Source organism: Sphingopyxis sp. CR5, from assembly GCF_059693785.1.
The window spans coordinates 1-221,223 of the sequence record NZ_JCATIE010000007.1 but is presented as its reverse complement, the minus strand read 5'-3'; the positions used below and the strand labels follow the sequence as shown (position 1 = coordinate 221,223).

Sequence of the window (221,223 nt, the reverse complement as noted above, 5' to 3'; positions counted from 1 at the left end):
ATAATATTCCTTCGCCGCGTTGTCGTCTGTGACGCGCGCGAGCAATGCGAACAGGTCGCGCGCCTTCGCCGCCATCAGCCCCGAATTGCACAGCCGTACCGCGCGCTCGGCGTCGGTCGCGTCCTTGTGCTCGACCATCTTTACCACGCGGTCGCCTTCGGTGATGACACGGCCATATTGCAGCGGGTCGGCGGGCTCGAACGCGAGAACGACGACCGCCGGCGCGTCGGGTGCGTTGAGCCGTTCGATCATCGCACGCATCGTCGCCGACGGCACGAACGGCACGTCGCCATAGAGAATCAGAACGTCGCCGTCGAAACCCGACAACGCCGTTTCGGCCTGTTGCACGGCATGGCCGGTGCCGAGCTGCGGCTCCTGCACCGCAAGCGCGGCGGTCCCGTTCAACGCGGCTTCGAGCTGGTCGGCCCGGTCGCCGACGACGACCACCTTTTTCGTCGGCGACAGTTCGTCGACGCTCGCCATCAGGTGCATCAGCATCGGACGCCCGGCGATCGGGTGCAGCACCTTGTGCAGGTCGGACTTCATGCGGGTGCCCTTGCCCGCGGCGAGGATGACGGCGGCGATCGCGTTGCTCATGCGCGCTGCCATGCCAGCAAATCCTTGCGGATTCCATAGCGACGCGGCATGTCGCCCGCGATGCACGATTTTCCCTTCGCCATCGTCGGCTTCGACCTCGACGGCACGCTCTCCGACACCGCGGGCGACATTACGGCCGCGCTGAACCATGCGCTCGGGCTGGCAGGGCGCCCGCCGCTCGGCGTCGAGGAGGTGCGGCCGATGACCGGGCTGGGCAGCGCGCACCTGCTCGACCAGGCGCTGGCCGCCACGGGCGGCGCGCCTGCCGATCAGGCGCATCTCTATGACGAACTGCTCCGCTATTACGAGGCGCATATCGCGGTGCACAGCCGCCCCTTCCCCGGCGTGATCGAAGCGCTCGACCGGCTCGCGGCGCTCGGCGTGAAGACCGCGGTGATGACCAACAAGCTCGAGCGCCTGGCGCGGATCCTGCTGGCCGAAATCGGACTGGCCGACCGCATGGCGGCGATCATCGGCGGCGACACGCTTGGCCCCGGCAAGGCCAAGCCCTCCCCCGCGCCGATCCTTGCGATGATCGAGGCGTGCGGCGGCGGGCGCGCCGCCTTTGTCGGCGACAGCATCTATGACGTCATGGCGGCGCGCGGCGCCGGTACGGTCAGCGTCGAGGTGCGCTTTGCCGCGGTTCACGCCCCCGCTCAGCCGCTGGGCGCCGACCATGTTATCGGCGACTATGCCGAGCTGGTGCCGCTGCTCGCCGGATTGTGACCCTTGCGCCATTTGGTCCACAAATGGCGCGCGAGCATCGCCGGCGGCATGCGCAGCCAGTGCGAGCGGATGTAGAACGCCTGCTGGAGCAGGAAATCGCTCGGCCGCCCCCAATCGTCGCGCGCGAGCAGCCGGCGGCGGAACCAGCCGTCGGTCCTGTCGTGGCTATCCCATCCCGAGGGCAGCGCCGTGCCATAGAGGTCGCGGGCGAGCCGCGCCGCGCGGCGTACTTCGCTGCGCAGCCCGTGCTGGTCGGCGCGTCCGTCGAGCTTTCCCCAGAACCCCGGATCGGCGGCGGCGAAATCGCTGACGAGGCGATGATAGTCCCACAGGTTGCGCAGCCCCCCCTGTAGATCGCCATCGGCGAGCAGGTGCGCGGCGCAGTGGCAGACCATGTCGGTCGGGCACAGTACCGCAAATCCGTCCGCAGTCGGTACCGCATCGGCGAGCATCGCGAGCGGATCGGGCGTCTTGCGGTGCGTGCGCGGCAGGATCGTGTGGTGAACGTCGATCATGCGGTCGCGGCCCCCGTGAATGAGCGGCGGCAGCTCGTGCATATGTTCGCGATAATAGGCGTCGTCATAGGGGTCGGACTTCACCCACTCCCACCCCGCCTTGAGCAGCGCATTTTCGGCGCGCGCCAGATCCTGCCAGCCGACGAGAATGTCGAGATCGCCGATCTGCCGTCCCACCGCGCAAGAGAGGCCTGCGGCGGCATAGGCGGTGCCTTTCAGCAGCACGAATTCGATCCGTTCGGGCGCGAGCGCGCGGCGCGCCATCTCGGCCTCCCACAGCGCCTGCTTCGTCGCCACCGCAGCGGCGCGGCGCTGGTCGGCGAGCAAGGAGGCGACCGGCCCGGGAAGCACCGCATCGGCCAGCCGGTGCGCAAGCGTCGCCAGCATTGCCTCCGCGCGTGCCACACCGATCACCCCGTCCCAGTCGCGCGGGATCAGCCCGGCCGGATCGCGGCGTCCGGCAAACAGCTCGGCCAAGACCTGCATCGCGCTCACCGCACCGCCTCCGCCCACAAGTCTTCGACCAGGGTCATGCCGCTCGCGCTGTCGGGATAGGCAATGGCGAACGCCGGCACCTCGCGCACCAGCCGCGTCAGCGCGTCGAAGCCAGCCTCGCCGAGCGCGATATAGTTCGTCGACGCCTCGGTCAGCCGCACGAACGCCTCGCCCGCGCCCATCGGTTCGATCGCCACGTCGCCGCCGAAGCGCGGGAAAAGGAGCAAGGCGGGCCGTGCGGGCTCGTGCATCGCCTCGATCGCGTTCGCGCGCGGGACCAGGTGACGGATGTCGCCCTTGGGCGTGCCCGCGAGCAACGGCCCGAGCCGCTCCGGGTCGACCCGCCCGGCCAGTTCGGCAATCGCCTGGTTTTTCAGGCTCACCGCGCGCGGAAAGGCGAAAGCGTCGCCGCTGTCGGGCGCGATCAGCGTGAATTCATCGCCCATAAGGCGCCAGTCGCCTTCGCCGAGCAGCGCCGCGAGGGTCGATTTTCCCGATCCCGAGGCCCCCGACATGATCACCGCGCGTCCATCCCGCGCGACCGCGCTCGCATGCAGCAGCAGGTGGCGGCGCCAGCCGAGCGCGACCTGCAAATTCATCCCCATTTCGGCCGCAAGCAGACCCATCGAAAGCGGCAGCGGCAATGCGTCGGGAACGACATAGTCGCCGCCGATATGCACCGACGGGCGGAGCCAGCGTCGCCACGGCCGTGCCGCGAACAACCGCACCGTCGCATCGGCGGGGCGAGCGGAGTCGTTCGGATATGCAGCATAAAGCCGGTCGAGCGCCGCGACCGGCGCTGCCCAATCGCTGCCGACACGAAATTGCACCGGACCGACCGCGATGCGCGTGCTGTGCCTCACGCCGGGGCGACCAGTCCGAGCGCGGCGAGTTCGTGCAAACGTTCGGCGACGATGGCGCCGACATCGCCCTCGGCTTCGACCTCGAATTCGGCGGCAAGCCGCGCGGCGAGGGTCGCCGCGTCGCAGGGTTCGTCGCCCATCGCCGCCAATATTTCGTGCATCGGCGAAACGACGAGGTGCGTCTGGACCGACCGGCGGTCGAAGATCGCGGTCAGATCGCCCAACGGCTCGACGCGCAGCGCCTCCGGCGGCGCGGCGCGGTAGCGCGGCTCAATCATAGTCTTCGGCGGCTTTGATCAGCTTTGCGAGGATCGCCATCAGCGTCCGGCGTTCGGCGGCGCTGATATGCGATTCGAGCCGTTCCTCGGTCGCGAGCGCGGCGGGACCGATCGCATCGTAGAGCGAGCGCCCGGTCGCGGTGAGCGCCAGATGGTGCGAGCGCCCATCGGCCTCGTGCGCCTGCCGCGCGATAAGCTGGCGGTCGGCGAGCGCCTTTGCCGCGCGGTTCACCGTCACCTTGTCCATCCGCGTCGCGGCGACGAGTTCGCGCTGCGTCTTGGGCCGGCCTTCGCCGAGCACCGCCATCAGCCGCCATTCGGGGATCTTGAGCCCGAACCGGCTTTGATATTCTTCGGCAATCCGCTCCGACAGCGCGTTCGACGCGATCGACAGGCGATAGGGCAGGAACTGGTCGAGGTTCAGCGTCTTGGCAGCCATATCGCACATCCTATCGCGGCAAGGGTTCCCCGCAAGCCCCGAATCCGCGCGATATCGGTCCCGCCCCGTCATTCGCCGCGGCGCGCGTCAGCCCAGCGCCTTCCTGAGCAGCTCGTTCACGACCTGAGGATTGGCCTTGCCCTGCATCGCCTTCATCGTCTGGCCGACGAAGAAGCCGAACAAGGCTTCCTTGCCGCCGCGATACTGTTCGAGCTGGTTCGGGTTGTTCGCCAGCACATCGGCGATCACCGCCTCGATCGCGCCGGTGTCGCTCGTCTGCTTCAGCCCCTTGTCCTCGACGATCTTCGCGGGGGCATCGCCGGTTTCGAGCATGATCTCGAACACCTGCTTCGCGATGCTTCCCGAAATCGTGCCGTCGGCGACGAGGCCGAGCAGTTCGCCCGCCTGCGCCGGGGTCACCGGGCAGTCGCCGATGTCCTTGCCGAGCCGGTTCAGCGCGCCGAACAGCTCGCTCGTCACCCAGTTCGCCGCCGCCTTGGGCTCGGCGCCGGTTTCGAGCAGCGCGTCGAACCAGCGCGCATTTTCGACCTCGGCGGTCAGCACGTCGGCGTTATAGGCCGAAATGCCCAGCCCCAGGTAACGCGCACGCTTGGCATCGGGCAGTTCGGGCAAGGACTCGCGGCACTCGGCCAAAAACGCATCGTCGAGCTCGAGCGGCAACAGGTCGGGATCGGGGAAATAGCGATAGTCGTGCGCGTCTTCCTTCGACCGCATCGTGCGCGTGGTGCCGGTGTCGGGGTTGAAGAGGCGGGTTTCCTGATCGACCGTCCCGCCGGCCTCCAGCACCTCGACCTGGCGCTTCGCTTCATATTCGATCGTCTGCATGACGAAGCGCACCGAGTTGACGTTCTTCGTCTCGGTGCGCGTGCCAAAGGGGTCGCCGGGCTTGCGCACGCTGACGTTGACGTCGGCGCGCATCGAGCCTTCTTCCATATTGCCGTCGCACGAGCCGACATAGCGCAGGATCGCACGCAGCTTGCGGACATAGGCCCCGGCTTCGGCGGGCGAGCGCATGTCGGGCTTCGACACGATCTCCATCAGCGCGACACCCGAGCGATTGAGGTCGACGAAGGACATCGTCGGATGCTGATCGTGCATCAGCTTGCCCGCGTCCTGTTCGACGTGGATGCGCTCGATTCCGATCACCTTGTCGGCAGCGATTCCGGCCTTTTCATCGGCCTCGATATGCAGCGAGCCTTCGCCGACAAGCGGATGATAGAGCTGCGAAATCTGGTAACCCTGCGGCAGATCGGCGTAGAAATAATTCTTGCGGTCGAAGCGCGACCATTTGTTGATCTCGGCCTTGATCGCCATGCCGGTGCGCACCGCCTGACGGATGCACTCGCGGTTCGGCACGGGGAGCATGCCGGGCATCGCGGCATCGACGAGGCTGACCTGCGTGTTGGGCTCAGCCCCGAAGGCCGTCGCGGCGCCCGAGAACAGCTTGGCGTTGGAGGTGACCTGCGCATGGACCTCGAGGCCGATCACGACCTCCCACTCGCCGGTTTCACCCTTGATGCGATAGTCAGACATCATTCAAATCCTCAGTGTGTCCCTGCGAAGGCAGGGACCCATCACCTGCCGCTTCAACCTTGCACCATCCGGAGATGGGCCCCTGCCTTCGCAGGGGCACGCGGCTGAATTACCACCATTTCTCCGCCCGCGCCGTAAAGCCCGCCCGCTCTTCAATAGCCAGCCCGGCGTTGAGCACGCCCTGCTCGTCGAACGCCTTACCGATGATCTGCAAGCCCAGCGGCAGCCCTTCGCGGTTCAGCGCGGCGGGGACCGACATCGCGGGCAGCCCGGCGAGGCTCGCGGGCACCGCGAACACGTCGTTGAGATACATCGCGAGCGGGTCGGACGTCTTTTCGCCGAGCCCGAACGCCGCCGACGGCGCGGTTGGCGCGAGGATCACGTCGCATGTCTCGAACGCCGCGGTGAAGTCGCGCGAGATCAGCGTCCGCACCTTTTGCGCCTGCGTGTAATAGGCGTCGTAGAAGCCCGCCGAGAGCACATAGGTGCCGATCATGATGCGGCGCTTCACCTCCGGCCCGAAGCCGTCGGCGCGCGTCGCGGCGTACATGTCCTGCAGCCCCGCACCCTGCGGCAGGTCGCGCAAACCGTAGCGCACGCCGTCATAGCGCGCGAGATTCGACGATGCCTCCGCCGGTGCGATGATATAATAAGCGGGCAGCGCATATTTGGTGTGCGGCAGGCTGATCTCCACCACTTCGGCCCCCGCATCCTTCAGCATCGCGATGCCGGCGTCCCACATCGCGTCGATGTCGGGGTCGATGCCTTCGAGGCGATATTCCCTGGGAATGCCGACGGTCTTGCCGGCGAGGTCGCTCGACAAGGCCGCTTCCCAGTTCGGCACCGCCATGTCGAGGCTCGTCGCGTCCTTGGGATCGAAGCCCGCCATATTCTCGAGCATGATCGCGCAGTCGCGGACGTCGCGCGCCATCGGCCCCGCCTGATCGAGCGAGCTCGCGAAGGCGACGATGCCCCAGCGCGAGCAGCGGCCATAGGTCGGCTTGATCCCCGAGATACCGGTGAAGGCCGCGGGCTGGCGGATCGAGCCGCCGGTGTCTGTGCCGGTGGCCGCGGGGCACAGCCGCGCCGCGATTGCCGACGAGGAACCGCCCGACGAGCCGCCCGGCGCGAGCGCCGCATTCCCGCCGTCGTTGCGCTTCCACGGCGAGATGACGTTGCCGAAATAGCTCGTCTCGTTCGACGAGCCCATCGCGAACTGGTCGAGGTTGAGCTTGCCGAGCATCCCGCAGCCCGCGTCCCACAATTTCTGCGACACGGTCGATTCGTAGCGCGGCACGAAACCTTCGAGCATATGGCTCGCGGCGGTCGTCTGGACGCCGTTCGTCGCGAACAGGTCCTTCATCCCGATCGGCACGCCCGACAGCGGCTTCAGCGTTCCCGCGGCGCGATCGGCATCGGCGACCTTCGCGGCCTCGATCGCCAGCTCGGGCGTCTCGACGATGAAGGCGTTGAGCGCCTTGGCCGCGGCGACATTCGCGTTGAATACCTCGGCGACCTCGACGGCCGAAAAATCGCCCGCGCGGTGGCCGTCGCGGATCTGGGCTACTGTTAGATTCGTAAGATCGGTCATTTCCCAAACCCGCTCGTGCTGAGCTTGTCGAAGCACCGTTCTTTCTTGGTCGAACGGTGAAGAGAAAAACGGCCCTTCGACAAGCTCAGGGCGAACGGAGAAAGGGCAAGGCGCATCATTCGATCACCTTCGGCACGCCGAAAAAGCCATGCTGCGGCTCGGGCGCGTTGGCGAGGACGTCGTCACGGCGCCCCCCGCCGGTCAGCGGGTCGGCATCGACGACATCGTCGCGCAGCCGCAGCGTGTTCGGGATCACCGCGGTCATCGGCTCGACCCCGGTCACATCGACCTCGCCGAGCTGCTCGACCCAGCCGAGGATGTTGTTGAGTTCGCCTTCGAGTCCGGCCGCTTCCGCATCGCTGATCGCGATGCGCGCCAGCGACGCGATTTTCCTTACCGTTGCCTGATCGATTGCCATTCTTATCCTGCCTTTACGGGAGACGCCGCGCCGCTAGCACCCCGCCCCGTCTGCATCAAGCGCGCGCTATTCGAAAGGCACCGATTCGGGCACCCCGTCGACCGCGATCCGGCGGCGCTGCACCGTCTCGACCGCGATATTCGCCTTGGACAGATCGACGCCAGGCCGCGCTTCCGGTTTCTGATAGAAACCGTCATCCTGCCGCCACAGCCCCTTTTCGTCACGGGTCAGGATATAGGAATCGACCGCCGCGCCCGGTTCGCCCTGTCCCAGAACGCCGATCCGATCGTCGCCGAGCCGGACCGCGACGCAGGCGGCGGCGCGGCTGCACATATAACCGCCCTCGATCGCTTTCTGTGCGGCGGGTGGCAGGGCCTGCCCGGCCGGAATCACACGCAACCGCTCGGCAAAAGGCTTCAACAGAACCGGCCCGCGCGGTCCGGTGATATCCCAGCGATTTTGCGCCCGCAACGCGGCCTTCGCCTTGTCGGCCCGTGACGCAGGTCCCGACGCCCCCAATCGCTCGAGCGCCCGCCGCCCGGCCGGACCGAAATCGAACGCCATCGCCGCCCAGTCGAATTTATCGGCCGAAACCGCCCCCGCCTGAAGCCGCGCCAACTGGTCGCGCGCAGAAATCGCGCCGAAATCGAGAATCGGCAGCGCCAGGAACGCGGCGAGCAGCATCAGGCCGATCGCGAGCTTCTGTTGCAGCGGGCGCAGCGCCTCGTCGAACAGGCGCCGGCCGCGCACCACCGCGATCAGTCCCGCGATCCCATAAGCGAGCGCCACCCCGACCGCAATGACGCCCCACAGGCGCTCGGGCGTCCAGCCATATTGCAGGATGCGCAGCCGCATCGACACCGCGGCGATGACCGCGAGCGGCAATACCGCAGCGGCAAGCACCGCCGCCGCACCGTGCAGCAGCCGGTTTTCGGAGCGATCCTCCGCTCCGTTGCCGATCACCGCATTGGCGAGCAGCACGGCAAAGGCCGCAATGCCGAGCATCAACGCCGCGGTCGAAAAGCCCGCATCCCACAGCTTTCGCAATCCGGTGCCGAGCAGCGACAGCAGGAACAGGACCAATGCCACGGCGAGCACCGGCGCGAGCACCGCAAGCACGATCATCACCAGCCGCTGGAGCGTCGCGACGAGCCTGTCACGCTCGCGCAACAGCCCGACCGCACCGCCGAACGCCGCGCCCGCGAGCATCCAGCCGAACCATTCGTCGTTGAGCAGGTCGCGGATGAGGTCGATACCGATCAGGTGGAACATCTCGCCGATCAGCACCGTCAGCAGAAAGCTCACCCCGACGAAAGCGAGCGCCGCCGCGCCGATCACCGCGTCGGTCCACGCATGGTCGTGCATCCGCGCGTAGGGCATCCGCCACAGCGCCCAGAAACGCCAGTCGGGCGCGACGTCGCGCCGCGTCTGGAAGAGCGGCGTCGCGACGAGCACCGCGACTATCCCCGACCAGAAGGGCCATTCGACCGGCGAATGGCTGGCGTTATATCCCGCCGAATGCCAGGTGACGAGACCGATCACCGCGCCCCAAAGCAGGGCGAAGCCCGCAGCCCAATGCCAGCGGCGCCGTTCGACCCCCAGCACGAACACGATCGTCGCGACCGCGACGAAGGCCGCAAGCGCATTGCGCCCCGACGCGGCGGGCGCGTCCCATATGCGATCGATCAGATGATGAAAGGCCAGTCCCGCGACGGCGCAGATCGCCGCCATGATCCACGGGCGCAGCGGCCATGGCGCATCGCCGGCATCGAGCCGCGCCGAGACGGGGCGGGGCGACTCGCGGGTGGACGGAGTTGCAGGTGCATCGGTCATGCCCCACATCTATCGCCTAAACTCGTCATGCTGAACTTGTTTCAGCATCCATAGTCTGCCCTCGCGCCCCGCGCTGCGTCGGAGCTCGAAGACAGGCCCTGGACCCTGAATCAAGTTCAGGGTGACGCCCGTTGGAACGGCGGCTAGAGATTTGCCAAGCTTTCCAAACTCTCCCCCACCTCCCGTGGAGCATCCCTTGGCCCGCAAGTTTCTCTACCTCGTCGCTGCAATCATCCTGATCGTCCTTGGCTTCGGCGTCGCGTATCAGCTCAACCCGGGCTGGTTCGGGCGCGTTGCGTTCGTCCCGAGTGCCGATTTCAAGCCGCAGGAAGCGATCGCGCCGAACGCTTATGAAAAGGCCGAAATGTGGCTCGCGCGACCGGGCATGGAGAACGACCCATCCACCTGGCGTCCGGAACCCGCGTCCCCGCCGCCGGCCGACGATACGGACGAACCATCGCCCGACCGCCTGCTGCCGCCGGCGAATGCCGCCGAGCGCCCGTCGTCCGCTCTGCCCGCCGAGCCGGGCGATGCGGCAATCTTTTTCGTCCACCCGACCAGCTATTACAGCAAATCGAGCTGGAACGCGCCGCTCGACGATGCCGATGCCAATTACCGCGCCGACCTGTTCATGCGGGGCATGGCGAGTGCCTTTGGCGATGCGGGCGAGGTGTGGGCGCCGCGCTATCGCCAGGCGACGCTCGGCGCCTTCCTTGCCACCGATCGCGTGACCGCGGGCAAGGCGATCGACGCCGCCTATCGCGACGTCGAACAGGCGTTCGACGCTTTCCTCGCCGCGCAGCCGAGGGACAAGCCGATCATCCTTGCCGGCCATAGCCAGGGCGCGCTGCATATCGAGACGCTGATCAAGAACCGCATCGCGGGCACCCCGCTCGCAAAGCGCATCGTCGCGGCCTATGTCGTCGGCTGGCCGATCAGCCGCGACACCGACCTCGAAGCATTGGGCCTGCCCGCTTGCGCGACACCCGAACAGGCAAATTGCATCCTCGGCTGGGCAAGCTTCGCCGAGCCCGCGGACACCTCGATGGTGACGCAGGCCTATGATGGAACGATCGGCTATGACGGCCGCCCACGGCGGGGTACGCGGATGCTGTGCACCAATCCGATCACGGGCATTCCCGACACGGAAGCGCCCGCCAACGCCAATGCTGGCACGCTGAAACCCGAAGGCGGGTTCAAGGCCGGCGAACTCGTCGCGGGTGCGGTCGGCGCGAAATGCGACGAAGAGCGCGGCTTTCTGATGATCGGCGAGGCGGAGCGCGTGAAACAATATGCACCCAATTATGTGCTGCCGGGCAATAATTATCACGTCTTCGACATCACCCTGTTCTGGGCCGACGTCCGCGCCGACGCGCTGCGCCGGCTGGCAAGCTTCGAGGGGAAACCCTCGCCCGTTCCGGCGGCGGCACCGCCGCTTGTCGAGGCGCCGACACCCTGACGACCGTTCGGGTCGGGCGATGGCGCCCGCTCGATTGGCATCTCGACTTCGCTCGATGCGAACGGGTAGAGGGATCAAGCCATGATCACCTCCGCCGCTCCCGACTTCGCCGCTGCGCTCCCGAACGGCGGACGCCTCGCCGGAATCGACGTGGGCACCAAGACGATCGGGGTCGCGCTGTGCGATGGCGGGTGGAGCTTCGCGACCCCCGACAAGACGATCATCCGCAAGAAATTCGCCGCCGACCTCGCCGCGCTGAAGGCACTCGTGGCCGCGCAATCGGTCGTCGGCTTGGTCGTCGGACTGCCGCTCAACATGGATGGCAGCGACAGCCCCCGTACGCAAAGCACCCGCGCCTTTGCCCGAAACCTGGCGCCGCTGGCGCTGCCCATCCTTCTCTGGGACGAGCGCTGGTCGACCGCCGCGGTCGAGCGCGCCATGATCGCCGCCGATGTGAGCCGGGCCAAGCGCGCCGAACGGATCGACAGCGCCGCTGCCGCCTTCATCCTGCAAGGCGCGATCGACGCGCTGATGCGCTGATCGAACCCCAACCGGCGCGCCCTGCCGCAAAGCCGACGTTTACGAATTCGCTCGATACTGTCGGCGATGGCTGAATATATCCTCTACTGGCTGATCGCCGCGAACGTCTTGGCGTTCGTCGAGATGGTCCTCGACAAGCGCCGTGCCGAGGCAGGCCTGCGCCGCACTCCCGAATCCACCCTCCTCCTCTGGGCCTTCCTCGGCGGGGCCTTTGGAACGGTCCTTGCCGCACGCATGGTTCGCCACAAAACGCGCAAGTAGCCTTTTGCAACCTGGATGCTGATCTGGCTCTGGGTCGACATCATCCTGCTCGTCCTTTGGGCGAGCGGAATATTGGAACCTATGATCGTCTCTGCGCTTGCGAAAATCGCCGCCGGCGCCTAGAGGCGTGGCTTTAATGACAAGCGCAACGATCCGACCCGCCAGCGACTATCCGCCCGGCGGCGATGCCTTTCGCCATCGCCACCTGACCGGTATCGCACAGCTTACTCCGTGGGAGATAAGCTATATCCTCGACGCCGCCGAACAATGGGTCGACCTGAACCGGTCGGGCGCGGCCAAGCATGACGATGCGCTGCGCGGCCTGACGATCATCAACGCTTTTTTCGAAAATTCGACCCGGACTTTATTGTCGTTCGAGATCGCGGGGAAAAGGCTGGGTGCCGACGTCGTCAACATGCACGCCGCCCAATCGAGCGTGAAGAAGGGCGAAACGCTGATCGATACGGCGATGACCTTGAACGCGATGCGGGCCGACGCGATCGTCATTCGCCATCAGAGTTCGGGCGCGGTGCAACTGATCGCCGACAAGGTCGACTGCCCGGTGCTCAACGCCGGAGACGGACGCCATGAACATCCGACGCAGGCGTTGCTCGACGCCCTCACCATTCGGCGCCGCAAAGGCAAGGTCGAAGGCCTTACCATCGCCATCTGTGGCGACGTGCTCCACAGCCGCGTTGCGCGCTCGAACATCCTGGCGCTGACGCTGCTCGGCAACGAGGTGCGCGTGGTCGCCCCGCCGACGCTGATCCCGCCCGCGATGGACCGGATGCACGTGCGGGTTTTCACCGACATGGACAAGGGGCTGGAGGACGCCGACGTCGTGATGATGCTGCGGCTGCAGAACGAACGGATGGACGGCGCCTACCTTCCCTCCCCGCGCGAATATCATGCGCTGTACGGCCTGACGCCGAAGCGACTGGAGCGTGCCAAACCCGATGCAATCGTGATGCACCCCGGGCCGATGAACCGGGGCGTCGAGATCGACAGCAGCGTCGCCGACGACGCCGCGCGATCGACGATCACCGAACAGGTCGAAATGGGGGTCGCGGTGCGGATGGCGTGCCTCGACATACTGACCCGCCGGACGCGGAAGGTGCCGGGATGGAACTGACACCGCTGCTGATAGAGAATGCCCGCCTCCTCGGCGGCGCCATGTCCAATATCCTCGCGGTGGACGGGCGTATCGCCGCGATCGACCCGGCGGACATCCCCGCCGATGCTGCGCGCATCGACGCACGGGGCCAGTGGCTTGCCCCCGGCATCGTCGACCTGGGGGTGTTTGCGACCGACAAGCCCGCCTTTCACTTCGGCGGGATCACACGCGCGGCGCTGATGCCCGACGGCAGCCACCCCCTCGACCATCCCGGCATGGTCGAGCGCGCGGCAAAGGGCGGCAAGCCCGACCTGTGGGTCCATCCGCTCGCCGCCGCGACCAAGAGCCTTGCGGGCAAGGAACTGGCCGAGATCGGGTTGATGAAAGCCTCCGGCGCGCGCGCGGTCGCGACGGGTCGTGCGCGCATCGCCGACGCCGGCGTCATGCGCCGCGTGCTTGTCTATGCCGCGTCGCTCGGCCTCACCGTCGTGGCGCATGCCGAGGACGAGGGCCTGACCGCGGGCGCGGTCGCGACCGACGGGGAGATGGCGACGCGCCTCGGCCTTTCGTCGGCCCCCGCGATCGCCGAGGCGATGGCGGTCGCCCGCGACCTGATGCTGGTCAGGGAAACCGGCGCCGCGCTGCACTTTCGCCAGGTCACGACGGGAGCGGCCCTCGACCTGATCCGTGAAGCGAAGGCGGCGGGCGTGCCCGTCACCTGCGGCATCACGCCGGCGCATCTCTTTCTCTCCGACACCGCGATCGGCGATTTCCGTACGTTTGCCCGCCTGTCGCCACCGCTACGCAGCGAGGACGACCGCCACGCCTGCCTCGCGGCGATCGCCGATGGCACGATCGACGTCCTTGCCTCGGGCCATGACCCGCGCGGCCCCGAAGACAAACGGCTGCCCTTTGCCGAAGCGATGCCAGGTATGGCGGGCGCCGAAACGCTGCTCGCGATGGGGCTTCAACTCGTGCGCGACGGCCATATTGCGCCGGCGCGGCTGTTCGAACTGCTCGGGGCGAACCCGGCGCGCCTGCTCGGCCTCGACTGCGGGCGGATCGACGCAGGATGCGATGCCGACCTCATCCTGATCGACCCAGACACGCCGTGGCAGGTCGATGCGAAAAAGATGGCCGCGTGGGCCGGCAATACGCCGTTCGACGGCATGCCGATGCAGGGCCGCGCAACCGCCGTCTGGAAGGGCGGGCAGCGCATCCGCTGACCCGCGGACCGGCCAAACAGAAAGGGCGCGACCCGCCGGTCACGCCCTTTCGTTTCCCGCATCAGGAAATCGTCAGCGCGACGCGAGCCGCACCGGGCTTGCCTTGGCGGCCCACTGGATCGTTTCGCTGCCGCCCATTTCGCGGATGAAACAGGCCTGCCCGGCTGCCTTCAGCTCGCTGCACAGGCTGAGTGCATCGGCGCGGCTCTTCAGCCCGTTGACGGTCAGTCGATAGAAGGTGCGACCCTTGACGTCGGCGGCATAGCTCGCTCCCGGAAAGACCGAGAGCGCATGGTTGCGCTTCTGGATCGCGCCCCATTTTTCCTTCGCCACCGCCAGGCTGTCATAGGCGCCAAGCTGGACCGCCCAGCCCGACGGCTTTTTCGAATCGAACACCTGCGGCGTGATGCGCGCGGCGAGTTCGGCCGCCTTTTGCGCGACGGCCTGCGCCTCTTCGCTGCTGCCGTCCGTAACGCGCGGCGCATGACGATAGCTTCCCGCATCGGCCTGGATCACCGGCGCCGGGCTCGGCAACTCGGTGACCGGAACCACGCCTTCGGCGTCGCGTCGCGGCATCGGCAGTTCAACCGACCGGATCGCGCCATTGTCGGCGCTTGCGACCGTCACCGGCGGCGGCGGTGCAAAGCTTTCGACCGGAGCCGGGTCGGCGCTTGCCATTTCGACCGGCGCCGCAACGGCCGTCGTCTGCACGTCGGCGGGGAAATTGCTCAGCGCGAGGCGCACCGGCATGCCGATGTCGTCCTGCGCCTGCGTGCCGAGCAGGCTCGCGATACGAACGGCGGGCGCCGGTTGTTCGGCGAGCTTCGACCATTCGGCCATGCGGCCATCGAGCTTGTCGAGCGGCAGGTCCTGCGACGCGAGGATGCGGGCCTGCGCCCAGCGTCCCGACAGGGCAAAGGCAAGCGCGAGATTCTGACGGGTACGCGCGTCGGCGCCGGGCTGGCGCGCAGCGGCGGTCAGCACGTAGATCGCCGATTCGCTGTCGCCGGCGAGCGCCAGGGCGAGGCCGGTGTCCGACGCCGGCACGACATCGGCGTGATTCTTGAGCAGGTCGATTGCCGCCGCGGCCTTGCCCTGCGCGATATTCGCCAGCGCCAGCGCGATGATCGTGTTGCTGTCGCCGGCCCCGAGGTCCACGGCCTCGTTCAGCGCCGCCGTGGCCGATGCAAAGCGCCCATCGTTCAGATAGGCCTGCCCGAGCAGCGCACGATAGTGGCCGTCGCGTGGGCTTGCCGAAACCGCGGCTTCGGCGTGCGCGACCGCCTTGCTTACCTTGCCCGCTTCGAGCGCTTCGCGCGCCTTGTCCGCGGACTTCGCAGCGGTCTGCGGCGCGCCGAGCGTGTCGGAGGGCGCCATGGCGATCTTGTTCATGCTACAGCCCGTGGCGGTAATCCCGATCACGAAGCCCGAAACGGCAATTTTGGTCAGCAGGTTGCGTTTCATTTCAAAGGTCCCCCCAGGGTGCGTCACGCCTTCGTGGCCCGGCGCGCAGGGCGCGTCGCCGGAAGGCGGCTCGCCATCGCGTCGATTTCGGGCAGCGAAGCCAGATAGTCGTCGAGAAGGTCGGTCAGGATATGCTGGGCCGAACGGCGGGTTACCGCGCTCGCAAGACGCAGGCGCAAATGACGATCGGCGTCGAGCCGCAACGTGAAGGCGGCCTTTTCGCGGGCGCGAACGGGCCGCGGCGCCTTCGCCTGCGTCGCGGGGCGCTGTTCGACCTTGCGGGCGACGGCGGCGACGCGATCGATCAGCGATTCCTGCTGGCGCACGATTTCGGGCACCTCGGGAACGAGGGGCTCGGCGGGGACGGCAACATCCTCGGCTGGCTCCGGCTCGATCGCGTCGGCGGCGCTGTTCTCGACCGCCTGTTCGGCGGCGGCATTATGCGCCAGGACCGACCCCGGCATCAGCGGCTTCAGGTCGACCAGATGCGCCGGCTCGGACTGATCCGGGTCGACGTCATAGCCCATGTCGTTCCATCCGAGATCGTCATAGCCGGTGCCGGCGAGCGGTCCGGGGCCGCTGCCCAGCGGCTGACGGCGCATCGCGGGCCGCGCACCGCCCTTGCGGGCGAGCAGGCCGGCGCTCAGCGACGCGAGAGGTTTGGGTTCGCCCATCACCGCCCTCCCCGCTTACTGGCCAGCGATGCGGCGGCCGAAGCCACCGCCCATCGGACGAACCGCGCCATAGCCCGGCGCCGCCGGCATCGGGGCGCTGAATACGGTGCGGCGGAAATTCTTTTCGAGCCGGTCGTTGATATACGTCCAGAGCTGGCGGATCTCGTCGGCGGACCGCCCGTTCGGATCGACTTCCATCACCGTGCGGCCGTCGATCATCGACGCGGCATAGTCGGTGCGGTGATGCAGCGTCACGGGCGCGACGGTGCCGTGCTGCGACAGCGCAACCGCCGCCTCGCTGGTAATCTTGGCTTTCGGCGTCGCCGCATTGACGACGAAGACGAGCGGCTTTCCCGCTCGCTCGCAAAGGTCGACCGTCGCGCCGACCGCGCGCAGGTCGTGCGGGCTCGGACGCGTCGGGACGACGATCAGTTCGGCCACGCCGATGACACTCTGAATCGCCATGGTGATCGCCGGGGGCGTGTCGATGACCGCAAGTTTGAAGCCCTGCTGCCGCAGGATTTCGAGGTCGGATGCAAGCCGCGCAACGGTGGTTTGCGCAAAGGCCGGGAGATCGGTTTCGCGCTCGTTCCACCAGTCGGCCAGCGAGCCTTGCGGGTCGATGTCGATCAGCACGACGGGACCCGCACCCGCGAGCTGGGCCTGCAGCGCAAGGTGGCCCGAAAGAGTCGTCTTGCCCGACCCGCCCTTTTGTGAAGCCAATGCCAAAACGCGCACGACTGTCCCCCTGAAAATCCAAATTCGGCCGGAGGAATGGCACGCAGGCCGCTAAAATTGAGTTAACGATGATAAAAAGAGGGTGAACGCTTTCCTCGCGGTCATGGTTAACGCGCCTTTAGGATGGACCTGTGCCATAATGGACCGAAATCGCGATCATCGTCCCTGTCGATAACGGCCTATTAGCCATTATGACGGTAGGAGTGCTGCGGGGACTGTCGATCGCCGCGCCTTTCGGGCCGGCGGCGCCCGTCATTGGAGATATTCATGCGCCTGTTTCGCACCGCCCTTTCGATCACCCTTCCGGCCGTCGCGGCGCTTGCGCTCGCTGCTCCCGCCCAGGCCGACGTCAAATCGGGCGTCGACGCCTGGCAGCGCGGCGACTATGCCGCCGCCGTCGCCGAATGGCGCCCGCTCGCGCTGGCCGGCGATCCCGACGCGCAGTTCAATCTGGGCCAGGCCTATAAGCTGGGGCGCGGCGTATCCGCCGATCTCGGTCAAGCCGAAGCCTGGTATCGCCGCGCCGCGAAGCAGGGACATTTGCAGGCCGAAGACAATCTGGGGCTCGTCCTGTTCACCGCCGGTCGGCGACAGGATGCGATGCCGTTCATCGAGGCATCGGCAGCTCGCGGCGAACCGCGCGCGCAATATGTCCTTGGCACCGCGCATTTCAACGGGGATCTTGCCGCGGAAAACTGGCCGCTCGCCTATGCCCTGACCAAAAGGGCGAGCGACGCGGGGCTAGACATCGCTTCGGCGCGCCTTGCGCAGCTCGACCGGCTGATCCCGCTGGAACAGCGACAGCGCGGGCTGGCAATGCTGCCCGACATGGAGAAGGACGAACAGCGCGCCCGCCTCGCGGCGGTCAATGCCGCAGCGCCGCCGCCGCCGAAGTCCTCGCCCTCACGCATGCAGACCGCGCAGTTGCCCGCGTCGAAGCCCGCGACGACCTATACGCCGCCGCCTGTTATCAAGCCGGTGTCGGCCCCGGCACCGGTACCCGCCGCACCGCCGCTATCGCCCGCGGCCCAAACCGCAGCGGCCGCCGCAGCCGAGGCGACTGCCGCCGCCGATGTCGCCGCCGCCGAAGCCGGACCGTCGGGGCAGAAGCCCGCGCCCCCGGCGCCGCAGCCGATCCACACCGCCGCTTTGCCGCCGTCCTCACCCGCCGAGCCCGGCATCCCCTATGCGGCGCCGCCCGAATCCGGCCCGCTGCCGCCTAAGCAGGATGTCGCGCCCGCCCCGATCGCGCCGCCCGCACCGGTCGCGTCGCCCGCGCCGCCGCCCACGAAAGTCGCCGAAACTCCGGCGCCCGCGGCGCAAGGACGCGCTCCGGCCGCACAGAGCCCGTGGCGCGCCCAACTCGGCGCTTTCGGCGTCGAGGCGAACGCCCGCAACCTGTGGAACCGGCTGGAGAGCAAATATCCGGACCTCGCCGACCGCCAGCCTTATCTCGTCAAGGGAGGGAAGCTGACCCGCCTGCAAGCCGGCGGCTTCGCCAGCAAGGCCGACGCGACAAGCTTTTGCGCGACGATGAAGCGAGGCGGCCAGCCTTGCCTGGTCGTGGACAAATAACCGCTTTCGATTCGACCCGGGTTCAGTCGCCCTGGAGACCATCGCCCAGACGCTTTGCGTTGAAGCGCCGCATCCAGCCGGCAAGATCCGCGTCGGGCATTGCGTCCAGGATATGGTGCAGCGTGGCCGCGGCTTCGTCCTGCCCGAGCTTGAAGCGTGCACGGACCTTTGTGACGCGGGCGCGAAATCCGATGATGTGCCGGACCAGCGAGTCATAGCGGTCGCCCAATTCGTCCGCAGACCACGGCCGGTCGCGCGTCCGTTCGACATGCGCGATCAGCCTGTCGAGCGCCTCCGCGGTCAAGCTCGCATCGACCGTGATATCCGCTTCGATCTGCGCCTGGACATAGTTCCAGGTCGGCCCCCAATCGCGCTTTCCGGCCATCGAGGGGTCGATATAGGCGTCGGGGCCCTTGAACAGGATCGTTGCCCGGCGGTCGGCCAGCAAGGCCGCGTGGAGCGGGTTCGCTCGCCCGAAGTGGCCGATCAGTTCGACGAGCCCATCCTCCTCGTCGAACACACCGACGAGCGGCAGCAGGCTCGCCTCGCGCCCGCTTGCCGAGCAGACCCAGGCAAGCGGACAGGTTTCGACAAGCGCCCGCACATCGGCCGGCGTGTATGTTTCGAAAGGCGAAGTTGCGGCCGCCGGAGCGTATCTCGGTTGGTCATCAGGTCTGGTCATCGGCGCGGGTGATCGCTCGCAACGGACCGCAAGGCAAGACCGAATGCGGTACCGACCGACGCTTACTCGATATCTCTGATCCCGATCTCGGACGTTCCGACGGGACGATCGATGCTCGTGCCGTCCTTGCCCAGGCGCCAGGCCGAGGGAGCGCGCGCGCGGCCTCGATAGATGGTGCCCCTGGCCGGACTCGAACCAGCACTCCTTGCGGAACTCGATTTTGAGTCGAGCGCGTCTACCAATTTCACCACAGGGGCCCCCGGGCGACGGCGTTCCCCCTAAGGGGTCAGGGGCGCGCTTGCCAAGCTATTTCTTGAGTTCCCTGACCAGCGTCTTTGCGGTCGCCTTGCCATAGGGCGGTTTGAAGCCCGCCATGCCGGCAACGTCGAGCTTTGGCTGGCGATAGACGGCACGCGCGTGGCTGAAGGTGCGGAAGCCGTCGAGGCCGTGATAATTGCCCATGCCGGACGGACCGATGCCGCCAAAGGGCAGGTCTTCCATTGCGTTGTGAAACAGCACGTCGTTGACCGTGACCCCGCCCGAGATGGTGCGCGTCAGGACCCGGTCCTCCTCGCTCTTGTCCTGGCCGAAATAATATAGCCCGAGCGGACGGTCGTGCGCGTTCACATAATCGATGGCCTCGTCGATCGTCCGATAGGTTTTGACGGGCAGGATCGGCCCGAAAATCTCGTCCTGCATCACCTTCATCTCGTCGGTCGGATTGCGGACGATATGGAGCGGCATCTTGTGCCCGTTCGAGCTTGCGAAATCTTCGCCGGCGGGATTGACCTCGATCACCTCGGCTCCCTTTTCGCGCGCGTCGGCAAGATACCCCTGCAACCGGTCGTAATTGCGGGTGTTCACGACCGACGTGTAATCGTCATTGGCCAGCAGCGTCGGATAGAGCGATGCCGCACCCTTTGTCACGCTGTCTATCACGTCGTTCTCCTGGTCTTCGGCGACAAGAAGATAGTCGGGCGCGAGGCAGATCTGCCCCGCGTTCATCAGCTTGCCCATCGCGACGCGCTGCCCCGCCAGAGCCTTGTCGGCGCTCCGTCCCACGAAGGTCGGCGACTTGCCGCCGAGCTCGAGCGTCACGGGAACCAGATTGTCCGCGGCGGCGCGCATGATGTGCTTTCCGACGCTGGTCGCGCCGGTAAAGATCAGATGGTCGAAGGCGAGTTTGGAAAAGGCGACGCCGACATCGGGGCCGCCCGTGAACACGGCCATTTCGCTTTCGTCGAAATAGTCGGGGACGAGCCGGGCCATCAAGGCCGACACATTTTCGGTGAACTCCGAAGGTTTGATCATCGCGCGGTTTCCTGCCGCGAGGACGCCGGCCATCGGCACGAAGACCATGCCGACCGGGAAATTCCACGGCGCCACGACCCCGACGACACCCTTGGGCTGATAGACGACCTCGGCCTTGGCGCCGAGCAGGCCGAGCGGAAACGTCGGCTTGCGCTTTTCGCCCTTCGCCCAGTTCGCCATATGCTTCTTTGCGTGCTTGAGCGCGCTGACCGACGGCATGATGTCGGTCATGAGGGTCTGTTCCCGGCTGCGATGGCCGAAATCCTCGCTCACCGCCTTCGCAAAATCCTCTGCATTGTCCACCAGCAGAGCGATTGCGCGATCGATACGGTCACGCCGCACCTCCATGCTTTCGGGCATCGCCGCGGTAAAGCTGGCGCGCTGGGCGCGCAGCACCTGCTCCATCCGCTGCGCCTCGTCGGCGATATCGACTGCAACCGTTGCCATGATCCTGACCCCTCTCCTGCCTTGCCCCGTTTGACCATGCGCGCGGGCGCGTTGCAAGATGAAACCGGCCGCCCCATATCGCCCCTGCCCCTTTCGCAGATGCAGCAATTGAGCTAACCGGGCCGCCAACGTTTCTTTCCCCTACGGAGTCTTTCGCCATGACCACCGCCGATCCCGTCGTCTTCCTCTCCTATGCCCGCACGCCGATGGGCGGCATGCAGGGCGCGCTGTCGGACGCGAGCGCGACCGATCTCGGCGCGACCGCGGTCAAGGCGGCGGTCGAGCGTGCCGGCGTGAAAGGCGAAGATGTCGAGCGCATCTACATGGGCTGCGTTCTGCCCGCCGGGCTCGGCCAGGCGCCGGCGCGCCAGGCGGCGATCAAGGCCGGCCTGCCCAAGTCGGTGCAGGCGACCACGGTCAACAAGGTGTGCGGCTCCGGCATGCAGACGGTCATCATGGGCGCCGAAGCGCTCGCCGCGGGCAGCATCGACCTCGTTGTCGCAGGGGGCATGGAATCGATGACCAACGCCCCCTATCTGCTCAAGAAGCACCGCTCGGGCGCGCGCATCGGCCACGACACCGCCTATGACCACATGTTCCTCGACGGGCTGGAAGACGCGTATGACGCCGGCCGCGCGATGGGCACTTTTGCTCAGGATACCGCGGACGCCTATCAGCTCAGCCGCCAGGCGCAGGACGATTATTCGATCGAATCGCTGCGCCGAGCGCAGGCCGCGATCGCCGACGGCGCCTTTGCTGCCGAAATCACCCCGGTGACGATCGCGACGCGCAAGGGCGAGGTCGTCGTCGACACCGACGAGCAGCCGGGCAAGGGCAATCCCGACAAGATCCCGACGCTGCGCCCCGCCTTTGCCAAGGACGGAACGATCACCGCCGCCACCAGCTCCTCGATCTCCGACGGTGCCGCCGCAGTCGTGCTCGCGCGTCAATCGGTGGCCGAAGCGAAGGGCGCCAAGCCGGTCGCCAGGCTTGTCGCCCACGCCGCGCACGCGCAGGAGCCAAAGGATTTCACGGTGGCTCCCGTCGGAGCGATCACCAAAGTGCTGGACAAGGCCGGCTGGTCCATCGCCGATGTCGACCTGTTCGAAGTCAACGAAGCCTTTGCCTGTGTCGCGATGTTCGCGATGCACGACCTTGGCATCCCGCACGACAGGATCAACGTCAACGGCGGCGCGACGGCTCTCGGTCACCCGATCGGTGCCAGCGGCACCCGCATCATCACGACGCTGATCGCGGCGCTGCAGAATCGCGGCAAGACGCGCGGCATCGCCAGCCTGTGCATCGGCGGCGGCGAAGCCACCGCGGTCGCGGTCGAACTGGTTTGACACGATCGGCGACGGGCGGCGGCGTAGCCGCCCGTTGATACAGTTTGCGACACTAATGTCCCGAACCTAAACGCCGCATTCCGGATCGGTTCAAATCGACTCGCCTATTCCGTCCTTGTCATCGGGCAGATCCCCTCCCCCTGACGGCAAGACAAGGAATGGCATTATGATGAAAAGCAAATTTCTCACCGCCGGCCTGATCGCCGCGATGATGGTTCCCGTCGCCGCGTCGGCCGCCACCTCGCCCGGCGAACTGCGCCGCGACCGGCAGGATGTCCGGCAGGAAAAGCGCGATGTGCGCCAGGCGGTTCGCTATGGCGACCGCAAGGATGTGCGCGACGAACATCGCGACCTGCGCAATGCGCGTCAGGAATATCGCGAGGACAAGCGCGACTGGAAGCGCGACCGCCGCTATGCGAACTGGCATGCGCCCTTCCAGTATCATCGCTTCGCGGTCGGCAACCGGCTGACCTCGCGCTACTACGCGCCGACCTATCGCCTCAGCTACGACGCGCGCTGGCGCGTTCCGCGCGCGGGCGCGGGGCTGACCTACGTCCGCCATTATAACGACCTGCTGCTCGTCAACGTCCGAAACGGCGCGGTCGTCCGGGTCTATCGCGGTTTCTTCTAAGCCGCGCGGTCATCGGGAAACCCGAAACTCTGGAAGGCCGGGCGAGCGATCGTCCGGCCTTTCACCGATATTTCGGGCGCGGGTCTCAGTCGCCCCAGATATGCCCGGCCTCGATCCAGCCTTCGCGCCCCTTCACGTCGAACCGGCACCAACCGTCCTTGCAGTCGCTGATCCGTCCGACGACGCCCGGTTCGGCACGATAGGCAATCGCGGCATCCCCCCTGGGCGCCTCGCGCAGCGGCCGGATGTCGCCGGTGACGATCGCGGTGCGCGTCCGGCTGAGCAGTCGCGCCGCCATCCAGCCCTGCGTGCCGTCCGGGTCCTCGATCTTGCGCCACAAATCATGCCGCGCGATGACCTTCACCGGTAAATCCTTGCGGCGATATTCCCACAATACCGGAACATCCATCGATGGCCCCTTGCGCATCCGCGCCTTGTCGACGCTGATCGACGCCCAATAGGGCACCGCCACGTCGTCGGTCGCCTGGGCAGCAGCCGGGGCGAGATGCGCGGCCGCCATGAAAAGGCCGGGGCCAATGACGGCGACGGAAACTGCGGCGGCAAGCAAATGGCGGATTTTCATGGACCAGCCTTGTCAAAATCCGCCGGGCTTTTCAACTGGCCGCGTGGAGCCGGCGGCCGGTCCCGCGCCGGCGCCCCGCCATCGAGCCCCTTGACCCTCCGCGCGCCGCGCGCTCTATCGACGCCATGCCCGATTCACCTCGCCCGAAGCGCCCGCGCGTCATCGTCACCCGCCAGTTGATGCCCCATGTCGAGGGTCGCATGGCCGAATTGTTCGAGGTTGCGCTCTCGGCGCACGACCATGCGTTCTCCACCGACGAATTGAAGGCGGCGGTGCGGGATTGCGACGTGCTGGTGCCGACCGTCACCGATCATATCGACGCCGATATCATCGCGGCAGCCGGCGACCGGCTGAAACTGATCGCCAATTTCGGCGCCGGCGTCGATCATATCGACCTCGCGGCGGCGCGCGCGAAAGGCATCATGGTCGCGAACACCCCCGGCGTCTTCACCGAAGATACCGCCGACATGACGATGGCGCTGATCCTCAGCGTCCCGCGCCGACTGGCCGAAGGCGAGACGCTGATGCGATCGGGCAAATGGCAGGGTTGGGCGCCCAGCGCGATGCTCGGCCACCGCGTTGGCGGCAAGCTGCTCGGCATCATCGGCATGGGCCGGATCGGCCTTGCGGTCGCGCGGCGCGCGCGCGCATTCGGCCTGTCGATTCACTATCACAACCGCAAGCGGCTGCCCGAAGCGATCGAGGAGGAATTGGGCGCCAGCTATCATGCCAGCCTCGACACGCTGCTCCGCATCAGCGACGTGGTGACGATCCATTGCCCGCACACCAGTGAAACGCACGAGATGGTTAACGCCGCGCGCATCGCGGCGATGAAACCCAGTGCCTACCTCATCAACACCGCGCGCGGCGATATCGTCGACGAAAAGGCGCTGATCGCGGCGCTGAAGGCCAGGCGTATCGCGGGTGCCGGGCTCGACGTCTATGCACACGAGCCCGATGTCGATCCCGAATTGCTGACCCTCACCAATGCGGTCCTGCTCCCCCATCTCGCCTCGGCGACGATCGAGGGGCGCGAGGCGTCGGGCGAAAAGGTCATCGCCAACATCCGAGCCTGGGCCGACGGCCACCGTCCGCCCGACCAGGTGCTGGAGGGGTGGGTCTGATAAACCGTCAGTGAGAGTCAATCCCCCGTCAGAATCCGGTCGACCAGTTCCTTCACCGTCGGGGTGAAGTTGTTCGAGTAGAAGGGGTCGGTCTTGAAATTGAACGCGGCGTGGCCGGCGAACATCAAATTCTGTTCGACGTCGCCGCCATGCGCGATGTCCTGAAGCGTCTTTTGAATACAGAAGCTGCGCGGATCGGCCAGATAACCGGTCGAATAATCGTCATGGTCCTTCCACGCCGAAAAACCGCAGTGCGACAGGCAGCCCATGCAGTCGGCCTGATCCTTGCGGATCACCCCCTTATCGGCCTCGGTCACGAAAACCACCGTATTGTCCGGCGTCTTCAGCGCTTCGGTATAACCTTCGGCCGACCAGTCGCGTGCGCGGTCGCGGTCGTGCGGGGTGACCCAGAAGTTCTTGCCCTTCACCCCGACATCGAGCTGGACGACATGATCGCCCGCCTGCTGCTTCGAATAAGGAATCTGGCGTTCCGAGCGCGCTTCGAGGTCGCGCAGGAAGGGATTGCGCACCGCGCTCGAATAAAAGCCCGTCGGTGAGAAACGGTGGAGCAGGACGTCGCCCTCGTCGAGCGTCCGTAGCCGGTCCTTCCAGTCCTGAGGGATAGGACTTTCCTGCGTCAACAGCGGACGCGTGCCATATTGGAAGGCGATATGCCCGAGTTCGGGGTTGTCGATCCAGTCCTCCCAGTCGCGCAGATACCAGACGCCGCCGGCCATTACGATCGGCACCTCGTCGGAAATCCCTTCGGCACGCATCGTGTCGCGCAGCGCCTTGACGCGCGGAAAGGGATCCTCGGGCTTCAACGGATCCTCGGCATTCGACAGGCCGTTGTGCCCGCCCGCCAGCCACGGATCTTCGTATACAACCGCCGCCATCAGGTGCGCGACCTTGTGATAGGCGCGCTTCCACAGCGCACGGAAGGCGCGGGCCGACGAAATGATCGGCAGATAATGAACATTGTGCCGCGCCGCGATCTCGCTGAGCTTGTAGGGCATCCCCGCGCCGCAGGTGACGCCGGTGATGAGGCCCTTGGCGCGTTCGAGCACGCCTTCGAGCACCTGCTGGGCGCCGCCCATTTCCCACAGGACGTTGATATTGATCGCGCCCTTGCCTCCGGCGATGTCGTGCGCGCGCTTGACCTGCTCGACCGCGCCATCGATCGCATAGCCGACCAGTTCCTCGTGCCGTTCCTTGCGCGTCAGCGCGCGATAGATTTGGGGGATGATCTTGCCTTCGGCATCATAGCTGTCCGCATTGACCGCCGAAACCGTGCCGATTCCGCCCGCGGCCGCCCAGGCGCCGCTCGACGCATGGTTGGTCGCCGACACGCCCTTTCCGCCCTCGACAAGCGGCCATACTTCGCGACCACCATAAACGATGGGCTTCAAACCTTTGAACACTATAAACCTCTTTCTCTCCACCGGCGCCTCGTCCAGCGCCGATCCCCAATTACCGCTTCCGTAAGCGGAAGACGGTGCCCCTTGTCAATCGATCCCGACCCAGCGTCCGCTGAACGGGCTGTACCCCTCTAACGCGCGAGCATAGAGTTTTTCATAGGCCGCGACCATCGTAGATTCGTCGAAGCGTTCGCCGGCGACGCGCCGGTTTTCGGCGCCGACCCGCCCCCGCAGCGCGCCATCGTCCGCAAGCGTTGCAAGCGCGCCCCGGAACGCCGCCTCGTCCGACGCGACGAACGGGCGGTTCGCCTCCGACACCATCGCCGCGACATCGCCGACGGCGGGGCTGACGACGGGCAGGCCCGCCGCCATCGCCTCGATCACCGCGATCGGCGCCTGTTCGCTGAGCGAGGACAGCGCCAGCAGGTCGAAATGACCGATCCAGCGCGCCGGTTCGGCCATGAAGCCCGGCATCACCAGCCGCCCGGACAGCCCGCAAGCCGCGGCTTCGGCGGCGATCGCGGCCCGCTCCGGCCCCTCCCCCACGATAACGAGCCGGACATGGGGCGGCAGCGAGGCGACCGCGCGAACGAGCCGCGGCAGGTCCTTGACCTTGCGCAGCCCCGCTACCGTTCCGATCACAACCTCGCCCTCGCGGCGTTCCAGGCCCGGAATCGGGACGTCGGGACCGCCGGAATAGGCCGCGACGTCGATCCCGTTGCGGATCAGGCAGGTGCGATCGCCCGCGCGCCATTCGCTGTCCGCGATGCGCTGGAGCAGGGTCGACGGGACAACCACCGCCGCCGCGGTGCGCAACGCGACCCGCCGGAACAGATTGCGCTTCCAGTTGCGACGGACGCTTTCATCCTCGTTGAACCCGTCCTCGTGATGGATCAGCTCGGGCATGCTGTGCCAGAGGCGCGGGACGTTGACGCGGCGCGCCATCACCCCGTCCATCGCCCCCCAATTATAGCTGAGCACCAGGTCGAAACCGCAGAAATAGCGGGCGAGTTCGCGGTAGTGCCCGAGCGACGGCTTGCCGTGGAGCGTCGGGGCATTGTCCGGGAAATCGACCGATATCCCCGGAGCGATCGCCTCGCGCGCGCCGAGCGCCTCGGGCATCGCCGACAGGATCGTGTGCCGCGCGCACGCGCCCATCAGGTTCATCAGCCGGACCGCCCGCGCCTCCTTGCCGCCCAGCGAAAAGCTGGAATGGAGGTGCAATATGCGGAACGGCGGTCGCGGTTCGATGTCGTCGGCGGCGCTCACGCGGCGGGAAGCTCCGAAACCCAGGTGTCGATCGCGGCGCGCGCGTCGGCCTCGTCCATCGTCGGCGCATGGCCGACACCGGGTACCTCGACGAGCCGCGCATTCGGCAGGTCCTTGGCCATTTTCGTCGCCGCAGACTTTGCCAATATGTCCGAAAGTGCGCCGCGCAGGATCAGCACCGGTCCATCGCTCAGCGCGCGATAGGCGGGCCACAGGTCGATCCCCTGTTCATCGGTCGCAAGGCGCAGCGGCGCCGCAATCTGCTTGTCGTAATCGGTCACGATCCGGCCCTCCGGGGTCAGGCGATGCGTGCGTTTCGTCAGGCGCAGCCAGTCGTGAATGCCATAGTCGGGATAGATCGCAGCGTTGAGTTCGGCAAAGGCCCGCGCGGCGTGCATCCATGTCGGCTGGCTGCCCCCGGCGCCGATATAGTCGCGGATACGCTCGAGCCCCGCATGTTCGAGTTCGGGCCCGACGTCGTTGAGCACGACGCCGACGAGCCGGCCGGGCAAGCTGGCCGCCATCAGCATCGCGACCAGGCCGCCGAGCGAGGTTCCAATCGCCGCGAAACGGTCGATGCCGAGTTCGTCGAGAAGAAGCACGACATCCTGGACATAGGTCAGCGGCACATAGGTCATCGGGTCCTTGGCAAAGGCGCTGTCGCCCCGCCCGCGAAATTCGATGACGATCGTCTTGCGCGACGCCGCGAGATGCGGCGCCAGCGCCTCGAAATCCCGCGCGTTGCGTGCGAGCCCCGGCATGCACAGGATCGGCGGCATCGCCTCGCTGCCGTCCGGCCCGTCATAAATGCGCGCGTGCAGGCGCACCCCGTCGCCCGACCACCAATAATGCTCGCTCCATGCGCCGCGTGTCTCTTCCCTAACCGAAATCGCCGGTCCCCTTTTACAAGCTTGTGGTCGCATCTATCGCCAACCCGCACCCGCGGTGCAAGCGATCCGTCGAGGCTCCGCGATAGTTGCCGCGCCCGGGTTTCGCCGATAAGAGCGAAGCCATGGTCCAGTTCGCGTCAGACGCCCGCACCCTGCCCACCGGCAGCTTCTTTTTCAAACGGGCCACGCGACGGTGAGCGAGGAGCTGGTTTCCCACGAACCGGCGACCGGCGCCGAATTGTGGCGTCATGCCGTCAGCGACGTCGACGCCGAAATAGAGATCGCGCGCCGGTCGTGGCCGGCGTGGGCGGCAAAGCCGGTCACCTTCCGCACCGAAACGCTGCGCCGCTTCGTCGATCGGGTAAAGGCCGACGCCGAAAATTTCGCCGACCTGATCGCGCGCGAGACGGGAAAGCCGCTTTGGGAAGCGCGCACCGAAGTCGAATCGGTTTGCAACAAGGTCGATATTTCGGTGAAAGCCTATGCCGAGCGCACACCCAACCGGCGCATCGAGGGCGCGATGGGCCTGCGCAACGCGGTGCGTCACAAACCCCACGGTGCCCTCGCGGTCCTCGGCCCCTATAATTTCCCCGCCCACCTGCCCAACGGGCATATCGTCCCCGCGCTGATCGCGGGCAATTCGGTGCTGTTCAAACCGTCCGAAAAGACCCCGGCGGTCGGCGCAAGGCTGGTCGAACTGTTCCACAGCGCCGGCGTGCCCGAAGAGGTGTTGCGGCTGGTCGTGGGTGGCCCGGACATCGGCAAGGCGCTCGCCGGGCATGAGGGGATCGACGGACTGCTGTTTACCGGGTCGGCGCGGACGGGCGTCGCACTCAACCGCCAGTTCGCCGCGCGGCCCGACAAGATCCTGGCGCTCGAAATGGGCGGCAACAACCCCGTCGTCGTGTGGGACACCGCCGACATCCGGGCCGCGGCGACCCTGGTCGTGCAGTCGGCTTTCCTGAGCGCGGGGCAGCGTTGCACCAACGCCCGGCGGCTGATCGTCAAGCAATCGATGGCCGAAAATCTGATCGAAGAGGTCCGCAAACTCGCCAACCGGCTGATCGTCGACCATCCGCACGCCGACCCCGCGCCCTATATGGGGCCGGTGATCGACAACGAGACCGCGGACGGCCTGACCGAAAGCTTCCTGATCCTGATGTCGAACGGGGGGCAGGTGATCCGGCACATGACCCGTCCGGTGGCCGACCGTCCGTTCCTGACCCCCGGAATCATCGACGTGACCGCCATGCCCGAACGCCCCGATGTCGAGCTGTTCGGCCCGTTGCTTCAAGTCGTGCGCGTCGACAGTTTCGAGGCGGCGATTGCCGAAGCGAACAACACCGCCTTCGGTTTATCGGCGGCGCTGATCGGCGGAAGCCCCCAGCTCTATGACCAGTTCTGGGCCAACGCGCGTGCCGGGGTGATCAACTGGAATCGCCCGACCAACGGGGCCTCCTCGGCCGCGCCTTTCGGCGGTATCGGCCTGTCGGGCAATCATCGGCCGAGCGCCTTCTATGCCGCGGACTATTGCGCCTATCCGGTCGCCAGTTCCGAAAGCGACTCGCTGCGCGCCTCGATCGGCGTCGGACTGCGCGATGACGGCAGCGAAGCGCCCAAGCTGGTACGCAAGGGGTTTCTCTAGCGAAGTCGCCCTGAATCGCTCTGCTCCGCTCGCAATGGCGAGAGGATATGGATCGTTCGCCTGTCCCCCCAAATTTAGCTTCACCGGGGGCAAAAAAGGCTGCTTTGCGATTCGGCGGCCGTCGAACCATCTTCGCCGGCATGACAAAGGCCCCCGCCCCCCTCCCGCCCGCGGGCAAGCTGTGGCTGGTCGGCGCCGGCCCCGGCGATCCCGACCTGTTGACCCTGCGCGCCGCGCGCCTGCTCGAAAGCGCCGACATCGTCGTCCATGACGGGCTCGTCGGCGAAGGCGTTCTTGCGCTGATACCGGCGCACGTCGAACGGATCAGCGTCGCCAAGCAGCGCAGCCGCCACACGATGAAGCAGGAATTGATTAACGAGTTGCTGGTGCGCGAAGTGCGTGCCGGCAAGCAGGTGGTGCGGCTCAAGGGCGGCGATCCGTTCATCTTCGGACGCGGCGGTGAAGAACTCGATGCGGCGCGCGAGGCCGGTGTGGCGTGCGACGTCGTGCCCGGCATCACCGCCGCCGCCGGCTGCGCGGCGCAGGCCGGCCTGCCGCTGACGCACCGCGAAGATGCGAGCGCGGTCAGTTTCGTCGCGGGCCAATGCAAGGATTTGAGCGACCAGGACTGGTCGGGGCTTGCCGGCCGCGGTCGGACGCTGGTGATCTACATGGGACTCGCGACCGCGCCCGCGATTGCCGACAAGCTGATCGCCGATGGCGTTTCGCCCGACCTGCCGGTCGCGGTAGTCGAGCGTGGGACGAGCGCCGATGCGCGCGTCCTGCGGACGCTGCTGACCGATCTCGGCGACCTCGTTGCGCGGGAAAGGGTTGCAAGCCCCGCGCTTATCATCGTCGGCCGGGTCGCGGCGCGCGCCGACGCGCTCGATTGCCTGGGCGCGCCCGGCCTCGCCTCTTCGATAAGGGATTTTTCATGCGACTTCTGACCGGCAACGACCTGAAGAGCGGCGCCGTGATCTGGTGGACGGGGCGCGACTGGTCGCTCCACGTCGAGGATGCCGCCGACGTCGGCGAACAGGGCGAAGCGATCCTGCAGACCGAAGAAGGCGCGCGCCGGGTCAACTCGCCCTACATCATCGGCGGCGAGGCAACCCCCGAAGGACCGCGGCCCGCCCATATCAAGGACCGCATCCGGGCCCTCGGCCCGACCGTGCGCCCCGACCTGACACTGAAACCCGCCGATCCCGCGGCCGGCGACTGGGTGATCTGACATGTACGAATATGACCGCTACGACCAGGCGATGGTCGACGCCCGGGTCGAGGATTTCCGCGACCAGACCCGCCGCCGCATCGCCGGCGAGCTGACCGAGGATCAGTTCAAGCCGCTGCGGCTGAAAAACGGCCTCTATCTTCAGCTGCACGCCTATATGCTGCGCGTTGCCATCCCCTATGGCACTTTCAATTCGCGACAGATGCGCAAGCTCGCCGATATCGCGCGCAGATACGACCGCGGCTACGGCCATTTCACGACGCGCCAGAATATCCAGTACAACTGGATCAAGCTCGAACAGGCGCCCGACCTGCTCGCCGAACTGGCGACGGTCGAGATGCACGCGATCCAGACGAGCGGCGAGAGCATTCGCAACATCTCCGCCGACCAATATGCCGGCGCCGCTGCCGACGAAATCTGCGACCCGCGCCCGTGGGCGGAGCTTTTACGTCAGGCGACGACTTTCCACCCCGAATTCAGCTATCTGCCGCGCAAATTCAAGATCGCGGTGATTTCCTCAAAGGAAGATCGCACGGCGCTGCGCTGGCACGACTGTGCGCTGCGGATCGTCCGCAACGAGGCGGGAGAAGAAGGCTTCGAAGTCTATGCCGGCGGCGGCATGGGACGCACCCCTTTCATCGCATACCGTATCCGCGATTTCCTGCCCTCGATCCAGATTTTCTCCTATTTGCAGGCGATCCTGCGCGTGTGGAACATGCACGCGCGCCGCGACAACATCCACAAGCAGCGGATGAAGATCCTCGTCCACGACCTTGGCGAAGAGGAATTCCGCCGCCAGGTCGAGGAGCAGTTCGCGCATTTTCTGACGCTCGAAACCGACTTCCCGCAGGTCGAATATGACCGCATCGCCGCCTATTTCGCCCCGCCGCCGTTCGAAAGCGGCCTGTCCGACGACGTCGACCTTTCCGACCCCGACTTCGCGCTGTGGGTCGATCGCCAAGTGATCGCGCACAAGGCGCCGGGCTATGCGATCGCGAACATCAGCCTGAAACCCGTGGGCGGTATTCCCGGCGACATTTCGGCCGAGCAGATGGACATCGTCGCCGACCTTGCCGAACGCTACAGCTTCGACGAAATTCGCGCGACGCACGCGCAGAATCTCGTGCTGCCGCACGTCCGCAAGGCCGATCTCTATGCTCTTTGGCAGGCACTCGATGCCGCGGGCCTCGCCGATGCGAACCTCGACCTCGTCACCGACATCATCGCCTGCCCCGGCCTCGACTATTGCAGCCTCGCCAACGCACGCTCGATCCCGATCGCCCAGAAGATCGCCGAGCGCTTTGCCGATGCGACGCGCCAGCGCGATATCGGCGAGTTGAAGATCAAGATTTCGGGCTGCATCAATGCCTGCGGCCACCACCACGCGGGCCAGATCGGCATCCTCGGCGTCGACCGCAAGGGAACCGAAAACTACCAGTTGCTGCTCGGCGGCTCGGGCGCCGAAGACACGTCGCAGGCGAAGATCACAGGTCCCGGATTCGACGAGGAAGGCATCGTCGACGCCGTCGAGCGGACGATCGAACGCTATCGCGAACTGCGCACCGACGGCGAACGCTTCCTCGATACCTATCGCCGCGTCGGCATGGACCCCTTCAAGGAGGCTATTTATGGCTGAGGCAGCCCTGCGTTTCCGTAACGACGACCCGGTCGAGGAGCCTGCGGTGACGCTCGATGCTTTCGTCGAACAGGCGAGCGCGAGCGCCGTGCGCATCGAAGCAGGCGACGATCCGCGCCGTCTGCTCCCGCACCTGGACCGCGTCAAGTTGGTCGAGGTCGGCTTTCCGCGCTTTCGCGACGGCCGCGGCTTTTCGACCGCGCGCGTACTGCGCGAGGCGGGCTATGACGGCGAAATCCGCGCCGAGGGGGACGTGCTCGTCGACCTCATCTTCTTCATGCGCCGCTGCGGCTTCGACAGCTTCGCCCCGCAAGCGCCGCTGAACCGCGCCGATGTCGACGCGGCGCTCAGCCGCTATAGCCATGTCTATCAGGACGCCGCCGATGGTGCGGTGCCGATCTGGAAGCTGAGGCATGGCTGACTTCGGGAAATCCGTTCGTGCCGAGGAGGGACTGAGCCCGTCGAAGGCCCGTCTCGAAGCACCGGGCGAGGCCCTTCGAGACGCCGTTTCAACAAGCTCAACGGCTCCTCAGGGCGAACGGCAAGAAAAGGGCGCAGAAGACCGGACCCGCGACCGGATCGACGTCGCGCCGCGCTTCACGCAGGCCGATGTCATCCGCCTGAACAATTTGTTCCGCGGCCAGGACGCCGCCGAAGCGGTCGCGAGTGTGCTCGGCGCGGGGTTGATCGGCGAGAGCGCGATCGTGTCGAGCTTCGGAACCGAAAGCGCGGTCCTGCTCCACCTCGTGACGCAGGCGGCCCCCGGCATCCCGGTGCTGTTCCTCGACACGGGCAAGCATTTTCCCGAAACGATCGCCTATCGCGACGAACTCGCCGCGCGGCTCGGCCTCAACCTCGTCAATCTGACCCCCGATGCGGACGAACTCGCCAGGAAGGACGAGACCGGGTTGCGCTGGTCCTACGACCCCGACGGCTGCTGTGAAATCCGCAAGGTCAAACCGCTCGAAAAGGCGCTTGCCGACTTCGACACGTCGATCACCGGCCGCAAGGGCTTCCAGTCGTCGACCCGGCAGGGCCTGCCGCGCTTCGAGCTCGACGGCAACACCGGTCGCCTGAAATTCAACCCGCTCGCCAACTGGACGCGCGAGATGCTCGACGCCTATTTCGAAGAGCATGATCTGCCGCGTCACCCGCTCGAGGCCGAAGGCTATCCGTCAATCGGCTGTTCGCCGTGCACGTCGAAGGTCAAGCCCGGCGAGGACCCGCGCGCGGGCCGCTGGCGCGGCTGGGACAAGACCGAATGCGGCATCCACGAAGCGGTGACGCCATTGAGCGACGATCCGGCGAACGATCCGGCGTTCTAGGATGCTGTCATCCTGAACTTCGGCTACTCATAATCCGCATAGGCCTGGCTCTCATCGGCCAGATCGCTGAACTTTGTCGTCTTGGCCTCGAAGTGCAGGCGGATTTTTCCGGTCGAACCGTGGCGCGATTTCGCGACGATGACTTCGGCCAGGCCGAAGACGCGCTCCATTTCAGCCGCCCATTCCTCGTGCGCGGCGTGGATCTTGACGTCGTCGCCCTCGATCGGCCGCTTGGGCTCGCGCGCCGCGACGTAATAATCCTCGCGGAACACGAACAGCACCATGTCGGCGTCCTGCTCGATCGAGCCCGATTCGCGCAGGTCGGAGAGCTGCGGGCGCTTGTCCTCGCGGCTTTCGACCTGGCGGCTGAGCTGCGACAGCGCCATCACCGGCACATTAAGTTCCTTCGCCAAGGTCTTCAGACCGCGTGAGATTTCGGAGATTTCCTGCACGCGGTTATCGCCGCTCCGCGACGAACCCTGAAGCAGCTGGAGATAGTCGACGATGATGAAACCGATGCCGTGTCGGCGCTGGAGCCGGCGCGCGCGGGTGCGCAGGCTGGCGATCGTCAGGCCCGGCGTGTCGTCGATGAACAGCGGCAACGTCTGGAGCTGTTGCGCCGCCCGGGACAGCTGCTGGAACTGTTCCTTGCTGATCTTGCCCATGCGCAGCGCCTCGCCCGACACGCCCGACTGCTCGGCGAGCACGCGCGTCGCGAGCTGATCGGCGGACATTTCAAGGCTGAAGAAGGCGACTTTCGCGCCCATATTCTTTTCGGGCGGAATCCCGTCTTCCTCATCGCGGCGAAAGCGTTCGGCGGCATTATAGGCGATGTTGGTTGCCAGCGAGGTCTTGCCCATGCCCGGACGGCCCGCGAGGATCATCAGGTCGGAATTGTGCATGCCGCCGATCTTCGCGTTCATGCTGCCGATGCCCGTGGTGATCCCCGACAGGTGGCCGCCCGAATTGAGCGCGCGTTCGGCGGCTTGCAGCGCGGTCAGGCTCGCGGTGTTGAAGCTCTTGACCGACCCCATCTCGGCCTCGCCCCCCGCCACGCGATAGAGCGCGGTTTCGGCTTCCTCGATCTGCGCCTGGGGGTCGACGCTTTCGCTGGTGTCGAGCGCACCATCGACCATCGTACGGCCGACGTCGACCAGTTCCCTCAGCAACGCGAGATCGTAAATCTGCCGGGCGAAATCGCGCGCACCGATCAAGCCCGCGCCGCTGCCCGTGAGCTGGGCGAGATAGCCGACGCCGCCCACGGCCTTCATCGCCTCGTCGGCCTCGAAATAGGGTTTGAGCGTCACCGGCGTCGCGATGCTGTTGCGTTCAATCAGCGCCATCGTCTGCGCAAAAATGCGCCCATGCAGCGGTTCAAAGAAATGCGCCGCGTGCAGCTGTACGGGAAGGTCCTCGACGACTCGGTTATCGATAAGAATCGCGCCCAGAAAGGCGGCCTCGGCCTCGATATTGCGTGGCAATTGGCGTTCGTCCCCGGCGTTGGCCGGGGTGGGCAGGCGAGCGATTTCAGACATGGCTGCGCATCATGCGCCGAGCGCGGCGGCGGCGCAACCGCGTTCGCGCGACCCGGGGCACGACTGTGGATAGGTCCGGGGATAACGCGCCCCCTTGCCCTTCGCGGCGTGCCCGGTAGAAGCCGGGACCATGGTCGAAGCCGATCCCTCGAAACAGCGCATCATTTCGATCGACCTCGACGAAAGCTCGATCGTCTGGCGCAACCCTGATGTCGAGCAGGAGCGGCGTGTCGCCATCTTCGACATATTGGAGGACAACAAGTTCGTGCCGCAGCGCGGCCATGCCGACGGCTACGCCGGTCCATACCGGCTGAAACTGCGCGTCGAGGACGGACGGCTGATCTTCGAGATTGCACGCGAGGACGGTTCGCCCCTGGAAGGCGTCATCCTGGGCCTCGGTCGCTTCCGGCGGCCCATCCGCGACTATTTCGCCATCTGCGACAGCTATTACCAGGCGATCCGCACGTCCACGGCGCAGCAGATCGAAACCGTCGACATGGCCCGGCGCGCGCTGCACAACGAGGCGGCTGAGATGCTCATGGATCGTCTCGACGGCAAGATCGCGGTCGATTTCGACACCGCGCGGCGCCTGTTCACGCTGATCTGCGTCCTCCATATCAAGAGCTGACCATGGCGATGGGGGTGACATTTTCGAAGCGCGGCACGAGCGAATGGGGGGCGGCTCTCGGGCGCTGGATGCGCCGGATCGCCGCGCTCGCCGCGCTCCTTTTGCTTGCCGCCGGCGTCGCGCTGTGGTGGGCCGCACGGTGGACACCGCCGCGCGACAGATATCCGTTGCAAGGGGTGACGATCGACGCGGGCAATGGCGTCGTCCATTGGGGGTCGATCAAAGCCGCCGGCGCCGATTTCGGATATATTTTCGCGACCGACGGCGATTCGGGCGTCGATGCCAATTATGCCCGCAACATGGCGGCCGCGCGCGAGGCGGGCATCCGCACCGGACCGATCCATCGCTATAGCCTGTGCCGGCTCGCGACCGACCAGGCCGCCAACTTCATCCGTCACGTGCCGCGCCGTGCCGACGCGCTGCCGGCGGTCGTCTGGCTCGACTATGACGACAGCTGCGCCGACCGCCCGACGCGCGCGTTGCTGCTTAGCGAACTCGCGACGTTCCTGGCGCAGATCGAGGCCCACATGGGCAAGCGCAGCCTGATCGCCCCGGGGCCGAATTTCGAGGCCGACTACCGGGTGACGAGCGGGATCGCACGCACCACCTGGCTGCGCCGCGACTTCTTCCCTCCCGATTATGGCGCGCATCCCTGGGCGATGTGGCAGGCGAATAATTATGTGCGGCTGGCCGGCGCCGACGGTACGGTCGGCTGGAACGTGGTCCGCCCCGAAGGAATGAGCGATGAACAGCAATGAGGAACGCGATGCGCTAATCGATGCGGCGCGCGACGCCGCCAGCCGCGCCTATGCCCCCTATTCGGGCTTTCATGTCGGCGCGGCGCTGCTGCTCAAGAATGGCGATATCGTGACCGGCGCCAATGTCGAGAATGCAAGCTATGGCCTGACACTATGCGCCGAGACCGTGGCGGTGGCGAAGATCGCGAACGAGGGCTGGATCGGCGAACTTGCCGCGGTCGCGATCGTCGGGGGGCGACCCGACGGAGAGGCGTTGACTGGCAGCGAGCCGGTCAATCCGTGCGGGCGGTGCCGCCAGATATTGAACGAGGCCGCCGAACGGTCGCGGGCCGACCTGTGGGTCCATTGCGCCTCTGGGGACGGAAAGGCGGTGAAAAGTTACCGGCTCAGCGAACTGTTGCCGGCCGCTTTCGGGCCAAAGGATCTGGGGATGATCCCCGACTGATCGCTTGCGCAAAGGGCATCGGGCCGACAAGAGAAGCCATGGCCATTCTTTCCGACCGCTGGATTCGCGAAGCCGCCCGGACGCAGGGCATGATCGAACCGTTCGTGGAGGCGCAGCGCCGCGACGGGTGCATCAGCTACGGCCTGTCCTCGTATGGCTATGACGCCCGCGTAGCGCCCGAATTCAAGATATTCACCAATGTCGACAGTGCGGTCGTCGATCCCAAGGATTTCGCATCCAACAGCTTCGTCGACCGCGAAACCGACGTGTGCATCATTCCGCCCAACAGCTTTGCGCTCGCCCGCACGGTCGAATATTTCCGCATTCCCCGCGACGTGCTCGTCATCTGCCTGGGCAAATCGACCTATGCCCGCTGCGGCATCATTGTGAACGTGACCCCGCTCGAACCCGGCTGGGAGGGCCATGTGACGCTCGAATTTTCGAACACGACGCCGCTGCCCGCCAAAATCTATGCCAATGAAGGCGCGTGCCAGTTTCTTTTCCTTCAGGGCAATGAGCCCTGCGAAACGAGCTACGCTGACCGTTCCGGCAAATATATGGGTCAAAAGGGCGTAACCCTGCCCCGCCTCTGATCCGCGGAACCTCTGCGCGCGTCCGGCGTCCTGACTGCAAGGGCGGACGGGGCGCACCAAAGTGGAGGACCATCCCATGTCCATGATTGCCGTCTTCATCGGACGCGTGTTCATCGCCGTCATCTTTCTGGTGTCGGGTATCAACAAGCTGATCCACGTCAACGACACCGGCGCGATGATCGCCGGCGCAGGGTTGCCCCCCGGGCTGGCGATCCCCACCGGCCTGTTCGAGCTGATTGCCGGTATCTGCCTGGTCTTCGGCGTCGCAACGCGGCTGTGGTCGATCCTGCTCGCCGGCTTCGTCCTCCTGACGATCCTGTTCTTCCACCGCGACTTCACCGACCCCCTGCAGGCGATGATGGCGATGAAGAATCTGGCGATCGCCGGCGGTCTCCTCTGCCTCTTCGGCTACGGCAATACGCGCTGGAGCTATGACGCGCTGCGCCAGCGTCGCCGCGACGAACTCGCGACCCACGACGCCGAACTGCGCGCGCGCGATGCCGAAGTCCGCGCGGCGCGCGCCGAGGGCCGGACGGTCGAAACCGTCGAGGTCGCGCCGGCGCGCAAGCCGTTCTGGAAGTTCTAGGCCGCAACCCGCTTGGCAAGCCATGCCGCCTGCGCTAGCCTCCAGTTGACGTTTACGTAAATGGGAGGGACGCGATGGCCAAGGCCCGCGAGTTCGATATCATCGTCTATGGCGCGACCGGCTTTACCGGTCGTCTCGTCGCCGAATATCTCGCGCATCACTACGCCGGCCGCAAGGACGCACCGACATGGGCGATGGCGGGCCGCAGCCTCGACAAGCTGGCCGAAGTGCGCGACCTGATCGGAGCGCCGGCCGACACGCCGCTGGTTGTCGCCGACGCGAGCGAGCCCGAAAGCCTCGACATGATGGCGCACCGCACACGGGTGGTGCTGACCACGGTCGGCCCCTATCAGCTTTACGGGAGCGATCTCGTCGATGCCTGTGCCAAGGCGGGAACCGCCTATGCCGACCTGTGCGGCGAGCCCGGATGGATGCGCGAGATGATCGACGCGCACGAGGACCAGGCAAAGGCATCGGGTGCGCGCATCACATTTTCCTGCGGCTTCGATTCGATCCCCTTCGACCTGGGTGTATTGTTCCTGCAGGCCGAAGCGGTCAAACGGCACGGCAAGCCCGCCCCTCGCGTCAAGGGCCGCGTGCGCAAGATGCAGGGCGGTGCTTCGGGCGGCACGGTCGCCAGCCTGACCGAAACGCTAAAAGCGGTCGCCCGGAAGCCGTCGCTCGCGCTCCTGCTCAAATCGTCCTTCGCGCTGACCCCCGGCTTCGAAGGGCCGCACCAGCCGACGGGGCTGGTGCCGGAATATGATCCCGCGACCGAGACTTGGACCGCGCCTTTCGTCATGGCCCCGATCAATACGAAGAATGTCCACCGTAGCAACTTCCTGCTCGGACATGCTTGGGGCGCCGACCTCGTCTATGACGAAATGGTGATGACCACGATCGGCAACGCCGGAAAGGCAATGGCCGAAGCGATGGCCAAGGCCAATCCGTTCGGCGAATCGAAACTGAAACCCGGTGAAGGACCAAGCAAGGAAGAGCGAGAGAGCGGCTTCTACGACATCCTCTTCATCGGCGAATATCCCAACGGGACGATGATCCGCGCATCGGTGAAGGGCGACCGCGACCCCGGCTATGGCTCGACGTCCCGGATGCTGGCTGAAACCGGCATGACTCTGCTGGAAACCGAAGGGGAAAGCCGGGGCGGCGTGTGGACTCCGGGCGCATTGCTCGGGCAGGCGCTGATCGACCGGCTGACGGCGAACGCTGGCATCGCTTTCCAGGTCGAAGACTGACCGCCCAGCCTTCTCCGCTCGTGCCGAGCAAGTCGAAGCCCCGCCCTCCGCTTCGACACGCTCGCGCCGAACGGCGTTGAGAAAACAGCCGTCAAGGAAGACCTGTCCATGACCGAAGCCCCCTCCGCCCTCGACACTCTCCTCGCCACGCTGCGCGTCGATGGCGATGCCGCCACCGCGCATGTCGACGACGGCTGGATGCAGGGCCGCACCGCTTATGGCGGCATCAGTTCGGCGGTCGCCCTGGCCGCGACGATGGCATTGCACCCGACCGAAACGCCGCTGCGTTACGCCCAGATCAGTTTCGTCGGCCCCGTCGGCGGCGACTGCCGCGTCGCGACGCGCGTGCTCCGCCAGTCGAAATCCAGCCTGTTCGTCGATGCGGGCGTGTCGAGCGACATGGGCTTCGGCACCGCAGCGACCTTCGCCTTTTCAGGCGATCGGGCCAGCCATCTCGATCACAATCGGCTGGCGATGCCCGAGGTCCCCGCGCCCGATACGTTAAGGCCGGTCCCCGAACACAAGGTACGCCCCAGCTTCACGCGGCATTTCGACATGCGCCCGACGAGTGGACCACGCTTCGACTGGAAGGGGGAAACCGGCGAATATCTGACCTGGGTACGGTTCGTGGAGGAGCCCGCCTGTCACCCCATGGTCGCGCTGCTCGCCATGGGCGACGCGTTGCCGCCGGCCGCGATGGCGCTGTTCACCGAATTCGGGCCGATCAGTTCGATGAACTGGACGGTGAACATGCTGACCGGCGTGCCGCGGACCGACGACGGCTGGTGGCTTCTGTCGGCGAAGACCGGCTATGCCCGCGGCGGCTTTTCGGTGCAGGACATGATGATCTGGAACCGCGCCGGCGAGCCGGTAATGAGCGGCAGTCAGGGCATCGCGATCTACGCCTGAAGCGGCAACGCAACGACCGCGTCGAGCCCGCCGCCGGGTCGGTTAGCCAATGTCAGCGTGCCACCTTCGCTTTCGGCGATCTCGCGCGCGATAGACAGGCCGAGCCCGGCGCCGCCGGTTGCGCGATTGCGCGACTCCTCGCCGCGCGCAAAGGGCTCCATCAGTGCCGCGATCTGCGCTTCGCCAAGGCCGGGCCCATCGTCGGAGACGACGATCCGCACGCTTTCCGCATCGCGCGCCACCGACAGGCGCGCACGCACTCCATAGGCGATCGCATTGTCGATCAGATTGCGCAGGGCGCGCCGCAACAGCATCGGCCGGGCCATAACGACCGCATCGTCCACGTTACCGACCGAAACGTCCTTGGCCTGCTCGCGATAATCGGCCACCAGATCGCCCAGAAGCGCCCGCAGCGCGACGGGCTCCGACACCTCGGTCCCCGCCCCAGCGCGCGCCAGCGCCAGGATGTCGGTCAGCATCGCCGTCATTTCCTCGATCGAGGCAATCATCTTGTCGCGCAACCGGTCGTCTTCGATCTGCTCGACGCGGACGCGCAGGCTCGCGAGCGGGGTCCTCAGGTCATGGCCGACCGCGCCAAGCATCCGGTCCTTGTCGGTCAGCATCGCGGCTATGCGCGAACGATAGGCGTTGAAGGCGGCGATCAGGTCGCGGACGTCCGACGGCCCGCGCTCGGCCAGCGGCGTCGCGTCGCGCACAGCCGGGTTTGCGCGTGTCGCACGCGTCAGATCGCGCAGCGGCCGGGCCGCGCGCCACGCGATGAACAGGATCGGGACGAGCAGCAGCAAGTACAGCGTCAGCGTCTGCCAGATCAGGAATCGCGGCAGGCGGTTGCCGCCCGAGGGCAAGCGGCTGCGCACCGCATAATAGCGCCCGTCGACCTTGGCGACGACGACGACGGTTTCACCGGGGAAGCTCGATCGCTGAAGACGCGCGCGCGAGGGGAGCGCCCATGCCTCGATCGAATCGGCATGCACCTCGGCCTCCGACATCAGCCCGGCGACATAGTCGGCCAGATCTTCGCGCGGCACCGCGCGGCGCGGCAACGTCGGCGGCGTATCCGAAATGCGCAGCTTTTGCACCCGGTCGCGCAACCCGTGACGGTCATGGTCGTCGTCGGCACGTCCAGCCCGTCTGTCGTCGCCGCGCTCGACCGCATCGACGATCCGCGCGACCGCCATGCCGCCTCCATGCGCCAGTATCTGCTGATTCTGTCCGCGCACGAGCAGCGAAAAATTGATCGCCTGCGCGACGAACAGCGTCGCCGCCAGCGCAAAGACCAACTGCCCGACCAGGCTGCGCGGCCACAGGCGCAGCGTCATGACGCCGGCCCCAGCCTTTTGACCTCGCACGCGAGCGTGTAGCCGCCGCCCCACACGGTTTTCACATAATGCGGACGCGCGGGATCTTCCTCGATCTTCTTGCGAAGGCGGCTGACCAGATTGTCGATCGCACGGTCGAAGATGTCGGCCTCGCGCCCGCGCACCATGTCGAGCAGGCGGTCGCGGCTCATCACCTGGCGCGGATGACGCACCAGTGCGTGAAGCAGGTGATATTCGCCGGACGACAGGGCGACCTCTTCGCCGTCTTCGCCGACAAGAACGCGCTCGACTTCGCGCAGCACCCACGGGCCGAAGGCATAGCTCGTCCCGCCCGGATCGACAGCGCGACCGTTCGCCTGCGTCCGTCGCAATACGGTGCGGATACGCGCGACGAGTTCGCGGGGGTTGAACGGTTTGACGACATAATCGTCGGCGCCGATCTCCAACCCGATGATCCGCTCCGTATCCTCGGCGCGGGCGGTGAGCAGAATCACGGGGATATTGCTCGTCTCGCGCAGGTGACGCGTCAGCGATAGCCCGTCTTCGCCCGGCATCATGATGTCGCTGACCACCAGGTCGATACTCTTTGCGCGGAGCAGCGAGCGCGCTTCGGCGGCGCTCGCCGCGTCGCTTACCGCGAACCCCTGGCTCTCGAGATATTCGGACAGAGGCTCGCGGATCGACGGTTCATCGTCGATCAGGAGGATGCGGGGGACGTCGCTTTCGGTCATCGTCGATCACATGGCCTGGATAGAGGTTCGCCCACCGGCCAGGGACCGATGGGCGATACCGTGCTGACAGGGCACGGCGGCAAAGGCAATGCCAGGGAGGAGGGGGAGTGCCCGCCCTCGCCGCCGCGCCCTGCCGATCAGTTGCCGCTCGGCGTGGTCGCGGCGGGGCGCTTCGCCTTCCACTCGGCGCGCATCGCTTCGCGCGCGGCCTTGCGTTCCGCGGCCGTCACCTGACCGTCCTTGTTCGCGTCCGCACGATCGAAGCGCGCCAGCGCAGCGGTCTGGAATTCGGCCTGGCTGATCGCCTTGTCGCCGTTGGTGTCGGCCTTCATCATCATGCCATGACCGCCGCGCATCCCGTGATGCCCGCCGCGCTTGCCATGATGGCCGCGCATTCCGCGCTTGCCGTCGCGAGCCTCGCCGTCGGCCATGCGCTTGCCCTTCCACTCGCCGCGCCTGGCCTCGCGATCGGCCGCATGCTGATCCCATTCAGCCTTGCTGATGCTGCCGTCCTTGTTCGCATCGAGCGAGGCGAACATCTTGCCGCGCATCTCGCTGCGCTTTGCCTCGCGGTCGGCCGCATCGATCTTGCCGTCGCCGTTGGCATCCATCTTGGCGAACATCTCGGTCGCATGCGCCTGGACCTCGGCGCGGGTCAGCACGCCATTGCCGTCGGCGTCGCCCATCTTGCCGCCCGGGGCGGCGAACACCGGCGCGGCGATCAACGCAGCGCCCAGGGTCATAAGTGCAAACTTCTTTTTCACGTCACGAACTCCTTGTCTGGGGATGCCCTGCAAAGGGAGAGCCAGATCCCGATGAGAAGGGTCTAGACGCCGTTTGTCCCAGCGGCGTGCCGTCCGGGCGAAAAATTGTCGCAAAATGTCGCAAAATCGCCGCGCGGTTCATCTGTCCGCAAGCCGGCGCGCCCCGCGGGCGTCAGAAGAATCCGCCACCGAGCATCAGGCGAATGACGCCGACGGCGATCACGACGATGTTGAGGTTTCGCCCGGCGTTGCTGCTCGACATCGCACCCAGCGCGAGCCCGACAACCGCGATCGGGATGACGAGCCAGTTCGCCCACCCCAGCAACGGGATGAATGCCGGAATGGCCAGGATCAGGGCGATAAGCCCGATGAAAATCGACACGATGTTCAGCATCGGAGCACTTTCGCACGCTGCCGCAAGGCCCGCAAGGCCATTTCGGTCCGTCGATGATATCGCTCGCTTCATCTTGTTGCCCGGCGTTCATGCAACGCAATCCGCGCGCGGCTCGTTCCCACCATCGAAGCGCCCATTGCCGCAAAAATGGCGACGGGGCGCCCGAACCAGGAAAGGATTTGTCATGCGTAAGATCACCAAAGGCCTGATGGGTGCCATCACCGCCGTCGGCATCGCGGCCACGGCCCCTGCCCAGGCGGGCCTGCCCACCGCGGCCCCTGCGGCGAGCCACGATACGCTGTACAAAGCGGAACAGGCGAACGGCTATTATCGCAAGAAGCACGACCGTCGGCATTACAGCTCGCGCGATCAGCGCATCAACCGCGATACGCGCATCTGGCGCGGCGACGACGGACGCTATCGCTGCAAGAAGGACAATGGCACGACCGGCCTTCTGATCGGCGGTGCGGTTGGCGGCCTCGCCGGGCATGAAATCGCGGGCAATGGCGACAAGCTGCTCGGCACTGTGATCGGCGCCGGCGCTGGCGCCCTGCTCGGCCGCGAGATCGATCGCGACAAATATCGCTGCCGCTAACCGAGTACCGTTACGGGTGCGGGCCCGAGACCCCTCCGCCCGTACCCCGTGATGGAGAGGGCGTCGGCCATGCGGTCGGCGCCCTCGACTTTTTGCGCGGACTTGCCCTCGGCTTCCGCTTGCCCCAGAAGCATCGCCCGTGGTCGATACCGGCCAAGTCCGCGCGTGAAGGACCAGCGATGCTCAACGGCCCCCTGCTCGTCACCGAGCGCCTCATCCTGCGTCCCCCTGCCGCGGAAGATTTCGACGCGTTCGCCGAAATGTGCGCCGAAGCCGAAACGATGAAATATCTTGGCGGTCCGTGCGAACGGTCGCAGGCCTGGCGCCAGTGGTGTACGCTGGCGGGCGCGTGGCATATCCGCGGCTTTTCGATGTTCTCGGTGGTCGAGCGCGCGACCGGTGAATGGGTCGGACGCCTGGGCCCGTGGGAACCCGCCGACTGGCCCGGGCCAGAGGTAGGCTATGGCGTCCGCGCGAAATTCGCCGGCAAGGGCTATGCGTTCGAGGGCGCGGTCGCAGCGTGCGATTTCGCCGTCGAATTCCTGAAATGGCCGCGGTTGATGCACTGCATCGATCCGGCCAATATACGTTCGCAGGCGCTCGCGAAACGCCTGGGGGCCGCGAACGCCGGCCCGACCCGCCTCCCCGCTCCCTTTCAGGATGCTCCGATCGACGCCTGGGTTCAGAGCGCCGACGCATGGCGTCAAAATCGCAAGGAGTTCCAGCCATGACCGACCATCATGTCGATCCCGACCGCGCGCAGTTCGACGCCTTCAAGGCCCTTCCGCGCGACACGGTAATTCACATGCTCAACCTCGTGCGGTTCCGCGAGAAGGCCGATTATCCGGCCGGCCATGCGCTCGCGGCAGCGGGTTTGAGCGGCGCCGAGGCCTATGCGAACTATGGCAGGGACAGCGGCGCGGTATTTCGCCGGGTTGGCGGCCGAATTGTCTGGCGCGGAACGATGGAGGCGATGGTCATCGGCCCGGCGAACGAACGCTGGGATGCGGTGTTCATCGCCGAATATCCTGGCAGCGGCGCGTTCATGGAGATGGTCACCGATCCCGTCTATCGTCAGGCGGTCGTGCACCGCCAGGCGGCGGTCGAAACCTCGCGACTGATACGCTGCGCGCCCGGCGAAGGGTCGGAAACGGCGTTCGGCTAGGTCGCTCGGTCCGCGCGATATCGCGGCAAAGGGCAATTCCGTCCCCTTGCGAGACAGGTTTGGCCTAATAAAGTCTTACCGGTTAAGGATTTTTGCTCACATCTTCTTAACCAACATCCGGCAAGTCCGGGCGAAGAGATTAAGGGAGTGTTAGCAATGATGGTGCGCGGAAAATGGCTGGTTGCCGGTTTGCTTATGGCGACGGCGGGGCTGTCCGGCTGCCGGGATAATCCCGACAAGGCCGAACTGTCGCCGCTCGACGACGGGCTGGTCGATGCCGATCCCGCGATCAAGGGCGCGCTCGAAGACAAGATCATGGTCGACCCGAAACTTGCGGGCCAGGCGAACCGCAACGCCGCGGGTCCGGGCAACCGTCCGGTCGATGGAGGCGTTCCGGCAGTCCCGGCCGGTCGTGCCGCCGCCGCTGCTGAAGCCGCCGCAGCCATGAAGGCCGGCAAGCTGGTGAAGGCGCCGAAGGCCCAGCCGTTCGAGGAGGCAGCCTGCAATGGCGACTGCTCCGCGAACCAGCCCAAGACGATCGGAGCGCTCGCGGAGGAGCAGTCCAAGGGTACGTGCGACGCCAAGCTGACCTATGACCGCGCCTGGGCCGACCGCCTTCCCGCCGCCTTTCGCGTCTATCCGCGCGCGACGGTGCGCGAAGCCGCGGGCGTCAAGGGCGGCAAGTGCAATCTGCGTGTCGTCAATTTCCAGACCGCGGCGTCGCTGCAAGGCGTGCTTGACTATTACAACACCCTCGCGATCCGCGCCGGATATACCACCGATCATCGCGTCCGCGGCGACGAGCATGTCCTCGGCGGCACCAACGGCGATTTCGCCTATGTCGTCTTTGCCCGTCGCGATGGCGGCATGACCGACGTCGATCTGGTGGCTTCGGGCGGCCGCTGACCGGCCGCTTGCGGGCCGGCTCAGTCGCGCGGCGCCGCGATCCGGTCGAGTGCCGAATGGTCGCGGATCGTCAACCGGTTGTAATCGGTCGCGACCAGTCCAGCATCCTCGAACCCGCGCAGCAGCTTGTTGACGCTCTGGCGCGTGATGCCGAGCATCGCGCCCAGTTGCTCCTGCGGCAGGCGCAACCCCACTTCGATGCCTCCGGCACCCTCGATGCCGTGAATGCGCGCGAGGTCCAGGATGACGGCCGCCATCCGCTGTTCGAGCGACCCGAGTTGCTGGTCGTTGAGCAGGCGCAGGCTGTCGCCCTGGCGCGCGCACATCAGCAGCGCGATGCTGCGCCACAATGAAGGATCGGCGTCGAGAATCGCGATCAAGCGCGCGACCGGCAGATGGAGCCACGTGGCATCGCCGTGGGCGCGATAGGTGAAGTGGATGGGCGGCCGGTCCAACAACCGCACTAGCGCCAGCGCATGGCGGGGGCCACTGATGCTCAGCACATATTTCCGCCCCGTCGCAGAGGCGCGGCTGATCTCTATTTCCCCCGCTGCGATCACAAAGACTTCGCGGCACTCGGGATCGCGCGCGTAGATTTCGCTGCCCCGGCGATAATGTTCGGCTCGCGCGATTGCGGCCAGGTCGGCGAGGCGGGTTTCGGACCAATCCGAAAAGGGCGGACACAGCCGCAACGCCGCCATCCTGTCCTCGGCGCTCCAGCGGTGCTCGCCCGGCATCCTGTTCTCCCGCGTCGTCCCTGGCAACCCTTTCAGGGGAATGTCTCCAGGGTTCTGACCCTAGCGGTTACCGTCCGAAAGCCCAAGAGATTGTCGGATCGGTGACAGACCGGCGCCGCCGAACCCGCTATGGCGGCCCGCAACGACATGGGGAGATAGAGGATGACGAAGTTTCTGGCCCTTCTGGCCATCGCCGCGGGCCTGGTGTCGGCACCGGCACAGGCAGCCCCGGAGCGGGCGAGGCAGGTGAGCGAGGACGAGGCTTATGCCATCGGCGTCGACGCCTACACCTATGCCTATCCGATGGTCTTGATGGAGGTTTCGCGCCGCGTCCTGACCAATGCCGGAACGCCGGGGCGTCCGCGGGCGCCGATGAATCGTTTCGCGCACATGCGGACCTATCCCGATGCCGATTTCAGGAAGGTCGTCCGGCCGAATGCCGACACGCTCTATTCGACGCTCTGGTTCGACGTCGGTAAAGAACCGCTTGTCGTCACCATGCCGAATACCGCCGGACGATATCATGTCGTGCCGATCATGGACATGTGGACCGAGGTGTTCGCGACGCTGGGCACCCGCACCACGGGCAACGAGGGCGGCACCTTCGCGCTGGTCGGCCCGCATTGGCGGGGTTCGCTTCCGGCCGGGATGCGGATGGTTCGCAGCCCGACCGAGAACGGCTGGATCATCGGTCGCATCCAGACCAACGGGGCGCCCGACTATGGTCATGTTCACGGGCTCCAGGCACGCTATGCCGCAACCCCGTTGTCGCTGTGGGGGAAGGACGTCCAGGCCGCTGCAAGGCCGCAGCCCGACCCGGCGGTCGACATGCAGACCCCGCCCGTGGCACAGGTCGCCAAAATGTCGCCCGCAGCCTTCTATGCGCTGTTCGCCGAAACGCTGAAGCGCAACCCGCCCCACGCCACGGACTATGCCATCCTGCTCCGCATGGAACAGGTCGGCCTGTCACCGGGAAAGAGCTTCGATCTCGATCAGGCCGACCCTGCCGTGCAACGCGGGCTGTCGCGCGCCGCGGCCGATGCTTACCGGCGCATCGTCGACAACCGGACGCGTGTGCGGCTCACTCCCAACGGCTGGGTCGCGCTCGGCAACGCGCTCGGCGTCTATGGCAATGATTATCTCCAGCGGGCGTTCATCGCCTATGCGGGGCTCGGCGCGCTGCCTCCCGAAGAGGCGATCTATCCGATGGCGCCCATCGATTCGGATCGCCAGCCGCTGTCAGGCGCCGCGCGCTACACGCTGCATTTCGAGAAGGATCAACTGCCCCCCGCGGATGCTTTCTGGTCGCTCTCGATGTACGGTGCGGATCAGTTTTTCGTCGCCAATCCCATCGATCGGTTCGCGATCGGCGACCGGGACAAGCTGCGCTTCAATCCCGACGGGTCGCTCGATCTCTATATCCAGCACGACTCGCCCGGCGATGCACGCCAATCGAACTGGCTGCCGGCACCGGCCGGTCCCTTCTCGATGAACCTGCGCCTGTACCTGCCGCGGCGCGAAGCACTCGACGGGCGCTGGACGCCGCCTGCGGTCCGCAAAACGCCCTGACAAAAAAAAACGGCCTCCCGATCGGGAGGCCGTTTTTTCGATATGGGCGGGGCGGGTCAGACCTTGTCGCCGAGCGCGCCTTTGACCTTGCCGCTCAGATTCTGCGCTTCGCCCTTGCGTTCCTGCAACTCGCCTTCGGCACGAAGCCGCTCGTTGTCGGTGGCCTTGCCGGCGGCCTGTTTCACATTGCCGACGGCTTCGTTGGCGAGACCTTTCGCCTTGTCCTTCAGTTCACCCATGGGGAGTCTCCTTTTCGTCACGAGGCGTCATCGCCTCATGCCCCATCAACGCCCGCCCTGATCGAAAAGTTGCGCCGGAGTGCGACTAACCGCCTGCCGCAAAATGAAAAAATAGACGGAACAAGTGTGCGGGCCACAACGTTTGGAATCAAATAAGCCCCGCGAGCGGGCTCGACGGATCGGCATAGCGCCGCTGCCCCATGCGCCCGGCCAGATAGGCATCGCGCCCCGCCTCGACCGCCGCCTTCATCGCCCGCGCCATGCGGATCGGATCCTTGGCTTCGGCGATCGCCGTGTTCATCAGCACCCCGTCGCAGCCCAGCTCCATCGCCACCGCGGCATCGCTTGCGGTACCGACGCCCGCGTCGACGAGCACGGGGACCGACGCCCCTTCGACGATCAGGCGAATCGTGACGCGGTTCTGAATGCCCAGCCCCGACCCTATCGGCGCGCCGAGCGGCATGATCGCGACCGCGCCGGCATCTTCCAGCTGCTTCGCGGCGATCGGGTCGTCGACGCAATAGACCATCGGCAGGAATCCCTCGTTCGCCAGCGTCTCGGTCGCCGTCAGTGTCTCGCGCATGTCGGGATAGAGCGTCTTCGCCTCGCCAAGTACCTCCAGCTTCACCAAATCCCAGCCTCCCGCTTCGCGCGCCAGTCGCAGGGTGCGGATCGCATCGTCGGCGGTAAAGCAGCCTGCGGTATTGGGCAGGTAGGTAATCGTCTTGGGGTCGATGAAATCGGTCAGCATCGGCGCGTTGGGGTCCGACACGTTGACGCGGCGCACCGCGACGGTAACGATTTCGGCGCCCGACGCCTCCACCGCGGCGGCGTTCTGTTCGAAATCCCTGTACTTTCCGGTCCCCACGATCAGGCGCGAGGTAAAACTGCGTCCGGCGACGCTCCACTGGTCGGTCTTGTCCACGATCAATCCTTGTTCTGAACCACATTCGCGATCTCGCCGAGCGGATCGCGGACGAAAAAGCGGCGGACGCCCCACGGCTCGTCGCGCAGCGCATAGACGATCTCGTGCCCCGCCTCGACCGCGCGCGCGTGGACCGCGTCGACATCGTCGACTCCCACCGAATAGGCGGGCCGCAGGCCGGACGGATCGTCGCGCAGGATGCTGATCTGCGCCATCGGCTGGGCGGCCGAACGATAGATGGTGATGAAGTCCATCGCCATCGCGGTCTCCAGCCCGAGCACGTCGTTGAAGAACCCGGCGCCGGTTCCGGCATCGTCGGCGTAGCGGTTCGGTACGATGCGCGTAACCGTCATCAGCCGCCCCCGACGAAATGTACGATTTCCAGCGCGTCGCCCTCGGCGAGCGCAACGTCGGCGAGCGTCGACCGCGGTACGATCTCGCGATTGCGTTCGACCGCGACCTTCTTCACGTCGAGGCCCAGCGCCGCGACGAGGTCGGCGATGCTGCCCGCGCGCACCTGGCGTTGTTCGCCGTTGAGAATGATCGCGATCACCGTCGCTGCCCTTCTTTGCCTTTTGCCGAGCAGCCCATATAGGGGGAGCCGTCGCGCCCGCAACCGAAAGCCCGCATCTTGTCCGACCAGCCGCTCGTCTTCGTCCTCTCGGGTCCCAACCTGAACCTGCTCGGTACGCGCGAGCCCGAGATTTACGGGCACGACACGCTGGACGACATCCACGGCCGGCTCGCCGTGCAGGCCGACGCGCTCGGGCTCCGGGTCGACTGCCGCCAGTCCAATCACGAAGGCGTGCTGATCGACTGGCTGCACGAGGCCCATTTCGCCGGCGCGAAGGCGGTGCTGCTCAACGCCGGCGGCTATACGCACAGCTCGATCGCGCTCCACGACGCGATCAAGTCGATCGCGGTGCCGGTGATCGAGGTCCATCTGTCCGATCCGAAAACCCGCGAATCCTTTCGTCACATCAGCTATATCGGCATGGCGGCGGCGGCGCATTTCGCCGGTCACGGCGCGAACAGCTATACGCTGGCGCTGGACGCCGCGGCGCGTCTCTGACAAGAGGGCGCGATCAATAACCGGGGTCCGAGCGTCGTCCACGACGCCGCAACAGCAGGAAATATCACATGGGTGACCATAAAGAGCAGGGCATCAACATCGATCCGGCCTTCGTCCGCGCGCTCGCGGAACTGCTTGACGACACACAGCTCTCCGAAATCGAGGTCGAGGACGGCGAGCGCAAGGTCCGCGTCGCGCGCACGCTGACCACGGCCGCGCCGGTCGCGATGGCGCCGGCCGTCCCGGTCGCGCCGCCCGCGGCCGCAGCAGCAGCACCGGCGGCGACGGCGGCGCCCGCCGCCCCCGCCGACGACTTCGCCGGCGCGGTCAAGTCGCCGATGGTCGGCACCGTCTATCTTTCGCCCGAACCCAGCGCGCCGGTGTTCGCCTCGGCAGGCTCCGCGGTGAAGGAAGGCGACACCATCCTGATCATCGAGGCGATGAAGGTGATGAACCCGATCACCGCGCCCAAATCGGGCACGCTGAAGGCCATCCATGTCGAAAACAGCCAGCCGGTCGAGTTCGACCAGCCGCTGTTCACCATCGACTGAAGGCGCGCCCGATGACCATCGAAAAGCTCCTGATCGCCAATCGCGGCGAGATTGCGCTGCGCATCCATCGCGCGTGCCATGAAATGGGAATCAAGACGGTCGCGGTGCATTCGACCGCCGACGCCGACGCGATGCACGTTCGTCTGGCCGACGAAGCGGTGTGCATCGGGCCGCCGGCGGCAAAGGACAGCTATCTCAACATCCCCGCGATCATCTCCGCCGCCGAAGTCACCGGTGCCGACGCGATCCATCCGGGCTATGGCTTCCTGTCCGAAAACGCCCGCTTCGCCGAAATCATCGAAGCGCACGACATCGTCTTCGTCGGCCCGAAGCCGGAGCATATCCGCACGATGGGCGACAAGGTCGAGGCAAAGCGCACCGCGGTCGAGCTCGGCCTGCCGGTCGTCCCGGGCTCGCCGGGCGCGGTCACCTTCGGCGAAGAGACCCAGCGCCTGGCCGAAGAGATCGGCTACCCCGTGCTCGTCAAGGCCGCGTCCGGCGGCGGCGGCCGGGGCATGAAGGTCGTTCCCGACGCCTCCGGCCTCGAAAGCCTGATGGGCCAGGCGTCGAGCGAGGCGGCCGCGGCTTTCGGCGACCCGACCGTCTATATGGAGAAATATCTCGGCAATCCGCGCCACATCGAATTTCAGGTGTTCGGCGACGGCAACGGCAACGCCATTCACCTCGGCGAACGCGACTGCTCGCTCCAGCGCCGCCACCAAAAGGTGCTCGAAGAAGCCCCCTCGCCCGTCATCTCGGCCGAGGAGCGCGCGCGCATGGGCGGCATCTGCGCCGATGCGATGGCCAGGATGCACTACCGCGGCGCCGGAACGATCGAGTTCCTCTGGGAAAATGGCGAATTTTTCTTCATCGAGATGAACACGCGCATCCAGGTCGAGCATCCGGTGACCGAGATGATCACCGGCTTCGACCTCGTGCGCGAACAGATCCGTATCGCCGGCGGGCGCGGCCTGTCCGTCACGCAGGACGAGCTGGAATTTCGCGGCCATGCGATCGAATGCCGGATCAACGCCGAGGACCCGCGCAGCTTCCTGCCCTCGCCCGGCAAGGTCACCGCCTACCATCCCGCCGGCGGCATGCACGTCCGCGTCGATAGCGGCCTTTACGCCGGCTATTCGATCCCGCCCTATTACGACAGCATGATCGGCAAGCTGATCGTCTATGGCCGGACGCGCGAAAGCTGCATGATGCGGATGCGCCGCGCGCTCGAGGAAATGGTCGTCGGCGGCGTGAAGACCAACATCCCGCTGCACCAGGCATTGCTCGCCGACCCCGACGTGATCGACGGCAATTATACGATCAAGTGGCTCGAAGAATGGCTCGCGCGGCAGGACGCCGGGGACGCCGCGTAACGATCGAACACCCCTCCCCGGCATGGGAGGGGGCGCTTCCACCTTCGCGAAAACTCGGTTATGGCAAAGCCATGTCCATAATCTCCCCCCGTTTTGCGTCGGCGACGGCGCTGCTTCTTCCGCTCGCGCTTGCGGGCGCGCCCGTGTTCGCCCAGACCGCGCCGACCGACGTCAAGGAGGATTCGGTCGTCCTGCAACCCGACAAGGTTGCCGACGACGCGCCAACCATAGAAACGCTCGCCGAAGCGAATCTGCCGAGCTGGAGCGAGGACAATGCCCGCGCGTTGCTGACTTTCATCCGGAATGTCGGCGAGGAAGGGCTGTTCCCCAAGGATTATAATCCCGACGGGTTGCAGGCCGCGATCGCGAGCGGCAACCAGATTCAGCTCGACAAGGTCGCGACCGATTCCTTCCTGCTCCTCGCAACGCATCTGCGCGACGGACGCACGCCGAACGCGGCGCGCAAACAATGGTTCATGGAGGACAGCGACAGCGACAGCACGCCGCTGATCCCGCTGCTCGATTATGCGCTGACCGCGAACGACGTGCCGATGACGCTCACCGGGCTCGACCCCGTGCATCCGACCTTCGCGCTGCTCAAGGCCGCGCTCGCGACCGCGAAGACCCCGGCGGAGGCCGATGCGATCCGCGTCAACATGGAACGCTGGCGCTGGATGCCCCGCGACCTGGGCGACGGCTATGTGGTCAGCAACGTGCCCGAATATCTGACCCGGGTGGTGCGGAACGGCGTCGTCATCGCGACGCACAAGGCGGTCGTGGGCAAGCCCTCGACCCCGACGCCGCAACTCAACCCGATGGCGACCGGCGTGATCGTCAACCCGACCTGGACGCTGCCGCGCAGCATCATCGCCGAAGGGATCGGAGCGACGATCGCGCACAATCCCGCCTCGGCACGCCGTCAGGGCTATACCTGGACGGGCAGCGGCAAGACGCTATCGGTCGTGCAGCAACCCGGCCCGGGCAACGCGCTGGGAGTGATGAAGCTCGAAATGCTGAATCCACACGCCATCTATCTTCACGACACCCCGTCGAAGGGCGCCTTCAACGCCGACAAGCGCGCATTCAGCCACGGCTGCATCCGCACCGAAAAGGCGCTGCATTTTTCCGGCCTGATGGCGGTGATGTTCGCGGGCGCCTCGCCCGAGGAATTCGGCGAGGTCGTGGCAAGCGGCAAGACGACGCGGTTCGAATTCGACCGGCCTTTTCCGGTCTATGTCGCCTATTGGACCGTCGTCCCCGACGGCAAGGGCGGTGTGAAGAAGCTTGCCGACCTCTACGGCCGCGACGCGCCGGTCGCCGCGAGCTTCGCCAACCCCGGTCGCCCGACCGCAGTTCTGGTTTCCCCGACGCCGCCGCAGGTCGTCCCGACGACAACGACGGCCCGTCCGCCCGCCCCTGCGCCAACCGCGGAAGCCCCGGGTCTGGCAGGGGTCTATTAGGGCCGGGACCCTCAGCCCGGCTGGCGTGCTGCTGCGTCAGGGCCGATCACCATTCAGAAGATGGCGAGTCGAAAATGGTCAGGCCCTAGTCCGCTTGCCCCGGCATCTGCCCGCTGGTGGCGCTGGTGCGGACGATCGCTTCGGTACCCGGGAGCGGCGGCAGCACCGGGCTGGGCGGCGGAGCACTGAGCTTGTCGGCATAGACGAGCCGGCCGGGGCCGAGCTTGTAGAGGATCTGCGGCAACAATTCCTCGCCGAACGCGAAACAGCCTTCGCTGCGACCCAGCTTGCCCTGCGTCGCGATCAGCGACGGTTCGGCATACCAGGCGCCGTGGATCACGATCGCGCGCATATCGGCATTGCTGTTGTCGGGGTCCAGCCCCGCCAGTCGCATCGACGACCCGTTCGATCCCATATAATAATCGCTGGTGCGATAGGCCCCGCGCGAGGTGGCGAGCGACCCCGGAACGTTCGAAAAGGTCTTCAGCCAGCCATCGTGCTGTGGGTCCGACCCGCGACCGTGGGTCACGGGAAACAGGTCGATCGTCCCGCCGACCAGGTCGACGAGCGCGAAGCGCGGGCGCGACGAGGGCAGTCCGAAATCGACGATGCCGACGCGGTCGGCCTGCGCGATGCGATTGCCCTCCCGCGCCAATTGCCGCTTCGCGACGGCAAGATAGTCGACGGGTGGCACGGACGGCACCCTGGAGGTAATCCAGTCGGGCAGCTGCGCGCGGGCGGGGATCGCGGCGAGCGCACCCGCTCCCGCCATTCCTGCCAGCATCGCCCTGCGATCGATCGATATGTTCACGTTATGCAACCCAACCCCGCGTGCCGCCTGTGGCGGTCCCTCGTGGGGCCATTAGCCGCAGCTTGCCCGCGAAAGGCAAGCGATCCGGTCGTCATCATGCGGGCAATTGTGCCATATATGCCATGAACGGCTGGTTTACGCGGTCCGGCTTGCCTCTCCGCCTGCGCAGCGATAGGGCAAGCGCCATGAAAGCGACCATCTGGCACAACCCGGCCTGCGGCACTTCGCGCAAGACGCTGGCGATCCTCGAAGAGACGCCGGGCGTCGAGGTCACCGTCATCGAGTATCTCAAAACGCCCTATACGGAGGCCAAGCTGCGGCAGCTTTTTGCCGACGCGGGGATGCGTGCCAGGGACGCGCTGCGGCTGCGCGGCACCGATGCCGCCGAACGCGGCCTGGCCGATGCGGACGACGACGCGATCCTTGCGGCGATGGCCCGGAACCCGGCCTATGTGAACCGGCCGTTCGTCGAAACCGGCAAGGGTGTGCGCTTCTGTCGCCCGCAGGATGTGGTGCGCGAAATCCTTTAAGGGCGTCGGCCCGCGCGTCAGGGACGGGGCGCCGCGTCGCCCCCTTCGGTCGCCCGGCCTCTAAAGCCGCGCTTCCAGTTGTGCGAGCAGGGCCTGCACCGGGCGCGGGGTCTCGCGTGCCGTCCAGCCCGCTTCCATCCGGGCGATACGATCGAACAGGCGCTCGCTCGCCGCGACGATCCGCCGAAGCGGTGCGTCGAACCGTTCGCACACCGACCAGTCGGCATCGATCGGTTCGCCGATATGCGCGGCGCTGTCCTTCGGCCCGGCTCCGGGATCGCCCGCGATCATCGCGCGGCGATGGAGCAGCCACGCGATGATGTGCATCAGCCGCGTGGTCGTCTTCAGCGATTCGCATGCCAGGCTGACCTGCAAGAGGGCGTCGCGCGGCGCCCTGCCCAGATCGCGCGCCGCGGCAAAGGCGGCATGCGCCTCGTCGGCGAGCAGCATCGCCTCGACATAGAGATTTTCCACCTGCGCACGATGCACTGGCGACGCCATATCCTGCAATGCGGCCGTTCCCCGGGTCATGGCGCCCCGGATGCCACGAGGCCGGGCGGGGGAGCAACGCCGCTAACCATCTTTTCGCGGCGCCGTCCCATTTTGAATCAAGCGATAATGTCGGGCAGCAGCTGGTCCTCGCACCACGCGATCTCGTCGCGCAGCTTCAGCTTCTTCTTCTTCAGCCGCGCAAGCTGGAGCTGGTCGGGAACCGTCGCGTCGCCAAGCGCGGTAATCGCGGCATCGAGATCGCGATGTTCGATGCGGAGCAGTTCGAGGCGCTGGGTGATTTCTTCGGGGTTCACGCCCGTCTTCCTGCCACGATCACGCCCCGTCCGCAACGGGAACCGGCTGGCCGAATCGCCACGACATCACACCCGATTCGTGATTTAATCGCCCCTGCCAATCGAGTCGAAAAGGAGAATGGCCCATGAGCATATCGCACCTTTCCGCCCTGAAGTCCCGCCACGCGGACCTCGATGCGAAAATTGCGAATGAAGAGCGCCGACCTGCCCCCGACGCGGCGATGCTGGCGCAGTTGAAAAAGCAGAAGCTCAAGCTCAAGGAAGAAATGCTGGCAACCGGTTGACCGCCGCGCCAATCCCTGCCGCCGGACTGCATTCCCCGCGAGGGCGTGTCAGCCCCGGCGGTAAAAGGGGCCGCGCTCGCGCCCCGTCCGCCGCAGATGGTACGGCAGATCCGATTCGGTCTTCACCTGGCGGCGAACCTCTTGCGGGTTGATCTGGCGTTCGAACGCGATGCCGAACTTCCCTTCGCCAATCCACACGATGCGGCCGGGTACCGGCCCGACATTGCGCAAATCGACCTCCACCGCAGCGCCTTGCGCCATCCGCGCCGGGCTTTCAGCCAGCATCCCGCCGGGCGAAAGATTGCGCACGCGCACCAGGATCGGGTCGGCGCGATCGGCCATGTAAAGATTGGCCTGCATGAACAGGCTGTCGCGATCGGCGCTCCGCGACAGCGCAGCGACCTCTTCGTCCAGCGTATGCGGCCCGTGCGATTCCATGCGACCCATCCCTCGCCTTTTGCCCGATTGTTTCGAAGCGGCGAATCTAGGGGGCAGCCCTTGCCATATTGTAAATGGTGCGCGCAGATTGCCGCACCGAAAATCAATCCTCGCGCGACACGCGTTCGTTGCGCTCGTGACGCTCTTGCGCCTCCAGCGTCATCGTCGCGATCGGCCGCGCCTGCAACCGTGCCAGCGAGATCGGCTCGCCGGTTACCGCGCAATAGCCATATTCGCCCTCTTCGATCCGGCGAATCGCCGCATCGATCTTGGCGATCAGCTTGCGCTGCCGGTCGCGCGTTCTCAGTTCGATCGCCCAGTCGGTTTCGCTCGACGCGCGGTCGGCAAGGTCGGGTTCGCGCAGCGGCCCGTCCTGCAATTGCGCGAGCGTCGATTCGGCTTCGGTCAGGATCGACTTCTTCCAGGCGAGCAACAGGCCCCGGAAATAGGCCTGTTGCCGTTCGTTCATGAACGGCTCGTCGTCGCTGGGACTATAGTCCAAATCGAGATTGGATTTGGCTTCGCGGAGCGCGTCGGCACCAACGTCGGCAATCTGGGTTGGCATAAGGGGCTTTTCGCGTCCTTTCCTGTCACTTGACCGCCAAGGGTGGCGGCCAAGGATTGCGCCGCGCCTATACCGGGCGACCGGTTGCGATACAAGCGCCGAAGCGATCTGTGGAACCGCCGGGCTGAAGCAAGGCTGAACCGGTGCGGCGCGAGGGTGATTCTGCATATCCGGACGCCCCCGATGACGGCGCCCCTCGCCGCGCGCTTCTTAACGATTGCGGCCAAATCGCGCCAATATCGTATTGTTTTGGCACAGAATCGCTCAAAAGGCTTGATTTCGCCTCTCATTTCCCGTTCCCGGACAATCTATCGCGGTTAACGCAATGGACGCATTCACAAAGCTTTGTCCTTTTGGCTCTAGCCGAAGGGCGAGCGGGGTGCCGGGGGTCGGTGCCTTTTCGCCAAGCAACGGGAAAAGAGAGAAGATTCTATGTCTGTCCGAATGGCCCTCGCCAAGCTCTGCGCCTGCACCTGCGGTGGCGCGATCATCGGCACCGGTGCGATGCAGATCGCGGAAGCCCCGGCCAAGGCGCAGGTCCAGTCCTGCTGCAAGAAAAAGGTCGTGCGCAAACGCCACGCCGCGCGCAAGCCGGTGAAGCGCGTTCGCCGCGTCGTCACGACGAAGCGGACCATCCGGACCGCGACCCCGCAGACCCAGGTCGTCACCCAGACGATCCCCCTGCCCCCGATCCCCTATGCTCCCTTCCCGCAGCAGGGCGGCTTCGAAGGGTCGGGCGGCGGCAGCGGCGTAACCGTGATCGGCGGCGGCTTCGGCGGCGGTTTCGGGGGCGGTTTCTTCGGCGGCTTCTTTGGCGGTTCGAGCGGCGGCGGCAGCAGCGGCAGCATCGTCGTGACCTCGACCACCACCGGCGGATTGAGCTCGACCACCAGCAGCACCTCGGGCGGCGTTTCGACCTCGACCGGCGGCGTTTCGACGTCCACGTCGACCGGCGGCGTATCGACCTCGACCGGCGGCATCAGTTCGACGACCTCCACCGGCGGCGTTTCGACCTCGACTGGCGGTGTCAGCACCTCGACCGGCGGCGTAAGCACCTCGACGGGCGGCGTGAGCACCTCCACGGGTGGCGTCTCGACCTCGTCGGGTAACGTCAGTTCCTCTTCGTCGTCGTCGTCCTCCTCGTCGAGTTCGTCATCGTCGTCGTCCTCCTCTTCGTCGAGCTCGTCTTCGTCGGGCGGCGGCAGTTCGTCGAAGGGCGGCTCGTCACACGGCCACGGCGGCAGCTCGCACGGTCACGGCAGTTCGGGCTGGGGCGGTTCGAGCGGCAGCTCGGGCGGTTCGGGTAGCAGTTCTTCGTCGGGCGGCAGTTCGGCGTCCTCGTCGTCGAGCAGCAGCTCGTCTTCGTCCTCGTCGAGCAGCAGCTCGTCGGGCGGCGCCACGTCCTCCGGCGCGACCGGCGGCAGCAGCAGCTTCGGCGGATCGAACACCGGCTCGTCGTCCTCCTCGTCATCGAGCAGCAGCTCGTCGTCGAGCAGCAGTTCGTCTTCGTCGTCTTCGTCGAGTTCGGGCGGCAGCAGCGGAACGCCGGGCGACCCGACGCCGGTTCCGGCTCCGCCGATGATGTTGCTGTTCGGGGCCGCAGCCGCGGCGCTCGTCGCGCGACGCCGCGCGGCGAACCAGACCGCGGACAGCGACGCCGACGCAGCCTGACCGTTTTCGATTATCCACTGGCGGCCGGCACGACCCGGCCACCGATCGGGGGCCGCCTTTCGGGCGGCCCTTTTTTCATCTTCGGCCGGCATTGCATCTGCCGCACCGCCAGGTTAGCCCTTCACCCCGAAAGGGAGGCCCATGCGTCGGCGATCGGTACTATTCACTGTTCCGGCCCTGCTCGCCGGTTGCGCGGCGGAGGGTCACCACTGGACCGGACCGGGCACCGAATCTTTCAGCGAGGCGATTGCCGACTGCCGTGGACGGACGGTCGCGCTCGGCGGAAAACCCGAACGGAAATTCGCGATCGAGACGTGCATGGTCGGCAAGGGCTGGACACCCCCCGGGCGATGATCCGCGCACGCACGGGGTTGCGCCGCGCGAGCCGCGCCGCCATAGCGCGGCCATGCACGACATTCGCCTGATCCGGGACGATCCCGCCGCCTTCGACGCCGGCCTCGCGCGCCGCGGCGTCGCGCCGCAATCCGCCGCCATCCTGACCGCCGATGCGTCGCTTCGCGCCCTCCAGACCGAGATGCAGGCCGCACAGGCGCGGCGCAACGAAGCGTCGAAAGCGATCGGTCAGGCAATGGCAAAGGGCGACAAGGACACCGCCGATGCGCTGAAGACCGAGGTCGCGGCACTCAAGGACAAGCTGCCCGAACAGGAAGCAGCCGAGCGTGCCCAGCTTGCCGCGTTGCAGGACCTCCTCGCCGCGCTCCCCAACCTCCCCGCCGCCGATGTTCCCGAGGGCGAAGATGAAGAGGGCAATGTCGAAATCTCGCGCTGGGGCACCCCGCGCACCTTCGATTTCCAGCCGCAGGAACATGCCGACTTCGCCCCCGCGCTCGGCCTCGATTTCGAAACCGCGGCCAAGATGTCGGGTGCGCGTTTCGCCTTCCTCAAAGGCCCGATGGCGCGGCTCGAACGCGCGCTCGGCCAGTATATGCTCGACAGGCAGACGACCGGGGCGGGCTATCGCGAATGCGCGACCCCGCTGCTCGTGCGCGACGAGGCGGCGTTCGGCACGACCCAGCTTCCCAAATTTCGCGAGGACCTGTTCCAGACCACCGACGGCATGTGGCTTATCTCCACCTCCGAAATGAGCCTGACCAACGCGGTGCGCGAAGAGATTCTGGCCGAGGCCGAGTTGCCGCTGCGCATGACCGCGCTCACCCCCTGCTTCCGCTCCGAAGCTGGCTCGGCGGGGCGCGACACGCGCGGTTATATCCGCCAGCACCAGTTCTGGAAGGTCGAGCTCGTCTCGATCGTCCGGCCCGAGGATTCCGACGCCGAGCTCGAACGCAAGACGCGCGCCGCCGAGAGTATCCTCGAAGCGCTCGGCCTGCCCTATCGCAAGATGCTGCTATGCGCGGGCGACATGGGCTTTGCCGCGCGCAAGACCTATGACCTCGAAGTGTGGCTCCCCGGTCAGGGCGCCTATCGAGAGATTTCCAGCTGCTCGAACTGCGGCGATTTCCAGGCACGGCGCATGAACACGCGCTTCCGCCGCGAGGGCGTGAAGGGCAATGAGTTCGTCCACACGCTGAACGGATCGGGCCTCGCGGTGGGGCGCACGCTCGTCGCGATCCTCGAAAACTACCAACAGGCCAACGGCAGCGTCAACATTCCCGAGGTGCTTCACCCCTATATGGGCGGGATCACGCGGCTGGAGCCCGGCAATTAAAACCATCGTCACCCCGGACTTGATCCGGGGTCTACGACGCATTCGCCGAATGGATGCCGGATCAAGTCCGGCATGACGAAGAAAGAGAGAATAATGCGCATCCTCCTCACCAACGACGACGGCTACCACGCCCCCGGCTTCGCGGTTCTCGAAGCCATCGCGCGCCAGCTTTCGGATGACATATGGGTGTGCGCGCCGTCGGAGGAACAGTCGGGCGCGGGCCATTCGCTGACCCTTTCGCGTCCGGTGCGCGTGCGCCAGCACGGCGAGCGGCGCTGGTCGTGCACCGGCACCCCGACCGATTCGGTGATGATGGCGATCGGCAAGCTGATGCCCGAAAAGCCCGACCTGATCCTTTCGGGCGTCAACCGCGGGGCCAATCTGGGCGACGACATCACCTATTCGGGCACCGTCTCGGCGGCGATCGAGGGCGCGCTCGCCGGCATTCCCGCGATCGCGCTGAGCCAGGTCTATGCGCGCGAGGGCATGGGCGACACCGTTCCGTTCGAGGCCGCCGAGGCATGGGGCGCAAAGGTGCTCGCGCCGATCCTGAAAATGGCAATGCCGCCCCGCACGCTGGTCAATATCAACTTCCCCGCGCTGCCGGCCGCCGAGGTGAAGGGGATCCGCGTCGCGCGCCAGGGCTTCCACGACTATAGTCGCGGTTCGATCGTCGAGGGGACCGACCCGCGCGGCTATGCCTATTACTGGTTCGGGCTCCACGGAATCGAACATTCGCTCGCCCACGACAGCGACCTCGAAGCGATCGACGATGGCCATATTTCGGTCACCCCGCTCCAGCTCGACCTGACCCACGACCCGTCGCTCGCCGCGCTGCGAAGCGCCTACGAGAGCTGATAGCCGAAAATCTGTTCCAGATTGGTACGGAAGGCTGGTTTTTCCAGCCGATCTTTGGCACAAGACGCGTGTGGGGGTTTTCAATCATCGTCTCGCGCCTTTGCTGTGCGCGTTGGGGCTTGCTGGCTGCATCCCGGCCGCAACCGCGCCCGCCCCGCGCACGCAACCGGCGGTGGCTCCTCCCCCGGTCGTCCGCACGGTCGATACCGGCGATTTCGAACGCCGCACGCTTGGCGAGGTGATCGGCGGCGACGCGCGCCCGACCTGGTCTCTCAAGGCCGTGACACCCGATGCACGCGACGTCGCCGCCAGCATATACACGGTTCGCCGCGGCGATACGCTGCGCGCGATCGGCGCGATGACCGGCGCGGGGTCCGAAATGATCGCGATCGAGAATGACCTTGCGCCGCCCTATACATTGTATCCGGGGCAACAGCTTCGCATTCCAGGCGGCCTGTATCACCGCGTTGCGACGGGCGAGACCGGAATCGGCATCGCGCAGGCCTATGGCGTCGACTGGGGCGAGATCGTGACCATGAACGCGCTCAGCGAACCCTATATCCTGCGCGTGGGACAAAGACTGCGCCTGCCCCGCGATGCAAAGCCGCTCGCACCGGCCGAAGTCGATGTCGCCGCGCGTGCCGCGGCTTTCAAACTCGACATCGACGATATCGTCACCGGCAGCCAGCCCGCGCTCGCCGCCCGCGACCGCCCGGCAACGGCCAGCGCGGCCCCGCGCAAGCCCATCACCACCGCCGTCGCCCCGCCGGCGACCTTCTCGGGCCGCTTTCGCTGGCCGATCAGCGGCCCGATCCTCGCCAAATTCGGACCCATCGCACCGGGGAAGATCAGCGACGGCATCAATATCGGCGCGGCAAAGGGCACGCCGATTCATGCCGCGGCCGACGGAGTCGTCGCCTATGCCGGCGACCAGATCGCCGTCTATGGCGGGCTGATCCTGATCGATCATGGCGGCGGCTGGATGAGCGCCTATGGCCATGCGGGCCGGATCGACGTGCAGCGTGGTCAGGCGGTAAAGGCCGGCGATGTCATCGCGCTCGCCGGGGCCAGCGGTCAGGTGCAGGCGCCGCAACTCCATTTCCAGCTTCGCAAGAATCGCATTCCCGTTGACCCGCTGAAGCAATTGCCGCCACAGTAGCGGGGCATGTCGAAAAAGCGTCCCGTTCAGATTCCTCGCCGCTTCCAGCCGCTTCGCCGCGCGAGCAAATGGCCGGTCTGGGCCGATGTCGCCGCGCGGCTCAGTCTCGCTTTCCTGCTGATATTCTTCGTGATCATGGTGCACTGGATCGACCGCGAAGGACTGGTCGACCATCACGATGGCCAGGTCAGCTTCCTCGACGTCGTCTATTTCACGATGATTTCGGTCACGACGACCGGCTTTGGGGATATTGCCCCCGTATCCGACCGGTCGCGGCTGATCGAATCGGTGATCGTGACGCCGATCCGTATCGCGGTGCTCTTCATCTTTGTCGGCACCGCCTATAGTTTCGTCATCAAACGCTCATGGGAAAAATGGCGCATGGCCCGCATTCAGGCAAAGCTCACCGACCATATCGTCGTCCTTGGCTTCGGCATCAGCGGCTCCGAAGCGGTGAAGGAGTTGATTGCGCGCGGAACCGATCCCGCCTGCATCGTCGTTATCGATCCGTCGCAAAGCCGGATCGAGGCCGCCGAAGACATGGGCTGCAACGTGCTGCAGGGCGACGCGTCGAGCGACGAAACCCTGCTCGACGTGCGGATCGCGGCGGCGCAGACCGTCCTCGTTTCGGCGGGCCGCGACGACACGTCGATCCTGCTCGTCCTGACGGTCCGCCACCTCGCGCCCCAGGTTCCGATCAGCGTCGTCATCCGCGCGCAGGACAACGAACTGCTCGCGCGGCAGGCGGGCGCAAACAACGTCATCAACCCGGTCAATTTCACCGGCCTGTTGCTGGCGGGATCGGCGCAGGGCGCGCATGTTGCCGACTATATGGCCGACCTGGCTTCGGTTACGGGCAAGGTGCAATTGAACGAACGGGCGGTGCACCCCGAAGAGGTCGGCAAAGGGCTCGACCAGCTCGCAAGCGGTGGCCGGGGGCTGCGCATCTATCGCCGCGGCCAGCCCTATGGCTTCTGGGAAGCCGAGGCGCAGGCGCTGGAGCCCGGCGACCTCGTCGTCGAAGTCATCCCTTGCGAGGCGGGTGCCGCAGCACAGGCCTGACGCGGCGTGTCTGGAATCGGTCCGCACGAACGGACCAGACGAAACGCCGGCGGCCTATCCGCGCCAATAGAGCCACGCGGCCCACAGCCAGCCGACGATCATCAAACCGCCGCCGATCGGCGTCACCGCGCCCAGCCAGCGCGGTGCGCCGAGCGCCATCGCATAGAGCGTCGCGGCAAAGATTGCCGCCCCGACGAGCAGCAGGATCGCCGGACCGCGTGCAAAACCCATGATTGCAAGGGCCGCAACCGCATGAACCAGCTGGTACATCCCGCCCGTGCGCAGCCAGTCGGCCTCCTGCGGCCCGGCCGCGCCATGCGCGCCGAACGCTCCCGCCGCCACGGCCATCGCTGCCGACAGCGCCGCCCATAGTCCGATCATCGCACATCCTTTCGTTCTACCGCCCGTCTATGCCGCCCCGCGCCGCGCGTGACAAACCCGCAAAAATCGCTTATGGGCCGCGCCGATCATGACAACCAAGACCCTCCCTGCCCAGCCGAAAGTCGGCATGGTGTCGCTCGGCTGCCCAAAGGCACTCGTCGACAGCGAACGGATTCTGACCAAGCTGCGTGCCGACGGCTACGGCCTGTCGCCCGACTATGCGGGGGCCGACGTCGTGCTGGTCAACACCTGCGGCTTCCTCGATTCGGCGAAGGAGGAGAGCCTCGACGCGATCGGCGAGGCGATGGCCGAAAACGGCCGTGTCATCGTCACCGGCTGCATGGGCAACGAGGCCGACGCCATCCGCGCGCGCTTCCCGAATATCCTCGCGGTCACCGGCGCGCATCAATATGAACAGGTGGTCGAGGCGGTCCACGACGCCGCTCCGCCGACGCAGGGGCCGTTCGTGGACCTGGTGCCCGAAGGCGGGCTCAAGCTGACTCCGCGGCACTATAGCTATCTGAAGATATCCGAGGGCTGCAACCACAGCTGTTCCTTCTGCATAATCCCCGATCTGCGCGGAAAACTGGTCAGCCGCCGCGTCGACGCAGTGCTGCGCGAGGCCGAAAAGCTTGTCGCGGCGGGGACGAAGGAACTGCTCGTCATAAGTCAGGATACATCGGCTTATGGCGTCGATATCCGGCACCAGCCGCGCGAGTGGAAGGGCCATGAGGTGCGCGCGCACATGACCGACCTCGCGCGCGAACTCGGCCAGCTCCGGACCAGCGAGGGCCGCGCGCCGTGGGTGCGCCTCCACTATGTCTATCCCTATCCGCACGTCGACGCTGTCATCCCGCTGATGGCCGAAGGGCTGCTGACCCCCTATCTCGACATCCCCTTCCAGCATGCGAGCCCCAGCGTCCTCAAGCGCATGAAGCGCCCCGCGAACGAGGCGAAGGTGCTCGAGCGGTTGAAGGCATGGCGCGCCGTCGCCCCCGATATCGCGATCCGGTCGAGCTTCGTCGTCGGCTTCCCCGGCGAGACCGAGGAGGATTTCCGTTACCTGCTCGACTGGCTGGACGAAGCGCAGCTCGACCGCGTCGGCGCCTTCCGTTTCGAGCCCGTTGCGGGCGCGCAGGCGAACGCCCTGCCCGACCCGGTGCCCGAAGAGGTCAAGGAAGAACGATACCAGCGGATCATGGAAAAGACCGCCGCGATCAGCGCCGCGAAGCTCGCGGGCAAGGTTGGCCGCACGCTGTCCGTCATCATCGACGAAGTCGGCGAGGCGGACGAGGATGGCAGCCTTGGCGCGACCGGCCGCAGCCAGGCCGACGCGCCGGAAATCGACGGCCATGTCTATCTTCGCGATGTCGCGGCGACATTGCAGGCGGGCGATATCGTTGATGTCGTCGTCGAGGATGCCGACGAGCACGACCTGTTCGGAGCCGTTGCGTCTTAAAGCGATGTTTTCGTGAAACGCTTCGACCCGGTTGGTGGTAAGGGATCATCAACCGGGGGCCGACTCATGCGCGTATTCCAGGGGCTGGGTGCAGGATTGCTGATCGCCGCGGCGCTGGCCGGGTGCAAGCAACAGACCGTGGCGGACATCGCACCGCCGCAGGCGACCGACACCGCGCCGACACCGAAACAGACATCGCTGATCGCCGTGCCCATCGACGCCGATGCCGCCGCCCTCAAGACCGCGCTCGAACGCGCGGTGCCGCGCACGCTCTGGACGATCAACCGGCGCGAAAGGCAATGCGTCGAGCCGCAGCGGGTCAAGCTATTCGGCAAGAAGGTAAAGGTGACGCCGGCCATCGCCTGCACCATCGTCGGACGCGTCACGCGCGGGCCGCTGCGCATGCGCGGCGAAGGCGACGAGATCGTCGTCGACGTGCCGCTGAACGCGCGGATAAGCGCCCGCGATGTCGGCGGCGTCCTGAAAGGCGAAACGGCGACCGGTTCGGCGATGGCCCACGCCCGCATTCGCGTCGAACCGACCCCCGACTGGGGGCTGCGCGGCCGGGCACGGATCAGCTATGGCTGGACCAGGCCGCCGGGCATCGACTTTCTCGGTCAGCGCATCACCTTCACCGACGAAGCCGACGAGAAGCTGGGCCCGGTCGTTCGCGACGTCGAGCGCGAGGTCAATCGCGAGATCGCGACGATCCACATCAGGGACCAGGCGGCCGAGATCTGGCGCCGGAGCTTCACGACACTCAGCCTCAATCGCGAAAATCCGCCCGTCTGGATGCGCATAACGCCGCAACACCTCTTTTACGGAGGCTATCGACTCGACGGGAAACGCATCCGGCTGGCGCTCGCGATCGAAGGCGTCACCGAAAGCTTCGTCGGCGACCGTCCGGCCGATCCTGCTCCGACGCCGCTTCCCCCGCTCGAACGCGGCGCCCCTGAACCGCACCTCGACGTCTTCGTGCCCGTCGTCGCGGACTATGCTCCGCTCGAACCCGTCATCCTGCGCGCGCTCGTCAAGCGGTCGGCCCGGCCGTTCGACCTGCCGCGTATCGGCCCCGTCGCCGCGCGCTTTTCAAAGGTCACGGCCTATGGGGCGCCCGGCGGGCGGATCGCCGTAGGAATATCGGTCGAAGCCCGACCGCAGCGCATCCGGCAGGCCCCGACACACGGCCGCATCTGGGCGACCGCGATCCCGATCAACGAGGCCGGATCGGCCAGGGTGCGCTTCACCGACGTGAAGATTACCGGAGATACAGACGGCATCGGCGGAGACCTGCTTCTCAAATTGGGCCAGAGCCCCGGCTTCTCGCTCCTGATTGCCGACGCGCTGACGCAGAACTTCACCCGCGACCTCGCCGAGCTCGAGGGCAAGATTCGTCGCGCGATCGATGAAAGACAGGAAGGCGACTTCGTGATCCGCACCGACATCGAAGGCTTCGAGACCGGCGAGATCAAGGCCTATGGCAACGGCCTCTATCTGCCGGTGCGGATGACCGGGACGGCGCGCATCGCCTATCGCCCGGCCCGCTAGCTTTAGAACAATCGCGTCAGCGAATAGAAGATCGCCGCGACGATCGCGCTCGCCGGGATGGTGATGAACCAGGCGACGACGACGTTGCTCGCCACGCCCCATCGCACCGCACTCGCGCGCCGCGCGACCCCGGCGCCGATGATGCTGCCGGTGATGGTGTGAGTCGTCGAGACCGGGATGCCAAGCAGGCTCGCGGTAAACACCATGATCGACCCGCCGGTCGACGCGGCGAAGCCCTGATGGTGAGACAGCTTGGTGATGCGCCCGCCCATGGTCTCGATAATCTTCCAGCCGCCCGACAAAGTGCCGAGTGCGATCGCGATATAGCAGCAGAAGGCGACCCAGTGCGGAACATGGAAATCGCCGGTCATATATCCGGTCGAATAGAGCAGCACCGCGATGATCCCCATCGTTTTCTGCGCGTCGTTCAGGCCATGACTCAGCGAATAGGCCGCAGACGAGAAAAGGTGCAGCGTGCGGAACGTTCGCTCGGCAAATTTCGCGGTCGCCCGGCGCAACGCCCAACTGCTCAGCAGCATCACGAGCATGGCGAGCAGCATGCCGAGCAGCGGCGAGAGGAAGATGGCGACGACCGTCTTGTTCAGCCCCGACCACTGGATGCCTTCGAACCCGGCATGCGCGACCCCCGCTCCGACGATGCCGCCGACGAGCGCGTGGCTCGACGACGACGGAATGCCCTTCAGCCAGGTCACGACGTTCCAGAACATCGCGCCGACAAGGGCGCCGAACACCACCGCCGGCGTCACCAGATCCTTGTCGATCAGCCCTGCGCCGATGGTTTCCGCCACCTTGTGCAGCGCAGGAAAGGCCAGGCTCAGGAAATAGGCGGCAAAGTTGAAGAAGGCGGCGAACATCACCGCCTGCACCGGGCGCAGAAGGCGCGTCGCAACGACGGTCGCGATACTGTTCGCCGCATCGTGCAGGCCGTTCAGAAAATCGAACGCAAGCGCGAGGATGATCAGTCCGACGAGGAGAGGGAAAGCGAGTTCGTGCATGGCGGCGCCCCCGCTTACGCGTGGTCGATGACCAGGCCGTCGATTTCGTTCGCGACATCTTCGAAGCTGTCGACGACGCGTTCGAGGTGACGATAGAGTTCGCGCGCGATCAGGAAATGCACGGTATTGGTTTCGCCATGTTCCTTGAACAGCCGCTTGAGCCCCGCCGCATGGATTTCATCGGCGTGCCCCTCCATGCGGACGAGCCGCTCGGTCAGCTCATGCAGGCGTGGGCCGTTGGCCGAAATATTGCGCAGTAGCGGCAACGCCTCGACCGTCAAACGCGCTGCATCGACGATGATCCCCGCGATGTCGCGCATTTCGGGATCGAAATCGCGCACGTCGTACAGGTCGATCGCCCCTGCGGTCTTTTGCATTTCGTCGATCGCATCGTCCATCGACGCGATCAAGTCGGTGATCGCGCTGCGGTCGAACGGGGTCAGGAAGGTCCGGCGAACGGTTTGCAGTACCTCGCGCGTGATGGCATCGGCGTCGTGCTCGCGCTCGACGATTTCCTGGATATGGTCCTCCATCCCTTCGCCGCCCTGAAGCAGCCGGGCAAGCGCTTCCGCGCCGGCCCCCAGCGTGGCGGCATGCCGTTCGAACAGGTCGAAGAAATTACCCTGCCTGGGAAGCAGGCGCTGGAACCAGGCAAACATGCTGCTAACCCCCGTCTTGTCTGCAATATTGTCGACGACCCCGGTCGCCCGTGCCGCCGCGCGAAAGCCGCTGTCTCCGAACGAGCGGATCAGCGCCTGCAAATCGGGCTCGTCGACCGCTCCGGCCGCCTCGTCGAAGGCGAACCAGCGCCGTTCGCGCTCGTCCTGCTCCTTCCACGCTTCCAGTTCCTTGGTGACCGCTAGCGGGAACACCTCGACATCGAGCATCACCGAAGCGCCGTTCGCGCGGCGCTTGCGATACTGATAGCTGCCCACCGCCGTCGGGCACACCGCTCCCAGCACGCCCGCTTCTTCTTCCGCTTCGATGGCCGCCGACGCGTGGCGTGTCATCCCGGTCAGCGGATTGCCCTTTGGAACGACCCAGCGACCCGTGCCGCGCGAGGTGATGAGAAGGATTTCAGTCGGTCCGTCGCGGTCGGGGCCGCTGAACCGATAAGGGAGAACCGCGATCTGTCGGATATGCCCCCTCCTCTTTGCACGGCCGGTGGCTGGGCCTGAAATGACAACTGGGTGACGCCCCTATGACAATATCGTGACAGCGGCAATGCCGCACTGCGCCAGCCCCGCAGTTTCCGTAAACGTCAATTCGATTGCAAAATGCAACGCTATGCGTAAGCTGCATGATCGAAGCGCGACACGGACGCAGCCGATGTCCTGCTCGATAGACGAAACGGGAGACGATATGATGGCAGGCACGGCGACGATGGAGCGCTCCGCACAGCCAAAGGCTGCCCCCGTCGATCAGGACGTGCTGATCGTCGGTGCGGGCATTTCGGGCATCGGCATGGCGGTGCATCTTCAGATGCATTCGCCGGATCGCAGCTTTGCCCTCGTCGAACGCCGTTCCAACCTTGGTGGCACATGGGATCTGTTTCGCTATCCCGGCATCCGGTCGGACAGCGACATGCACACGCTGGGCTTCGTTTTCGAACCGTGGAAGCATGAAAAATCGATCGCCGACGGACCGGCGATCCTCGATTATCTGCATCGCATCGTCGACGAACGCGGTATCCGCGAGCGCATTCGCTTCAACCGCAAGGTCGTTGCCGCCGACTGGAGCAGCGCCGACGCGCGCTGGACGGTGACGCTGGAGGACGAGAGCGGCGCGACGACCACGACCACGGCGCGCTGGCTCTATCTCGGTTCGGGCTATTACGATTATGACGAGCCCTATGACGCCAGCTTCGCCGGGCGCGAGGATTTCGGCGGCCAGATCGTCCATCCGCAATTCTGGCCCAAGGATTTCGATTATGCCGGCAAGAAGGTCGTCGTGATCGGCTCGGGCGCCACTGCGGTCACGATCGTTCCGTCGATGACCGAACGGGGTGACGGCAAGGGGGCCGCTCATGTCACCATGCTCCAGCGCACCCCGACCTGGTATGCGATCCGGCCGGCAAAGGATGGTTTTGCCAATTTCCTGCGCAAGATCCTGCCCGAAGAACTCGCCTATCGGATCACCCGGTTCAAGAATATCCGCCTTCAGGACATCGTTTTCCGCCGGGCGCGGGAGAAGCCCGAGAAAGTGGCCGACTTCCTGACGAAAAAGCTCAAGAAAGCTCTAGGCGAGCGGTACGACGAACAGGCGTTCACCCCGCCCTACAACCCTTGGGAACAACGGCTCTGCCTGGTTCCCGATGCCGATTTCTTCGAAGCGATGAAGGCCGGACAGGCATCGGTGGTCACCGACCATATCGACCGGTTCGACCGGACGGGCATCCAGCTTAAATCGGGCCGGCACCTCGACGCCGACATCGTCGTCACCGCGACCGGGCTGAAACTGGCGGTTGCCGGCAAGATTCCGGTGCGCGTCGACGGCGATCCTATCGATTGGAGCGAGCATTTCTACTACAAGGCGTGCATGTTCTCCAACGTGCCGAATTTCGCGGTCGTATTCGGCTACCTCAATGCAAGCTGGACGCTGCGCGCCGACATCGTTGCCGAATATGTCTGCCGCGTGCTCAACCATATGCGGGATACCGGAACCGAGGTCGCGACCCCGCTGCTCGAGGATCCGGCGAGCCTGACCGAAGAGAATATCTTCGATTTCTCCTCCGGGTACATCCAGCGCGCGCTGCACATCATGCCAAAGAACGCCGACCGGCTGCCGTGGCGGCTCAGTCAGAATTATGTGCAGGACCGGATCGACATGAAGACCGGGCCGGTCGACGACGGCGTGCTGCGCTTCGGCCATGCACAGGCGCTTGCAACGGCGCACCTCGAAGCGGCCGAATAATTCGGGATCAGGCGCGCTTTTTCCTGCGCCACCGCACAAAGAGCCAGCCGGCAAGCGCGGCGATCGCCAACAGGATCGCCGGCACGGCGACGCTCATAATGCGCGCCATCCTGTCGAAATTTTCGACGAAGGTCAGAGCTTCGGGTTTGGTCGCGCTCCCGAGCACGTTCCACGCAACGATCTTCATGGGCGCGCCATTTTCGGCATAGTAGCGCAGCGTCACCGTGGTCCATTTTTCGGAACCCTTGCCGATGACAACCGCTTCTTCCTGCCTCTGCGACTGGCCGTTCTGGACGTTCGCGCTCACCTGATAGGACGCGAGCCGCCAAGACGCGCCTTGCCCGGGACACTCGGCCGGAATCTTCGCCGCCGCCTCGCGCACCGAATTGGCAATCTCCGCGTGGAGCTCCGGCGTGACGGCTACGGGATCGGAGCATAACGTCCGGCTGACAGAAACCAGCTCGCCCTGCCGCTCGCGCGGCACGAGCTTGTCGAGCGTCGTCTGAAAGCTGCACCCCGAGAGGAGAGCGGCGCCCAACACCACCCTGGCTACGATCGTCGCCCCTGCCCGCATTCCTGTGCCTCCCTGCCGGGGAGGGACTATGGCGCAACGGCGAGTGTAAGGCCAGCGTCCGTCAGTCGACGTGCTCGGGCTTGCCCTTGCGCGATCCTTCGGCAAACTCCTCGAGCTGCTTCTCGCTCATGCTGTCGTACATTTCGCGCGAGGCGCCCTGAAGGTCGGATTTCGGCGTATCGCCGCGCTTGGCACTCAGTGCCGCGCCGGCGGCCTTTTGCTGCGCTTTCGATTTGGCTGGCATGACTATTCTCCTGTCTGCCCCCGCTATCCATTAACGATCGTGCCGCCGTTGGGATGCAACACCTGACCCGACATATAGCTGCTGTCGTCGCATGCGAGGAACAGGAAGGCCGGCGCCACCTCGTTGGGCTCGCCGGGCCGTTTCATCGGCGTGCCCTCTCCAAAGGTTTCGACCTTTGCCGCCGGGGCCCCGCCGCGCGGGTTGAGAGGGGTCCAGATCGGACCCGGCGCAACGCCGTTGACGCGAATGCCCTTGCTCACGAGATTTTCGCTCAACGAGCGGGTGAAGGCGGTAATCGCGCCCTTGGTCGCGCTATAGTCGAGCAGCCCTTTCGAGCCCTGGTACATCGTCACGCTCGTGCAGTTGACAATCGCCGCTCCTTTCTTGAGGTGCGGCAGTGCCGCCTGCACCAGATAGAACATCGCATAGATGTTCGTTGCGAAAGTACGTTCGAGCTGGGCGGGACTGATGTCGCGGATGTCATCCGCCGGATGCTGTTCGCCCGCATCGTTTATCAGGATGTCGAGACGGCCGAAGCGGTCCATCACCCGCGCGACGATCTTTTCGGCCGCCGCGGGTTTGCCGACGTCGGCCTTGATCGCGATCGCGCGTCGTCCCTCGTCCTCGACGATCTTCACCGTCGCGTAGGCGTCGACCTTGTTCTCTTTGTACACCAGCGCGATGTCGGCGCCTTCGCGGGCATAGAGCGCGCATACCGCCCGCCCGATTCCACTGTCGCCGCCGGTCACGATCGCCACCTTGCCGGCAAGCCTCCCCGATCCCGGATAGCGCGGCTCCCATCGGGGTGCGCGCGCAAGGTCTGCCTCGCGGTCGCTGAGCGGGCTTGCGATGGACTTTGTCGTGCCCACATCGGCTTTCAGCTTCGCGGCAGCTCGTTTCTTGCCTTTCTTCTCGGCCGGGGTTTCGCCGACCTTGCCGGCCTTTGGACGCTTCGCCATGGCGTGCTCTCCTCGATCAGTCGATGGGCAGGAAATCGCGCTTGTAGCCGTCCTTCACCGCGCCGACGACCGCAGCGGTCACCGGCAGGTTGATGGTATAGCTACCCTCGGCATAGGGGCCGATCTCATAGGGCGCGATCGCGATCGTCATACGGTCCAGATATTTTCCGCCCGACGAGCCGATCCAGATCGTCTGCGCCGACGCAGAGGGGCATTTGCCGAACGGGCTGTCGGGGTCGCGCGACCAGACGATGCCCTTTGCCGCCTTCGCGCGTTCGACCCCGGCACACAGATCGTCGTTCACCGCCCTGTCGAATGCCTCCCCGCTTTCGAACAGGTCCAGCGGCTTGAGCCGCTTCCCCTGATTGCGGTCCCAGATCAGCGTGTCGAAGCTGTGCATCCCGTGCGCGCCGCCCATATAGGTGTCGATTTCGGCGGACAGGCTCAGGAAGCGCGGCGTGTCGGTGATCCGTTTCCACGTTTCGAGATGACTGTGCGGATGATAGGGAAAATCGCCTTCCGCGGCAGAGGCCTTGTCGCGCTTCGCCGCTTCGATCAAAGCCTCGCGCTGCTTGTCTCGGTCGTTGTCGAGCCATGCGGCAAGACCGGGGATCCGCGCCGCCTCGAGCGGATAGGCATAGGTAAATTCGATCAGGTCGTTCGATTCCCTGACGTTCGACGCGGGCGCCTCGCTTGCAGCGATATCCTCCGCGCCTCCCGGCGGGGCGCCGGGCACGGACGCGGCTTTCATCTTTTCGGCGGTGGTCGGCTGCTTTTCGGAACAGCCGGCGATCAGCAGGGCTCCCGAAACCAGAAGCGCGGCATAGCGATGATGGGACTGGATCGTCATGGCCGAACAACGCCGGGAATCGACAAAGTTTCCATCGCAGCCTAGCACCATCGGCATGACCGACTATTCCGACCTCGTTCAGCCCGACAAGGGCCAGGACGCCCGCGCGATCCACCTTGTCGATAAAAAGGGCTACGACGACTGGCTGAAGTCGCGCAGCGCGCGCGAGCGCGCCGCCCTTGCCGCCGCCGCCTACAAGCCGGATGCCTATGCCCACGCGATATTGCCGGGCGACGATGCCGAAAGCTGGTCGGTTGTCACCACGGTCGCCGATGTCGATGCGCTCTCTGCGTGGTGCCTCGCCAGGCTTGCACAGGTGCTTCCGGAAGGCCGCTATCGCGTCGAGGGCCGCCAGCCGGGCAAAGCGATTTTCGGCTGGCTCAGCGCGCAATATCGGTTCGACACCTATCGCACCAAGGCAACCGAAGTTCGGGGCCCCCGCATATTGCTGACCGCCGACGTCGGCGCGATCGGCCCGGTGGTCGCCGAAGCGCGGGCGACGGCGCTCGTGCGCGACCTCGTGAATACCCCTGCGGCCGACATGGGGCCTGCCGCGATCGAGAAAGAGGCCGAGCGGATAGCGAAGGCGCACGGCGGCACGCTGATCGTGACCAAGGGCGAGGCGCTCGAGCAGGGATATCCCATGATCCACGCGGTCGGGCGCGCCGCCGCCAAGCATCACGCCCCCCGGCTGATCGAAATCGCGTGGGGTCGCGACGATCATCCGCGCGTCGCACTCGTCGGCAAGGGGATCGCCTTCGACAGCGGGGGGCTCGACATCAAGCCTGCGGCCGGAATGCGCTTGATGAAAAAGGACATGGGCGGCGCCGCGCACGTCCTCGCCCTCGCCCAACTGGTCATGGCTACCGGCTTGCCGGTGCGGCTCCACTGCCTCGTCGCCGCCGCCGAAAACGCGATTTCGGCCGATGCCTTCCGTCCCGGCGATGTGCTGAAGAGCCGCAAGGGGCTGACGGTCGAAATCGGCAATACCGATGCCGAAGGGCGCCTCGTGCTCGGCGACGCCCTGGCGAGAGCGGGCGAGGACGAGCCCGAACTGATCGTCGATTTTGCAACGCTGACCGGCGCCGCGCGCGTCGCGCTCGGCCCCGACCTGCCGGCGCTCTATGCCAATGACGACGCCCTTGCCGCCGACCTGATCGCGGGCGGCGCCGAGCGCGACGATCCCGTGTGGCGCATGCCATTGTGGGACGGCTATGCCGACCTTCTCGAAACCGACATCGCAGATCTTGGCAATGCCGGCAGTTCGGCCTTTGCGGGGTCGATTACCGCCGCGCTCTTCCTCAAACGCTTCATTCCCGAAGACACCTCGTGGGCGCATTTCGATACCTTTGCCTGGCGCCCGTCGGCGAAGCCCGGACGGCCCAAGGGGGGCGCCGCGCTGGGGCTGCGCGCGGCATGGGCCATGCTCCAGGCGCGCTACGACCGCCGCGCGCGCGCCTGAACTTTCTTGATCAAGCGCCGCGCGCTGGTCTAATGCCGCGCGATTGTTCGCCGATCCGGCGGAATCGGGCTATATTCAGGACGGCAAGTGACTTCGAACCAAGGTGATATTTCTGCGTTGAGCGGCGTACGAATGGGGCGTCCCGGTGTCGTGGCCGCCGGACGCGACCGCTTCGGCCTGACCGGAGTGGCGCAAGGCTTCGATCCCCGCGTCGTCGCGATCCGGCCGGATCTGGCCGATATTGCCGTTGCCGGCACGCATTTCGCCCCGCATTATGCCGCACCGAAGATCACGAGCGCGGTCCTGCCGTCGACCGCGGTGCGCGCGGCCCCCGCGCTCGACGCCGAACAGACGAGCGAGCTGCTCTTCGGCGAAGGGTTCGCGCTGCTCGACGTCACCGGGGGCTGGGCGTGGGGCTATTGCCTTGCCGACCATTATGTCGGCTACCTCGCCGCCGACGCGCTCGGCGCTCCGATCGCCCCGACGCACCGGGTCGCCGCTGCCGAAGTTCTGATCCACAGCGCGCCGGATGCGGCGAGCGGCGGTTCGGCCATCCTGTCCTTCGGAGCGATGGTGATGGGCGAGGAACGGGGCGACTGGCTTGTCACGCCGCACGGCTATTTGCCGCTCGGCGCACTCGCCGGACTGGGCGATGCCGACGCGGATCCCGCCGCGGTCGCCGAAGCGATGCTCGGCACACCCTATTTGTGGGGTGGCCGCACCGCGAAGGGAATCGATTGTTCGGGCCTCGTCCAGCTCGCGTGGAGCGCGGCGGGCCTTCAGCTTCCGCGCGACAGCGACCTCCAGCTCGCGGCGCTCGACGCAAGCAAGGATGTCGCCCCCGCCGATCTGGCGCGCGGCGACCTGGTATTCTTTCCCGGCCACGTCGGCATCATGGCCGATCCGCAAGTGCTGATCCACGCCAGCAAGCATGGCATGGCCGTCGCCGCCGAACCGCTCGCAGATGTCGTCGCACGGTTCGAGAGCGAAGGCCATTCGCCGGCGATCAGCGGCATGAAGAGGGTGCGCTAGCACGATGGGTCGGAGCGTTTTCATCGACGGCGCCGCCGGGACGACCGGGCTGGAAATCGCCGAACGGCTCTCCGGACGGAAGGAATTCGAGCTGCTTCGCCTCGACGAGGCGCGCCGAAAGGAAGCATCGGCGCGGCGCGAGGCGCTGAACGAGGCCGATTATGTCATCCTCTGCCTGCCTGACGATGCCGCGCGCGATGCGGTCGCGATGATCGAGAATGACCACACGCGCGTCATCGACGCGTCAACGGCGCACCGCATCGCACCGGGGTGGATCTATGGCTTGCCCGAAGTCGTCGGGCACGAGACCGTCTCTTCGGCAAAGCGCGTATCCAATCCCGGCTGCTATTCGACCGGTTTTATCGCGCTCGTCGCACCGCTGGTCAGGGGCGGACTGCTTCCCGCCGACTGGCCCTATAGCTGCAACGCCGTCAGCGGCTATTCGGGCGGCGGCAAGGCCCTGATCGAACGCTATCGGGCCGACCGCGACATCGCCTGGCGCGGCTATGCGCTGACCCTTGCGCACAAGCATGTCCCGGAGATGCAGGCGCGCTGCGGCCTGGCCATCGCGCCGATCTTTTCGCCCGCCGTGATCCCGGCGCACCGCGGCATGGTGGTCGAAGTGCCGTTGCCGCTTGGCGCGATGCCCGGTGCCGCGACGCCCGATGCGCTGCGCGAGGCGCTCGCCGAATTTTATGCTGGCAACCCGGTCATCGCGATGGGCGACGCGCCTGCCGATGGCGAAATGCTGCTGCGCGCCTCCGACGACGGAAACGACCGGCTCGACCTGTATCTGTTCGCGAATGCCGACGGCACCCAGGCCCGCCTCGTCGCGCGGCTCGACAATCTGGGCAAGGGCGCAAGCGGCGCCTGCGTCCAGAATCTCAACATCATGGCGGGGTTGCCCGAAACGGCGGGGCTGCGCGTCTAGCGCCGCCTCAATGCACGGTGTCGAGCGCGGTCTCGACCGACAAATAGGTGATCAGCCGTTCGATCTGGCGCCAGCGCGCGAAGTGAACATGGTTGCCGAGCACGCGATATTGTTCGGCGCGCGCCGCCGCTGCAAATCCCGCTTCTTCGCCGTGATCGCGGATCAGCGCAGCGGCGTCATCGACCGCGGCGCGATCGGTCAGATAAGGGGTTGGCAGAGGCATGGGATCTCCGGGCGATTGAATGCGGCTCCCTGCTAGCCGCACCCCCTGACGTTGCCGTTCCCGAGGATGATGAACGTCCGGGTAAGGTTAATGGAAATGGGGCGCCGTTGACGTCATGGCCCGCTGCGTTTCGCCTCTTTGCCGTCACGCCCTACCGGTGTAGACGGGACGCATGCGCAAAATCCTCAAATATGTCGCCATCGCCCTGTTGCTGATACTTCTCGTCGGCGGGATTGCCTTCTACGCGATGTCGCGACCCGACGTCGCGCGCTTTTCGACCGCGGAGACGAGCGGCCGCGTGCCCGTGATGGCATCGCAGCACCCCGAACGCTTCCCGACGATGAATGTCCCCGAAGCCACGAGCTGGCCGGCCGACGCCGCGCCGACCCCGGCGCAAGGACTGGCGGTCGCGCGCTTCGCCGCGGGGCTCGATCATCCGCGCTCGATGCTCGTTCTGCCCAACGGCGACATACTGGTGGCCGAGGCGCAGAGCCCGCCGCGCCAGGACGGCGGCGTCGAAGGCGCCGTGATGAAAAGGATGATGGGCAAGGCAGGCGCCGGCGGCGCTTCCGCGAACCGCATCACCCTGCTCCGCGACGCCGACGGCGACGGCAAGGCCGAGGTCAAGAGCGCCTATATCACCGGGCTCAACTCGCCTTACGGCATGGCGCTCGTCGGCGACACGCTCTATGTCGCCAACACCGACGCGCTGCTGGCCTTCCCCTATGTGGAGGGCGCGACCAGCATGGCGGGCAAGCCGAAGAAGGTCGCCGACCTGCCCGCGGCAGGCACCAACCGCCACTGGACCAAGAGCCTTGCCGCGGCTCCCAACGGCTGGCTCTATGTCGGGGTCGGCGCCGACAGCAATATCGGCGAGAAAGGCATGGCGAACGAAGCGCGCCGTGCCCGTGTGCTCGAAGTGCGGCCCGAAAACGGCTATGTCCGCACCTGGGCGGCGGGGCTGCGCAATCCGGTCGGGCTCGCCTTCTATCCGGGCAGCGACCGGCTGTGGGGCGTTGTGAACGAACGTGACATGCTGGGCAGCGACCTGGTACCCGACTATCTGACCGACATCGACGAGGGCGACACGTTTGGCTGGCCCTGGTATTATTGGGGGGGCTTCATCGACCCGCGCGTCGACCCTCCCGAAGAGGATAATCGCCAATATGTGAAGCGCCCGGCCTATGCGCTCGGCGCGCATGTCGCCCCGCTGGGCATGACCTTCACCCAGGGCCTCGACCTCGGCGACCGATGGGTGAACGGCGCGCTGATCGCGCTCCACGGCTCGTGGAACCGCGAACCGGTGGCAGGCTATGACGTCGTTTTCGTCAAGTTCGGCGCCGACGGCAAGCCCGTCGATGCACTCCCGATTCCTTTCCTCACCGGCTTCGTTGCCAAGGACGGGGCAACCACTCGCGGCCGGCCGGCCGATGTCAAGGTCGCGAAGGATGGCAGCGCGCTCGTTGCCGACGATACGGGCGGCGTGATCTGGCGCGTTGCCAAGGCCAGCTAGAGTTTTTCCGGTTTTGATTGAGGCATTTTCAAGCCCCTCCCCTTCAGGGGAGGGGTGTTTCAACATCACCCGGAAAAGCTCCCGCGCGCTTCCTCTCACAAGTTCTCGGCGGCGCGGCGGCGGCAAGCGCTTGGACCGCCGAACGCGAGTTGCGTGCGACCGGGAACAACCGAAAACCTGGACTTTGGGGAAATGGCGCACCCGGAACGATTCGAACGTCCGACCCCCAGATTCGTAGTCTGGTGCTCTATCCAGCTGAGCTACGGGTGCGTGGAGAGGCGCCTTTAAGCCGCGAGGCGAAGGCGCGCAACCCCCTTTTCTTCTATTTTTTTCCGAGCGCCGCCTGCGCCGCGGCAAGCCGTGCGATCGGCACGCGATAGGGCGAAGCACTGACGTAATCGAGGCCCGTCCGCTCACAGAAATGGATGCTCGGCGCGTCGCCGCCATGCTCGCCGCAAATGCCGAGCTTGATGCCCGGACGCGTCGCGCGCCCACGCTCCGCCGCCAGTTCGATCAGCTGGCCGACGCCCTCGACGTCGAGGCTGACGAAGGGATCGGTCACGAATATCCCCTTGTCGACATATTGGGTCAGGAAGCGCCCGGCGTCGTCGCGGCTGATGCCAATCGTCGTCTGCGTCAGGTCGTTGGTGCCGAAGCTGAAGAACTCGGCACCGTGCGCGATCTCGCCCGCCATCAGCGCCGCGCGCGGCAGTTCGATCATCGTGCCGACCAGATAGTCGATCTCGCGCCCCTTTTCGGCGAATACCGCTTTGGCCGCCTTGTCGACGAGGCTCTTCATCAGGTCGAATTCGCGGCGAGTCGCGACCAGCGGGATCATCACTTCGGGGATCGGCGCCGCGCCGGTTTCGGCGGCGATGTCGCACGCCGCCTCGAAGATCGCCTGCGCCTGCATCTCGTAGATTTCGGGATAGGTGACGCCAAGGCGGCAGCCGCGGTGGCCAAGCATCGGATTGAATTCATGGAGTTCGTTCGCGCGCGTCTTCAGCGCCTCGATCCCGACCCCCGCCGCTTCCGCGACGTCGGCGAAATCCTCTTCGCGCGTCGGCAGGAATTCGTGCAACGGCGGATCGAGCAGGCGGATGGTGACCGGAAGCCCCGCCATCACGCGAAAAATCTCCGCAAAATCGCCGCGCTGTTCGGGCAGCAGCTTGGCGAGCGCGGCGCGGCGGCCGGCTTCGCTGTCGGCGAGGATCATCTCGCGCACCGCGGTAATCCGTGCGGCGTCGAAGAACATATGCTCGGTGCGGCAAAGGCCGATACCCTCGGCGCCGAAATCGCGCGCGACCTGCGCATCGGCCGGCGTTTCGGCATTGGTGCGGACCTTCATCCGGCGGACCTTGTCGGCCCAGCCCATCAGCGTGCCGAAATCGCCGACGAGTTCGGGCTGAAGCGTCGGCACCTCGCCCGCCATCACTTCTCCCGTCGAACCGTCGAGGGTCAGAATATCCCCCTCGCGCAGTTCACGGCCACCGACCCGCAGGACGCGCGCCGCACCGTCGATGCTGAGCCCGCCCGCGCCCGAAACGCACGGACGCCCCATGCCGCGCGCGACCACCGCCGCGTGGCTGGTCATCCCGCCGCGCGCGGTCAGGATGCCCTTCGCGGCGTGCATCCCGTGGATATCCTCGGGCGATGTCTCGACGCGGACGAGGATCACCGCCTCGCCCATGCCCGCTGCCTTTTCGGCGCTGTCGGCATCGAACATGATCTGGCCCGACGCCGCGCCGGGGCTCGCGGGCAAGCCCTTGGTCAGCACGTCGCGCGGCGCCTTGGGATCGAGCGTCGGGTGGAGCAGCTGGTCGAGCGCGCCCGGATCGACGCGGCCCACGGCTTCCTCCTCCGAAATCAGCCCTTCGGCCGCCATGTCGACCGCGATCTTCAGCGCCGCCTTCGCGGTGCGCTTGCCCGACCGCGTCTGGAGCATCCACAGCTTGCCGCGCTCGACGGTGAACTCGATGTCCTGCATGTCGCGATAATGGGTCTCGAGCGTGTCGAAGACCTGTCCGAGCTCGGTAAAGGTTTCGGGCATCGCCTCTTCCATCGACAGCGGTTTGGCGCCAGCCGCCTCGCGCGCCGCCTTCGTCAGATATTGCGGCGTGCGGATGCCCGCGACGACATCTTCGCCCTGCGCATTGATCAGCCATTCGCCGTACCACGCACGCTCGCCGGTCGCGGGGTCGCGGGTGAAGGCGACTCCGGTCGCCGAAGTGTCGCCCATATTGCCGAACACCATCGCCTGCACATTGACCGCGGTGCCCCATTCGCCGGGGATCGAATTCAGCCGGCGATAGACTTTCGCGCGGTCGCTTTCCCAGCTGGCGAAGACGGCGCCGATCGCGCCCCACAGCTGATCCTTCGGTTCCTGCGGGAAAGGCGCGCCGGTCTCGCGTTCGACGATCGCCTGATATTCCTTGACCAGCGCCTGCCAGTCTTCGGCCGCCATTTCGGTGTCGAGATAGAAGCCCTTGTCTTCCTTCGCGATTTCCAATGCTTCCTCGAACTCGGCATGGTCGAGGCCCATGACGACATCGGCGTACATCTGGATGAAACGGCGATAGCTGTCCCATGCGAAACGCGGGTCGCCCGATGCTTCGGACAGGCCAACGACGGTCGCATCGTTCAGGCCCAGGTTGAGGACGGTGTCCATCATCCCCGGCATCGAAACGCGCGCGCCCGAGCGGACCGAAACGAGCAGCGGGTCGGCGGGGTCGCCGAAGGTGCGACCCGTCAATCCCTCGATATGCGCGATGCCGTCCTCGACTTCGGCGGTCAGACCGTCGGGATAGGCCTCGCCATTCGCATAATAAGCGGTGCAGACCTCGGTGGTGATCGTAAATCCGGGCGGTACCGGCAGGCCGATCGAAGCCATTTCGGCAAGGTTCGCGCCCTTGCCGCCCAGCAATTCCTTGGCGCGCTCCTTTGTGGTCGCGTCGCCGCCGAACAGATGCACCATCGTCGTCATGTCTTACTCCTGCTGCCCCGGGGAGGAGGTTGCGGCTGCATAGGTATGCGTTTCGAGTCGGTCGATTCAGTTTTGCTTTGTCTGTTCCAAGGCTTCCCTACCCGTTCGCATCGAGCGCAGTCGAGATGCCCATCGGTCGTTCATGCCTTCGCGGTGTTTCGACGTCGTTCGACACAAACGGGTTTCTTTAGCGGTTTCAGCCTTCGATTTTCGAGAAATCGGCAACGCCATGCACCGCGCCGGTAAATCGCGCGAGCAAGCCAAGCCGATAGGCGCGCACCGCCTCGTCGGGATCGTTGACCATCACGCCTTCGAAAAAGGCGTCGATCGGCGCGCGGAGGCTGGCAAGCGCGGCCATCGCGTCGGTGAAACGCTCCTCGGCCACCGCGGCGGTAGCCGCCGGCTCGGCGGCATCGAGCGCGGCGAGCAGCGCGGCATCGGCCTCGGTCGGAGGCGTGACGGCGGCAGTGTCGCTCACTTCGCCTGCCTGCTTTAATATGTTCGCCGCACGCTTGTAGCCCGCGAGCAGATTGGCGCCGTCGTCGGTCGCCATAAACGCCTGCAACGCCTCCACGCGGGCGAGCAGACGCACAAGATCATCCTCGCCGCCGAGTGCGAACACCGCGTCGATCAGGTCGTGACGGACGCCGGCCTCGCGTTGCTGGACCTTGAGGCGGTCGATCAGAAACATTCCACAACCCGCAAAGCCGGAAAGTCTTCCATCCGATGAGAGGGTGGCCATCAAATCAATATACGCCGTCTGTTGCGACTGCGTCGGCTCTTTGGCGCGTTCTACGGAGAAAGTCTTGGTGACGGGAGGGGCGGAATTGCCGCCAAGTTTTGTCAATTCGAGTGCCGCTTTTATCTGGAGCGGTTTGCCCAGCAGCTTGCCAAGGCTTACGCGAACCTGGTTGCGGACTAATAGTGCAATCACAGCCAAGCCAGCACGTCGAAGCGCAAATGGATCTTTTGACCCGGTTGGCTGCAATCCAACCTCAAAAAACTGGACAATCGTATCCAACTTATCCGCCAGCGCCACAGCCACCGTCACCGGCGCGGTCGGCACGTCGTCACCCTGCCCGACCGGCTTGTAATGGTCGCGGATCGCGTCGGCCACCGCATCGGGCAGGCCTTCGGCGCGGGCGTAATAGCCGCCCATCAGGCCCTGCAATTCGGGGAATTCGCCGACCATTTCGGTAACGAGATCGGCCTTGCACAGCCGTGCCGCGAGTTCGGCCTGATCGGCCAATTCCTCGCGAGACGCGTCCGTGTTCCCCCGCGAAGGCGGGGGTCCAGAGCGTCCATCCGCTGATGTGGGCGCATCTCCGCTCTGGGTTCCCGCCTGCGCGGGAACACTCGAAGGGATAATGATGCCTTCTTCGACCAGCCACCGCGCGAGCTTCGCCACCCGCTCGACCTTGTCGGCGACGGTCCCCAGCTTCTCGTGGAAGGTGATGTTCGCCAGCTTCTCGGCATGCTGCGCCAGCGTCTTCTTCTGATCCTGTTCCCAGAAGAAGCGCGCGTCCGACAGCCGCGCGGCGAGGACCTTGCGGTTGCCCGCGACGATCTCCGCGCCGCCGTCTTTCGCGTCGATGTTCGCGGTGCAGACGAAGCCGTTGGCAAGCTTCCCGTCCGCCCCGTTCACGACGAAATATTTCTGGTTCACGCGCGCGGTCAGCTGGATGACCTCGGGTGGCACCTCCAGGAACGCCTCGTCGAAGCGGCCGAGCAGCGGCACCGGCCATTCGGTGAGCCCGGCATTCTCGATCACCAGCCCCTCGTCCTCGACAAGGCTCAGCCCGGCGTCAGCCGCGGCCTTGGCGGCGCCATCGCGAACGATCGCCTGCCGCTCCTCATGGTCGACGATGACGTGGCACGCGCGCAGCTTGTCGGCATAGTCCGCCGCCGAGCCGATGGTGATCTCGCCCGGACAATGGAAGCGGTGGCCGCGCGTCGCGAAGCCCGCCGCAATCCCGCCGACTTCGCACGGCACCAACTCTTCGCCGAACAGCGCGATGATGCCCGACAACGGCCGCACCCAGCGCAAGCTCTCGCTGCTCGTGCTTTCGCGGCCCCAGCGCATCGACTTGGGCCAGGCAAAGCCGCGAACGATCGCGGGGATCGCCTCGGCAAGCACATCCTTCGTCGCACGGCCGGGCTTGTCGATCACCGCAAACCACACGCCATCGCGATCTTCGAGCCGGTCCTGCGTCAGCCCGGTCTTGCGCAGGAAACCTTCGAGCGCCTGCGGCGGCGCGCTGGTCCGCGGACCTTTCAACTCCTCGCTGACCGCGGCGGTCGCCTCGGGAAGGCCCTTCGCGATCAGCGCAAGACGGCGCGGGGTCGACCAGATCGTCAGCGCGCCGACCTCGATGCCCGCCGCGCCCAGCTGCGCGCGGAACAGCTTTTCAAGCTCGGCGCGCGCGCCGGCCTGCATCCGCGCGGGGATTTCTTCGCTGCGCAGTTCGAGAAGGAAGTCGGTCATTAGAGATCCTCCCCGCTTGCGGGGAGGGGGACCATGCCAGAGGCATGGTGGAGGGGGCTCTCGGCCTTCGACCGCAGCAGCGCGACTACGCCGTCCATCTCTTCCAGCACATCCTTTGCCGCAATGCGGACAATTTCAAATCCTTGCGCCGACAGGAACGCGTCGCGCGCGGCGTCACGGACGGGATTCGCCCCGCAATTATGGGCCTCGCCGTCGATTTCAACGATCAGCTTGGCGGCCATGCAGCAAAAGTCGGCAACATAGGGTCCAACTGGGTGCTGGCGGCGGAATTTTACGCCGAGTTTTTGCCCGCGAACCTGTTGCCACAGCAACACCTCGGGGAGAGTCATTTCGCGGCGAAGTCTCCGCGCGGTGTAGACCGGCGGGCGTCGCAGGCTTCGCGAGCCCCCTCCACCGCCCTTCGGGCGGTCCCCCTCCCCGTTTCGGGGAGGATTCGGTGAGGCGGCCATCACAGCACCCACCCCGGATAGTTCGCGGTCCACCGCTCCGACTGGCTGTCGATCCACGCCTTGCAACTGCCCTTCGCGAGGTCGCGGACGCGGGCCATGTAATTGGCGCGTTCCTGCACGCTGATCACGCCGCGCGCCTGGAGCAGGTTGAACAAATGGCTCGCCTCGATCGCCTGATCATAGGCGGCGAGCGGCACGCCCGCGTCGATCGCGCGCTGGCACTCGGCTTCGGCCGCCCTGAACCCCGCGAACAGGCCGTCGGTGTCGGCGACCTCGAAATTCCATTTCGAAAATTGCCGTTCGTTTTCGAGGAACACGTCGCCATAGCTCACGCCCGGCACGTCACCCACCGGGTCGGAGAAGCGCAGGTCGTACACATTGTCGACATTCTGAATATACATGGCGAGGCGTTCGAGCCCATAGGTCAGCTCGCCCGCGACGGGCTTGCAGTCGAAGCCGCCCATCTGCTGGAAATAGGTGAACTGGGTGACTTCCATTCCGTCGCACCAGACCTCCCAGCCCAGCCCCCATGCTCCAAGCGTCGGCGATTCCCAGTCGTCCTCGACGAAGCGGATGTCGTGGAGCAGCGGATCGATGCCGATCGCGGCAAGACTGCCGAGATACTGGTCCTGCAAGTCGGCCGGCGATGGCTTCAATATTACCTGATACTGGTAATAATGCTGGAGGCGGTTCGGATTCTCGCCATAGCGGCCATCGGTCGGTCGGCGGCTTGGCTGGACATAGGCGACATTCCACGGCTCCGGCCCCAGGCTGCGGAGCGTTGTCGCGGGGTGGAAGGTCCCCGCCCCGACGCGCATGTCATACGGCTGGAGAATCGCGCAACCCCGCGCGCTCCAATAGGCATGCAGCGTCAGGATCATGTCCTGGAAGCTCAGGGGTTTCCTCTCTGCCGCGTCGGCCACGCCTCTCGCCTTCTTTCGCAGTGCAACAAGTGCCGCCGCCCTTGGCGCAGCGGCGCGGCAGGGTCAAGGGTTGTGCGGCTTGCGAGCGCGGGGCAACAGGCTTCGGAGCGGCACGATGTAAGGTCTTGTTGACATGGTCATCGAACCCTGTCATTTAGTCAACAACACCTGACATCTGGGCAGGTGACCATGACGGACGCGGCAAGTGAACAACAAGCTGAAAGTGCTGCGCGCGATGCAGGGTTGGAGCCAGGCAGAACTGGCGGACCGGCTCGACGTATCGCGCCAGGCGGTAAACGCGATCGAAACGGGCAAATACGACCCGTCGCTGCCGCTCGCTTTCAAGCTATCGAGGGTGTTCGCGATGCCGATTGAGGAGATTTTCGACGATGGCCACGAAGGAGCAGGCGATGACCGGTGAGCGCAAGCAGCCCCGCCGCCCCCTGTCGCCGCGACGCCGTCGCTACTGGCTGTCGCTCGGGATCGCCGCGATCATCGGCGGCGTCATCGGCGGCTGGATGGTTGCCGATCGCGGCGCCGCCGCCTTGGTGAGCAACGGCCCGGTCGGCGAATCCTTTGCGATCGGCACGTCGATCGCCTGGGCGGTCGGCCTTGCGATCTGCATGCTTGTCTATCACCGCGCGATCGACGACCATGAAGAGCGGGCATGGCTGTGGGCGGGGCTCGCCGGCTGGTATGCCTTTATCTTCCCGGCACCCATATGGTGGATTCTCCATCGCGCCGAACTCGCGCCGCCCGCCGACGCGATGCTGTTGTTCCTGCTGTCGATGGCGGTGAACGGCGCCGTCTATCTGTGGCTCAAATTCCGCTGACCCCCTTCCCTGTTTTTTCCAGCACGTTAAGCTGATTGCCAAGAAAGGCTCCCCCCGATGAAAAAATTCTTCCGAACCCTTGCCGTCTCCTGCGCGGTCATTCCGCTGGCGCAATGCGCGCTCTTTCCCGGTGGCAACGCCGCGATGGCGGCTGAGCCGCCGGCGCAACAGGCCCCCGCAGCCGAGGCCGCGGCCTCCATCGACGCCGATCCCGCGCTCTGGGTGATGAAGGACGACGACACGACGATCTATCTGTTCGGGACCGTCCACGTCCTGAAGCCGGGCCTGAGCTGGTTCGACGAAGCGGTGAAGGACGCATTCGACAAGTCCGACGAGCTGATGCTCGAGATCGTCATGCCAGAGGATCAGGCGGCGATGGCGCAAACGATGATGCCGCTGGCGATCGCGCAGGACGGCAAGACGCTGTCGTCGCGGCTCGCGCCCGATGCGCTGAAGGCATATCAGGACGCGATGACGTCGGTCGGAATCCCGCCGGCCCAGTTCGACATGTTCGAACCCTGGTTCGCGGCGGTCACGCTGTCGACGCTGCCGGTGATGAAACTGGGCTACGATCCCGAACAGGGCGCCGAAAAGCAGCTCACCGGCTTTGCCAAGGCGGAACACAAGCCGATCGAGGGGCTCGAGACGGTCGAACAGCAACTCGGCTATTTCGACACCCTGCCCGAAGAGCAGCAGATCGCCTTCCTGAATGCCGTGGTAAAGGATATCGATACGCTGGGTCCGACGCTCGACACACTCGTCGACCAGTGGAGCAAGGGCGACCCCGACGGCCTCGCCGCGACGATGAACGAGAGCATGGAAGCCACGCCGGCGCTTGCAAAGCTGTTGCTGTTCGATCGCAATGCCAATTGGGCCGATCAACTTCAGGCACGGATGGACAAGCCGGGAACGGTGTTTGTTGCGGTCGGCGCCGGCCATCTCGCCGGCGAACATAGCGTGCAGGATTATCTGAAGGAACGCGGGCTTACCGTGACCCGGGTCGAATATTGACCGCGGCGGGCGCCCGGCCGCGCCCTTGGGGTCGTCGCGCCGCGGCGACCCTTCTGGCGTGCCTGCTGGCCGCCTGCACCAGCCCCGAACCGCCGGTCGAAGCGCGGCCGGCGATGTGGCTTGCCGACGACGGCGACACGAAAATCTACCTGCTCGGCACGATGCACGCGCTGCCCGAAGGCACCGACTGGGACGAAGGTCGCGTCGCGCAGGCGATCGACGCCGCGGACGAGCTGATCCTCGAACTGTCGCCCGACGAACTCGACGCGGCGGGCGCCGAATTTCAGCGGCTCGCCCCGCGCACGGCACCGCTCGCGATCGGCGACCGGCTTCCTCCGCGCGCCCTTGCCGGCTATCGGGCGCTGGAGGCGACGGGGCCCGCCTTCGCCGCCGACGCGCTCGACGATTGGGCGGTGATGGTGCTGATGGGACAGCGCGCCGCACACAATGCCGCTCTCTCCCCCGATGCGGGCGTGGAGGCCGGTCTGACCCAGCATTTCCGGGCCGCGAACAAGCCGATCGGGGGCCTTGAAACCGCGAAAAGCCAGCTCATGCTGTTCGAGACGCTCGATCCGGCGACCCAGCGCGCGCTATTGATCCGCGCCGCCGATCGTGCCGGCGACGCGGTCGCCGACGTCCGCACCCTGACCGAGGCATGGCGCCGGGGCGACGTCGCGAAGCTGGAGGCTGAAATCAACGAGGATGTCGACGCCGTTCCGGCGGCGCGCAAGGCGATCATCACCGACCGCAATCGCGCGTGGGCCGCGTGGATCACACGGCGCATGGATCGGCCCGGCACGGTGCTGATCGCCGTCGGCGCCGGCCACCTCGTCGGGGATGACGGTGTCCCGTCGCGCCTTGCCGCCCAAGGGATGCGCGTCAGCCGCGTGCAATAGGCCGCGCGGCCTCACCCTTCGGCGCTATCCCAACGCCGCGGCGGCCTCGACTATCGGCAGGAACTTCGCGGCGGTCAGGCTCGCCCCGCCCACCAGCGCCCCGTCGACATCGCCCGCGCCGAGCAGTTCGGCGGCATTGTCGCCGTTGACCGAACCACCGTAGAGCAGCCGCACATCGTCCGCCCCAGTGCCGATCCGCGCGGACAGCGCCATACGGATCGCGCCGTGCATCGCCGCGACATCGGCGACGGTCGGCACCAGCCCCGTGCCGATCGCCCAGATCGGCTCATAAGCGATCGCCAGCCGCGAAGGCGGAAATTCGCCCGGCAACGAGCCGCGGACCTGGGCCAGCACATGATCGATCGCATCGCCCGATTCGCGCACCTCGCGCGGCTCGCCGACGCACAGGATCACCGACAGGCCCGCCGCAAGCGCCGCTTCGGCCTTGGCCCGTACATCGGCATCGCCTTCGGCAAAGCCTTCGCGGCGCTCGCTATGGCCGACGATGACCAGCGACGCGCCGGCATCGGCGAGCATCGGCGCCGCGACCGATCCGGTGAACGCCCCCGATGCCGCGGCGTGGCAATCCTGTCCGCCGACCGCGCCGCGTCCCGCCGCCATCGCGGCGATCAGCGTGAAAGGCGGGCACAGCGCGACATCGACGCCCTCGTGCGCGCTCGCGCCGGCAAAGATTGCCTCGGCCTCGCCCAGCGCGGCCTTCAGCCCGTTCATCTTCCAATTGCCGACCACATATTTGCGCCGCGCCATCCATCCCTCCTCGTCGCCTGACTGTTCGTTGGAAGCAGCCCCTAGCCGCGTCGGCGGGCGGCGCGCAAGCGGGCGAAATCCTTTTCCCGCCTTGATGCGGCCCCGCCTCCCGCCTAAAGCAGCGCCCGACCGCGCCTCCATGCGCCCAGCCGCGAAAGATTGCCTCCTCGATGATTACCGCCCTTCGTCGCCTTTTCGGATCCGCCATCGGCAAGTTTCTCGCGCTCGCCTTCGTCCTCCTCGTCGGTCTGGCCTTCGCGCTCGGCGACGTGACGGGCAATTCGAGCTTCGGCGGGATCGGCGGGGCCAACGTCGCGCGCATCGGCAAGACCGATATCGGCCTTGGCGAACTGCGCGACCGCGTTCGGATGTCCTATAACCAGGCGCGCGAACAGCAGCCGGGGCTGACGATGGCGGCGTTCGTCGAATCGGGCGGGCTCGACCAGGTGCTCGACCAACTCGTCGAAGGGGCGGCGTTCGAGCAATTTGCCGAGAAAATGGGCTTCGGCGTCAGCAAGCGACTCGTCGACGGACGCATCGCCGACCTTCCGGTGTTCGCGGGCGTGTCCGGGACGTTCGACCAGGCGCGCTTCGAATCCTTTCTCAGCCAGAACGGGATGACGGAGACCCAGCTCCGCAGCGAGATCAAGCAACAGCTGCTCGCCGAACAGATTGCCGCCCCGATCGGCCGCATCTCGCGCGTTCCCGCGAAGATGGCGCAGCCCTATGCCGCGCTCCTTCTCGAAAAGCGGCGCGGTCTTGCGACGTTCGTGCCGGCAAGCCCCTTCGCGCCGAAGGGCGATCCGGGCGGCGACACGCTTCGCAAATATCTGACCGAGAATGTCTCGCGCTACAGCATCCCGGAACGCCGCGTGATCCAATATGCGCTGTTCGACCGCAGCGCGGTCAAGGCCGCGCCGGTGACCGACGCCGAGATCGCCGATTTCTACAAACGCAACGCCTCGCAATATGCCGCAAAGGAAACGCGCCGCTTCGCCCAGGTCATCGCTCCCGATCGCAAGACCGCGGACAGCATCGCGACAAAGGTGCGCGGCGGCGCCTCGCTCGGCGATGCGGCAAAGGCCGTCGGGCTCGCAGCCTCGCAGAGCGGCGACCTCACCCGGTCGGCCTACGCCGCGACGACGAGTGGCGACGCTGCCAAGGCGGCCTTTGCCGCGAAAGAGGGCGACCTTATCGGGCCCACGCAAACCGATCTCGGCTGGGCGATCGCGCGCGTCGAAAATGTCACCACGACACCGGCACGCAGCATGGCCGATGCAACGCCCGAGATTCGCGCCCAGCTTGAAAAGAACAAGGCCGAAGAAGCCGTGGTCGATTATTACAATGCGATCCAGGACGCGGTAAACGGCGGTGCGTCGATCGAGGAAGTCGCGTCCGATCGCAAGCTCGAGCTGCACGAAACTCCGGCGATCCTGCCCAGCGGGCGCGCGCCGGCGAAGTCCGACTTTACCTTGGCGCCCGATCTGGCGCCGATGGTCGCCCAGGCATTTCAGGGTGGCTCCGAAGGCGAGGGTCAGCTCGCGACGATCAAGGCCAACGAGCAGTTCGCCGTGTTCGCGGTCAAATCGATCGTCGAGGCCGCGCCGCCGCCTTTCGCCCAGATCCGCAGCGACCTGCTGGCCGACTGGCGCCTCGCGCAGGGCCAAAAGGTGGCGCGCGACAAGGCGCGCGCGATCGTCAAGGCGGTCGAGGGCGGCAAGGACCTGAACGCCGCCGTACGCGAAGCCGGGCCCAACATCGGCACGGTTCAGGCGATCGGCGGCAGCCGCGCCGACATCGCCAAGGACGGCGCGCGCGTTCCGCCCGAACTCGCCTTGCTGTTTTCGATGGCCCAAGGCAGCGTCAAGACACTGGAAATCCCCGGCAATCGCGGCTGGATGGTGATCTCGCTCGGCAAGGTCGACCGCCCCGAAGCCAAGGATATCGATCCCGAGCAGGTCAAGGCGCTTGCGCAGCCGCTCGGCCCGGCGTTCGGCAATGAACTCGTCGCCCAGCTCGCGACCGCCGCCAAGCGCAGCGCCCAGGTCAAGATCAACAAGGATCTGCTCGAGCAGCTTCGCAAGGAGCTGACCGGGGCAGCGCCGGTTCAATAGGCCCGGCAGCGATGGCGCTCGAAGGCAGGGCCGCGGCGCTCGAGGCGCTGGCGCAAGGGCGAGGCGCGGTCGTCTGGCAGCGGTTGATCGCCGACATCGAAACCCCCGTTTCGGCGGCGCTGAAGCTGGTCGAGCCGGGGCGCGGCGACTGGGTGCTCGAATCGGTCGAAAGCGGCGAAACACGCGGACGCTACAGCCTGATCGGGCTCGACCCCGACCTGATGTTCGAGGCGACGGGCGATGCAGCGCGAATCAATCGCGACTGGCGCCGCGACAAGGATGCCTTCGTCCCGCTCGAAACCGGAGCGTTACAGGCGCTGCGCGACCTGGTCGCCGAGTGCCGCTTCGACGTGCCGGACGGCTTGCCCAAGGCGCTGGCGACGCTCGTCGGCTTCTTCGCCTATGAAACGATCGGTCTCGTCGAACGCATCCCGCGCGCGCGGGGCGCCGGGCTCGCCCTGCCCGACATGATCTTCGTCCGCCCGACGACGATCCTCGTTTTCGACCGGCTGGCCGACGAGCTGTTCCTGATCGCGCCGATCTGGCCCGATGCGGACGGCGCGATCGACCGGATGATCGAAGCGGCGAACGACCGGCTCGAAGACATCGCGGCGCGGCTGTCGAGCGCGAACGCACATGCCGAGCGCGCTACCACCACCGCGCAGCCGGGCGATATCGTCCGTAACGCCGCCACCAGCCCCGAACGCTATGCCGAGATGGTGCGCGCGGCGAAGGACTATATTGCGGCGGGCGACATTTTCCAGGTCGTGCTCTCGCAGCGCTTTTCGACCCCCTTCGACCTGCCGCCGTTCGATCTCTATCGGGCGCTCAGGCGGATCAACCCCTCACCCTTCCTCTATTTCCTCGACCTGCCCGGCTTCGCGCTGATCGGATCGTCGCCCGAGATACTGGTGCGCGTGCGAGACGGCGAAATCACGATCCGTCCGATCGCGGGCACGCGTCCGCGCGGCCGAACCAGCGCCGAAGACAGCGAGAACCGCGAAAGCCTGCTCGCCGACCCCAAAGAGCGTGCCGAACATCTGATGCTGCTCGACCTCGGCCGCAACGACGTCGGCCGCGCGGCAACCGGCGGCAGCGTCACCGTGACCGACAGCTATACGGTCGAATATTACAGCCACGTCATGCACATCGTCTCGAACGTCATCGGCCGCCTGTCGCCCGACAAGGACGCGATCGACGCCCTGTTCGCGGGCTTTCCTGCCGGCACCGTCAGCGGCGCGCCCAAGGTCCGCGCGTGCCAGATCATCGCCGAGCTCGAAGCCGACGCGCGCGGGCCCTATGCGGGCGGGGTCGGTTATTTCGCGCCCGACGGCAATATGGACAGCTGCATCGTGCTGCGCACCGCGATCGTCAAGGACGGGACCATGTATGCTCAGGCGGGCGCGGGCATCGTCGCGGACAGCGACGCGGCGTATGAACAGCGCGAATGCGAAGCCAAGGCGGGCGCCCTCTTCGCGGCGGCGCGCGAGGCGGTCCGGCTTGCCGGCACGCCGGGTTACGGGCAGTAGAGCGCCATGATCCTCGTCATCGACAATTACGACAGCTTCACCTTCAACCTCGTTCATTATTTGATCGAGCTGGGCGCCGAGGTGCGGGTCGAGCGCAACGATGCGCTGACCGCCGCAGAGGCGCTGGCGACCGGCGCCGAGGCGATGCTGATCTCGCCCGGACCCTGCACCCCGAACGAGGCGGGAATCAGCCTCGACCTCGTCGCCGCCTGCGCCGATGCGGCGCGCCCGCTGCTCGGCGTGTGTCTGGGACATCAGGCGATCGGTCAGCATTTCGGCGGCACGGTGCAGCGTGGGCACCTGATGCACGGCAAGACATCGCCGGTGTGCCACGACGGCACCGGTCTGTTCGCGGGCCTGCCTTCCCCGCTGACGGCAACGCGCTATCACAGCCTCGAGGTCGTCGATATCCCGGATTGCCTGCCGATCAACGCGACGAGCGACGATGGCGCGGTGATGGGCTTCCGACACGCCGAACTGCCGATCCACGGCGTACAGTTCCATCCCGAAAGCATCGCCACCGAACACGGCCACGCAATGCTCGCCAACTTCCTGCGGATCGCCGGCCTGCCGGTCGCGGCGCGGCAGGCGGCATGAGCCGCTTCGGCCCGTTTCCCGACCCAGGTCGCCTGCTCGAACAGGATGAGGCCGAGGCCGCCTTTGCGACGATGCTCGACGGCGGCGGCAGCGACGAGAATGTCGCGGCCTTCCTGGCGGCGCTGTCCGACCGCGGCGAAACGATGGTCGAGATCGCCGCCGCGGCGCAGGCGATGCGCGACCGGCTGATCCCGATCGACGCTCCCGACGGCGCGATCGACGTCTGCGGCACCGGCGGCGACGGCCACCACACGCTCAACGTCTCGACCGCGGTATCGCTCGTCGTGGCGGCGTGCGAGGTTCCTGTCGCAAAGCACGGTAATCGGGCCGCTTCTTCCAAATCGGGTGCCGCCGACACGCTGGAGGCACTCGGCCTCGACATGGCGCGCGCGAGCGAAATGGCGGAAGCGCAGCTCGCCGACCTTGGCATCTGCTTCCTGTTCGCCGCGCACCACCATCCGGCGATGGCGCGCATCATGCCGATCCGCAGGGCGCTCGGCCGTCGCACCATCTTCAACCTGATGGGGCCGCTGGCCAACCCGGCGCGCGTCCGGCGCCAGCTGATCGGTATCGCGCGCCCCGCCTATGTCCCCGTCTATGCCCAGGCGCTGCGCCGGCTCGGCACCGACCATTCGCGGGTGATCTCGGGCGACGAGGGAATCGACGAACTCTCACTCGCGGGCGGCAACGAGGTTGCCGTCGTCACCCCCGACGGCGTGCGGATGCAGCGCAGCCACGCCGCCGACGCCGGCCTGCCGACGCGGCCGATCTCGGATATCCGCGGCGGCGATGCGGCCTATAATGCAAAGGCGCTGCGCGGCCTGCTGATGGGCGAGCCCGGCCCCTATCGCGACGCGGTGCTCTATAACGCCGCCGAGGCGCTCGTGGTCGCGGGCGCGACGGATACGCTCGTCGAAGGCGTGGAGGAAGCCGCCGAGTCCATCGACAAGGGTCTCGCCAACGCGCTGCTCAACTGCTGGATCGCGTATAAATGAACAAGCTCACCGAAATATTAGCAACCAAGGCGGTCGAAGTCGCAGAGCGGCGCAAGTCGCGCTCGATCGCCGCGCTCGATGCCGTCGATGCCGGCCCTGTGCGCGGTTTCGCCGCTGCGCTCGCGGCAAAGATCGCGGCGGGCGGCTTTGGCCTGATCGCCGAAATCAAGAAAGCCTCGCCGTCCAAGGGACTGATACGCCAGGATTTCAATCCGGCCGACCATGCACGCGCCTATGCCGCGGGCGGCGCCGCCTGCCTCTCCGTCCTCACCGACGCGCCCTGGTTTCAAGGCCATGAGGAATATCTGATCGCCGCGCGTACGGCATGCCAATTGCCGGTGCTGCGCAAGGATTTCATGATCGATCCGTGGCAGGTCGCCGAAGCGCGCTCGATCGGCGCCGACGCGATCCTGATCATCGTCGCGGCGCTCGACGACGGCGCGATGCGCGAGATCGAGGCGGCCGCGATCGAACGGGGCATGGACGTGCTCGTCGAAGTGCATGACGAGGCCGAACTCGATCGCGCCCTCGCCCAGCTCGATTCGCGCCTGATCGGCGTCAACAACCGCGACCTCAGAACCTTCCGGACCGATCTTGCGGTGACCGAGCGCCTGGCAAAACTGGCGCCTCCCGGCACGCTGCTCGTCGGCGAAAGCGGTATCGCCACCCACGCCGACTGTCGGCGCCTCGCCGAAAGCGGCGTCCACGCCTTCCTCGTCGGCGAGAGCCTGATGCGCCAGGAGGACGTCGCCGCGGCGACCAGGGCGCTGCTGGAGGGCTGACGCGAAGCGTCGGCCTCGGGGTGGGGAGCGGACTATTCCTTTCCGTCATCCCGGCGCAGGCCGGGATGACGATGAGGTAAAGGCCTGAATCCGGTCGAGAGTCCCCTCGGCTCCCGTTCGAAGGGCATCCCGACTTCGTTCGATGCGAATAGTGCAGGGATTGATGGATTCCGGCCGATACCAACCGCGACCCCTTGCCTTTTTTGCCCGGCATTGCTTCGCTCGCCCGCGATGACGAACCGACCGACTCACCTCGACGACAGCGGCGCGGCGCATATGGTCGACGTTGGGGCAAAGCCCGCTACCGATCGCCGCGCCATCGCGGGCGGGCGCATCACCATGAGCGACGCTGCGCTCGCGGCGATCCGCAGTGGCAACGCGCCAAAGGGCGACGTGCTTTCGACCGCGCGCATCGCAGGCATCATGGCCGCCAAGCGCACCTCCGACCTCGTGCCGCTCTGCCATCCCCTTGCGCTGAGCAAGATCGCTATCGACTTCGCGTGGGAGCCCGACGGGATTTCGGTCCGCGTCATCGCCGCGACCACAGGCCCGACCGGGGTCGAGATGGAAGCGCTGACCGCCGCGTCGGTCGCGCTCCTCACCCTCTACGACATGGCCAAGGCGCTCGACCGCGCGATGGTGATCGGCGACGTGCGGTTACTCGAAAAGAGCGGCGGGCGCTCGGGCGACTGGCGCGCCGCGTGAGCGCCTGGCTTCCCGTCGAGGACGCCCAGGCGCGCCTGCTCGCACTCCGTCCACCCCTCGGAGCGGAGAATATTGCCTTTTCCGAATCGCTTGGCCGGTATCTTTCAGACGATGTCATCGCGACGCGCGACCAGCCCTCCGCCTCCCTGTCGGCAATGGACGGATATGCGATCCGCTTCACCGACTTGCCCGGCCCGTGGGCGATCGCGGGCGAAAGCGCAGCGGGCGAGCCCCCCGCGCGGGCGCTGGCGGCAGGCCAGGCCATGCGGATCTTCACCGGCGCCATGCTCCCCGACGGCGCCGACACCGTGGTAATGCAAGAGGATGTCGCGGTCGATGGGTCGCGATTGGCGCTCGCGACCTCGGACGCTATTCGCGACCGCCAGCATGTCCGCGCCCGCGCCAGCGACTTTGCCGCGGGCGACCGCCTGATCGAGGCCGGGACTCGGCTGACACCCGGCGCGATCGCCGCCGCGATCATGAGCGGCGCGAGCCAGCTTCGCGTCGGCGCTCGGCCGCGCGTCGCCGTGCTGACGACGGGCGACGAACTCGTTCAACCGGGACGCCCGCTCGCGGCGGGACAGATTCCCGACAGCAACGGCGCGATGCTGGCGGCGATGATGGCGAGCGAGCCCGCGATTGTGTCGCTCCCGCTCCATATCGGCGACGACCGCGACCGGATATCGGCCGCGCTCAAACAATTGGCGCGCCGCCATGACGTCATCGTCAGCGTCGGTGGCGCATCGGTCGGCGACCATGACCATGTGCGCGGCGCGCTCGACGACGCCGCCGGCACGATCGATTTCTGGAAAGTCGCCATGAAACCCGGCAAGCCGCTCATGGCCGGAACGCTAGGGGATTCCTTGCTGCTCGGCCTGCCAGGAAACCCTGCGTCGGCCTTCGTCACAGCGACTTTGTTCCTGCTCCCGCTCGTCCGCCATCTCGCCGGCGCGCGCGCGCCGTTACCGCCCATCTTCTCGGCGCCGCTCGCCGCACCGCTGGCGCCGGGCGGCGCGCGGCGCGACTATCTGCGCGCGCGGCTCGACAGCGGCGAACTTCATATCTTCGACGGCCAGGACAGCGGGCGCACCTTTCCGCTTGGCGGCGCCAACGCGCTGGTCATCCGCGACATCGCGGCGCCCGCGCGCGGGGCGGGCGACGGCGCCGACTATATCGCGATCGCTTGACAAGTTCCGATCTGTTCCTCTATCGTTCTCCATATGTCCGAAACTGGCAGTATGGAGACCTAGGCGATGTTGACCGCGAAGCAGCATGAACTGCTCCACTTCATCCAGCAGAAACTCGACGACAGCGGCATTTCGCCTTCGTTCGAGGAGATGAAGGAGGCGCTGGGACTCAAATCGAAATCGGGCATACATCGACTGATAAGCGCCTTGGAAGAAAGGGGTTTTCTTCGTCGCCTTCCCAATCGCGCCCGCGCGTTGGAGGTGATCAAGCTCCCTGAAGGCGCGAAAGGCGGTGTGCACGACAATCGCGACAATGTCGCCCCGCTGCGCAAAGCGCCCCCGGCGCTTCGGCCGATCGCCGCCAACGACATCATCGAAGTTCCGCTCCACGGCCGTATCGCCGCGGGCGTTCCGATCGAAGCGTTCGAGGATCATAATCAGCTCGCCGTACCGGCCGCGCTGCTCGGTTCGGGCGATCATTATGCGCTTGAAGTATCGGGCGATTCGATGATCGAGGCGGGCATTCTCGACGGCGACTATGCGCTGATCCAGAAAGCGGACACCGCGCGCGAAGGCGACATTGTCGTCGCGCTGGTCGACGGACAGGATGCCACGCTCAAATACTTCCGCCGCGAAGGCCGGATGGTCCGGCTCGACCCTGCCAACGGCGCCTATGAGCCGCAGCGTTACGAGGCCGAGCGCGTCATGGTGCAAGGGCGTTTGTCGGGACTGCTTCGTCGTTACCACTGACCTGCGGCGGGCGCCGCCACGGATGCTCGTCGCCGCGGCGTAAAGCGGTGGCGGCGCGCGGCGGATCGCCGAGATAGAGCGCGAGCCCGCCGCTTTCGGCGAGGCTGTCGCGGTCGATCGTCAACCAGCGCGCCCGGCATTCGCGCGGGAGCCAGCGGTGGCTGATTACCACATCGGCGGCGGCGCACGCGGGCGCCATCGCCGTGCCGTCGATACGATCGTAACCGCGCTGGGCCAGGATCGTCCGGTTCCGCTGGCGCCAGCGACAGAAGTCGCGGTTGCACGTCACATGATCCATGTCGGTGAGCACACCGAGCGGCGCGTCGACCCCCGCCGCCTCGGCCATCGTGTCGCGCACATAATCGCCGGCACGGCCGCGCAACAGCGCATAGCCGCCGCCCGGCACCGCGGCGGCGATGTGGCGCCCGTCGCCGCTCACGAGCAGGTCTGGGCGCGGCTGAACGACCAACGCCGTGGCGCCCACGAGCAGCGGCATCAATCCGGCGAGGCGCCAGCGACGCTGCCACAGGAGCAACCACAGCCCGCCCAGAACCGCGAGCGCGAAACCCCACGCCGGAAAGATCGGCAGCGCCGCCACCGCGCCCGGCGCCGCCGCGACGCGGTGCGCGAGCGCGATCAGCGCGGACAGCGCATGTTCGGCGATCCACCAGAAGGGCGCGCCGAGTCCGACGGCGTCGAACAACAATGCCAGCGCCTCGGCCGGCATGATCACAAAGGTCGTCAGCGGGATCGCGACGACGTTGGCGAGCGCGCCGTACAGGCCCGCCTTGTGAAAATGGAAAAGCGCGATCGGCGCGAGCGCGACCTCGACAACGAGGCCCGTTATCAACAGCCCCGCGACCGCGCGCCCGAAACGGACGGCCCGCGGCTCGTCGCGCCGCGCGGCAAATCGCTGCATCCAGCGGCTCTCGTGCAGCGCGATGATCGCGGTGACGGCGGCAAAGCTCAATTGGAAGCTCGGGCCGACCAGCGCCTCGGGTCGCCAGATCAGCACGAGCAGCGCCCCCGCCGCGACGAGCCGCAAGGTGATCGCCTCGCGCCCGAGCAGAAACGCCGCGAGCACGAGCAGCGCGGCTATAAGCGAACGCAGGGTCGGCACTTCGGCCCCGGCAAGCCAGGTATATCCTGCTCCCGCGAGCGCCCCGGCAGCCGCCGCAAGCGGCAGCACATGGCCCGCCAGCGCGAGGCGGCGGCTGAGTCCCAGCAAGCGCATCGCCAGCAGCATCGCAAAACCGACGACCGCCGTGACGTGCAGGCCGCTGATGGACAACAGATGCGCGAGCCCGCTACGCCGCATCGCCTCTGCGTCGGCATCGCTGATCGCGCCGCGGTCCCCGGTGACGAGTGCCGAAGCGACCCCGCCGGGGGACCCGGGGACCTGGTCGTGAATATGCGCGCTGAGCCGCGCTCGCAGCGGCGGCGGCCCCTGCCCCGCTCCGGCCGCCTGCGCAACCTTGCCAAGCGCGCTTCCGACCGCGCCGATCCGGTCGAACCAGGCGCGCTGTGCGAAATCATAGCCGCCGGGAAGGCTGGCGGTCGGCGGCGGCATCAGCCTCGCCCGCAGGCCGATCGCGTCGCCCGGTACGATCCCCCTCCCCTGCTCGCCGCGCAGCGTTACCCGCAGCTGTGGGGGCAAATCGTGGCGCTCCACGGGACGCAAGAGCAGCCGCGTCTGGCCGCGCGCGGGGAGCGGCTCCACACTCTCGACGATCGCGGAAAATTGCGTCGTCACCGGCCAGGCAAGCACCGGAGCAGCGACCCACGCGGCACGCGCCCAGATCAGCAACAACCCGGCTGCCATCGTGCCGCAACCGACCACGACGGTGCGCCCGAAGCGCCGCTTCCAGCCGATCAGAAACCCGACAAATATCCCGCCGCCAAGCAGAAGTAGAAACCCGATCCAGTCGATTTCCCGGGGCATGGCGAACCAACTGGCGATCCCCGCGCCCAACGCGACGGGCAGCCACAGCGCGATCCGCTCGCGGTCCGCGTCGAGCCGCGCCTCGATCGCTTCGGATATGCGGCGCCAGCCGTGTATCGGTGAGACATCAATGGGCGTTTGAAGCGGCCATGTTGCCATGCTAGGGGCACCCCCAATCCCCGCGGCGCCGGCTCTCGCGGCGCGGGCAACCTGATTGAAAGAGTCGCCAGTGGCAACCCAAAACCCCACCGATCCGGTCGAAGCGACCGGCGCCGATGTCGTAACGCGCTTCGCACCCTCGCCGACCGGCTTTCTTCACATTGGCGGCGCGCGCACCGCGCTGTTCAACTGGCTGTTCGCACGCCATCACGGCGGCAAGTTCCTGCTGCGTATCGAAGACACGGACCGAGCGCGCTCGACCGACGCGGCGATTGACGCGATCCTCGACGGAATGCGCTGGCTCGATCTCGATTGGGACGGCGATGCAGTCTATCAGTTCGCGCGCGCCGACCGCCACGCCGCGGTCGCACACGAACTTCTCGCGAAGGGCGAAGCCTATCGCTGCTACCTGACGCAAGACGAACTCGCGGCAATGCGCGCCGAAGCTCAGGAAAAGCGGATGCCCTTCCGTGTTCGCAGCCCGTGGCGCGATCGCGACGACGGCGACCCCGCCGCCGCCCACGTGATCCGGCTACGCGCGCCGCAGGATGGCGCGGTGACGATCGACGACCGGGTGCAGGGCGAGGTTACGGTTCAAAACGGCGAACTCGACGATTTCATCCTGCTGCGCTCGGACGGCACCCCGACCTATATGCTGAGCGTCGTCGTCGACGACAACGATATGGGTGTGACCCATGTGATCCGCGGTGACGACCATTTGAACAACGCTTTTCGCCAGGTCGCGCTGCTGCGCGCGATGGGCTGGCGCGAGCCCGTTTATGCCCACGTCCCGTTGATCCACGGCGCCGATGGCGCGAAGCTGTCGAAGCGTCACGGCGCACTGGGTGTCGATGCCTATCGCGACGAGATGGGCTATCTGCCCGAAGCGGTGAACAATTACCTCCTCCGCCTCGGCTGGGGTCATGGCGATGCGGAAATCATCAGCCGCGAACAGGCGATCGATTGGTTCGACCTGGCACATGTCGGCCGTTCGCCGTCGCGCTTCGATTTCAAGAAGCTCGAGAATCTGAACGGTCATTATCTGCGTGAAGCCGGCAATCAGCGCCTCGCCGATCTCACGGCGCCGCGCATCGAGGCGTTGGTCGGGCGCGCACTGGACCCCGAAGACCGCGCGCTGCTCGCCAAGGCGATGGAATCGCTGAAGCCGCGCGCGAAAACGCTCATCGAGATTGCCGAAGGCGCAACCTTCCTGTTCGCGCCGCTACCACTCGATATGGACGAGAAGGCCGCAAAGCTGCTCGCCGACGCGCCCGAAGGACTGCTCGCGGACGCCGCCGACCGGCTACGCAGGCTGACGGACTGGACCGGCGAAACGGTCGAGGCGGCAGTTCGCGAAAGCGCCGAAGCCGCCGGCCTGGGGCTCGGCAAGCTCGCACAGCCCTTGCGCGCCGCCCTCACCGGGCGCGCGGTTTCCCCGGGGATTTTCGACGTGCTCCTGCTCCTCGGCCGCGACAACAGCCTGGCGCGACTTGACGCAGCGCACAATTATCCGGCAGGGGCGTAGCGACTTTGCGTTTGGCCTCCAGATCAAGGGAAGAATCATGACCGATACCGCCGCCAAAATCACCCTGGGGGACAAGAGCGTCGAGAGCCCGATATTGTCGGGAACCGTAGGGCCCGACGTCGTCGACATCCGCAAATTCTATGGCCAGACCGGCGCCTTCACCTATGATCCGGGCTTCACATCGACCGCCAGTTGCGAGTCGAAACTGACCTATATCGACGGCGATGAAGGCGTCCTCCTCCATCGCGGCTATGCGATCGGCGATCTTGCCGAACATTCGAGCTTCATGGAGGTCGCCTATCTGCTGCTCAATGGCGAACTGCCGAGCGCGGACGAACTCGACACATTCGACAATACGATCACGCGCCACACGATGCTGCACGAGCAGCTTGCGACCTTCTATCGCGGGTTCCGTCGCGACGCGCATCCGATGGCGATCATGTGTGGGGTCGTCGGCGCGCTGTCGGCCTTCTATCACGACTCGACAGAGATCCACGATCCCGTTCAGCGGATGATCGCGAGCCACCGCCTGATTGCGAAAATGCCGACGATCGCGGCGATGGCGTATAAATATTCGATAGGTCAGCCCTTCATCTATCCGAACAATGAATTGGGCTATACGCACAATTTCCTGCGCATGACCTTTGGCGTCCCGGCCGAGGACTATGACGTCGATCCGGCGGTCGTCCGCGCGCTCGACCGCATCTTCATCCTCCACGCCGACCACGAACAGAATGCGTCGACCTCGACCGTCCGCCTTGCGGGCTCGTCGGGCGCCAACCCCTTCGCGTGCATCGCGGCGGGAATCGCCTGCCTGTGGGGTCCGGCGCACGGCGGCGCGAACGAGGCCGCGCTCAACATGCTGCGCGAGATCGGCCGTCCCGAACGCATCCCCGAGTATATCGCGCGCGCGAAAGACAAGGATGACCCGTTCCGCTTGATGGGCTTCGGCCACCGTGTCTACAAGAATTACGATCCGCGCGCGACCGTGATGCAAAAGACGGTGCGCGAAGTGTTTTCGGCACTCAAGGTCAACGACCCGGTCTTCGACGTCGCACTGCAGCTCGAGGAAATGGCGCTCAGCGACGATTATTTCGTGGAAAAGAAGCTGTTCCCGAACGTCGATTTCTATTCGGGCGTCATCCTGTCGGCGATCGGTTTCCCCACGACGATGTTCACCGCGCTCTTCGCGCTCGCCCGCACCGTCGGCTGGGTTGCTCAGTGGAACGAAATGATCTCTGACCCCGCGCAGAAAATCGGCCGCCCGCGCCAGCTTTACACTGGCCCGACCCAGCGTCCCTATGTCCCGGTCGACAAGCGCTGAGCCTGGTCCACCAAATGCGACAATGATGGCAAAAGGGGCTGCGATTGCGGCCCCTTTTCCTTTTACAGGCATTGGGCCGCATCGTTCGATCACGATACCCGGCACCGACTATCGGCTTGAATGCAGGGAGACAGGCAATGCGGAAGGGTGCGCGGACCCTGCTGTGGAGTGCCGTTCTGGGCGTCGCGCTATACCTGCTGACGGTCCTGTCCACGGCACCGAAAGCAGTCGATACAGCCGATGCGCCGGCGACAGCGGACCGGCCCGCCGCGCGAGGACAGACCGCGATGCGCCGAATCTATTCGCCCGACATCACCCACGACCCCTATGTCGTCGAGCAATGGGATCACTCGATCGAAGGCCTTGAAAAGGCGTGCCGCGATAGCGGCCGATTCTGCGAGCAAGCCCGCCGCGCACGTCAATCCGTCAACCGATAGCCACCGCCGTCAACCGACCTCTCGCGCCGGCAGGCTCAGCGTGAAGCGGGCCCCCTGCCCCGGCGCGCTTTCGACGGTCAGGTCGCCCTCCATCGCGCGCGCGAGACGCCGCGCGATGTAAAGCCCCAGGCCCGACCCGCCGCTATCGGTGCGGCCCAGGCGCTCGAATTTCTCGAACACCACCGCCTGCTGATCGGCCGAAAGGCCTTGCCCCTGATCGGCGATCGTCACCGTCGCACGGTCGCCGTCGCGATCCACACGGATCCAGATCTGGGAATCCTCGGGCGAATAGCGGATCGCATTGCCCAGCAGGTTGAGCAGCACCTGCAACACGCGCCGGAATTCGCCCCATGCGGGCATCTGGTCGTCGGCGCGCGGGGTATCGATGCGAATGCCCCGCTCCTCGGCCTTCATCCCGAGCAATCCGACCGCGCGCCGTGCAAGGTCGCCAAGGTCGATTTCGTCGCGCGCCGCCTTGAATCCGGGGCGCTCGATATTCTGGAGGTCGGCAAGGTCGTCGACAAGGCCCAGCAGGTGGCGTCCCGCATGGGCGATGTCCCCGGCATAGCGCGCATAGTCGGCCCGGATCGGCCCGTCGAACTGCCCCGAGATCGTTTCGGCGGTGGCGATGATGCGGCTCAGCGGTCCGCGCAGCGCGCCATCGATCCGGCGTCCGAACTGCGGATCGGACAGTGGCAGCGAACCGAAAGCCGGATCGGTGCGCCGCGCCGGCGCTGCAGGCGCCGCATTGACGGAAGTATCCGCCGGTTCGGCAATGCCGCGAAAGCCGATGAAGCGCCCCGCCGCATCGAACTGCGGTTCGGCGGACAAGGTCCAGTGCGCTCGTTCCGCGCTGGCGGCGATATGGACGCGCTGTCCGACAAAGCGCGATTGCCGCGCCAGCGCCCGCAGGACCGCGAACCGGCCATCATCGTCGGGTTGCAACTCGAACATTTCGGACAGCGACCGGCCTTCCCAGCCTGTCGGCACCGGCGGCGCCTCGGCACCCGCGCGCAGCGCAATGAGTCGCAACTGGCCATCGCATTCCCACGCCCAGCCGCCCGGCAGCGAAATGCTCTCGGGCACCGCAGGCACCTGCGACGGCGCGACCGGGCGCGTCCGCCAGTCGCTGATCTCCAGGCTCGCACCGTCGGCATCGGGCATCACCCGCACCATAGCATGGATGTCGCTATGATCGTCGGCGGCATAGAGCGGCCGGCTTATGTCACGCTGAGTCCGTTGCGCGAGCGCGACGAGCCGGGCGAGCTGGGGCAAGGCGAGCGGACGATCGAGACCGCCTCCCGCCCGTTGCTGGAGCCGGAGCAGCGGCGCATCCGCGCTGACGAGCGCGCCGGCACGATCGATGCGCCCGCGGACGATACGCTCACTCATCGGCCATTCTCCGGCGGGGGCGCCAGATCGGCAGCGACGTCGTCGGACAGCGCCCGGGCCGTCAGGCGAGCCAATGAGGCTTCGAGCGGCGCAATCGCAGTCCGCTCGAGGCGGAGCGGAGCGAGCAGCGACGGCAGCGCGGCGGCCTGGGCCGTCAGCAGCGCAAGCGCCGTGGCATCATAGCGCTGGCCGTGCGCGGCCGCGGCGAGTGCGATCACCGCTGGCCAGTCGTGCCCGGCAATGGCCGCCTCCGCCGCGGCCGTTACGGCGTTTTCGGCACTCAGGGCGGCATGGTAGGCAACGGCCGCGGCATCGACGCCGCGCGCATCCGTCAGCTTTGCCTGCAACCTATTGACCGCGTCGCTGAGCCGTGTTCCGCGATCGCGGCCGCCGTCGATCCGGGCCAATTGCCACGCCGCGATATCGAGGAGCAGCGTATGGAGCAACTCGGGGTCGAGATCGGCGAGCGCGATACAGGGGTTGCCAAGGGCATCGCGGCGCCTGCCGTCGGCGATACGCAGAGCGAGATATGCACCCTCGACGGGCGTCGGCGGCACGGCATCTTGCGGCTTTGTCGCGTCTGCATCGGGCGCGTCCGCCTCTTCGGACGGACGCACGGCGACATAAGGCATCGTCTGCATACGCCAACGATGCTCTTCGGCGCGCGCGAAACAAGGCGCCGCGAGCCGCGGAGCTGCCGGGATTCCGCCACTGACCCAGTCCTGCCACAGCGTGTCCCGATCCAGCCCCGGATCGAGCTCGATCGCGATGCGCTGCACCAGCCGCCGGGCCACACCAAGCGCCAGCGCACGCTGCTCTTCGGTAAGCCGCCCCGCTGCCGGTGCCGCCAGATAGCCGGCAAGTTCCGCCAGGCGCGCCGAGAGCGTCGGCGACGGCAGATCGATGCCGGACGGGGCGAGAGAGTCACTCATTCGGTCTGGGCCATATCAGGATGGCGTTAATGCGCTCTAAACCTTGAAGCGCTTTGTTTTAGCGTGCCTCCGGCCGGCGGGCCAGCTTGAGCCAGAGCATCGTTTGCAGAAGCGCGAGCAACGGCAGGATCGCGAACATCAGCGGCGCAAAGGCAAAGAGCAGTGACGGCGCAAGCATGATCCAGGCCTGGTCAGCGTCGGGCAACAGCCAGTGGAAACGCCTTTTCTCCCCCGAATCCTCGTACAGCCAGCGCGCCAGGAGGATTGTCGCGGCAAGGCACGGGGCAAGCGCCGCCTCGGAAAAAGGCGGCGCGCGATGGTCGGCCCCGGCAAGCGACACGAGCCAGGGAAAGGCCGCGAGCAGGATCCAGGCAAAGGTACGGATGACTTCGCGCCAGCGGTCCTGAGCCGCGCTCTCGGCACGGAACGCCGACAGGAAGCGCATAGCGGCAAGGCCGAGGCCGCCGAACACCGCCACCAGCGCGCCCGCCGCGGCGAGCCCGCCAGCCGCCAGCAAGGCGACAATCACCCACAAAAGTCCGGTGATATAGGGCAGGTAGCGCGCGGTTGCCGGCGAGCGCACCAGCAGGGGCCCGGCAAGGCGGACCAGCGGCATCATGATCGCCGAACGCCCCAGCCCCATGCCGCCATATTCGACCTGCTGCAAACTCGATTGCTCGATCCGCGCCGCGGTCGGACGGTCGGCAATGATTGCGATTTCGCCCTGCTCGAACAGCGCAGGCTCGCAATAGAGCCGCCGCGATCCCGCCTGCACGGCAAGGCGCAGCAGGGTGAGCATCATGTCCCATTCGCCCGGCATCGCCGCGAGATCGGCGACCATCGGCTGCGAGATCGAGGCAAGCCCGCCCCAGCGCCGCGTCGCGTCGATCCGCTCGAACCCCTGGGTCAGCACGGTGTCGCCGGTAACGAGGATCGCGGGCGACCCGGGCTTGGCGATCGCGGCATAATGCGTGCCCCCTGCGCGAAGTCCGTCGGCCACCAGAATGATCCGATCGTCGCTTTCGACGAGCGGAAGCAGGTCGTCGGCCGCGCGTACCGGCGTCACCTTCATGCCCCTGCGGCGGATGCGGTCGCAGGTGGCAAGCAGTTCGCCTGGCACCGCCCCGACCGATATCGCGATGTGCGCGACGCCGACATCGGCCAGCCGCGCCGCCTGCCGTTCGAGCAGCGTCTCCCCGGCCACCGATACGAGCGCGCGCAGCCCGCCGTCGGGCAACGGCTCGCTGGCCCCCACCAGCGCGATCAGGGCCATGAGCCGCCAGGGATCGTGAAAAAGCGCATTGTGCCGAACCTTTAGGCGCGAGCGGGCGATTGGCAAGTCGCTTATGCGCCGTCGTGACGTCACATCGCGTCCCGATTCCGCCCCGGGTCGACCCGCGGGCGAACGACCGTCACGGGTCTGAAAAAATGCCGCGGAAACCGCGCGAATCACTGGCATTCGTACCGCCCATCGGCTAGGCAAAATCCATCTCCCGATAAGCAGAAAAAAGGCCGGGTCTTGACCGAAGAAAATATGTCTGTGCCGCCGTCAGAAGATGGCGTTTCGCCGATCAACATCGTCGACGAAATGAAGACGTCCTATCTCGATTACGCGATGAGCGTGATCGTCAGCCGTGCGCTTCCCGACGTACGCGACGGCCTGAAGCCGGTCCATCGCCGCATCCTCTACGCGGCACAGGAGGGCGGTTTCGTTCCCGGCCGGCCTTACAAGAAATCGGCCAAGATCGTCGGCGACGTGATGGGTAACTACCACCCGCACGGCGACAGCGCGATCTACGACGCGCTGGCGCGGATGACGCAGGACTGGTCGATGCGCGTTCCGCTGATCGACGGCCAGGGCAATTTCGGTTCGATGGATCCCGACCCGCCGGCGTCGATGCGCTACACCGAGGCGCGCCTTGCCAAGGTGTCGATGACGCTGCTCAACGACCTCGACAAGGATACGGTCGATTTCCAGCCGAACTATGATTCAAGCCGCGAAGAACCGCAGGTTCTTCCCGCCCGCTTCCCGAACCTGCTCGTCAACGGCGCCGGCGGCATCGCGGTCGGCATGGCGACCAATATCCCGCCGCACAATCTGGGCGAAGTGATCGACGCCTGCCTCGCGACGATCGACCGCCAGCTCGAAGGCGGCGCGCCGCTCTCCACCGAAGAGCTGATGCAGATCATTCCCGGACCCGATTTCCCGACCGGCGCGATGATCCTTGGCCAGGGCGGTATCCGCAACGCCTACACCACGGGGCGCGGATCGATCATGATGCGCGCGACGCATGATGTCGAGGAAGGACGCGGCGATCGCCGATCGATCGTGCTGACGTCGATCCCCTTCCAGGTCGGCAAATCGGGACTTGTCGAAAAGATTGCCGAAGCGGCCCGCGACAAGCGCATCGAGGGTGTCGCCGACATTCGCGACGAATCGAACCGTGACGGCGTACGCGTCGTGGTCGACCTGAAGCGCGATGCGACCCCCGACGTCGTGCTCAACCAGCTGTGGCGCCATACCCCGGCGCAGTCGAGCTTCCCGGCGAACATGCTCGCGATCCGCGGCGGCCGCCCGGAAATGCTGGGGCTGCAGGACATATTGACCGCCTTCATCGCCTTCCGCGAAGAGGTGATCACCCGCCGCTGCAAATATGAACTCGCGAAGGCACGCGATCGCGCGCACATCTTGCTGGGTCTCGTCGTCGCGGTGTCGAACCTCGACGAGGTCGTGCGGATCATCCGCGGCGCCCCGAACCCTGCTGCCGCGCGCGAAGCCCTGCTCGTACGCGAGTGGCCGATCGGCGAGATCGCGCCCTATATTCGCCTCGTCGAAGCGATCGAGGGCGAGATGGAAGAAAGCGCCGCCTATCGCCTGTCGGAAACACAGGTGAAGGCGATCCTCGACCTGCGCCTCCACCGCCTGACCGCGCTCGGCCGCGATGAAATCGGCGACGAGCTAAAGGAGCTGGCGGCCGTTATCGAGGAGCTGCTGTCGATCCTGGCCGACCGCGTCAAACTCTATGGCGTGATGCGCGAGGAACTGGTCGCGGTACGCGACGAATTCGCCACCCCCCGCAAGACGCTGATGGCGCCCGCCGCCGACGGGATCGACGACGAGGATCTGATCGAGCGCGAAGAGATGGTCGTCACGGTGACGATGGACGGCTATATCAAGCGCACCCCGCTCGACACCTTCCGCGCCCAGCGCCGCGGCGGCAAGGGCCGCGCCGGCATGGCGACGAAGGACGAGGATGTCGTCACTGAATTGTTCGTCACCTCGACCCATACGCCGGTTCTGTTCTTCTCGACCCTCGGCCGCGTCTATCGCATGAAGGTCTGGCGCTTGCCCGAAGGCGGTCCTGCCACGCGCGGGCGCCCGATGGTGAACCTGCTTCCGCTCGAAACCGGCGAAACGATTTCGACCGTGCTGCCGCTTCCCGAGGATGAGGAGGAATGGGGCAAGCTGCACGTCATGTTCGCGACGGCGAAGGGCAGCGTGCGCCGCAACAGCATGGATGCCTTCACCAACGTGCCATCGAACGGCAAGATCGCCATGAAGTTCGAGGGTGAGGATGAAGGCGATCGGCTGATCGGCGTCGCGCTGCTCGACGAAAGCGACGATGTCCTGCTCGCTACGCGGCAGGGCAAGGCGATACGCTTCGCCGGCGACGACGTCCGCGAATTCCAGAGCCGCAACTCGACCGGCGTGCGGGGGATGCGGCTCGCGGCGGGCGACGAAGTCATCTCGCTGTCGATCCTGCATCGCACCGGGATTGCCGACCAGGACGAACGCGAGGATTATCTGCGTCATGCGCCGTGGAAGGGCGAGGATCCCGACCGCACCCCGCGTCGCATGGACGACGCACGCTATGCCGAACTGGTGGCGCGCGAACAGTTCATCCTGACCATCTGCGCCAACGGCTATGGCAAGCTGTCGTCCGCGGTCGAATATCGCCGTACAGGACGCGGCGGCCAGGGGATCACCAATATCGACAATATCGGTCGCAACGGCCCGGTGGTCGCAAGTTTCCCGGCGACGCAGGCACACCAGCTGATGCTCGTCACCGACCAGGCGAAACTCATTCGGATGGGGCTCGACAGCCTGCGCGTCATCGGGCGCGGCTCCGCGGGCGTACGCCTGTTCGACGTCGCCGAGGGTGAGCATGTCGTCTCGGCCGCGCTGATCGAGGAAAGCGAAGAAGAAGTCGTCGAAGCGATCGCCGAAGAGGTCGAACCGGCCGAAGACGCAAAGGACGGCGGCGCATGAGCGCCGCCACCGCCTTCAAGATCCTGACGGCCCAGCAATGGGCCGAATTCGAGCGTGATCGCGTTTTCCACGGCGCACCGATCGACGTCGCCGACGGCTATATCCACCTTTCCACCGCCGAACAGGTCGAAGGGACGCTCGACAAACATTTCGCGGGACAGACCGGCCTGCACATCGCCGAGGTCGACCTCACCCTGCTGGGCGATGCGGTCCGCTGGGAAGAGGCACGCGGCGGCATGCTCTTTCCACACCTCTATGGCGAATTGCCGATCGATGCGGTGGTGGCTGTGGAAAGGCGCGACTGATCGCTGCCCCCGCCTTCCTGCTCGCTATACGTGGGTGAAATCGGCGACGTCCGCCGGGCACATGGCCACGAAATATTCGGGATCCTTCCCCCGCTTCAAAAGCTCGGCGACCAGCCGCTCTCTCGGTTCGTCGCGCGCTTCGTCGGTCAGTTTGAACGTGCCCCAGTGCATGCCGATGCCGGCTTTGGCGCCTACGTCTTCGACGATCCGGACGGCTTCCTCCGGATTGCAATGCTGCGCTGCCATGAACCATCGCGGATCATACGCGCCGATCGGTACGATCGCGACATCGATGGGACCAAAGCGCGCGCCGATGTCGCGAAATATGCGGCCGGTGCCATAGCCCGTATCTCCGGCGAAATAGACCCGCCGGACTGCCGCCTCTACGACGAACCCACCCCACAGCGCCATTCGGCGGTCGCGCGGGCCGCGCGACGACCAGTGAAGCGCGGGAACGATATGGGCGTGCGCTTCGGGCCCGATTGCGACCGCATCGCCCCAATCGCCAGCTTCAACGCGAGCCGCGGCCAGTCGGCGGCGAATGATGGCATCGTTCCCCAGCGGCGTGACGATCAGCGGATCATGGTCGGCGACCAGCCTTCGCAGCGAGGCGAGGTCGAGGTGGTCGTAATGATTGTGCGACAACAGGATAGCATCGATGGGCGGCAATGCGTCCAGCGCAACGCCAGGCACCGTGATGCGTTTGGGCCCGGCGAAGGAAAACGGACTGGCTCGATCGGAGAATACCGGATCGGTCAGGAGATTGAGCCCACCGACCTGAATCAGCAAGGTCGCGTGACCAATCATCGTCACCCGCAATCCGTCAACCCTTGCCTCGGGAAGGATCGGCGAGACCTCCACGGCAGCAGGCCAGGGACTGTCAGACGCGGTGCGACGCCAGCGCAGCAGGTCGCCGAGCGACCGGTCGGTTTCGGGCTCACCCGCGGGATTGAGGAATCGCGTTCCGTCGAAATGATCGGAAATCGGCCCGCGGTAATAGCGATTCTGTGCAGCCATGTCGGAGGGTCAAGCCTTGTCAAGGGAGTGGGACGTTCGATATGGTCGCCGATAGCGGCACGACAAGTGCTTGTTATCGAAAGGCACCGCAGCGATCGGGGCCGCCGCCGACCTCGTCGCCGATATACGCGCCGCATGGCTGGATTACCATGCCGTAGCCTTCCCCATCGAAGCCTAGCCGATATTCCTTCCAGTCGATCCGCTGCTCGTAGCGGCCGCATGCGCCGTAACGACGCCCCATGCGATCAGCGCCTGGCCGGCGAAATAGAGCGGCCAGACGAGCCACATCGTCATCGCCTTCGACAGGGCCCCGCCCTCGCCCGCAAAGATGAAGAGGTCGCTTGCCAGGAACAGCATCGCGCCGATCCCGGTGCGATAGCGCGAAAAGCGACTCGCCCACGCGCTCGCCGCCATCGCGGCGACCAGCGCGGTGTAGCCGATCGCGGCGCCGCTGCCCGCGACGCCCCTCGTCAGCGCCCAGGAGATTGCCACTGCGAGCGGCACGGTCAGGATCGCAAGCGCAGCCTGCGAGCCGGTCAGGCGAGGCCGCCGGTTGATCAGGTAGAGGGTTATGGCCACGACGTGCCCGGCGGCAAAGGCGATGGCGCCGACCGTCAATCCTCGTGCGTCCAGCAGCCAGTCGCCAAGCGCGCCGAGCGCCAGCACCGCGGCAATCGCCCAGCCGTCGCGGCCGCGCGCGTTGGCCGCCGCCCACAGCGCGAGCAGGCCGACACCGCTCGCCTTCCAAGCCCATATTGCGGGGCCGTCCCAATGCTGCAACACCGCGGCGAAATAGCTTGTCCCCGCCAGGAGCGCGAGCAGCCACAACCAGCGCGCGCAATCCCAATTGCCGTTCCCGCTCATCCACCGCCCCTTTGCATCTTGCCTGCAACCGGCCTAGTGCGCGGCGGATCAAGCGCAAGTCAACGGAAAGAGTAAATGGCCGGGCACGACATTCATATCATCGGCGGCGGGCTCGCGGGGTCCGAGGCCGCGTGGCAGCTCGCCGAGGCGGGTTATCGCGTGCGCTTGTCCGAAATGCGCGGGGGCGGCGACATGACCCCCGCACATCAGGGCCACACGCTCGCCGAAATGGTCTGCTCGAACAGCTTTCGCAGCGACGACGGCGACAGCAACGCCGTCGGGCTGCTCCACCGCGAGATGCGGACGCTGAATTCGCTGATCATGCGCGAGGCCGACGCGACCAAGGTCCCGGCAGGCTCGGCGCTCGCAGTCGACCGCGACCTTTTTTCAGGCGGCGTAACGCGCGCGCTGTCCGAGCACCCCAACGTCACCGTCGTGCGCGAGCGCATCGATACATTGCCCGCCGAGGGCCTGACGATCGTCGCGACCGGCCCGCTCACCGCCGCGTCGCTCGCCGATAGCATCGGCGCCGCGACGGGCAAGGATTCGCTCGCCTTTTTCGATGCCATAGCGCCCATCGTCCATCGCGACAGCATCGACATGGACGTCGCGTGGATGGCGAGCCGCTGGGACAAGGTCGGGCCGATCGGCGATGGCAAGGATTATATCAACTGCCCGATGGACAAAGACCAATATTACGCCTTCGTCCAGGGCTTGATCGACGGCGAAAAGACCGACTTCAAGGACTGGGAAACGGATACGCCCTATTTCGAGGGCTGTATGCCGATCGAGGTAATGGCCGAGCGTGGAGTCGAAACCTTGCGCTTCGGGCCGATGAAGGGCGTCGGGCTCGACAATCCGCGCACCGGCCGGTGGCCCTATGCCGTGGTGCAGCTCCGCCAGGACAATGCGCTCGGTACGTTATGGAACATGGTCGGCTTCCAGACCAAGCTTAAGCATGGCGCGCAGGTCGAGCTGTTCCGCACCATCCCCGGCCTCGAGAAGGCGGAATTCGCGCGGCTCGGCGGGCTCCATCGCAACAGCTTCATCCGGTCGCCCGAATTGCTCGACGACCAGCTGCGCCTCAAATCGGCGCCGCATATCCGCTTCGCGGGTCAGATCACCGGCTGCGAAGGCTATGTCGAAAGCGCCGCGATCGGCCTCGTCGCCGCGCGCTTCGCCGCTGCCGAGCTGGCCGGCCGCCCCCTGCCCCCGCCGCCGCCCGAAACCGCACTGGGGGCGCTGCTCGGTCACATCACCGGCGGGGCCGACGCCGCGAGCTATCAACCGATGAACGTCAACTTCGGTCTCTTCCCCCCGCTCGCCGACGAGGTCCGCAAAAAGGACCGCAAACTGGGGTATACCCAGCGCGCGGGCCGGGCGCTGGCGGATTGGGTGAAGGTCGCGGACGGGGTGGCGGCCTAGGCGAACAGGCCGGATCGGGAAATCGGAATTGTGACTTTGACGTGAGGCGCGCGCTATACCGCCTACGGCTTCATTCCAAAGTTCAGGAAAGTTCAGCCTCTTGCAGCTCCGATTTGTCGCGCCCCGCGGACCTGTCGCGCTCCGTTTCCGCCCATATCGGCAAACCGGGCAGCGTTAGTTTTATCGCATATCGAAAGAGCCGGGACGAAGGTTGGCATAGCGAGATAATGTAGGACAGCGTTTTTTGTGCGAGGTCGGCTTTGGGGTGGGGAGCTGCCATTCGCTCAACCTCCTTCGTCATCCCGGACTTGATCCGGGATCCATAGCAGCGCCGAAGTCATGGACCCCGGATCAAGTCCGGGGTGACGAGAAGAGGAAGGGTCGCTTTCGGTCGTTTCCAGACACTCCGCCTAAACCCCACTTCCTCAACACCTGCACTTCGGCTTCGGTTTGCGCTTCGGCGCGGTTGTTGCGAATTCGGCGCGGGTCAGGTCGCCCGACTTGTCGGCGTCGGCGCCCGCGAAGCGGTCGCTCGTCGTTACTGCCCACTCCTCGAAACTCAACAGATTGTCGCCATTCGTGTCGAGCTTGCGAAAAGCGGCCGTGCGCGTCGACAGCATCTCGACCCGGCTGATCCGCTCGTTGCGGTCGCGGTCGTAGCGGTTGAAGCGCCGTTCCTCGCGCGTCTCGCTCTTGGCCTCGGGAAGCTCGGGCGGCGCGGCGCCGCGTTTTGGGGCGTCGCGTCCGGCGACGGGAAGGGCCGGCAACGCAGGCGGCGGCTCGGGCATCGCGCGCACTTCGGCATCACGGCTATATCCCTGCCACAGGAATACGCCGCCGGTCAGCAACAATGCGCTGGCCAGGCCGCCGATCAAAAATCGTGAAATCGCCATCGTGCCCCCCTCGCCTTCGCCGGGCACACTATCATGTCCGCGGGGAAGGCAGCAAATGACGAAGCCGCCGGATTGATTGCAAGTTTTCATCGATTCCATTGTTCAAATCCGGCAGGATGATTGCTATATCCGATCAATGCACAACTACCTTCCGTCCCTGAAGCAGATGCAATATCTCGTCGCGCTGCACGAACACGGCCATTTCGGTCGCGCCGCCGATGCGTGCAATGTTACCCAGTCGACATTGTCGGCGGGCATCCGCGAACTCGAGACCTTGCTCGGCCAGACGCTCGTCGAACGCACGCGCCGCGTCGTGCGCTTCACGACGCTCGGCAATGCGATCGTCGAAAAGGCGCATCGCGTGCTGCGCGAGGCCGAGGAGCTCGCCGACATGGCGGCGGCGGCCGCCGCGCCGCTGGTCGGCGAACTGCGGATGAGCGTGATCCCAACGATCGCGCCCTTCCTGCTTCCCGACCTCCTTCCGCGGCTGCGCAAGGAACGCCCGTCGCTCAAGCTCTTCCTGCGCGAGGAGCCGAGCGCGCAAGCGTGCGAATCGCTCCACCACGGGCAGGTCGATTGCGTCCTCCTTGCGCTTCCCTATGCGTGCGGCGACGTCGAAGCCGAAAAGCTGTTCGACGACGCACTTTTCGTCGCCTTTCCCGGAGAACAGTCCGAAGACCTGCCCGCGATGGTCACCGCCGACCAGCTCGATCCCGCGCAGATGCTGATGCTCGAGGACGGGCATTGCCTGAAGGATCATGCGCTCGCGGCGTGCAACCGGCCCGAGCTGCGCGCGGGCGCGCGCATGATGGGGACGTCGCTCCACACGCTCGTCCAGATGGTCGACAACGGCCTGGGCATCACGATGCTGCCGCAAATGGCGATCGAGGCGGGTATCCTGGACCACACCGACATCGACACGCGCCCGCTCGATTCGGACCATGACTGGCGCACCATCGCGCTTGTGTGGCGCAAGGGGAGCCCGCGCGCCGACGAATTCCGCATGCTCGCCGATATTTTCAGGAAACATCGGGCGAGTTAGCCCCCAACTTCATCACCCCGGACTTGATCCGGGGTCCATTTACGCAACGCTGGAAGGTTGGATCCCGGATCAAGTCCGGGATGACGACAATGGCTGGCTTACTCCCACCGCGCCGCCCGCTCGCGATCGCTCCCGCGTTCCTCGACCCATGCCGTCCGCCCGTCGGCGAAACTCTCGCGCTTCCACAGCATCACGTCGGTCTTCAGCCGGTCGATCAGATATTCGCATGCCGCCAGCGCCTCGGCGCGGTGACGGCTGCTCGCGATGACAAGCACGATCGTATCGCCCGGCGCCATCGCGCCGACGCGGTGGATCAGGGTCAACGCCGCAAGGTTCCAGCGCCCCGCCGCTTCCTCGGCGAGCGCGACCAGCCCGCGCTCCGTGAGTATCGGATGATGTTCGAGGAACAGTTCGACCAGCCCGTCGTCGCCGCGCACGCGCCCCACGAAACTCGCGCTCGCGCCGTGGCCGCCGGCGTCGTGCGCAGCCAGTTCAGCGGCGACGTCGATCGCCGCCTGCCGCACCGCCACCCCGGTCATCCGCCGGTAACCGGCGGAAAGAGTGCGACCTCGCGCGCATGGGCGATCGAGGCGGTGGGCGCGACCATCTCGCCATCGATGGCGGCGCGGATACGGGCAGGTTCGGCAAAAGCGCGCGCCCCGCGTTCGTCGCGCGCGGCGAGCCAGCGCGCCAGATCGCCGACCGTCGCAATTCCCGACGGCAGCTCGATCGTTTCGGCCGCCATCCCCATGCGCTCGCGCACCCAGGCGAAATAGGCGATATCGAGCGCCATCGCCGTCAATCCATATGCTTCAGGCCGACGCGCAAATAATCCCAGCCGGTGATCAATGTCAGCACCGCCGCGCCCCACAGCGCGACAAGCCCGACCGTCTTGACCCACAGCATCGCGGGCAGCGCGCCCGCCAGGATCAGCGCCCCGAACGAGACGAGCTGAAAGGTGGTTTTCCATTTCGCAAGCTGCGTCACCGGCATCGACACTTGCAACGTCGCCAGAAATTCGCGCAGCCCCGACACGATGATCTCGCGCAGCAGGATCACCAGGGCTGCGATTACGTGCCAGCCGTCGATGTCGCGCGTGAAGACAAGCAGCAGGATCACCGCCGCGATCATGATCTTGTCGGCGATCGGATCCAGAAAAATGCCGAGCCGCGACACGGCACCCCGCGCGCGTGCAACATAGCCGTCAAAATAATCGGTAATGCCCATCAGGCAATAAAGCGCGAAGGCGACGGCATAATCGATCGGCAACGGCTGGTGCCCGGCGCCCTCGCGAGCGCCGGGCCACAAAAGGAACAGAAGGATCGGCACCGCCAGGATTCGCGACAGCGTCAAAAGATTGGGAAGGCTGAGCATGATCCCCGATTCTCGCCGCGACACGGCGACTGTTCCAAAATGGGCTTTGACCCCGCCAGCCCTAGCCGATAAGCCCCCCGGGCGACAACCGAATTGCCTTGGAGGGCGGCAGGTTTCGCACTTCGGGGTTACAAGATTGGGTTTTGCATGACCGGTTCCTTTGCGCTGATGAAGCAACGCCGGTTTCTGCCTCTGTTCGCGACCCAGTTCCTCAACGCCTTCAACGACAATTTCTACAAGATGGCGATGGTGATCCTGGTCACCTTCACCATCTACAAGGACCCGGAAACGGAAGCGTGGTTCAACGCGCTGGCGGGCGGGCTCTTCATCCTGCCGTTTTTCCTCTTCTCCGCGCTCGCCGGCCAACTGGCCGACAGCCGCGACAAGGCGTGGATGATCCGGCTGATCAAAAGCGCGGAGATCGCCATCATGGTCATCGGTGCGGCCGGTATCTGGCTGCACAACGTCCCGCTGATGCTGCTCGCGCTTTTCTCGATGGGAATGCACTCGACCTTCTTCGGTCCGATCAAATATGCGATCCTGCCGCAGCATCTGCAAGGCGACGAGGTCCTGGCCGGCACCGGCTGGGTGGAGGCGGGCACCTATATCGCCATCCTCGGCGGTACCATCGTGGGCGGCCTGATGCCGCCGCATTTCGCGATGATCGGGATCGTCGTCGTCGCCATCGTCGGCCGGTTGACCGCCAGCCTGGTCCCCGCCGCCCCGCCCGAGGAAGAGGCGCGGGACCTTGTGATCGACCATAATGTCTTCCGTTCGTCATGGCAGATCGTCAATTCCACGATGCATATTCCGCGCCTGTTCCTGGCGATCGTGTCGATCAGCTTCTTCTGGGCGATCGGCGCGATCCTCGCGGCGCAATTTCCGCCGCTCGTCAAGAATGCCCTTGCCGCCGACAATACGGTCGCGACGCTGTTCACCGCGATTTTTTCAGTGGGGGTCGCGATCGGTTCGGTCGTCGTCAACCGACTGCTCAAGGGACAGGTCTCGGCGCGCTATTCGCCGGGCTCGGTCCTGGTGATGGGGGTATTCGTACTCGATCTCTGGTGGTCGGTCGGTCACTGGCCCCATGTCGATGCGACGCTGATGAACTGGCGCGAGTTCCTGTCGCTGTCCGCCGGCGACCGCATCATCCTCGACCTGTTCGGCATAGCGGTCGCAGGCGGCATGTTCGTCGTCCCGCTCTATGCCTTTCTGACCACCACCGTATCCAAGTCGCAAACCGCGCGCACCGTCGCCGCGAACAATATCGTCAATTCGGGTTTCATGGTTGCCGCGACCCTAGTCCTCAGCGTCCTGATCGGGCTCGGCCTGACGATCGACGACACGCTGCTGATGGTCGCCGTGATGTGCCTCATGTCGTCCTGGCTCGCGTGGAAGCTCCACAAGGCCTGCGACTAGGCCACACGGATATTCCCGAAACCGCCCTTACCTTGCCGTCACAGCAGGAACATCATCGTCGCGGTAAAGAAGATCGCAAAGCTCTCAAGGAACAGCCGCAGATCGCCGCTGCGCGAAAACGGCCCGCGCGGGCGGCGCTCCTCCGCGAGCGCGCGGCGCAATTCGCCCTGCCAGTCGGCCGGGGCCGCCAGCCGGGCGATCGCCAGCTGCCGGGCGCCGTGGGCGCGGACAACGCCGCGAATGTCGATGCGCTGTTCGGGGTCGAATCCATCCATGCCCCGAAGCTAGGAATTTCTTAACGGCACGGTAAGGTTAAAAATCCGTTAACGCGCGCGCTGTCCCGCGCCGGGACGATGGACAGCCCGTGTCCTAACGCGGCATCGGCCGAACCCGGACGGGGCGCCGGTCGCCCACGCCGGCCTGAAACGGCTTGCACCGCTGCGGACGCATCCGCGCGCCCAGACAGAGCCGTACTTCGTCGAGCCACCCCTGGCGGTCGACCGCGACCGCGACCATCGGCGCGGAAATGCCCGGATTGGCTTCGGCGAAGGCGCGGCGCACCGATCCCGCGGTCTGCGGCGTCGCGGCCAGCCCCGCCATGTCGGGAAAGCGCACCGCGCCAAAGAGGATCTCGGCCGCACGGAAATAGGCGGCGGGGTGCGGGCTCATGCAGGTGCCGTGCTTCGCCCATTCGTGCTGCAACAGCTGCGCCGAGGGCGTCATGCACATATGCCTGCGCAGCACCGGAGCCGGAACGATCTTCGCCGGTCTGCACCATTGGGGATAGGCCGGCCCGTCGGCCTCTGGCCAAAGACCGTGCAGCACCCATCCGAAACGCCCGTTGTCGCCCGAACATTGAAACCGGTCGCGCGCGCCCTTTGGATTGCGCACGGTCGCACAATGCTGGGGCGACCAGCTCATCGACAAAAGATAGCCCGCGGTCTTCGGGGTGCGCGCGGGTTCGCCGCGCGGAGGCTTTTCGGTTCGCGGGACCGATATGCGTTCGGGAGCGCGGCACGCCGGCGCCTGGGCGTACGCGACGGCGGGCGCGAGCAGCAGCGCAAGGGCAGCGATGCTACGCCAGCGCAAAATCGAGCCCTATGTCGGCGGCCGGCGCCGATTGCGTCAATCGCCCGACGGATACGAAGGTCACCCCGGTCGCGCCGATAGCCCCGATCGTGTCCAGCGTGACCCCGCCCGACGCTTCGGTCGGCACCCGCCCGGCGACGATCGCCACCGCCTCGCGCAGGCGTTCGGGGCCCATATTGTCGAGAAGCAGATGCGTCGCCCCCGCGCCCAGCGCCGGTTCGACCTGGTCGATGCGGTCGACCTCGACAATGATGTCCTCGATTCCCGCGGCCACCGCGCGCCGGGCCGCCTCCTCGACCGATCCGGCGACCGCGACATGATTGTCCTTGATCATCGCCGCGTCCCACAGGCCCATGCGGTGATTTGTCGCCCCACCCATCCGCGTCGCATATTTCTCCAGAGCGCGCAGACCGGGAATCGTCTTGCGGGTATCGAGCAGGGTCGCACCGCCACCGCCGCCGTCCAGCGCATCGACATAGGCGCGCGTCATCGTTGCGATACCCGACAGATGCTGCACCGTGTTGAGCGCCGACCGCTCGGCGGTCAGCATCGCGCGGGCATTGCCCGACAGCCGCAGCAGGTCGGTCCCCGCGGCGACGCTATCCCCCTCCCCCACCAGTATCTCGATATCCATCGCGGGGTCGAGCGCCCGAAAGAAAGCTTCGGCGATCGGCAGGCCCGCGACGGTGATCGCGTCGCGGCTGTCCATCACCCCCTCGAACCGGGCGTCGGCGGGAATCACCGCCAGCGAGGTGATGTCGCCGCCGCTGCCGAGATCCTCGGCAAGCGTGGCGCGGACGAAGGCATCGAGGTCGAAGCCGGGAAGCGTAAAATCGGTCATGGCCCCCGCGATACCGGCTGACAGGCGCAAATCAACTTGACGTTTACGTCAACTGTCGCTGACATAGATGCAAACACGCCATCGGAGAGGTCCCCATGCAATCGCCCATCTGCGCCATGCTCGGCATCGAATTTCCCCTGCTCGCCTTTTCGCACTGCCGCGACGTCATCGTCGCCGTGTCCAAAGCAGGCGGAATGGGTGTCTTCGGCGCCGCCGCGCTGCCCCCCGAACGGCTCGAGGAAGAGCTGGCGTGGATCGACGCGCATGTCGGCGGGCGCCCCTATGGCGTCGACCTTATCGTGCCCAACAGCTTTGCCGGAAAGGGCGAGGCGCTGTCGCAAGCCGCGCCGCAAGTTCCGGCGACCCATCGCGATTTCGCCGCCGGCCTGCTCGGGAAATTCGGCGTCGATGCCGAGGGACTCGACAGCGACATGGCCTCGCGTCAGAGCTTTGGCGACAATATGCACGCCGAAGGCGCGGCGAAGCTGCTTGAGGTTGCGTTCCGTCACCCGATCAAGCTGATCGCCAACGCGCTTGGCGTCCCGCCGCAGATCATGCTCGACCTTGGCAAACAGCATAATGTCCCCGTCGCCGCGCTTGTCGGCACGCGCGATCACGCCCTCGCGCAGGTCCGCGCCGGGGTCGACATCCTCGTCGTCGCGGGCGGCGAGGCGGGCGGTCATTGCGGCGAGGTCGCGACGATGGTGCTCGTCCCCGAAGTCGCGGCGGCGCTCGACGCGATCGGCGACACCACCCCGATTCTGGCCGCGGGCGGCATCGTCACCGGGCGCCAGATGGCCGCGGCGATGGCGATGGGCGCGCATGGTGCCTGGTGCGGGTCGGTCTGGCTGACCACTGCCGAGGCCGAGACGAATCCGGTGGTGAAGGACAAGATGCTCGCCGCCAGCGCGCGCGACACGGTGCGGTCGAAGAGTCGCACCGGCAAACCGTCGCGCCAGCTCCGCTCACCCTGGACCGATGCCTGGGAAGCCGAAGGCGCCCCCAAACCGCTGCCCATGCCGCTGCAATCGCTCGTCAGCGAGCCCGCGCTGCGCAAGGTCGACAAGCTGTCGGAAGGCGGCCACGAAGGCGCGAAGGCGCTTGCGACCTATTGGGTCGGCCAAGGCGTCGGCCTGATGAACGAGGCAATGGGCGCCGGTCAGGTCGTTCAGGCTTTCAAGGAAGACTGGATCGCCGCGTGCGAGCGGCTGAACGGGTTTATCGATTAAAGGACGTCGCCCCCGCGCAGGCGGGGGCCGCTGGCAGCCTTGTGCAACGCCGATAGCCGCCCCCGCCTGCGCGGGGGCGACGATCGATCAACCAACCGTTGCCTTGACGATCTTGCCGGGGTTCGCCGGCGGCTCGCCCTTGGGCAGCGCATCGACATTGTCCATGCCTTCGATCACTTCGCCCCAAACAGTATATTGATTGTCGAGGAAGCGCGCGTCGGTGAAGCAGATGAAGAACTGGCTGTTCGCGCTGTTCGGGTTCATCGCGCGCGCCATCGAACAGGTGCCGCGCACATGCGGTTCGGCGTTGAACTCGGCAGGAAGATCGGGAAGCTTGCTGCCGCCCATACCCGTGCCGGTCGGATCGCCGCCCTGAGCCATGAAGCCGTCGATGACGCGATGGAAGATCACGTCGTCGTAAAAGCCATCCTTGGCAAGCGCGGTGATGCGCTCGACATGCTTCGGCGCGAGGTCGGGCCGCAGCCGGATCACGACGTCGCCCGTCGACAGCGACAGGGTCAGGGTCAGGGTCAGGGTCTGGTCGGACATGAAAAAGCTCCTCTGGTTGGGTTTGGCGGTGCCATAGCCGCCGACGGTCGCAAAGCCACGCATTAATTGCCCGCCCGCCCCGTGGGAGCGTTGCCAAGCCGCGACGGCGCGACTAGGGGAAAAGTCGGTTCAAATATCGCATCAGGGAGGGCCGCGATGGATAAACGCGAAGAATCCCTGCCCGGCGACGAATTGATGGTCGACGAGGATTTCGACCACGAGCGCGACACCCCGCCGCGCGACGTCGACACGGAACTCGACGAAGACGATCGCCTGAAACCCGAATTCGTCCGCGACGTGATCGACCTCGCCGACGCCGGGGAGCATGAGGCGGCGCGCGAACGCGTCGGCCGCCTGCATCCCGCCGACATCGCCGACCTGTTCGAGCTCGTCTCGGACGAAGATCGGCCGCTCCTTGCCTCGGTGCTCGGCGACCTCCTGTCGCCCGACGTGCTCGCCGAGATGAACGATTATGTGCGCGAGCGTCTGATCGACCTTCTCGCGCCCGAACAGGTCGCGGAAATCGCCTCCGAACTCGATACCGACGACGCCGTCGCGATCATCGAAGACATGGAGGAGGACGAGCAACAGGCCGTCCTCGACGCGCTCGATCCAGAGGATCGCGCGGCGATCAAGGACGCCCTCTCCTTCCCCGAGGAGACCGCCGGACGCCTGATGCAGCGCGAATATGTCGCGGTGCCCGAGCATGTCACCGTCGGCGACGTCATCGACCGGCTGCGCGAAGACCAGGACCTGACCCCGGATTTCTGGGAGATTTTCGTTGTCGATCCGATGCACCGCCCGATCGGCACCTGCCAGCTGAGCTGGATTTTGCGCACCCCGCGCGACATCGCGATCAGCGACGTGATGCAGCGCGAACAGACGCTGATTCCGGTCGACATGGACCAGGAAGAGGTCGCGCTGCGCTTTCAGAAATATGCGCTGATCTCGGCCGCGGTGGTCGACAAGGCGGGGCGGCTCGTCGGGATGATCACGGTCGACGATATCGTCCACATCATCCAGGAAGAGGCCGGCGAGGACATCCTGCGCCTGTCGGGCGCGGGCGACGGCGACATCAACGAACCGATCCGCGAAACCTATAGCGCGCGCGTTCGCTGGTTGATCGCCAATCTCGGCACCGCGCTGGTCGCGTCGACCATCGTCGGCCTGTTCGGCGGCGCGATCGAGCATATGGTCGCGCTCGCCGCGCTGATGCCGATCGTCGCGGGGGTGGGCGGCAATGCGGGAACGCAAACGCTGGCGGTAACGGTACGCGCGCTCGCGATGAACCAGCTGACGGATTCGAACAGCTGGCGCGCGGTGTGGCGGGAAATGAAGATCGCGCTCCTCAACGGCGGCACCATTGCCTTGATTGCGGGAACCGCGACTGCGCTGTGGTTCGGCAATCCCGGCCTCGGCGCGGTGATCGCCGCGGCGATGATCGTCAATATCTTCGTCGCCGGGGTCGCGGGGGTCGCGATCCCCCTCCTCCTCGACCGGCTCGATCAGGACCCGGCGGTGGCGAGTTCGATTTTCGTGACGATGACCACCGATTCGATGGGGTTCCTGGCGTTTCTGGGCCTCGCGGTGGCCAGCGGGCTCACCAGCCTCTGAAAATAAAGCCCGCGATTCCAAGCGATTCAAAAGATTCGCGAAAAAAAGTGCATCCCCCCAATTTTTTCCGGGAACTTATCGCCGCGCACAGGGGTTTCCTTTTCGAGCAGCGGTCATCGCCCCCCCGCAGCGCTGCTCAGCAACATTGGCCCGGCCCGCATTCCCTCCCCCCCCTCGAACGCGTGCCGGGCCATTTTGCTTCCAGTTTCTGTGAGAGGTGAAGATCATGACCAGTTTTCGCGTAGTCCTTCTTGCCCTGATGGCCAGCTTCCTCGTGAGCGGCTGCAACACCGTGAAGGGCGCCGGACGCGATATCGAATCGGTTGGTCAGGCGGGTGAGGACGCCATCGACTGATAGGGCTTCGCCCCGCTTACCCCTAGCCTTCCCCGGAAGGCCCGACAGGCGCCGCTTCGGCGCCTGTTTTGGTTTCACGCCGGCGCGTGAACCAGATCGCGAAGATCGACAGCTCGTACAGCAGGATCAGCGGCACCGCGAGGAGGAACTGGCTCAGAATATCCGGCGGGGTCGCGACCGCGGCGATCGCAAAGGCGGCCACGATCGTATAGCGCCGCGCCGAAATGAGCTGTTCGCGGGTGACCAGTCCGGCACGCTCGATCAGCATCAGCAGGATCGGCAGCAGAAAAGCGATGCCGAACGCCATGATGAACTGCATGATGAAGCTGAGATAGTTGCCGACCGAGGGCAGGGCTTCCTGCGTCACCCCGCCCACCGTACCCTGGTATCCCAACAGGAATTTCAGCGCGAGCGGCACGGTGACGAAATATGCGAAACTCGCCCCGATCGCGAACAGCACAGGCGTTGCGAAGATGAAGGGCAGGAGCGCGCGCCGTTCCTTGCGATAGAGGCCCGGAGCGACGAATTTCCAGAGCTGAGTGGCGATCACCGGAAAGGCGAGCATCATCGCGGCGAACAGCGCGACCTTGATCTCGACGAAAAACGCCTCGAACAATTGCGTGTAGATCAGCTTGCCTTGCCCGGCCTTGAGCAGGGGATGGACCAGGATGCCAAAGATCGGGCGCGCGAAATAAAGCGATACGCCGAAGCAGGCGGCGATTGCCACAAGCGACTTGAGCAGCCGCGAACGCAGCTCGATCAGATGGTCGAGCAACGGCATCTTGCCGCCGGCGCCGTCGTCGTCGCCCGTCACGTCGGTATCAGCGGTCACGGCAGAGGCCCGTCCCTGGGAGGGATCTCATGCGTTTCGGCGGCCGGATCCGCGTCCGCCGCCTTGTCGTCCTTGATGGCGGGCTTTTCATCCCCGGTCTTCACGCTGTCCTGCGGCGGGGTCGTCGCCGGAATCATCGGCGGATTATCCTCGGCATCGATTCGCGGGAATTCCCGCATGATCGCCTCATTCTGCTCGCGCCACTGCTTCTCGAGTTCCTCGAGTTCCGCCTCGCGCATCATCGTGTCGAGCCCGGCGCGGAAATGGCGCGCCATCCCGCGCGCCTTGCCCACCCATTTGCCGACGAAGCGCATCGCCTTCGGCAAGTCCTTGGGACCGATGACGACCAGCGCCACCACTACGACGAGCAGCAACTCGGTCGGCGCGACATCGAACATGGATCAATACTTCCCCCGCGAGCGGACGGCGATCAGCGGCGATCCGTTTCGGGAGTCGGGGTCGGCGACGGCGCGGCGTCGGGCGCGCGCTGCCCCTCGATCTGTCGCGGCGCGGGAGACGACGGGGTCTCGTCATCCTCCGACATGCCCTTCTTGAAGCTTTTGATCCCCTTGGCAACATCGCCCATCATGTCGGAAAAGCGTCCCTTGCCGAACAGCAGCAGGACGAGGATGCCGACGATCAGCCAGTGCCAGATGCTCAAACCACCCATGAATAATCTCCTTGCGCCGCCCATATAGGGGCAGACGATCGTGAATGCACGTGCGAGCTTCGGAAAAAGCTATTCGTCCTCGCCGTCCTTGACCAACTCGAGTTCGCCCATCGCCTCTTCGAAGGCGAGATCGACCGGGTCGAGCAGGCCGGCAGCCCGAAGATCCTCGATTCCCGGCAAATCCTTGCGGCTGGTAAGTCCGAAATGCTGCAAAAAAGCGTCGGTGGTCTTGTAGATCAACGGCCGTCCCGGCACCTCGCGCCGGCCGGCGGGCGCAATCCATTCGGCCTCCATGAGCACGTCGAGCGTTCCCTTCGACGTCTGGACCCCGCGGATCGCTTCGATCTCTGCACGGCTGACCGGCTCGTGATAGGCAATGATCGCCAGCACCTCCGACGCCGCTCGCGACAATTTGCGCGGGTCGTCGCGCTCCCTGCGCAGCAGGTGGGCAAGGTCCGCCGGCGTCTGGAAATGCCAATGCCCCCCGCGCTCGACGAGTTCGATCCCGCTGCCGGCATGACGCTCGGCGATCGCCTCGATGATCGCCCGCACGGCGCCCGGAGTCATCGCGTCGCCAAGCCGCGCCGCGACCTGTCGCGCGTCGAGCGCTTCGTCGCTGGCGAACAGCATCGCCTCGATGGCGCGTTCGGTGTCGTCGATCGGGGTCATGCGGCGGGCGCCTTCAGATAGAGGGGTTCGAACGCGCCGCCCTGTTTCAGCTCGACCCGTCCCTGGCGCGCAAGCTCGAGCGCCGCAAGGAAGCTCGACGCAATTGCAGAGCGCCGGAGCGGGCCGTCGTAATCCGACGGCAGGAAATCGGACAGCTCGGTCCAGTCGAGCTTCACCCCGATCAGCCGTTCCAGATGATGGAGAGCGGCGTCGAGCGTCACCACCGGACGCCTCGACACCATGTGGATCACCGGTTCGGTGCGCAGCTTGACGCGCCCATAGGCCGAGAGGAGGTCGTAAAGGCTCGCGTCCCAGCGACGCACCTTGATCTCGTGCAGCCCTTCGGGCGCCGGGCGCAGGAATACGTCGCGCCCCAGGCGATCGCGCGCAAGCAGACGCGCCGCCGCCTCGCGCATCGCCGCGAGCCGCTGGAGCCGGAGTTGCAGCCGGAGCGCGAGTTCGTCCGGCGAAGGTTCCGCCTCGGGATCCTTGGGCAACAGCAGCGCCGATTTGAGGTAGGCCAGCCAAGCGGCCATCACCAGATAATCGGCCGCCACCTCCAGCTTCAGCGCCCGCATCTCTGCGATGAAAGCCAGATATTGCTCGACCAGCGCGAGAATCGAAATCTGTCGCAGATCCACCTTCTGGCCGCGCGCGAGGGTCAGCAGCAGGTCGAGCGGCCCTTCCCAGCTTTCCAGATTGAGTTGCAGCGCATCCTCGCGCTCCGCCGTCGGCGCCACCTCGAAATCGAGCGGCAGGTCCCCCTCCATCGTCGCCTCAGGCGATCGCGAGCAGCGCGTCGCGCTGGTCGACGAGCATCGCGAACTCGCGCCCGTCCCGAACGCCCGCGATGCGGTCCATGGCGCCTTCGAGCCTGGCGAGCGAAATCTCGCCGATCGGATCGAGCGCATTCGCGATACCGACCATGTCGTCCATCTTGCCCCAGCAGTTGAGTGCGATATCGCACCCCGCGGCGACCGCGGCGACCGCACGCGCCGGAACGTCGCCCGACAAAGCTTTCATGTCGAGGTCGTCGCTCATCAACAGTCCGTGAAAACCGACGCGCTGACGAATGACGCTGTCGATGATCGTCGGCGACAGCGTCGCGGGACGCTCGGGGTCCCATGCCTCGAACACGACATGGCAGGTCATCGCCATCGCGGCGTCGCGCAAAGCCGCAAACGGCGCGAGGTCGGACTGTAGATCCCGGTCGGGCGCGGTAACGACGGGCAGTTGCTCGTGCGAATCGAGCATGGCCCGGCCGTGCCCCGGGATATGCTTGACGATGCCCACCACCCCGCCGTCCTGAAGCCCCGACAGGATCGCGCGGCCCAGCGCGGCGACGCGCATCGGCTCGCTGCCGAGCGCGCGGTCACCGATGACATCGCTCGCGCCCGGCTGGCGCACGTCGAGTAACGGCAGGCAATCGACCGTTATCCCGACCTCCGACAGCATCAGGGCGAGCGCCATCGCGTTGAGCCGCGCGGCCTCGATCGCGCTCGCCGGCGCGCGCTCGTACAGCGCATCGAACGCCGCGCCGCTGGGGAACGCAGGCCATTCGGGCGCTTTCATCCGCGCCACGCGTCCGCCCTCCTGATCGATCAGGATCGGCAGGTCGCTGCGTCCGTCCAGGCTTCGCAGATCGTCGGTCAAGCGCCGGAGCTGGTCCCGATTTTCGATGTTGCGGCCGAACAGGATATAGCCCGCGGGGTCGCTGTCGCGAAAAAAGTCGCGCTCGTCCTCGGTGACCGTCGGGCCCGACAGGCCGAAAATCGCGGGTATCATCGTGCGTCAACCTCCTTCGGTCGGCGCCCCCTCATGCGGCAACCAAAATCCTATCATGGCATATCGGCGACGCCGCACCAAATCCATGTGCGGCGAACCGGTACGAATCACCGGACGACGACGCAGTTTTCGCCTGCCACGCGCAATTTTCCGCACAGACTCGAGGCATTGGCGGCAGACCCGGCGAATACGCGCAGCCGATAAACCTTGCTGCCGCCGACGTCGGCTGGGGCAACCGAGCGATTGAGGTCGGACAGATAGGCAAACCGCTTCGACAGTCCGGCCCAGGCGGTATTCGCAGCGGACTCGCTGCTGAAGGCCCCGAGCTGGATCGCGGTCCCGCTCCCGGCCTGTTCCGGAGCCGGGGTGGGCTTGGCCGGCGCATCCTTCTTCGCGTCGTTCGAAGCCGCTTTCTTGGCGGCTTCGCGCTCGGCGGGCGTCACTGCCGGCTCTTCGGGCATGCGGTCCGGATCGACCCTGCCGCCGGCCACTACGCCCTCGCTCGCCGCAAAGCTCGCATCGCCCTCGCCTTCGAAGACCTTGGCCGAATCGTCCTTCGGCTGGACCTTGTAGGCACCCTTGTCCGCGACGATCAGCTCGCCCCTACCCCGCGCCCCGCCATTTTGCAGCCACCACAGGCCGCCCAGCACGACCCCGATCAGCAACAGCCCCCCGATCACCATTGCGAGCAGGCGCGTGGGCGACACTTCGCCATCCTCGTCATAATCGTCGGCGGCCTCGAGCCAGGGCAGCCGGTCGTCGTCCTCGAGACCCAGCCCGCTATCGTCCTGTTCCCCGCGCGTACCTTCATCCATCACGCCATCTCCTCGAGCGCCTCGACCCCCATCAGGTGCAGCCCGTTGCGGATAACCTGCCCGATTCCATCGGCCAAATAAAGCCGAGTCGCGGTCAATTCGGGGTCGTCGGTCAAAATGATACGCGCCTCGACGCGATCGTTACCAAGGTTCCACCACGCATGGAACGCCGCCGCCACGTCGCCGAGATAAAAGGCGATCCGATGCGGTTCGCGCGCCGACGCCGCCGCCTCGACGATGCGCGGGAACTGCGCCAGCAGCTTGACGAGTCCCAATTCGTAATCGTCGAGACGCGCGAGGTCCGGAGCCGCCGCGGGGATCCCTGCGTCGGCCAACTTGCGCTTGAGCGATGCGATTCGCGCGTGGGCGTATTGGACATAGAAGACCGGGTTGTCGCGCGACGCCTCGACCACTTTCGCGAAGTCGAAGTCCATCTGGGCGTCGGCCTTGCGGGTCAGCATGGTGAAACGCACCGCATCCTTGCCGACCTCGTCGACGATGTCGGCGAGCGTGACGAAGTTGCCCGCGCGCTTCGACATCTTGAACGGTTCGCCGTTCTTGAGCAGCCGCACCATCTGGACCAGCTTCACATCGAACCGGGTTTTCCCGCCAGTCAACGCGGCGACGGCCGCCTTTATCCGCTTTACCGTCCCGGCATGGTCGGCGCCCCAGATGTCGATCAGTTCGTCGGCATCCTGCGCCTTTTGGAAATGATAGGCGAGGTCGGCGCCGAAATAGGTCCAGCTGCCATCCGATTTCCTGATCGGGCGGTCCTGATCGTCGCCGAACCTGGTCGAACGGAACAGTGGCAGTTCGAAGGGCTCCCAATCCTCCGGAGTCTCGCCTTTCGGCGCTTCGAGGATCCCGTCATAGACCAGATCGTGCTCGCGCAGCCATTTCTCCGCCGCGGCCGGCTTGCCCGCCGCCTGGAGTTCGGCTTCGGACGCGAAAATCGCGTGATGAATGCCCAGCTTGGCAAGATCGGCCCGGATCATGTCCATCATTGCCGCGACCGCAACGGTCCGGAACGGCACGAGCCATTCGATTTCGGGAGCGCCGACATAGGTGTCGCCATAATCGGCCGCCAGCCTTGCCCCCACGGGCTTCAGATAATCGCCGGGGTACAACCCTTCGGGGATCGTCCCGATGTCCTCTCCCAGCGCTTCGCGGTAGCGTAGATGGACAGAGCGCGCGAGCACGTCGACCTGGGCACCCGCATCATTGACATAATATTCGCGCGTGACGCGGTGCCCGGCATATTCCAGCAGCGCCGCCAGCGCATCCCCGACGACCGCCCCGCGGCAATGACCCACGTGCATTGGGCCAGTGGGATTGGCCGAAACATATTCGATGTTGACCCGACGCCCCGCGCCCATCGTCGAGCGGCCATAATCGGTGCCGTCCGAGTGGATCAGCGCCAGTTCGTCGCGCCAGCTTTCGTCGACAAGGCGCAGATTGATGAACCCCGGCCCGGCGACCGACGCGTCGGTCACTTCGGGAATTGCCGCAAGCTCGACGACCAGCAATTCGGCAAGCGCGCGCGGATTGATCCCGGCCGGTTTCGCGAGCACCATCGCCGCATTGGTCGCGATGTCGCCGTGCGACGGATCGCGCGGCGGCTCTACGCTGATCGCGCTGCGGTCGAGTCCGGCAGGCAGCTTGCCCTGCGCGACGAGCGCGTCGAGCGCAGCGCCGATGTGATCGGAAAAGCGGCTGAACAGGGTCACGACATCTGTCCTATCTTCGATAAAATGAGGGCTGGCGCGCGCTCTATCCCAGCTTGGCCAGCACTAAAAGACCTGCGTCGCCGTCGGCGCCGCAGGGTCGAACGAAAATGGAGGGCGAAGCCCCTCCGACGCTATCGTCGGACGTTATATTCGAGCTGGTCCTGCGTAAGCTGGAAACCGACGAGCAATTCGAAGCTCGCACGCTGCACTGCGGCCTTCACTTCGGGAAGGCTCAGCGGATCCACCGCGGCGTCGGCGTCCCCCGCTTTGCGCTTGCGCATGATGCGTTCCTGGATATCGGCGGGCAGGGTTGCTGCCGCTGCATCGACATAGGCCGAAGCCTCGGCATGGCCGGTTCCGCGCACCTGCCCGTCGGCGAAGGTGACATTCACCTGGCCCAACCGCTTGGCGACGACCGCGGTACCACCCTGAACGACGGTCGCAAAATAGGGCAGGCTCACGGTGCGCGCCGGGCCGGCCTCGCGGCGCGTCGCCACGACGTCGAAATTGGCCAGCTGATAAATTTTCTCGCCGGTATCGTTGCATTGCGGGGTGACATGGGTGATCGATGCGACGACGTCGATCGCGCTCGCGTCGCGGCTCGTGGCCGGGTCGAACAGCGTGATGTCGCCGGTGTGCAAGGGCACCGCGACCGCAGGACATTTGCTGCGGGTCGACGTCACGCCGACCCCCGCCGAAATATCGAGTTCATTGTCCCGGCTGCACGCCGAGGCCGTCGCCAGCACCGCCGCTCCGCTGAGCAGGGTCAGGATTTTGCGGGGCGATGGCGAAACAGGCTTCATGATGATCTGGCTTTCCATTTTGCGTCTGCGGGGCGCGGGGCGTCCCGCTTCATGCGCGCCGCTTCTTATCGGTGCGATGAACGGGGCGCAACGGGGAGCTTTACCGAATGCGGCCCGCTGCGCTAGAGCCGCCGCACCATGAACGCTCCACAGACGACGATACCGGCCGCGCCGGACGGCAAGGCCGACCTAAAGGTCCTGATCGCGGCCCCACGCGGATTCTGCGCGGGCGTGGACCGGGCGATCCGCATCGTCGAACTGGCGATCGAACGCTTCGGTGCGCCGGTCTACGTCCGGCACGAAATCGTCCATAACCGCTACGTCGTCGATAATCTGAAGGCGAAAGGCGCGATTTTCGTCGAATCGCTCGACCGCGTTCCCGACGGTGTTCCCGTGGTCTTCAGCGCCCACGGCGTTCCCAAGGCGGTGCCGGCGAAGGCCGAGGCGCGCGGCCTGGACTATATCGACGCGACGTGTCCGCTCGTGTCCAAGGTTCACCGCCAGGCGGAGCGGGCAAGCGAAGCCGGGCGTCATATCATTTTCATCGGTCACGCCGGTCATCCCGAGGTCGTCGGCACACTCGGCCAGCTTCCCGCCGGAGCAATGACCCTCGTCGAATCGGTGGACGATGTTACCGCCCTGGCACCCTCCGACCCGGAAAGCCTGTCGTTTCTGACCCAGACGACGCTGTCGGTGGACGATACCCGCGACATCGTTGCCGCGCTTCAGCATCGCTTTCCTGCGATTCAGGGGCCGCGCGGCGAAGACATCTGCTATGCGACATCGAACCGCCAGGCGGCGGTGAAAGCGATCGCCGGCCGGTGCGGCCGTGTCATCGTCATCGGCGCGCCGAACAGCTCGAACAGCCTGCGCCTCGTCGAAGTTGCCGAGCGGCTTGGGACGCCCGCTCACCTTGTTCAGCGCGGTGCCGATATCCGGCCCGAGTGGATAGAAGGTCTTACCGCGATCGGGATCACAGCCGGTGCCAGCGCGCCCGAAACATTGGTACGCGAAGTGATAGGCGCGATCGCAGCCCATCGCCCGATCGTCGAGGAAGTCGTCGTCACCGCCGAGGAGAATATGGTGTTCAAACTACCTCGCGGGCTCGAGGCGGCGGCATAGGGCATGGCGGTCTATACCAACGTCGACCCCGACGAACTCGCCGGGCTCGTCGCCCGCTACGACATAGGCACTGTCGTGTCGTGCAAGGGCATTGCCGAGGGGGTCGAGAACAGCAATTTCCTGCTCGAAACCACCGGCGGCCGCTTCATCCTGACCCTCTACGAAAAGCGGGTAAAGGCCGACGACCTTCCCTTCTTTGTCGATCTTCTCGATCATCTGGCGCGAGCCCAATGTGCGGTTCCCGCCATGATCCGCGACCGCGAAGGCGTCGCGATCCAGCATATCGCCGGTCGCTCCGGCTGCATCATCCAGTTCCTGCCGGGTATCTCGCTGACCCATCCGACCCCCGGCCAATGCGCCGCCGCCGGCGCGGCGCTGGGGGCGATGCATTGCGCCCTGCGGGATTATGACGGCGCACGCGACAACAGCATGGGGCATCATCACTGGCGCGATATCGCGGCCGGCGCGGGGGATCTCGACGCCGTGCTGCCCGGATTGCAGGCCGAGGTCGACGCCGAGCTCGACTGGCTCGACGCCCATTGGCCGGTCGACCTGCCGCGGCACGTCATCCACGCCGACCTTTTTCCCGACAATGTGCTGATGTTGGGCGAAACAGTGACCGGCCTGATCGACTTTTATTTCGCGGCGAGCGATTTTCGCGCTTACGATCTGGCGATCACTCACGCCTCCTGGTGCTTTTCCGACGATGGCAAGCGGTGCGACCGCGGCCGTGCTTCGGCGTTGATGCGCGGCTATGCCGACAGGGTCGCGTTAACGGACCACGAAGTCGCCGCGTTGCCCGTGCTTGGGCGCGGCGCCGCGATGCGCTTTTTGCTGACCCGCGCGCACGACTGGGTCCACACGCCCGCGGATGCGCTCGTCACGCGAAAAGACCCCTCTCCGTTCCTCGAACGGCTGCGCTGCTACCGCGCCGACGATGCGGCAAAGCTGTTTGCCGCATGACCGAAGGCCGGACGGTGATCGTCGCGACCGATGGCGCGTGCAAGGGCAATCCCGGCCCCGGCGGCTGGGGCGCTGTGCTGCGCTGGGGAGATGTGGTCAAGACCTTGTCGGGCGGCGAAGCCGACACGACGAACAACCGCATGGAATTGATGGGTGCGATCGAAGCACTGGCGGCGCTGAAGCGGCGGTGCCGCGTCGAACTGTCGACCGATAGCGTCTATGTCCGCGACGGCATCACCAAATGGGTGCACGGCTGGCAACGCAACGGCTGGAAAACCGCTGCAAAAAAGCCGGTCGCCAATGCCGACCTTTGGCAGCGCCTGATTGCGGAGGCGTCGCGACACGACATCGAGTGGCTGTGGGTAAAGGGCCACGCCGGGCACGGCGACAACGAACTCGCCGACACGCTGGCCAGCGACGCGGCGCTGGCGGCCGCGCGGGCGCGCTAGACGTCCGCGGGCGCGCCCATGAAGGTCCGGATTATTCGGCTTCGCGCGTGTCGGAGCCAGGGCCGTTTTTCTTGATCGACTCGATGGCGTTCTTCGCCGAAGCCTTGCTCGTATAGCCTTCGGTCCAGAAGATGGTTTCGCTGTTATATTTGAAATAGGCCACGAACTCGCCGGCCTTGTTCTTCTTGATCTCGAAATAATGCGCCATGGGGATCTCCCTGAAAGCTGGTCCCGCCCGGTCGAGCGGCTGATCCATGTTAGGCCGCGAGCCGCCATGTGCAACCCATTCGCGGGACCTCAGGCGAAACGCCGCGGCGAATAGGCGGCGGCATCGATCGCACGGACGGCTCCATCGGGCTCCGAAGCGCCCAGTTGCGCGGCAAGCAGCCTTGAAATGGCAGGCGACGTCTGGATTCCGAAGCCGCCCTGCCCCGCGCACCATATGAAGGCGGCCTCATGCGGATCCGCCCCGAATACGGGTCGACGGTCCGGCGCGAAGCTGCGCAGCCCCGCCCATTTGCGTTCGATTGCGGCAACCGGCCAGTCGGTCGCCGACTGCAGCCGGTCGATCGCCACGGCGACGTCGATCTCGTCGGGTGCCGCATCGCAGGGTGCCGATTCGGTTTCGTCGTGCGGGGTCAACCAGATGCGCCCCTCACTCTCGCCCTTGAAATAAAAGCTGCCGCCGACGTCGAGCACCAGCGGAAGCGACGCGGGCACCGGTACGCCCAGGCGCACCTGCAACATCGTCCGTCGATAAGGCTGGATCCCTACCGGCGAAACCCCGCACAGACGCGCGATATCGTCGGCCCAGGCGCCCGCCGCGTTGACCAGCAAGGCCGCCGATACCTGTCCTCTGCCGGTCTCGACCAGCCATCCGCCCCGCTCGCGCCGCACCGCACGCAACGGCGCTCGCGTCGCCAGCATGGCCCCTGCCCGCTTCGCGGCGCGCAGATAGGCGGCGTGAAGAGCCGCGACATCGATGTCGCTGCACGCGGGTTCATAGGCCGCCTCGCACCATTCGGGGCGAAGGCCCGGAACCTTGTCCGCGACCGCTGCGCCCGAGAGGCGGCGGACGTCGACGCCCTTGGCCCGGAATTCGCGCGTGAACGCATCGACCGCCGCGGCGTCGCTCGCGCGGCCGATCGTCAGCGCCGTCCGCTGTGCCAAAAAGCCCCTCGCCGAAAAATCGGCGGGGGGGGTCGCGAGCATCGCGAAGGATGCCGAAGACAAGGGCTGCACCGCGCTTCCGCCATAGCTCTCGTGCCAAAATGCGGCCGAGCGGCCCGTTGCGTGGACGCCCGGATGGTCCTCGGCCTCGATCATCAGAACGCTGCGATGCGGCGCCAGAGCCGACGCAAGGCTTGCCCCCGCAATCCCCGCGCCGACGATCAGCACGTCGGTCGTCGAAGGAAGCGCGCCAGCCATAGCGCGGCGCATAAAGCCTCACGGCGCGATTGCAAGATGGCGGCCTCCGCCCGTCATGGTTACTTTTTGGTAAGCCATCGTCGCTATTGGAAACGCGATGGAGACCAGCCCTATCGTTCTTGGCCTGATGGCTCTGCTCGCCGCCCTGATGATCGCGGCGGCGATCAGCGACCTCCGGTCGCGAACGATATCGAACCGGCTCAACGGCATCATCGCCGTGCTCGCCATTCCCTTCTGGATCGCGACCGGCCTGTCGGCCTGGCCCGACGTGCCGATTCAGATCGGTGCGGCTTTCGCCGTTTTCCTGCTGTTCGTCGGCCTGTTCGCGCTCGGCGCGATGGGCGGCGGCGACGTCAAGATGATCGGCGCGGTCATGCTGTGGATCCCGCTGCCGCTGTTCATGCCGACGCTTACCGTGATGGCGATCGCCGGCGGTGTGCTGTCGGCCGCGATGCTGGTCCACATGAAAATCCGCCCGTCCGAAAAGCCCGTCGAAGTCCCCTATGGGGTCGCGATCGCGGCTGCCGGACTTTGGGCGCTTCACCAACACTATCTTAACCAGTTTCAGTTTATCGGGTCGAGTTGAGGGTAAGCACTTCCGTTTCTGGTGGGTGCAGGAGGGCGAAGAATCGTCATGGATACGCGAAAGATTATGCTGATCGTCGGCGCGCTGGTCATTGCGATCGGGGCTGCCTTCGGGGTCAACCAGATGATGCGCGGCGCATCGGCTCCGCCGGCACGCGCAGCGGCAACGCCGGATATTTCCGGCCCGATGATTCTCGTCGCGACGCGGCAATTGCCCGTCGGCACGATCATCGGCCCCGACAGTTTCCGCTTTCAGCCCTGGCCGAAAGAGCTGGTGGAGCAGGCCTATTTCCTGAAGGAAAAGACCGACACCAACGGCCTGGTCGGCACGGTCGTCCGCTATGCGATCACCGCGGGCCAGCCGCTCACCCAGGGCGCGCTCGTCCATCCCGACGATCGCGGCTTCCTGGCCGCAGCACTCGGCCCCGGCATGCGCGCCGTCACGGTCAAGGTGTCGAAGGAGCAAGGCGTGGCCGGCTTCGTCTTTCCGGGCGACCGCGTCGATGTGCTGCTGTCGCAAAAGCTGAAAGTCGAGGAAGGCAGCAGCTATCCCGACAGCGAACTCTTCACGTCCGAAACGATCGTCCGCAACGTCCGCGTCCTCGCGACCGACCAGCGGTACGACGCCGAGGATGAAACCGGCAAGACGCCGGTCCGCACCTTCGGCTCGGTGACGCTCGAAGCGACGCCGAAGATCGCCGAGAAGATTGCCGTCGCGCAAAGCATGGGAACGCTTTCGCTGGCGCTGCGTCCGCTGGCGGAGAGCGCCGGCGAACTCGAAGAGGCGATCGCATCGGGAGATGTCGATGTCCCGGCCAAGGGCGATACCGCCGCCGAGCGCAAAATGCTCGCCGAAGCCGGCGCACGCCCGACCGCGAGCCGCGCCTCGGCCACGACCGGCGGCGACGTCTCGCGCTTCTGGGTACCGGTCAGCGGCCGCGTCTCGGCTCCGCCGCGCCAGCAGTCCAACTATGTCGGCGGACCGGCTCCGTCGGGTGGCAACAATGCAGCGGTCCCGCAGGGTCCCGTCGTCCGCGTCAATCGCGGCGGCTCGACCACCGTGGTTCCGGTTGGGGGTAAGTAAGATGAAGAGCACAGCCAAAATGAAGGCGACGGCACTCGCGCGCACCCTGGCCATCGGCCTGGTTGCCGCCACGCTCGCCACCGCGCCGTCGCAACAGGTCTCGGCCCAGGCAACGCAGAACGCCAGCAGCAGCATCGATCTTTCGGTCGGTCGCGGCCGCCTCGTCAGCCTTCCTTCGCCGATGAGCGACCTCTTCGTTGCCGACGACAAGGTCGCCGACGTCCAGGTTCGGTCGAGCCGCCAGCTCTACATCTTCGGCAAGACCCCGGGCGAGACGAGCATCTATGCCACCGACGCGTCGGGACGCGTGGTCTATTCGACCGTCGCCCGCGTCGGCAACAATATCGAAACCATCGACCAGATGCTTTCACTGGCCATGCCCGAAGCCAAGATCGCGGCCAACACGATGAACGGCTTCGTGCTGCTCACCGGCACGGTTCAGTCGCCGGACGACGCCGCCGAGGCCGAACGCCTGGTTCAGGCATTCGTCGGCGACAATACCAAGGTTCTGTCGCGCCTGCGCACCGCGACGCCGCTTCAGGTCAATTTGCAGGTCCGCATTGCCGAGGTGAACCGTTCGCTGCTGAAGGAAATCAGCGGAAACCTGCTGACGAGCGATCGCGACGGTCCGTTGGGCAACGGTTTTCTGGGCAGCGTTTTCCGCGGCCGGACGCCGGGTTCGATCACCTATGGCAACGACGGATCGACCACCTATAATTTCACGGCACCGTCCGGCACGAACAGCATCGGCGCGGCCGGGCATCTGTTCGGACTGGACGTGATGGGGTCGCTCGATCTCGGCGAACGGTCGGGCATGGTCGTCACGCTGGCGCAGCCCAATCTGACCGCGATTTCCGGCGAGACCGCGGACTTCCTGGCGGGCGGCGAATATCCGGTGCCGATTCCCGGCAACTTTGCCGGAACGTCGATCGAATATCGCAAATATGGCGTGAGCCTGGCCTACACGCCGACGGTGCTTTCGAACGGCCGGATCAGCCTGCGCGTAAGGCCGGAAGTGTCCGAACTGACCACCGACGGTGCAATCCAGATCGATGGCTTCCAGGTTCCCGCCCTGACCGTGCGCCGCGCGGAAACGACGGTGGAACTCGGCTCGGGTGAGAGCTTCATGATCGCCGGATTGATGAACAATCGTTCCGTGGGCGCGATCGACAAGCTGCCGGGCGCGGGCGACATCCCGATCCTGGGGACGCTGTTCAAATCGGACAGCTTCCGTCGAGGCGAAACCGAGTTGGTGATCGTGGTGACGCCTTATCTCGTCAAGCCCGTTTCGGCCGACAAGATCAAGCTGCCTACCGACGCCTTCCTGGCGCCGAACGACGCCTCGCGCCTTCTGCTCGGCCAGTCGGCCGATGGGGTGAGCGGCGGCGAACGCCCGAAGCCGCGGCTCGAAACGACGCCCGGCGACGCCGATCGCCTTCGCGGCGGAGACAGCGTCTCGCCCGGCTTCAGTCTGAAGTGACGCACAGGATTTCAGGAGCAAAGTGATGAAGAGTATCGCAACCTTGACTGCCCTGGCCCTGGCGACGTCGCTCGCGGGCTGCACAGGAGCGGCGAACAGCAACCGCAGTGTCGAATCGATCCACCAGCCGGTGGTTCGCAACTCGATCTACCAGTTCGATGTCGCAACGGCGAACGGCGAACTGCCTCCGAGCGAGCAGGGCCGCCTGCAGGGCTGGCTAGACGCCATGAATGTCGCCTATGGCGACCGCATCGCGATCGAGGACCCCTCGACCTATGGTCACAGCGCGGCGCAAGCAACCGTCCGGTCCATGGTCGAACGTCGCGGCCTTCTGCTCAGCGATACGGCCCCGGTCACCACCGGTGAGGTGCCGACCGGAAGCCTGCGGGTCGTGATCACGCGAACCTCGGCCTATGTGCCCGGGTGCCCCGACTGGTCGTCGAAGTCGTCGATCAACTTCAATAACGCGACCTCGTCCAATTATGGATGCGCGACGAACAGCAACCTTGCCGCGATGGTGGCCGACCCCAATGACCTGATCAAGGGCGCAAGCAGCGACACCCACGATCCGGCGACAGCGACCCGCGCCATCAAGACCTATCGCGAAAAGGCGCCCACGGGCGCAGGCGAACTTCGCGGCGAAGCGACCAGCGGTGGAGGTGGAAAGTGAACGCTCCTTTCAAGGCAGCCGGGCTGCGTGAACCGTTCAACGCATTCGTGTGTGACGATGACTCGCTCGAGTTGATCCGCATCGCGGCGAACGAAATGGGTTGGCCGATCGAGAAATGCAACAAGGGCGGCCTGCGCAACGCCGTCCAGTCGCTCTCGGTCTCCGCCAGCCCGAACATTCTGTTCGTCGACATGTCCGAATCGGGCGACCCGATCAACGACATCAATGCGCTGGCAGAGGTCTGCGAGCCCGGAACCGTCGTCATCGCGGCGGGTCAGGTCAACGATGTTCGCCTCTATCGCGACCTTCTGTCGAGCGGCATTCAGGACTATCTTCTGAAGCCGCTGTCGCTGGAGCAGGTTCGGGAATCGCTCAACATGGCGCAAGCGATGCTGACGGCACCGAAACACTCCGATGGCGTGGACGACAAGCCGCATCACATGATGGCGGTCGTCGGCGTGCGCGGCGGTGTCGGCGCCTCGATGGTGTCGACTTCGCTGGCATGGGCGATCAGCGACCAGGCCGGCCGCCAGACCGCGCTGCTGGATCTCGATATCCATTTCGGGACGGGAGCGCTGACGCTGGACCTCGAGCCCGGCCGCGGCCTTATCGACGCGATCGACAACCCGAGCCGCATCGATGGCCTGTTCATCGAGCGCGCGATGGTCCGTGCTTCCGACAAGCTCAGCCTGTTGTCGGCCGAGGCGCCGATTCACCAGCCGGTGATGACCGACGGCTCGGCATTCTTCCAACTCGAGGAAGAATTGCGCAACGCGTTCGAGATGACGATCGTCGACATCCCGCGGCAAGTCTTGATCCCGTTCCCGCACCTGGTGTCCGAAGCCGGCACGATCCTGCTCGTCAGCGACGTGACGCTCGCCGCCGCGCGTGACACGATCCGCCTGCTGTCGTGGTTCAAGCAGAACGTTCCCGGGGCCCGCGTCCTGCTGGTCGCGAACAAGATGCAGAATGCCATAGGCGAATTGTCGCGCAAGGAATTCGAATCGTCCATCGAACGCGCGGTCGACCTCGTAATCCCGTTCGATCCCAAGCTTGTGAGCCAGGCGGCGAAGCTGGGCAAATCCTACGCGGAAGTCTGCAAAGGCACCAAGGCCGCACAACCGTGGACACAGCTCACCCGGCTCGTACTCGACGGCGCCGACGAGGCAGACGATGTCGTCGAAAGCTCGAAAGCGAAGTCGGGTGGCTCGCTGCTCGGCAAGATCGGCGGCATCGGCAATCTGGTAACCAAGAAGAGCGCGAAACAGGCATGAGGGCGGCTGCGGCATGCCGCGGCCCGTTCATCCAGCATAACCGGACGATTCGACCATGAACCTGCCAACGCTAATCATCGCAGCTTGCTTCCTCGCTTTCGTGGCGGTGGTCCTGCTGTTCGGCGGACCGTCGGCCGGAAAGGCGAAAACTCGCCGGCTCGCGATGGTGAAGGATCGCCACGCCGCGTCGACCGAAGCCGTGGTTGCGGCGCAGATGCGCAAGACGATCCAGGCGGGCGGGCGTGGCGACGGCAACCTCTCCAACCTGATGCCAAAGCGCGAGGAAATGGAGAAACGGCTGCGCCGGACCGGCAAAAGCTGGACCATCACGCAATATATGTTCGCGTCGATGGCAGTGTTCGTCCTGTTTACCGGCGGCCTTCTGATACTCCGGACACCATTTCTGCTGTCGGCCCTGGTCGGTCTTGCGGCGATGATCGGACTTCCGTGGTTCGTCGTCGGGCGGCTCATCAAGAAGCGGGTAAACGCGTTCAACTCCCGGTTTCCGGACGCCATCGACCTGCTCGTCCGCGGCCTGAAATCGGGCCTGCCGGTCACCGAAACCTTCCAGGTCGTCAGCCAGGAATTGCCCGGCCCGGTGGGGGAGGAATTCAAGGGCGTGGTGGAGCGCATCCGCATCGGCAACACGATGGAGGCGGCCCTTCTGGAAATGGCCGACGCGATCGGAACGCCCGAAGCGAAATTCTTTTGCATCACCATCGCGATCCAGCGTGAAACGGGCGGCAACCTTGCCGAAACGCTGGCCAATCTGTCGGACGTGCTGCGCAAACGCGCCCAGATGAAGCTCAAGATTCGCGCGATGTCGTCGGAAGCCAAGGCATCGGCCTATATCGTCGGATCGCTGCCCTTTTTCGTGTTCGGCATCGTCTGGATGATGAACCCGGAATATCTTTCCGGCTTTTTCCACGAAGAGCGCCTGATCATCGCGGGCCTCGGCGGTCTTCTCTGGATGAGTATCGGCGTCTTCATCATGTCGCGCATGATCTCGTTCGAAGTTTAAGAGGGCGGACCGGCATATGAACAGCAATCTCGCCCTTACCGCCTTCAGCGGCGCCCAGCAGGGCCCGACCTTGCTCGGCGTCGATATCGTGTGGGCAGCGACGGTGCTCGCCGCCGTTGGCGTGATCGCGGTCATGCTGGCCGTTTATGGCGCGATGACCGTTCGCGACCCGATGGCGAAGCGCGTAAAGGCGCTCAACGATCGACGCGAGCAGTTGAAAGCCGGCATTACCGCCTCGACCGCCAAGCGCCGCGCAAAACTCGTCCGCAAGAACGAGACCGCGGACAAGATGCGCTCGTTCCTCGGCAAGCTGCAGGTTCTGCAGGAAGAGCAGATCAAGGACGTTCAGCAAAAACTGGCGCAAGCCGGTATCCGGTCAAAGGATCTCGCCGTAACCGTCATCTTCGGCCGCCTCGTCCTTCCGATCGTGTTCGGCGGGATCGCAGCCTTGCTGATCTATGGCTTCGATCTTTGGCCTACGCTGACCCCGTTCAAGCGCGCGGGCATCACGATGGGGATGCTGCTTCTTGGCTATAAAGCGCCCGACCTGTTCGTGGAGAACAAGCGGACGAAGCGAACCGATGCGATCCGCAAAGGTCTTCCCGACGCGCTCGACCTGCTCGTGATCTGTGCCGAAGCCGGTCTCACGGTCGATGCAGGCTTCAGCCGCGTCGCCAAGGAACTTGGGCGCGCCTATCCCGAATTGGGTGAGGAATTCGCGCTGACGTCGATCGAGCTCGGCTTTCTGACCGAACGTCGCCAAGCGTTCGAAAATCTGGCCTATCGCGTCAACCTGGAATCGGTGAAGGGCGTGGTCACGACCATGATCCAGACCGAGAAATACGGCACCCCGCTCGCCAGCGCGCTGCGCGTCCTGTCGGCCGAATTCCGTAACGAACGGATGATGCGCGCCGAAGAAAAGGCAGCGCGCCTGCCCGCGATCATGACGGTGCCGCTGATCCTCTTCATTCTTCCGACGCTCTTCATCGTCATCCTTGGCCCCGCTGCGTGCTCGCTCAGCGATGCCCTGTCGGGCGCGATGAGCGGCAAGTAAAGCCAGCCTTGGCACCTCAAAAAGGGGCGGGAGCGATCCCGCCCCTTTTTTCGTCAGCCGACCTGCTGTTCGATCGCACCGAAGATGCTGTGGTGGCGCTCGTCGTCCATCCAGATGCGAACCGTATCGCCGGCCTGCATGAAGGGCGTCTTCGCTTCGCCCTGCTGGATCGTTTCGACCGTCCGGACTTCGGCAAGACAGCTATAACCGAGCCCGCCCTCGACGATCGGCTTGCCCGGACCGCCGTCGGCATCGCGGTTCGATACCGTGCCCGACCCGACGATCGTACCCGCGATCAGGTTGCGCGTCTTTGCGGCGTGAGCGATCAGCTGGCCGAAATCGAAGGTCATGTCCACGCCGGCGTCGGCGCGGCCGAGCGGCTGGCCGTTCAGGTCGACGCACAGCGTGCCGTGCAGCTTTCCGTCCTTCCAGCGTTCGCCGAGCGCGTCGGGGGTGACGAATACCGGCGACATCGCGCTTGCCGGCTTCGACTGGAAAAAGCCGAACCCCTTCGCCAGCTCGCCCGGTATCAAGCCGCGCAGCGACACATCGTTGGTCAAGCCAACAAGCAGGATCGAATCGCGCGCCGCGACGGGATCGATTCCGGCCGGAACGTCGCCCGTCACCACGACCACCTCGGCCTCCATATCGCATCCCCATGCCGGGTCGCCCAGTGGGATCGGATCGCGGGGGGCCAGGAAGCTGTCGCTGCCGCCCTGGTACATCAACGGGTCGTGCCAGAAACTTTCGGGCATTTCGGCACCGCGCGCCTGCCGCACCAGCGCGACGTGGTTCACATAGGCACTTCCGTCCGCCCACTGATAGGCGCGCGGCAGCGGCGAGGCGGCGTCATGCTCGTGAAAACGCTCCTTGGGGATGGCATCGTGGTTCAGGTCCTCGGCAAGGGCCTTCAGCCGCGGGGCGATGGCGTACCAATCGTCCAGCGCCGCCTGCATCGTCGGCGCGATCCGGCTGGCGTCGGCATACCAGGCAAGATCGTCCGACACGACCACGAGCCGCCCGTCGCGACCGGCTTTCAACGAAGCGAGTTTCAAGGGAATTTCCTTTTTGTCTGCGATGCGGCCGAAACCTCATCGCTCACAAAAGGAACGATGATCAGCGCGGCATCTGGATCGATGCGAAGCAGGTAAAGCCGCTCTGCCCCGCCTGCAAGCGCCGGATATACTGAAGATAGGCCTGCGACTGGTTGTACGTCGTCCCCGGCAGCGATTGACCGCGGAACGCGCGCTTCACTTCCTCGCCGGTAAAGGGGCGCGGCGCCCCCGGGAATGCCCCCTTGGTTCCGGCGGGAACGAGGCGGCCGCGCGAATCGATATATTTGCCCGCTCCCGACACGTCGGGGACCGGGATCTCGCAGTTCATCACCGACACCGCGGTCTGAGCAAAGGCGGGACGAATGGTCAACGCCGCGGAAACGCCGACGGCGCCCAGTGCAAGCATCCGGCGCCGCGACGGCACGGGCTCCGCCCCCGCCGCGTCGGGATCGTTTTCGACCGGATTATCGCTCTTTTCCATGATCGGCGCATACTCGCTTGCTGCTCAAGGGCAAAGGAAAAGACGCAGATGGCGTCCGCACTTCCCGCTTTGGCACACTGGCATGCCAAGGGTTTAAGCAACGCTAACGGGCTTGCGCAGGCCCGCGTCGCGTGCGAGGCGCAGGGTCGATGTTCGATCGCCTGTCCAGCTTTGTGATGGCGCTGACCCTGCTGGCGGTTGCCGCGATCTTCGCGGCGCTCGCGGGCGGCGATGCGCTTACGATCGCGATCCTGCTCCTTGCCGGCCTCGCCGCTGCGGTCCTCGTCCATTCGGCTGTTCCGGCGCCCCCCACCGAGCGCCCTTCCGAGCCCGCCGAACCCTCGCCCGCCGTCCAGCCGGCGTCGCTTCTGCGCGATCCCGATTTCGCACGCTGGGCCGATCAGGAAAGCGAACCTCTGCTCGGCACCGCCGACAACATCGTTACGGTAGCCAATGACGCCGCCATCCGCCTGCTCGGTCGCCACATCGTCGGCGCCGACATCCGAACTGCCATCCGCCATCCCGCGGCGACCGAGTGGCTTGCCGAGGCGAAGGACACGGACGAGCTTCACACTATCAACCTTATCGACTTCCCACGCCCGGGCCAACGCTGGACGATGCGTATCGCCGCGCTGTCCGGGGGCGACCGGATCATCTTTCTCTCCGACCGCTCGGCGCTCGATGCCGCCGACCGCATGCGTTCGGACTTCGTCGCCAATGCCAGCCACGAACTGCGCACCCCGCTCGCCGCGATCCTTGGCTATGTGGAAACGCTGCAGGACATGAACGGCGAAGCCGACGGCGAGACGCGCCACCGCTTCCTGTCGATCATCGACCGCGAGGCCCGTCGCATGCAGCAGCTCGTGATCGACCTTCTCTCCATTTCGCGCGTCGAAGCCGACCGTTTCCGCCGCCCGACGGCCGAAGTCGACCTGCGCGAGATTGTCAGCACGACGATCGCCCAGCTTCGCGACAGCGAAGCGGCGCGCGCGAAAGACATCGTCGCCGATCTGGGCGATGCGCCCCTCCCGATGCTCGGCGACGCGGCGCAGCTCGGCCAGCTTGCGCACAACATCATATCGAACGCGATGAAATATGGTCACGCCGACACCCCCGTCACGGTCGAACTCGTGCGGGACGGCAAGCGCGCCCGGCTGTCGGTAACCGATCGCGGCGAAGGCATCGCCCCGGACCATTTGCCGCGCCTCACCGAACGCTTCTATCGCGTCGACGAGGCGCGCAGCCGGTCGGTCGGCGGCACCGGGCTTGGCCTCGCGATCGTCAAGCATATCGGCGAGCGCCATCAGGGCCAGCTCGACATCGAAAGCGAACTCGGCAAAGGCACGCGCGTCTCGCTGGCGTTTCCGCTCAGCGAAAAGGTCTAAGGGTCAGCCCTCTCCACCCGACCTCTCGCGCCTCGCGCGGCGGCGGCGCCACAGGATCAGCCCGCCGACGCCCAGGCCGAACAAGCCAAACATTCCCGGCTCGGGCACCGGCACCGGATCTCCGCCCGAGCTGCTTCCGCCAGAGCTGCCGCCGCTCGACGAGCCGCCGGACGAGCCGATATTGCCGCCTGCGTAGGTGCCGATGTGCATCTCGCCATTCTGCGTCAGGTTCCCGAACACCGCCGAGCCCTGGATATAATTGTTCGTCTGCGCATCGGCGAGCGGCGCCAGCACCGATCCGCCCCATGCGGTCGTCAGCTTCAGATCCTCGGCCTCCGGAAAGTTCCAGATTACATGCTCGCCAAGATTGTTGGTGCCGCCGAGAAAATTGTCGTTAAGCGTCACACTGCGCCCGCTGACATTGACGACGGCGGTATCCGCTCCGTTCAAGTTGAACTGGATCTCGCCGATCTTGTCGAGGTCCGCCGCCGAGATATCGAAAACCGCCATCCCGTTCGCGTCGGGCTGCGCGTTGAAAATTCCGCGATTGCCCTGGATCGTCAATTCGCTGGTCTTGCCAAGGGTGCCGACGTCGAACGACAGGCTGGTCAGGCTCGATTGCAGCGCGCTCTTCTGTTGTTGAAGGTTCACCGTAAAGGCGGGATCGCTCGCGCCCAGGCCCGACAGCACAATATTCTGGTTTACGTTGGTGTTGCTGATCGACCCGCCAACCTTCACCGTCTGCGGCGATCCGTTCAGGTTGAAACCGCTGCTGACGTTGCCACCGATGATCGCGCCCGATCCGTTGTTCAGGTTTTTGTGTCCGCCGGTAACATTGCCCACGACCGTCAGCCCCGGCTGACTTGACGGCGACGACGCAAGCGGCCGGATTGCATAATTGGAAGAATTGCCGGTCAGATCGCCGCCGACGAAGGTGCGCCCTTCGACTTCGGACGAGGAATTGAGGTCGCCAAGAACGACGAGGTTCCATTCGCGCAGCGCATCGAGCCCGCTAACCTGCGTGGTCGACTGGGCCAGGACCGGAACGGCGAGAACGGGGGCCACGGCCACCGCGAGCGGGGCGAGCAGACGAAATGTGTGGGGCACGGGGTTGCGACCTGAACAAATGAAAGGGGGTTGGCCCGTTATACCGTGTTTTCGATGCGCAAACCAGTCGGTGCGACCCGCGTTTTCCGTCCCATTGCGGCACGAAAGCGCGACAAAACGTTAAAGCGAGCGCCCGATCCGGCGGGTCATGCCGATCGACGTCGGCGCAGCCGATTCGAATCCAAAGCGAGCATGGGGCCGGTGCGGCTCGCCATCCTCAATCGACCGCGTCGAGCAAGTCGCCCAGCGTCGCAACCATCGTGTCGATCTGGTCGCGCTCGACGATCAGCGGCGGCGACAAGGCGACGATGTCGCCCGTCACCCGGATCAGCAATCCCGCATCGAACGCCGCGTGGAACAGGTCCATCGCCCGGGCGCCCGGCGCATCGGCGCGCGATTCGAGCTCGATCCCGGTGACGAGGCCGATGTTGCGGATGTCGACGACGTGCCGCGCGCCTTTCAACCCGTGAACCGCCGCTTCCCAATAGGGCGCCAGCTCAGCCGCCCGCGCGAACAGTCCTTCGCGCGCATAGAGGTCGAGCGCCGCGAGCCCCGCCGCCGCCGCGAGCGGGTGGCCCGAATAGGTGTAGCCATGAAACAGCTCGATCCCGCCGGTCGCCGCGTCGATCACCGCGTCGTGCAGATCGCGCCTTACCGCGACCGCGCCCATCGGCACCGCGGCGTTGGTCAATCCCTTCGCCATCGTCAGGATATCGGGCGTCACCCCCCACGCCTCGGCTGCGGTCGCCGCGCCGACGCGGCCGAAGCCGGTGATCACCTCGTCGAAGATCAGCAATATGCCGTGGCGGTCGCAAATCTCGCGCAGTCGCTGGAGATAGCCGACCGGCGGCACCAGCACCCCGGTCGAGCCCGCCATCGGCTCGACGATCACCGCCGCGATCGTCTCGGCGCCGTGCAGGTCGACCAGCCGCTGCAGATCGTCGGCCAGCTCCACGCCATGCGCCGGAAAGCCTCGCGAAAAAGCGTTGCGGGCGGGATCGTGCGTGTGCCGCAGATGATCGACGCCCGGCAGGCCGGTCCCGAAGGCGCGCCGGTTATTGCCGATCCCGCCGACGCCAGTCCCGCCGAAGCCGACGCCGTGATAGCCGCGCTCGCGCCCGATCAGCCGGGTGCGCGTCCCCTGCCCCTTCGCGCGCTGCACCGCGAGCGCGATCTTGAGCGCCGTGTCGACCGATTCCGATCCGCTGTTCGTGAAGAAGATACGGTCGAGCCCCGCGGGCATCATCGCCGCGAGCCGCTGTGCAAGCTCGAACGGCAGCGGGTGGCCGAGCTGGAACGTCGGCGCGAAGTCGAGCGTCCGGGCGGTTCGCGCTATCGCCTCCGCAATCTCCACCCGGCAATGCCCGGCGTTGCAGCACCACAGCCCCGCCGTTGCGTCGAGAATGTCGCGACCATCGGCGCTTTGATAATACATGCCGCTCGCCGAAACGAGCTGGCGCGGCGCGGCCTTGTACGCGCGGTTCGCGGTAAAGGGCATCCAGAAGGCCGCGAGCGGGTCGTTTTCGCCTTTCATGCCAGCTCCTTAAGCCTCTCCCCCGAAGGGGAGGGGTACAGGCACTCTAATGCCCGCCCTTCTTCCCTGGCAAGACATGCAAAATGCCAGCGATCAGGCCGCCGAGCAACAGCCCGAACACACCCGCGCCCGCCGCACCGACGATCCACTCCCACATTCCGCCCAGCGGCAGCCCGCCGCCGACGCGGTGCGCAAAATCGTGCAGCGCATGGCCAAGCCCCCCGATGTGAAACTCGTCGAGACCGTGAAGGACGATCTGCCCGCCGACCCATAGCATCGCTGCGGTGCCGATCGACGCGAGCGCGGCGAGCAGCGTCGGCATCACTGCTACGAGCCAGCGCCCAACCGACCGTCGTGCGCTCGATCCCTCTTTAGCCATGTGCAGCCCGATGTCGTCCATCTTCACGATCAGCCCGACGACGCCATAGACCGCCACGGTGATGATCACCGCGACCAGGGCCAGCGTCGCACCGCGCATCAACAGAGGTTCGTCGAGCACTTCGTTGAGCGCGATCACCATGATCTCCGCCGACAGGATCAAGTCGGTCCGCACCGCCCCCTTCACCATCGTCTCTTCATGGGCCTTGTCCGCAACGATCGCGGCATCCTCCGCCAGGCTGGTTTCATCCTTGCCCAGCGCCTGAATCACCTTCTCGGCTCCCTCGAAGCACAGATAGGCGCCGCCGAGCATCAACAACGGCGTGATCGCCCATTGCGCGAGCGTCGACAGCAGCAGCAAGGCGGGCAGGATCAGGACCAGCTTGTTGAACAGCGATCCCTTGGTGATCCGCCAGATGATCGGCAATTCGCGGTCGGGCGTGAAGCCGGTGACATAGCGCGGCGTCACCGCCGTATCGTCGACGACCACGCCCGCAGCCTTCACCCCCGCCCTCGAGGCCGCCGCGCCGACATCGTCGATGCTGGCGGCCGCGACCTTGGCAATCGTCGCGACATCGTCGAGCAGGGCAAAAAGGCCGGATGGCATAAGGGCTTGGGCTTTCGGTCGAGGTCAGAGAATCATGCCTGAAAGACAGGTCGCGACCTTGCCCATATCGTCGTTCCGGCGAAAGCCGGAATCTTAGCGATGCGCCATCGCAAAGGCCGCGGCGGCGCCGAACAGGCCGGGCTGCGGATGGGTGATCAGCTTGACCGGAATCGCCGCCATGAAATTTTCGAATCGCCCCTTGGAAACGAAGCGTTCGGGGAAGCCGGAGCGGATCAGGTCATCGCGGATGCGCAGCCCCAGTCCGCCGGCGATCACCACCGCGCTCGCCCCCTGCGCGAGCGCCAGGTCGCCCGCGACGCTGCCGAGCGACAGGCAGAACCGATCGACCGCCGCCGCGGCCAGACTGTCCTTCTGCGCCATCCCGCGCGTCCAGATCGCGCGATCTTCCTCGGGCGTCACCGCACGCCCTTCCATCGCGGCGAGCGTTTCGAAAATATCGACGATGCCCGGGCCCGACACCACGCGCTCGACCGAGACGCGGCGATGGCGCTTCCTGAGCCGCGCGAGTATCGCGTCCTCGATGCTGTCGAGCGGCGCGAAATCGATATGTCCGCCTTCGGTAGCCTGCACGCGATAGTCTTCGCCGTCGCGCCACACATGCGCCACGCCGAGTCCGGTGCCGGGGCCGATGACGCTGATCGTGCCCGATTCGGGAAGGGGTGTTTCGGGGCCGCACAGCGGCTCGAAATAGCTCGCGTCGGCCTGCGCGACGGCGTGGCCTACGGCTTCGAAGTCATTGACGAGTACATAGTCGTCGACGGTCAGCTTTTCGCGGATCAGGGCCGGACGGATGATCCACGGATTATTGGTGAAGCGAATGATGTCGCCCTTGGTCGGTCCGGCGATCGCGATCGCGACCTTGCGCGGCAGGCTGCCCCCCTGGCGCTTTTCGAAATCCTGCCAGGCGGTCTGGAAACTCGCATGGTCTTCGGTGTGCAGCGTCGTTTCTTCGCCGAGCGAGATGCACCGCCCGCCTTCGACCTGTGCAATCGCGAAGCGCGCGTGGGTTCCCCCGATGTCGACGGTGACGATCGATGTGCTCATGACTCTCCCCTACGCGGCAGCAATGCCGCGAGCCAGGCAAGTGTAACGAGCCTACCCGCGATGCAACAGGGCATAGCTATGCGCCGGCGCTGGAAACGATATCCTTAGCCGAGCACCCACTGGCGGCGCGAATAGCCCTGCGCCCACAGGAGGGCGGTCAGGTCATGGTGCCGGATCGCCGCGTCGGCCGCGTCGGCCGCGGCCTGATGCGGGTGATAGGCGATGCCGAGCCCCGCTGACGTGATCATCGGGATATCGTTCGCGCCGTCGCCGACCGCGAGCGTTTCGGCGAGCGGCAAGCCGTGCCTGGCGGCCTCGCTCTTCAGCGCCTCCAGCTTCAAATCCTTGTCGACGATCGGCTCGGCGACCTTGCCGGTCAGCTTGCCGCCCTCGATCAGCAATTCGTTGGCGACCACGCGGTCAAAGCCGATCGCCTCGGCCACCGGGGTCGCGAAGGTCGTGAAACCACCGGTTACCAGCACCGAATGCGCGCCATGCGCCTTCATCGTCTGGACGAGCGTGCGCGCACCGCGGGTCAGCCGCACCCGTTCGGTGCGGCATTCGGTCAGCACGCCCTCTGCCATGCCGCCCAGCAACGCCACCCGCTCCATCAGCGCGCCGCGGAAGTCGATTTCGCCGCGCATCGCCTTTTCGGTGATCGCCGCGACCTCGGCCTTGAGTCCGGCATAATCGGCGAGTTCGTCGATACATTCGACGGTAATCATCGTCGAATCCATATCCGCCACGATCAGCTTCTTGGTCCGGTCGCCCTGCGGCTGCACGACGATATCGAGTTCGCCATGATCCATCTTTGCCAGTTCGGCGCGCGCGCTGATCAGGCTGCCCTGAAAGACGATGTCCGCCGCATCGCCCTCGTCGAGCCAGTGCGGCGCCCCCACGTCATGCTCGGTAGCGGCAAGGCGGTCGATCGCCTCGCGCACCACCTCGCCCGTCAGCTTTCCGGCTGCTATCAGCGTTGCAACGAACATGGCGTCTCCTTCTGTCTCTTCCGGCCACCGGCCCCGGCTCGCGCTTATCGCTGGCCCCACCGCAAGCGGCAAGTCCGCGCTCGCGGTCGCCTTGGCGCAAAGGCTGGGCCGGGCGCAAGTGGTGAATGCCGACGCCAGCCAGGTTTATCGCGATCTGTCGATCCTGTCCGCGCGCCCGACCAGCGAAGAGATGGCAGGCATTCCCCACGCCCTCTTCGGCCATGTCGACGGACAAGAGGCCCATAATGCGGCGCGTTGGGCCAGCGAGGCGCGCCGCACACTGGTTCACGCGTGGGAGGATGATGAGGTTCCCGTCCTTGTCGGCGGCACCGGCCTTTATATGCGGACGCTGCTCTTCGGCATCGCCCCCGTGCCCGAGATAGACCCCGAAATCAGGGCTCAGGTCCGCGCGCTGAGCGTCGCCGATGCCCATGCGGCCCTGTCCCGTCTCGACCCCGGCGCCGCGGCCCGCCTGTCGCCCGCCGACACCAGCCGCGTCGCCCGCGCGCTCGAAGTCGTGCGCGCGACGGGACGCCCCCTCGCCGCCTGGCAGCAGGAACGCGAGGGCGGGATCGCGGATACCGTCGATCTGGTCCCGCTGGTCCTGCTGCCGCCGCGCGACTGGCTGCGTGCGCGCTGCGACGCGCGGCTCGAGGCGATGTTCGCGGGCGGCGCGGTCGAAGAGGTGGAGGCGCTGATCGCGCGCGGGCTCGACCCCGACTTGCCCGTCATGCGGGCGATCGGTGTGCCGCAGATCGCCGCCTTCCTGGCCGGTGAGGCGACGCGCGACGAGGCGCTAGAACGCGCCCAGGCCGCGACGCGTCAATATGCCAAGCGCCAGTTTACATGGTTTCGGCACCAGCCACCCGCCGAATGGCCGCGCCATAGCGAGTCATTATCCAATACATCCATAAATGATTTAGCAATATTATTACATGATACGCTATTGACAGGATAGAATCATACACCTATTGCCCGCAACCCTGTTGCAGCGCACAAGCTGCACCCCCGCGCGCGTGCGCGCAGGTCAAGAAGGAGCAAGATCGTGACGGAAATGAGCGGTGCCGACATGGTGGTTCAGGCGCTGGTCGACCTTGGGGTCGACACGGTGTTCGGCTATCCGGGCGGCGCGGTCCTTCCGATCTACGACGCGCTCTTCGACCATCCGACGATCAAGCACGTTCTGGTTCGCCACGAACAGGCGGCGACCCATGCGGCGGAAGGCTATGCGCGCTCGACGGGCAAGCCCGGCGTCGTGCTCGTGACCTCCGGCCCCGGCGCGACCAACGCGGTCACCGGCATCACCGACGCGCTGCTCGATTCGATCCCGATGATCGTGCTTACCGGTCAGGTCCCGACCAATTTGATCGGTACCGATGCGTTTCAGGAATGCGACACGGTCGGTATCACGCGCCACTGTACCAAGCATAATTATCTGGTGATGGACCCCGACCGGCTGGGGCCGATCCTGCACGAAGCCTTTTATATCGCGACCCACGGCCGCCCCGGCCCGGTGGTGATAGACATTCCGAAGAATGTGCAGGTTGCAACCGGCAGCTATTCGATGCCCGACAAGATCGACCACCAGAGCTATCGCCCGCAGGTCGAGCCCGAGGCATCGGCCATCGACGCGGCGATCGAACTGATTGCCGCGGCCGAGCGCCCGGTCTTCTATACCGGCGGCGGCGTCATCAACGCCGGGCCCGACGCGAGCGCCGCGTTACGCAAGCTCGTCGGGCTGACTGGCGCGCCGATCACCTCGACCCTGATGGGTCTCGGCGCCTTTCCTTCGGACGATCCGAAATGGCTCGGCATGCTCGGCATGCACGGCACGTTCGAGGCGAATATGGCGATGAACCGCGCCGACCTGATCGTCGCGGTGGGCGCGCGCTTCGACGACCGGGTGACGGGCCGCCTCGACGCCTTCGCGCCCGAAGCGAAGAAGATCCACATCGACATCGACCGGTCTTCGATCAACAAGATCGTCCCCGTCGATATCGCCGTGCTCGCCGATGCCGGCCGCGCACTCGACGCGCTCATCGACGCCTGGGGTGCGAAGGGGCACAAGGCGCGCGACCTGGGCGAATGGTGGCGCCGTATCGACGGCTGGCGCGCGACACGCTGCCTCGATTTTCCGGAGAAGCAGGAACCGGACGCCGACATCATGCCGCAGCGCGCAGTCAGGGCGCTGTTCGATGCGACGCGCGGGCGCGATCCGATCATCACCACCGAGGTCGGCCAGCACCAGATGTGGGCGGCGCAGCATTTCGGTTTTGCCGCGCCCAACCGCTGGCTCACCTCTGGCGGGCTCGGCACGATGGGCTATGGCTTCCCCGCCGCCGTGGGCGCCCAGATCGCGCATCCCGGCCGGCTTGTCATCTGCATTGCCGGCGAAGCGTCGCTCCAGATGAATATTCAGGAGATGGGCACGGTCAGCCAGTACCGCCTGCCGGTCAAGATCTTCATCCTCAACAACGAATGGATGGGAATGGTCCGCCAGTGGCAGGAACTGACCTATGAAAGCCGCTATTCGAACAGCTATTCGGACAGCCTGCCCGACTTTGTGAAGCTTGCGGCCGCCTATGGGTGGACGGGTCTGCGCATCGACACGCTCGGCGAGCTGGAGGACGGCATCCGGACTATGATCGACACCCCCGGCCCCGTCATCGTCGATTGCCGCGTTGCCAAACTCGCCAATTGCTTCCCGATGATCCCGTCGGGCGCGGCGCACACCGAAATGATCCTGCAGCCGAGCGATGTCACCGGCACGATGGACGACGAAGCGAAAGCGCTGGTTTAAGACCATGAAAATCACAACCGAAGCGGGCGAGCGCCACGTGCTCGCCGTCACCGTGGACAACGAAGCCGGCGTGCTCGCCAAGATCACCGGCCTGTTCACCGCGCGCGGCTATAATATCGAAAGCCTGACGGTGGCGGACATCACGCCCGACCATGCGCTGTCGCGCATCACCATCGTCACCAACGGCCCGCCGCCGATCATCGACCAGATCATCGCGCAGCTCGACCGGCTCGTCCCCGTCCACAAGGTCACCGACCTGACCGATGCCGGGACCGCACACGTCGAGCGCGAGATCGCGCTGGTCAAGGTCGCGGGGACCGGCGAAAAGCGGATCGAGGCGCTGCGCATGGCCGACGTTTTCCGCGCCAAGGTCGTCGACACCACGCTGACGAGCTTCATCTTCGAAATCACCGGGTCGAGCGACAAGGTCGACCGCTTCGTCGCGCTGATGCGCGAGTGCGGCCTCGTCGAGGTCGGCCGAACCGGGGTGGTCGCCATCGCCCGCGGGCCGGAGGCGCTTTAGAGTTTACTACTAACCTCGTCATCCCGGCGAAGGCCGGGTTCTCACCGTTGCAGACAGACGCGAGGGCGGGATCCCGGCCTTCGCCGGGATGGCGATCAAGCAAATACACGAAGGGGTTGAATCCAATGCAAGTTTACTACGATCGCGACACCGACCAGGATCTGATCAAGGGCAAGAAGGTCGCCATCCTCGGCTATGGCAGCCAGGGCCACGCCCATGCGCAAAACCTGCGCGACAGCGGGGTCAAGGAGGTCGCGATCGCGCTGCGCCCCGGCTCGGCAACCGCGAAAAAGGCCGAAAGCGCGGGCTTTCAGGTCATGACGAACAAGGATGCCGCGGCTTGGGCCGACGTGATGATGATTGCCGCGCCCGACGAGCATCAGGCGAAAATCTATTACGACGACCTCGCCGACAATCTGAAGCCCGGGGCCGCGCTGGCCTTTGCGCACGGTCTCAACATCCACTTCGGCCTGATCGAGGCGCGCCCCGACATCGACGTCTTCATGATCGCGCCGAAAGGCCCCGGCCATACGGTACGCAGCGAATATCAGCGCGGTGGCGGCGTTCCCTGCCTGATCGCGGTCGCGCAGGAAGCGAACGGCAATGCCGGCAATGGCCACGCCAAGGCGCTCGCGCTCTCCTATGCTAGCGCCGTCGGCGGCGGACGCAGCGGCATCATCGAAACCACGTTCAAGGAGGAGTGCGAGACCGACCTCTTCGGCGAACAGGCGGTACTCTGCGGCGGCGTCACCCATCTGATCCAAGCGGGTTTCGAAACGCTGGTGGAGGCTGGTTACGCCCCCGAAATGGCCTATTTCGAGTGCCTCCATGAAACCAAGCTGATCGTCGACCTTCTCTATGAAGGCGGTATCGCGAACATGCGCTATTCGATCTCGAACACCGCCGAATATGGCGACATCAAAACGGGCCCGCGGATCATCACCGACGAGACCAAGGCCGAAATGAAGCGCGTCCTCGCCGACATCACCTCGGGCCGTTTCGTCAAGGATTTCGTCCTCGACAACCAAGCCGGCCAGCCCGAACTCAAGGCGAGCCGCAAGGCCGCCGCCGCGCATCCGATCGAACAGACGGGCGCGCAGCTGCGCGCAATGATGCCGTGGATTGCAAAGAACAAGCTGGTCGACAAGGCCGTCAACTAGGGCCTTTTATCCCCCGGCGAATGCCGGGGGACCTCTCAGATGCCTTTTAGCTGTGGCGGGAATCCGATTGGATTCCCGCCATTTTTTCGTCATCCGTCGATAAACTCGCTCAGCAGGGCCCCCACCACATCGGGGGCCTCGACGGTGGGCAGATGCCCTGCCCCCGGCACGACCTCCAGCCGGGCTCCGGGGATCGCCGCCGCTATCTCGTCATGGTGCGCGCGGCTGGTGATACCGTCCTTCTCGCCCCAGATCAGCAACGTGGGCACAGCGATTTCGCCGAGCCGCGGACGGCTGTCGATTCGCGCCATGATCGCCCGCTGCTGGGCAAGAAAGGTTTCGGCGCCGGTGTCCGCCGCCATCCGCCGTGCAAGGCCCAGCAGTTGCGCGTCGTCCCGCTTTTCTTCGGGAAACAGGATCGGGATGCGCTCTTCGACCACCTGCTCGAACTTGCCGCTCTCGACCAGATCGATATAGCCCTGTCGCCGTGCGGTCTGCGCCGGGCCGTCCGCCGACGCGAGGGTCGAAATCAGCGCGAGCCTCGCGACCCGGTCGGGCGCCCTGCGCATCACCTCGAACGCGACGAAACCGCCCATCGCGTGCGCGACGAGCGCGAATTTCGGCGGCGCATCGTCGAGCAGCCGCTGCGCGAAGCCTTCGATCGTGTCGTCGTTGCGATTGTCGGCGACGATGACCTCTCGGTCGCTCCACGCGTCGAGCAGCGGTTGCCATACGGCGTCGGTCAGCAGTTGGCCCGTGATGAGGACGATGGGGAGAGTCATGGGTTCATTCCTTCTGTCCGTTCGTCCTGAGGAAGGACTGAGCCTCGGCGAAGGCCCTTCTCGAAGGACCTAAGCGCCCCGCCAAGGCCCCTCGAGACGCCATTTCGGCAAGCTCAACGGCTCCTCGGGGCGAACGGGGTTTTCATGCTCAGACGACGCGGTGCAGAAGCGGTTCGCCCACCCCGAGCCGGCGGATATTCTCGTGCGCCACCGTCAGGCTGCGGACGAGCGTTTCGGGGGTCAGCCATGCGATATGCGGCGCGAGCACGACATTCGGCAGGCCGAGCAGCGGGTTGCCGCGCGGCAGCGGTTCCTCGGCGAAGACGTCGAGCCCCGCGCCGCGCAGATGCCCGGTTGAAAGCGCCCGGACGAGTGCGGCCTCGTCGACCAGTTCGCCGCGCGCGGTATTTACCAGCACCGCCCCCTTCTTCATCGCGAACGGATCGATCGCGCCGCGCGTGTCGTCGGTGAGCGGAATGTGGAGCGACACGATATCGCTCGTTGCCAGCAAGCGGTCGAGCGGGAGATAGGCATAGGGCAGCGCCTTTTCGCTGCGCGCGGTATAGACGACCGTCGCCCCCAGCGCCTCGAGCACCGGGGCGAGCCGCTGCGCCGAATGGCCGAAACCGACGAGCCCGACGGTGCGCCCCGCAATCTCGCCGACCGCATCGAGTTCCGACGGATCGGCGGTCCACCCCTCGCCGGCGCGGGCGCGCGCATCGAAGAAGCAGGTGCGGCGCAGCACCGCCATCATCAGCGACAGCGCCATCTCGGCGACCGCCTGGCTGTTGGTGCCGGGCATGTTGCATACCGCGACCCCCGCCTCACGCGCCGCATCGAGCGCGATCGTGTTGACCCCGACACCGAGCTTCTGGATCAGCCGGAGCTGCGGCGCCGACGCGATGAACTCGGCGGTCACCGGGGTCAGCACATGGAGCAGCGCGGTGATCTCGCCCGCTACCGCGTCGAGTGGAGCCGCCTCGTCGACATGGACGACGGTGTCGGGGCCAAAGATCGCATCGACGCCTTCGCGAAAGCCGGGGCTCGGCCGGGCGTGGAGGACGATCATGCCGCGACCCGCCCGATCGGCGCCGCAAAGGCGGAAAAGCCCGCCCACTCGGCATCGGCGCCCATCGCCTCCTCGATCCGCAGCATCTCGTTCCACTTCGCCATGCGTTCCGAACGCGTGAAGCTGCCGACCTTCAACTGACCCGCGTCCCAGCCGGTCGCGAGATGCGCAATGGTGACATCCTCGCTCTCGCCCGAACGCGCCGAAACGATCGTACCCCAGCCGCGCTGCGCGGCGGCGTCGAGCGCGGCCTTCGCCTCGGTCACCGTGCCGACCTGGTTCACCTTGATCAGCGCCGCGTTGCACACCGCCGCTTCGCCGGCGCGCGCAACCCGCGCCGCATTGGTGACGAGCACATCGTCGCCGATGATCTGGACGCGCTCGCCGATCGCCGCGGTGACCGCCGCCATCGTGGCCCAGTCGTCCTGCCCCGCCGGGTCCTCGATCGACAGGATCGGATAGCGTCCCGCCCATTCGACGATCCGCGCCGCCATCTCCTCGCCCGACAGCCGCCGGTCGTCGAGCGCGAGGCGGTATCCCGACGCATCGCCGAATTCGTTCGCCGCGATGTCGAGCGAGATGAACACATCCTCGCCCGCGCGATACCCGCTCGCCTCGATCGCGCGGGTCAGCGTGTCGAGCGCATCCTCGTTCGACGCGAAATTGGGCCACCAGCCGCCTTCGTCGGCGACCCCCGACAGCGGCCCCTTTTCCTCCATCAGCTTGCCTGCGGCGCGATAGACGTCGTCGGTGATCTCCAGCGCGCGGCGGAAGCTGCCGGCGGCGGGGCACATCACCATGAAGTCCTGCACGTCGGTACGCCGCCCGGCGTGGGCGCCGCCGCCGAAAATCTGGATTTCGGGAAGCGGGATACGTACGGCCGTCCCCCCCGCCAGATAGCGCCACAAGGGCTCGCGCGCGTCGGCCGCCGCGGCATGGAGCACCGCCATCGACACCGCGACGACGGCGTTGGCGCCGAGCCGCGCCTTGTTCGCGGTCCCGTCGAGGTCGCACAGCGCCGTGTCGACCGCCGCCTGGTCGCGCGCGTCCATTCCGGCGATCGCGCCGGCGATCTCGGCACCGATGCCCGCGACCGCGCCATTGACGCCGAAGCCGCCAAAGGCCGCCCCGCCGTCGCGCAGGTCGATCGCTTCGTGCGCGCCGCGCGATGCGCCCGCCGGCGCAATAGCGCGGCCGACCGCCCCCGATTCGAGCGTCACTTCGGCCTCGACCGTCGGGCGTCCGCGCGAATCCCAGAGCTGGCGGCCGGTGACGGAGGCGATACGCGAAGTCATGTCATTGTCCTTTTCCAATGAGCGACGAGCCGATCGAGCGAGGCGGGCGCCAACAGCAGCGCGCGCGCCTGCTCACGGACAACACGCCGATGCTCGGGTTCGGTCAAATAGGGTGCGGGCGACTTGCCCTCGACGCGCGCGAGCAGCAACGCAGCGGTGAGCTTTCCGGCGCGCGACAACAGCTCCGCCGGCACTTCCCAGTCGATGTGCTCTCGATAGGCGGCCACCATCGCCGTTGCTGCCTCGCGCAGCCGCGCATCGCCGAGCCACACCGTCTTCAACAACAGGTGCGTCGTACAGAAAGCCAGATCGAAGGCGGGATCGCCATAGACGGCACACTCGGCATCGAGGAACACCGGGCCGTCGGCCGCCACCAGAATGTTCTTCGGGCTGACGTCGCCATGAACGAGCGCAATCTTGCGATCCGACAGATCCGCAGCGAGCGCACGGAGCGCCGGCGCGAGTTCGGCATCATGCTCGGCGACATACAGCAGGAAAGGATCGACGCGGAGCGCCCGAAACATCGCATCGGTCGGGAACGCGTCGCGCACGGCGGCATCGCCCGCGGTCGCTGCATGCACCGCGGCGATCCGCGCGCCGACCGCCGCGGCAAAATCTGCATCGACGCGCCCGGCAACGAGCTCGTCCTTCCACACCGGCGCGCCGGAAAGGAAGCGCATCGCAAAGCCATAGGCGGGCAGTTCGGCGAGCACTTCGGGCACCATGCGCGGATCGACGGCGCGCGCGCGGCGCAGCCAGCGGACCTCGCTCGCGCCGCGCTCGACCGGTGCGTGCCATTCGGCGGCGACGCGCAACTGTTCGAGGGGACGCTTGACCACGACCGGGCCATCCGCCGTCTCGACCTTCCACACGTCGCACGACACGCCGCCGGTCAGCGGCTCGGGCACTGCGCCGTCAGCCACGGTCAACCCGGCGCCGCGCAGATCGTCGATGATGGCGGCGCCGGCCGTTGCCACTTACAGCTTCTCCCGAATCCAGGCGCCGACCAGGTCGGCGGCATTCTGACGCTCCTCAATCGAATCCTCGAAATAATGCGCGCCCTTGATCAATTCGAGCGTCTTGTCCTGCGAGCCGAGGAAATCGAAGATCTTGCGCGCATCGCTCGGGAAGACGCCGGTGTCGGCCGTGCCCTGCACGACGAGCGCAGGGGTGTCGTGCTTGGCGAGATGCGGCTGTCCCTGACACGGCGAGGTTTCGAGGCTCCACATGTTGAGCCACGTCTTTATCGTGTTCGCGCGGCCGATGCTGGGGGTGCGGTTGGCGATCGCCGGATCGCCGCGATAGCACCAGTTGGGCTTGCGGTCCGACGGGTCGATCGCCGGATCGACGCAGCGAATGTCGCCCCAACACCGGAACATCGGAAAGATGCGGTCGGGGATGCCCGCGTCGTTCAGCCGCTTCAGCTCGGCCTTCGCCCAGTCGGTGATGCGCTGGTTGCGCGCGCGCTGTGCGGCACGGTATTTCGCGATGAACGCGTCCGAATAGGGCGGGCCGTTCTCGGGGTTGAACGGGTCGAGTTCGGGGTCGGTCGCCACCGGATCATTCTCGTCGATCACCGACGCATCCATCCAGTCGGTCAGCACCTCGGGCCGCCCCTGATGCGCATTGAAGCTAATATAGAGGTCGCCCTTGACCAACTGCGCGAGCGCGTCCTGCCCGGCCGATGGCAGGCGATCTGTCAGCGTCGGCGCGATCGCTTCGGCCTGATAGGCGCCCATCAGCGAGCCGCCGCCCGAATTGCCGAGGATGACGATGTGCTCGACGCCCGCTTCTTCTTTCAACCACTTCATGCCCACGCCGATGTCGACGATCGCATGTTCGAGCAGAAACTGATCCTCGACCCCGCGATAGCGCGTGTTCCAGCCGAGGAAGCCAAAGCCCTGCCGCGCGAAATAGGGCGCGATATAATGTTCGGAAAAATCGACATTATAGTGGGTGGCGATGATCGCGACTTTCGGGCGCGTGCCGCTTTGCGTCCAGTAGATGCCCTGACACGGGTGTCCGCCCGCCTGAATCCGCGGCGCGGTCGGCGAAACGCGGCCGATGAATTGCGCGTCCAGTCCTTCGATCCCGTTGGGGTCCATCAGTCTCTCTCCTGCTTGCTATATCTTGTCATCGGCGGGGAACATGTCAGCGCGTCGCCTCGAAGGGCAGCTCATATCCCTCCAACCCCGCGCGGATGGCTTTCTTGTCGATCTTGCCGGTCGGGCCGAGCGGGATTTCTTCGACGAACAGGATGTCGTCGGGCATCCACCATTTGGCGATCTTGCCGTCGAGATAGGCCTTGATGTCGTCGGCGCTCGCGCTGACTCCGGGCTTGAGCTGGCACAGCAGGATCGGCCGCTCGTCCCATTTGGGATGCGACACGCCGACCACCGCCGCGACCGCGACCGCATCATGTCCGGTCGCGATATTCTCTATCTCGATCGAGCTGATCCATTCGCCGCCCGACTTGACGACATCCTTCGCCCGGTCGGTGATCTGCATATAGCCTTCGCCGTCGATCGTGCTGACGTCGCCGGTGTCGAAAAAGCCCTCCGCGTCGAGCACGTCGCCGCCCTCGCCGCCGAAATAGCCGCGCGCGATCGTCGGCCCCTTGATCATCAGCCGGCCCGGGGTCCTGCCATCGTGCGGCAGGCGGTTGCCCGCGTCGTCGACCAGCTTCATCTCCAGCCCGCAGAGCAGCCGCCCCTGCTTGAGCTTGTACGCCATCTGCTCGGCGTCCGATTTCGCGGCGACCGATGCCTGGGGCACCGACACCGTGCCGAGCGGCGAGGTTTCGGTCATCCCCCAGCCCTGGATAACGTCGACGCCATAATCGTCGCGGAAGGTGCGGATCAGCGATTCGGGACAGGCCGACCCGCCGATCGTGACGCGCTGTAGCGTCGTAAAGCGCTTGTCGTTTTCCTGCATATAGTGAAGCAGCATCTGCCACACCGTCGGCACCGCCGCCGAGTAAGTGACGCCCTCCGCCTCGATCAGATTATAGATCGACTCGCCGTCCATCCGCTGCCCCGGCAACACGAGCTTGGCCCCGACCGCGGGCGCCGAATAGACGACCCCCCACGCGTTGGCGTGGTACATCGGCACCACCAGCAGAACCGTGTCGCGCGCCGACAGCGCGAGCGCGTCGCGCTGCAAGGTCATCAGCGCGTGAACATAGTTCGAGCGGTGCGAATAGAGCACCCCCTTGGGGTTGCCCGTCGTCCCGCTGGTGTAGCACAGCCCGCACGCGGCGTTTTCGTCGAAATCGCCCCATCGATAGTCGGTGGGATGCCCGGCGATCCAGTCGTCGAACGCCACGGCGTCGAAGCTGGTTTCGGGAAGCGAGGCGCGGTCGCAGAAGAAGATCACCTTCTCGATCGACGGCACTTGGGGCAACAGCTCTTCGACCAGGTCGGCCACCGCCGGATCGGCGATCAACAATCGGTCCTCTGCGTGGTTCGCAATATAGGCGATCTGTTCGAGGAACAGCCGCGGATTGAGGGTGTGCAGGACGGCGCCCATCCCGGCGGCGCCATACCAGGCGGCGAGGTGCCGCGCGCCATTCCACGCCATCGTCGCCACGCGGTCGCCCGGCTTGATGCCCTCTGCCGCGAGCGCATTCGACACGCGCTTCGCATCGGCATGGACCTCGGCATAGGTCGAGCGGGTCACCCGCCCGTCGGCATCGCGCGACACGATCTCGCGATTGCCGTGCCAGGCGGCGGCATGATCGAGGATGCGATCGACCGTCAGCGGCACATTCTGCATCAGTCCGTCCATGACGAAGCGACTCTCCCTTTCCCGTTCGCGGCCGGATAACGGCTCGTCGATTAAAAAGATAGTATACTAAGCAATTTTCCGATGCAATGCCGCTTCGCCTTGCCTCGCCCCCACCCTTCTTCTAGCGTGAGCCGGTCGGCAATCGGCCCGGCAACAGGGGCTTATCGCGACGGCAACATGCGGACCAATCAACTCATCATCGCACTATTCCAACGCTTCTGCTGGCTCGACGAGGGATTGCAGGCGCGGCTTCACGATCATGGATGGCCCGACGTCAGCCGTCCGCAATCGATGGTGATGACAAATATCGTCAGCGGCATCGTGCGCCCGTCGGACATCGCGCGCAACCTCGGCCTGTCGCGGCAGGCCATCCACAGCACGATCGGCCAGCTCGTCGAGCTCGGCATCGTCCGGCTGGATGTCGATCCGTCCGACCGGCGGCACATGATCGTGTCGCTGACCGACCTTGGCACGCGGATGCGCCATGATGCGCAGCAGGCGATGGACGCGCTCGCCGAACAGCTCGCCGACAAGCTCGGCCACGAACGCTTCGACGCCTTGCTCGAAACGCTCGAGGCCGACTGGGGCGACAATGTCCAGCGCGGCTCCGACGCGGCGCCGGTCAGACGCCGCCGGGCTTAACTAAGGCGCCAGCGCTCCGGCGACCTGAACCAGTCGGGCCGCCGTCATGTCGACGAGCGTCGCGGGTAACGCCTCCTTCAGACTGCCGTCCTCGTCGAAACCGGCGTGGGCGAGCGGCACCAGGACCTGTTCGGGGATCACGATCATCTGGATCGTCGTCAGGATCTGGCGCAGGTGCATCAGCCCGCGCAGCCCGCCGAACGGGCTGACAGACGCCGACATGATCGCCGCCGCCTTGCCGCGAAACGCGGTCAGCGCCACCGGTCCCTCGTCGCCGGTAGGGCGCGATGCCCAGTCTATCGCGTTCTTCAGCAACGCCGGCACCGAGCCATTATACTCGGGCGACACCGCGAGCAGCCCGTCGTGCGCCGCCAGTAGCTGCTTGAGCGCCAGCGCATCGGCGGGGAAATCGGTCTTTTCCAGCCTGTCCGAATAGATCGGCAGGTCGAGCTCGGCGAGGTCGACCGCGGTCACCGTGGCGCCGTGCGCCTGAAGTCGGTCGATCGCGAGGCGCGCCAGCGCCCGGTTGTAACTGCCCTCGCGTGTGCTGCCCACGATTACGGCTATGCTGGTCATCGCTGCTCCCCGAACAAAATGATTAGAATACTAACCTATGCCCGGATGCTCCTGCAATGTCGTGCTGCTGCGATCAAGCCTTGATTTCGGACAGCACCGACAGTTGCTGCGTCTCGTCGGCGAGGTTGCCGATGACGCGGCGCATCAGCGACTGGAGCTGTTCGACTTCGACATCGGTCATGCCGCGCGTCGCGATCTCGTGAATTTCCGCGTTCATGGGGGCGAGCACCAGCTCGAGCTTGCGGGCGTGCGGCGTCAGGAAGATGAAGGTCTTGCGGCGATCCTCGGATGTCTTCTTGCGCGTGATCAGCCCCGCTTTCTCCAGCCCCTTCAATGCGACCACCGTGGTCGGCTCGCGCATCCCGACGCGTTCCGACAATTCGCGCTGGGTGATGCCGTCCTCCCGCCAGAGCTGGCGCAGGAAGCGCCATTGCCCCGCCGACACGTCATAGGCCAGCGTCTTGCGCTCGAGCAGGCGGGAAAAGGACCGGAAGACGATGCGGGCCAGATAGCCGATGCTGTTTTCCGGATCGGTGTAATATTCGGCGGGATGCCGGTAGCGTTGTTCTGTTTTAGCCAAATTCGTCCTCCCCTGCGGGCGCCCCGGCGTCGACCTTTGCGGCCGCGCCTTTGGCAAATCTTAGAGCCCGAAGAATCCGGCGGCAACCGTCTTTCGACCGTCCGCCTTTCGGTAAGGCGGCGATTGCGTTGGACAAATAGCCCTCGGCAATTTACTTAGAATACTAAGTTAGTATCGAGGAGCCTGCATCGATGCAGAAGTTCACCCGGCTGCGCGCGCCCGCCGCGCCGCTGTCGCTCGCCAATGTCGACACCGACATGGTCATCCCTGCGCGCTTTATGAAGGCATTGACGCGCGAAGGTCTCGGCCGCCACCTGTTCCAGGAGCTGCGCTACCGCGAGGACGGGAGCGAACGGCCGGAGTTCATCCTGAATCATCCGGCGTGCCGCGCCGCCGGGATCCTTGTCGCTGATCGCAATTTCGCCTGTGGCTCGTCGCGCGAGCATGCCGCGTGGGCGCTCGTCGATTTCGGCATCCGCTGCGTCGTGGCGCCGAGCTTCGGCGACATTTTCGCAAGCAATGCGCGCAAGAATGGCCTGCTCCTGATCCGCCTTCCCGATGCGACCTGCGCCCGGTTGCGCGACGAGATCGAGCGATCGCAATATGCGCCGATCGAAGTCGACCTGGAGGATGAACATATTCGCCTGCCGTCGGGCGAAACGATCGCGTTCGCGATCGATCCCGACGATCGCCGCGTCCTGCTCGAGGGGCTCGACGATATCGCCCGGACCCTGCGCCACGACGACGCGATCGCGCGGTTCGAATCGGTGCCCTAGAGCATTTCGGGCGCCGCGATCGCTCCCGCGATTGCGCTTGCTGCCGCCAGCGCCGGGCTCATCAAGTGCGTACGCCCGCCGCGCCCCTGCCGATTCTCGAAATTGCGGTTAGAGGTTGATGCGCAGCGTTCGCCGGGTTGCAGCCGGTCGGGATTCATCCCCACGCATAGCGAACAACCGGGTTCGCGCCAGTCGAACCCCGCCTCGCGGAAAACGCGGTCCAGCCCTTCGGCCTCCGCCTGCTGCTTGACCAGTCCCGACCCCGGAACCACCATGGCGCGCACATGCCGCGCGACGCTACGCCCCCGCACCACGTCGGCCGCCAGCCTCAGGTCCTCGATCCGGCTGTTCGTGCAACTGCCGATGAACACCCGGTCGAGCCGCGTACCGGCCAGCCGCGTGCCGGGCGCCAGGTCCATATAGGCGAGCGCCCGCTCGGCCGCCGCCCGCCGTTCGCCGTCCGGCAGCGTGGCGGGATCGGGGACCACGCCGTCGATCGCGACGACCTGCGACGGATTGGTGCCCCAGCTCACCATCGGGCGCACAGCCGCGGCGTCGATCGTCACCTCGCGGTCGAAGCGGGCGTCGGCATCGCTCGCCAGTGCACGCCAGCGTGTCATCGCGCTCGCCCACGCCTCCCCGGCAGGGGCGGCGGGACGGCCTTGCAGATAGGCGAAGGTGACGGCGTCGGGAGCGACCAGGCCCGCGCGCGCGCCCATTTCGATGCTGAGGTTGCACAGCGTCATCCGCGCTTCCATCGACAGCGCGCGAATGGCCTCCCCCGCATATTCGACGACATGGCCCGCCGCGCCATCGACGCCGATCGCGCCCAGGATATGCAGCGCCAGATCCTTCGCCGATACGTGGGCCGCCAACCGACCCTCGACCCCGATCCGCATGTTGCGCGACCGCCGCTGCCGGATCGTCTGCGTCGCAAGCACATGCTCGACCTCGCTGGTGCCGATTCCGAAAGCGAGCGCGCCGAACGCGCCGTGCGTCGAGGTATGGCTGTCGCCGCACACGATCGTCATCCCGGGCTGCGAGCGTCCCTGCTCGGGGCCGACGACGTGCACGATGCCATTGCGTGCATCCCCCATCGCAAACCGCTCGATGCCGAACCGGTCGGCATTCGTCGCCAGTCGTTCGAGCTGTGCCCGCGCTTGGGCGTCGGCGACCGCCGACGGTCCCGCCGCCTGACCCTCGGTCGGGACATTGTGATCGGACAGCGCCAGCGCACGCTCCGGACGTCGGACCGGGCGCCGCGCGGCGTCGAGCGCGGCGAATGCCTGCGGCGAGGTCACCTCGTGCAGCAGGTGCAAATCGACATAGAGCAACGTTTCGCCCTCATCCTCGACCACGGCATGCGCGTCCCAGATCTTGTCGTATAATGTGCGCGCCGCCGCCATTCGGCGTCCCCTGCCAAAATTCGATGCCCCCGAAACGCGCCGATTCGCGCATTCCGAATTTACTTAGATTTCTAACTTATATCGAAGCTCGACACGCAAACGCAAGGCCCGCTGGCAGCGGCGAAGCAAATTACTTAGTAGTTGAAGTATTTTTTTCCCGTGCTACCAAGGATGCGGGAGCGGGACGACTCAGTCCGCGAAGACAGGGTGCAAAAAGGGGAAAATTCCCCCTGCCCTCTCGGACGATCTGGCATGGCCGCCAAGCGGCCCACTCCCGAAACGAAAAGAGATGGCCGGATGCGCTGCCGCATTTCCGCCGCGATAGCGCGTGCAGGAAGGCGATGACGCACGGCCGGTTCGGGAGGATGAAATGAAAAGCGCATTCCTATTGCTGTCCGCGGCCGGCGCCGCCCTGATGGCAAATCCTGTTCACGCCCAGACCGCCGATACGCCGCCCGCCGACGGCGCGGACGCCGCGGTCGAAGCACAAAGCTATGGCTCCGATATCGTCGTCACCGCGCAGCGCCGCAGCGAAAGCGTGCAAGACGTTCCGATCGCCATCGCCGCCTTCAACAGCGAGATGGTCGAAGCGAGCGGCAGCACCAATATCACCAGCCTGAACGGCATCGCGCCCAATGTCGTCCTTCAGACGCAGGGGCTCGTGGCGAATGTTCCGATGATTTCGATCCGCGGCATGAGCACCTCGGATCCCGACCCCAACGCCGATCCGAAGGTCAGCACGATCATCGACGGCGTCTATATCCCCTTCGTTTCCAGCACGATGCTCGACCTCTTCGATGTCGAGCGCATCGAGGTGCTGAAAGGGCCGCAGGGCGTGCTGTTCGGCAAGAACAACCTCGCCGGCACGATCAACGTCATCACCTCGCGCCCGACCGACGATTTCGGCGGCGAGGTGCGGCTCACCGCCGGTTCGAACGGCCTCAAGCAGTTCCGCGGCAAGATCAACAGCGGCCGCTTTCTCGACGACGCGCTTGCGGCGAAGATCTCGGTCAATTTCCGCGACTATAACGGCTACAGCCGCAACGTGGTCACCGGCAACAAACTGAACACCGCGAATGTCAAATCGGTGCGCGGTGCGCTCAACTACGACAAGGGTGGCCCGTTCACATCGACCCTCGTCGTCGACTGGCTCAAGCAAAAGACGACCGGGCCGGCGCCGCACGTCCTCGACAACGGCGACCCGAGCTGGGACCTGCTTCCCGACGAAGTAAAAACCGACGTGCGCAAGTCGGCGGTGCCCTTCGATCCCTATGCCAATACCGAAAGCTATGGCGGGTCGTGGAACGCCAACCTCGACGTCGGCTACGGCAGCATCGCCGCCGTCCTCGGCTATCGCCACCTGACCTATGTCACGCGCGGCGACTTCGACGGCCTGATCGATCCGGCCCCGCAACTCGACGTCTCGCGTGACTTTTCAGGCGAATCGAAGAGCGCCGAGCTGCGCTATGTCTCGCCCGCCGACGAACCCGTCGATTTCGTGGTCGGCGCCTATTACCAGGCAGACAAATGGCGCCAGTTCAACACGGTGCTTGCCAATCCGACGACGACCACTCTGGCGCAGCTTCACCAGGACACCGAAAGCTATGCGCTTTTCGCGCTCGTCAACGCGCATCCCACCGACAGCCTGACCTTGTCGATCGGCGGACGCTACAGCCATGATCGAAAGAAATACGACATCGGCACGCAGGTCCTGATCAACGACATCCAGCGCTCGTCCTTCCAGAGCAATCTCAACAACAGCTGGGCCGAATTCACTCCCCGACTGACGGTCGAATACAAGCTGTCGCCCTCCGCGATGCTCTATGCCAACTATTCGCAGGGCTATAAGGCGGGCGGCTATAATTCGCGCGGCACCACGCCCGAAAATATCGGCCCCTATGACCCCGAGCGGGTGAATGCGTTCGAAGTCGGCGCCAAGACCGATCTGTTCGACCGGTTGCTGCGCTTCAACGTCGCGGGCTTCGTCAACAACTACCGCAACCTGCAAAGCTCGGTGACGAAGATGGGCGCCGTGCGGCCCGAAAATATCACGACCAATGTCGCGGCGGCGAAAATCTATGGCTTCGAGGTCGAGACGCTGCTGCGTCCGGCACCGGGGCTGACCTTCGGCGCGAACCTTGCCTATCTCCATGCGCGCTATACGGACTTTTGCGCCGATACGAACGGTGTGTTCACCGATGGCTCGCCCGAACCGGGCCAGTGCGCCCCGGCGACGCCGATCCTGATTAACGGCGTTCCCAACGGCACCTTCGCGGTGCCCACCGATTCGACGTATCTCGAGCTGGCCAATGCGCCCAAATGGAGCGGCAGCCTGTCGGCCGATTATGTCATTCCGACCGGCTTCGGCGAAGTGAAACTGCACGGCGACGGGCGCTATTCGAGCCGCTTCAACACCTGGGGCCGCGACAATGATCCGGGCTATTATCGCAAGGAAGTGATGCTGGTGAACGCAAGCATCGCGGTCGCGGGACTGGACGACCGGTGGAAGGTCACCCTCTATGGATCGAACCTGACCAACCAGGAGGTCATCTCCGGGGCGATTTCGGCGGGCGCGACGCCGATCCAGCAATTCTATCAACCGCCGCGCGAATTCGGTGTGGACGTCGCGTTCAAATTCTGACGCGATCCCGGCCCGCGGCGCGCGTCCCAGCGCCGCGGGCCTTTTCCATGACGACGGGACAGGATGGGAGAGCAAGATGGGTTGGGATGTCGATCGCCGCACATTCGTCGGAGGCATGGGCGCGCTCGCCGCCGCAGGGGTCGCGGGGCCGGCGCTCGCGAAGAATGGAAAACCCTATAATGTCCTGATGATCGTCACCGATCAGGAGCAGAGCATGGCGAGCTATCCCGCCGGCCTGCTGGAAAAGCTGCCCGCGCACCGCGAACTGCTCGAACGCGGGTTGCTCGTCGAAAACTATCATGTCCACACGACCCCCTGCACCCCGTCGCGCTCGACGATCTTTCAGGGGCACCACACGCAACAGACGGGCCTGTTCCTCAACAGCGACAATGCCCCCTATCCCGTCGCCGCCGACGACATGCCGACGCTCGGCCACATGATGCAGGCCGCCGGCTATTACACGAGCTACAAGGGCAAGTGGCATTTGAGCCGCATCAACTACGAACGCGACTGGGCGCGTGTCCCCGGCGGCATCTATCCGACCACCGAAAATGCGATGGAGAAATATGGCTTCCACGATTACGGCTTCGACGGCGAGGAAGTCGGGCTGACGTGGGACGGGTACAAGGCCGACATGTATGTCGCGGGCGACGCGGCGCGCGCCATCTTCGACTATGCGCGGCGCGACAAGGCCGGCGGCAAGCCCTGGTTCCAGGTCGTCGGCCTGGTCAATCCGCACGACATCATGTTCTATGACGCGACGGGCAAGCAGGCCGAAAGCCGCCCCGACCCGAACATCCTCGGCCCGCTGCGCCGCGAACCGGGCGACCCGATCTACGAGGTCGACAACAAGTTCGACCTGCCGGCGAGCTTCTACAAGGACGATCTTTCGACCAAGCCCGAGGCGCATCGCGCGATCGTGCGGCTCAACGACCTCTTCTATGGCATCATGCGCCACGACGACGAGGAAAGCTGGCACCGCTTCATCAACTATTATTACAATTGCCTGCGCGACGTCGATCGCCGCCTGGGGCAATTGCTCTGGGCGCTCAAGGAGAGCGGACAGATCGACAATACGATCATCATCTACACCAGCGACCACGGCGAACGCGCGGGTGCGCACGGGATGCGCCAGAAAGGCGCGACGATGTATCGCGAGGAAACCAACATCCCGATGATCATCGCCCACCCCGATTTCGGCGGCGGGCGCACCACCAAGGGGCTGATGGGCGCGATCGACATCGCCCCGACGCTGATGACCCTCGCGGGCCTGTCCGCGGGCGAGCAGGCGAGCCGCTTCCCGGGCCTGCCCGGCATCGACGTATCGAGCCTGCTCTCTGCGCCCACGGCAAAGACCGAACGCGACCGGCAGGGGCATCTCTTCGACTATGCCGTCGTCCATTATTGGGAACCGACGAAGGATCGTACCGCGACCCTCCCCTCGGGCGAGCCCGACTATTCCAAGCGTTTCGACCTGTCGAAGCGCCGCCTGCACCGTGGTGTCCACGACGGGCGTTACAAATTTGCCCGCTACTTCGCCCCGGCGCACCACCATACGCCGACCGACTGGCAGACGCTCACGGCCATGAACGACCTGGAGCTCTATGACACGCACGCGGACCCCGGCGAGATCGTCAATCTCGCACTCGATCCGAAGCACAAGGCGACGGTGATGAAGCTGAACAAACAGACGAACGCGCTGATCGCGCGCGAAGTCGGCACCGACAACGGCAGCGAATATCCGGGGCCGACCGAGATGTATAACCAGCCGGTCTAACGGCTCCAGCGTGCGAAGATGGCGGTGGGGAGCAACAGCCCCCTCGCCTCTTCGCGCACCGCCAGTTCGCCGCATTCGACGATGCCCGGCAGATGCGCCAGCCTCTGCGCAAGCAGCTCGCCGATCGCCAGCGCCGACATGCGCACCGCATAAACGGTCAGGAACAGCGCGCGGCTGTCGGCATCGAGCAATTGTCCGCAATCGGCAAGCAGCGGGGCCAGTCCCTCCTCGATCTGCCAGCGCTCATTGTTCGGGCCGCGACCGAACTTGGGCGGATCGAGCAATATGGCGTCGTAACGGCGCCCGCGCCGCACCTCGCGCGCGGCGAACTTGCCCGCATCGTCGACGATCCAGCGGATCGGCCTGTCGGCAAGCCCCGCCAGCTCGGCATTCTCACGCGCCTGTGCCACCGACTTCTTCGACGCATCGACATGCGTGACCGCAGCGCCCGCCGCGGCGAGCGCCTGACTGCCGACACCGGTATAGCCGAAGAGGTTCAGGAAAGCGGGGTCGGCCTTGTCCGCGACCCGCTCGCGCAGCCAGTCCCACACCGGCGCCATATCGGGAAAAAAGCCCAGATGCCGGAACGGCGTGCAGCTCGCCGTGAAGCGGGTCTCGCGCCAGCCGAGCGGCCAGCCTTCGGCGGGCACGGGCCCCTGAAAATACCAGCGCCCGCCACCATCCTCGTCCGACGCGGGCACGAACTCGCCATCTGCCGCGTCCCATTCGCTCGCTGGCAGCGCCGGTTCCCACATCGCCTGCGGCTCGGGGCGAATGAAGCGATAGGCGCCATAGCGTTCGAGCTTGCGTCCGCCGCCGCTGTCGACCAGGCCGTAGTCGTCCCACCCCTCGCCGACGAGCGTCTTCAGGGGCAGCAGGTCAGCCACGGGCGGCTTCGGAGAGGATATGGGCCTTCACCGCCTCATAATCGCCCGGAAGCCGCTCATAGCGTTCCTCGCGATCGAACAGATTGCCCAGCCGCGCGGGCAACGGCGGGCGCACCCCGCTTGCGCGCTCGACGGCATCGGGGAATTTCGCCGGGTGCGCGGTCGCGAGCGTGACGATCGGTACATCGGCGTCGATATCGAGCGCACGCGCCGCCGCCAGCCCGACCGCGCTGTGCGGATCGATCAGCTGGCCGCCACATTCCTGGGCCCAGCGCAAGGCGAGCGCCATTTCGTCGCCGTCGATCCGCGCGCTCGAAAACAGGCGCCGCGCACCGGTGAGCATGTCCTCGGGGATCGACATCGCGCGATGGGCGTCGAACTCGCCCATCATCCGCGCGATCGCGCCGCCGTCCCGCCCCGACAGGTCGAACAGAAGCCGCTCGAAATTGCTGCTGACCTGGATGTCCATGCTCGGCGTCGCGGTCGGCGTAACGCTGCCCGCGCTGTAATCGCCGCTAGTCAAGGCGCGATGAAGGATGTCGTTGACGTTGGTCGCGACGACGAGCCTCGCCACGGGCAGGCCCATCTGCGCCGCGACATAGCCGGCGAAAACATCGCCGAAATTGCCCGTCGGCACGCTGAACGCGATGTCCCGGTCGGGCGCGCCGAGGCGGACGCCGGCATAGAAATAATAGACGATCTGCGCCATAAGCCGAGCCCAGTTGATGCTGTTCACCGCCGACAGCGTCAGTTGTCCGCGCGCCTCTTCGTCGCCGAACAGGCGTTTCACCATCGCCTGCGCATCGTCGAAGCTGCCGTCGATCGCGATATTGTGGACGTTCGGCGCCAGCACCGTCGTCATCTGGCGCCGCTGGACGTCGCTGACGCGGCCTTCGGGATGGAGCATGAAAATGCGGATATGCTCGCGCCCCGCCACCGCCTCGATCGCCGCCGACCCGGTATCGCCCGACGTCGCGCCGACGATGGTGATGTCGCGGTCGCCGCCGGCGAGGAACGTCTCGAACAACTGGCCGAGCAGTTGCAGCGCGACATCCTTGAACGCCAGTGTCGGGCCGTGGAACAGCTCGAGCAGCCAGTGACGATGGTCGAGTTGGACGAGCGGCGTCACCGCATCGTGGCTGAAGCTGCCATAGGCGGCCTTACACAACCCACGCAGTTCGTCCTCCGACAGCACGCCGGCGACGAATGGCGCGATGACCCGTACCGCGGTCTCGACATAGTCGAGCCCGGCCAGTGCGCGGATCTCGTCGGGAGACAGTCGTGGCCACGCCTCCGGCACATAGAGCCCGCCGTCGCTCGCCAGTCCGGCGAGCGTAGCGGCACGAAAGTCGAGGGTGGGCGCCGAGCCCCGCGTGCTGATATAGTCCATGACGCAGATGCGCCTAGCGGTGCGACGTCAGCGCTGCAAGCGGCGGCGTAGCGCCAGGATATAGATCACCACCGCAATGCCGGCGAACAGGAACCATTGCACGGCATAGGCAAGGTGATTGTTCGGCAGGTCGGCGCCGCTCGGTACCGCGCTGGCGCGCAAGCCCGGCGCGGGCGTGTCGGCAACCAGCATCGGCCGCGCCGGGATCGCGCGGCCCGTCATGCGTTCGATCAGCGAGGGCTGCTCGGGACCCGGCACGATCGTCCCCTGCACCGTCCCGCCCTTCCACGCCGGGGCAGAGAAATCGTCGGCGATGCCCATGTCGACGAGCGCGCCCGGCCCTTCGGCGCCGGTACGGCAATCGGCGATCATGCGGATGCCGCTCTCGCCTTCGCGCGCCGCGCCGCTGCGTTGCAGCCAGCGCACCGGTTCGAGACAGGTCACGCTGCTCTTGCGGAACATCGACGCGTCGGGAACGGGTGGCAACGCGGGATAGGCGACCGTCGCGGACATCGCGCGATTGCGGTCGTAGAGCGCGATCAGCGCTTCCTTCTCTCCCTTGCGCTGGAGCTGCCAGATCCCCAGCGCCACCATGATCAGAACCGCAAGGGCGACGAGCAAGGTCGGCACCAGCGGCAAGCGGGACGAAGGCGGCGACGGATCAGTCATGGCGCGTATCGTCGGCCCGGCGCCCTTCGGCCGCCTGCCGCTGATGCTCGCTCGCAATCAGCGCCGCCTTCGCGATGCGCAGCCCATAGACGACCGCCGCGGCGGTGATCGGCACCCACAGGATCGCATGGACCCACAGGGGTGGCTCGAACGCGAAGTCGACCAGGATCGCCGCGACCACGATCAGCGCGCCGATAATCATCGTCAGGAACGCCGCAGGGCCGTCGCCGACATTATAGCTGTCGAAATCGAGCCCGCACACGCGGCATCGGGATGCAAATCTGACCGGCCCGTCGAACAGCGTCTGCGCCCCGCATTGAGGGCACAGACCAAAAAGGGCAGCACGCCCAAGCGGCGGCTGCCCCGTTTTGATGTCGTCCGGGTCGGTCAACTCAGTGCGCGGCTACCGGTGCGCCCCAGCCGCCCCAGACATAGACGATGACGAAGAGGAACAGCCACACGACGTCGACGAAGTGCCAGTACCAGGCCGCGGCTTCGAAGCCGAAATGCTGCTGCGGCGTGAAGTGGCCCTTGTAGGTGCGAACCAGGCAGACGATCAGGAAGATCGTGCCGACGAGCACGTGGAAACCGTGGAAGCCGGTCGCCATGTAGAAGGCCGACGTATAGTTGATCGTGCCGAACGGGAACGGCGCATGGGCATATTCATAGGCCTGGATCATCGAAAAGATCGCGCCGAGAATGATCGTGGCCCACAGCCCCTTCTTCAATCCTTCGCGATCGCCGTGGATCAGCGCATGGTGCGCCCAAGTGATCGTCGTGCCCGAGCAGAGCAGGATCAACGTGTTGAGCAACGGCAGCGAGAAGGCATCGATGACGTGGATGCCGACCGGCGGCCACTGGGTAATCGCCGCCGCGCCGTCCTGTCCGAAAAGCGAGGTCACCGCACCGTCGACGATCTCGACCGGCACCGGGAACAGCGAGAAATCGAACCACGCCCAGAACCAGCCGACGAAGAACATCACTTCGGACGCGATGAACAGGATCATGCCGTACCGCATGTGCAGTTGCACCACCGGCGTATGGTCGCCGGCATGCGCCTCCTTGATGACGTCGCCCCACCACTGGAAGAAGGTCAGGGTTACGCCAACGAAACCGAGGCCCAGCACCCATTTGCCGACGCCGCCGAAATGGTCGGCGTGCATCGCCATCACGAGCCCGAAGAACATGACGAGCGCCGCGACCGAACCGAAGAGCGGCCAGACGCTGGGGTTTACGAGGTGATAGTCATGATGTTTGGCACCGGCCATTTTGCAGTTCCCGTGTTTGCCCCAGCACGGCGATTCCCCATCGCCAGCCGGCCTGTTAGACTCTGTTGTTCGCGGCCTTAGCTCGCCTTTTTCCCCTCGTCCACAGGGTAGAAGGTATAGCTAAGCGTGATTTCCTGGATGTCGCGCGCGTCGACATCATCCTTGATCTTCGGATCGACGAAGAAAAGCACCGGCATCCGCACCTGCTCGCCGGGCTGCAAGGTCTGCTGCGTGAAGCAGAAACACTGGATCTTCGTGAAATATTCACCCGCCTGGTCGGGGGTGACATTGAAGGTCGCGGTTCCCGTGATCGGCTTCGAGGATTCATTCTTCGCGATGAAGATCGCCATGTCGCGCGCGCCGATCGTCACCGTGTCGCGCGGATGCTCGGGATAGAATTTCCACGGCATCTTCGGCGACACATTGGCGTCGAAGCGCACCGAGACCGTATCGCTGAGCACCTTGGGTTCCTCGGCGGCCGCGACCGGATCGTACCGCTGGGTGGTCCCGCCATAGCCGGTGACGCGACAGAAGAGATTATAGAGCGGGACCGCCGCGAAGCCGAGGCCGAGCGCGGCGAGCGCGAGCGTTGCGGCCACGAAGGCCAGGCGCTTGTTCTTCCTCCGGATCGCGTCGTTCGTCATTTGGGCACCACCATCCGCGCCACCGTAATGAAGAAAAACAGGAACGCCAGACCGCCCAGTATCCAGCCCATCAGGTTGGCACGGCTGCGCTGGCGCCGGCGATATTCGGCTTCGTCGAAGGGTTCGGGTGTCGGATCGTCGGTCATAGCGGCCACATATGGTCGGCGACGACCGCGCCGAACAGGATGAACAGATAGGCGATGGAAAAAGCGAAGAGCCGCTTCTCGGGCTGCATCCGGTCGCCCTCGCCCGCGGTGCGCAGCCCGACCGGCACCGACAGCAGCACGAAGGCGGCCGACAGGAGCACCGCGGCCCAGCCATAGACCGGGCCAGCCAGCCCAAGCGGCCACGGCGCGATCGCCACAGCGGCCATGAGGACGGCATAGAGCAGGATCTGGCGACGCGTCGCACGCTCGCCCGCGACCACCGGCATCATCGGAATGCCCGCGGCGGCATAGTCGGAGCGCACGAACAGCGCGAGCGCCCAGAAATGCGGCGGCGTCCAAAGGAAGATCAGCAGGAACAGCAGGATCGGCAACGGCGCGACGGTCCCGGTCGCCGCCACCCAGCCGATCAGCGGCGGGAAAGCCCCGGCCGCGCCACCGATCACGATATTCTGGGGCGTCCGCGGCTTGAGCCACATCGTATAGACGAGGACATAGAAGAGGATCGAAACCGCGAGCAGCACCGCCGCCTGCCAGTTTGCCGCAAACAGCATCAGAAAGACCGAGAAGGCGGCAAGCCCGACGCCGAAATGCAGCGCCGTCTGGCGGTCGAGCCGCCCCGCAGGAAGCGGGCGGTTCGCCGTCCGCTTCATCTTCGCATCGAGCCCCGCCTCATACCATTGGTTGAGCGCCCCCGACGCCCCGGCGCCGAGCGCGACCGCGAGAATCGACGAAAAGGCGAGGACCGGATGCACATGCCCCGGCGCCGCGAGCAATCCGCACAGGGCCGTGAACACGACGAGCGACATCACGCGCGGCTTCGTCAGCGCGAACAGGTCGCGCCAATCCGCCGGAAGCGTCATTTCGCCATGGGTCAGGCTTTGCGCCATGCTTACTCCAGGCCGGAAAAGCGATCGCCCCCTGCCGAGGATGTCAGCAGGAGGCCATGCTTGTCAGGCGATACGCGGCAGTTCGTTGAACTGGTGGAACGGCGGCGGGCTCGACAGCGTCCATTCGAGCGTCGTCGCACCCTCGCCCCACGGATTGTCGGCGGCCTTCTTGCCCGCGAACAGCGAATAGAAGACGTTCACGAAGAAGAAGACCATCCCCACGGCCATGATCGCATAGCCGATCGACGAGATGTGGTGCCAATAGGTGAAGGCTTCCGCATAGTCGGGGTAGCGGCGCGGCATGCCCTGCTGGCCCAGGAAGTGCTGGGGGAAGAACAGGACGTTCACGCCGATGAAGAAGATCCAGAAGTGCAACTGGCCCAGCACTTCGCTGTACATGCGGCCGGTCATCTTCGGGAACCAGTAATAGAAGCCCGCGAAGAGCGAGAAGACCGCGCCCAGCGAGAGCACATAGTGGAAGTGCGCGACGACATAATAGGTGTCGTGAAGCGCGGTATCGACCCCGCCGTTGGCGAGCACGACGCCGGTGACGCCGCCGACCGTGAACATGAAGATAAAGCCGATCGCCCAGACCATCGGGGTCTTGAAGCTGATCGAACCGCCCCACATCGTCGCGATCCAGCTGAAGATCTTGATCCCGGTCGGGACGGCGATGACCATCGTCGCGGCGGTGAAATACATCTTCAGGTTCACGCTCATGCCGACCGTGAACATGTGGTGCGCCCACACGATGAAGCCGACAACGCCGATCGCGACCATCGCATAGGCCATGCCGAGATAGCCGAACACCGGCTTGCGGCTGAAGGTCGAGATGATCTGGCTGACGATGCCGAAACCCGGCAGGATCATGATATAGACTTCGGGGTGGCCGAAGAACCAGAAGAGGTGCTGGTACAGCACCGGATCGCCGCCGCCCGTAGCATCATAGAAGGTCGTGCCGAAATTGCGGTCGGTGATCAGCATCGTGATCGCCGCGGCGAGCACCGGCAGCGCGAGCAGCAGCAGGAAGGCGGTGACGAGCACCGACCATACGAACAGCGGCATCTTGTGCAGCGTCATGCCGGGTGCGCGCATGTTGAAGATGGTGGTGATGAAGTTGATCGCGCCGAGGATCGACGCCGCGCCCGCGAGGTGGAGCGAGAAGATCGCCATATCGACCGCCGGCCCCGCCGAGCCGCTGGTCGACAGCGGGGCATAGACCGTCCAGCCCGTGCCGGCGCCGTTGCCGCTACCGCCGGGCACGAACATCGAGCCGACGAGCATGACGAAGGCGACCGCCGTCAACCAGAAGCTGACGTTATTCATGCGCGGGAACGCCATGTCGGGCGCGCCGATCATCAGCGGCACGAACCAGTTGCCGAAGCCGCCGATCATCGCGGGCATGACCATGAAGAAGACCATGATCAGGCCGTGCGCGGTGATCATCACGTTCCAGAAATGCTTGCCCGCGGTCGCGTCGCCCGCGCCGCCCATGAACTGCGCCCAGCCCTGGAGATACTGGATCCCCGGTTCGGCGAGCTCGAGGCGCATCATGCCCGAAAGCACGCCGCCGACGATGCCGGCGATGATCGCGAAGATCAGATAGAGGGTGCCGATGTCCTTGTGGTTCGTCGACATGAACCAGCGGACGAAAAAGCCCGGCGTGTCGTGATCGTCATGCGCGTGATCGGCATGGCCGTGCGCGGGTGCAGTCGCTGCGATATCGGTCATCTGTCGGACCCCTTGTTAATTCTTGGCAGCCGGCGCGGCGGCGGGCGCAGCGGCATCGGCCGCGGCAGCCGTGTCGGCGGCAGGCGTTTCGTCGGTGGTGCGGACGGCCTCGATCGGGCCTTCGGGCGCCGGCTGCGCGGCGGCGGGCGCGGCGGCCTCGGGGCCGTCGGGGTTTCCGCCCTTCGAGCGGACCCACGCCTTCCACTTGTCCATCGGCAGCGCTTCGACCGCGATCGGCATGAAGCCGTGGTCGACGCCGCAAAGCTCCGAGCACTGGCCGTAATAGACGCCCGGCTTGTTCACCGTGAAGGTCGTTTCGTTGGCACGGCCCGGAACCGCATCCATCTTGGTCCACAGTGCGGGAACCGCAAAGCTGTGGATCACGTCGGCACCGGTGATGATCAGCTTCACCTGCTTGCCGACGGGGACGACCATGCGATTGTCGACCGCGAGGTGATAGGGCTCGCCCGACGCCTTCGCCTGGTCTTCGGTCAGCATCTTCGAGACATATTCGCCGATGCCCTGATCGGGATAGGCATAGCCCCAATACCATTGATAGCCGGTGACCTTGATCGTCAGTGCATCCTTCTTGGGCGGTTCATATTGCGCCGCAAGCAGGCGGATCGACGGGACCGCGATCACCGCAAGGATCAGCACCGGAATGGCGGTCCAGATGATCTCGATGAAGGTGTTGTGGGTCGTCTTCGACGGCACCGGGTTGGCGCTCGCGCGGTAGCGCACGATCACCCACAGCAGCAGGCCGAGGACGAAGAGCGAAATCACCGTGATGATCGGCAGCAGCATATAGTGGCTGAACCAATAGGCCTGCTCGCCGATCGGGCTTTCCTGCGTCTGGAAATTGATCCCCGCATCGACCGGCTGCCCGACGCCATCGGTCGGCTTCATCGGAACATAGGTCGCATCGCCCGCCGGGGCGGCGGCCGCGTCGCCCGCGGGCGTCGCTGCGGCATCGCCGGCAGCGGCCGGAGTCGCCGCGGCCGTCGCTGCCGGCGCCTCCGCCGGCGTCTGCGCGTGGCCCGCGCCCACCGCGCCCAGCGACAAAGCTGCCGCAATTACAAGGGTTTTCAAGCTCTTCATAAGAATTGTGCCGCCCGTTGCCTGTTGTCTTTATCGATCCCCGAGCCCACCCCGCCGAACGCCGGACACAGGTCACGGCAGCTCGCGGACGGGCTGAATCTCGCGGGGGCTATAGACCCGCTTGCCGCTTGCCTCAAGCATCTCTAACACTATTTTGCAGCAGGCAAATTCGCCCTGCCCGCTCCCTGTCGCCGCCGACGGCGATGCAATGGATATAAAGAAGCTTCTCCCATGACCGACGATGAAATCCTGGCCGAGTTCCGTGCCGCCGACGCGCTGTTGCACGGTCATTTCCTGCTCTCCTCCGGCCGCCACAGCGAATATTATCTGCAGTGCGCGCGCGTGCTGATGGATACCGAGCGCGCCGGGCGGCTCGCGGTCGCGCTGGCGGGCAAGCTGCCGCGCGAACTGCGCCACGCGATCGACCTTGTCGTGTCGCCGGCGATGGGCGGGGTTATCATCGGTCACGAAATGGGCCGCGCGCTCGGCAAGCCGGCGATCTTCGTCGAACGTCCCACCGGCACCTTCGAGCTTCGCCGCGGCTTCGAGATCGACAGGGGCGCCAGGGTGCTGATGGTCGAGGATGTCGTGACCACGGGCCTGTCGTCGCGCGAAGCGATGGAGGCGGTGCGCGCCGCGGGAGGCGAAGTTGTGGCCGAAGCCTCGCTCGTCGACCGGTCGGGCGGCAGCGTCGACCTTGGCGTCCCATTCTACCCGCTCGTCGCCATCAACTTTCCGACCTATGCGCCGGACGAGTTGCCCGCGCATCTCGCGGACTCGTCGGCGGTCAAGCCGGGAAGCCGCGCGGCGGCATGACGGCAGCCCCCGCCCCCCGCCGCCTGCGCCTTGGCGTCAACATCGACCATGTCGCGACGATCCGCAACGCGCGCGGCGGCGAACATCCCGACCCGGTGCGCGCGGCCGAAATCGTCGCGGCGGTCGGCGGCGACGGCATCACCGCGCATCTGCGCGAGGATCGGCGCCATATCCGCGACGACGACCTCGCGCGGATCCAGGCCGCGACCGACCTGCCGCTCAATCTCGAAATGGCGGCGACCGAGGAAATGCTCGCGATCGCGCTGCGCCACGCTCCGCACGCGGCGTGCATCGTCCCCGAAAAGCGCGAGGAACGGACGACAGAGGGCGGACTCGACGCCGCGGGGCAGCACAATCATCTCGCGCCGATCGTCGCGCGCCTTTCCGATGCCGGCATCCGTGTCAGCCTGTTCATCGAACCCGATGCGCGCCAGATCGAGGCGGCGATGCGTCTGAAAGCACCGGTCGTCGAATTCCATACCGGCCGCTACGCCCATGCCGAGGGCGAGGAACGCGCCGCCGAGCTGCGCCGCCTCGCCGACGCGGCGGCGCTCGCGGCGAAGAACGGCATCGAACCGCATGCCGGCCACGGCCTGACGTACGAGAATGTCATTCCCGTCGCCGCGATCCCCCAGCTCGCCGAACTCAACATCGGCCACTATCTGATCGGCGAGGCGATCTTCACCGGCCTCGAAGACGCCGTACGCCGAATGCGCACCCTGATGGACGAGGCGCGGGGATGAACAGCAATTTCGTCATTGCGAGCCCTTCGACTGCCTTGCAGGCGCTCAGGATAGACTCGCGCGTGGCGCGAGCGAAACAATCCAGAGGCGGCCTTGCGCCGCTCTGGATCGCCTCTTCGCCTTCGGGTCCTCGCTATGACGTTCTGCCGGGTCCGGCATGATCATCGGCCTCGGTTCCGACCTGTGCAATATCGAGCGGATACAGAATTCGCTCGACCGCTTCGGCGAGCGGTTCGAAAAGCGCGTTTTCACCGACATCGAGCGTGCCAAGGCCGCGCGCCGTCCCTTCACCCGCGCCGGCACCTATGCCAAGCGTTTCGCGGCCAAGGAGGCCTTTTCCAAGGCTGTGGGCACCGGCTTCAAACGCGGCGTGTTCATGAAGGACATCGGCGTCGTCAACGCGCCCTCGGGGGCCCCGACGCTGGCGTTGACCGGCGGCGCCGCCGAACGGCTCGCACAGATGGTCCCCGCGGGCCACAGCGCCCATATCCATCTCACGCTTACCGATGATCACCCCTGGGCACAGGCCTTCGTCATCATCGAAGCGATCAAGGACCAATGATGGCAAAGAAGACCAGAATGGCCGACGACGGGAGTTGGGGCAAGTTGATCCGCGACATTGCCGTGATCCTGCTGCTCGTACTCGTCATCCACAGCTGCGTCGCCAAGCCCTTTTACATCCCCTCGGATTCGATGATGCCCGGCTTGCGCAACGGCGACCGGCTGATCGTCAGCAAATATCCCTATGGCTGGTCCTACGCTTCGGTCAGCTTCCATCTCGCGCCAAAGATGAAGGGCCGATTGTTCGGCCGCCTGCCCCGGCGCGGCGACATCGTCGTGCTCGAACATCCGGTGACGCGCGTCGATTATATCAAGCGCGTTATCGGCCTGCCCGGCGACACGATCGAATTGCGCGGCGGCGCCTTGATCATCAACGGCAAGCCGATCAAGCGCGAAGTGCAGCCGATGCTCTCGATCCCCGTTGACGCGAACCTGCCCGGCCCCGATTCGACGCTCTATCGCTTCGTGACGCGCGATGCGGCGGGCAAGATGGTGCTCGAACTGCCCGTGGTGCGCGAAACGCTGCCCGGGGGCGCGACATTCGACACGATCGACATGGGTCCCGGCTATGCGACAGACGATTACGGCCCGATCACGGTGCCTGCCGACCACCTGTTTCTGATGGGCGACAACCGCGACGGCAGCGCCGACAGCCGCGTCCCCGTCGCGATGAAGGGGCTCGGCGGCCCGGTTCCGTTCGAGGCTATCGCCGGACGCGCCGAGATCATCAGCTTTTCGACCGACGGCACGACCGAATGGTACAACCCGCTCAGCTGGGTCCGCGGGCTCCGCCCGAACCGCGCGGGAACCGATTTGCACCCGCAGCGTGAAGCAGCAGCAGGCAGGGAGTGACGGGCATGGCGCAACCACCGGAAGCGGAAAAATCGCGGACCAAGGCGGATCGCCAGAGCCCCGGCCCGACCGATATCCGCAACCAGCTGGTCCGCAGCGAACTCGTCAGGGCGAGCGTCTGGTTCGGGCTCGCGCTGCTCATCGGCGCCTGCATCGTTCTGATCCAGCCGATCCTGCTGATCTTCGCCGGCATCGTCGTCGCCTCGATGCTCGACGGCGGCACCCGCCTGCTCGGACGGGCGCTGCCGATCGCGCGCGGCTGGCGGCTGCTGATCGTGTGCCTGGCGATCATCGTCTTCATGGCGTGGACGATCCTGTTCGCGGGCTCGCAGATCGCGGATCAGGCCGCGACCCTGCAAAAGGTCGTGATGGCGCAGATCGACCGCATTGCCGCCTGGGCCAGCGATCATGGCATGGGCAATCTCCAGCTCGATACAAAGACGATTACCGACAATCTGGCCGGCACCGTCGGACGCGTCACCGCGGCACTCGGCACGGTGGTCGGCGCGCTGACCAGCCTTGTGATGATCATGGTGCTCGGCATCTTCCTCGCGATCGAACCGCGGCTTTACGAACGCGGGGTCGCGTGGATGCTGCCGATGAAGGCGCGCGAGGATTTCTACATCACGACCGCGCGCATGGGCTTTACGCTGCGCCGCCTGATGGCGGGACGGCTGCTCGGTATGATCGTCGAAGGAATCGGGACCTGGCTCGCCTGCCTGGCCGTCGGCATCCCGATGGCGGCGCTGATGGGGCTGCTCACCGGCCTGCTGGCCTTCATCCCCAACATCGGTGCGATCGTGTCGGGCGTGCTGCTCGTCCTCGTCGGCTTTTCGGCGGGGACCGACACGGGGCTGTGGGCGATCGGCATCTATTTCTTCGTCCAGACGGTCGATGGCTATCTGATCGTCCCGATGGTCGCGAAGCAGACGGTCGACCTAGCACCCGCCCTCGTCCTCGGCGCGCAGATCCTGCTCGGTACGCTGCTGGGCATCCTGGGCCTGTTCCTTGCCGACCCGATCGTCGCGATGATCAAGGTCGCGCTGGAGCGTGAGGCCGAACGCAACGCGTCGGGTCGGCCCAAAGGAAAAGCGGCGACGTCCCCCTAGGGAAACGCCGCCGCCCTTTCACCGAATTTTCGCAGCGGACCTCAGGGCGCCGGAGCGCCCGGCGGCGGGCCGCCGGGACCGCCCGGACCACCGGCGCCGCCCTGCATCTGCATTTGCTGCATCTGCTGCATCTGCTGCATCATGGCGCGCACTTCCTCGGCATTGCGGAAATCGATCAATTCGACATCGAAATAGAGCGTGCTGTTCGCGGGGATCGTGCCGACCGCCTTGTCGCCATAACCCTCGTCGGGCGGGATCACGATCTTGTATTTGCCGCCGCGCTGCATCTGCTTCAGCGCCTTGGAAAAGCCGGCGACATTGCCGGCAACCGGCAGCGGCGCCTGTTCCTGCTGGTCGAACACCGTGCCGTCCTTCAGTTTGCCGGTATATTTGATCAGCACCATGTCCTCGTCGGTCGGGCTCGGGCCTTCGCCCGCCTTGACCACTTCGACCGTCGTGCCGTGGCTGACCGTCTGATACCAGGCCGCGCCCGCCGCGATCGCGATCAGCGCCAGCAGGCCGATCCACAGCAGCCACAACCCGCCCTTGCTCACCGGGCGCAATGGAACCGTCGTCACACTCATCGTCGCTGATCCTTCCCTGGCGCCGCGCGCGGCGCAAATGTTCGCGCAGGCCTATAGGCGGACCGGTGCGGAGGGGTCCAGAGGCAAATGCCGCGGACCGGCCGCCGCCCGGCGTTCGCGACCCCCGCTCGCGTCAGTTCCCTTTCACCGCCGCCTGATTGGCGTCGCCGAACATGTTCGACCATTCGCTTTCGTCGAGGTGCTGGTGCCGGCCGACATATTTGGCGGGCGCCTTCAGGTCGTCGCGGCTCATCGCGCGCGCCACCGCCGGTCGGTCGCGGATGCGTTCGAACCAGCCGCGCATCGCCGGCCATTCGTCGAGTCCCATGTCCATTACAAAGGCAGAGGCGCGTCCCGGCCAGATGGCCATGTCCGCGATGCTATACGCCTCGCCCGCGACATAGGCGCTCTTCTCGAGCCGCCTTTCGAGCACGGTGAGCAGCCGCGTGAGTTCCTTTGTATAGCGTTCGACTGCATAATCCTGTCCCGTCGGGGCATAGCGCAGGAAATGGCTCGCCTGCCCGCCCATCGGGCCGAGGCCCGCGACCTGCCACGTCAGCCACGACAGCGTCGCCGCGCGCGCCGCGCCCGACGCCGGCAGGAAACGCCCGCTCTTTTCCGCCAGATATTGCAGGATCGCCCCGCTCTCGAACACCGTCACGGGCGCCCCGCCGTCACCAGGGTCGTGATCGACGATCGCCGGCAGCTTGTGATTCGGATTGATCCGCCCAAAGGCCGGGGTCAACTGGTCGCCGTTGAAGATGTCATAGGGGATCACGCGATAGTCGGCGCCGATCTCCTCGAGCATGATGGCGATCTTCTGCCCATTGGGAGTCGCCGAATAATGCAGGTCGATCATCGTCACAGAATCTCGTGGATCACGTGGCGCACACCGAAATCGGTCCGCTCGCCGACTCCGACCGCCAGCACGCCGTTGAGCCAGCCATATCGGGTGCTCGCGGTTTCGAACACGGGGGCGATTCGCAGATAATATCGCGACGGGTCGGCGTCGGGCCGTTCGGGATCGGCAAAGGTCGCGCGCACGTCATCGGGGATCACGCTCCGCCCGGTATAGGACAGATAGATAAGGTCGCCGTCGTCGGTCTGCCACACCGCGCGCGCATCGAACGTGCCTACCGATGCCGCCTCTGCGAGCCGCCCGCCGCGCGACCAGTTGCCGCCGCCCGGCAGGACCACGCCGTTGATTCGCGGCCCGAAAAAGCGGCCGCCGCTGATGTAGCCGAGACGGTGATCGCCGAACGGCGATGTGCCGAGCGCGACGATTCCGCCCCCGACTTCGAATTCCACCGTGCACAGATGCCGCGTCGCGAGCGCCCCTGTGACTTCACCCAATTTTTCGTCGTTCATCTTGCGAATCCTTTCCCAACGCTATGGACAAGCATAAAACCATTAGTATACTAAGGGTCAATCAGATTGACGGATCGGGCGAACATCCCGGCACCGTCGGCATCATAGTGATAGGGAGGGTTCCAGATGAAGGCTCTGAACAAGATTCTGCTGTCCAGCGCGGCGACCACCGCGATGCTGATCGCCGCACCGGCGATGGCCCAGGACGACAATGGCGACGCAGCTCCGGCCGCGAACGAGGGCAGCGGCGGCAACGAAATCATCGTCACGGCGCAAAAGCGCGAACAGAGCCTGCAGGACGTTCCGATCTCGATGGAAGTGGTCAGCGGGAAAAAACTCGCCGACTTCAACTCGAACGACATCAAGTCGGTGATGAACTACACGCCGAACGTCTTCGTCCAGTCGACCGCTGGCAACGACGTCATCTATATCCGCGGCTTCGGTTCGCCGCCGGCGAACTTCGCCTTCGACCAGTCGGTCTCGCTCTATGTCGACGGCGTCTATGCCGGCCGCTCGCGCCAGGCACAGGCGCCCTTCTTCGACCTGGAGCGCGTTGAAGTGCTGCGCGGCCCGCAAGGTGCGCTGTTCGGCAAGAACACGGCCGCCGGTGCGGTCAGCGTCGTGTCGGCCGGCCCGACCAGCACGCCGCAGGGCGAGTTCACCGCACTCTATAATTTCGATCAGAAGGGCTTTGATGTCTCGGGCTATATCTCGGGACCGATCAGCGACACGCTGAGCGCGCGGCTCGCGTACAAGATCCTCAACCAGGACGGCTACATCCGCAATCTGGCGACCGACCACGACGATCCCGAGATTCGGCAGCAGCTCGCGCGCCTGACGCTCAAATGGGAACCGTCGACCGATTTCGATTATACGGTGAAGGCCGAATATGCGAACAAGGACGTCGTTGGCGGTATCACCGTGTCGAGTCCCCTGACCAGCGAACAGGATCCGCAGACGACACGCTATCTCGAACGCTCGGCGCTCGGCGACGAAGGCACCAAGACCGAATCGCTCATGCTGTCGGGCACCGGCAATCTTGCGCTCGGCGACTATACGCTGACCTCGGTGACGGGCTACAGTTGGTTCAATGCCAATATCGTCAACGGCTTCGACCAGACGGTCCCGAATGGCGGCGGCGCGGTGACCAACAATTCGGTCTACAACAGCTTCCCCGAACGCTTCGACCAATTCTCGCAGGAATTGCGCATCCTGTCGCCGACGGGCCGCACCTTCGAATTCATCGCGGGCGTCTATTACGATCATTCGAACTACACGCTCGACCAGCTTCAGGGCTTCAATATCGAGGATCTGTTCGGCAGCCCCTATTTCGGGCGCATCGACAGCCGCTTCAAGCAGACGGCGGAAAGCTGGTCGGTTTTCGGCCAGGGCACGCTCAACATCACCGATGCGTTCCGCGCGATCGGCAGTCTGCGCTACACCCACACAAGCAAGGACGGCACCTTCGCCTCGCGCCTTGTCTATGGTCCCTTCGCGATCCGTCCGATTTCGAGCGCGCAAGGGTCGATCAGCGAGGGCAATGTCGATCCGTCGATCACGCTGCAATATGATGTCGCGCCGCGCGTGATGCTCTATGCCACTTATGGCCGCGGGTCGAAGTCGGGCGGCTTCGTATCGAACACCCTCGGCACCACCGATGCGACCTTCACCTTCGAGCCCGAACGCTCGACCAACTACGAAGCAGGCATCAAGTCGACGCTGGCGGACGGCAAGGTCGTCGCCAACGTGTCGGCCTATCACACCCAGTTCAAGGATCTGCAGGTCTCGGTCTACCAGCCGGCTTCGTCGAGCTACCTGACCGGCAACGCCGCGAGCGCGACGTCGAAGGGGATAGAGGCATCGCTCAGCCTGTTCCCGATCCGCAACTTCGATATCACCGCTTCGGGCGCGTATCAGGATATCAAGTACGACGATTATCCGGGCGCCGCGTGCCTCGCTTCGCAGCCCGCGACCTGCACCCCGGCGACGAACAATCTGGCCGGCTACCCCGTCGCCTATACGTCGAAATGGACAGGCAGCGTCACCGCGCACGGCCGTATCGAGTTTGCGAACGACCTGAAACTCGACATCACCGGCGTCGCGTCGGGTCGCTCCAAATATTTCGACTCGGATAACCAGAGTCCGATCTTTGGTGTTCAGAAAGGCTATGTGAAGCTCGACCTGCGCGTCCAGCTTTCCGATCAGGACGAACGCTGGCACCTCGCGCTGGTCGGCAAGAATCTGACCAACGAGCTGACTACCGGCAGCGCGTTCAACCTGCCCGCGCCGATCACCGCGGTTCCGCGCGCGATCCTCTACCTCGAACCAACGCGCAACATCGCGGTCGAGGCCGGCTTCAAATTCTGACGATGTCCACTGGTGCGGCCGCCATCGACGCTTTCCTCGATCGGGAAGCGGCGGTGGCGGCCGTAACCGCTTATGCGGACGCGCTCGACGCCCGCGACTGGGGCGCCTATCGCGCGCTGTTCACCGATCGGATCGCGATCGACTATGGCGCCATCGGCTCGCTCGTCGAAACCGTTGCCGCCGACGAATGGACCTTGCGCTGCCGTGCGCTCGAAGGGTTCGACGCCACCGCGCATCGCCTGCACAATATCGTTGCCCGCGTGACGGGCGATGACGCCGTGGTGACGAGCATCGTCGACGCCGCGCATTTCGTCACCGTCGACGGCGAAACGCTGATGGGCGACTTGATCGGGCGCTATCGCCACCATCTCGTGCGCGGCGATGGGTGGAGGATTGCCGGCGTGACCCTGACCGTTGCGGGCTATCCGGCGGGAAAGGCCGCCTTCGAGGCTGCTTTCGCCGCCGCCCGAATCCGCTTTGCCGAAAGAGGACCCGAATGATCGACGTCTATTTCACTCCGACCCCCAACGGCCATAAAGTCTCGATCATGCTCGAGGAGACCGGGCTGGAGCACCGTTTGCTCAAGATGGACATGCTCGCCGGCGATCATCTGACCCCCGAATATCGCCGCATCAATCCGAACGGGCGACTGCCCGCGATCGTCGACCATGATCCGGTGGGCGGCGGCGCGCCGCTCCCGGTGTTCGAAAGCGGCGCCATCCTGCTCTATCTTGCCGAAAAATCCGGACAATTGCTTCCCGAAGATCCGCGACGGCGCAGCCAGGCGCAGCAATGGCTGATGTGGCAGATGGCCAGCTTCGGCCCGATGCAGGGTCAGGCGCATCACTTCATCCGCTACGCGCCCGAGGGGCAGGATTATCCGGTCGAACGCTATCGTAACGAGACGATCCGGCTGCTCCACGTTCTCGACGGCCGCCTGCGCGAAGCCGATTATCTGGCCGAGGAGTATAGCATCGCCGACATCGCCGCCTGGCCGTGGGCGCGGGCGACCCGCGCGATCGGCCTTTCGCTCGAGGACTATCCCGCCGTGCAGGACTGGCTCGCGCGGATCGCCGAGCGTCCGGCGGTCGCAGCCGGCACCGACGTCAAGAATGCTGCGAACCTGTCGAGCGCGCGGCCGGTGCTGACCGACGAGCAATGGTCGAACCTGTTCGGCAAGAACATGCTCGCTGCGCCGACACGCTGACCGTCCGGCCGGGCGGCGTCTCACACCGTGTCGGCATGCCCCCACTGATACTCGATCCTGCCGTCCAGCCGCCGCACGGCGACCCAGTCGCCGCCCGCCAGGCTGTCGTCCTCGATCAGCTTCGCGACCCCGCCCGCGATATCCTCCGGCTCGCACGCCTCGTTGTTCGCAAGCACCTGCTTCATCCACTCCGACTTGCCGCCCGCGCCCGTGGTATCGAGAATCGGCGTCGCCACGAGCCCCGGCAGCATGCCCGCCACGCGAACATTGCATTCATCCTTCAGATGCGCGCAGCAGCGCGTGAACATCATCACCGCCGCCTTGGTCGTGGCATACATCGCGTCGTAGAATCCGGTGCCGAGCGCGACCGTCGACACGGTGTTGACGATCACCCCGCCCCCGCGCGCCTTCATCGCCTGCACCGCAATCTGCGTCGCCGCAATCAGCGAGGTCACATTGACGTCGACTATCCACCGGATCCGCGCCGCATCGACATCGGGAAATTGCGGCAGGCCCGACACGACGCCGGCATTATTGTGCAGGATATCGACATCGCCATTCGCCTTGAACCAGGCCTCGGCCGCCGGAATGTCGGAAAGGTCGAGCGCGTGCGCGGTCGCACGCGCGCCCTGGGCTTCGACAAGGCGCGCGGTTTCGGCCAGCGCCTCCTCCTTCACGTCCACCAGCGCGACCGCATCCGCGCCGCGGGCCGCCAGCATCACCGCGGTCGCGCGACCGATGCCGCCCGCCGCTCCGGTCACGATTGCACGCCTTCCCTTGATTTCCATCTCGCTCTCCCATGCGGTTATTCGCCTTACCGTAAAGCACATTGACAGATAAACTTAAATACCTAAGCATTTCTGCAGAACGAGAATCGCGCAATCCTGGGGAGAGCCATGACGCAAGCCACCGCGATAGAAGCGGGCGCCGCGCCGTCCGGCCGCATCGTTGCCGTGCGGCGCAACATCGCGCTGGCGATGCTGTTCTGCGTCGGCACGATCAACTTCGTCGACCGCCAGCTCCTGTCGGTGCTCGTCGAACCGATCCGCGCCGACATGCAGTTCAGCGATACGCAGTTCGGCCTGCTCACCGGCCTCGCCTTCGCGCTCTTCTATGCCGCGATGGGGGTTCCTGTCGCGATGATCGCCGACCGCTGGAACCGGGTGAAGCTGATCGGCATCGCCTGTGTCGTGTGGAGCGGCTTCACCGCCGCCTGCGGACTGGTGTCCAACTTCTGGCAACTGGCCCTGATGCGCTTCGGCGTCGGCGCGGGCGAAGCCGGTGGCACCGCTCCGTCGCTTTCGGTAATCGCCGACCTCTATCCCCCCGACCGGCGTCCGCTGGCGATCGGCCTGTTCACGCTGAACGGCCCGTTCGGCGTCTTCGTCGGCGCCGCCTTCGGCGCGTGGGCGGCAGCGCATATCGGCTGGCGCCATGCCTTTCTGGTCATCGGCCTTGTCGGCATCGTCGTCGCGCCGCTGCTCATCTGGTTGGTGCGCGAGCCCGCGCGCGGCGCAATGGACACCGGCAAGCCCGCCGACGAAGCGCTGCCCTTCAGCCAGAGCCTCGCGATGTTCGTGCGCCGCCGGTCGCTTCGCATGGTGATGATCGGCAGCGGGCTTGCCGCCTTCGTCAGCTATGGCATGCTCAACTGGATCCCCGCCTTCCTGATGCGGACGCAGGGGATGCCGCTCGACGCGATGGCGACCTGGTTCGCGCCCGCCGCGGGCATTACCTTCGGCATCGGCATATTGGGCGGCGGCTGGCTCGTCAGCCACACCGCGAAACGCTCGCCGCGTGCCTATGGGATGATCCCGGCGCTGGCCACCGCAATCCTGATCCCGACCTTCGCCGCCGCGCTGCTTGTCGACAGCTGGCAGGTTTCGCTGGCGCTGATGCTCGTCCCGATGGCCGCGTGCACGGCCTATGTCGCACCCGCGCTGGCGCTGGTTCAGAACCTTACCCCGCCGCGCAGCCGCGCCACCGCCGCTGCGGTTCTGATGCTGATGTTCAACATCGTCGGCCTGGGCCTCGGCCCGCTGTTCATCGGCGTGGTCAGCGATGCGCTGAAACCCGCACACGGCGACGACAGCCTGCGCTGGGCGCTGTTGACGATCCTGCCCTTCGCGCTCGCCGCAGGGCTCGCGCAATTCGCGATGACGCGCCACCTTGAAAAGGATTTTGCCGAATGACCGACGTCCGCGGAAAAACCGCCTTCATCACCGGCGGAGCGAGCGGGCTCGGGCTCGCGACCGCCCGCGCGCTCGTCGCCAAAGGCGCGCGCGTCATCCTGGCCGACATCGACGGTCCCGGCGCCGAAGCCGCGGCGGCAGCCCTTTGCGAGGGCGGCGGCGAGGCGATGGGATTGCGGCTCGACGTCACCAACGAAGCAAGCTGGGCGCAGGCTGGCGATACCGCACGCGCCTTTGGCCCGGTGCGCATCCTGTTCAGCAACGCCGGGGTCGGCGGCGGCGCGGGCGCGTTCGAAGATTACGACACCGACGTCTGGCGCTGGAACTATGCGGTCAACGCGCACGCGCATCTCTATGCCTGCCGCACCTTTCTGGGCGCGATGAAGGCAAGCGGAGAGGACGCGCATCTCGTCATCACCTCGTCGATGGTCGCCATCGTGCCGCCGCCGATCTCCGTCGCCTATATCAGCTCGAAATATGCAACGCTCGGCATCGCGATGGCGCTGCGCAACGAGCTTGCCGAAACGAAGGTCGGCCTGTCGGTGCTGATGCCCGGCATGTCGGCGACGCGCATTGTCGAGACGACGCGGACGCTCCGCCCCGGAGAGAGCGAGGCGGGCAAGGCCGCGACGACGAGCCAGGCGATGCAGGGCGTGCTCGCCGGCGGCATGTCGCCCGACCGCATCGGCGCCCGCGTCGTGCGCGCGATCGAGGGCGGCGACTTTTGGATCTTCACCCATCCCGAATGGAAGACAATGGCCGAACTCGTCACGCAAGACATGCTGGCGGCCTTCGGCGAATCGGCCGATCCCGACTACAGGGGTGACGATATCGACGGGCTGATCGCGGCCAATGGCGGCCGCATGTTCGGCGCGAAAGTCTGAACGAAGGAGAGAGGCATATGGCCGAACAGGACGACATCCGCGCAATGGCGCAGCGCTTTTTCGACGCGATCGAGGCGGGCGACATCGAAACGATGCAGAACAGCTTCACCCCCGACGCCGCGATCTGGCACAACACCGACGAGCTGATCGTCAGCCCCGCCCAGACCGCGCAGACGCTGACCGGCATGGTCGCGCGGATCAAGGATCGCGAATATGCCGACCGCCGCCTGACCACCTTTCCCGGCGGTTTCGTGCAGCAGCACGTCTTGAAGGGAAAGCGCGTGCAGGACGATGTCGAGGTGCGCCTGCCCTGCGCGATCGTCTGCGCTGTTCGGGATGGCAAGATCACCCGCCTCGACGAATATTTCGACAGCGCCCATGTCGCTGCCTTCCGCAAATATGCCGACGCCTGAGGAGTAAAGACATGCCCGTATTGCGCCAGGTGCCCCGCGCCGACGTCACCGACGAAACCGTCCTTGCCTATTACCAGCGCCTGTTCGGCGACCGCGATCCGGTTGCCGAGCCCGGCACCGCGACCGGTACGCCCGGCGACTGGTGGACCGTCTATGCGCTGTCGCCCGACATCTTCAAACATGCGGTCGACGGATTCGCCGTCTATCGCAATCCCGCGCGCTCGATCGACCCGGTGCTCCGCGAACTCGGTCAGACGCGCGCCGGCTGGGTCAAGGGCAGCCAGTTCGTCTTCTCGCAGCATTGCAAGTCGTTGCGCGGCCTCGGCGTCAGCGAAGAAAAGATCGCCGCGGTTCCCTATTGGACCATCGCCGAATGCTACAACGATCAGGAACGCGCGGTGCTTGCCTATGCCGACTGCCTGAGCCAGGCGTCCGGACGCGTCCCCACCGAGGTTTTCGACAAGCTCAAGAGCTTCTGGACCGACGAGCAGATTTTCGAATTCACCTACATCACCTGTCTATACGACATGCACGCGGTGATTACCCGCGCGCTGCGCATGGAATTCGACGCGCGCGAAGATCCGATCGTCGAGATTGCCGCACCCGAAGGCTTCGACGCCGCCGACTTCCTCAGCGCGCCGCGGTCGAAGCCCGAATGAGCGGCTATGGCGAACCCGAAGTCGTCGCGACCGGCCTGCGGTTCCCCGAGGGGCCGGTGCCGATGCCCGACGGGTCGGTGCTGCTTGTCGAAATCGCGCGCGGGACGCTGACCCGCGTCGCGCCCGATGGCAGCCTGTCGGTCGTCGCCGAACTTGGCGGCGGGCCGAACGGCTTGGCGATCGGACCCGACGGCGGCGCCTATGTCTGCAACAACGGCGGGTTTGCGTGGACCGAGTTGCCGGGCGGTCTGCTGTTGCCGATCCATGCCGCGAACGAGACGCGCTGCGGCACGATCCAGCGCGTCGACCTCGCCGACGGATCGGTGACGACGCTCTACGACAGCTGCGACGGCGCACCGCTCAGCGGCCCGAACGACCTGGTTTTCGACGCGCACGGCGGCTTCTGGTTCACCGATCACGGCCATGTCCGCGAGACCGGCCGCGACCACGGCGCGCTCCATTATGCGCGCGCCGACGGCTCGCGCATTTCGCGCCAGCGTGCCGAGATGATCGGCCCCAACGGGGTCGGCCTCTCGCCCGATGGCAACACCCTCTACGTCGCCGAAACGATGACCGCGCGGCTGTGGGCGATGGACATCGCAGCACCCGGCGAACTCGCTGCCCCGCCGCCCTTCATGCCCGGCCGCCTCGTCGGGACGCCGCCCGCCTTTCGCCTGTTCGACAGCCTCGCGGTCGAGGAAAGCGGCCGGGTCTGCATCGGCACGCTGGTCGAAGGCGGCATCACGCTGTTCGATCCGGCTGGCGCGCACGAATTCGTCGCGCTTCCCGGAATCGGCATCACCAATATCGCGTTCGGGGGCGCCGATCGCCGCGACGCCTATATCACCTCGTCGCCCGACGGTGTGCTCTACCGCACGCGCTGGCCGCGACCGGGGCTCGCCTTGGCATAACCGTCAATCTAGTTGACAGTTATGCCAAGGGATGCTAAAAGAATCACTGAGAGGATGACCATGAGATTCTATAATTCGGTCGGCCCCAATCCCCGCGTCGTGACACTGTTCATGGCGGAAAAGGGAATCGAGCTGCCACAGGTCGAGATCGACCTGCGCGGCGGCGAGAACCGGCGCGCGCCCTACAACAGCGAGGTCAATCCCGCGGGCCAGACCCCCGCGCTCGAACTCGATGACGGCTCGGTGCTGACCGAGGTCACCGCGATCTGCGAATATCTCGAGGAACGCTTCCCCGACCCGGCGCTGATCGGGAACACGGCGGAAGAACGCGCGACGACGCGCATGTGGACGCGCCGCGTCGACCTCAAGATTTGCGAGCCACTGACCAACGGCTTCCGCTTTGCGGAGGGCCTGCCGCTGTTCGAACCGCGGATGCGCTGCTTGCCGGAGGCGGCGGAGGGACTGAAGGCGGTGGCCCAGGACGGGCTGAAATGGCTCGACCCGCTGATCGCCGACCGCGAGTTCGTCGCCGGCGACCGGCTGACTCTCGCCGACATCATGCTCTTCGCATTCCTCGATTTCGGCGCGGGCGTCGGCCAGCCGCTCGACCCCGAAAACAAGAATATCCTGCGCTGGTACCAGGGCATGAAAGCCCGGCCCGGCGCCAATCCCGACTAAGACGCAAAGGAGACGGACGATGGCAGAAGCAAACAAGGAATTCGAATTTTGCGGGGTCAACCACCTCGCACTCGTGTGCAAGGATATGGCCAGGACGGTCGAATTCTACCGCGACATTCTCGGCATGCCGCTGACCAAGACGATCGACCTTCCCGGCAATCGCGGACAGCATTTCTTCTTCGACATCGGGAATGGCGACAGCCTGGCCTTTTTCTGGTTCGATGGTGCGCCCGAAGCGGCGCCGGGGATTTCGGCGCCCGAAGCGCTGCCGACGCAGGGCAATTTCATGTCGGCGCACGGATCGATGAACCATATCGCGATCAACGTGCCCGCCGAACGGTTCGATGAATATTACGACCGCCTCGTCGAAAAGGGCGTCAAGGTCACCAAGATCCTGAACCACGACAATTCGCCGACGCAATCGTCGGCAGAGATGAACGACGATGTCTTCGTGCGCTCGGTCTATTTCTTCGATCCCGACGGCGTGTGCCTCGAATTCGCGGCATGGACCAAGGTATTCGACGAAAGCGACGTCGCGCACGACCCGGTCCGCGCGGACGGAACGAAGGTCGAAGGCATGATCACCGGCCGGACGCCGGTTCCGGCCGAATAATCTTCTCCTCTCGAGAAGACACTCGGGACCCGGCGTTCGCGCCGGGTCTTTTTTCATGCGCGGCGGACTAACTAGCGCAGCGTCATCGTGTCGCCTTCGACGTTGACCCCGGAAAGCCGGGACAAATAGCTCTGCCCAAGCAGCGAGACCCCCATGTCGGCATCGAGCACCGCGGCCTGCACGCCGCGGACCTCGATCCCGTTCACGTCGATGCTGTCCAGCATCACCGGCCGTACAGGCACCAGCCCGCCCGCGGTGTTGGCGCTCCCGCCGATCGGCAGCGCATCGACGTCGATGCCGATCGCCTCGGCGTCGCCGCGGGTCAGCGCGACGATCGACGCGCCGCTGTCGACCATCATGCGGACGTCGGCCCCGTCGATCGTGGCATTGGCATAGAAATGCGAATCCCCCGACCGGCCGAGCCTCACTTCGCCCGCGGCTCCACGTGCGCGGCCCGGCGCGGACGACCAGCCGCCGTGGCGGCGCTTTTCCGTCGTCCAATTGCCATGGTCGCCGCTCCGTGCGACGCCGCTCTCGACGGCATTCATGCTCGTGGAGCGGCCGGCGATACCCGCCATGCCGACCGATACGACCGCGATCACCGCGGCGAGTCCCAGGAAGCGCCCCAACATGGTGCCGGCCATACCGGAGTCTGGTTGGCGTTCGGTTAAGCCGGCGTTTCGACGAAGGCACGCCATTGCGGCGTACCGCCGCGCATCGAATAGACGATACGCGCACAGAACCACGGTCGTCCCGAAGCATTGTCGGCCTCCGCCGCCGTCTGCGGCCATCCCGCGCCCGGTGACGCCCAGCACGCAAGCGCCTCTGCCTCGGGTCGCGCTGCCATCTCGGCGCGATCGGCGGGCGAATAGCTTTCCGGAACACGCCAGCCAAAGATCCGGCGCACCGCGGGTGCTCCCGGGGTGACGAACGGTGCAAAGGCGCCGCAGCGATCCGCAAGCAGCGCCTCGACCGCCTGCCGGTCGCGCGCGCCAAGCCAGCGCCCACCGAGCAATGGCCGCCAGCGTTCGGGATCGCGCGATCGCAGCGCGCCGAACAACGCGTCCGCCGCGGCCTCGAACCGCGTCAGCCAGGGTGAAGCAGCGGCCAGATCGGCGAGCGGCGACGGTGCGGCGTTCTCGGGCGGCACCACATAGCCGGGCACGATGACCGACGGCACCTCTGCCCGCGCCGGCGCAGGGGCCGGCTCGCACGCTTGCCCCGCTCCCGCCGCGCTCGCGGCAGCAAAGGCCAGTAAGGTGGGGAAGCCAGGCATGATGCCAATACTAGCACGTCCCGCTGTCCGCGTCATGAACCGGTCGCGGCGATCCCCTCGCGCAGCCAGCCCGGCGCCTCGCCCAGGTCGATGGCCTCGACGCGCCGATGCTCGACCGACCAGCCCAGGTCGGGATAGGCGATCACCTGCCTCGTCTCGTCGGCGTCGGCGACCGGCACGACGACCAACCGCCGATTGACCTTCTGCCGCCAGTTCATCCGCGCCGTATTCTCCTGACCGACATAGCAGCCCTTGGAAAAACTCACGCCGTTCAGCTCGATCGCATTGCATTCGAGCCACAGCGTCGTGCCATCGCCGAGTTCGGCGCGGCCTTCGGTGACGCCCCGCGCCAGCCGATGCGCGCGCCAGTCGGCATCGACGCCTTCGCCCTCGTCTGCCGGGCCGAGCCAGCGCTGTCCGAGTGCGGCAAGCCGCGGGTCGGGAGCGCCCAGGTCGCCTTCGGGCGCCCAATGCACCGCCAGCGCCTCTTCGCGTTCGATCGCGATCGCGCGGCGCAGGCGATAGAGGGACAGACGCTTGATCAGGGCATCGGCGGCGTCGCGCTCGCAATCGATCAGCAGGTCCGCCTCATCGCCCCAGATCAGGAAATCGAACAGCACTTTCCCCTGCGCGGTCAGCAGCGCCGCCCATACCGGCAGGCTGCCCGAGACATCGTTGGTCACTAATCCTTGCAGGAAGCCGCGGACATCCTCGCCCGACAGGCGGACGAGGGCACGATCGTTGAGGGTGGTATTGGCCATGGTGAGAAAGAAATAGGGCGACGGCGCGACAAGTTGAAGCCCCTCCCGCTTGCGGGAGGGGTTTGGGGTGGGCCTCGCCCCCGAGTTCGGCTAAGCGCCGCAACGGACTCGCCCACCCCCGACCCCTCCCGCAAGCGGGAGGGGGGAGAAGATATGACCGACCGTCTTACCATCCGCCGCCCCGACGACTGGCATGTTCACCTGCGCGACGGCGCGATGCTCGCGCATGTCGCACCCTATACGGCGCGCCAGTTCGCGCGCGCGATCGTGATGCCGAACCTTTCGCCCCCGGTGACGAGCGTCGAACAGGGCATCGCCTATCGCGAGCGGATCGAGGCCGCGGTGCCCGCCGAACTCGACTTCACTCCGCTGATCGTCGCCTATCTGACCGACCACAGCGACGCGGACGAAATGGCGCGCGGGCACGAAGAGGGCGTGTTCACCGCGGCGAAACTCTACCCCGCGCACGCGACGACGGGCAGCGCGCATGGCGTCACCGACGTCGCGAACATCATGGGCGTGCTCGAACGCATGGCCGACATCGGCATGCCCCTTCTCATCCACGGCGAAGTCACGGACACGCACGTCGACATCTTCGATCGCGAAGCGGTGTTCATCGAACGAACGCTCGCGCCGCTCGTCGCGCGGCTGCCCGAACTCAAGATCGTCTTCGAGCATATCACCACCGCAGAGGCCACGCAGTTCGTCGCCGATGCGCCCGCGAACGTCGCCGCGACGATCACGCCCCAGCACCTGCACATCAACCGCAACGCGATGCTCGTCGGCGGCATCCGACCGCACGCCTATTGCCTGCCCGTCGCCAAGCGCGAGGCGCACCGCCTTGCGGTACGCGCCGCCGCGACCTCGGGCTCGCCCAAATTCTTTCTCGGCACCGACAGCGCCCCGCACGAGGTCCACACGAAGGAGGCATCCTGCGGCTGCGCGGGCATCTTCAACGCGCCCTATGCGCTCGAATCCTATCTCGCGGCGTTCGACGCCGATGGCGCGCTCGACAAGTTCGAGGGTTTTGCCAGCGAGCATGGACCGCGCTTCTATGGTCTGCCGCTCAATCGCGGGACTATCACGCTCGAACGCGCCGACACGCAGGTTCCGGACCGCATCGGCGAGATCGTCCCCTTCCACGCTGGCGAAACGCTGGGGTGGAGGCTGCTCGCATAGGAAGGCGCGCGTAGATATTCCCCTCCCGCTTGCGGGAGGGGAAGCGAGACTTGCGAACTTGTTCGCTAGTCGCAGCGGGGTGGGCCAAGGCAACGTCGCTGCCCACCCCCAACCCCTCCCGCAAGCGGGAGGGGAGAAGAGCCGCTACTCGCATAGGCGCTTGCCCCGCCCTTGCGGCGCCAAGCCCCCTCCCCCATATCGCGCGGCATGAGCGAACAGACCAGCGCCGCGCCGTGGCACGGCACCACCATCCTGACCGCCCGCACGCCCGAGAAGGTCGTCGTCATCGGCGACGGCCAGGTGTCGATGGGCCAGACGATCATGAAACCCAATGCGCGCAAGGTGCGCCGCCTGCACGACGGCAGCGTCATCGGCGGCTTCGCGGGCGCCACCGCCGATGCCTTCACCCTCTTCGAGCGGCTCGAGGCAAAGCTCGAACGGCACAACGGACAATTGCTGCGCGCCGCGGTCGAACTGGCGAAGGACTGGCGCACCGATAAATATCTGCGCAACCTCGAAGCGATGATGATCGTCGCCGACAAGGAGGTGACGCTCGTCATCACCGGCAATGGCGACGTGCTCGAACCCCAGGGCGGCATCGCCGCGATCGGATCGGGCGGCAATTACGCACTGTCGGCGGCGCGCGCGCTTGCTGATTATGAAAAGGATCCGGAGGTGCTGGCAACGAAGGCGATGGCGATCGCTGCCGATATCTGCGTCTACACCAACGACCAGACCACCCTCGAAATCATCGACATCCAGGCCTGACCCCATGAACAAAGACTTGACCCCCAAGGCGATCGTCGCCGCGCTCGATACGCACATCATCGGCCAGGACGCCGCCAAGCGCGCGGTCGCGGTCGCGCTGCGCAACCGCTGGCGCCGCCAGCAGCTCGCGCCCGACCTGCGCGACGAGGTAAGCCCCAAGAACATCCTGATGATCGGCCCCACCGGCTGCGGCAAGACCGAGATTTCGCGCCGCCTCGCCAAGCTCGCCGACGCGCCCTTCATCAAGATCGAGGCGACCAAGTTCACCGAGGTCGGCTATGTCGGCCGCGACGTCGAACAGATTGCGCGCGACCTGGTCGAGGAAGCGGTGCGGCTCGAAAAGGACCGCCGCCGCGAAGCGGTGCGCGGCGCCGCTGAGGATGCGGCGATGGAGCGCCTGCTCGACGCGCTGACCGGCAAGGGCGCGAGCGAGGCGACGCGCGAGAGTTTCCGCCAGCGCATCCGCGAGGGTCATCTCGACGACAAGGAGGTCGAGATCGAGGTCGCCGACGCGCCGAGCATGAACTTCGAGCTGCCCGGCCAGCCAGGTCAGATGAGCATGATCAACCTGTCGGACATGCTCGGCAAGGCGATGGGCGGCCCGCCCAGGAAGCGCCGCAAGCTGACCGTTCACGAAGCCGCGACGCGCCTGATCGAAGAGGAGCAGGAAAAGCGCCTCGACCAGGACGATGTCGCGCGCGTCGCGCTCGCCGATGCCGAAGCCAACGGGATCGTCTTTCTCGACGAGATCGACAAGATCGCGGTGAGCGACGTGCGCGGCGGTTCGGTAAGCCGCGAAGGCGTCCAGCGCGACCTGCTGCCGTTGATCGAGGGCACGACCGTCGCGACCAAATATGGCCCGATGAAAACCGACCATGTCCTCTTCATCGCGAGCGGCGCGTTCCACGTCGCCAAACCGTCGGATCTGCTGCCCGAGTTGCAGGGCCGCCTGCCGATCCGCGTCGAACTCGGCGCGCTCAGCGAGGAGGATTTCGTCCGCATCCTGACCGAGACGAAGGCCGGCCTTCCCGAACAATATGCCGCGCTGATCGCGACCGAAGGCGTCACGCTCGATTTCCAGCCCGAGGCGATCGCGCGCGTCGCGAAGCTCGCGGCGGAGGTCAATGAAAAGGTCGAGAATATCGGTGCCCGCCGTCTCCAGACGATGATGGAGCGGCTGGTCGAGGAGATCAGCTTCACCGCAGAGGATCGCGGCGGCGAAACGCTGACCGTCGATGCCGCCTATGTCGACAGCCAGCTGGCCGACGTAGTCGGCGACACCGACCTCAGCAAATATGTGCTCTGACCCGCGTCGGGGCCGCCGCCGGCGATCCGGCGTCATTTCCTTCGATCGTTCGCCGAACTTCATTTGACTCGGCCGCACGGTCGATGCGAAGAATGCCTCCGGCACGGTCCCGATGGGTTGCAGGCGACCGGCACGGAGACAGTAATGGCAGACGAAATGGTCGCCGATCAGGGCGAACTGGCGATTACGCGCACCGGCGACAAGCTCAGGCTTGCGCGCGAAGCGGCGGGGTTGTCGCTCGCCGACGTCGCGTCGCGGACGCGGATCACCCAGCGCCATCTCGAGGCGATCGAGAAGTCCGATTTTTCCGAACTGCCCGGTCGCACCTATGTCACGGGCTTCGCGCGCGCCTATGCCCGCGCGGTCGAGCTGCCCGAGGCCGAGATCGGCGCCGCGGTGCGCCGCGAGCTCGAGGAAGAGGATTATGCCGCGCGCCCGGCTTATGAGGCCTATGAGCCGACCGACCCGGCGCGCCTGCCCACCGCCCGCCTCGCCTGGACCCTCGCGATCGTCGCCGCCCTGCTCGTTTCGGCTTATGGCGTCTGGCGCTTCCTGTCGGTCGAGCCCGACGACGCGCTGATCGCCGCGCAGAATGCCGACGCCGACGCGTCGGAAGCCCCCGCGGCCACCGCCGATGCCCCCGCAGCCACGGCAAAGGGTGCCGCGGGGCCGGTCGCGCCCGACGCGCCGGTCGTATTGACCGGCCTGTCGGAAGTCTGGATCGGCTTCGACGATGCCACCGGCAAGACCGAAAACTGGCGGACGCTGGACCCCGGCGAAACCTATGAAGTGCCCCCCGCCTATATTCGGCAGTTCACGTTGCGGACCAGCATTCCGCAAGCGATCAAGGTGACCGTCGGCGGCCGCGACGTCGGGCAGATCGGACCCGCCGATACGCTGGTAAAGGGGATTTCGTTGAAGCCCGCCGACCTGCTCGCACAGGGTGGCAGCGGCGACGGAACCGGCGCGCCGGCGCGCTGATCGCGCGAGATTCCGTCACAATCGGGCTTTTTACAGGCGCAGCGCACCGAAAGGGGTTTGCGCTCGCGGCCTTCGCGGCGTTATGGAACCCCCTGATGGTTAATGGTGGGGGCTGACAGAAGGATGGCGATGCGACAGATTTTGGTGCGGGGAACGGCCGCGGTCGCTTTGATGGCGGCGATTTCGCCGGCCCAGGCACAGGACAATGCGATCGACAAGCGCGTCGAGCGGCTCGAAAAGGAAATGCGCGCGGTCCAGCGCAGTGTCTTTCCGGGGGGCAGCCCGGCCTTCTTCGAAGGCGAAATCGCGCCCGACAACACGCCCGGCGAGCGGGTGAAGAGCGCCGCACCGGTGATCGACCTGACCGCGCGCGTCGACGCCCTCGAAGCCCAGCTGCGCTCGCTGACCGGCCAGAGCGAGCAGAATGCCTATCAGCTTCGCGAGCTGGAAAAGTCCTTCACCGCCTACAAGGCCGAAATGGACAAGCGGTTCGCCGCGCCCGCCGCCGCCGATACGGCTCTCGTTCCCGCGGTGAAGCCGACTACGACCGCTGCGGCCCCCGCGACCACGCCCGCCCGGAAACCGGCGGAAAAGCCCGCCGCCTCGGGCGGCGATGCCGACCGGCTTGCGCTCGTGAAAAAGGTCGAGATCCCCTCGACCGGCAACGAGGTCGAGGATGCCTACACCTATGGCTTCCGCCTGTGGGACGCGAAACTCTATCCGGAGGCCGAGGCGCAGCTCAAGCAGGTGGTCACCAAATGGCCGCAGAATAATTGGGCGAGCTATGCGCAAAACCTGCTCGGCCGCGCCTATCTCGACGAAGGCAAGCCCAGCCTCGCCGCGGTGGCCTTCTACAATAATTACAAGGATCGGCCGAGCGGGCCGCGCGCCCCGCACAGCCTGATGTACATGGGGGTCGCCCTCACCAAGCTCGGGCGCAAGGCCGACGCCTGCAAGGCGTTCCGCGAGCTTGACGAGGTTTATGGCGACAAGGCGCCACAGGATGTTCGCGATGATGCCGCCGCGGCAAAAACAAAAGCCGGCTGCTGAGGGCGACGCGGTCGAGCGCTTCGGCGCCGCCCTCGCCGCGCTCGCCGGCCCGGACTGGCAGCACGCCCATTATGGCGTCGCGGTCTCGGGCGGTCCCGACAGCATGGCCCTGCTCTGGCTGATGACCTCGCTGCTGCCCGGACAGGTGCAGGCGGCGACGGTCGATCATGGCCTGCGCGCCGGATCGGCGGACGAGGCGCGGATGGTCGCGGGGTTTTGCGCCCGCGAACATATCCCGCACAGCATCCTTCATCCGCCCGCCCCGATCGCCGGATCGCTTCAGGCTGCGGCGCGCGCCGAACGCTACCGCCTGCTCGATCAATGGCGCGAAGCCCATGCGATCGACCATATCGTGACCGCGCACCATGCCGACGATCAGCTCGAAACCATGATTATGCGGCTGAACCGCAGCAGTGGCGTCGGCGGCCTCGCCGGCGTGCGCGGCCGCAATGGCGCGGTGCTGCGTCCGCTGCTCGGCTGGCGTCGCGACACGCTGACCGCGCTGGCATTGGATGCGGATCTGCCGATCGTCGACGACCCGTCGAACAGCGATGCCCGCTTCGACCGGGCCCGGTTGCGCAAGGCGCTCGTTTCGCAGACCATTCTCGACCCACAGGCGGTCGCGCGCTCGGCCCATTGCCTTTCGGAAGCCGACGCCGCGATCGACTGGGCGGTGGAACGGGCCATCGCGGCGTGGCCCGACGCCGCCGATCCGTCGGTGATCCGCGACGAAGCCTATCCGGCGGAGATTTTCCGCCGGGTGGTAGCACGCCGCCTTCACGCCAACGACCCGCGCCTCGCGCTGCGCGGCCACGCCCTCGACGGCGTGATCGCCGCGATGAAGGCGGGCAAGCGCGCGATGGTCGGCGCGCTCCTGGTCGACGCGGCAAAAGGCGGCGGCGGGTCGATGTGGCGCATCTCCGCCGCGCCTCGCCGAAAAAGCCGCGATCGGGCATAAGCCCTCATTGTCATTTAACCGGAACATCCTATCTTGAGCCAAAGAGTCGCGGCGTGTCGCGACCCATATGTGCGCAATTGGAAAGTTTCCGCATGCAGGACGACAAGGAACCGCAGGGCAATCCCTGGATGAAGAGCGTGATGATCTGGAGCGGCATCCTGCTTGCCATGCTCCTCGTCGCCTCGATGTTCGGCGGCGCTGCGCAGCCGGCGGGGGAAACCCTCGCCTATTCCGAATTCCGGCAAAAGGTCGAAGAAGGCAGCGTCAAGCAGGTCGTCCTGTCCGACGATCGCGTCACCGGCGAACTGTCGAACGGCGACCGCTTCACCGCGAATGTCGTCCGCGATCCCGAACTGCTCAAGCTGCTCAACGACAATGGCGTCAAATATGACGGAAAGCCGACGGAAACCGGCAATATCTGGATGTATTTGCTTATCCAGTCGCTGCCTTTCCTGCTGATCCTCGGTATCGCCTTCTTCGTGTTCCGACAGGTTCAGAAGAATAATGGTTCGGGCGCGATGGGTTTCGGCAAATCGCGCGCCAAGATGCTGACCGAAAAACAGGGCCGCGTGACCTTCGACGACGTCGCCGGGATCGACGAGGCGCGCGAGGAACTCCAGGAAATCGTCGAATTCCTCAAGGACCCGACCAAATTCTCGAAGCTCGGCGGCCAGATTCCGAAGGGCGCGCTGCTCGTCGGTTCGCCCGGCACCGGCAAGACGCTGCTCGCCCGCGCGATCGCGGGGGAGGCCGGCGTTCCCTTTTTCACCATCTCGGGCTCCGACTTCGTCGAAATGTTCGTCGGCGTCGGCGCCAGCCGCGTCCGCGACATGTTCGAACAGGCGAAGCGCAACGCGCCGTGCATCGTCTTCATCGACGAGATCGACGCGGTGGGCCGCCACCGCGGCGCCGGGCTCGGCAATGGCAATGACGAGCGCGAACAGACGCTGAACCAGCTGCTCGTCGAAATGGACGGGTTCGAGGCGAACGAGGGTATCATCATCGTCGCCGCGACCAACCGCCCCGACGTGCTCGACCCCGCATTGCTGCGCCCGGGCCGTTTCGACCGCCAGGTCGTCGTGCCGCGCCCCGACATCGAGGGACGCCACAAGATCCTCGAGGTGCATACGCGCAAGAAGCCGCTGGCCCCCGACGTCGACCTGCGCCGCATCGCACGCGGCACCCCGGGCTTCTCGGGCGCCGACCTCGCCAACCTCGCCAACGAGGCGGCGCTGCTCGCGGCGCGCAAGGGCAAGCGCCTGATCGCCTCGAACGAGTTCGAGGAAGCCAAGGACAAGGTGCTGATGGGCGCCGAGCGGCGCTCGATGGTGATGACCGAGGACGAGAAGAAGGCGACCGCCTATCACGAGGCCGGCCATGCGCTCGTGTCGATCCACGTCGAACATAACGACCCGCTGCACAAGGTGACGATCATCCCGCGCGGGCGCGCGCTCGGCGTCACCTGGAACCTGCCCGAACGCGATCGTTTCTCGATGAGCATGAAACAGATGAAGGCGCGGCTTGCGCTCTGTTTCGGCGGCCGCATCGCCGAACAGCTGATCTATGGCAAGGAAGAGCTGAACACCGGCGCGTCGAACGACATCCAGCAGGCGACCGACATGGCGCGCTCGATGGTCATGGAATATGGCATGTCCGAAAAGCTCGGCTGGCTGCGCTACCGCGACAATCAGGACGAGGTTTTCCTGGGTCACAGCGTCTCGCGGGCGCAGAATATGTCAGAGGAAACCGCGCGCCTGATCGACGCCGAAGTCCGCCGCCTCGTCGAAGAGGGCGAGGGTGTCGCGCGCCAGGTGCTGACCGACCATCTCGACGAGCTGCATCTGCTCGCCGGGGCGCTGCTCGAATATGAAACGCTGTCGGGCGAAGAGGCGCGCCGCGCCATCGCGGGCGAGGATATCGGCCGCGACGACGATCATGGCAAGGCTGCGAATCCCGTCCAGGGTCATGCCGGCGGCCTGCCGCAGATCAAGCGCAAGCCGCGCCCGTTCGGCGGCCCCAACCCGCAGGGCGCCTGACATTCCGGCAAGGGGGGCATGCCCGGGCGCCGGGGCGCGGATAGCCCCTGCCCTGTTTGCCGGACTCTTGCTGTGCGGCATGGCCCCCGGCGACATGAGCGTCGCGGCCTTTCTCGCCCGCGCCAACAACGTCATGCGCCTCGGCCCGCTCGCGGCGGCGACGCCGGAGGCCTATCGGCTCAAGAATGAAGTGATCGCGACCGCCAAACGGTACAAGGCGCGGATCGACGCGCAGCAGCGCGCTGGCCACAAGACCTCGAGCTGCCCGCCCGACACCGGAACGCTGACGCCAGAGGAATGGCTCGCCCATCTCAACAGCTACCCGGCCAGCGTGCGCGGCAAGCTGTCGGTCTATCGCGCGTTCGATGCGCTGATGAAGAAACGCTATCCCTGCCCGTCCTGATGCGCCACTATGGTGGCCGGACCAGTGGGAGATCGCCATGAAACTTCGTCTTTTTCTTGCCGCAAGCCTGTTGCTCGCAGGGGCGGCACCCGCAACCGCGCAGGACGGCAGCGCGCTGACCATCAAGACCGAACTTGAAAAGCTGACCCCGGGGGCCGATGGCGCGGCACCCGCGAAAACCTACGTCGATCCCGGCACCGTCGTCCCTGGCGACCGCATCCGCTACACGCTGACCTTCCATAACAAGGGGACCCGGCCCGCCGCGGGAGTCAATCTGGTCGATCCGATCCCCGATGGCATCCTGTTCGAGGAAAGCGCCGATCCCGAAGGCTTCGCTGTCTCGGTAGACGGCGGCAAGAGTTTCGGGCCGCTCGCGACCGCTACGGTCGCCTCGGACGGCGCCGTGCGCGCGGCCACCCCGGCCGACGTCACCCATGTCCGCTGGCAACTCGCGGCGCCGGTGCCGGCGGGCGGCAGCCACTCGGTCGCCTTCTTCGGTCGCGTCAAGTAGCGACGCGCGAAAGAGCGGACCCATGACGATCTATTGCGATGAATCGGGCGGGCTCAACGCGGGCGCGATGACCTTTGCCGCGGTGATGCTGACCCCCGAAACGGCGGCGTCGATCCACGCACGCTTTCGCGCCGTCACCGGCCTGCGCGGCGAACTCAAGGGCAGCCGCATCAGCCTGACCGAACGCGCCTACCTGCTCGAGCTGTTCGATCGCGCCGGCGGACGCGCCTGGGTCGCCACCGCCGACAGTGCGAAGGTCAAGGGGACGGGCGACGGCACGGTCACCGACCTCGAACTCTATGCCGCGCTGCTCGACAGCGCGATCGGCCACTGGCTGCCCGAAACCGGCGGCGTCTGCTCCGACGTGGTGATCGACGACGGGCGTTATGATCCCGCGATCCTGGGCCGCGTCCGCGACGCGATCCAGGCCGGGCTCGCCGGGTGGGGCACCGCATCGCTCGCCGACAGCCGCCGCAGCGAGGGCGTCCAGATCGCCGATGTCGTCGCGAACAGCTGCTACAATATCGCTGCGCATTCGCCGCGCGCGCGGCGGATCGGGATCATCCTCGAACCGATGCTCGCCTCACGCGCGATCCGCATCGCCGAACTGACCGGCCTCGCCTGAATCAGGGACCGGCGGCCACACAAAAAAGGCCGCGGTTTCCCGCGGCCCCTTTGTCGTCATTGTCCTCGACAAATCAGTCGAAATCGCCCCCTCCACTCGCCGGGCTGCGCGGCGGAGCGGCGGCAGTGAGGCGAAGCGCCTCGGCCGAACGGCTGATCGAGCTGATTTCGTCGGGCGTATCATCATCGTCGATGACCACTTTTTGCAGCGAACCGACGAGCGAATCGTCCAGATCCTGCGGGCGGATCGTCTGTTCGGCAATTTCGCGCAGCGCGACGACAGGATTCTTGTCGCGGTCGCGATCGATCGTCAGCTCCGAGCCGCCCGAGATTTCACGAGCGCGGTGGGCCGAAAGCAGCACCAGATCGAAGCGGTTGGAAACTTTGTCGACACAATCTTCGACGGTAACGCGAGCCATGATAATTCCTTGATTGCGGGAGAGGCCGTTTGCGGACGGCTTGCCAAGCGCTGCGCGCTAGCAGGGAGGGTGTGGAATGTCAATGTAAGCGCCGGGCTTGCCCGGAACAAGAGGCCGCGCCTATGGCGGGGGAGATGACGACATCCGCCGCTCCCGCCTCCCCGGCCGACCCCTGGACGGCAAGCGTGGCCGACCACGACCTGGAGTTGGTGTTCGACGGCGCACAGCGGCTCGAAAGGCTTCGCGCGCTGGTCGACGGCGCGACCCGCAGCATCGACATCGTCATGTATATCTTCGATGACGACCCGGCCGGACGCGAAATCGTCGACCGCCTCGTCGCCGCCGCGCGTCGCGGCGTCTGCGTACGGGCGGTGATCGACAGTTTCGGATCGTCGGACACGCCCGACAGCCTGTTCGCGCCGTTACGCGATGCCGGCGGCGCCGTAACCTTCTTTTCGCGGCGCTGGCGATCGAGCTACCTGATCCGCAACCATCAGAAACTCATCCTGATCGACCGGCGCGTCGCCGTAACCGGCGGCTTCAACATCGCGCGCGACTATCTGAGCGCCCCGCGCGGCGATTGCTGGTTCGACCTCGGTTTGATCGTCGAGGGCCCGAGCGTCGCGCAGGCGGTTCGCTGGTTCGAGCAAATTCACGCCTATGCGCTGAACAGCGACGGCAAATTACTCATACTACGCCGCATGATCCGCGAATGGCCAGCGGAGAACGGCGCGATGACCTGGCTCGTCGGCGGCCCGACACAGCGCCTTTCGCCTTGGGCGCGCGCCGTGCGCGGCGATCTGGAAGGTGCAATGCGCCTCGACATGGCGATGGCCTATTTCTCACCCGGCCAGGGTATGTTGAGGCGACTTGGCCGCGTTGCACGACAGGGGCGCGCGCGCTTTGTTATGGCGGGCAAATCGGACAATGCCGCGACGATCGGCGCCTCCCGCCTGCTGTACGGCTATCTGCTGCGAAAGCAGGCAGAAATATGGGAATATCGCCCCTGCAGGCTGCACATGAAGCTGATCGTCATCGACCATGTCACATATATCGGCTCGGCCAATTTCGACGCGCGCAGCCTGTTCGTGAATGTCGAGATCATGCTGCGCATCGCCGATGCCGATTTCGCCGCGCGGATGCGCGCCTTCGTCGCCGGGCTCGAGGATCAATGCGAGGTCGTGACCCAACAGACGCACCGGGCGCGCGCCGGATTGCTCACGCGCCTGCGCTGGGCGCTGGCGTGGTTCGTCGTCGGCGTTGCGGACTATACGGTATCGCGTCGGCTCAATTTCGGACTCGCCGAGCCCGATCTCGAAGCGATCTGATCAATCCTTCCAGCCCCAGAACAGGAAACAGGGCGGGACGTTGACCCATTCGAACGCGTCGTCGATGCGCTCGAAATGCGTCGCGAGGAAATCACGCGCGCGGGCCCGGAACTGATAGACCAGAAACGCGCCGCCCGGGCGCAAAACACGATGGGTCGCCGACGCGATCGCCGGACCAACGCCCGCGGGCAGGGTCGAAAACGGCAGGCCCGACAGCACATAATCGGCGTGGTCGAAGCCGTGCGCGCGCACGATCTCCTCGACATCCGCGGCCGACCCGTGGACGGCCACGAAACGGCTGTCGCGGATATCCTTCTTCAGATAGTCGATGAAATCCTCGTTTGTGTCGATCGCGATCAGCGTCGCGTCGCCCGCAAGGCGCTCGAGCACCGGGCGGCAAAAGGTGCCGACGCCGGGGCCATATTCGACGAACAGCTTCGTATTCTTCCAGTCCACCGGGCGCAGCATGTGGCGGATCAAGGTCGGCGAGGACGGCACGATCGACCCGACCATCACCGGGTGCTTGATGAAGCCGCGGACGAACATGCCCCACGGTCCGAAAATGCGTTTCAGCCGTTCGCGCATCCGGCGGGACGTCGCGATCTTCGATTCTTGGGCCTGGGCCCGCGGATTGGTCATGATGGCTTTCGCGTTGTTGCGGTTCATGAATGCGTGGCAAAAAGGACGCCGCCACGCAAGAAAAGAGTCACGCTTGACGCTGGACACGCGTCGCCCGGTCTGTAGGGAGAGGCGCAGGCACGACGACCGGAGCCGGCGGGAGGGACTGAATTGTCGACGATATCGCGCTCGATTCCCTCCGACCGCATGGCCGTCCTTTTCGCGATCATGCTCGTCGCCGCGGCAGGCAACACCGCGATGCAATCGATCCTGCCGGCGATCGGAGCAAAGCTGCACATCCCCGACGTATGGGTCAGCCTGGCCTTCAGCTGGTCGGCGCTGCTGTGGGTGCTCACCGCGCCGCACTGGGCGCGCCAGTCGGACAAGCGCGGGCGCCGCGCGCTCATGGCGCTGGGCATTGTCGGCTTCCTGTCGTCGATGGCGCTGTGCGGGCTGACGCTCTGGTCGGGCCTTTCGGGCTGGCTCGCAGCGGGTCCGACCTTCATCCTCTTCGCGCTGTTTCGCAGCCTCTATGGCTCGCTCGGATCGGCGGCGCCGCCCGCAGTGCAGGCCTATGTCGCGGCGCGCACCGACCCCGACGAACGTACACAGGCGCTTTCGCTCGTCTCGTCCTCTTTCGGCCTCGGCACCGTGATCGGCCCCGCGGTCGCACCCTTCTTCATCCTCCCCGTCCTCGGGCTGTCGGGTCCGCTGATCGTCTTTGCGCTGATCGGCATCGTCGTGCTCGTCATGCTGCGCTGGCGCCTGCCCAACGACACTCCGCGCTTCGCCGCCCGTGGGTCGATCGCGCCCTATCCAACCTCGGGCACCACCGACCCGGCGCGCAGCGACGACGAAGAGGATGACGAAGGTGCGCCGCACCCGCCGCTGCGCTGGACCGACGGCCGGGTAAGACCGTGGCTGCTTGCCGGCCTCTTCGGCGGCCAGGCGCAGGCGATGATGCTCGGGGTGATCGGGTTCCTCATCCTCGACCGCCTGCATCTGCGCTCCAACCCCGACGAAGGGGCCGCAATCACGGGAATCGTGCTGATGGCGGGCGCCTTTGCCACCCTGCTGGCGCAATGGGGCCTGATTCCGCTGCTCAAGCTGACGCCGCGCACGACGGTGCTCGTGGGCGCTGCGCTCGGTGCGATCGGCGCGGTTATGACGGGACTTTCGCAGGATCTCCACGCGATCGTGATCGGTTTCGCAACCGGCTCGCTCGGCTTCGGCCTGTTCCGGCCCGGCTTCACGGCCGGGGCATCGCTATCGGTGCCGCGGCGCGATCAGGGTGCCGTCGCGGGAATGACCGCGTCGATCAACGGATCGGCCTATATCATCTCGCCGGCGATCGGCGTGCTGCTCTACAATTGGCATGCGATGGTCGCTTACGGTCTCATGGCGGCCTTTTGCACCTGGCTCGTCGCTTGGGGCTGGTCCGCGCTGCGGCAGGACCAGCCCGCAAGCGACAGGCGATAGCACCGCCGGTATCAACCGCTCGGTTCGTCCTCGCCATGCTTCTGGTCGCGGACGGGCTTCAGCATCCCGGGCGCGAAAAAGCCGATCGGGTCGACGCTCATCGCCTTCTGCTTGATCTCCCCCTGGATCTTTTCATAGTCGCGCTCCATCGCCTCGGTAACCGAAGCGCGGGTATCTTTCAGCGCGGCCTCGAAATCGTCCATCGTCACCGTATCGCTCTGCATCGAGCGCTTGAGCGCCGCGAGACCGGCGCGGCGGACCAGATCCTCGAGGTCGGCGCCCGTAAAGCGATCGGTCCGCTTTGCGAGCACCTCCAGGTCGACATCGCCGGCAAGCGGCATCCTGCCCGTGTGGATTTCCAATATCCGCTTTCGGCCGCCGGCATCGGGAACGGTCACATAGATGAGCTCGTCGAGACGCCCCGGCCGGAGCAACGCCGGATCGATCAGGTTGGGGCGGTTCGTGGCGCCGATCACGACCACCGATTGCATCTCCTCGATCCCGTCCATCTCCGCAAGGATCGTGTTGACCACGCGCTCGGTCACCTGTGGTTCGCCCGATGTTCCGCTGCCGCGCGCGGGCACCAGGCTGTCGAGTTCGTCGATGAAGATGATCGTCGGCGCGACCGCCCGCGCCCGCGCGAACATGCGCGCGATCTGCTGCTCGCTCTCGCCATACCATTTGGAAAGCAGGTCCGACGATTTGATCGCGATGAAATTCGCGTCGGATTCGCGCGCCGCCGCCTTGGCCAGCAGCGTCTTGCCTGTGCCCGGCGGGCCATAGAGCAGGAAACCCTTGGCCGGGCGAATACCGAGCCGGCGGAACGCTTCGGGATGTTTGAGCGGAAGTTCGATGCCTTCGACCATCTTGTCGCGCGCGGCATCGAGGCCGCCAATGTCGCTCCATCGCGTTTTCGGGGCCTGCACCATCACTTCGCGCATCGCCGATGGCTGGACCCGTTTGAGCGCGTTCAGAAAATCGTCGCGCGTGACGCTCAACTCGTCGAGTACGTCGGGCGGGATCGTTCCCTCCGCGAGATTGAGCTTGGGCATGATGCGCCGCACCGCCTCGATCGCGGCCTCGCGCGTCAGCGCCGCGACGTCCGCACCGACGAAACCAAAGGTCGTGCGCGCCAGTTCGGCCAGGTCGACATCGCTCGCCAGCGGCATACCGCGCGTGTGGATGCCCAATATCTCGCGCCGCCCGCTTTCATCGGGGACGCCGATCACGATCTCGCGATCGAAGCGGCCGGGGCGGCGTAGCGCCTCGTCGACCGCATCGGGGCGATTGGTCGCTGCGATCACGACAAGGTTGGTCCGCGGTTCGAGCCCGTCCATCAGCGTCAGCAGTTGCGCGACGAGGCGCTTTTCGGCCTCGCCCGTCACCTGTCCGCGCTTGGGCGCGATCGAGTCGATCTCGTCGATGAACAGAATCGACGGCGCGGCCTTTGCCGCCTGTTCAAAGATTTCGCGAAGTCGTTTTTCGGACTCGCCATAGGCGCTGCCCATGATCTCCGGCCCGTTGATCAGGAAGAATTGCGCGTCGCTTTCGTTCGCGACCGCCCGGGCGAGGCGCGTCTTGCCGGTTCCCGGCGGGCCGTGCAACAGCACCCCGCGCGGCGGGTCGACACCCAGGCGGCGGAACAGTTCGGGATAGCGCAGCGGCAATTCGACCATCTCGCGTAGCTGGTCGATCGTCTCGCCCAGTCCGCCCAGATCGTCGTAGGTGACGTCGGTGCGCCGCGCATCCTGCGGCTCCTGATATTCGGCGAGCAGTTCGACCTCGGTATTCTCGTCGATCGTCACGACACCTTTCGGGGCGGCCGAGACGACGATCAGGCGCACCTCGGCGAGCGCATAGGCTGGGGCGTTGAGCATCTGGCGAAGCTGCGGCGGCATGTCGCCGGCGGGAAGCCGCTGCTGCCCCGCGGTCGCCACCGTGTCGCCGGGCAGAAGCGGGCGGCCGAAGAAGCTGCGCTTCAGCGCATTGGCCGAACCCTGAAGCCTCAGATTCTGTTGTGCGGGCGCAAAGACGACCCGCGTCGCGGGCCGCGTCTCGACCCGGCTCAGCGCCACCATGTCGCCCGCACCGGCTCCTGCGTTGGCCCGCAACAGGCCGTCGAGGCGAATGACGCTGAGCCCTTCGTCCTCGGCATAGGGGGCCATCACGCGCGACACCGTTTCCCGCTTGCCGGTGATCTGGATCGCGTCGCCCTCGGTCACGCCCAGCTCGGCCATCGCCGCTCGCGGAATGCGCGCGATGCCGCCACCGCTTTCCTCGGCCCTGGCATTCGCGACCTGCAACTTGACTTGTTTTTCTTTAACCGGTGCATCGGCCAAGGCGTGTCTCCCGCAAAATGGTCAGAATGCCGAAGATAGGGGCCGCGTTCCCGATTTTCGAGCCCCCGGGGGCAAGCGCGATTTATACCGCAGCGCACAAAAGTATCTGGCGCGCCGTCCATAGCCATGTCATCATCGTCCGCTGGAACGATCATGGCACGCCTCCCTCCCCTCAGCAGCATGGAAGCCTTCCTCGAAGTCGCGCGTCACGGGACCGTGAAGGCCGCAGCGAGCGAGCTCGGCCTGTCGATGCCGGCGCTGTCGCGTCGTATCCAGACGCTCGAGCACGCCGTCGGGCGGCCGCTGTTCAATCGCCACCATCATGGCCTCAAGCTCACCGAAGCGGGACGGTCGCTACAGGAACAGCTTGCGCCGCTGCTTGACGATTTGCGCGGCGTCATCGTCAATATCGGCAGCCCGGACGCGTCGCTGCGCCTGCATCTCAATGTCTTGCCGCTGTTCGCGCAGCAGCGCCTTTTCCCGCGCCTGCCCGCGCTGCGGCGCCAGCATCCCGAACTTCATATCGACATCGACACGCTGTCGCACGGCGAAGCGCGGCTTGGCGAAGGGATCGATGCGGCGATTGCGCTCGCGCGCGCGATCGACCCCGCACTTTATGCCGCACGGCTCGATCAGGACAAGGTTTTCCCGATCGCGTCGAAAGACCTCATCGACGGCGAACGGCCGATTACGGTACCAGAGCAGATCCAGCGCATGACGATCCTGCTCCACCGCGAGATGCCCGAAACCTTTGCCGAATGGAAAAATGCGATCGGCATGCCCTATCTTGAACCCGCGGGAATCGATTTCTTCGATTCGGGGCCGCTGATGCTCGAGGCGGCGGCTCAGGGGATCGGCGTCGCCTTCATGCACGGGCATCATTTCGACGACGCACAGGACCAGCGGCTCGTGCGGCTATTCGATTTCGACGTCGACAGCCCGTACAGCTATTGGTTCGTCTGCCGCCCGCGGGCGCTGCGCCAGCCGGCGGTCAAGCTGTTCCACGACTGGTTGCTGTCCGAACGCATCTGACGGGGGTTCAGCGACGGTTCAGTGCCGCCCGGCAACTTGGGACCCCAGACCGGAGCCGACCGATGCGCCTTTTCACCCTGCCCCTCATCCTGGCTGCCCTTCCGGCGACAGCGCACGCGCAATTCATTGCCGGGCCAGCCCCGGGCGGCGTGCCGATGCCCGGGATCTCCGACCACGGGACGATGACCACCGCGCCCTCGGTCGACCGTGACATCGACACGTTGCGCGACCGCATCCGCGCGGGGCGCAACAGCGGCGAATTATCGAAGCGCGAGGCGCGCGGATTGAAGCGCGAGGCGGGGATGATCGGCACGCTGGCTGACCGCTATGCCGCCGACGGCCTCTCCGATTCCGAACGCCGCGAACTCGATACGCGCATCGAGGTCCAGCGCGCCGCGGCGGCAGCGCAGCGCCTTCGGGGTCGCAGCAGGACACCCTGACCGCCTGAAGTCCGTCGCCTTTGGGGATAATGGTGCTGCTGGAGAGGATTGAACTCTCGACCTCACCCTTACCAAGGGTGCGCTCTACCACTGAGCTACAGCAGCGTCCGGGCCGACCGCAGGCGGATTGCCTCGGGGCAGGCGCGGCCTATGGCGGCGCGCCCTGCCGCTGTCAAGGCGCGAGGCTTGACGGGGCCGAGATTTCGCGAGAATGACGACGCGGTGAGCAAGCCCCCGTCCCCCGCCGAACTCGAACGCGAGCGCCGTCTCGCCGAAGCGCTGCGCGCCAACCTGCGCAAGCGCAAGGCGCAAGCGCGCGAGGCGCGGTCCGACACGCCGGCTAAAGACTGACGATCACGCGCACCGGGTCGCCTTCGGCCAGCCCTTCGGCCTTGCGCACCGCCGCCTTCACGGGAAGCAGCCAGCCCCCGCTTTCGCGGTGCGGAAACACCGATGTCTTCCATATCGTATCACCGATGCGTGCCGCGACCCGCGCCGATCCGAAGCCGCGCCGTCCGTCGAGCCACTGTCCCGAGATCGCGGCGAGTCGAATCCCGTCCGCCGCGTCCCCCGCGATGGTCAGGAAATACCACGCCGCCGGTCCGTTCGCCGAGCGCCAGCGCCACAGCGGCGTGGTGACGGCGAACTCTTCCACTATTTCGACGCCACCGCCCGCACCGGCACCGGAATGTTGCAGATATCGGCGCCGCCGGCGGGATGGATGAAAAAGGGGTCGCGGCGGTTTTGCCGCGCGTCGGCGTAACGGGCAAAGCTGTCGCTCTCGGTCGACAGATATTCGAAGGCCGGCCGCCCGGATTGGGGCAGGTCGCTCGCCAGCCGCACCGAGGCGATCGGCACGCGCTGCGCCGGATCCTCGTAGAAGCCGAGCGGACCGGTCCCGCGCGGCAGGCTCGACAGATACTCGATCCCGCTCACGACGCGCCCGATCAGCGCGATGTTGCGGTCGAGATGGCGCGGCGCATGGCCGATGACCGCGTAGAGTTCCGCCCCCGAGCCGGTGTCGGGCGACAGGTTGCGGCCGACGCCTACCATACCATAGCAGTGGACGGGCCAGAAGCTGTCGAGGCCGATGCTCGCGATCGGCCAGCCCTCCGCGAAGCCAACGCGGCCGGCGTAGATGTCCTGATCCTTGTCGATCACCGGCGGCGGAACCGGCAGGTCACGCCGCTCGGGATGTTTGGCGCGATAGGCCCTGGCGTCAATTCTCCATATGTCCGAAAACGATGGGGCGGTCGCCGACGTATATTCGCTCTCCGGCACCGTCGCCAAACCCTCGGGCAGCGGCTTCGCCTTCGCCGCGTCCTCGCCATCGGGGTCGCCCCATTGCGCGACATAATTGTCCTGCACCCGCGTGATCGCCGTGCCGTCCCACCAATGCGCCGCGGCGAGCTTGCGGATATTGCCGATCCAGCCCTCGCTGAACGGCGGAGGCATGAGTTGAATGACGACGCGACGCGGCTTGCCCGCGGCATCGGGGGCGAGGTCCATCACCAGCAGGTCCGATGACGCGATGGGCACCCACTCCTCCGCTTTCGCGGCGTCGACGATCTGTCCCGGCGACGGCGCCGGCGCCGTCTCTTCGGCATGAACGGGAAGCAGGAGCGCGGCGGCCGCGGTCGCGGCAAGGAACAGATGTCTCATCGCGCCTGTCTGCCACGCCCAACCCGCTTGCGAAAGCCCCGCCAAGCGATTAGGGCGCCCCTTCCAGAGCAAGATGCGGAGCGGTGGCCGAGTGGTCGAAGGCGCTCGCCTGGAAAGTGAGTATACGGCAAAACCGTATCGAGGGTTCGAATCCCTCCCGCTCCGCCACACATAAGTCATTGATATAGAATGATTTTTGCTCTTGCCGAAAGGCGCGCGGTTCCGCGCCATTTGGGAAGGCGGCCCGGTCTGCGGAGAGCGAATCTGGAGCAATATCTGGTCGCTCTGGCGGCTTTTTCTCCGTCGTCCATTTCGGCAGTACGGAGTGGCCGATGCGATGGTGCATCATGCGCGTGATCGCAGGAGGCCCCCGATCCACCAGAGATGGTAATCTTGTAGCGGTTGTTGCAGGCTGCAGGAATTCTCTCGGTACGGACTTATTGCCTGGCAGGAGGTCTGCGACACAGACCGGACTGAACGATGTCGGGTCATTTTATCGCGTGATTTCCGAGGGTTACATGACTCCAGTCTGGCGTTTCGAATCTCTTTCCCTCCGCCACACATAAGTCGTTGATACAGAGCGATTTTCTTTCCCGCCGAAAGGCGCGCGGTTCCGCGCCATTTGGAGAGGTGGCCCGGTCTGCAGAGAGCAGATGGAGCGCAGGATTCGAGCGGTCAGGCGGCTTTTTCTCTGTCGCCCAATTTGGCAGTACGGAGTGAGGGTGCCGCATGGCGTGCTCGCGTTGGTCCTGCAACGCAAAGCGGCGCCGAAGCGCCGTTGGTATCGTGATGGATGGATACCGTCACATCCCGAACAGGGCGATCTGCTCGTCCCAGTCGATCGGCAGACTGGCGGTGCGTAATGATGTCGCGCTGACCGATGCAGGCTGGGTCCCGGCGAGGATGGCCTTGACGATCGAGGGCGCGAGAAAGTTCAGCCGGACGAGGCGCGATACCCAGGAGTCATTGACCTTTTCCTCGCGGGCGATTGTGGCGATGTCGATCGTGCCGGTCTGAAGCTGTTGCCACCACCCTCGCCCCTTGCGCAGCAACTCGACGAGGCCGGGATCGGGCCTGTCCTGTAAGACCGGTCGGCCATCACGCTGAACCAGCCGGATGGCTCGGCCGGTGTGGGTCAGGCGAACCGGCGAGGTGAGCGGGATCGAGGTCTGTGTATCTGCCGGATGCTCTACAGCCAGAGTTGTGCATAGCGTCGTGACTGACAGCTCAACCGATATCTCGCGTGCTTGGACGGCGACCTTTGCTACAAGATCGCGGATCGTATCGCGCTGCTTGCCGCGGATGGAAGTGGCAAGCTGTTCGGCCTGTTTGAGGATCATACGCAGACGATCGCTTTCGAGCGGTATCCCTGCTTGCGCGAGCAGGGCCAGCGGATCATCGAGCGCCTCGGCCAGAAGCTGGCTGACGGCTGCCTCGATCTCCAGCGCTGGTATTCGTAGGCCGTCGGTCGACCTTGCGTCTGGATCATGCTGGAGCGACCGGCTCACATAGTAACGATAGCGGACCTTCCCCTTGCAGGCATGGACAGCAACCAGCGGTTCGCCGTGCTGATCGAAGACGCGGCCCGCAAGCAGGCTGGGCGACTGTGCCGTGCCGCCTGACCTCTCACCCTGCAGATTGGCGGCAAGCATCCGCTGGACGCTGTCCCAGGTTGCACGATCGATGATCGCCTCATGTTTTCCGGCATGGACCTGCCCCTTGTGATGGATCTCGCCGATGTAGATCGGATTGGAGAGGAGCTTATAGATCTGCCCCCGGGTGAACGGACGGCCACCTATCGCCCTCCCGGTCGTGGCAATGCGCTCAGGAGCAATGATACCTTCGCGGGTCAGTTCGCAGGCAACCAGGCGAACATTCCCCAGATCGAGGTAACGCGCGAAGAGGTGTCGGACGATTTCGGCATGCTCTTCGACGATCGCCAGCGTCCTGCCATCGGGCTTGTAGCCAAGCGGCGGGTTGCCACCCATCCACATGCCACGCGCCTTGGATGCGGCGATCTTGTCGCGGATGCGTTCTGCGGTGACCTCGCGTTCGAACTGGGCGAAGGAGAGCAGCATGTTGAGCGTGAGCCGGCCCATGCTGTTGGTCGTGTTGAACGACTGGGTCACCGAGACGAAGGATACGTTCGCCTTGTCGAAGGCCTCGACCAGCTTCGCGAAGTCCAGCAGCGAGCGGCTCAGCCGGTCGACCTTGTAGACGATCACGATGTCGATCCTGCCGGCCTCGATGTCCTTCATCAGCCGCTGCAGCGCTGGCCGTTCCAGCGTTCCACCCGACAGCCCGCCGTCATCATACTCATCGGGTAGCAGCGTCCAGCCTTCGGACGCCTGGCTGAGGATATAGGCGGCGCAGGCCTCGCGCTGCGCATGGAGTGAGTTGAAGTCCTGCTCAAGACCCTCCTCGCTCGATTTTCGCGTGTAGATCGCGCAGCGGATTTTCTTCATGCCGCTGCCTTTCGCTGTTTGAGGCCAAAGAAGGCAGGACCCGACCAGCGCGTACCGGTGATGGCGCGGGCTACCTCGCTGAGGCTTTTCCAGCGCTGCCCGTTCCACTGGATCGCGCCGGTATCATCGACCGTGACGACATGCACTTTGCCCTGCCATTCGCGGACCAGCCGCAGGCCGGGCGCGAGCGGCATCGCACGCGGGCGAGCATCACCCGATCCTTCCAGCTGCAGTCGGACAGAGCGCGACAGGCCACCCTTTGCCCTGGCCTGTATCTCGTAGCCCAAAGCAAGCCGCAGCATGGCAACGCTGAGTCGAGGCACCGGACGACCGGTGAGTTTTGCCCACCGGGCCTGTAGCTTGCTGCGGGACATGTCCGCGATGTCCCGCAGCGCTTGATCGACACCGGCCACGATCATACCTCCGCCGCGATGCGGTAGCAGGTCGTATCTCCGCGTTTGTCCTTCGCGATGCTATGGCCCTTCTTCCGGAGGCCGGTCAGCGCGGCGCGGGTGGTGTGGGGCAACCAGCCAGTGGCCGCGATCATCTCGTCGAGCGTGGCGCCCTCATCGCGCCGAAGGAGTGACAGCACCGTGCCAATCTTGCTGACCGGGCGGGATGAAGGTTCAGATTCGGGACGCGACTTCTCCCCGGGTTCTTCGGGCGACCGAGCTTCTCCTTCGTCCTGACCTGCGCCAATGGCGGCTCGGCCAGCGGCAGTGATCTGCACATCAATCAGCTGGTTCTTGTCTGCCGGCCACAGATCGCTGATATCCGAAGCATCGGCTTTCGCCGCCAGGCCGCGCCGGAGAAGGGATTTGATAGCCTTGTCAACTGCGGGTGTACGTTCGCCGATGCTGTCCGGTGGCGGCAGCAAACTGCCGTCGTCGCGCTGTGAAGCGGTCGACAGAAGGATGAGTTGAAGGTCGTTGAGGCGTAGGGTTTTGGTCATGGATGGTGCTCCTGCTTCGGAGCGGCAGCGCGCCGCTCCCACCACCCGAAGCCCCGCCGGTCATGCCGGTCGGGGTAGCGGCCGATCTGACCGGCCGCGATTCAGTGATGACAGTAATGCTTCGTTCCTCCGTGAAGTCGAATGGAATATGCGAATACGCTGCAAAAGCTGGATCTGGACTTCGTCGATCCTCTGCGGCTTCGTCGGACCATGTCCGAAGACGCCGAAGCCTGCCGCGCGATTATCCGCCGATTGTTCTATCTTGTCACGATCGCCGCCGAAGACGCGGCGGCAGTGGCGGTCGAGGGACAGTCCAGGAGATTGTCGCCCGATCAAGCGAGGGCTTACGCAGCCAGGTTTCGGGAAATGGGCATAAGGATCGAAATCCTCTCGTCGGCAATTACAGAATTAATTGACGGCGTTGGAAAAGATGATGAGACCACCTGATTACTGCGACTGTCGGGCTATAGGGACTGACCGGCAAGTTCGGTTGCCAGGAAGGCTTAAACCAGCCCTTTGCGTTCAGCCACATTTTGACGAAGACTAGGCTTCGTGGACAAAGGGTATCCAGAGTTTAACTGAGGCGAGCGCGACGAAGCCGAGGTAGGATTCCTTGGTTTTGTCGTAGCGGGTGGCGACCCTGCGCCAATTCTTGAGTTTGTTGAA

At 65.8% G+C, this 221,223-nt stretch carries 234 protein-coding genes, 4 tRNA genes and 1 pseudogene (1 of these 239 only partly in view); 120 read left to right on the top strand and 119 right to left on the bottom strand.

The genetic code is table 11. The annotated features are described in order from the left end of the window. On the bottom strand, nt 1-609 hold the 5' portion of the coding sequence (gene glmU / locus AC58D2_RS12855) for a bifunctional UDP-N-acetylglucosamine diphosphorylase/glucosamine-1-phosphate N-acetyltransferase GlmU (RefSeq protein WP_497390899.1). 750 nt of this gene lie to the left of the window's left edge; only the first 609 of its 1,359 coding nucleotides appear in the window; it begins with the start codon at nt 607-609; the stop codon falls past the left edge of the window. Nucleotides 610-657: 48 nt separating this feature from the next. On the opposite strand from glmU, the gene AC58D2_RS12850 reads away from it, so the two are divergent. Further along, complete coding sequence (locus tag AC58D2_RS12850; protein ID WP_497390897.1) at nt 658-1,323, top strand: HAD-IA family hydrolase; 666 nt, start codon at nt 658-660, stop codon at nt 1,321-1,323. Here AC58D2_RS12850 and AC58D2_RS12845 read toward each other — a convergent pair. The 8 genes from AC58D2_RS12845 to AC58D2_RS12810 all read right to left on the bottom strand — a co-directional run bounded on the left by AC58D2_RS12845 (nt 1,287) and on the right by AC58D2_RS12810 (nt 9,309). Further along, nucleotides 1,287-2,324, bottom strand: coding sequence for a nucleotidyltransferase domain-containing protein (locus tag AC58D2_RS12845; RefSeq protein ID WP_497391016.1), 1,038 nt, complete (start codon nt 2,322-2,324; stop codon nt 1,287-1,289). The two genes, AC58D2_RS12850 and AC58D2_RS12845, sit on opposite strands and share 37 nt — an antisense overlap. A 5-nt stretch (nt 2,325-2,329) precedes the next feature. After that, nucleotides 2,330-3,196: an HprK-related kinase A gene (locus AC58D2_RS12840; protein ID WP_497390895.1), complete on the bottom strand. Its 867-nt coding sequence runs from the start codon at nt 3,194-3,196 to the stop codon at nt 2,330-2,332. Continuing rightward, entirely contained in the window at nt 3,193-3,474 is a 282-nt protein-coding gene (locus AC58D2_RS12835) for an HPr-rel-A system PqqD family peptide chaperone (RefSeq protein ID WP_497390894.1), read from the bottom strand. The genes AC58D2_RS12840 and AC58D2_RS12835 overlap by 4 nt, the downstream gene beginning before the upstream one ends. Further along, nucleotides 3,467-3,913 carry a MarR family winged helix-turn-helix transcriptional regulator gene (locus AC58D2_RS12830; protein WP_497390893.1) on the bottom strand — a complete coding sequence of 149 codons (447 nt, stop codon included), beginning with the start codon at nt 3,911-3,913 and terminating at the stop codon, nt 3,467-3,469. Before AC58D2_RS12830 ends, AC58D2_RS12835 begins: the two co-directional genes overlap by 8 nt. An 87-nt stretch (nt 3,914-4,000) precedes the next feature. Beyond that, nucleotides 4,001-5,467 carry an Asp-tRNA(Asn)/Glu-tRNA(Gln) amidotransferase subunit GatB gene (gene gatB, locus AC58D2_RS12825; protein ID WP_497390891.1) on the bottom strand — a complete coding sequence of 489 codons (1,467 nt, stop codon included), beginning with the start codon at nt 5,465-5,467 and terminating at the stop codon, nt 4,001-4,003. Between the two features lie 109 nt (nt 5,468-5,576). Beyond that, a complete protein-coding gene (gatA, locus tag AC58D2_RS12820; RefSeq protein WP_497390889.1) occupies nt 5,577-7,058 on the bottom strand; it encodes an Asp-tRNA(Asn)/Glu-tRNA(Gln) amidotransferase subunit GatA in 1,482 nt (493 codons plus the stop codon). Between the two features lie 115 nt (nt 7,059-7,173). Next, the gene (gatC, locus tag AC58D2_RS12815) at nt 7,174-7,476 is read right to left on the bottom strand and encodes an Asp-tRNA(Asn)/Glu-tRNA(Gln) amidotransferase subunit GatC (RefSeq protein WP_497390887.1); all 303 of its coding nucleotides are present in this window, start codon (nt 7,474-7,476) and stop codon (nt 7,174-7,176) included. A gap of 66 nt (nt 7,477-7,542) precedes the next feature. After that, nucleotides 7,543-9,309, bottom strand: a complete 1,767-nt coding sequence (locus AC58D2_RS12810) for a DUF4153 domain-containing protein (protein ID WP_497390885.1) — start codon at nt 9,307-9,309, stop codon at nt 7,543-7,545. A gap of 196 nt (nt 9,310-9,505) precedes the next feature. Here AC58D2_RS12810 and AC58D2_RS12805 point away from each other — a divergent pair, with 196 nt between their 5' ends. The 5 genes from AC58D2_RS12805 (at nt 9,506) to AC58D2_RS12785 (ending at nt 13,909) form a co-directional block, all read left to right on the top strand. Then, the gene (locus AC58D2_RS12805; protein WP_497390883.1) at nt 9,506-10,768 is read left to right on the top strand and encodes a DUF3089 domain-containing protein; all 1,263 of its coding nucleotides are present in this window, start codon (nt 9,506-9,508) and stop codon (nt 10,766-10,768) included. Between the two features lie 81 nt (nt 10,769-10,849). After that, nucleotides 10,850-11,308, top strand: a complete 459-nt coding sequence (gene ruvX / locus AC58D2_RS12800; protein WP_497390881.1) for a Holliday junction resolvase RuvX — start codon at nt 10,850-10,852, stop codon at nt 11,306-11,308. Between the two features lie 66 nt (nt 11,309-11,374). Continuing rightward, on the top strand, nt 11,375-11,569 hold the full coding sequence (locus AC58D2_RS12795; protein ID WP_497390879.1) for a DUF1294 domain-containing protein: 195 nt from the start codon (nt 11,375-11,377) through the stop codon (nt 11,567-11,569). 136 nt (nt 11,570-11,705) lie between these two features. Beyond that, nucleotides 11,706-12,701 (top strand): aspartate carbamoyltransferase catalytic subunit, encoded by a 996-nt coding sequence (locus tag AC58D2_RS12790; RefSeq protein ID WP_497390877.1) that lies wholly within the window; start codon nt 11,706-11,708, stop codon nt 12,699-12,701. Next, on the top strand, nt 12,692-13,909 hold the full coding sequence (locus AC58D2_RS12785) for a dihydroorotase (protein WP_497390875.1): 1,218 nt from the start codon (nt 12,692-12,694) through the stop codon (nt 13,907-13,909). The genes AC58D2_RS12790 and AC58D2_RS12785 overlap by 10 nt, the downstream gene beginning before the upstream one ends. A gap of 72 nt (nt 13,910-13,981) precedes the next feature. On the opposite strand, the gene AC58D2_RS12780 is transcribed toward AC58D2_RS12785, so the two are convergent. The 3 genes from AC58D2_RS12780 to AC58D2_RS12770 are packed head-to-tail and all read right to left on the bottom strand — an operon-like array spanning nt 13,982 to nt 16,785. Then, nucleotides 13,982-15,373 carry an SPOR domain-containing protein gene (locus tag AC58D2_RS12780; protein WP_497390873.1) on the bottom strand — a complete coding sequence of 464 codons (1,392 nt, stop codon included), beginning with the start codon at nt 15,371-15,373 and terminating at the stop codon, nt 13,982-13,984. A 23-nt stretch (nt 15,374-15,396) separates the two neighbouring features. Continuing rightward, on the bottom strand, nt 15,397-16,047 hold the full coding sequence (locus AC58D2_RS12775; RefSeq protein WP_497390871.1) for a hypothetical protein: 651 nt from the start codon (nt 16,045-16,047) through the stop codon (nt 15,397-15,399). Between the two features lie 15 nt (nt 16,048-16,062). Then, nucleotides 16,063-16,785 (bottom strand): AAA family ATPase, encoded by a 723-nt coding sequence (locus AC58D2_RS12770; protein ID WP_497390869.1) that lies wholly within the window; start codon nt 16,783-16,785, stop codon nt 16,063-16,065. Nucleotides 16,786-17,052: 267 nt separating this feature from the next. On the opposite strand from AC58D2_RS12770, the gene AC58D2_RS12765 reads away from it, so the two are divergent. Next, entirely contained in the window at nt 17,053-18,360 is a 1,308-nt protein-coding gene (locus AC58D2_RS12765) for an SPOR domain-containing protein (RefSeq protein ID WP_497390867.1), read from the top strand. A gap of 22 nt (nt 18,361-18,382) precedes the next feature. Here AC58D2_RS12765 and AC58D2_RS12760 read toward each other — a convergent pair whose 3' ends face one another. The 3 genes from AC58D2_RS12760 to AC58D2_RS12750 all read right to left on the bottom strand — a co-directional run bounded on the left by AC58D2_RS12760 (nt 18,383) and on the right by AC58D2_RS12750 (nt 20,800). Then, nucleotides 18,383-19,042, bottom strand: a complete 660-nt coding sequence (locus tag AC58D2_RS12760) for an FMN-binding negative transcriptional regulator (protein ID WP_497390865.1) — start codon at nt 19,040-19,042, stop codon at nt 18,383-18,385. A gap of 172 nt (nt 19,043-19,214) precedes the next feature. Further along, nucleotides 19,215-19,299: transfer RNA gene (locus AC58D2_RS12755), tRNA-Leu, on the bottom strand. Nucleotides 19,300-19,348: 49 nt separating this feature from the next. After that, a complete protein-coding gene (locus AC58D2_RS12750) occupies nt 19,349-20,800 on the bottom strand; it encodes a coniferyl aldehyde dehydrogenase (RefSeq protein ID WP_497390863.1) in 1,452 nt (483 codons plus the stop codon). Between the two features lie 158 nt (nt 20,801-20,958). Between AC58D2_RS12750 and AC58D2_RS12745 the strand changes: the two genes are divergently transcribed. Then, entirely contained in the window at nt 20,959-22,146 is a 1,188-nt protein-coding gene (locus AC58D2_RS12745) for an acetyl-CoA C-acyltransferase (protein ID WP_497390861.1), read from the top strand. Nucleotides 22,147-22,315: 169 nt separating this feature from the next. After that, nucleotides 22,316-22,777 (top strand): RcnB family protein, encoded by a 462-nt coding sequence (locus AC58D2_RS12740; RefSeq protein WP_497391014.1) that lies wholly within the window; start codon nt 22,316-22,318, stop codon nt 22,775-22,777. Between the two features lie 85 nt (nt 22,778-22,862). Here AC58D2_RS12740 and AC58D2_RS12735 read toward each other — a convergent pair whose 3' ends face one another. Further along, nucleotides 22,863-23,360, bottom strand: coding sequence for an SH3 domain-containing protein (locus tag AC58D2_RS12735; protein ID WP_497390859.1), 498 nt, complete (start codon nt 23,358-23,360; stop codon nt 22,863-22,865). A 125-nt stretch (nt 23,361-23,485) separates the two neighbouring features. On the opposite strand from AC58D2_RS12735, the gene AC58D2_RS12730 reads away from it, so the two are divergent. Further along, on the top strand, nt 23,486-24,484 hold the full coding sequence (locus AC58D2_RS12730) for a 2-hydroxyacid dehydrogenase (RefSeq protein ID WP_497390857.1): 999 nt from the start codon (nt 23,486-23,488) through the stop codon (nt 24,482-24,484). Between the two features lie 17 nt (nt 24,485-24,501). Here AC58D2_RS12730 and AC58D2_RS12725 read toward each other — a convergent pair whose 3' ends face one another. The 3 genes from AC58D2_RS12725 to AC58D2_RS12715 form a co-directional block, all read right to left on the bottom strand. Further along, complete coding sequence (locus tag AC58D2_RS12725) at nt 24,502-25,905, bottom strand: NAD(P)H-dependent flavin oxidoreductase (RefSeq protein WP_497390855.1); 1,404 nt, start codon at nt 25,903-25,905, stop codon at nt 24,502-24,504. A gap of 84 nt (nt 25,906-25,989) precedes the next feature. Then, a complete protein-coding gene (locus tag AC58D2_RS12720; protein ID WP_497390853.1) occupies nt 25,990-27,171 on the bottom strand; it encodes a glycosyltransferase family 4 protein in 1,182 nt (393 codons plus the stop codon). Beyond that, nucleotides 27,168-28,094, bottom strand: coding sequence for an alpha/beta fold hydrolase (locus AC58D2_RS12715; RefSeq protein WP_497390851.1), 927 nt, complete (start codon nt 28,092-28,094; stop codon nt 27,168-27,170). The genes AC58D2_RS12720 and AC58D2_RS12715 overlap by 4 nt, the downstream gene beginning before the upstream one ends. Before the next feature lie 160 nt (nt 28,095-28,254). On the opposite strand from AC58D2_RS12715, the gene astD reads away from it, so the two are divergent. The 6 genes from astD (at nt 28,255) to AC58D2_RS12685 (ending at nt 33,898) form a co-directional block, all read left to right on the top strand. Then, entirely contained in the window at nt 28,255-29,706 is a 1,452-nt protein-coding gene (gene astD, locus AC58D2_RS12710) for a succinylglutamate-semialdehyde dehydrogenase (protein WP_497390849.1), read from the top strand. 140 nt (nt 29,707-29,846) lie between these two features. Beyond that, nucleotides 29,847-30,653, top strand: a complete 807-nt coding sequence (gene cobA, locus AC58D2_RS12705) for a uroporphyrinogen-III C-methyltransferase (RefSeq protein WP_497390847.1) — start codon at nt 29,847-29,849, stop codon at nt 30,651-30,653. Further along, entirely contained in the window at nt 30,641-30,937 is a 297-nt protein-coding gene (locus AC58D2_RS12700) for a DUF2849 domain-containing protein (RefSeq protein ID WP_497390845.1), read from the top strand. The genes cobA and AC58D2_RS12700 overlap by 13 nt, the downstream gene beginning before the upstream one ends. A gap of 1 nt (nt 30,938) precedes the next feature. Then, nucleotides 30,939-32,573: a nitrite/sulfite reductase gene (locus AC58D2_RS12695; RefSeq protein ID WP_497390843.1), complete on the top strand. Its 1,635-nt coding sequence runs from the start codon at nt 30,939-30,941 to the stop codon at nt 32,571-32,573. Next, on the top strand, nt 32,566-32,994 hold the full coding sequence (locus AC58D2_RS12690; protein WP_497390841.1) for a DUF934 domain-containing protein: 429 nt from the start codon (nt 32,566-32,568) through the stop codon (nt 32,992-32,994). Before AC58D2_RS12695 ends, AC58D2_RS12690 begins: the two co-directional genes overlap by 8 nt. Beyond that, nucleotides 32,987-33,898, top strand: coding sequence for a phosphoadenylyl-sulfate reductase (locus AC58D2_RS12685; protein ID WP_497390839.1), 912 nt, complete (start codon nt 32,987-32,989; stop codon nt 33,896-33,898). The genes AC58D2_RS12690 and AC58D2_RS12685 overlap by 8 nt, the downstream gene beginning before the upstream one ends. 23 nt (nt 33,899-33,921) lie before the next feature. On the opposite strand, the gene AC58D2_RS12680 is transcribed toward AC58D2_RS12685, so the two are convergent. Further along, nucleotides 33,922-35,433 (bottom strand): replicative DNA helicase, encoded by a 1,512-nt coding sequence (locus tag AC58D2_RS12680; protein ID WP_497390837.1) that lies wholly within the window; start codon nt 35,431-35,433, stop codon nt 33,922-33,924. Nucleotides 35,434-35,563: 130 nt separating this feature from the next. Here AC58D2_RS12680 and AC58D2_RS12675 point away from each other — a divergent pair, with 130 nt between their 5' ends. From AC58D2_RS12675 to AC58D2_RS12645, 7 genes are all read left to right on the top strand, one after another. Beyond that, nucleotides 35,564-36,061: a UPF0262 family protein gene (locus tag AC58D2_RS12675; RefSeq protein ID WP_497390835.1), complete on the top strand. Its 498-nt coding sequence runs from the start codon at nt 35,564-35,566 to the stop codon at nt 36,059-36,061. A 2-nt stretch (nt 36,062-36,063) separates the two neighbouring features. Then, a complete protein-coding gene (locus AC58D2_RS12670) occupies nt 36,064-36,819 on the top strand; it encodes a glycoside hydrolase family 25 protein (RefSeq protein ID WP_497390833.1) in 756 nt (251 codons plus the stop codon). Next, nucleotides 36,806-37,264, top strand: coding sequence for a cytidine deaminase (locus tag AC58D2_RS12665; RefSeq protein WP_497390831.1), 459 nt, complete (start codon nt 36,806-36,808; stop codon nt 37,262-37,264). Before AC58D2_RS12670 ends, AC58D2_RS12665 begins: the two co-directional genes overlap by 14 nt. Before the next feature lie 38 nt (nt 37,265-37,302). Continuing rightward, nucleotides 37,303-37,857, top strand: coding sequence for a dCTP deaminase (gene dcd, locus AC58D2_RS12660; protein ID WP_497390829.1), 555 nt, complete (start codon nt 37,303-37,305; stop codon nt 37,855-37,857). Between the two features lie 76 nt (nt 37,858-37,933). After that, a complete protein-coding gene (locus AC58D2_RS12655; RefSeq protein WP_497390827.1) occupies nt 37,934-38,443 on the top strand; it encodes a DoxX family protein in 510 nt (169 codons plus the stop codon). 74 nt (nt 38,444-38,517) lie between these two features. Next, nucleotides 38,518-39,696, top strand: a complete 1,179-nt coding sequence (locus AC58D2_RS12650; protein WP_497390825.1) for a saccharopine dehydrogenase family protein — start codon at nt 38,518-38,520, stop codon at nt 39,694-39,696. A 108-nt stretch (nt 39,697-39,804) separates the two neighbouring features. Further along, nucleotides 39,805-40,605, top strand: a complete 801-nt coding sequence (locus tag AC58D2_RS12645) for an acyl-CoA thioesterase (RefSeq protein ID WP_497390823.1) — start codon at nt 39,805-39,807, stop codon at nt 40,603-40,605. On the opposite strand, the gene AC58D2_RS12640 is transcribed toward AC58D2_RS12645, so the two are convergent. The 4 genes from AC58D2_RS12640 to AC58D2_RS12625 form a co-directional block, all read right to left on the bottom strand. Beyond that, complete coding sequence (locus AC58D2_RS12640) at nt 40,596-41,945, bottom strand: sensor histidine kinase (protein ID WP_497390821.1); 1,350 nt, start codon at nt 41,943-41,945, stop codon at nt 40,596-40,598. The genes AC58D2_RS12645 and AC58D2_RS12640 overlap by 10 nt on opposite strands. Beyond that, the gene (locus AC58D2_RS12635; RefSeq protein WP_497390819.1) at nt 41,942-42,676 is read right to left on the bottom strand and encodes a response regulator; all 735 of its coding nucleotides are present in this window, start codon (nt 42,674-42,676) and stop codon (nt 41,942-41,944) included. The genes AC58D2_RS12640 and AC58D2_RS12635 overlap by 4 nt, the downstream gene beginning before the upstream one ends. 137 nt (nt 42,677-42,813) lie before the next feature. Next, a complete protein-coding gene (locus tag AC58D2_RS12630) occupies nt 42,814-43,440 on the bottom strand; it encodes a hypothetical protein (protein ID WP_497390817.1) in 627 nt (208 codons plus the stop codon). A 172-nt stretch (nt 43,441-43,612) separates the two neighbouring features. Then, complete coding sequence (locus tag AC58D2_RS12625; protein ID WP_497390815.1) at nt 43,613-43,834, bottom strand: hypothetical protein; 222 nt, start codon at nt 43,832-43,834, stop codon at nt 43,613-43,615. Between the two features lie 184 nt (nt 43,835-44,018). Between AC58D2_RS12625 and AC58D2_RS12620 the strand changes: the two genes are divergently transcribed. From AC58D2_RS12620 to AC58D2_RS12605, 4 genes are all read left to right on the top strand, one after another. Continuing rightward, nucleotides 44,019-44,429, top strand: coding sequence for a glycine zipper 2TM domain-containing protein (locus AC58D2_RS12620; RefSeq protein WP_497390812.1), 411 nt, complete (start codon nt 44,019-44,021; stop codon nt 44,427-44,429). A gap of 179 nt (nt 44,430-44,608) precedes the next feature. Then, nucleotides 44,609-45,160, top strand: a complete 552-nt coding sequence (locus AC58D2_RS12615) for a GNAT family N-acetyltransferase (protein ID WP_497390810.1) — start codon at nt 44,609-44,611, stop codon at nt 45,158-45,160. Then, nucleotides 45,157-45,594: a DUF1330 domain-containing protein gene (locus AC58D2_RS12610; RefSeq protein ID WP_497390808.1), complete on the top strand. Its 438-nt coding sequence runs from the start codon at nt 45,157-45,159 to the stop codon at nt 45,592-45,594. The genes AC58D2_RS12615 and AC58D2_RS12610 overlap by 4 nt, the downstream gene beginning before the upstream one ends. A gap of 156 nt (nt 45,595-45,750) precedes the next feature. After that, a complete protein-coding gene (locus AC58D2_RS12605) occupies nt 45,751-46,500 on the top strand; it encodes a hypothetical protein (RefSeq protein WP_497390806.1) in 750 nt (249 codons plus the stop codon). A gap of 20 nt (nt 46,501-46,520) precedes the next feature. Here AC58D2_RS12605 and AC58D2_RS12600 read toward each other — a convergent pair whose 3' ends face one another. Continuing rightward, the gene (locus AC58D2_RS12600) at nt 46,521-47,237 is read right to left on the bottom strand and encodes a Crp/Fnr family transcriptional regulator (RefSeq protein ID WP_497390804.1); all 717 of its coding nucleotides are present in this window, start codon (nt 47,235-47,237) and stop codon (nt 46,521-46,523) included. A gap of 162 nt (nt 47,238-47,399) precedes the next feature. On the opposite strand from AC58D2_RS12600, the gene AC58D2_RS12595 reads away from it, so the two are divergent. Then, the gene (locus AC58D2_RS12595) at nt 47,400-48,806 is read left to right on the top strand and encodes a DUF1254 domain-containing protein (protein ID WP_497390802.1); all 1,407 of its coding nucleotides are present in this window, start codon (nt 47,400-47,402) and stop codon (nt 48,804-48,806) included. A gap of 56 nt (nt 48,807-48,862) precedes the next feature. Here AC58D2_RS12595 and AC58D2_RS12590 read toward each other — a convergent pair whose 3' ends face one another. The 4 genes from AC58D2_RS12590 to thiS all read right to left on the bottom strand — a co-directional run bounded on the left by AC58D2_RS12590 (nt 48,863) and on the right by thiS (nt 50,523). After that, nucleotides 48,863-49,045, bottom strand: coding sequence for a CsbD family protein (locus AC58D2_RS12590; protein ID WP_497390800.1), 183 nt, complete (start codon nt 49,043-49,045; stop codon nt 48,863-48,865). 148 nt (nt 49,046-49,193) lie between these two features. Next, a complete protein-coding gene (locus AC58D2_RS12585; RefSeq protein ID WP_497390798.1) occupies nt 49,194-49,970 on the bottom strand; it encodes a bifunctional sulfur carrier protein/thiazole synthase protein in 777 nt (258 codons plus the stop codon). A 2-nt stretch (nt 49,971-49,972) separates the two neighbouring features. Beyond that, entirely contained in the window at nt 49,973-50,323 is a 351-nt protein-coding gene (locus AC58D2_RS12580; RefSeq protein WP_497390796.1) for a VOC family protein, read from the bottom strand. Next, on the bottom strand, nt 50,323-50,523 hold the full coding sequence (gene thiS / locus AC58D2_RS12575; RefSeq protein WP_497390794.1) for a sulfur carrier protein ThiS: 201 nt from the start codon (nt 50,521-50,523) through the stop codon (nt 50,323-50,325). Before thiS ends, AC58D2_RS12580 begins: the two co-directional genes overlap by 1 nt. A 78-nt stretch (nt 50,524-50,601) precedes the next feature. Here thiS and AC58D2_RS12570 point away from each other — a divergent pair, with 78 nt between their 5' ends. The 4 genes from AC58D2_RS12570 to AC58D2_RS12555 all read left to right on the top strand — a co-directional run bounded on the left by AC58D2_RS12570 (nt 50,602) and on the right by AC58D2_RS12555 (nt 54,426). Further along, on the top strand, nt 50,602-51,042 hold the full coding sequence (locus tag AC58D2_RS12570) for a type II 3-dehydroquinate dehydratase (RefSeq protein ID WP_497390792.1): 441 nt from the start codon (nt 50,602-50,604) through the stop codon (nt 51,040-51,042). Between the two features lie 68 nt (nt 51,043-51,110). Further along, on the top strand, nt 51,111-51,593 hold the full coding sequence (accB, locus tag AC58D2_RS12565; protein ID WP_497390790.1) for an acetyl-CoA carboxylase biotin carboxyl carrier protein: 483 nt from the start codon (nt 51,111-51,113) through the stop codon (nt 51,591-51,593). 11 nt (nt 51,594-51,604) lie between these two features. Beyond that, nucleotides 51,605-52,966 (top strand): acetyl-CoA carboxylase biotin carboxylase subunit, encoded by a 1,362-nt coding sequence (accC, locus tag AC58D2_RS12560; protein WP_497390788.1) that lies wholly within the window; start codon nt 51,605-51,607, stop codon nt 52,964-52,966. Between the two features lie 71 nt (nt 52,967-53,037). Then, on the top strand, nt 53,038-54,426 hold the full coding sequence (locus AC58D2_RS12555; protein WP_497390786.1) for a L,D-transpeptidase family protein: 1,389 nt from the start codon (nt 53,038-53,040) through the stop codon (nt 54,424-54,426). Between the two features lie 85 nt (nt 54,427-54,511). On the opposite strand, the gene AC58D2_RS12550 is transcribed toward AC58D2_RS12555, so the two are convergent. Next, nucleotides 54,512-55,210: a murein L,D-transpeptidase catalytic domain family protein gene (locus AC58D2_RS12550; protein WP_497390784.1), complete on the bottom strand. Its 699-nt coding sequence runs from the start codon at nt 55,208-55,210 to the stop codon at nt 54,512-54,514. A 212-nt stretch (nt 55,211-55,422) separates the two neighbouring features. Here AC58D2_RS12550 and AC58D2_RS12545 point away from each other — a divergent pair, with 212 nt between their 5' ends. Continuing rightward, a complete protein-coding gene (locus tag AC58D2_RS12545) occupies nt 55,423-55,767 on the top strand; it encodes an ArsC/Spx/MgsR family protein (protein WP_497390782.1) in 345 nt (114 codons plus the stop codon). Nucleotides 55,768-55,827: 60 nt separating this feature from the next. On the opposite strand, the gene AC58D2_RS12540 is transcribed toward AC58D2_RS12545, so the two are convergent. Further along, on the bottom strand, nt 55,828-56,298 hold the full coding sequence (locus AC58D2_RS12540; protein WP_497390780.1) for a DUF1465 family protein: 471 nt from the start codon (nt 56,296-56,298) through the stop codon (nt 55,828-55,830). Nucleotides 56,299-56,375: 77 nt separating this feature from the next. Continuing rightward, a complete protein-coding gene (locus AC58D2_RS12535; RefSeq protein ID WP_497390778.1) occupies nt 56,376-56,573 on the bottom strand; it encodes a YdcH family protein in 198 nt (65 codons plus the stop codon). Nucleotides 56,574-56,698: 125 nt separating this feature from the next. On the opposite strand from AC58D2_RS12535, the gene AC58D2_RS12530 reads away from it, so the two are divergent. After that, nucleotides 56,699-56,857 (top strand): DUF465 domain-containing protein, encoded by a 159-nt coding sequence (locus AC58D2_RS12530; RefSeq protein WP_497390776.1) that lies wholly within the window; start codon nt 56,699-56,701, stop codon nt 56,855-56,857. Nucleotides 56,858-56,905: 48 nt separating this feature from the next. Here the strand turns inward: AC58D2_RS12530 and AC58D2_RS12525 are convergent, their stop codons facing one another. The 4 genes from AC58D2_RS12525 to AC58D2_RS12510 all read right to left on the bottom strand — a co-directional run bounded on the left by AC58D2_RS12525 (nt 56,906) and on the right by AC58D2_RS12510 (nt 59,623). Then, a complete protein-coding gene (locus AC58D2_RS12525) occupies nt 56,906-57,295 on the bottom strand; it encodes a PilZ domain-containing protein (protein WP_497390774.1) in 390 nt (129 codons plus the stop codon). Nucleotides 57,296-57,398: 103 nt separating this feature from the next. Then, on the bottom strand, nt 57,399-57,860 hold the full coding sequence (dksA, locus tag AC58D2_RS12520; RefSeq protein WP_497390772.1) for an RNA polymerase-binding protein DksA: 462 nt from the start codon (nt 57,858-57,860) through the stop codon (nt 57,399-57,401). A gap of 695 nt (nt 57,861-58,555) precedes the next feature. Next, complete coding sequence (locus tag AC58D2_RS12515; RefSeq protein ID WP_497390770.1) at nt 58,556-58,942, bottom strand: hypothetical protein; 387 nt, start codon at nt 58,940-58,942, stop codon at nt 58,556-58,558. Nucleotides 58,943-59,113: 171 nt separating this feature from the next. Beyond that, complete coding sequence (locus tag AC58D2_RS12510) at nt 59,114-59,623, bottom strand: hypothetical protein (protein WP_497390768.1); 510 nt, start codon at nt 59,621-59,623, stop codon at nt 59,114-59,116. A 49-nt stretch (nt 59,624-59,672) separates the two neighbouring features. Here AC58D2_RS12510 and AC58D2_RS12505 point away from each other — a divergent pair, with 49 nt between their 5' ends. The 5 genes from AC58D2_RS12505 (at nt 59,673) to AC58D2_RS12485 (ending at nt 64,297) form a co-directional block, all read left to right on the top strand. Further along, a complete protein-coding gene (locus AC58D2_RS12505; protein WP_497390766.1) occupies nt 59,673-59,885 on the top strand; it encodes a hypothetical protein in 213 nt (70 codons plus the stop codon). A gap of 52 nt (nt 59,886-59,937) precedes the next feature. After that, nucleotides 59,938-61,218 (top strand): serine--tRNA ligase, encoded by a 1,281-nt coding sequence (serS, locus tag AC58D2_RS12500; RefSeq protein ID WP_497390764.1) that lies wholly within the window; start codon nt 59,938-59,940, stop codon nt 61,216-61,218. 93 nt (nt 61,219-61,311) lie between these two features. Further along, a complete protein-coding gene (surE, locus tag AC58D2_RS12495) occupies nt 61,312-62,076 on the top strand; it encodes a 5'/3'-nucleotidase SurE (protein WP_497390762.1) in 765 nt (254 codons plus the stop codon). Between the two features lie 70 nt (nt 62,077-62,146). Beyond that, on the top strand, nt 62,147-63,235 hold the full coding sequence (locus AC58D2_RS12490; protein ID WP_497390760.1) for a peptidoglycan DD-metalloendopeptidase family protein: 1,089 nt from the start codon (nt 62,147-62,149) through the stop codon (nt 63,233-63,235). A 6-nt stretch (nt 63,236-63,241) separates the two neighbouring features. Next, nucleotides 63,242-64,297 carry a potassium channel family protein gene (locus tag AC58D2_RS12485; RefSeq protein ID WP_497390758.1) on the top strand — a complete coding sequence of 352 codons (1,056 nt, stop codon included), beginning with the start codon at nt 63,242-63,244 and terminating at the stop codon, nt 64,295-64,297. A 54-nt stretch (nt 64,298-64,351) separates the two neighbouring features. Here AC58D2_RS12485 and AC58D2_RS12480 read toward each other — a convergent pair whose 3' ends face one another. Then, nucleotides 64,352-64,678: a DUF423 domain-containing protein gene (locus AC58D2_RS12480; RefSeq protein WP_497390756.1), complete on the bottom strand. Its 327-nt coding sequence runs from the start codon at nt 64,676-64,678 to the stop codon at nt 64,352-64,354. Between the two features lie 88 nt (nt 64,679-64,766). On the opposite strand from AC58D2_RS12480, the gene rimO reads away from it, so the two are divergent. Beyond that, nucleotides 64,767-66,137 carry a 30S ribosomal protein S12 methylthiotransferase RimO gene (rimO, locus tag AC58D2_RS12475; protein WP_497390754.1) on the top strand — a complete coding sequence of 457 codons (1,371 nt, stop codon included), beginning with the start codon at nt 64,767-64,769 and terminating at the stop codon, nt 66,135-66,137. 66 nt (nt 66,138-66,203) lie between these two features. Then, nucleotides 66,204-67,685, top strand: a complete 1,482-nt coding sequence (locus AC58D2_RS12470; protein WP_497390752.1) for a DUF4403 family protein — start codon at nt 66,204-66,206, stop codon at nt 67,683-67,685. A 2-nt stretch (nt 67,686-67,687) separates the two neighbouring features. Here AC58D2_RS12470 and AC58D2_RS12465 read toward each other — a convergent pair whose 3' ends face one another. Beyond that, a complete protein-coding gene (locus tag AC58D2_RS12465) occupies nt 67,688-68,701 on the bottom strand; it encodes an inorganic phosphate transporter (RefSeq protein ID WP_497390750.1) in 1,014 nt (337 codons plus the stop codon). Nucleotides 68,702-68,715: 14 nt separating this feature from the next. Beyond that, nucleotides 68,716-69,840 (bottom strand): DUF47 family protein, encoded by a 1,125-nt coding sequence (locus AC58D2_RS12460; RefSeq protein WP_497391012.1) that lies wholly within the window; start codon nt 69,838-69,840, stop codon nt 68,716-68,718. 226 nt (nt 69,841-70,066) lie between these two features. Here AC58D2_RS12460 and AC58D2_RS12455 point away from each other — a divergent pair, with 226 nt between their 5' ends. After that, entirely contained in the window at nt 70,067-71,614 is a 1,548-nt protein-coding gene (locus AC58D2_RS12455) for a flavin-containing monooxygenase (RefSeq protein WP_497391010.1), read from the top strand. Nucleotides 71,615-71,621: 7 nt separating this feature from the next. Here AC58D2_RS12455 and AC58D2_RS12450 read toward each other — a convergent pair whose 3' ends face one another. The 4 genes from AC58D2_RS12450 to AC58D2_RS12435 form a co-directional block, all read right to left on the bottom strand. Continuing rightward, nucleotides 71,622-72,188 (bottom strand): hypothetical protein, encoded by a 567-nt coding sequence (locus AC58D2_RS12450; RefSeq protein WP_497390748.1) that lies wholly within the window; start codon nt 72,186-72,188, stop codon nt 71,622-71,624. A 61-nt stretch (nt 72,189-72,249) separates the two neighbouring features. After that, on the bottom strand, nt 72,250-72,432 hold the full coding sequence (locus AC58D2_RS12445; RefSeq protein WP_497390746.1) for a DUF3008 family protein: 183 nt from the start codon (nt 72,430-72,432) through the stop codon (nt 72,250-72,252). Between the two features lie 23 nt (nt 72,433-72,455). Further along, nucleotides 72,456-73,391 carry an SDR family oxidoreductase gene (locus AC58D2_RS12440; RefSeq protein WP_497390744.1) on the bottom strand — a complete coding sequence of 312 codons (936 nt, stop codon included), beginning with the start codon at nt 73,389-73,391 and terminating at the stop codon, nt 72,456-72,458. Nucleotides 73,392-73,407: 16 nt separating this feature from the next. Continuing rightward, a complete protein-coding gene (locus tag AC58D2_RS12435; protein ID WP_497390742.1) occupies nt 73,408-74,241 on the bottom strand; it encodes a DUF4163 domain-containing protein in 834 nt (277 codons plus the stop codon). 55 nt (nt 74,242-74,296) lie between these two features. On the opposite strand from AC58D2_RS12435, the gene AC58D2_RS12430 reads away from it, so the two are divergent. From AC58D2_RS12430 to argC, 3 genes are all read left to right on the top strand, one after another. Then, nucleotides 74,297-75,703 (top strand): leucyl aminopeptidase family protein, encoded by a 1,407-nt coding sequence (locus AC58D2_RS12430; RefSeq protein ID WP_497390740.1) that lies wholly within the window; start codon nt 74,297-74,299, stop codon nt 75,701-75,703. Between the two features lie 132 nt (nt 75,704-75,835). Next, nucleotides 75,836-76,735 (top strand): C40 family peptidase, encoded by a 900-nt coding sequence (locus AC58D2_RS12425; RefSeq protein WP_497390738.1) that lies wholly within the window; start codon nt 75,836-75,838, stop codon nt 76,733-76,735. A 4-nt stretch (nt 76,736-76,739) separates the two neighbouring features. Then, nucleotides 76,740-77,666: an N-acetyl-gamma-glutamyl-phosphate reductase gene (argC, locus tag AC58D2_RS12420; RefSeq protein ID WP_497390736.1), complete on the top strand. Its 927-nt coding sequence runs from the start codon at nt 76,740-76,742 to the stop codon at nt 77,664-77,666. Between the two features lie 7 nt (nt 77,667-77,673). On the opposite strand, the gene AC58D2_RS12415 is transcribed toward argC, so the two are convergent. Next, on the bottom strand, nt 77,674-77,889 hold the full coding sequence (locus AC58D2_RS12415; protein ID WP_497390734.1) for a hypothetical protein: 216 nt from the start codon (nt 77,887-77,889) through the stop codon (nt 77,674-77,676). A 172-nt stretch (nt 77,890-78,061) separates the two neighbouring features. On the opposite strand from AC58D2_RS12415, the gene AC58D2_RS12410 reads away from it, so the two are divergent. After that, on the top strand, nt 78,062-79,402 hold the full coding sequence (locus tag AC58D2_RS12410; RefSeq protein ID WP_497390732.1) for a PQQ-dependent sugar dehydrogenase: 1,341 nt from the start codon (nt 78,062-78,064) through the stop codon (nt 79,400-79,402). Between the two features lie 193 nt (nt 79,403-79,595). Here AC58D2_RS12410 and AC58D2_RS12405 read toward each other — a convergent pair. The 5 genes from AC58D2_RS12405 to AC58D2_RS12385 all read right to left on the bottom strand — a co-directional run bounded on the left by AC58D2_RS12405 (nt 79,596) and on the right by AC58D2_RS12385 (nt 86,221). Next, nucleotides 79,596-79,672 (bottom strand) — tRNA-Arg (locus AC58D2_RS12405). 52 nt (nt 79,673-79,724) lie between these two features. Beyond that, nucleotides 79,725-82,385 carry a pyruvate, phosphate dikinase gene (gene ppdK, locus AC58D2_RS12400; RefSeq protein WP_497390730.1) on the bottom strand — a complete coding sequence of 887 codons (2,661 nt, stop codon included), beginning with the start codon at nt 82,383-82,385 and terminating at the stop codon, nt 79,725-79,727. A gap of 196 nt (nt 82,386-82,581) precedes the next feature. Beyond that, entirely contained in the window at nt 82,582-84,870 is a 2,289-nt protein-coding gene (gene glyS, locus AC58D2_RS12395) for a glycine--tRNA ligase subunit beta (protein WP_497390728.1), read from the bottom strand. Next, nucleotides 84,870-85,220 (bottom strand): endonuclease domain-containing protein, encoded by a 351-nt coding sequence (locus AC58D2_RS12390; RefSeq protein WP_497390726.1) that lies wholly within the window; start codon nt 85,218-85,220, stop codon nt 84,870-84,872. The genes glyS and AC58D2_RS12390 overlap by 1 nt, the downstream gene beginning before the upstream one ends. 119 nt (nt 85,221-85,339) lie before the next feature. Continuing rightward, nucleotides 85,340-86,221 carry a glycine--tRNA ligase subunit alpha gene (locus AC58D2_RS12385; protein ID WP_497391008.1) on the bottom strand — a complete coding sequence of 294 codons (882 nt, stop codon included), beginning with the start codon at nt 86,219-86,221 and terminating at the stop codon, nt 85,340-85,342. Nucleotides 86,222-86,468: 247 nt separating this feature from the next. Between AC58D2_RS12385 and AC58D2_RS12380 the strand changes: the two genes are divergently transcribed. From AC58D2_RS12380 to AC58D2_RS12365, 4 genes are read left to right on the top strand one after another with little or no spacing between them, the layout of a single operon-like run. Further along, nucleotides 86,469-86,684, top strand: a complete 216-nt coding sequence (locus AC58D2_RS12380; protein ID WP_497390724.1) for a helix-turn-helix transcriptional regulator — start codon at nt 86,469-86,471, stop codon at nt 86,682-86,684. Continuing rightward, nucleotides 86,674-87,096, top strand: coding sequence for a hypothetical protein (locus tag AC58D2_RS12375; RefSeq protein ID WP_497390722.1), 423 nt, complete (start codon nt 86,674-86,676; stop codon nt 87,094-87,096). Before AC58D2_RS12380 ends, AC58D2_RS12375 begins: the two co-directional genes overlap by 11 nt. 57 nt (nt 87,097-87,153) lie before the next feature. Continuing rightward, nucleotides 87,154-88,107, top strand: coding sequence for a TraB/GumN family protein (locus AC58D2_RS12370; RefSeq protein WP_497390720.1), 954 nt, complete (start codon nt 87,154-87,156; stop codon nt 88,105-88,107). Beyond that, nucleotides 88,104-89,003, top strand: coding sequence for a TraB/GumN family protein (locus tag AC58D2_RS12365; protein ID WP_497390718.1), 900 nt, complete (start codon nt 88,104-88,106; stop codon nt 89,001-89,003). The genes AC58D2_RS12370 and AC58D2_RS12365 overlap by 4 nt, the downstream gene beginning before the upstream one ends. 24 nt (nt 89,004-89,027) lie before the next feature. Here AC58D2_RS12365 and tpiA read toward each other — a convergent pair whose 3' ends face one another. Continuing rightward, complete coding sequence (gene tpiA, locus AC58D2_RS12360) at nt 89,028-89,771, bottom strand: triose-phosphate isomerase (RefSeq protein ID WP_497390716.1); 744 nt, start codon at nt 89,769-89,771, stop codon at nt 89,028-89,030. Between the two features lie 170 nt (nt 89,772-89,941). Between tpiA and AC58D2_RS12355 the strand changes: the two genes are divergently transcribed. The 8 genes from AC58D2_RS12355 (at nt 89,942) to lexA (ending at nt 98,430) form a co-directional block, all read left to right on the top strand. After that, nucleotides 89,942-91,885, top strand: a complete 1,944-nt coding sequence (locus AC58D2_RS12355) for a peptidylprolyl isomerase (protein WP_497390714.1) — start codon at nt 89,942-89,944, stop codon at nt 91,883-91,885. An 11-nt stretch (nt 91,886-91,896) separates the two neighbouring features. Continuing rightward, complete coding sequence (gene trpE, locus AC58D2_RS12350) at nt 91,897-93,414, top strand: anthranilate synthase component I (RefSeq protein WP_497390712.1); 1,518 nt, start codon at nt 91,897-91,899, stop codon at nt 93,412-93,414. Between the two features lie 6 nt (nt 93,415-93,420). After that, entirely contained in the window at nt 93,421-94,011 is a 591-nt protein-coding gene (locus AC58D2_RS12345) for an anthranilate synthase component II (protein WP_497390710.1), read from the top strand. Continuing rightward, a complete protein-coding gene (trpD, locus tag AC58D2_RS12340; protein WP_497390708.1) occupies nt 94,008-95,006 on the top strand; it encodes an anthranilate phosphoribosyltransferase in 999 nt (332 codons plus the stop codon). Before AC58D2_RS12345 ends, trpD begins: the two co-directional genes overlap by 4 nt. Then, on the top strand, nt 95,003-95,788 hold the full coding sequence (gene trpC, locus AC58D2_RS12335; protein ID WP_497390706.1) for an indole-3-glycerol phosphate synthase TrpC: 786 nt from the start codon (nt 95,003-95,005) through the stop codon (nt 95,786-95,788). The genes trpD and trpC overlap by 4 nt, the downstream gene beginning before the upstream one ends. Nucleotides 95,789-96,019: 231 nt before the next feature. After that, nucleotides 96,020-96,493, top strand: a complete 474-nt coding sequence (gene moaC / locus AC58D2_RS12330; protein ID WP_497390704.1) for a cyclic pyranopterin monophosphate synthase MoaC — start codon at nt 96,020-96,022, stop codon at nt 96,491-96,493. After that, entirely contained in the window at nt 96,490-97,680 is a 1,191-nt protein-coding gene (locus tag AC58D2_RS12325) for a molybdopterin molybdotransferase MoeA (RefSeq protein ID WP_497390702.1), read from the top strand. Before moaC ends, AC58D2_RS12325 begins: the two co-directional genes overlap by 4 nt. A gap of 66 nt (nt 97,681-97,746) precedes the next feature. Beyond that, entirely contained in the window at nt 97,747-98,430 is a 684-nt protein-coding gene (gene lexA, locus AC58D2_RS12320) for a transcriptional repressor LexA (RefSeq protein ID WP_497390700.1), read from the top strand. Here lexA and AC58D2_RS12315 read toward each other — a convergent pair. Then, nucleotides 98,384-100,531 carry a ComEC/Rec2 family competence protein gene (locus AC58D2_RS12315; RefSeq protein WP_497390698.1) on the bottom strand — a complete coding sequence of 716 codons (2,148 nt, stop codon included), beginning with the start codon at nt 100,529-100,531 and terminating at the stop codon, nt 98,384-98,386. The genes lexA and AC58D2_RS12315 overlap by 47 nt on opposite strands. 70 nt (nt 100,532-100,601) lie before the next feature. Between AC58D2_RS12315 and gltX the strand changes: the two genes are divergently transcribed. From gltX to AC58D2_RS12300, 3 genes are all read left to right on the top strand, one after another. Then, nucleotides 100,602-102,056: a glutamate--tRNA ligase gene (gene gltX, locus AC58D2_RS12310; protein ID WP_497390696.1), complete on the top strand. Its 1,455-nt coding sequence runs from the start codon at nt 100,602-100,604 to the stop codon at nt 102,054-102,056. Nucleotides 102,057-102,093: 37 nt separating this feature from the next. After that, the gene (locus tag AC58D2_RS12305) at nt 102,094-103,380 is read left to right on the top strand and encodes a citrate synthase (RefSeq protein WP_497390694.1); all 1,287 of its coding nucleotides are present in this window, start codon (nt 102,094-102,096) and stop codon (nt 103,378-103,380) included. Nucleotides 103,381-103,517: 137 nt separating this feature from the next. Further along, a complete protein-coding gene (locus tag AC58D2_RS12300) occupies nt 103,518-103,817 on the top strand; it encodes a hypothetical protein (protein ID WP_497390692.1) in 300 nt (99 codons plus the stop codon). 9 nt (nt 103,818-103,826) lie between these two features. On the opposite strand, the gene AC58D2_RS12295 is transcribed toward AC58D2_RS12300, so the two are convergent. Genes AC58D2_RS12295 through AC58D2_RS12285 form a run of 3 tightly spaced genes read right to left on the bottom strand, consistent with a single transcriptional unit; the run spans nt 103,827 to nt 107,414 of the window. Then, a complete protein-coding gene (locus AC58D2_RS12295; RefSeq protein WP_497390690.1) occupies nt 103,827-105,209 on the bottom strand; it encodes a sensor histidine kinase in 1,383 nt (460 codons plus the stop codon). Next, nucleotides 105,206-106,141, bottom strand: a complete 936-nt coding sequence (locus AC58D2_RS12290) for a hypothetical protein (RefSeq protein WP_497390688.1) — start codon at nt 106,139-106,141, stop codon at nt 105,206-105,208. Before AC58D2_RS12290 ends, AC58D2_RS12295 begins: the two co-directional genes overlap by 4 nt. A 58-nt stretch (nt 106,142-106,199) precedes the next feature. Next, complete coding sequence (locus tag AC58D2_RS12285; RefSeq protein ID WP_497390686.1) at nt 106,200-107,414, bottom strand: hypothetical protein; 1,215 nt, start codon at nt 107,412-107,414, stop codon at nt 106,200-106,202. Between the two features lie 261 nt (nt 107,415-107,675). On the opposite strand from AC58D2_RS12285, the gene gyrA reads away from it, so the two are divergent. Both gyrA and AC58D2_RS12275 read left to right on the top strand, forming a co-directional pair. Further along, a complete protein-coding gene (gyrA, locus tag AC58D2_RS12280) occupies nt 107,676-110,411 on the top strand; it encodes a DNA gyrase subunit A (protein WP_497391006.1) in 2,736 nt (911 codons plus the stop codon). After that, entirely contained in the window at nt 110,408-110,716 is a 309-nt protein-coding gene (locus AC58D2_RS12275; RefSeq protein ID WP_497390684.1) for a DUF952 domain-containing protein, read from the top strand. The genes gyrA and AC58D2_RS12275 overlap by 4 nt, the downstream gene beginning before the upstream one ends. A 24-nt stretch (nt 110,717-110,740) precedes the next feature. On the opposite strand, the gene AC58D2_RS12270 is transcribed toward AC58D2_RS12275, so the two are convergent. Both AC58D2_RS12270 and AC58D2_RS12265 read right to left on the bottom strand, forming a co-directional pair. Beyond that, nucleotides 110,741-111,733, bottom strand: coding sequence for an MBL fold metallo-hydrolase (locus tag AC58D2_RS12270; RefSeq protein ID WP_497390682.1), 993 nt, complete (start codon nt 111,731-111,733; stop codon nt 110,741-110,743). 174 nt (nt 111,734-111,907) lie between these two features. Then, nucleotides 111,908-112,597 carry a lysoplasmalogenase family protein gene (locus AC58D2_RS12265; RefSeq protein WP_497390680.1) on the bottom strand — a complete coding sequence of 230 codons (690 nt, stop codon included), beginning with the start codon at nt 112,595-112,597 and terminating at the stop codon, nt 111,908-111,910. Nucleotides 112,598-112,672: 75 nt separating this feature from the next. On the opposite strand from AC58D2_RS12265, the gene trmFO reads away from it, so the two are divergent. Further along, entirely contained in the window at nt 112,673-114,022 is a 1,350-nt protein-coding gene (trmFO, locus tag AC58D2_RS12260) for a methylenetetrahydrofolate--tRNA-(uracil(54)-C(5))-methyltransferase (FADH(2)-oxidizing) TrmFO (RefSeq protein WP_497390678.1), read from the top strand. Nucleotides 114,023-114,104: 82 nt separating this feature from the next. Here the strand turns inward: trmFO and AC58D2_RS12255 are convergent, their stop codons facing one another. Next, nucleotides 114,105-114,302: a hypothetical protein gene (locus AC58D2_RS12255; RefSeq protein WP_497390676.1), complete on the bottom strand. Its 198-nt coding sequence runs from the start codon at nt 114,300-114,302 to the stop codon at nt 114,105-114,107. Nucleotides 114,303-114,447: 145 nt separating this feature from the next. Further along, nucleotides 114,448-114,915: a hypothetical protein gene (locus AC58D2_RS12250; RefSeq protein WP_497390674.1), complete on the bottom strand. Its 468-nt coding sequence runs from the start codon at nt 114,913-114,915 to the stop codon at nt 114,448-114,450. Nucleotides 114,916-115,051: 136 nt separating this feature from the next. Between AC58D2_RS12250 and AC58D2_RS12245 the strand changes: the two genes are divergently transcribed. Further along, nucleotides 115,052-115,957 (top strand): hydrogen peroxide-inducible genes activator, encoded by a 906-nt coding sequence (locus AC58D2_RS12245; protein WP_497390672.1) that lies wholly within the window; start codon nt 115,052-115,054, stop codon nt 115,955-115,957. 98 nt (nt 115,958-116,055) lie between these two features. On the opposite strand, the gene AC58D2_RS12240 is transcribed toward AC58D2_RS12245, so the two are convergent. The 3 genes from AC58D2_RS12240 to pgsA are packed head-to-tail and all read right to left on the bottom strand — an operon-like array spanning nt 116,056 to nt 117,331. Beyond that, entirely contained in the window at nt 116,056-116,496 is a 441-nt protein-coding gene (locus AC58D2_RS12240; RefSeq protein WP_497390670.1) for a molybdenum cofactor biosynthesis protein MoaE, read from the bottom strand. Continuing rightward, nucleotides 116,493-116,750 (bottom strand): molybdopterin converting factor subunit 1, encoded by a 258-nt coding sequence (gene moaD / locus AC58D2_RS12235; RefSeq protein ID WP_497390668.1) that lies wholly within the window; start codon nt 116,748-116,750, stop codon nt 116,493-116,495. Before moaD ends, AC58D2_RS12240 begins: the two co-directional genes overlap by 4 nt. 5 nt (nt 116,751-116,755) lie before the next feature. Then, nucleotides 116,756-117,331, bottom strand: coding sequence for a CDP-diacylglycerol--glycerol-3-phosphate 3-phosphatidyltransferase (gene pgsA / locus AC58D2_RS12230; protein ID WP_497390666.1), 576 nt, complete (start codon nt 117,329-117,331; stop codon nt 116,756-116,758). A 147-nt stretch (nt 117,332-117,478) separates the two neighbouring features. On the opposite strand from pgsA, the gene AC58D2_RS12225 reads away from it, so the two are divergent. Continuing rightward, nucleotides 117,479-118,750, top strand: a complete 1,272-nt coding sequence (locus tag AC58D2_RS12225) for an MFS transporter (protein WP_497390664.1) — start codon at nt 117,479-117,481, stop codon at nt 118,748-118,750. Between the two features lie 38 nt (nt 118,751-118,788). Here the strand turns inward: AC58D2_RS12225 and AC58D2_RS12220 are convergent, their stop codons facing one another. From AC58D2_RS12220 to nadC, 3 genes are all read right to left on the bottom strand, one after another. After that, on the bottom strand, nt 118,789-119,025 hold the full coding sequence (locus tag AC58D2_RS12220; protein ID WP_497390662.1) for a hypothetical protein: 237 nt from the start codon (nt 119,023-119,025) through the stop codon (nt 118,789-118,791). A 94-nt stretch (nt 119,026-119,119) separates the two neighbouring features. Further along, entirely contained in the window at nt 119,120-119,839 is a 720-nt protein-coding gene (locus AC58D2_RS12215; RefSeq protein WP_497390660.1) for a ribonuclease T2 family protein, read from the bottom strand. Then, the gene (gene nadC / locus AC58D2_RS12210) at nt 119,826-120,680 is read right to left on the bottom strand and encodes a carboxylating nicotinate-nucleotide diphosphorylase (protein ID WP_497390658.1); all 855 of its coding nucleotides are present in this window, start codon (nt 120,678-120,680) and stop codon (nt 119,826-119,828) included. The genes AC58D2_RS12215 and nadC overlap by 14 nt, the downstream gene beginning before the upstream one ends. Nucleotides 120,681-120,775: 95 nt before the next feature. Here nadC and AC58D2_RS12205 point away from each other — a divergent pair, with 95 nt between their 5' ends. Continuing rightward, nucleotides 120,776-121,909, top strand: coding sequence for an NAD(P)H-dependent flavin oxidoreductase (locus AC58D2_RS12205; protein ID WP_497390656.1), 1,134 nt, complete (start codon nt 120,776-120,778; stop codon nt 121,907-121,909). Nucleotides 121,910-121,996: 87 nt separating this feature from the next. Here the strand turns inward: AC58D2_RS12205 and AC58D2_RS12200 are convergent, their stop codons facing one another. Beyond that, nucleotides 121,997-122,458 (bottom strand): peptidylprolyl isomerase, encoded by a 462-nt coding sequence (locus AC58D2_RS12200; RefSeq protein ID WP_497390654.1) that lies wholly within the window; start codon nt 122,456-122,458, stop codon nt 121,997-121,999. Between the two features lie 195 nt (nt 122,459-122,653). On the opposite strand from AC58D2_RS12200, the gene mgtE reads away from it, so the two are divergent. Beyond that, nucleotides 122,654-124,072 carry a magnesium transporter gene (gene mgtE, locus AC58D2_RS12195; RefSeq protein WP_497391004.1) on the top strand — a complete coding sequence of 473 codons (1,419 nt, stop codon included), beginning with the start codon at nt 122,654-122,656 and terminating at the stop codon, nt 124,070-124,072. Between the two features lie 226 nt (nt 124,073-124,298). Beyond that, nucleotides 124,299-124,427 (top strand): entericidin A/B family lipoprotein, encoded by a 129-nt coding sequence (locus AC58D2_RS12190; protein ID WP_497391002.1) that lies wholly within the window; start codon nt 124,299-124,301, stop codon nt 124,425-124,427. A gap of 22 nt (nt 124,428-124,449) precedes the next feature. On the opposite strand, the gene tatC is transcribed toward AC58D2_RS12190, so the two are convergent. The 9 genes from tatC to AC58D2_RS12145 all read right to left on the bottom strand — a co-directional run bounded on the left by tatC (nt 124,450) and on the right by AC58D2_RS12145 (nt 131,746). Beyond that, complete coding sequence (tatC, locus tag AC58D2_RS12185) at nt 124,450-125,208, bottom strand: twin-arginine translocase subunit TatC (protein ID WP_497391000.1); 759 nt, start codon at nt 125,206-125,208, stop codon at nt 124,450-124,452. Between the two features lie 47 nt (nt 125,209-125,255). Next, nucleotides 125,256-125,657: a Sec-independent protein translocase protein TatB gene (tatB, locus tag AC58D2_RS12180; RefSeq protein ID WP_497390652.1), complete on the bottom strand. Its 402-nt coding sequence runs from the start codon at nt 125,655-125,657 to the stop codon at nt 125,256-125,258. Nucleotides 125,658-125,689: 32 nt separating this feature from the next. After that, the gene (locus tag AC58D2_RS12175; RefSeq protein ID WP_497390650.1) at nt 125,690-125,929 is read right to left on the bottom strand and encodes a twin-arginine translocase TatA/TatE family subunit; all 240 of its coding nucleotides are present in this window, start codon (nt 125,927-125,929) and stop codon (nt 125,690-125,692) included. Between the two features lie 69 nt (nt 125,930-125,998). Further along, complete coding sequence (scpB, locus tag AC58D2_RS12170) at nt 125,999-126,598, bottom strand: SMC-Scp complex subunit ScpB (protein ID WP_497390648.1); 600 nt, start codon at nt 126,596-126,598, stop codon at nt 125,999-126,001. Then, nucleotides 126,595-127,368: a segregation and condensation protein A gene (locus tag AC58D2_RS12165; RefSeq protein WP_497390646.1), complete on the bottom strand. Its 774-nt coding sequence runs from the start codon at nt 127,366-127,368 to the stop codon at nt 126,595-126,597. The genes scpB and AC58D2_RS12165 overlap by 4 nt, the downstream gene beginning before the upstream one ends. Before the next feature lie 7 nt (nt 127,369-127,375). Continuing rightward, complete coding sequence (gene nagZ / locus AC58D2_RS12160; RefSeq protein ID WP_497390644.1) at nt 127,376-128,383, bottom strand: beta-N-acetylhexosaminidase; 1,008 nt, start codon at nt 128,381-128,383, stop codon at nt 127,376-127,378. 107 nt (nt 128,384-128,490) lie between these two features. Continuing rightward, nucleotides 128,491-129,198 (bottom strand): SPOR domain-containing protein, encoded by a 708-nt coding sequence (locus AC58D2_RS12155; RefSeq protein WP_497390642.1) that lies wholly within the window; start codon nt 129,196-129,198, stop codon nt 128,491-128,493. Further along, entirely contained in the window at nt 129,198-130,925 is a 1,728-nt protein-coding gene (gene argS / locus AC58D2_RS12150; RefSeq protein WP_497390640.1) for an arginine--tRNA ligase, read from the bottom strand. Before argS ends, AC58D2_RS12155 begins: the two co-directional genes overlap by 1 nt. A 131-nt stretch (nt 130,926-131,056) precedes the next feature. Next, nucleotides 131,057-131,746 carry a hypothetical protein gene (locus AC58D2_RS12145; RefSeq protein WP_497390638.1) on the bottom strand — a complete coding sequence of 230 codons (690 nt, stop codon included), beginning with the start codon at nt 131,744-131,746 and terminating at the stop codon, nt 131,057-131,059. Between the two features lie 120 nt (nt 131,747-131,866). On the opposite strand from AC58D2_RS12145, the gene ispH reads away from it, so the two are divergent. From ispH to rnhA, 3 genes are read left to right on the top strand one after another with little or no spacing between them, the layout of a single operon-like run. Beyond that, the gene (gene ispH, locus AC58D2_RS12140) at nt 131,867-132,850 is read left to right on the top strand and encodes a 4-hydroxy-3-methylbut-2-enyl diphosphate reductase (protein ID WP_497390636.1); all 984 of its coding nucleotides are present in this window, start codon (nt 131,867-131,869) and stop codon (nt 132,848-132,850) included. A 3-nt stretch (nt 132,851-132,853) separates the two neighbouring features. Beyond that, on the top strand, nt 132,854-133,813 hold the full coding sequence (thrB, locus tag AC58D2_RS12135; RefSeq protein WP_497390634.1) for a homoserine kinase: 960 nt from the start codon (nt 132,854-132,856) through the stop codon (nt 133,811-133,813). After that, a complete protein-coding gene (gene rnhA, locus AC58D2_RS12130; protein WP_497390632.1) occupies nt 133,810-134,262 on the top strand; it encodes a ribonuclease HI in 453 nt (150 codons plus the stop codon). The genes thrB and rnhA overlap by 4 nt, the downstream gene beginning before the upstream one ends. A gap of 31 nt (nt 134,263-134,293) precedes the next feature. Here rnhA and AC58D2_RS12125 read toward each other — a convergent pair whose 3' ends face one another. Together AC58D2_RS12125 and AC58D2_RS12120 are read right to left on the bottom strand one after the other, a co-directional pair. Next, nucleotides 134,294-134,470 (bottom strand): YegP family protein, encoded by a 177-nt coding sequence (locus AC58D2_RS12125; protein ID WP_497390630.1) that lies wholly within the window; start codon nt 134,468-134,470, stop codon nt 134,294-134,296. Nucleotides 134,471-134,559: 89 nt separating this feature from the next. Next, nucleotides 134,560-135,690, bottom strand: coding sequence for an NAD(P)/FAD-dependent oxidoreductase (locus AC58D2_RS12120; protein WP_497390628.1), 1,131 nt, complete (start codon nt 135,688-135,690; stop codon nt 134,560-134,562). Between the two features lie 97 nt (nt 135,691-135,787). Here AC58D2_RS12120 and AC58D2_RS12115 point away from each other — a divergent pair, with 97 nt between their 5' ends. The 7 genes from AC58D2_RS12115 to AC58D2_RS12085 are packed head-to-tail and all read left to right on the top strand — an operon-like array spanning nt 135,788 to nt 142,858. Then, complete coding sequence (locus AC58D2_RS12115; RefSeq protein ID WP_497390626.1) at nt 135,788-136,276, top strand: A24 family peptidase; 489 nt, start codon at nt 135,788-135,790, stop codon at nt 136,274-136,276. A gap of 48 nt (nt 136,277-136,324) precedes the next feature. After that, nucleotides 136,325-137,359: a Flp pilus assembly protein CpaB gene (cpaB, locus tag AC58D2_RS12110; RefSeq protein WP_497390624.1), complete on the top strand. Its 1,035-nt coding sequence runs from the start codon at nt 136,325-136,327 to the stop codon at nt 137,357-137,359. Nucleotide 137,360: 1 nt separating this feature from the next. Next, complete coding sequence (locus AC58D2_RS12105) at nt 137,361-138,839, top strand: type II and III secretion system protein family protein (RefSeq protein ID WP_497390622.1); 1,479 nt, start codon at nt 137,361-137,363, stop codon at nt 138,837-138,839. Between the two features lie 25 nt (nt 138,840-138,864). Beyond that, entirely contained in the window at nt 138,865-139,509 is a 645-nt protein-coding gene (locus AC58D2_RS12100; RefSeq protein WP_497390620.1) for a CpaD family pilus assembly protein, read from the top strand. Then, nucleotides 139,506-140,783, top strand: a complete 1,278-nt coding sequence (locus AC58D2_RS12095; protein ID WP_497390618.1) for a CpaE/TadZ family protein — start codon at nt 139,506-139,508, stop codon at nt 140,781-140,783. Before AC58D2_RS12100 ends, AC58D2_RS12095 begins: the two co-directional genes overlap by 4 nt. Before the next feature lie 55 nt (nt 140,784-140,838). Further along, on the top strand, nt 140,839-141,804 hold the full coding sequence (locus AC58D2_RS12090; protein ID WP_497390616.1) for a type II secretion system F family protein: 966 nt from the start codon (nt 140,839-140,841) through the stop codon (nt 141,802-141,804). Nucleotides 141,805-141,820: 16 nt separating this feature from the next. Then, on the top strand, nt 141,821-142,858 hold the full coding sequence (locus tag AC58D2_RS12085) for a type II secretion system F family protein (protein ID WP_497390614.1): 1,038 nt from the start codon (nt 141,821-141,823) through the stop codon (nt 142,856-142,858). Nucleotides 142,859-142,911: 53 nt separating this feature from the next. Here the strand turns inward: AC58D2_RS12085 and AC58D2_RS12080 are convergent, their stop codons facing one another. After that, the gene (locus tag AC58D2_RS12080; protein ID WP_497390612.1) at nt 142,912-143,913 is read right to left on the bottom strand and encodes a fumarylacetoacetate hydrolase family protein; all 1,002 of its coding nucleotides are present in this window, start codon (nt 143,911-143,913) and stop codon (nt 142,912-142,914) included. Between the two features lie 61 nt (nt 143,914-143,974). Next, entirely contained in the window at nt 143,975-144,394 is a 420-nt protein-coding gene (locus tag AC58D2_RS12075) for a hypothetical protein (protein WP_497390610.1), read from the bottom strand. A 149-nt stretch (nt 144,395-144,543) separates the two neighbouring features. On the opposite strand from AC58D2_RS12075, the gene AC58D2_RS12070 reads away from it, so the two are divergent. Next, nucleotides 144,544-145,779 (top strand): sensor histidine kinase, encoded by a 1,236-nt coding sequence (locus tag AC58D2_RS12070; protein ID WP_497390608.1) that lies wholly within the window; start codon nt 144,544-144,546, stop codon nt 145,777-145,779. A 3-nt stretch (nt 145,780-145,782) separates the two neighbouring features. On the opposite strand, the gene AC58D2_RS12065 is transcribed toward AC58D2_RS12070, so the two are convergent. From AC58D2_RS12065 to serB, 5 genes are all read right to left on the bottom strand, one after another. Continuing rightward, on the bottom strand, nt 145,783-146,886 hold the full coding sequence (locus AC58D2_RS12065) for a choice-of-anchor A family protein (protein WP_497390606.1): 1,104 nt from the start codon (nt 146,884-146,886) through the stop codon (nt 145,783-145,785). A gap of 217 nt (nt 146,887-147,103) precedes the next feature. Continuing rightward, entirely contained in the window at nt 147,104-148,420 is a 1,317-nt protein-coding gene (gene aptA / locus AC58D2_RS12060) for an omega-aminotransferase AptA (protein WP_497390604.1), read from the bottom strand. A 46-nt stretch (nt 148,421-148,466) separates the two neighbouring features. Then, nucleotides 148,467-149,405, bottom strand: coding sequence for a DUF808 domain-containing protein (locus AC58D2_RS12055; RefSeq protein ID WP_497390602.1), 939 nt, complete (start codon nt 149,403-149,405; stop codon nt 148,467-148,469). A gap of 93 nt (nt 149,406-149,498) precedes the next feature. Beyond that, nucleotides 149,499-150,470 carry a glucokinase gene (locus AC58D2_RS12050; protein ID WP_497390600.1) on the bottom strand — a complete coding sequence of 324 codons (972 nt, stop codon included), beginning with the start codon at nt 150,468-150,470 and terminating at the stop codon, nt 149,499-149,501. Nucleotides 150,471-150,574: 104 nt separating this feature from the next. Beyond that, nucleotides 150,575-151,459, bottom strand: coding sequence for a phosphoserine phosphatase SerB (serB, locus tag AC58D2_RS12045; RefSeq protein ID WP_497390598.1), 885 nt, complete (start codon nt 151,457-151,459; stop codon nt 150,575-150,577). Here serB and miaA point away from each other — a divergent pair. The 4 genes from miaA (at nt 151,458) to ilvC (ending at nt 155,942) form a co-directional block, all read left to right on the top strand. After that, nucleotides 151,458-152,417, top strand: coding sequence for a tRNA (adenosine(37)-N6)-dimethylallyltransferase MiaA (gene miaA, locus AC58D2_RS12040; RefSeq protein WP_497390596.1), 960 nt, complete (start codon nt 151,458-151,460; stop codon nt 152,415-152,417). The genes serB and miaA overlap by 2 nt on opposite strands. Nucleotides 152,418-152,504: 87 nt before the next feature. Then, nucleotides 152,505-154,259, top strand: coding sequence for a biosynthetic-type acetolactate synthase large subunit (gene ilvB / locus AC58D2_RS12035; RefSeq protein ID WP_497390594.1), 1,755 nt, complete (start codon nt 152,505-152,507; stop codon nt 154,257-154,259). A 4-nt stretch (nt 154,260-154,263) separates the two neighbouring features. Then, nucleotides 154,264-154,782 carry an acetolactate synthase small subunit gene (gene ilvN, locus AC58D2_RS12030; RefSeq protein ID WP_497390592.1) on the top strand — a complete coding sequence of 173 codons (519 nt, stop codon included), beginning with the start codon at nt 154,264-154,266 and terminating at the stop codon, nt 154,780-154,782. A gap of 125 nt (nt 154,783-154,907) precedes the next feature. Next, nucleotides 154,908-155,942, top strand: a complete 1,035-nt coding sequence (gene ilvC, locus AC58D2_RS12025; RefSeq protein ID WP_497390590.1) for a ketol-acid reductoisomerase — start codon at nt 154,908-154,910, stop codon at nt 155,940-155,942. 89 nt (nt 155,943-156,031) lie between these two features. Here the strand turns inward: ilvC and AC58D2_RS12020 are convergent, their stop codons facing one another. From AC58D2_RS12020 to AC58D2_RS11995, 6 genes are all read right to left on the bottom strand, one after another. Then, nucleotides 156,032-156,724 carry an alpha/beta fold hydrolase gene (locus AC58D2_RS12020; RefSeq protein ID WP_497390588.1) on the bottom strand — a complete coding sequence of 231 codons (693 nt, stop codon included), beginning with the start codon at nt 156,722-156,724 and terminating at the stop codon, nt 156,032-156,034. 148 nt (nt 156,725-156,872) lie between these two features. Continuing rightward, nucleotides 156,873-157,793, bottom strand: a complete 921-nt coding sequence (locus tag AC58D2_RS12015; RefSeq protein WP_497390586.1) for an NAD(P)-dependent oxidoreductase — start codon at nt 157,791-157,793, stop codon at nt 156,873-156,875. Continuing rightward, complete coding sequence (eno, locus tag AC58D2_RS12010) at nt 157,790-159,088, bottom strand: phosphopyruvate hydratase (protein WP_497390584.1); 1,299 nt, start codon at nt 159,086-159,088, stop codon at nt 157,790-157,792. Before eno ends, AC58D2_RS12015 begins: the two co-directional genes overlap by 4 nt. Then, entirely contained in the window at nt 159,085-160,065 is a 981-nt protein-coding gene (locus AC58D2_RS12005) for a phosphotransferase family protein (RefSeq protein WP_497390582.1), read from the bottom strand. The genes eno and AC58D2_RS12005 overlap by 4 nt, the downstream gene beginning before the upstream one ends. Then, nucleotides 160,066-161,193 carry an alpha/beta hydrolase gene (locus AC58D2_RS12000; protein ID WP_497390580.1) on the bottom strand — a complete coding sequence of 376 codons (1,128 nt, stop codon included), beginning with the start codon at nt 161,191-161,193 and terminating at the stop codon, nt 160,066-160,068. It abuts the gene before it with no gap. A gap of 46 nt (nt 161,194-161,239) precedes the next feature. After that, a complete protein-coding gene (locus tag AC58D2_RS11995) occupies nt 161,240-162,874 on the bottom strand; it encodes a long-chain-fatty-acid--CoA ligase (RefSeq protein ID WP_497390578.1) in 1,635 nt (544 codons plus the stop codon). A gap of 126 nt (nt 162,875-163,000) precedes the next feature. On the opposite strand from AC58D2_RS11995, the gene AC58D2_RS11990 reads away from it, so the two are divergent. Beyond that, nucleotides 163,001-163,516, top strand: coding sequence for a MarR family winged helix-turn-helix transcriptional regulator (locus AC58D2_RS11990; RefSeq protein WP_497390576.1), 516 nt, complete (start codon nt 163,001-163,003; stop codon nt 163,514-163,516). On the opposite strand, the gene AC58D2_RS11985 is transcribed toward AC58D2_RS11990, so the two are convergent. Both AC58D2_RS11985 and AC58D2_RS11980 read right to left on the bottom strand, forming a co-directional pair. Then, complete coding sequence (locus tag AC58D2_RS11985) at nt 163,517-164,092, bottom strand: NADPH-dependent FMN reductase (RefSeq protein ID WP_497390574.1); 576 nt, start codon at nt 164,090-164,092, stop codon at nt 163,517-163,519. Nucleotides 164,093-164,165: 73 nt separating this feature from the next. Beyond that, nucleotides 164,166-164,672 (bottom strand): MarR family winged helix-turn-helix transcriptional regulator, encoded by a 507-nt coding sequence (locus tag AC58D2_RS11980; protein WP_497390572.1) that lies wholly within the window; start codon nt 164,670-164,672, stop codon nt 164,166-164,168. A 191-nt stretch (nt 164,673-164,863) separates the two neighbouring features. Here AC58D2_RS11980 and leuD point away from each other — a divergent pair, with 191 nt between their 5' ends. After that, a complete protein-coding gene (gene leuD, locus AC58D2_RS11975; RefSeq protein ID WP_497390570.1) occupies nt 164,864-165,448 on the top strand; it encodes a 3-isopropylmalate dehydratase small subunit in 585 nt (194 codons plus the stop codon). Here leuD and leuC read toward each other — a convergent pair. Continuing rightward, the gene (leuC, locus tag AC58D2_RS11970) at nt 165,445-166,854 is read right to left on the bottom strand and encodes a 3-isopropylmalate dehydratase large subunit (RefSeq protein WP_497390568.1); all 1,410 of its coding nucleotides are present in this window, start codon (nt 166,852-166,854) and stop codon (nt 165,445-165,447) included. The genes leuD and leuC overlap by 4 nt on opposite strands. A gap of 415 nt (nt 166,855-167,269) precedes the next feature. Between leuC and AC58D2_RS11965 the strand changes: the two genes are divergently transcribed. Next, nucleotides 167,270-169,495, top strand: coding sequence for a TonB-dependent receptor (locus AC58D2_RS11965; protein ID WP_497390566.1), 2,226 nt, complete (start codon nt 167,270-167,272; stop codon nt 169,493-169,495). A gap of 76 nt (nt 169,496-169,571) precedes the next feature. Continuing rightward, on the top strand, nt 169,572-171,272 hold the full coding sequence (locus AC58D2_RS11960) for a sulfatase family protein (RefSeq protein WP_497390564.1): 1,701 nt from the start codon (nt 169,572-169,574) through the stop codon (nt 171,270-171,272). Here AC58D2_RS11960 and AC58D2_RS11955 read toward each other — a convergent pair. The 10 genes from AC58D2_RS11955 to coxB all read right to left on the bottom strand — a co-directional run bounded on the left by AC58D2_RS11955 (nt 171,269) and on the right by coxB (nt 180,013). Next, the gene (locus tag AC58D2_RS11955; RefSeq protein ID WP_497390998.1) at nt 171,269-172,147 is read right to left on the bottom strand and encodes a class I SAM-dependent methyltransferase; all 879 of its coding nucleotides are present in this window, start codon (nt 172,145-172,147) and stop codon (nt 171,269-171,271) included. The genes AC58D2_RS11960 and AC58D2_RS11955 overlap by 4 nt on opposite strands. 4 nt (nt 172,148-172,151) lie before the next feature. Beyond that, nucleotides 172,152-173,549: a threonine synthase gene (gene thrC, locus AC58D2_RS11950; protein ID WP_497390562.1), complete on the bottom strand. Its 1,398-nt coding sequence runs from the start codon at nt 173,547-173,549 to the stop codon at nt 172,152-172,154. 27 nt (nt 173,550-173,576) lie between these two features. Continuing rightward, entirely contained in the window at nt 173,577-174,218 is a 642-nt protein-coding gene (locus tag AC58D2_RS11945; protein ID WP_497390560.1) for an SURF1 family protein, read from the bottom strand. After that, complete coding sequence (locus AC58D2_RS11940; RefSeq protein WP_497390558.1) at nt 174,211-174,609, bottom strand: DUF983 domain-containing protein; 399 nt, start codon at nt 174,607-174,609, stop codon at nt 174,211-174,213. Before AC58D2_RS11940 ends, AC58D2_RS11945 begins: the two co-directional genes overlap by 8 nt. A gap of 1 nt (nt 174,610) precedes the next feature. Beyond that, complete coding sequence (locus AC58D2_RS11935) at nt 174,611-175,486, bottom strand: cytochrome c oxidase subunit 3 (protein WP_497390556.1); 876 nt, start codon at nt 175,484-175,486, stop codon at nt 174,611-174,613. A 77-nt stretch (nt 175,487-175,563) separates the two neighbouring features. Then, complete coding sequence (locus tag AC58D2_RS11930; protein ID WP_497390554.1) at nt 175,564-176,130, bottom strand: cytochrome c oxidase assembly protein; 567 nt, start codon at nt 176,128-176,130, stop codon at nt 175,564-175,566. Beyond that, nucleotides 176,127-176,276, bottom strand: a complete 150-nt coding sequence (locus AC58D2_RS11925; RefSeq protein ID WP_497390552.1) for a cytochrome c oxidase system small membrane protein — start codon at nt 176,274-176,276, stop codon at nt 176,127-176,129. Before AC58D2_RS11925 ends, AC58D2_RS11930 begins: the two co-directional genes overlap by 4 nt. After that, nucleotides 176,273-177,184 (bottom strand): heme o synthase, encoded by a 912-nt coding sequence (locus AC58D2_RS11920; RefSeq protein ID WP_497390550.1) that lies wholly within the window; start codon nt 177,182-177,184, stop codon nt 176,273-176,275. Before AC58D2_RS11920 ends, AC58D2_RS11925 begins: the two co-directional genes overlap by 4 nt. A gap of 63 nt (nt 177,185-177,247) precedes the next feature. Further along, entirely contained in the window at nt 177,248-178,915 is a 1,668-nt protein-coding gene (gene ctaD, locus AC58D2_RS11915) for a cytochrome c oxidase subunit I (protein ID WP_497390548.1), read from the bottom strand. Nucleotides 178,916-178,930: 15 nt separating this feature from the next. After that, the gene (gene coxB, locus AC58D2_RS11910) at nt 178,931-180,013 is read right to left on the bottom strand and encodes a cytochrome c oxidase subunit II (protein WP_497390546.1); all 1,083 of its coding nucleotides are present in this window, start codon (nt 180,011-180,013) and stop codon (nt 178,931-178,933) included. Between the two features lie 231 nt (nt 180,014-180,244). On the opposite strand from coxB, the gene pyrE reads away from it, so the two are divergent. The 5 genes from pyrE to AC58D2_RS11885 all read left to right on the top strand — a co-directional run bounded on the left by pyrE (nt 180,245) and on the right by AC58D2_RS11885 (nt 184,094). Next, on the top strand, nt 180,245-180,829 hold the full coding sequence (pyrE, locus tag AC58D2_RS11905) for an orotate phosphoribosyltransferase (RefSeq protein ID WP_497390544.1): 585 nt from the start codon (nt 180,245-180,247) through the stop codon (nt 180,827-180,829). Further along, entirely contained in the window at nt 180,826-181,572 is a 747-nt protein-coding gene (locus AC58D2_RS11900; protein WP_497390542.1) for a pyridoxine 5'-phosphate synthase, read from the top strand. The genes pyrE and AC58D2_RS11900 overlap by 4 nt, the downstream gene beginning before the upstream one ends. 157 nt (nt 181,573-181,729) lie before the next feature. Next, on the top strand, nt 181,730-182,134 hold the full coding sequence (acpS, locus tag AC58D2_RS11895) for a holo-ACP synthase (RefSeq protein WP_497390540.1): 405 nt from the start codon (nt 181,730-181,732) through the stop codon (nt 182,132-182,134). After that, the gene (gene lepB / locus AC58D2_RS11890; protein WP_497390538.1) at nt 182,134-182,985 is read left to right on the top strand and encodes a signal peptidase I; all 852 of its coding nucleotides are present in this window, start codon (nt 182,134-182,136) and stop codon (nt 182,983-182,985) included. Before acpS ends, lepB begins: the two co-directional genes overlap by 1 nt. 5 nt (nt 182,986-182,990) lie before the next feature. Further along, the gene (locus AC58D2_RS11885; protein WP_497390536.1) at nt 182,991-184,094 is read left to right on the top strand and encodes an AI-2E family transporter; all 1,104 of its coding nucleotides are present in this window, start codon (nt 182,991-182,993) and stop codon (nt 184,092-184,094) included. Nucleotides 184,095-184,135: 41 nt separating this feature from the next. Here AC58D2_RS11885 and AC58D2_RS11880 read toward each other — a convergent pair whose 3' ends face one another. From AC58D2_RS11880 to AC58D2_RS11870, 3 genes are all read right to left on the bottom strand, one after another. Continuing rightward, nucleotides 184,136-184,678, bottom strand: a complete 543-nt coding sequence (locus AC58D2_RS11880; protein WP_497390534.1) for an FKBP-type peptidyl-prolyl cis-trans isomerase — start codon at nt 184,676-184,678, stop codon at nt 184,136-184,138. 133 nt (nt 184,679-184,811) lie between these two features. Continuing rightward, entirely contained in the window at nt 184,812-185,537 is a 726-nt protein-coding gene (locus AC58D2_RS11875) for a glutathione S-transferase N-terminal domain-containing protein (RefSeq protein ID WP_497390532.1), read from the bottom strand. 2 nt (nt 185,538-185,539) lie between these two features. Next, a complete protein-coding gene (locus tag AC58D2_RS11870; protein ID WP_497390530.1) occupies nt 185,540-186,046 on the bottom strand; it encodes a DUF3237 domain-containing protein in 507 nt (168 codons plus the stop codon). A 126-nt stretch (nt 186,047-186,172) separates the two neighbouring features. Between AC58D2_RS11870 and AC58D2_RS11865 the strand changes: the two genes are divergently transcribed. From AC58D2_RS11865 to AC58D2_RS11855, 3 genes are read left to right on the top strand one after another with little or no spacing between them, the layout of a single operon-like run. Next, complete coding sequence (locus AC58D2_RS11865) at nt 186,173-188,413, top strand: TonB-dependent receptor (RefSeq protein ID WP_497390528.1); 2,241 nt, start codon at nt 186,173-186,175, stop codon at nt 188,411-188,413. A 2-nt stretch (nt 188,414-188,415) separates the two neighbouring features. Next, the gene (locus tag AC58D2_RS11860; RefSeq protein WP_497390526.1) at nt 188,416-188,913 is read left to right on the top strand and encodes a nuclear transport factor 2 family protein; all 498 of its coding nucleotides are present in this window, start codon (nt 188,416-188,418) and stop codon (nt 188,911-188,913) included. After that, a complete protein-coding gene (locus AC58D2_RS11855; protein WP_497390524.1) occupies nt 188,910-189,620 on the top strand; it encodes a glutathione binding-like protein in 711 nt (236 codons plus the stop codon). The genes AC58D2_RS11860 and AC58D2_RS11855 overlap by 4 nt, the downstream gene beginning before the upstream one ends. A 20-nt stretch (nt 189,621-189,640) precedes the next feature. Here the strand turns inward: AC58D2_RS11855 and AC58D2_RS11850 are convergent, their stop codons facing one another. Further along, nucleotides 189,641-190,381, bottom strand: a complete 741-nt coding sequence (locus AC58D2_RS11850; RefSeq protein WP_497390522.1) for an SDR family NAD(P)-dependent oxidoreductase — start codon at nt 190,379-190,381, stop codon at nt 189,641-189,643. A gap of 135 nt (nt 190,382-190,516) precedes the next feature. Between AC58D2_RS11850 and AC58D2_RS11845 the strand changes: the two genes are divergently transcribed. Genes AC58D2_RS11845 through AC58D2_RS11815 form a run of 7 tightly spaced genes read left to right on the top strand, consistent with a single transcriptional unit; the run spans nt 190,517 to nt 195,970 of the window. Beyond that, entirely contained in the window at nt 190,517-191,812 is a 1,296-nt protein-coding gene (locus AC58D2_RS11845; RefSeq protein ID WP_497390520.1) for a spinster family MFS transporter, read from the top strand. After that, entirely contained in the window at nt 191,809-192,696 is an 888-nt protein-coding gene (locus tag AC58D2_RS11840) for an SDR family NAD(P)-dependent oxidoreductase (protein WP_497390518.1), read from the top strand. Before AC58D2_RS11845 ends, AC58D2_RS11840 begins: the two co-directional genes overlap by 4 nt. 17 nt (nt 192,697-192,713) lie before the next feature. Then, complete coding sequence (locus tag AC58D2_RS11835; protein ID WP_497390516.1) at nt 192,714-193,109, top strand: nuclear transport factor 2 family protein; 396 nt, start codon at nt 192,714-192,716, stop codon at nt 193,107-193,109. An 11-nt stretch (nt 193,110-193,120) separates the two neighbouring features. After that, on the top strand, nt 193,121-193,768 hold the full coding sequence (locus AC58D2_RS11830) for a carboxymuconolactone decarboxylase family protein (RefSeq protein WP_497390514.1): 648 nt from the start codon (nt 193,121-193,123) through the stop codon (nt 193,766-193,768). After that, a complete protein-coding gene (locus tag AC58D2_RS11825; RefSeq protein WP_497390512.1) occupies nt 193,765-194,679 on the top strand; it encodes an SMP-30/gluconolactonase/LRE family protein in 915 nt (304 codons plus the stop codon). The genes AC58D2_RS11830 and AC58D2_RS11825 overlap by 4 nt, the downstream gene beginning before the upstream one ends. A 60-nt stretch (nt 194,680-194,739) precedes the next feature. Then, nucleotides 194,740-195,357 (top strand): glutathione S-transferase family protein, encoded by a 618-nt coding sequence (locus tag AC58D2_RS11820; RefSeq protein ID WP_497390510.1) that lies wholly within the window; start codon nt 194,740-194,742, stop codon nt 195,355-195,357. Between the two features lie 19 nt (nt 195,358-195,376). Then, nucleotides 195,377-195,970, top strand: coding sequence for a VOC family protein (locus AC58D2_RS11815; protein WP_497390508.1), 594 nt, complete (start codon nt 195,377-195,379; stop codon nt 195,968-195,970). A gap of 71 nt (nt 195,971-196,041) precedes the next feature. On the opposite strand, the gene AC58D2_RS11810 is transcribed toward AC58D2_RS11815, so the two are convergent. The 3 genes from AC58D2_RS11810 to ygfZ are packed head-to-tail and all read right to left on the bottom strand — an operon-like array spanning nt 196,042 to nt 198,007. After that, on the bottom strand, nt 196,042-196,614 hold the full coding sequence (locus tag AC58D2_RS11810) for a retropepsin-like aspartic protease family protein (RefSeq protein WP_497390506.1): 573 nt from the start codon (nt 196,612-196,614) through the stop codon (nt 196,042-196,044). Between the two features lie 23 nt (nt 196,615-196,637). Beyond that, entirely contained in the window at nt 196,638-197,246 is a 609-nt protein-coding gene (locus AC58D2_RS11805; protein WP_497390504.1) for a hypothetical protein, read from the bottom strand. A gap of 32 nt (nt 197,247-197,278) precedes the next feature. Further along, a complete protein-coding gene (ygfZ, locus tag AC58D2_RS11800) occupies nt 197,279-198,007 on the bottom strand; it encodes a CAF17-like 4Fe-4S cluster assembly/insertion protein YgfZ (RefSeq protein ID WP_497390502.1) in 729 nt (242 codons plus the stop codon). A gap of 153 nt (nt 198,008-198,160) precedes the next feature. On the opposite strand from ygfZ, the gene pyrC reads away from it, so the two are divergent. The 10 genes from pyrC to AC58D2_RS11750 all read left to right on the top strand — a co-directional run bounded on the left by pyrC (nt 198,161) and on the right by AC58D2_RS11750 (nt 207,824). Next, complete coding sequence (gene pyrC / locus AC58D2_RS11795) at nt 198,161-199,186, top strand: dihydroorotase (protein WP_497390500.1); 1,026 nt, start codon at nt 198,161-198,163, stop codon at nt 199,184-199,186. 207 nt (nt 199,187-199,393) lie between these two features. Then, on the top strand, nt 199,394-199,954 hold the full coding sequence (gene hslV / locus AC58D2_RS11790; RefSeq protein ID WP_497390498.1) for an ATP-dependent protease subunit HslV: 561 nt from the start codon (nt 199,394-199,396) through the stop codon (nt 199,952-199,954). 4 nt (nt 199,955-199,958) lie between these two features. After that, nucleotides 199,959-201,260 (top strand): ATP-dependent protease ATPase subunit HslU, encoded by a 1,302-nt coding sequence (gene hslU, locus AC58D2_RS11785; RefSeq protein ID WP_497390496.1) that lies wholly within the window; start codon nt 199,959-199,961, stop codon nt 201,258-201,260. A 144-nt stretch (nt 201,261-201,404) separates the two neighbouring features. Continuing rightward, a complete protein-coding gene (locus tag AC58D2_RS11780) occupies nt 201,405-202,241 on the top strand; it encodes a helix-turn-helix domain-containing protein (protein ID WP_497390494.1) in 837 nt (278 codons plus the stop codon). A gap of 129 nt (nt 202,242-202,370) precedes the next feature. Next, entirely contained in the window at nt 202,371-203,291 is a 921-nt protein-coding gene (locus AC58D2_RS11775) for a tetratricopeptide repeat protein (RefSeq protein ID WP_497390492.1), read from the top strand. Beyond that, nucleotides 203,245-204,249, top strand: a complete 1,005-nt coding sequence (gene tilS / locus AC58D2_RS11770) for a tRNA lysidine(34) synthetase TilS (RefSeq protein ID WP_497390490.1) — start codon at nt 203,245-203,247, stop codon at nt 204,247-204,249. Before AC58D2_RS11775 ends, tilS begins: the two co-directional genes overlap by 47 nt. Before the next feature lie 92 nt (nt 204,250-204,341). Beyond that, nucleotides 204,342-206,285 (top strand): ATP-dependent zinc metalloprotease FtsH, encoded by a 1,944-nt coding sequence (gene ftsH, locus AC58D2_RS11765; protein WP_497390487.1) that lies wholly within the window; start codon nt 204,342-204,344, stop codon nt 206,283-206,285. Between the two features lie 79 nt (nt 206,286-206,364). Further along, complete coding sequence (locus AC58D2_RS11760) at nt 206,365-206,688, top strand: hypothetical protein (RefSeq protein ID WP_497390485.1); 324 nt, start codon at nt 206,365-206,367, stop codon at nt 206,686-206,688. Between the two features lie 37 nt (nt 206,689-206,725). Further along, a complete protein-coding gene (locus AC58D2_RS11755; RefSeq protein WP_497390483.1) occupies nt 206,726-207,199 on the top strand; it encodes a hypothetical protein in 474 nt (157 codons plus the stop codon). 22 nt (nt 207,200-207,221) lie between these two features. After that, the gene (locus AC58D2_RS11750) at nt 207,222-207,824 is read left to right on the top strand and encodes a DUF3800 domain-containing protein (protein ID WP_497390481.1); all 603 of its coding nucleotides are present in this window, start codon (nt 207,222-207,224) and stop codon (nt 207,822-207,824) included. A 73-nt stretch (nt 207,825-207,897) separates the two neighbouring features. Here the strand turns inward: AC58D2_RS11750 and rpoZ are convergent, their stop codons facing one another. Beyond that, nucleotides 207,898-208,242 carry a DNA-directed RNA polymerase subunit omega gene (rpoZ, locus tag AC58D2_RS11745; protein ID WP_497390479.1) on the bottom strand — a complete coding sequence of 115 codons (345 nt, stop codon included), beginning with the start codon at nt 208,240-208,242 and terminating at the stop codon, nt 207,898-207,900. A 134-nt stretch (nt 208,243-208,376) separates the two neighbouring features. Between rpoZ and AC58D2_RS11740 the strand changes: the two genes are divergently transcribed. Further along, the gene (locus AC58D2_RS11740; RefSeq protein WP_497390477.1) at nt 208,377-209,570 is read left to right on the top strand and encodes a phospholipase D-like domain-containing protein; all 1,194 of its coding nucleotides are present in this window, start codon (nt 208,377-208,379) and stop codon (nt 209,568-209,570) included. Here AC58D2_RS11740 and AC58D2_RS11735 read toward each other — a convergent pair whose 3' ends face one another. After that, on the bottom strand, nt 209,571-210,155 hold the full coding sequence (locus tag AC58D2_RS11735; protein WP_497390996.1) for a class I SAM-dependent methyltransferase: 585 nt from the start codon (nt 210,153-210,155) through the stop codon (nt 209,571-209,573). A 240-nt stretch (nt 210,156-210,395) separates the two neighbouring features. Here AC58D2_RS11735 and AC58D2_RS11730 point away from each other — a divergent pair, with 240 nt between their 5' ends. Continuing rightward, the gene (locus AC58D2_RS11730) at nt 210,396-211,667 is read left to right on the top strand and encodes an MFS transporter (RefSeq protein WP_497390475.1); all 1,272 of its coding nucleotides are present in this window, start codon (nt 210,396-210,398) and stop codon (nt 211,665-211,667) included. 11 nt (nt 211,668-211,678) lie between these two features. On the opposite strand, the gene AC58D2_RS11725 is transcribed toward AC58D2_RS11730, so the two are convergent. Next, nucleotides 211,679-214,006, bottom strand: coding sequence for a CDC48 family AAA ATPase (locus tag AC58D2_RS11725; protein ID WP_497390473.1), 2,328 nt, complete (start codon nt 214,004-214,006; stop codon nt 211,679-211,681). 153 nt (nt 214,007-214,159) lie between these two features. On the opposite strand from AC58D2_RS11725, the gene AC58D2_RS11720 reads away from it, so the two are divergent. Then, nucleotides 214,160-215,038: a LysR substrate-binding domain-containing protein gene (locus tag AC58D2_RS11720; RefSeq protein WP_497390471.1), complete on the top strand. Its 879-nt coding sequence runs from the start codon at nt 214,160-214,162 to the stop codon at nt 215,036-215,038. 62 nt (nt 215,039-215,100) lie between these two features. Further along, nucleotides 215,101-215,478: a hypothetical protein gene (locus AC58D2_RS11715; RefSeq protein ID WP_497390469.1), complete on the top strand. Its 378-nt coding sequence runs from the start codon at nt 215,101-215,103 to the stop codon at nt 215,476-215,478. A 30-nt stretch (nt 215,479-215,508) separates the two neighbouring features. On the opposite strand, the gene AC58D2_RS11710 is transcribed toward AC58D2_RS11715, so the two are convergent. Then, nucleotides 215,509-215,583, bottom strand: a tRNA-Thr gene (locus AC58D2_RS11710). 81 nt (nt 215,584-215,664) lie between these two features. Here AC58D2_RS11710 and AC58D2_RS11705 point away from each other — a divergent pair. Further along, nucleotides 215,665-215,829, top strand: a complete 165-nt coding sequence (locus AC58D2_RS11705) for a hypothetical protein (protein ID WP_497390467.1) — start codon at nt 215,665-215,667, stop codon at nt 215,827-215,829. Here AC58D2_RS11705 and AC58D2_RS11700 read toward each other — a convergent pair. Further along, a complete protein-coding gene (locus AC58D2_RS11700) occupies nt 215,819-216,133 on the bottom strand; it encodes a DUF1905 domain-containing protein (protein WP_497390465.1) in 315 nt (104 codons plus the stop codon). The genes AC58D2_RS11705 and AC58D2_RS11700 overlap by 11 nt on opposite strands. Continuing rightward, complete coding sequence (locus AC58D2_RS11695; RefSeq protein WP_497390463.1) at nt 216,133-217,140, bottom strand: peptidylprolyl isomerase; 1,008 nt, start codon at nt 217,138-217,140, stop codon at nt 216,133-216,135. The genes AC58D2_RS11700 and AC58D2_RS11695 overlap by 1 nt, the downstream gene beginning before the upstream one ends. Nucleotides 217,141-217,217: 77 nt before the next feature. Here AC58D2_RS11695 and AC58D2_RS11690 point away from each other — a divergent pair. Then, nucleotides 217,218-217,308, top strand: a tRNA-Ser gene (locus AC58D2_RS11690). Between the two features lie 635 nt (nt 217,309-217,943). On the opposite strand, the gene AC58D2_RS11685 is transcribed toward AC58D2_RS11690, so the two are convergent. Genes AC58D2_RS11685 through AC58D2_RS11675 form a run of 3 tightly spaced genes read right to left on the bottom strand, consistent with a single transcriptional unit; the run spans nt 217,944 to nt 220,557 of the window. Continuing rightward, on the bottom strand, nt 217,944-219,605 hold the full coding sequence (locus tag AC58D2_RS11685; protein ID WP_497390461.1) for a recombinase family protein: 1,662 nt from the start codon (nt 219,603-219,605) through the stop codon (nt 217,944-217,946). Next, nucleotides 219,602-220,024 (bottom strand): DUF2924 domain-containing protein, encoded by a 423-nt coding sequence (locus AC58D2_RS11680; RefSeq protein WP_082635098.1) that lies wholly within the window; start codon nt 220,022-220,024, stop codon nt 219,602-219,604. The genes AC58D2_RS11685 and AC58D2_RS11680 overlap by 4 nt, the downstream gene beginning before the upstream one ends. Beyond that, nucleotides 220,021-220,557 (bottom strand): DUF3489 domain-containing protein, encoded by a 537-nt coding sequence (locus tag AC58D2_RS11675; RefSeq protein WP_062062891.1) that lies wholly within the window; start codon nt 220,555-220,557, stop codon nt 220,021-220,023. The genes AC58D2_RS11680 and AC58D2_RS11675 overlap by 4 nt, the downstream gene beginning before the upstream one ends. Before the next feature lie 141 nt (nt 220,558-220,698). On the opposite strand from AC58D2_RS11675, the gene AC58D2_RS11670 reads away from it, so the two are divergent. Next, a complete protein-coding gene (locus AC58D2_RS11670) occupies nt 220,699-221,004 on the top strand; it encodes a hypothetical protein (protein WP_062062894.1) in 306 nt (101 codons plus the stop codon). Between the two features lie 96 nt (nt 221,005-221,100). Here AC58D2_RS11670 and AC58D2_RS11665 read toward each other — a convergent pair. Continuing rightward, nucleotides 221,101-221,223, bottom strand: a pseudogene (locus AC58D2_RS11665) (IS5 family transposase); the annotation flags it as partial.

Coding starts and splice junctions, on each gene's coding strand:
- AC58D2_RS12640 (WP_497390821.1), bottom strand. CDS start 41,945: ATGACGCTGCGCCTGTGGCCGCGCAGCCTGGTCGGGCAGTTGGTCTTT.
- AC58D2_RS12245 (WP_497390672.1), top strand. CDS start 115,052: ATGCACAACTACCTTCCGTCCCTGAAGCAGATGCAATATCTCGTCGCG.
- AC58D2_RS12250 (WP_497390674.1), bottom strand. CDS start 114,915: ATGGCGATTTCACGATTTTTGATCGGCGGCCTGGCCAGCGCATTGTTG.
- AC58D2_RS12090 (WP_497390616.1), top strand. CDS start 140,839: ATGAACCTGCCAACGCTAATCATCGCAGCTTGCTTCCTCGCTTTCGTG.
- AC58D2_RS12845 (WP_497391016.1), bottom strand. CDS start 2,324: ATGCAGGTCTTGGCCGAGCTGTTTGCCGGACGCCGCGATCCGGCCGGG.
- AC58D2_RS12615 (WP_497390810.1), top strand. CDS start 44,609: ATGCTCAACGGCCCCCTGCTCGTCACCGAGCGCCTCATCCTGCGTCCC.
- AC58D2_RS12465 (WP_497390750.1), bottom strand. CDS start 68,701: ATGCACGAACTCGCTTTCCCTCTCCTCGTCGGACTGATCATCCTCGCG.
- AC58D2_RS12675 (WP_497390835.1), top strand. CDS start 35,564: ATGGTCGAAGCCGATCCCTCGAAACAGCGCATCATTTCGATCGACCTC.
- rnhA (WP_497390632.1), top strand. CDS start 133,810: ATGACCGAAGGCCGGACGGTGATCGTCGCGACCGATGGCGCGTGCAAG.
- tpiA (WP_497390716.1), bottom strand. CDS start 89,771: ATGGCGCGGCGCAAATATGTGGTCGGCAATTGGAAGATGAACGGGCTG.
- AC58D2_RS11960 (WP_497390564.1), top strand. CDS start 169,572: ATGGGTTGGGATGTCGATCGCCGCACATTCGTCGGAGGCATGGGCGCG.
- AC58D2_RS11900 (WP_497390542.1), top strand. CDS start 180,826: ATGACGGCAGCCCCCGCCCCCCGCCGCCTGCGCCTTGGCGTCAACATC.
- AC58D2_RS11750 (WP_497390481.1), top strand. CDS start 207,222: ATGACGATCTATTGCGATGAATCGGGCGGGCTCAACGCGGGCGCGATG.
- leuC (WP_497390568.1), bottom strand. CDS start 166,854: ATGGCGGCGGCGCGCACATTATACGACAAGATCTGGGACGCGCATGCC.
- AC58D2_RS11685 (WP_497390461.1), bottom strand. CDS start 219,605: ATGAAGAAAATCCGCTGCGCGATCTACACGCGAAAATCGAGCGAGGAG.
- hslV (WP_497390498.1), top strand. CDS start 199,394: ATGAGCGAACAGACCAGCGCCGCGCCGTGGCACGGCACCACCATCCTG.
- AC58D2_RS12220 (WP_497390662.1), bottom strand. CDS start 119,025: ATGGATGGATTCGACCCCGAACAGCGCATCGACATTCGCGGCGTTGTC.
- AC58D2_RS12455 (WP_497391010.1), top strand. CDS start 70,067: ATGGCAGGCACGGCGACGATGGAGCGCTCCGCACAGCCAAAGGCTGCC.
- AC58D2_RS11760 (WP_497390485.1), top strand. CDS start 206,365: ATGGCCCCCGGCGACATGAGCGTCGCGGCCTTTCTCGCCCGCGCCAAC.
- AC58D2_RS12790 (WP_497390877.1), top strand. CDS start 11,706: ATGACAAGCGCAACGATCCGACCCGCCAGCGACTATCCGCCCGGCGGC.
- AC58D2_RS11865 (WP_497390528.1), top strand. CDS start 186,173: ATGAAGGCTCTGAACAAGATTCTGCTGTCCAGCGCGGCGACCACCGCG.
- AC58D2_RS12345 (WP_497390710.1), top strand. CDS start 93,421: ATGATCCTCGTCATCGACAATTACGACAGCTTCACCTTCAACCTCGTT.
- AC58D2_RS12550 (WP_497390784.1), bottom strand. CDS start 55,210: ATGCTGGCAGGAATGGCGGGAGCGGGTGCGCTCGCCGCGATCCCCGCC.
- AC58D2_RS11695 (WP_497390463.1), bottom strand. CDS start 217,140: ATGAGACATCTGTTCCTTGCCGCGACCGCGGCCGCCGCGCTCCTGCTT.
- AC58D2_RS11995 (WP_497390578.1), bottom strand. CDS start 162,874: ATGGACGGACTGATGCAGAATGTGCCGCTGACGGTCGATCGCATCCTC.
- AC58D2_RS12070 (WP_497390608.1), top strand. CDS start 144,544: ATGTTCGATCGCCTGTCCAGCTTTGTGATGGCGCTGACCCTGCTGGCG.
- AC58D2_RS11820 (WP_497390510.1), top strand. CDS start 194,740: ATGAGATTCTATAATTCGGTCGGCCCCAATCCCCGCGTCGTGACACTG.
- AC58D2_RS12385 (WP_497391008.1), bottom strand. CDS start 86,221: ATGATCCTGACGCTGCATGCCTATTGGAGCGCGCGGGGTTGCGCGATT.
- AC58D2_RS12695 (WP_497390843.1), top strand. CDS start 30,939: ATGTACGAATATGACCGCTACGACCAGGCGATGGTCGACGCCCGGGTC.
- moaD (WP_497390668.1), bottom strand. CDS start 116,750: ATGGCGCTCGATATCGCCTATTTCGCCTGGGTGCGCGAGCGCATGGGG.
- AC58D2_RS12435 (WP_497390742.1), bottom strand. CDS start 74,241: ATGACGATCCAGTCCCATCATCGCTATGCCGCGCTTCTGGTTTCGGGA.
- AC58D2_RS12190 (WP_497391002.1), top strand. CDS start 124,299: ATGACCAGTTTTCGCGTAGTCCTTCTTGCCCTGATGGCCAGCTTCCTC.
- aptA (WP_497390604.1), bottom strand. CDS start 148,420: ATGAAAGGCGAAAACGACCCGCTCGCGGCCTTCTGGATGCCCTTTACC.
- AC58D2_RS12750 (WP_497390863.1), bottom strand. CDS start 20,800: ATGGCAACGGTTGCAGTCGATATCGCCGACGAGGCGCAGCGGATGGAG.
- AC58D2_RS12105 (WP_497390622.1), top strand. CDS start 137,361: ATGAAGAGCACAGCCAAAATGAAGGCGACGGCACTCGCGCGCACCCTG.
- mgtE (WP_497391004.1), top strand. CDS start 122,654: ATGGTCGACGAGGATTTCGACCACGAGCGCGACACCCCGCCGCGCGAC.
- nadC (WP_497390658.1), bottom strand. CDS start 120,680: ATGACCGATTTTACGCTTCCCGGCTTCGACCTCGATGCCTTCGTCCGC.
- AC58D2_RS12595 (WP_497390802.1), top strand. CDS start 47,400: ATGACGAAGTTTCTGGCCCTTCTGGCCATCGCCGCGGGCCTGGTGTCG.
- thrB (WP_497390634.1), top strand. CDS start 132,854: ATGGCGGTCTATACCAACGTCGACCCCGACGAACTCGCCGGGCTCGTC.
- AC58D2_RS11780 (WP_497390494.1), top strand. CDS start 201,405: ATGGCAGACGAAATGGTCGCCGATCAGGGCGAACTGGCGATTACGCGC.
- AC58D2_RS12625 (WP_497390815.1), bottom strand. CDS start 43,834: ATGCTGAACATCGTGTCGATTTTCATCGGGCTTATCGCCCTGATCCTG.
- AC58D2_RS12440 (WP_497390744.1), bottom strand. CDS start 73,391: ATGGCGAAGCGTCCAAAGGCCGGCAAGGTCGGCGAAACCCCGGCCGAG.
- tatB (WP_497390652.1), bottom strand. CDS start 125,657: ATGTTCGATGTCGCGCCGACCGAGTTGCTGCTCGTCGTAGTGGTGGCG.
- AC58D2_RS12295 (WP_497390690.1), bottom strand. CDS start 105,209: ATGAGTGAGCGTATCGTCCGCGGGCGCATCGATCGTGCCGGCGCGCTC.
- AC58D2_RS11875 (WP_497390532.1), bottom strand. CDS start 185,537: ATGATCGACCTGCATTATTCGGCGACTCCCAATGGGCAGAAGATCGCC.
- AC58D2_RS12285 (WP_497390686.1), bottom strand. CDS start 107,414: ATGGCCCTGATCGCGCTGGTGGGGGCCAGCGAGCCGTTGCCCGACGGC.
- moaC (WP_497390704.1), top strand. CDS start 96,020: ATGACGAACCGACCGACTCACCTCGACGACAGCGGCGCGGCGCATATG.
- AC58D2_RS11675 (WP_062062891.1), bottom strand. CDS start 220,557: ATGACCAAAACCCTACGCCTCAACGACCTTCAACTCATCCTTCTGTCG.
- acpS (WP_497390540.1), top strand. CDS start 181,730: ATGATCATCGGCCTCGGTTCCGACCTGTGCAATATCGAGCGGATACAG.
- AC58D2_RS11825 (WP_497390512.1), top strand. CDS start 193,765: ATGAGCGGCTATGGCGAACCCGAAGTCGTCGCGACCGGCCTGCGGTTC.
- ctaD (WP_497390548.1), bottom strand. CDS start 178,915: ATGACCGATATCGCAGCGACTGCACCCGCGCACGGCCATGCCGATCAC.
- accC (WP_497390788.1), top strand. CDS start 51,605: ATGACCATCGAAAAGCTCCTGATCGCCAATCGCGGCGAGATTGCGCTG.
- AC58D2_RS12205 (WP_497390656.1), top strand. CDS start 120,776: ATGCAATCGCCCATCTGCGCCATGCTCGGCATCGAATTTCCCCTGCTC.
- AC58D2_RS11965 (WP_497390566.1), top strand. CDS start 167,270: ATGGCAAATCCTGTTCACGCCCAGACCGCCGATACGCCGCCCGCCGAC.
- AC58D2_RS12690 (WP_497390841.1), top strand. CDS start 32,566: ATGGCTGAGGCAGCCCTGCGTTTCCGTAACGACGACCCGGTCGAGGAG.
- tilS (WP_497390490.1), top strand. CDS start 203,245: ATGTTCGCGATGATGCCGCCGCGGCAAAAACAAAAGCCGGCTGCTGAG.
- AC58D2_RS12670 (WP_497390833.1), top strand. CDS start 36,064: ATGGCGATGGGGGTGACATTTTCGAAGCGCGGCACGAGCGAATGGGGG.
- AC58D2_RS12055 (WP_497390602.1), bottom strand. CDS start 149,405: ATGCCATCCGGCCTTTTTGCCCTGCTCGACGATGTCGCGACGATTGCC.
- AC58D2_RS12290 (WP_497390688.1), bottom strand. CDS start 106,141: ATGAGTGACTCTCTCGCCCCGTCCGGCATCGATCTGCCGTCGCCGACG.
- glyS (WP_497390728.1), bottom strand. CDS start 84,870: ATGACCGACTTCCTTCTCGAACTGCGCAGCGAAGAAATCCCCGCGCGG.
- AC58D2_RS12600 (WP_497390804.1), bottom strand. CDS start 47,237: ATGCCGGGCGAGCACCGCTGGAGCGCCGAGGACAGGATGGCGGCGTTG.
- AC58D2_RS12100 (WP_497390620.1), top strand. CDS start 138,865: ATGAAGAGTATCGCAACCTTGACTGCCCTGGCCCTGGCGACGTCGCTC.
- AC58D2_RS12050 (WP_497390600.1), bottom strand. CDS start 150,470: ATGAGCACATCGATCGTCACCGTCGACATCGGGGGAACCCACGCGCGC.
- AC58D2_RS11870 (WP_497390530.1), bottom strand. CDS start 186,046: ATGAACGACGAAAAATTGGGTGAAGTCACAGGGGCGCTCGCGACGCGG.
- AC58D2_RS12780 (WP_497390873.1), bottom strand. CDS start 15,373: ATGAAACGCAACCTGCTGACCAAAATTGCCGTTTCGGGCTTCGTGATC.
- AC58D2_RS11945 (WP_497390560.1), bottom strand. CDS start 174,218: ATGACTGATCCGTCGCCGCCTTCGTCCCGCTTGCCGCTGGTGCCGACC.
- AC58D2_RS12200 (WP_497390654.1), bottom strand. CDS start 122,458: ATGTCCGACCAGACCCTGACCCTGACCCTGACCCTGTCGCTGTCGACG.
- accB (WP_497390790.1), top strand. CDS start 51,111: ATGGGTGACCATAAAGAGCAGGGCATCAACATCGATCCGGCCTTCGTC.
- AC58D2_RS12015 (WP_497390586.1), bottom strand. CDS start 157,793: ATGATCGTCCTCCACGCCCGGCCGAGCCCCGGCTTTCGCGAAGGCGTC.
- gyrA (WP_497391006.1), top strand. CDS start 107,676: ATGTCTGTGCCGCCGTCAGAAGATGGCGTTTCGCCGATCAACATCGTC.
- AC58D2_RS12240 (WP_497390670.1), bottom strand. CDS start 116,496: ATGACCGGGGTGGCGGTGCGGCAGGCGGCGATCGACGTCGCCGCTGAA.
- AC58D2_RS12410 (WP_497390732.1), top strand. CDS start 78,062: ATGCGCAAAATCCTCAAATATGTCGCCATCGCCCTGTTGCTGATACTT.
- AC58D2_RS12525 (WP_497390774.1), bottom strand. CDS start 57,295: ATGGAATCGCACGGGCCGCATACGCTGGACGAAGAGGTCGCTGCGCTG.
- AC58D2_RS12390 (WP_497390726.1), bottom strand. CDS start 85,220: ATGACTCTCCCCGAGGTGTTGCTGTGGCAACAGGTTCGCGGGCAAAAA.
- nagZ (WP_497390644.1), bottom strand. CDS start 128,383: ATGATACCCGCGATTTTCGGCCTGTCGGGCCCGACGGTCACCGAGGAC.
- AC58D2_RS12530 (WP_497390776.1), top strand. CDS start 56,699: ATGAGCATATCGCACCTTTCCGCCCTGAAGTCCCGCCACGCGGACCTC.
- AC58D2_RS12835 (WP_497390894.1), bottom strand. CDS start 3,474: ATGATTGAGCCGCGCTACCGCGCCGCGCCGCCGGAGGCGCTGCGCGTC.
- AC58D2_RS12175 (WP_497390650.1), bottom strand. CDS start 125,929: ATGGGTGGTTTGAGCATCTGGCACTGGCTGATCGTCGGCATCCTCGTC.
- AC58D2_RS12120 (WP_497390628.1), bottom strand. CDS start 135,690: ATGGCTGGCGCGCTTCCTTCGACGACCGACGTGCTGATCGTCGGCGCG.
- AC58D2_RS12375 (WP_497390722.1), top strand. CDS start 86,674: ATGACCGGTGAGCGCAAGCAGCCCCGCCGCCCCCTGTCGCCGCGACGC.
- AC58D2_RS12425 (WP_497390738.1), top strand. CDS start 75,836: ATGGGGCGTCCCGGTGTCGTGGCCGCCGGACGCGACCGCTTCGGCCTG.
- AC58D2_RS12795 (WP_497390879.1), top strand. CDS start 11,375: ATGGCTGAATATATCCTCTACTGGCTGATCGCCGCGAACGTCTTGGCG.
- AC58D2_RS12655 (WP_497390827.1), top strand. CDS start 37,934: ATGTCCATGATTGCCGTCTTCATCGGACGCGTGTTCATCGCCGTCATC.
- AC58D2_RS12450 (WP_497390748.1), bottom strand. CDS start 72,188: ATGCGGGCAGGGGCGACGATCGTAGCCAGGGTGGTGTTGGGCGCCGCT.
- pyrC (WP_497390500.1), top strand. CDS start 198,161: ATGACCGACCGTCTTACCATCCGCCGCCCCGACGACTGGCATGTTCAC.
- AC58D2_RS12590 (WP_497390800.1), bottom strand. CDS start 49,045: ATGGGTGAACTGAAGGACAAGGCGAAAGGTCTCGCCAACGAAGCCGTC.
- AC58D2_RS12270 (WP_497390682.1), bottom strand. CDS start 111,733: ATGGCTGCACAGAATCGCTATTACCGCGGGCCGATTTCCGATCATTTC.
- thrC (WP_497390562.1), bottom strand. CDS start 173,549: ATGGACTATATCAGCACGCGGGGCTCGGCGCCCACCCTCGACTTTCGT.
- AC58D2_RS11985 (WP_497390574.1), bottom strand. CDS start 164,092: ATGACCAGCATAGCCGTAATCGTGGGCAGCACACGCGAGGGCAGTTAC.
- AC58D2_RS11935 (WP_497390556.1), bottom strand. CDS start 175,486: ATGGCCGGTGCCAAACATCATGACTATCACCTCGTAAACCCCAGCGTC.
- AC58D2_RS12685 (WP_497390839.1), top strand. CDS start 32,987: ATGGCTGACTTCGGGAAATCCGTTCGTGCCGAGGAGGGACTGAGCCCG.
- AC58D2_RS11920 (WP_497390550.1), bottom strand. CDS start 177,184: ATGGCGCAAAGCCTGACCCATGGCGAAATGACGCTTCCGGCGGATTGG.
- ruvX (WP_497390881.1), top strand. CDS start 10,850: ATGATCACCTCCGCCGCTCCCGACTTCGCCGCTGCGCTCCCGAACGGC.
- AC58D2_RS12715 (WP_497390851.1), bottom strand. CDS start 28,094: ATGCGACCACAAGCTTGTAAAAGGGGACCGGCGATTTCGGTTAGGGAA.
- ispH (WP_497390636.1), top strand. CDS start 131,867: ATGAACGCTCCACAGACGACGATACCGGCCGCGCCGGACGGCAAGGCC.
- serB (WP_497390598.1), bottom strand. CDS start 151,459: ATGTTCGTTGCAACGCTGATAGCAGCCGGAAAGCTGACGGGCGAGGTG.
- AC58D2_RS12085 (WP_497390614.1), top strand. CDS start 141,821: ATGAACAGCAATCTCGCCCTTACCGCCTTCAGCGGCGCCCAGCAGGGC.
- lepB (WP_497390538.1), top strand. CDS start 182,134: ATGGCAAAGAAGACCAGAATGGCCGACGACGGGAGTTGGGGCAAGTTG.
- AC58D2_RS11815 (WP_497390508.1), top strand. CDS start 195,377: ATGGCAGAAGCAAACAAGGAATTCGAATTTTGCGGGGTCAACCACCTC.
- AC58D2_RS11680 (WP_082635098.1), bottom strand. CDS start 220,024: ATGATCGTGGCCGGTGTCGATCAAGCGCTGCGGGACATCGCGGACATG.
- leuD (WP_497390570.1), top strand. CDS start 164,864: ATGCAGAAGTTCACCCGGCTGCGCGCGCCCGCCGCGCCGCTGTCGCTC.
- lexA (WP_497390700.1), top strand. CDS start 97,747: ATGTTGACCGCGAAGCAGCATGAACTGCTCCACTTCATCCAGCAGAAA.
- AC58D2_RS12700 (WP_497390845.1), top strand. CDS start 30,641: ATGCGACTTCTGACCGGCAACGACCTGAAGAGCGGCGCCGTGATCTGG.
- AC58D2_RS12480 (WP_497390756.1), bottom strand. CDS start 64,678: ATGATCGGACTATGGGCGGCGCTGTCGGCAGCGATGGCCGTGGCGGCG.
- AC58D2_RS12540 (WP_497390780.1), bottom strand. CDS start 56,298: ATGACCCGGGGAACGGCCGCATTGCAGGATATGGCGTCGCCAGTGCAT.
- dcd (WP_497390829.1), top strand. CDS start 37,303: ATGGCCATTCTTTCCGACCGCTGGATTCGCGAAGCCGCCCGGACGCAG.
- AC58D2_RS12445 (WP_497390746.1), bottom strand. CDS start 72,432: ATGCCAGCCAAATCGAAAGCGCAGCAAAAGGCCGCCGGCGCGGCACTG.
- ilvC (WP_497390590.1), top strand. CDS start 154,908: ATGCAAGTTTACTACGATCGCGACACCGACCAGGATCTGATCAAGGGC.
- AC58D2_RS12125 (WP_497390630.1), bottom strand. CDS start 134,470: ATGGCGCATTATTTCGAGATCAAGAAGAACAAGGCCGGCGAGTTCGTG.
- AC58D2_RS11925 (WP_497390552.1), bottom strand. CDS start 176,276: ATGACCGACGATCCGACACCCGAACCCTTCGACGAAGCCGAATATCGC.
- AC58D2_RS12355 (WP_497390714.1), top strand. CDS start 89,942: ATGATTACCGCCCTTCGTCGCCTTTTCGGATCCGCCATCGGCAAGTTT.
- rimO (WP_497390754.1), top strand. CDS start 64,767: ATGACAACCAAGACCCTCCCTGCCCAGCCGAAAGTCGGCATGGTGTCG.
- AC58D2_RS12745 (WP_497390861.1), top strand. CDS start 20,959: ATGACCACCGCCGATCCCGTCGTCTTCCTCTCCTATGCCCGCACGCCG.
- ftsH (WP_497390487.1), top strand. CDS start 204,342: ATGCAGGACGACAAGGAACCGCAGGGCAATCCCTGGATGAAGAGCGTG.
- gatC (WP_497390887.1), bottom strand. CDS start 7,476: ATGGCAATCGATCAGGCAACGGTAAGGAAAATCGCGTCGCTGGCGCGC.
- dksA (WP_497390772.1), bottom strand. CDS start 57,860: ATGCCAACCCAGATTGCCGACGTTGGTGCCGACGCGCTCCGCGAAGCC.
- AC58D2_RS11840 (WP_497390518.1), top strand. CDS start 191,809: ATGACCGACGTCCGCGGAAAAACCGCCTTCATCACCGGCGGAGCGAGC.
- AC58D2_RS11720 (WP_497390471.1), top strand. CDS start 214,160: ATGGCACGCCTCCCTCCCCTCAGCAGCATGGAAGCCTTCCTCGAAGTC.
- AC58D2_RS12315 (WP_497390698.1), bottom strand. CDS start 100,531: ATGGCAACATGGCCGCTTCAAACGCCCATTGATGTCTCACCGATACAC.
- coxB (WP_497390546.1), bottom strand. CDS start 180,013: ATGAAGAGCTTGAAAACCCTTGTAATTGCGGCAGCTTTGTCGCTGGGC.
- AC58D2_RS11810 (WP_497390506.1), bottom strand. CDS start 196,614: ATGGCCGGCACCATGTTGGGGCGCTTCCTGGGACTCGCCGCGGTGATC.
- AC58D2_RS11775 (WP_497390492.1), top strand. CDS start 202,371: ATGCGACAGATTTTGGTGCGGGGAACGGCCGCGGTCGCTTTGATGGCG.
- AC58D2_RS11755 (WP_497390483.1), top strand. CDS start 206,726: ATGAAACTTCGTCTTTTTCTTGCCGCAAGCCTGTTGCTCGCAGGGGCG.
- AC58D2_RS12785 (WP_497390875.1), top strand. CDS start 12,692: ATGGAACTGACACCGCTGCTGATAGAGAATGCCCGCCTCCTCGGCGGC.
- AC58D2_RS12850 (WP_497390897.1), top strand. CDS start 658: ATGCACGATTTTCCCTTCGCCATCGTCGGCTTCGACCTCGACGGCACG.
- AC58D2_RS11830 (WP_497390514.1), top strand. CDS start 193,121: ATGCCCGTATTGCGCCAGGTGCCCCGCGCCGACGTCACCGACGAAACC.
- AC58D2_RS12620 (WP_497390812.1), top strand. CDS start 44,019: ATGCGTAAGATCACCAAAGGCCTGATGGGTGCCATCACCGCCGTCGGC.
- AC58D2_RS12505 (WP_497390766.1), top strand. CDS start 59,673: ATGCGTCGGCGATCGGTACTATTCACTGTTCCGGCCCTGCTCGCCGGT.
- AC58D2_RS12510 (WP_497390768.1), bottom strand. CDS start 59,623: ATGCCGGCCGAAGATGAAAAAAGGGCCGCCCGAAAGGCGGCCCCCGAT.
- AC58D2_RS12645 (WP_497390823.1), top strand. CDS start 39,805: ATGACCGAAGCCCCCTCCGCCCTCGACACTCTCCTCGCCACGCTGCGC.
- AC58D2_RS12545 (WP_497390782.1), top strand. CDS start 55,423: ATGAAAGCGACCATCTGGCACAACCCGGCCTGCGGCACTTCGCGCAAG.
- AC58D2_RS12610 (WP_497390808.1), top strand. CDS start 45,157: ATGACCGACCATCATGTCGATCCCGACCGCGCGCAGTTCGACGCCTTC.
- AC58D2_RS11805 (WP_497390504.1), bottom strand. CDS start 197,246: ATGCCTGGCTTCCCCACCTTACTGGCCTTTGCTGCCGCGAGCGCGGCG.
- AC58D2_RS11740 (WP_497390477.1), top strand. CDS start 208,377: ATGACGACATCCGCCGCTCCCGCCTCCCCGGCCGACCCCTGGACGGCA.
- AC58D2_RS12735 (WP_497390859.1), bottom strand. CDS start 23,360: ATGAAAATCCGCCATTTGCTTGCCGCCGCAGTTTCCGTCGCCGTCATT.
- AC58D2_RS12810 (WP_497390885.1), bottom strand. CDS start 9,309: ATGACCGATGCACCTGCAACTCCGTCCACCCGCGAGTCGCCCCGCCCC.
- pgsA (WP_497390666.1), bottom strand. CDS start 117,331: ATGCTCAGCCTTCCCAATCTTTTGACGCTGTCGCGAATCCTGGCGGTG.
- AC58D2_RS11930 (WP_497390554.1), bottom strand. CDS start 176,130: ATGACGAACGACGCGATCCGGAGGAAGAACAAGCGCCTGGCCTTCGTG.
- AC58D2_RS11855 (WP_497390524.1), top strand. CDS start 188,910: ATGATCGACGTCTATTTCACTCCGACCCCCAACGGCCATAAAGTCTCG.
- AC58D2_RS11670 (WP_062062894.1), top strand. CDS start 220,699: ATGGAATATGCGAATACGCTGCAAAAGCTGGATCTGGACTTCGTCGAT.
- rpoZ (WP_497390479.1), bottom strand. CDS start 208,242: ATGGCTCGCGTTACCGTCGAAGATTGTGTCGACAAAGTTTCCAACCGC.
- trpD (WP_497390708.1), top strand. CDS start 94,008: ATGAGCCGCTTCGGCCCGTTTCCCGACCCAGGTCGCCTGCTCGAACAG.
- serS (WP_497390764.1), top strand. CDS start 59,938: ATGCACGACATTCGCCTGATCCGGGACGATCCCGCCGCCTTCGACGCC.
- AC58D2_RS12155 (WP_497390642.1), bottom strand. CDS start 129,198: ATGGATGAAGGTACGCGCGGGGAACAGGACGATAGCGGGCTGGGTCTC.
- gatA (WP_497390889.1), bottom strand. CDS start 7,058: ATGACCGATCTTACGAATCTAACAGTAGCCCAGATCCGCGACGGCCAC.
- AC58D2_RS11835 (WP_497390516.1), top strand. CDS start 192,714: ATGGCCGAACAGGACGACATCCGCGCAATGGCGCAGCGCTTTTTCGAC.
- AC58D2_RS12485 (WP_497390758.1), top strand. CDS start 63,242: ATGTCGAAAAAGCGTCCCGTTCAGATTCCTCGCCGCTTCCAGCCGCTT.
- AC58D2_RS12415 (WP_497390734.1), bottom strand. CDS start 77,889: ATGCCTCTGCCAACCCCTTATCTGACCGATCGCGCCGCGGTCGATGAC.
- ppdK (WP_497390730.1), bottom strand. CDS start 82,385: ATGACGACGATGGTGCATCTGTTCGGCGGCGACGCGACCACAAAGGAG.
- AC58D2_RS12680 (WP_497390837.1), bottom strand. CDS start 35,433: ATGTCTGAAATCGCTCGCCTGCCCACCCCGGCCAACGCCGGGGACGAA.
- AC58D2_RS12255 (WP_497390676.1), bottom strand. CDS start 114,302: ATGGCAGCTCCCCACCCCAAAGCCGACCTCGCACAAAAAACGCTGTCC.
- gatB (WP_497390891.1), bottom strand. CDS start 5,467: ATGTCTGACTATCGCATCAAGGGTGAAACCGGCGAGTGGGAGGTCGTG.
- AC58D2_RS11730 (WP_497390475.1), top strand. CDS start 210,396: ATGGCCGTCCTTTTCGCGATCATGCTCGTCGCCGCGGCAGGCAACACC.
- AC58D2_RS12225 (WP_497390664.1), top strand. CDS start 117,479: ATGACCGGTTCCTTTGCGCTGATGAAGCAACGCCGGTTTCTGCCTCTG.
- AC58D2_RS12650 (WP_497390825.1), top strand. CDS start 38,518: ATGGCCAAGGCCCGCGAGTTCGATATCATCGTCTATGGCGCGACCGGC.
- ygfZ (WP_497390502.1), bottom strand. CDS start 198,007: ATGGCCAATACCACCCTCAACGATCGTGCCCTCGTCCGCCTGTCGGGC.
- AC58D2_RS11845 (WP_497390520.1), top strand. CDS start 190,517: ATGACGCAAGCCACCGCGATAGAAGCGGGCGCCGCGCCGTCCGGCCGC.
- trpE (WP_497390712.1), top strand. CDS start 91,897: ATGGCGCTCGAAGGCAGGGCCGCGGCGCTCGAGGCGCTGGCGCAAGGG.
- trmFO (WP_497390678.1), top strand. CDS start 112,673: ATGGCCGGGCACGACATTCATATCATCGGCGGCGGGCTCGCGGGGTCC.
- AC58D2_RS12145 (WP_497390638.1), bottom strand. CDS start 131,746: ATGGAAAGCCAGATCATCATGAAGCCTGTTTCGCCATCGCCCCGCAAA.
- AC58D2_RS12730 (WP_497390857.1), top strand. CDS start 23,486: ATGCCCGATTCACCTCGCCCGAAGCGCCCGCGCGTCATCGTCACCCGC.
- AC58D2_RS12635 (WP_497390819.1), bottom strand. CDS start 42,676: ATGACCGAAAGCGACGTCCCCCGCATCCTCCTGATCGACGATGAACCG.
- AC58D2_RS12275 (WP_497390684.1), top strand. CDS start 110,408: ATGAGCGCCGCCACCGCCTTCAAGATCCTGACGGCCCAGCAATGGGCC.
- AC58D2_RS12580 (WP_497390796.1), bottom strand. CDS start 50,323: ATGACGGTTACGCGCATCGTACCGAACCGCTACGCCGACGATGCCGGA.
- AC58D2_RS12000 (WP_497390580.1), bottom strand. CDS start 161,193: ATGGACCCCAACGGGATCGAAGGACTGGACGCGCAATTCATCGGCCGC.
- AC58D2_RS12830 (WP_497390893.1), bottom strand. CDS start 3,913: ATGGCTGCCAAGACGCTGAACCTCGACCAGTTCCTGCCCTATCGCCTG.
- AC58D2_RS12370 (WP_497390720.1), top strand. CDS start 87,154: ATGAAAAAATTCTTCCGAACCCTTGCCGTCTCCTGCGCGGTCATTCCG.
- AC58D2_RS12075 (WP_497390610.1), bottom strand. CDS start 144,394: ATGGAAAAGAGCGATAATCCGGTCGAAAACGATCCCGACGCGGCGGGG.
- miaA (WP_497390596.1), top strand. CDS start 151,458: ATGGCGTCTCCTTCTGTCTCTTCCGGCCACCGGCCCCGGCTCGCGCTT.
- AC58D2_RS12740 (WP_497391014.1), top strand. CDS start 22,316: ATGAAAAGCAAATTTCTCACCGCCGGCCTGATCGCCGCGATGATGGTT.
- cpaB (WP_497390624.1), top strand. CDS start 136,325: ATGGATACGCGAAAGATTATGCTGATCGTCGGCGCGCTGGTCATTGCG.
- AC58D2_RS12765 (WP_497390867.1), top strand. CDS start 17,053: ATGCGCCTGTTTCGCACCGCCCTTTCGATCACCCTTCCGGCCGTCGCG.
- AC58D2_RS11860 (WP_497390526.1), top strand. CDS start 188,416: ATGTCCACTGGTGCGGCCGCCATCGACGCTTTCCTCGATCGGGAAGCG.
- AC58D2_RS12470 (WP_497390752.1), top strand. CDS start 66,204: ATGCGCGTATTCCAGGGGCTGGGTGCAGGATTGCTGATCGCCGCGGCG.
- AC58D2_RS12300 (WP_497390692.1), top strand. CDS start 103,518: ATGCGGAAGGGTGCGCGGACCCTGCTGTGGAGTGCCGTTCTGGGCGTC.
- AC58D2_RS12165 (WP_497390646.1), bottom strand. CDS start 127,368: ATGGAGGGGGACCTGCCGCTCGATTTCGAGGTGGCGCCGACGGCGGAG.
- AC58D2_RS11715 (WP_497390469.1), top strand. CDS start 215,101: ATGCGCCTTTTCACCCTGCCCCTCATCCTGGCTGCCCTTCCGGCGACA.
- AC58D2_RS12265 (WP_497390680.1), bottom strand. CDS start 112,597: ATGAGCGGGAACGGCAATTGGGATTGCGCGCGCTGGTTGTGGCTGCTC.
- trpC (WP_497390706.1), top strand. CDS start 95,003: ATGAACAAGCTCACCGAAATATTAGCAACCAAGGCGGTCGAAGTCGCA.
- AC58D2_RS12430 (WP_497390740.1), top strand. CDS start 74,297: ATGACCGACTATTCCGACCTCGTTCAGCCCGACAAGGGCCAGGACGCC.
- ilvN (WP_497390592.1), top strand. CDS start 154,264: ATGAAAATCACAACCGAAGCGGGCGAGCGCCACGTGCTCGCCGTCACC.
- AC58D2_RS12605 (WP_497390806.1), top strand. CDS start 45,751: ATGATGGTGCGCGGAAAATGGCTGGTTGCCGGTTTGCTTATGGCGACG.
- eno (WP_497390584.1), bottom strand. CDS start 159,088: ATGACTTCGCGTATCGCCTCCGTCACCGGCCGCCAGCTCTGGGATTCG.
- AC58D2_RS12115 (WP_497390626.1), top strand. CDS start 135,788: ATGGAGACCAGCCCTATCGTTCTTGGCCTGATGGCTCTGCTCGCCGCC.
- cobA (WP_497390847.1), top strand. CDS start 29,847: ATGACAAAGGCCCCCGCCCCCCTCCCGCCCGCGGGCAAGCTGTGGCTG.
- surE (WP_497390762.1), top strand. CDS start 61,312: ATGCGCATCCTCCTCACCAACGACGACGGCTACCACGCCCCCGGCTTC.
- AC58D2_RS12665 (WP_497390831.1), top strand. CDS start 36,806: ATGAACAGCAATGAGGAACGCGATGCGCTAATCGATGCGGCGCGCGAC.
- AC58D2_RS12305 (WP_497390694.1), top strand. CDS start 102,094: ATGACCGATACCGCCGCCAAAATCACCCTGGGGGACAAGAGCGTCGAG.
- scpB (WP_497390648.1), bottom strand. CDS start 126,598: ATGACCCCGATCGACGACACCGAACGCGCCATCGAGGCGATGCTGTTC.
- AC58D2_RS12775 (WP_497390871.1), bottom strand. CDS start 16,047: ATGGGCGAACCCAAACCTCTCGCGTCGCTGAGCGCCGGCCTGCTCGCC.
- AC58D2_RS11735 (WP_497390996.1), bottom strand. CDS start 210,155: ATGCGCGAACGGCTGAAACGCATTTTCGGACCGTGGGGCATGTTCGTC.
- AC58D2_RS12020 (WP_497390588.1), bottom strand. CDS start 156,724: ATGACTCTCCCCATCGTCCTCATCACGGGCCAACTGCTGACCGACGCC.
- AC58D2_RS11885 (WP_497390536.1), top strand. CDS start 182,991: ATGGCGCAACCACCGGAAGCGGAAAAATCGCGGACCAAGGCGGATCGC.
- hslU (WP_497390496.1), top strand. CDS start 199,959: ATGAACAAAGACTTGACCCCCAAGGCGATCGTCGCCGCGCTCGATACG.
- AC58D2_RS12760 (WP_497390865.1), bottom strand. CDS start 19,042: ATGACCAGACCTGATGACCAACCGAGATACGCTCCGGCGGCCGCAACT.
- tatC (WP_497391000.1), bottom strand. CDS start 125,208: ATGCCGTTGCTCGACCATCTGATCGAGCTGCGTTCGCGGCTGCTCAAG.
- AC58D2_RS12555 (WP_497390786.1), top strand. CDS start 53,038: ATGTCCATAATCTCCCCCCGTTTTGCGTCGGCGACGGCGCTGCTTCTT.
- argC (WP_497390736.1), top strand. CDS start 76,740: ATGGGTCGGAGCGTTTTCATCGACGGCGCCGCCGGGACGACCGGGCTG.
- pyrE (WP_497390544.1), top strand. CDS start 180,245: ATGACCGACGATGAAATCCTGGCCGAGTTCCGTGCCGCCGACGCGCTG.
- AC58D2_RS11880 (WP_497390534.1), bottom strand. CDS start 184,678: ATGAGTGTGACGACGGTTCCATTGCGCCCGGTGAGCAAGGGCGGGTTG.